Annotated in this window: 184 protein-coding genes, 1 tRNA gene and 1 riboswitch (1 of these 186 cut by a window edge); of the genes, 86 read left to right on the top strand and 99 right to left on the bottom strand. The window is 40.9% G+C overall.

Annotation, left to right across the window (positions count from 1 at the left end; all coding sequences use genetic code 11):
• Nucleotides 1–110, bottom strand: the 5' portion of a protein-coding gene (locus JWQ34_RS01920) for an SPFH domain-containing protein (protein ID WP_299353112.1). It extends 835 nt beyond the left edge of the window; 110 of the gene's 945 nt are visible here — the first part of the coding sequence; it begins with the start codon at nt 108–110; its stop codon lies beyond the left edge, outside the window.
• Nucleotides 111–191: 81 nt separating this feature from the next.
• On the opposite strand from JWQ34_RS01920, the gene JWQ34_RS01915 reads away from it, so the two are divergent.
• Together JWQ34_RS01915 and JWQ34_RS01910 are read left to right on the top strand one after the other, a co-directional pair.
• Nucleotides 192–377 (top strand): hypothetical protein, encoded by a 186-nt coding sequence (locus tag JWQ34_RS01915; RefSeq protein WP_299353109.1) that lies wholly within the window; start codon nt 192–194, stop codon nt 375–377.
• A gap of 195 nt (nt 378–572) precedes the next feature.
• Nucleotides 573–767, top strand: coding sequence for a hypothetical protein (locus JWQ34_RS01910; protein WP_299353106.1), 195 nt, complete (start codon nt 573–575; stop codon nt 765–767).
• A 144-nt stretch (nt 768–911) separates the two neighbouring features.
• Here JWQ34_RS01910 and JWQ34_RS01905 read toward each other — a convergent pair whose 3' ends face one another.
• Nucleotides 912–1,493, bottom strand: a complete 582-nt coding sequence (locus tag JWQ34_RS01905; RefSeq protein WP_299353103.1) for an NlpC/P60 family protein — start codon at nt 1,491–1,493, stop codon at nt 912–914.
• A gap of 379 nt (nt 1,494–1,872) precedes the next feature.
• On the opposite strand from JWQ34_RS01905, the gene pdhA reads away from it, so the two are divergent.
• Nucleotides 1,873–2,868, top strand: coding sequence for a pyruvate dehydrogenase (acetyl-transferring) E1 component subunit alpha (pdhA, locus tag JWQ34_RS01900; RefSeq protein WP_299353100.1), 996 nt, complete (start codon nt 1,873–1,875; stop codon nt 2,866–2,868).
• A 48-nt stretch (nt 2,869–2,916) separates the two neighbouring features.
• Entirely contained in the window at nt 2,917–4,584 is a 1,668-nt protein-coding gene (locus JWQ34_RS01895; protein ID WP_299353097.1) for a pyruvate dehydrogenase complex dihydrolipoamide acetyltransferase, read from the top strand.
• Nucleotides 4,585–4,664: 80 nt separating this feature from the next.
• Here the strand turns inward: JWQ34_RS01895 and JWQ34_RS01890 are convergent, their stop codons facing one another.
• Both JWQ34_RS01890 and JWQ34_RS01885 read right to left on the bottom strand, forming a co-directional pair.
• Nucleotides 4,665–4,952 (bottom strand): type II toxin-antitoxin system RelE/ParE family toxin, encoded by a 288-nt coding sequence (locus JWQ34_RS01890; protein ID WP_299353094.1) that lies wholly within the window; start codon nt 4,950–4,952, stop codon nt 4,665–4,667.
• On the bottom strand, nt 4,937–5,167 hold the full coding sequence (locus JWQ34_RS01885) for a hypothetical protein (protein ID WP_299353091.1): 231 nt from the start codon (nt 5,165–5,167) through the stop codon (nt 4,937–4,939). Before JWQ34_RS01885 ends, JWQ34_RS01890 begins: the two co-directional genes overlap by 16 nt.
• A gap of 109 nt (nt 5,168–5,276) precedes the next feature.
• Between JWQ34_RS01885 and hflX the strand changes: the two genes are divergently transcribed.
• Nucleotides 5,277–6,461, top strand: a complete 1,185-nt coding sequence (gene hflX, locus JWQ34_RS01880; RefSeq protein WP_299353088.1) for a GTPase HflX — start codon at nt 5,277–5,279, stop codon at nt 6,459–6,461.
• Nucleotides 6,462–6,480: 19 nt separating this feature from the next.
• Entirely contained in the window at nt 6,481–7,854 is a 1,374-nt protein-coding gene (locus JWQ34_RS01875; RefSeq protein ID WP_299353086.1) for a hypothetical protein, read from the top strand.
• 63 nt (nt 7,855–7,917) lie between these two features.
• Here the strand turns inward: JWQ34_RS01875 and JWQ34_RS01870 are convergent, their stop codons facing one another.
• Together JWQ34_RS01870 and mqnB are read right to left on the bottom strand one after the other, a co-directional pair.
• Nucleotides 7,918–8,766 carry a 1,4-dihydroxy-6-naphthoate synthase gene (locus JWQ34_RS01870; RefSeq protein ID WP_299353083.1) on the bottom strand — a complete coding sequence of 283 codons (849 nt, stop codon included), beginning with the start codon at nt 8,764–8,766 and terminating at the stop codon, nt 7,918–7,920.
• 84 nt (nt 8,767–8,850) lie between these two features.
• Entirely contained in the window at nt 8,851–9,516 is a 666-nt protein-coding gene (gene mqnB / locus JWQ34_RS01865; protein ID WP_299353080.1) for a futalosine hydrolase, read from the bottom strand.
• Between the two features lie 177 nt (nt 9,517–9,693).
• Between mqnB and JWQ34_RS01860 the strand changes: the two genes are divergently transcribed.
• The 8 genes from JWQ34_RS01860 (at nt 9,694) to JWQ34_RS01825 (ending at nt 21,472) form a co-directional block, all read left to right on the top strand.
• Nucleotides 9,694–10,110, top strand: coding sequence for a 6-carboxytetrahydropterin synthase (locus tag JWQ34_RS01860; protein WP_299353268.1), 417 nt, complete (start codon nt 9,694–9,696; stop codon nt 10,108–10,110).
• Nucleotides 10,111–10,119: 9 nt separating this feature from the next.
• A complete protein-coding gene (gene folE / locus JWQ34_RS01855) occupies nt 10,120–10,758 on the top strand; it encodes a GTP cyclohydrolase I FolE (RefSeq protein WP_299353077.1) in 639 nt (212 codons plus the stop codon).
• 137 nt (nt 10,759–10,895) lie between these two features.
• Nucleotides 10,896–11,777: an ACP S-malonyltransferase gene (gene fabD / locus JWQ34_RS01850; protein ID WP_299353074.1), complete on the top strand. Its 882-nt coding sequence runs from the start codon at nt 10,896–10,898 to the stop codon at nt 11,775–11,777.
• A 72-nt stretch (nt 11,778–11,849) separates the two neighbouring features.
• Complete coding sequence (locus tag JWQ34_RS01845; RefSeq protein WP_299353071.1) at nt 11,850–15,590, top strand: ATP-binding protein; 3,741 nt, start codon at nt 11,850–11,852, stop codon at nt 15,588–15,590.
• Nucleotides 15,591–15,689: 99 nt separating this feature from the next.
• A complete protein-coding gene (locus tag JWQ34_RS01840) occupies nt 15,690–16,319 on the top strand; it encodes a hypothetical protein (RefSeq protein ID WP_299353068.1) in 630 nt (209 codons plus the stop codon).
• Between the two features lie 199 nt (nt 16,320–16,518).
• Nucleotides 16,519–18,663 carry a carboxy terminal-processing peptidase gene (locus tag JWQ34_RS01835; protein WP_299353065.1) on the top strand — a complete coding sequence of 715 codons (2,145 nt, stop codon included), beginning with the start codon at nt 16,519–16,521 and terminating at the stop codon, nt 18,661–18,663.
• Between the two features lie 89 nt (nt 18,664–18,752).
• Entirely contained in the window at nt 18,753–19,856 is a 1,104-nt protein-coding gene (locus tag JWQ34_RS01830; RefSeq protein ID WP_299353062.1) for a ligase-associated DNA damage response exonuclease, read from the top strand.
• Nucleotides 19,853–21,472 (top strand): ATP-dependent DNA ligase, encoded by a 1,620-nt coding sequence (locus tag JWQ34_RS01825; RefSeq protein WP_299353059.1) that lies wholly within the window; start codon nt 19,853–19,855, stop codon nt 21,470–21,472. Before JWQ34_RS01830 ends, JWQ34_RS01825 begins: the two co-directional genes overlap by 4 nt.
• Before the next feature lie 160 nt (nt 21,473–21,632).
• Here JWQ34_RS01825 and JWQ34_RS01820 read toward each other — a convergent pair whose 3' ends face one another.
• The 6 genes from JWQ34_RS01820 to JWQ34_RS01795 form a co-directional block, all read right to left on the bottom strand.
• Nucleotides 21,633–22,622, bottom strand: coding sequence for a kelch repeat-containing protein (locus tag JWQ34_RS01820; protein ID WP_299353057.1), 990 nt, complete (start codon nt 22,620–22,622; stop codon nt 21,633–21,635).
• 145 nt (nt 22,623–22,767) lie between these two features.
• Entirely contained in the window at nt 22,768–24,057 is a 1,290-nt protein-coding gene (locus JWQ34_RS01815; RefSeq protein WP_299353054.1) for an SGNH/GDSL hydrolase family protein, read from the bottom strand.
• Nucleotides 24,058–24,074: 17 nt separating this feature from the next.
• Complete coding sequence (locus JWQ34_RS01810) at nt 24,075–25,298, bottom strand: OmpP1/FadL family transporter (protein WP_299353051.1); 1,224 nt, start codon at nt 25,296–25,298, stop codon at nt 24,075–24,077.
• 260 nt (nt 25,299–25,558) lie between these two features.
• Nucleotides 25,559–26,470, bottom strand: coding sequence for a hypothetical protein (locus tag JWQ34_RS01805; protein WP_299353048.1), 912 nt, complete (start codon nt 26,468–26,470; stop codon nt 25,559–25,561).
• Between the two features lie 31 nt (nt 26,471–26,501).
• Entirely contained in the window at nt 26,502–27,422 is a 921-nt protein-coding gene (gene rsgA, locus JWQ34_RS01800) for a ribosome small subunit-dependent GTPase A (protein ID WP_299353045.1), read from the bottom strand.
• A gap of 27 nt (nt 27,423–27,449) precedes the next feature.
• On the bottom strand, nt 27,450–27,623 hold the full coding sequence (locus JWQ34_RS01795; RefSeq protein ID WP_299353042.1) for a hypothetical protein: 174 nt from the start codon (nt 27,621–27,623) through the stop codon (nt 27,450–27,452).
• Between the two features lie 259 nt (nt 27,624–27,882).
• Between JWQ34_RS01795 and thrA the strand changes: the two genes are divergently transcribed.
• The 4 genes from thrA to JWQ34_RS01775 all read left to right on the top strand — a co-directional run bounded on the left by thrA (nt 27,883) and on the right by JWQ34_RS01775 (nt 33,009).
• A complete protein-coding gene (thrA, locus tag JWQ34_RS01790; protein ID WP_299353266.1) occupies nt 27,883–30,339 on the top strand; it encodes a bifunctional aspartate kinase/homoserine dehydrogenase I in 2,457 nt (818 codons plus the stop codon).
• 7 nt (nt 30,340–30,346) lie between these two features.
• The gene (locus JWQ34_RS01785) at nt 30,347–31,327 is read left to right on the top strand and encodes a homoserine kinase (RefSeq protein WP_299353039.1); all 981 of its coding nucleotides are present in this window, start codon (nt 30,347–30,349) and stop codon (nt 31,325–31,327) included.
• Between the two features lie 99 nt (nt 31,328–31,426).
• Nucleotides 31,427–32,737 (top strand): threonine synthase, encoded by a 1,311-nt coding sequence (gene thrC, locus JWQ34_RS01780; protein ID WP_299353036.1) that lies wholly within the window; start codon nt 31,427–31,429, stop codon nt 32,735–32,737.
• 38 nt (nt 32,738–32,775) lie between these two features.
• A complete protein-coding gene (locus JWQ34_RS01775; protein WP_299353033.1) occupies nt 32,776–33,009 on the top strand; it encodes a DUF6364 family protein in 234 nt (77 codons plus the stop codon).
• Between the two features lie 7 nt (nt 33,010–33,016).
• Here JWQ34_RS01775 and JWQ34_RS01770 read toward each other — a convergent pair whose 3' ends face one another.
• On the bottom strand, nt 33,017–34,660 hold the full coding sequence (locus tag JWQ34_RS01770) for a M28 family metallopeptidase (RefSeq protein WP_299353030.1): 1,644 nt from the start codon (nt 34,658–34,660) through the stop codon (nt 33,017–33,019).
• Nucleotides 34,661–34,731: 71 nt separating this feature from the next.
• Here JWQ34_RS01770 and JWQ34_RS01765 point away from each other — a divergent pair, with 71 nt between their 5' ends.
• The 5 genes from JWQ34_RS01765 to JWQ34_RS01745 all read left to right on the top strand — a co-directional run bounded on the left by JWQ34_RS01765 (nt 34,732) and on the right by JWQ34_RS01745 (nt 38,803).
• A complete protein-coding gene (locus tag JWQ34_RS01765) occupies nt 34,732–35,115 on the top strand; it encodes a hypothetical protein (RefSeq protein WP_299353027.1) in 384 nt (127 codons plus the stop codon).
• A gap of 861 nt (nt 35,116–35,976) precedes the next feature.
• Nucleotides 35,977–36,597: a hypothetical protein gene (locus JWQ34_RS01760; RefSeq protein ID WP_299353024.1), complete on the top strand. Its 621-nt coding sequence runs from the start codon at nt 35,977–35,979 to the stop codon at nt 36,595–36,597.
• On the top strand, nt 36,590–37,180 hold the full coding sequence (locus tag JWQ34_RS01755) for a Panacea domain-containing protein (protein ID WP_299353021.1): 591 nt from the start codon (nt 36,590–36,592) through the stop codon (nt 37,178–37,180). The genes JWQ34_RS01760 and JWQ34_RS01755 overlap by 8 nt, the downstream gene beginning before the upstream one ends.
• Entirely contained in the window at nt 37,177–37,818 is a 642-nt protein-coding gene (locus JWQ34_RS01750; protein ID WP_299353018.1) for a hypothetical protein, read from the top strand. The genes JWQ34_RS01755 and JWQ34_RS01750 overlap by 4 nt, the downstream gene beginning before the upstream one ends.
• A gap of 199 nt (nt 37,819–38,017) precedes the next feature.
• Nucleotides 38,018–38,803, top strand: coding sequence for a Fic family protein (locus JWQ34_RS01745; RefSeq protein WP_299353016.1), 786 nt, complete (start codon nt 38,018–38,020; stop codon nt 38,801–38,803).
• A 657-nt stretch (nt 38,804–39,460) separates the two neighbouring features.
• Here the strand turns inward: JWQ34_RS01745 and metF are convergent.
• Nucleotides 39,461–40,414: a methylenetetrahydrofolate reductase [NAD(P)H] gene (metF, locus tag JWQ34_RS01740; RefSeq protein WP_299353013.1), complete on the bottom strand. Its 954-nt coding sequence runs from the start codon at nt 40,412–40,414 to the stop codon at nt 39,461–39,463.
• Between the two features lie 257 nt (nt 40,415–40,671).
• Nucleotides 40,672–44,358, bottom strand: a complete 3,687-nt coding sequence (gene metH, locus JWQ34_RS01735; protein ID WP_299353010.1) for a methionine synthase — start codon at nt 44,356–44,358, stop codon at nt 40,672–40,674.
• A gap of 148 nt (nt 44,359–44,506) precedes the next feature.
• A riboswitch (SAM riboswitch) is annotated at nt 44,507–44,618 on the bottom strand.
• Nucleotides 44,619–44,740: 122 nt separating this feature from the next.
• Between metH and JWQ34_RS01730 the strand changes: the two genes are divergently transcribed.
• Complete coding sequence (locus tag JWQ34_RS01730) at nt 44,741–46,165, top strand: amidohydrolase family protein (protein WP_299353007.1); 1,425 nt, start codon at nt 44,741–44,743, stop codon at nt 46,163–46,165.
• A gap of 78 nt (nt 46,166–46,243) precedes the next feature.
• Here the strand turns inward: JWQ34_RS01730 and JWQ34_RS01725 are convergent, their stop codons facing one another.
• From JWQ34_RS01725 to murQ, 3 genes are all read right to left on the bottom strand, one after another.
• Nucleotides 46,244–46,975 carry a Bax inhibitor-1/YccA family protein gene (locus JWQ34_RS01725; protein WP_299353005.1) on the bottom strand — a complete coding sequence of 244 codons (732 nt, stop codon included), beginning with the start codon at nt 46,973–46,975 and terminating at the stop codon, nt 46,244–46,246.
• A 115-nt stretch (nt 46,976–47,090) separates the two neighbouring features.
• Nucleotides 47,091–47,657 carry a hypothetical protein gene (locus tag JWQ34_RS01720; RefSeq protein WP_299353002.1) on the bottom strand — a complete coding sequence of 189 codons (567 nt, stop codon included), beginning with the start codon at nt 47,655–47,657 and terminating at the stop codon, nt 47,091–47,093.
• Between the two features lie 89 nt (nt 47,658–47,746).
• Nucleotides 47,747–48,580, bottom strand: coding sequence for an N-acetylmuramic acid 6-phosphate etherase (gene murQ / locus JWQ34_RS01715; RefSeq protein WP_299352999.1), 834 nt, complete (start codon nt 48,578–48,580; stop codon nt 47,747–47,749).
• Nucleotides 48,581–48,692: 112 nt separating this feature from the next.
• On the opposite strand from murQ, the gene JWQ34_RS01710 reads away from it, so the two are divergent.
• Complete coding sequence (locus JWQ34_RS01710) at nt 48,693–50,273, top strand: S41 family peptidase (protein WP_299352996.1); 1,581 nt, start codon at nt 48,693–48,695, stop codon at nt 50,271–50,273.
• A gap of 63 nt (nt 50,274–50,336) precedes the next feature.
• On the opposite strand, the gene der is transcribed toward JWQ34_RS01710, so the two are convergent.
• Nucleotides 50,337–51,638, bottom strand: a complete 1,302-nt coding sequence (gene der / locus JWQ34_RS01705) for a ribosome biogenesis GTPase Der (protein WP_299352993.1) — start codon at nt 51,636–51,638, stop codon at nt 50,337–50,339.
• 120 nt (nt 51,639–51,758) lie between these two features.
• Nucleotides 51,759–52,634, bottom strand: a complete 876-nt coding sequence (era, locus tag JWQ34_RS01700) for a GTPase Era (RefSeq protein ID WP_299352991.1) — start codon at nt 52,632–52,634, stop codon at nt 51,759–51,761.
• Between the two features lie 145 nt (nt 52,635–52,779).
• On the opposite strand from era, the gene JWQ34_RS01695 reads away from it, so the two are divergent.
• From JWQ34_RS01695 to JWQ34_RS01685, 3 genes are all read left to right on the top strand, one after another.
• A tRNA-Met gene (locus JWQ34_RS01695) sits at nt 52,780–52,852 on the top strand.
• A gap of 181 nt (nt 52,853–53,033) precedes the next feature.
• The gene (locus JWQ34_RS01690) at nt 53,034–53,915 is read left to right on the top strand and encodes an alpha/beta hydrolase (RefSeq protein WP_299352988.1); all 882 of its coding nucleotides are present in this window, start codon (nt 53,034–53,036) and stop codon (nt 53,913–53,915) included.
• A 251-nt stretch (nt 53,916–54,166) separates the two neighbouring features.
• Nucleotides 54,167–56,173: a PAS domain-containing protein gene (locus JWQ34_RS01685; RefSeq protein ID WP_299352986.1), complete on the top strand. Its 2,007-nt coding sequence runs from the start codon at nt 54,167–54,169 to the stop codon at nt 56,171–56,173.
• A 572-nt stretch (nt 56,174–56,745) separates the two neighbouring features.
• Here the strand turns inward: JWQ34_RS01685 and JWQ34_RS01680 are convergent.
• From JWQ34_RS01680 to JWQ34_RS01665, 4 genes are all read right to left on the bottom strand, one after another.
• Nucleotides 56,746–57,951, bottom strand: coding sequence for a recombinase family protein (locus JWQ34_RS01680; protein ID WP_299352983.1), 1,206 nt, complete (start codon nt 57,949–57,951; stop codon nt 56,746–56,748).
• A 542-nt stretch (nt 57,952–58,493) separates the two neighbouring features.
• Entirely contained in the window at nt 58,494–59,153 is a 660-nt protein-coding gene (locus tag JWQ34_RS01675; protein WP_299352981.1) for a hypothetical protein, read from the bottom strand.
• Between the two features lie 26 nt (nt 59,154–59,179).
• Entirely contained in the window at nt 59,180–59,590 is a 411-nt protein-coding gene (locus tag JWQ34_RS01670) for a hypothetical protein (RefSeq protein ID WP_299352978.1), read from the bottom strand.
• A 283-nt stretch (nt 59,591–59,873) separates the two neighbouring features.
• The gene (locus tag JWQ34_RS01665) at nt 59,874–60,500 is read right to left on the bottom strand and encodes a recombinase family protein (RefSeq protein WP_299352975.1); all 627 of its coding nucleotides are present in this window, start codon (nt 60,498–60,500) and stop codon (nt 59,874–59,876) included.
• 302 nt (nt 60,501–60,802) lie between these two features.
• Here JWQ34_RS01665 and JWQ34_RS01660 point away from each other — a divergent pair, with 302 nt between their 5' ends.
• The gene (locus tag JWQ34_RS01660; protein ID WP_299352972.1) at nt 60,803–62,506 is read left to right on the top strand and encodes a hypothetical protein; all 1,704 of its coding nucleotides are present in this window, start codon (nt 60,803–60,805) and stop codon (nt 62,504–62,506) included.
• Nucleotides 62,507–62,608: 102 nt separating this feature from the next.
• Here the strand turns inward: JWQ34_RS01660 and JWQ34_RS01655 are convergent, their stop codons facing one another.
• From JWQ34_RS01655 to JWQ34_RS01625, 7 genes are all read right to left on the bottom strand, one after another.
• On the bottom strand, nt 62,609–63,031 hold the full coding sequence (locus tag JWQ34_RS01655; protein ID WP_299352969.1) for a hypothetical protein: 423 nt from the start codon (nt 63,029–63,031) through the stop codon (nt 62,609–62,611).
• On the bottom strand, nt 63,028–66,267 hold the full coding sequence (locus JWQ34_RS01650; protein WP_299352966.1) for a hypothetical protein: 3,240 nt from the start codon (nt 66,265–66,267) through the stop codon (nt 63,028–63,030). Before JWQ34_RS01650 ends, JWQ34_RS01655 begins: the two co-directional genes overlap by 4 nt.
• Entirely contained in the window at nt 66,257–66,712 is a 456-nt protein-coding gene (locus JWQ34_RS01645) for a hypothetical protein (protein ID WP_299352963.1), read from the bottom strand. Before JWQ34_RS01645 ends, JWQ34_RS01650 begins: the two co-directional genes overlap by 11 nt.
• Nucleotide 66,713: 1 nt before the next feature.
• Complete coding sequence (locus JWQ34_RS01640) at nt 66,714–67,712, bottom strand: hypothetical protein (protein WP_299352961.1); 999 nt, start codon at nt 67,710–67,712, stop codon at nt 66,714–66,716.
• A 211-nt stretch (nt 67,713–67,923) separates the two neighbouring features.
• On the bottom strand, nt 67,924–68,169 hold the full coding sequence (locus JWQ34_RS01635; RefSeq protein ID WP_299352959.1) for a hypothetical protein: 246 nt from the start codon (nt 68,167–68,169) through the stop codon (nt 67,924–67,926).
• A 107-nt stretch (nt 68,170–68,276) separates the two neighbouring features.
• On the bottom strand, nt 68,277–68,654 hold the full coding sequence (locus JWQ34_RS01630) for a hypothetical protein (RefSeq protein ID WP_299352956.1): 378 nt from the start codon (nt 68,652–68,654) through the stop codon (nt 68,277–68,279).
• Nucleotides 68,655–69,040: 386 nt separating this feature from the next.
• Nucleotides 69,041–69,616, bottom strand: a complete 576-nt coding sequence (locus JWQ34_RS01625) for a GNAT family N-acetyltransferase (RefSeq protein ID WP_299352953.1) — start codon at nt 69,614–69,616, stop codon at nt 69,041–69,043.
• A 525-nt stretch (nt 69,617–70,141) separates the two neighbouring features.
• On the opposite strand from JWQ34_RS01625, the gene JWQ34_RS01620 reads away from it, so the two are divergent.
• The 15 genes from JWQ34_RS01620 to JWQ34_RS01550 all read left to right on the top strand — a co-directional run bounded on the left by JWQ34_RS01620 (nt 70,142) and on the right by JWQ34_RS01550 (nt 86,915).
• The gene (locus tag JWQ34_RS01620) at nt 70,142–71,047 is read left to right on the top strand and encodes a hypothetical protein (protein ID WP_299352950.1); all 906 of its coding nucleotides are present in this window, start codon (nt 70,142–70,144) and stop codon (nt 71,045–71,047) included.
• Between the two features lie 7 nt (nt 71,048–71,054).
• Nucleotides 71,055–71,372, top strand: a complete 318-nt coding sequence (locus tag JWQ34_RS01615) for a hypothetical protein (RefSeq protein ID WP_299352947.1) — start codon at nt 71,055–71,057, stop codon at nt 71,370–71,372.
• 89 nt (nt 71,373–71,461) lie between these two features.
• On the top strand, nt 71,462–71,986 hold the full coding sequence (locus JWQ34_RS01610; RefSeq protein WP_299352944.1) for a hypothetical protein: 525 nt from the start codon (nt 71,462–71,464) through the stop codon (nt 71,984–71,986).
• Between the two features lie 168 nt (nt 71,987–72,154).
• Nucleotides 72,155–72,535 (top strand): hypothetical protein, encoded by a 381-nt coding sequence (locus JWQ34_RS01605; RefSeq protein WP_299352941.1) that lies wholly within the window; start codon nt 72,155–72,157, stop codon nt 72,533–72,535.
• Between the two features lie 254 nt (nt 72,536–72,789).
• Nucleotides 72,790–73,140 carry a hypothetical protein gene (locus tag JWQ34_RS01600; protein ID WP_299352938.1) on the top strand — a complete coding sequence of 117 codons (351 nt, stop codon included), beginning with the start codon at nt 72,790–72,792 and terminating at the stop codon, nt 73,138–73,140.
• 110 nt (nt 73,141–73,250) lie between these two features.
• Nucleotides 73,251–74,261, top strand: coding sequence for a hypothetical protein (locus JWQ34_RS01595; RefSeq protein WP_299352935.1), 1,011 nt, complete (start codon nt 73,251–73,253; stop codon nt 74,259–74,261).
• Between the two features lie 4 nt (nt 74,262–74,265).
• Nucleotides 74,266–74,403: a hypothetical protein gene (locus JWQ34_RS01590; RefSeq protein WP_299352932.1), complete on the top strand. Its 138-nt coding sequence runs from the start codon at nt 74,266–74,268 to the stop codon at nt 74,401–74,403.
• Nucleotides 74,404–74,559: 156 nt separating this feature from the next.
• Nucleotides 74,560–75,285: a tail fiber protein gene (locus tag JWQ34_RS01585; protein WP_299352929.1), complete on the top strand. Its 726-nt coding sequence runs from the start codon at nt 74,560–74,562 to the stop codon at nt 75,283–75,285.
• Between the two features lie 100 nt (nt 75,286–75,385).
• Nucleotides 75,386–76,321, top strand: a complete 936-nt coding sequence (locus JWQ34_RS01580; protein ID WP_299352926.1) for a hypothetical protein — start codon at nt 75,386–75,388, stop codon at nt 76,319–76,321.
• Nucleotides 76,308–76,454, top strand: a complete 147-nt coding sequence (locus JWQ34_RS01575; RefSeq protein ID WP_299352923.1) for a hypothetical protein — start codon at nt 76,308–76,310, stop codon at nt 76,452–76,454. Before JWQ34_RS01580 ends, JWQ34_RS01575 begins: the two co-directional genes overlap by 14 nt.
• Before the next feature lie 5 nt (nt 76,455–76,459).
• Nucleotides 76,460–80,236 (top strand): hypothetical protein, encoded by a 3,777-nt coding sequence (locus JWQ34_RS01570; protein ID WP_299352920.1) that lies wholly within the window; start codon nt 76,460–76,462, stop codon nt 80,234–80,236.
• A gap of 5 nt (nt 80,237–80,241) precedes the next feature.
• Entirely contained in the window at nt 80,242–83,694 is a 3,453-nt protein-coding gene (locus JWQ34_RS01565; RefSeq protein WP_299352917.1) for an RHS repeat-associated core domain-containing protein, read from the top strand.
• A 5-nt stretch (nt 83,695–83,699) separates the two neighbouring features.
• Nucleotides 83,700–84,128 carry a DUF4265 domain-containing protein gene (locus JWQ34_RS01560; RefSeq protein ID WP_299352914.1) on the top strand — a complete coding sequence of 143 codons (429 nt, stop codon included), beginning with the start codon at nt 83,700–83,702 and terminating at the stop codon, nt 84,126–84,128.
• Nucleotides 84,129–84,412: 284 nt separating this feature from the next.
• The gene (locus tag JWQ34_RS01555; protein WP_299352912.1) at nt 84,413–86,014 is read left to right on the top strand and encodes a hypothetical protein; all 1,602 of its coding nucleotides are present in this window, start codon (nt 84,413–84,415) and stop codon (nt 86,012–86,014) included.
• A gap of 136 nt (nt 86,015–86,150) precedes the next feature.
• The gene (locus JWQ34_RS01550; RefSeq protein WP_299352909.1) at nt 86,151–86,915 is read left to right on the top strand and encodes an IS1 family transposase; all 765 of its coding nucleotides are present in this window, start codon (nt 86,151–86,153) and stop codon (nt 86,913–86,915) included.
• 78 nt (nt 86,916–86,993) lie between these two features.
• Here JWQ34_RS01550 and JWQ34_RS01545 read toward each other — a convergent pair whose 3' ends face one another.
• The 13 genes from JWQ34_RS01545 to JWQ34_RS01485 all read right to left on the bottom strand — a co-directional run bounded on the left by JWQ34_RS01545 (nt 86,994) and on the right by JWQ34_RS01485 (nt 98,536).
• The gene (locus JWQ34_RS01545; protein ID WP_299352906.1) at nt 86,994–87,515 is read right to left on the bottom strand and encodes a hypothetical protein; all 522 of its coding nucleotides are present in this window, start codon (nt 87,513–87,515) and stop codon (nt 86,994–86,996) included.
• A gap of 2 nt (nt 87,516–87,517) precedes the next feature.
• Nucleotides 87,518–88,729 (bottom strand): hypothetical protein, encoded by a 1,212-nt coding sequence (locus tag JWQ34_RS01540; RefSeq protein ID WP_299352903.1) that lies wholly within the window; start codon nt 88,727–88,729, stop codon nt 87,518–87,520.
• Between the two features lie 11 nt (nt 88,730–88,740).
• Nucleotides 88,741–90,696, bottom strand: coding sequence for a general secretion pathway protein GspD (locus JWQ34_RS01535; RefSeq protein ID WP_299352900.1), 1,956 nt, complete (start codon nt 90,694–90,696; stop codon nt 88,741–88,743).
• A 4-nt stretch (nt 90,697–90,700) separates the two neighbouring features.
• Nucleotides 90,701–92,131, bottom strand: a complete 1,431-nt coding sequence (locus tag JWQ34_RS01530; protein WP_299352897.1) for a GspE/PulE family protein — start codon at nt 92,129–92,131, stop codon at nt 90,701–90,703.
• Complete coding sequence (locus JWQ34_RS01525; protein ID WP_299352894.1) at nt 92,128–92,622, bottom strand: hypothetical protein; 495 nt, start codon at nt 92,620–92,622, stop codon at nt 92,128–92,130. Before JWQ34_RS01525 ends, JWQ34_RS01530 begins: the two co-directional genes overlap by 4 nt.
• 31 nt (nt 92,623–92,653) lie before the next feature.
• Nucleotides 92,654–93,079 (bottom strand): type II secretion system protein, encoded by a 426-nt coding sequence (locus tag JWQ34_RS01520; protein WP_299352891.1) that lies wholly within the window; start codon nt 93,077–93,079, stop codon nt 92,654–92,656.
• A gap of 76 nt (nt 93,080–93,155) precedes the next feature.
• The gene (locus tag JWQ34_RS01515; RefSeq protein ID WP_299352889.1) at nt 93,156–94,304 is read right to left on the bottom strand and encodes a type II secretion system F family protein; all 1,149 of its coding nucleotides are present in this window, start codon (nt 94,302–94,304) and stop codon (nt 93,156–93,158) included.
• Nucleotides 94,291–94,797, bottom strand: coding sequence for a hypothetical protein (locus JWQ34_RS01510; RefSeq protein WP_299352886.1), 507 nt, complete (start codon nt 94,795–94,797; stop codon nt 94,291–94,293). The genes JWQ34_RS01515 and JWQ34_RS01510 overlap by 14 nt, the downstream gene beginning before the upstream one ends.
• Nucleotides 94,790–95,158: a hypothetical protein gene (locus JWQ34_RS01505; protein WP_299352883.1), complete on the bottom strand. Its 369-nt coding sequence runs from the start codon at nt 95,156–95,158 to the stop codon at nt 94,790–94,792. The genes JWQ34_RS01510 and JWQ34_RS01505 overlap by 8 nt, the downstream gene beginning before the upstream one ends.
• Entirely contained in the window at nt 95,140–96,408 is a 1,269-nt protein-coding gene (locus JWQ34_RS01500) for a hypothetical protein (protein WP_299352881.1), read from the bottom strand. The genes JWQ34_RS01505 and JWQ34_RS01500 overlap by 19 nt, the downstream gene beginning before the upstream one ends.
• Before the next feature lie 26 nt (nt 96,409–96,434).
• Nucleotides 96,435–97,064 carry a hypothetical protein gene (locus JWQ34_RS01495; RefSeq protein ID WP_299352878.1) on the bottom strand — a complete coding sequence of 210 codons (630 nt, stop codon included), beginning with the start codon at nt 97,062–97,064 and terminating at the stop codon, nt 96,435–96,437.
• Nucleotides 97,065–97,076: 12 nt separating this feature from the next.
• The gene (locus JWQ34_RS01490; RefSeq protein WP_299352876.1) at nt 97,077–97,565 is read right to left on the bottom strand and encodes a hypothetical protein; all 489 of its coding nucleotides are present in this window, start codon (nt 97,563–97,565) and stop codon (nt 97,077–97,079) included.
• A gap of 11 nt (nt 97,566–97,576) precedes the next feature.
• Nucleotides 97,577–98,536: a hypothetical protein gene (locus JWQ34_RS01485; protein ID WP_299352873.1), complete on the bottom strand. Its 960-nt coding sequence runs from the start codon at nt 98,534–98,536 to the stop codon at nt 97,577–97,579.
• Between the two features lie 789 nt (nt 98,537–99,325).
• On the opposite strand from JWQ34_RS01485, the gene JWQ34_RS01480 reads away from it, so the two are divergent.
• The 3 genes from JWQ34_RS01480 (at nt 99,326) to JWQ34_RS01470 (ending at nt 106,797) form a co-directional block, all read left to right on the top strand.
• The gene (locus JWQ34_RS01480) at nt 99,326–99,835 is read left to right on the top strand and encodes a helix-turn-helix domain-containing protein (protein WP_299352870.1); all 510 of its coding nucleotides are present in this window, start codon (nt 99,326–99,328) and stop codon (nt 99,833–99,835) included.
• A 1,079-nt stretch (nt 99,836–100,914) separates the two neighbouring features.
• Nucleotides 100,915–103,926, top strand: coding sequence for a glycosyl hydrolase (locus JWQ34_RS01475; protein WP_299352867.1), 3,012 nt, complete (start codon nt 100,915–100,917; stop codon nt 103,924–103,926).
• Between the two features lie 15 nt (nt 103,927–103,941).
• Nucleotides 103,942–106,797, top strand: coding sequence for a glycosyl hydrolase (locus JWQ34_RS01470; RefSeq protein WP_299352864.1), 2,856 nt, complete (start codon nt 103,942–103,944; stop codon nt 106,795–106,797).
• Between the two features lie 46 nt (nt 106,798–106,843).
• Here the strand turns inward: JWQ34_RS01470 and JWQ34_RS01465 are convergent, their stop codons facing one another.
• Nucleotides 106,844–107,608 (bottom strand): DeoR/GlpR family DNA-binding transcription regulator, encoded by a 765-nt coding sequence (locus JWQ34_RS01465; RefSeq protein ID WP_299352861.1) that lies wholly within the window; start codon nt 107,606–107,608, stop codon nt 106,844–106,846.
• Between the two features lie 242 nt (nt 107,609–107,850).
• Between JWQ34_RS01465 and JWQ34_RS01460 the strand changes: the two genes are divergently transcribed.
• The 6 genes from JWQ34_RS01460 (at nt 107,851) to JWQ34_RS01435 (ending at nt 114,852) form a co-directional block, all read left to right on the top strand.
• The gene (locus JWQ34_RS01460; protein WP_299352859.1) at nt 107,851–109,119 is read left to right on the top strand and encodes an MFS transporter; all 1,269 of its coding nucleotides are present in this window, start codon (nt 107,851–107,853) and stop codon (nt 109,117–109,119) included.
• A gap of 75 nt (nt 109,120–109,194) precedes the next feature.
• Nucleotides 109,195–110,166 carry a 2-hydroxyacid dehydrogenase gene (locus tag JWQ34_RS01455; RefSeq protein WP_299352857.1) on the top strand — a complete coding sequence of 324 codons (972 nt, stop codon included), beginning with the start codon at nt 109,195–109,197 and terminating at the stop codon, nt 110,164–110,166.
• Between the two features lie 4 nt (nt 110,167–110,170).
• Nucleotides 110,171–111,616 (top strand): FGGY family carbohydrate kinase, encoded by a 1,446-nt coding sequence (locus tag JWQ34_RS01450; protein WP_299352854.1) that lies wholly within the window; start codon nt 110,171–110,173, stop codon nt 111,614–111,616.
• The gene (locus tag JWQ34_RS01445; protein ID WP_299352852.1) at nt 111,616–113,067 is read left to right on the top strand and encodes an FGGY-family carbohydrate kinase; all 1,452 of its coding nucleotides are present in this window, start codon (nt 111,616–111,618) and stop codon (nt 113,065–113,067) included. The genes JWQ34_RS01450 and JWQ34_RS01445 overlap by 1 nt, the downstream gene beginning before the upstream one ends.
• Nucleotides 113,060–113,650, top strand: coding sequence for a histidine phosphatase family protein (locus tag JWQ34_RS01440; RefSeq protein ID WP_299352849.1), 591 nt, complete (start codon nt 113,060–113,062; stop codon nt 113,648–113,650). Before JWQ34_RS01445 ends, JWQ34_RS01440 begins: the two co-directional genes overlap by 8 nt.
• Nucleotides 113,651–114,567: 917 nt before the next feature.
• A complete protein-coding gene (locus JWQ34_RS01435) occupies nt 114,568–114,852 on the top strand; it encodes a hypothetical protein (RefSeq protein ID WP_299352847.1) in 285 nt (94 codons plus the stop codon).
• Between the two features lie 440 nt (nt 114,853–115,292).
• Here the strand turns inward: JWQ34_RS01435 and JWQ34_RS01430 are convergent, their stop codons facing one another.
• The 6 genes from JWQ34_RS01430 to JWQ34_RS01405 form a co-directional block, all read right to left on the bottom strand.
• Nucleotides 115,293–116,432, bottom strand: a complete 1,140-nt coding sequence (locus tag JWQ34_RS01430) for an endo-1,4-beta-xylanase (RefSeq protein ID WP_299352845.1) — start codon at nt 116,430–116,432, stop codon at nt 115,293–115,295.
• Between the two features lie 10 nt (nt 116,433–116,442).
• Nucleotides 116,443–117,522: an alginate lyase family protein gene (locus tag JWQ34_RS01425; protein ID WP_299352842.1), complete on the bottom strand. Its 1,080-nt coding sequence runs from the start codon at nt 117,520–117,522 to the stop codon at nt 116,443–116,445.
• Between the two features lie 144 nt (nt 117,523–117,666).
• Nucleotides 117,667–118,782 (bottom strand): Gfo/Idh/MocA family oxidoreductase, encoded by a 1,116-nt coding sequence (locus JWQ34_RS01420; RefSeq protein WP_299352839.1) that lies wholly within the window; start codon nt 118,780–118,782, stop codon nt 117,667–117,669.
• Between the two features lie 32 nt (nt 118,783–118,814).
• The gene (locus tag JWQ34_RS01415) at nt 118,815–119,675 is read right to left on the bottom strand and encodes a sugar phosphate isomerase/epimerase (protein ID WP_299352836.1); all 861 of its coding nucleotides are present in this window, start codon (nt 119,673–119,675) and stop codon (nt 118,815–118,817) included.
• 9 nt (nt 119,676–119,684) lie between these two features.
• A complete protein-coding gene (locus JWQ34_RS01410; protein ID WP_299352834.1) occupies nt 119,685–121,241 on the bottom strand; it encodes a sugar MFS transporter in 1,557 nt (518 codons plus the stop codon).
• Nucleotides 121,242–121,264: 23 nt separating this feature from the next.
• Nucleotides 121,265–124,204: a PVC-type heme-binding CxxCH protein gene (locus JWQ34_RS01405; protein WP_299352832.1), complete on the bottom strand. Its 2,940-nt coding sequence runs from the start codon at nt 124,202–124,204 to the stop codon at nt 121,265–121,267.
• A 145-nt stretch (nt 124,205–124,349) separates the two neighbouring features.
• Here JWQ34_RS01405 and JWQ34_RS01400 point away from each other — a divergent pair, with 145 nt between their 5' ends.
• Nucleotides 124,350–125,219, top strand: a complete 870-nt coding sequence (locus JWQ34_RS01400) for an AraC family transcriptional regulator (RefSeq protein WP_299352829.1) — start codon at nt 124,350–124,352, stop codon at nt 125,217–125,219.
• Between the two features lie 261 nt (nt 125,220–125,480).
• Here the strand turns inward: JWQ34_RS01400 and JWQ34_RS01395 are convergent, their stop codons facing one another.
• Complete coding sequence (locus tag JWQ34_RS01395) at nt 125,481–127,529, bottom strand: hypothetical protein (protein ID WP_299352826.1); 2,049 nt, start codon at nt 127,527–127,529, stop codon at nt 125,481–125,483.
• Between the two features lie 205 nt (nt 127,530–127,734).
• Between JWQ34_RS01395 and JWQ34_RS01390 the strand changes: the two genes are divergently transcribed.
• A complete protein-coding gene (locus JWQ34_RS01390) occupies nt 127,735–128,463 on the top strand; it encodes a GntR family transcriptional regulator (RefSeq protein WP_299352824.1) in 729 nt (242 codons plus the stop codon).
• A gap of 15 nt (nt 128,464–128,478) precedes the next feature.
• Entirely contained in the window at nt 128,479–128,658 is a 180-nt protein-coding gene (locus JWQ34_RS01385) for a hypothetical protein (RefSeq protein WP_299352821.1), read from the top strand.
• 342 nt (nt 128,659–129,000) lie between these two features.
• Here JWQ34_RS01385 and JWQ34_RS01380 read toward each other — a convergent pair whose 3' ends face one another.
• The 14 genes from JWQ34_RS01380 to JWQ34_RS01315 all read right to left on the bottom strand — a co-directional run bounded on the left by JWQ34_RS01380 (nt 129,001) and on the right by JWQ34_RS01315 (nt 149,685).
• On the bottom strand, nt 129,001–130,740 hold the full coding sequence (locus tag JWQ34_RS01380) for an arylsulfatase (RefSeq protein WP_299352818.1): 1,740 nt from the start codon (nt 130,738–130,740) through the stop codon (nt 129,001–129,003).
• 44 nt (nt 130,741–130,784) lie between these two features.
• Nucleotides 130,785–132,398, bottom strand: a complete 1,614-nt coding sequence (locus tag JWQ34_RS01375; RefSeq protein WP_299352815.1) for a DUF4980 domain-containing protein — start codon at nt 132,396–132,398, stop codon at nt 130,785–130,787.
• Between the two features lie 217 nt (nt 132,399–132,615).
• The gene (locus JWQ34_RS01370) at nt 132,616–135,753 is read right to left on the bottom strand and encodes a CusA/CzcA family heavy metal efflux RND transporter (protein WP_299352813.1); all 3,138 of its coding nucleotides are present in this window, start codon (nt 135,751–135,753) and stop codon (nt 132,616–132,618) included.
• An 85-nt stretch (nt 135,754–135,838) separates the two neighbouring features.
• Complete coding sequence (locus tag JWQ34_RS01365; protein WP_299352810.1) at nt 135,839–136,951, bottom strand: efflux RND transporter periplasmic adaptor subunit; 1,113 nt, start codon at nt 136,949–136,951, stop codon at nt 135,839–135,841.
• Between the two features lie 12 nt (nt 136,952–136,963).
• Nucleotides 136,964–138,241 (bottom strand): TolC family protein, encoded by a 1,278-nt coding sequence (locus JWQ34_RS01360; RefSeq protein WP_299352807.1) that lies wholly within the window; start codon nt 138,239–138,241, stop codon nt 136,964–136,966.
• 65 nt (nt 138,242–138,306) lie between these two features.
• Complete coding sequence (locus JWQ34_RS01355; protein WP_299352804.1) at nt 138,307–139,671, bottom strand: HAMP domain-containing sensor histidine kinase; 1,365 nt, start codon at nt 139,669–139,671, stop codon at nt 138,307–138,309.
• Nucleotides 139,672–140,352, bottom strand: coding sequence for a response regulator transcription factor (locus tag JWQ34_RS01350; RefSeq protein ID WP_299352801.1), 681 nt, complete (start codon nt 140,350–140,352; stop codon nt 139,672–139,674).
• 41 nt (nt 140,353–140,393) lie between these two features.
• Nucleotides 140,394–140,840, bottom strand: coding sequence for a DUF1569 domain-containing protein (locus tag JWQ34_RS01345; RefSeq protein ID WP_299352798.1), 447 nt, complete (start codon nt 140,838–140,840; stop codon nt 140,394–140,396).
• 80 nt (nt 140,841–140,920) lie between these two features.
• On the bottom strand, nt 140,921–143,767 hold the full coding sequence (locus tag JWQ34_RS01340) for an FAD-binding and (Fe-S)-binding domain-containing protein (protein ID WP_299352795.1): 2,847 nt from the start codon (nt 143,765–143,767) through the stop codon (nt 140,921–140,923).
• A gap of 15 nt (nt 143,768–143,782) precedes the next feature.
• The gene (locus JWQ34_RS01335) at nt 143,783–144,802 is read right to left on the bottom strand and encodes a carbohydrate kinase family protein (protein ID WP_299352792.1); all 1,020 of its coding nucleotides are present in this window, start codon (nt 144,800–144,802) and stop codon (nt 143,783–143,785) included.
• Nucleotides 144,803–144,805: 3 nt separating this feature from the next.
• Nucleotides 144,806–145,378 (bottom strand): D-lyxose/D-mannose family sugar isomerase, encoded by a 573-nt coding sequence (locus JWQ34_RS01330; RefSeq protein ID WP_299352789.1) that lies wholly within the window; start codon nt 145,376–145,378, stop codon nt 144,806–144,808.
• Entirely contained in the window at nt 145,375–146,523 is a 1,149-nt protein-coding gene (locus JWQ34_RS01325) for a Gfo/Idh/MocA family oxidoreductase (RefSeq protein ID WP_299352787.1), read from the bottom strand. The genes JWQ34_RS01330 and JWQ34_RS01325 overlap by 4 nt, the downstream gene beginning before the upstream one ends.
• Nucleotides 146,524–146,541: 18 nt before the next feature.
• Nucleotides 146,542–147,375, bottom strand: a complete 834-nt coding sequence (locus JWQ34_RS01320; protein ID WP_299352784.1) for a hypothetical protein — start codon at nt 147,373–147,375, stop codon at nt 146,542–146,544.
• Between the two features lie 54 nt (nt 147,376–147,429).
• A complete protein-coding gene (locus JWQ34_RS01315; RefSeq protein WP_299352781.1) occupies nt 147,430–149,685 on the bottom strand; it encodes a GH92 family glycosyl hydrolase in 2,256 nt (751 codons plus the stop codon).
• A gap of 171 nt (nt 149,686–149,856) precedes the next feature.
• Between JWQ34_RS01315 and JWQ34_RS01310 the strand changes: the two genes are divergently transcribed.
• Complete coding sequence (locus JWQ34_RS01310; protein ID WP_299352778.1) at nt 149,857–150,573, top strand: GntR family transcriptional regulator; 717 nt, start codon at nt 149,857–149,859, stop codon at nt 150,571–150,573.
• Here the strand turns inward: JWQ34_RS01310 and JWQ34_RS01305 are convergent.
• The 5 genes from JWQ34_RS01305 to JWQ34_RS01285 all read right to left on the bottom strand — a co-directional run bounded on the left by JWQ34_RS01305 (nt 150,570) and on the right by JWQ34_RS01285 (nt 159,063).
• A complete protein-coding gene (locus JWQ34_RS01305) occupies nt 150,570–151,187 on the bottom strand; it encodes an HAD-IA family hydrolase (protein ID WP_299352775.1) in 618 nt (205 codons plus the stop codon). The two genes, JWQ34_RS01310 and JWQ34_RS01305, sit on opposite strands and share 4 nt — an antisense overlap.
• A 191-nt stretch (nt 151,188–151,378) precedes the next feature.
• Nucleotides 151,379–154,708, bottom strand: coding sequence for a DUF5107 domain-containing protein (locus JWQ34_RS01300; RefSeq protein ID WP_299352773.1), 3,330 nt, complete (start codon nt 154,706–154,708; stop codon nt 151,379–151,381).
• A gap of 18 nt (nt 154,709–154,726) precedes the next feature.
• Nucleotides 154,727–156,073 carry a sugar porter family MFS transporter gene (locus JWQ34_RS01295; RefSeq protein ID WP_299352770.1) on the bottom strand — a complete coding sequence of 449 codons (1,347 nt, stop codon included), beginning with the start codon at nt 156,071–156,073 and terminating at the stop codon, nt 154,727–154,729.
• A 15-nt stretch (nt 156,074–156,088) separates the two neighbouring features.
• A complete protein-coding gene (locus JWQ34_RS01290) occupies nt 156,089–158,047 on the bottom strand; it encodes a glycoside hydrolase family 97 protein (protein ID WP_299352767.1) in 1,959 nt (652 codons plus the stop codon).
• Nucleotides 158,044–159,063 carry an aldose epimerase family protein gene (locus JWQ34_RS01285; protein ID WP_299352764.1) on the bottom strand — a complete coding sequence of 340 codons (1,020 nt, stop codon included), beginning with the start codon at nt 159,061–159,063 and terminating at the stop codon, nt 158,044–158,046. The genes JWQ34_RS01290 and JWQ34_RS01285 overlap by 4 nt, the downstream gene beginning before the upstream one ends.
• A gap of 195 nt (nt 159,064–159,258) precedes the next feature.
• On the opposite strand from JWQ34_RS01285, the gene JWQ34_RS01280 reads away from it, so the two are divergent.
• The 7 genes from JWQ34_RS01280 (at nt 159,259) to JWQ34_RS01250 (ending at nt 172,369) form a co-directional block, all read left to right on the top strand.
• The gene (locus JWQ34_RS01280; protein ID WP_299352762.1) at nt 159,259–160,155 is read left to right on the top strand and encodes an AraC family transcriptional regulator; all 897 of its coding nucleotides are present in this window, start codon (nt 159,259–159,261) and stop codon (nt 160,153–160,155) included.
• A gap of 113 nt (nt 160,156–160,268) precedes the next feature.
• Nucleotides 160,269–162,614, top strand: a complete 2,346-nt coding sequence (locus JWQ34_RS01275) for a glycoside hydrolase family 95 protein (RefSeq protein ID WP_299352759.1) — start codon at nt 160,269–160,271, stop codon at nt 162,612–162,614.
• A gap of 62 nt (nt 162,615–162,676) precedes the next feature.
• Nucleotides 162,677–164,863, top strand: a complete 2,187-nt coding sequence (locus JWQ34_RS01270; protein WP_299352756.1) for an alpha-galactosidase — start codon at nt 162,677–162,679, stop codon at nt 164,861–164,863.
• Between the two features lie 184 nt (nt 164,864–165,047).
• Nucleotides 165,048–166,856: a class I mannose-6-phosphate isomerase gene (locus JWQ34_RS01265; RefSeq protein ID WP_299352754.1), complete on the top strand. Its 1,809-nt coding sequence runs from the start codon at nt 165,048–165,050 to the stop codon at nt 166,854–166,856.
• A 4-nt stretch (nt 166,857–166,860) separates the two neighbouring features.
• Nucleotides 166,861–168,270 carry a sugar porter family MFS transporter gene (locus JWQ34_RS01260; RefSeq protein ID WP_299352751.1) on the top strand — a complete coding sequence of 470 codons (1,410 nt, stop codon included), beginning with the start codon at nt 166,861–166,863 and terminating at the stop codon, nt 168,268–168,270.
• Nucleotides 168,271–168,272: 2 nt separating this feature from the next.
• On the top strand, nt 168,273–170,627 hold the full coding sequence (locus JWQ34_RS01255; RefSeq protein WP_299352748.1) for a GH92 family glycosyl hydrolase: 2,355 nt from the start codon (nt 168,273–168,275) through the stop codon (nt 170,625–170,627).
• 233 nt (nt 170,628–170,860) lie between these two features.
• The gene (locus tag JWQ34_RS01250; protein ID WP_299352746.1) at nt 170,861–172,369 is read left to right on the top strand and encodes a glycoside hydrolase family 76 protein; all 1,509 of its coding nucleotides are present in this window, start codon (nt 170,861–170,863) and stop codon (nt 172,367–172,369) included.
• A 221-nt stretch (nt 172,370–172,590) separates the two neighbouring features.
• Here JWQ34_RS01250 and JWQ34_RS01245 read toward each other — a convergent pair whose 3' ends face one another.
• Both JWQ34_RS01245 and JWQ34_RS01240 read right to left on the bottom strand, forming a co-directional pair.
• Nucleotides 172,591–173,676: an alkaline phosphatase family protein gene (locus JWQ34_RS01245; protein WP_299352744.1), complete on the bottom strand. Its 1,086-nt coding sequence runs from the start codon at nt 173,674–173,676 to the stop codon at nt 172,591–172,593.
• A gap of 2 nt (nt 173,677–173,678) precedes the next feature.
• Nucleotides 173,679–174,743 (bottom strand): aminoglycoside phosphotransferase family protein, encoded by a 1,065-nt coding sequence (locus tag JWQ34_RS01240; protein WP_299352741.1) that lies wholly within the window; start codon nt 174,741–174,743, stop codon nt 173,679–173,681.
• A gap of 171 nt (nt 174,744–174,914) precedes the next feature.
• On the opposite strand from JWQ34_RS01240, the gene JWQ34_RS01235 reads away from it, so the two are divergent.
• The 3 genes from JWQ34_RS01235 to JWQ34_RS01225 all read left to right on the top strand — a co-directional run bounded on the left by JWQ34_RS01235 (nt 174,915) and on the right by JWQ34_RS01225 (nt 177,048).
• The gene (locus JWQ34_RS01235; protein WP_299352738.1) at nt 174,915–176,003 is read left to right on the top strand and encodes an Mrp/NBP35 family ATP-binding protein; all 1,089 of its coding nucleotides are present in this window, start codon (nt 174,915–174,917) and stop codon (nt 176,001–176,003) included.
• A gap of 25 nt (nt 176,004–176,028) precedes the next feature.
• On the top strand, nt 176,029–176,307 hold the full coding sequence (locus tag JWQ34_RS01230; RefSeq protein ID WP_299352736.1) for a NifU family protein: 279 nt from the start codon (nt 176,029–176,031) through the stop codon (nt 176,305–176,307).
• A gap of 111 nt (nt 176,308–176,418) precedes the next feature.
• The gene (locus JWQ34_RS01225) at nt 176,419–177,048 is read left to right on the top strand and encodes a hypothetical protein (protein WP_299352733.1); all 630 of its coding nucleotides are present in this window, start codon (nt 176,419–176,421) and stop codon (nt 177,046–177,048) included.
• Nucleotides 177,049–177,051: 3 nt separating this feature from the next.
• Here the strand turns inward: JWQ34_RS01225 and def are convergent, their stop codons facing one another.
• Both def and JWQ34_RS01215 read right to left on the bottom strand, forming a co-directional pair.
• Nucleotides 177,052–177,624 (bottom strand): peptide deformylase, encoded by a 573-nt coding sequence (gene def / locus JWQ34_RS01220; RefSeq protein WP_299352730.1) that lies wholly within the window; start codon nt 177,622–177,624, stop codon nt 177,052–177,054.
• A gap of 17 nt (nt 177,625–177,641) precedes the next feature.
• The gene (locus JWQ34_RS01215) at nt 177,642–178,871 is read right to left on the bottom strand and encodes a pitrilysin family protein (RefSeq protein WP_299352728.1); all 1,230 of its coding nucleotides are present in this window, start codon (nt 178,869–178,871) and stop codon (nt 177,642–177,644) included.
• A 154-nt stretch (nt 178,872–179,025) separates the two neighbouring features.
• Here JWQ34_RS01215 and hpt point away from each other — a divergent pair, with 154 nt between their 5' ends.
• Nucleotides 179,026–179,565: a hypoxanthine phosphoribosyltransferase gene (hpt, locus tag JWQ34_RS01210; protein ID WP_299352725.1), complete on the top strand. Its 540-nt coding sequence runs from the start codon at nt 179,026–179,028 to the stop codon at nt 179,563–179,565.
• A gap of 281 nt (nt 179,566–179,846) precedes the next feature.
• Here the strand turns inward: hpt and JWQ34_RS01205 are convergent, their stop codons facing one another.
• A complete protein-coding gene (locus JWQ34_RS01205; RefSeq protein ID WP_299352722.1) occupies nt 179,847–180,224 on the bottom strand; it encodes a VOC family protein in 378 nt (125 codons plus the stop codon).
• 105 nt (nt 180,225–180,329) lie between these two features.
• Between JWQ34_RS01205 and JWQ34_RS01200 the strand changes: the two genes are divergently transcribed.
• From JWQ34_RS01200 to JWQ34_RS01180, 5 genes are all read left to right on the top strand, one after another.
• Nucleotides 180,330–180,674: a carboxymuconolactone decarboxylase family protein gene (locus JWQ34_RS01200; protein WP_299352719.1), complete on the top strand. Its 345-nt coding sequence runs from the start codon at nt 180,330–180,332 to the stop codon at nt 180,672–180,674.
• An 85-nt stretch (nt 180,675–180,759) separates the two neighbouring features.
• The gene (locus tag JWQ34_RS01195) at nt 180,760–181,314 is read left to right on the top strand and encodes a DNA-3-methyladenine glycosylase I (protein WP_299352716.1); all 555 of its coding nucleotides are present in this window, start codon (nt 180,760–180,762) and stop codon (nt 181,312–181,314) included.
• Nucleotides 181,315–181,421: 107 nt separating this feature from the next.
• Complete coding sequence (polA, locus tag JWQ34_RS01190) at nt 181,422–184,238, top strand: DNA polymerase I (RefSeq protein WP_299352713.1); 2,817 nt, start codon at nt 181,422–181,424, stop codon at nt 184,236–184,238.
• Nucleotides 184,239–184,461: 223 nt separating this feature from the next.
• Nucleotides 184,462–185,889, top strand: a complete 1,428-nt coding sequence (locus JWQ34_RS01185) for a glycogen synthase (RefSeq protein WP_299352710.1) — start codon at nt 184,462–184,464, stop codon at nt 185,887–185,889.
• Nucleotides 185,886–187,148: a glucose-1-phosphate adenylyltransferase gene (locus JWQ34_RS01180; RefSeq protein ID WP_299352707.1), complete on the top strand. Its 1,263-nt coding sequence runs from the start codon at nt 185,886–185,888 to the stop codon at nt 187,146–187,148. Before JWQ34_RS01185 ends, JWQ34_RS01180 begins: the two co-directional genes overlap by 4 nt.
• Before the next feature lie 80 nt (nt 187,149–187,228).
• Here JWQ34_RS01180 and JWQ34_RS01175 read toward each other — a convergent pair whose 3' ends face one another.
• The 9 genes from JWQ34_RS01175 to JWQ34_RS01135 form a co-directional block, all read right to left on the bottom strand.
• Nucleotides 187,229–187,729: a DUF6265 family protein gene (locus JWQ34_RS01175; protein WP_299352704.1), complete on the bottom strand. Its 501-nt coding sequence runs from the start codon at nt 187,727–187,729 to the stop codon at nt 187,229–187,231.
• A gap of 132 nt (nt 187,730–187,861) precedes the next feature.
• Entirely contained in the window at nt 187,862–188,593 is a 732-nt protein-coding gene (pgl, locus tag JWQ34_RS01170) for a 6-phosphogluconolactonase (protein WP_299352701.1), read from the bottom strand.
• 113 nt (nt 188,594–188,706) lie between these two features.
• A complete protein-coding gene (zwf, locus tag JWQ34_RS01165; protein WP_299352698.1) occupies nt 188,707–190,221 on the bottom strand; it encodes a glucose-6-phosphate dehydrogenase in 1,515 nt (504 codons plus the stop codon).
• Between the two features lie 124 nt (nt 190,222–190,345).
• Complete coding sequence (gndA, locus tag JWQ34_RS01160; protein WP_299352695.1) at nt 190,346–191,764, bottom strand: NADP-dependent phosphogluconate dehydrogenase; 1,419 nt, start codon at nt 191,762–191,764, stop codon at nt 190,346–190,348.
• A gap of 1 nt (nt 191,765) precedes the next feature.
• Nucleotides 191,766–192,389: an HAD-IA family hydrolase gene (locus tag JWQ34_RS01155; protein WP_299352692.1), complete on the bottom strand. Its 624-nt coding sequence runs from the start codon at nt 192,387–192,389 to the stop codon at nt 191,766–191,768.
• 7 nt (nt 192,390–192,396) lie between these two features.
• Entirely contained in the window at nt 192,397–193,494 is a 1,098-nt protein-coding gene (gene tal, locus JWQ34_RS01150) for a transaldolase (protein ID WP_299352689.1), read from the bottom strand.
• 104 nt (nt 193,495–193,598) lie between these two features.
• Nucleotides 193,599–194,306 carry a ribose 5-phosphate isomerase A gene (rpiA, locus tag JWQ34_RS01145; protein WP_299352686.1) on the bottom strand — a complete coding sequence of 236 codons (708 nt, stop codon included), beginning with the start codon at nt 194,304–194,306 and terminating at the stop codon, nt 193,599–193,601.
• Between the two features lie 69 nt (nt 194,307–194,375).
• On the bottom strand, nt 194,376–196,385 hold the full coding sequence (gene tkt, locus JWQ34_RS01140; RefSeq protein WP_299352683.1) for a transketolase: 2,010 nt from the start codon (nt 196,383–196,385) through the stop codon (nt 194,376–194,378).
• 29 nt (nt 196,386–196,414) lie between these two features.
• The gene (locus tag JWQ34_RS01135) at nt 196,415–197,167 is read right to left on the bottom strand and encodes an ROK family protein (protein WP_299352681.1); all 753 of its coding nucleotides are present in this window, start codon (nt 197,165–197,167) and stop codon (nt 196,415–196,417) included.
• Between the two features lie 611 nt (nt 197,168–197,778).
• Between JWQ34_RS01135 and JWQ34_RS01130 the strand changes: the two genes are divergently transcribed.
• The 3 genes from JWQ34_RS01130 (at nt 197,779) to JWQ34_RS01120 (ending at nt 202,507) form a co-directional block, all read left to right on the top strand.
• The gene (locus JWQ34_RS01130) at nt 197,779–199,296 is read left to right on the top strand and encodes a Gfo/Idh/MocA family oxidoreductase (protein ID WP_299352679.1); all 1,518 of its coding nucleotides are present in this window, start codon (nt 197,779–197,781) and stop codon (nt 199,294–199,296) included.
• Between the two features lie 82 nt (nt 199,297–199,378).
• The gene (locus JWQ34_RS01125) at nt 199,379–202,018 is read left to right on the top strand and encodes a beta-galactosidase (protein WP_299352677.1); all 2,640 of its coding nucleotides are present in this window, start codon (nt 199,379–199,381) and stop codon (nt 202,016–202,018) included.
• A gap of 81 nt (nt 202,019–202,099) precedes the next feature.
• Nucleotides 202,100–202,507 carry a hypothetical protein gene (locus JWQ34_RS01120; protein WP_299352674.1) on the top strand — a complete coding sequence of 136 codons (408 nt, stop codon included), beginning with the start codon at nt 202,100–202,102 and terminating at the stop codon, nt 202,505–202,507.
• Between the two features lie 70 nt (nt 202,508–202,577).
• On the opposite strand, the gene JWQ34_RS01115 is transcribed toward JWQ34_RS01120, so the two are convergent.
• Entirely contained in the window at nt 202,578–203,477 is a 900-nt protein-coding gene (locus tag JWQ34_RS01115; RefSeq protein ID WP_299352671.1) for a TIM barrel protein, read from the bottom strand.
• A 98-nt stretch (nt 203,478–203,575) separates the two neighbouring features.
• On the opposite strand from JWQ34_RS01115, the gene JWQ34_RS01110 reads away from it, so the two are divergent.
• Nucleotides 203,576–203,923: a hypothetical protein gene (locus tag JWQ34_RS01110; RefSeq protein ID WP_299352668.1), complete on the top strand. Its 348-nt coding sequence runs from the start codon at nt 203,576–203,578 to the stop codon at nt 203,921–203,923.
• 111 nt (nt 203,924–204,034) lie between these two features.
• On the opposite strand, the gene JWQ34_RS01105 is transcribed toward JWQ34_RS01110, so the two are convergent.
• Nucleotides 204,035–206,770 (bottom strand): PQQ-dependent sugar dehydrogenase, encoded by a 2,736-nt coding sequence (locus JWQ34_RS01105; RefSeq protein WP_299352665.1) that lies wholly within the window; start codon nt 206,768–206,770, stop codon nt 204,035–204,037.
• Between the two features lie 162 nt (nt 206,771–206,932).
• Between JWQ34_RS01105 and JWQ34_RS01100 the strand changes: the two genes are divergently transcribed.
• Nucleotides 206,933–209,512: a glycoside hydrolase family 38 C-terminal domain-containing protein gene (locus JWQ34_RS01100; RefSeq protein ID WP_299352662.1), complete on the top strand. Its 2,580-nt coding sequence runs from the start codon at nt 206,933–206,935 to the stop codon at nt 209,510–209,512.
• Nucleotides 209,513–209,663: 151 nt separating this feature from the next.
• Nucleotides 209,664–210,092, top strand: coding sequence for an HYR domain-containing protein (locus JWQ34_RS01095; RefSeq protein ID WP_299352659.1), 429 nt, complete (start codon nt 209,664–209,666; stop codon nt 210,090–210,092).
• 467 nt (nt 210,093–210,559) lie between these two features.
• On the opposite strand, the gene JWQ34_RS01090 is transcribed toward JWQ34_RS01095, so the two are convergent.
• Entirely contained in the window at nt 210,560–210,949 is a 390-nt protein-coding gene (locus JWQ34_RS01090; protein ID WP_299352656.1) for a helix-turn-helix domain-containing protein, read from the bottom strand.
• 86 nt (nt 210,950–211,035) lie between these two features.
• Between JWQ34_RS01090 and JWQ34_RS01085 the strand changes: the two genes are divergently transcribed.
• Entirely contained in the window at nt 211,036–211,911 is an 876-nt protein-coding gene (locus JWQ34_RS01085; RefSeq protein WP_299352652.1) for an NAD(P)H-binding protein, read from the top strand.
• A 143-nt stretch (nt 211,912–212,054) separates the two neighbouring features.
• Nucleotides 212,055–213,713: a glutamine--tRNA ligase/YqeY domain fusion protein gene (locus tag JWQ34_RS01080; protein ID WP_299352649.1), complete on the top strand. Its 1,659-nt coding sequence runs from the start codon at nt 212,055–212,057 to the stop codon at nt 213,711–213,713.
• 58 nt (nt 213,714–213,771) lie between these two features.
• Here JWQ34_RS01080 and JWQ34_RS01075 read toward each other — a convergent pair whose 3' ends face one another.
• The 3 genes from JWQ34_RS01075 to JWQ34_RS01065 all read right to left on the bottom strand — a co-directional run bounded on the left by JWQ34_RS01075 (nt 213,772) and on the right by JWQ34_RS01065 (nt 216,177).
• Nucleotides 213,772–214,677: an N-acetylmuramoyl-L-alanine amidase gene (locus tag JWQ34_RS01075; protein WP_367278576.1), complete on the bottom strand. Its 906-nt coding sequence runs from the start codon at nt 214,675–214,677 to the stop codon at nt 213,772–213,774.
• Between the two features lie 74 nt (nt 214,678–214,751).
• Nucleotides 214,752–215,177, bottom strand: coding sequence for a DUF4476 domain-containing protein (locus tag JWQ34_RS01070; RefSeq protein ID WP_299352646.1), 426 nt, complete (start codon nt 215,175–215,177; stop codon nt 214,752–214,754).
• 121 nt (nt 215,178–215,298) lie between these two features.
• The gene (locus JWQ34_RS01065) at nt 215,299–216,177 is read right to left on the bottom strand and encodes a neutral zinc metallopeptidase (protein ID WP_299352644.1); all 879 of its coding nucleotides are present in this window, start codon (nt 216,175–216,177) and stop codon (nt 215,299–215,301) included.
• Between the two features lie 157 nt (nt 216,178–216,334).
• Between JWQ34_RS01065 and JWQ34_RS01060 the strand changes: the two genes are divergently transcribed.
• On the top strand, nt 216,335–218,554 hold the full coding sequence (locus JWQ34_RS01060; protein WP_299352641.1) for a transferrin receptor-like dimerization domain-containing protein: 2,220 nt from the start codon (nt 216,335–216,337) through the stop codon (nt 218,552–218,554).
• Between the two features lie 56 nt (nt 218,555–218,610).
• On the opposite strand, the gene JWQ34_RS01055 is transcribed toward JWQ34_RS01060, so the two are convergent.
• From JWQ34_RS01055 to fumC, 4 genes are all read right to left on the bottom strand, one after another.
• Nucleotides 218,611–219,057: a low molecular weight protein-tyrosine-phosphatase gene (locus JWQ34_RS01055; RefSeq protein ID WP_299352638.1), complete on the bottom strand. Its 447-nt coding sequence runs from the start codon at nt 219,055–219,057 to the stop codon at nt 218,611–218,613.
• 40 nt (nt 219,058–219,097) lie between these two features.
• Nucleotides 219,098–219,892 (bottom strand): S1/P1 nuclease, encoded by a 795-nt coding sequence (locus tag JWQ34_RS01050; protein WP_299352635.1) that lies wholly within the window; start codon nt 219,890–219,892, stop codon nt 219,098–219,100.
• 1 nt (nt 219,893) lies between these two features.
• A complete protein-coding gene (locus JWQ34_RS01045; protein ID WP_299352633.1) occupies nt 219,894–220,394 on the bottom strand; it encodes a fumarate hydratase in 501 nt (166 codons plus the stop codon).
• 117 nt (nt 220,395–220,511) lie between these two features.
• Nucleotides 220,512–221,909: a class II fumarate hydratase gene (gene fumC, locus JWQ34_RS01040; protein ID WP_299352630.1), complete on the bottom strand. Its 1,398-nt coding sequence runs from the start codon at nt 221,907–221,909 to the stop codon at nt 220,512–220,514.
• Between the two features lie 45 nt (nt 221,910–221,954).
• On the opposite strand from fumC, the gene JWQ34_RS01035 reads away from it, so the two are divergent.
• The gene (locus JWQ34_RS01035) at nt 221,955–222,167 is read left to right on the top strand and encodes a hypothetical protein (RefSeq protein ID WP_299352627.1); all 213 of its coding nucleotides are present in this window, start codon (nt 221,955–221,957) and stop codon (nt 222,165–222,167) included.
• A 320-nt stretch (nt 222,168–222,487) separates the two neighbouring features.
• On the opposite strand, the gene JWQ34_RS01030 is transcribed toward JWQ34_RS01035, so the two are convergent.
• The gene (locus JWQ34_RS01030; RefSeq protein WP_299352624.1) at nt 222,488–222,733 is read right to left on the bottom strand and encodes an SMI1/KNR4 family protein; all 246 of its coding nucleotides are present in this window, start codon (nt 222,731–222,733) and stop codon (nt 222,488–222,490) included.
• A gap of 9 nt (nt 222,734–222,742) precedes the next feature.
• On the bottom strand, nt 222,743–223,624 hold the full coding sequence (locus JWQ34_RS01025) for a tetratricopeptide repeat protein (protein WP_299352622.1): 882 nt from the start codon (nt 223,622–223,624) through the stop codon (nt 222,743–222,745).
• A 115-nt stretch (nt 223,625–223,739) separates the two neighbouring features.
• Between JWQ34_RS01025 and JWQ34_RS01020 the strand changes: the two genes are divergently transcribed.
• From JWQ34_RS01020 to JWQ34_RS01010, 3 genes are all read left to right on the top strand, one after another.
• A complete protein-coding gene (locus JWQ34_RS01020) occupies nt 223,740–225,068 on the top strand; it encodes a serine hydrolase domain-containing protein (protein WP_299352619.1) in 1,329 nt (442 codons plus the stop codon).
• Between the two features lie 39 nt (nt 225,069–225,107).
• Nucleotides 225,108–225,413, top strand: coding sequence for a YbaB/EbfC family nucleoid-associated protein (locus tag JWQ34_RS01015; RefSeq protein WP_299352616.1), 306 nt, complete (start codon nt 225,108–225,110; stop codon nt 225,411–225,413).
• Between the two features lie 144 nt (nt 225,414–225,557).
• Nucleotides 225,558–226,232, top strand: a complete 675-nt coding sequence (locus JWQ34_RS01010; RefSeq protein WP_299352612.1) for a metal-dependent hydrolase — start codon at nt 225,558–225,560, stop codon at nt 226,230–226,232.
• Nucleotides 226,233–226,363: 131 nt separating this feature from the next.
• On the opposite strand, the gene infB is transcribed toward JWQ34_RS01010, so the two are convergent.
• The gene (infB, locus tag JWQ34_RS01005) at nt 226,364–229,339 is read right to left on the bottom strand and encodes a translation initiation factor IF-2 (protein ID WP_299352609.1); all 2,976 of its coding nucleotides are present in this window, start codon (nt 229,337–229,339) and stop codon (nt 226,364–226,366) included.
• A gap of 62 nt (nt 229,340–229,401) precedes the next feature.
• Nucleotides 229,402–230,637, bottom strand: coding sequence for a transcription termination factor NusA (nusA, locus tag JWQ34_RS01000; protein ID WP_299352606.1), 1,236 nt, complete (start codon nt 230,635–230,637; stop codon nt 229,402–229,404).
• Between the last annotated feature and the right edge of the window lie 49 nt (nt 230,638–230,686).

The following is a 230,686-nucleotide window of genomic DNA, read 5'->3' as shown; positions in this document are numbered from 1 at the left end:
CCAAACACAGTAATTACAGCTATTGTGCCTTGTTTAACGGTTACAAATGATGAAAATACTATTATCAGCAAAATAAATATTACTAATAATGAAACTATTTGGCTTGTCATGGTTTATAAGTTAATTGAAATAAATATAGTGTTATTTATTAAAGTGTATTATTTGTTTTTCATATAAAAATCAGCAACAAAATGAATGTAAAAAGAACCTTCGGCACCATACTAACCATATTGGGAATTATTGGATTAATATACACAGGGATTGGCATAATACAACACGATGCCAATTTTACCACATTAACAGTTGTGGGCATTATTGCAATAATTTTCTTTTTGACGGGCATAAGTCTTGTTCGTACTACAAAGGATGAAGCCTGATTATTTATGGTTAGACATTATTGCAACCCGCGTGTTACAATAAATCCATAAAATGTGGGGAAGTGTGGATATAAATCCTATCCCAATTCCCCACTAAAATCAAATCCACAAAGGCTTTGAACCTGGTTAGGCGCCCTAATTTCATTGGTGCGTTATTTGTTTATTTATTGTATACCCCAATTAAATAAACAGATTATGGAAACAAAATCACCTTTAGGCACCGTATTAACTTTATTAGGAATTACCGGGCTAACCTTTGCTATAATAGGCGTATTAACCAGCTACATTACCCGGAGCTTGTTTGCGGGCCTAACTTTATTAGGTTGCATACTGTTTTTTGCAGGTGTGACCTTACTGTGCGATCAACTAAATCGTAAAATAAACAACTAAAAAGTTTCGCTAAAAGTTTCCAGGGCTCATCTATCTAAGGTAGATGAGCTTTTTGTGATATAATACTTCGTTATAAAAATTAAAAATCAGTCAAAAAAAAATCCCTCAATTTCTGAAAGGATTTTCAACAGCTAAATATCTTGATTAATTATTGTCTTTACTATCATCAGGCAATGAGCCTAATTCATTTTTAAACGCTGCCAGTACACGGCCACCTTTGTAAAAATAACGGCTGTAATAAGCATCGTCAAGGCTGCTTATGGCAACACCTTTTAATGAGGCATGCGCAAAACGGCTATTACCTAAATAAATGCCAATGTGTGATATGCTACGGCTATGTATTTTAAAGAAAACCAGATCGCCTTCTTTCAAGTCGTCCTTACTAACCGGGCTAACCATGCTGAAGATATCGCGCGAATTACGTTTAATATCTAAATTAAATACCTGATCGTATAACTGTTTGGTAAATGCCGAGCAATCAACACCTTTTTTTGTATTACCGCCAAAACGGTAAGGTGTGCCTATCCAATCATAAACAAAATTAAAAAGTTTCAAGTTTGATGTTGCAGAAACTGCGACATGCATAATTTGCGACAAATAATCCTTTGCTAAGCTTTCTTGTTCATCAGCAGGTTTATCAGCCGGCTGATTTGGAACAGTTTTTGTTTGGGCCTGAACGGCTAAAACGCTGAAAAATAAGGCAATTGCCAGTATCGTTTTCTTCATTATTCCTTGTTTCGTTCTTGTTAAACGGACAAAGTGTCCATTTTGTTGCACATATTCGATAAGGCTGAATACAAAACTATCCAATTATTTGTAAAACACAAGCAAAAAGCTGTTTTTATTAACATTTTTTATTTTTCCACCTTTCTTAATAACCTTCGGTTCAGGGGGCAGGGATGGGTGATTAGTAATTAGCTTTTGAATGTCATAATTTTTCAATCTTTTCATGCTTGCAATTGTATAAATCTAACTCTACCTCCTCCCGATAGCTATTGGGGCTCTAATCACCAAAATAAAACTTCATAACAAATCTGTTCAGGTTTCGATAATTTGCAAGATATAATTAGATTTGCGCATTATACGTAAACTGGTTGTTTGACAAATGAGTTCAATCGAAATAAATAAAGACACTTATTTAAAGTGGTACGAGTCCATGCTCCTGATGCGCAAGTTTGAGGAGAAGGCAGGACAATTATATGGTCAGCAAAAAATAAGGGGCTTTTGTCACTTGTATATTGGCCAGGAGGCGGTACTAGCCGGCGCCATGTCTGTATTAAAAAAGGGAGATAGCATGATCACTGCTTATCGCGATCACGCACATGCTATTGCTCAAGGTGTAACCTCAAATTCTATCATGGCAGAGCTTTATGGCAAAGCAACCGGATGCTCAAAAGGCAAAGGTGGCTCCATGCACATGTTTAGTAAAGAGCACCACTTTTATGGTGGCCATGGTATAGTAGGCGGCCAGATCCCTTTGGGTGCAGGTATTGCTTTTGCCGAGAAATTTAAAGGAACCGAGTTTGTAAACGTAGCCTATATGGGCGATGGTGCGGTGCGCCAGGGTGCATTAAACGAAACATTTAACATGGCCGCGCTTTGGAAACTGCCGGTAATATTTATTTGCGAGAACAACGGCTACGCCATGGGTACATCTGTTGAGCGTACTACTATACAAACCGATATTTATAAATTAGGCTTGCCTTACGGCATCCCTTCATCGCCTGTTGATGGCATGGACCCGGTTGCGGTACATAACGCTATGGACGAAGCGGTACAACGTGCCCGTAACGGCGAAGGACCAACCTTCCTGGAAATGCGCACTTATCGTTATAAGGGCCACTCAATGTCTGATCCGCAGAAATATCGCACCAAAGAAGAGTTGGAAAGCTATAAAGCAAAGGACCCGATTGAAGCCATAAGACTCGCTATTGAAAAAAATGGCTATGCTGATGAGAAATGGTTTGAAGAGATCGATGCTAAAATAAAAGCCGAGGTTGATGAAGCGGTACAGTTTGCAGAGGAATCGCCATATCCGGAAGCGTCAGAATTATATACTGATGTTTATGTGCAAAAAGATTACCCATATATAATGGACTAATCTTTATAATATTACTAAATTTAAAAATATCCTATTCATCCTATAAATATGGCCGAAGTAGTTAAAATGCCAAAAATGAGCGATACCATGACTGATGGTGTAGTAGCTAAATGGCATAAAAAAGTTGGGGATAAAGTAAAATCCGGCGATGTACTGGCCGAGATAGAAACCGATAAAGCCACCATGGATTTTGAATCGTACCAGGATGGTGTATTATTATTCATTGGTGTGGAAGAAGGAAAATCTGTCCCGGTTGACGAAGTGATTGCCGTTTTAGGTAAAGAGGGCGAAGATTATAAGTCAGCGCTTGAAAATGGCGGTAGCAGTAGCACTGAAGCTGCCAAAACTGAAAAAGCTCCTGCTCCTACTGAAGATAAAGCTCCTGCAACTGCTACTGCAGCTGCACCTGAAAAACCAGCTGCGCCAAAGGTTGATCTTTCAAGTATCTCGGCAACGGTTATCCGTATGCCTGCCTTGAGCGATACCATGACCGAAGGCATTATTAATAAATGGAACTTTAAAGTTGGCGATAAAGTAAAATCAGACGACTCACTTGCTGATGTTGAAACTGATAAAGCTACTATGGAAGTAGTAGGTTACGAAGCCGGCACACTGTTATACATTGGCCCTAAAGAAGGTGAAGCGGCGCCGGTAAATGGCATTATTGCCATTGTTGGTAAAGAAGGAACTGATATTACTGCGTTATTACAGGATGCTCCTGCAGAAGCGGCCCCAACTGCCCAGAATACACCAGCACCTGCCGCAGAAAGCGCCCCTGCTGCTGAGACTGAAACCGAAACTTCACATAGCGACAGCCGCATAAAAGCGTCGCCGCTGGCACGCAAAATTGCTAAAGACAAAGGCATCGACATCAATGCTGTTAAAGGCACTGCCGAAGGTGGCCGTATTGTTAAAAAGGATATTGAAGACTTTAAACCGGGTGCTACACCTGCAAGTACTGCCGCTGCACCTGCGACTGCTGCTAGTACCGCTCCGGCAAAAGCACCGGTAACCATCCCAACCTTTACCGGCGAAGAGAAATTTACCGAGAAACCTGTTAGCCAAATGCGTAAGGTTATTGCCAAACGCTTGTCTGAAAGTTTATTTACCGCGCCGCATTTCTACGTTACCATGTCAATAGACATGGACCAGGCAATTGCTGCACGTAATAAAATAAATGAGGTTGCGCCGGTTAAAATATCATTTAATGATTTTGTGTTGAAAGCTTGCGCTATCGCGTTAAAACAACACCCAACCATTAATTCATCATGGTTAGGCGATAAGATCCGCACTAACGAGCATATCCACAATGGTGTTGCCGTTGCGGGTGACGAAGGTTTGTTAGTACATGTTATCCGTTTTGCTGATGGTAAATCATTAAGCCATATATCTGTCGAGGTTAAAGACTTCGCGCAACGTGCAAAAGCTAAAAAACTACAACCTGCAGATTGGGAAGGCTCAACCTTCACCATATCAAACTTAGGTATGTTTGGTGTTGATGAGTTTACCGCTATTATTAACTCGCCTGATGCCTGTATCCTTGCAGTTAGCGGCATACAAGCAATACCTGTAGTTAAAAATGGTGCGGTTGTACCGGGCAACGTTATGAAGGTAACCCTAAGTTGCGATCACCGTGTGGTTGATGGCGCTAGTGGCGCTGCTTTTTTGCAAACCCTTAAATCATTATTAGAAGAGCCGGTAAGGCTATTGATATAATTTCGGATATCGGATTTTAGATTTCGGATTTAAAAGAGCGATGAGTTTAGACTTGTCGCTCTTTTTGTTGGCTTATGAATTTAACGAGTGACTACGTTTTCTTTTTGGTGATAGATAGATTTAATTTCAATGCTATTATCATCCTCACCATAAAATATGTAGAACTGATCCCAAATTAGTAATCGAGTATTGTCTCTTTGAGTTGCAATACCGCTCTCCGGTTGTAATGGTAACAACAATAATCTTTTATTAAGCCCCGTCAAGAATTTTCTTGAATAGGTGTCTGATTGATTTCTATTGTTATTAAAATCTGTAATTCGTTCTATATCAATAAAAGCTCTTTTAGAAAAGGCTATTTTTTTAGCCATTTCTCATACTTTTTCTCAAAATCTTCTATTGTATAAACGTCGCCGTTTTTAATATCCTGCTCGCCTTGCCTAATTCCTTCAAGCATATGTTCAGGAATAATAAATAATAAATCCTCCCTTTTGTCGATTATTGATCCTAATCTCTCTAAATACTTTGGATCATCTAAACTATCGACCTTCTCATGAATTGATTTTTTGAGCTCTAATAATGTCATATTATAAAGTTAAATATTTTTTACCTGATATTCTGTCATAAAAAACTTAGTTAATCAACACTTATACCAGTTTTCGTAACTTGGCACTTTGATTGTTAAATCATTATTAATGAAACAAAAATTTTATGATACTGCTGTGAAGCAGGAACGAGCTGTATTGGTTGGCGTTATTACCGCCAACGAAACGGATGAGCGAGCGAAAGAATATTTAGAAGAACTACAATTTTTGGTGGATACTGCCGGAGCCGAAACCGTTAAGATATTTACCCAAAAACTACAGAAACCGGACAGGGCAACCTTTGTTGGCTCGGGCCGGTTAGAGGATATTAAAGCATTTGTAAAAGAAGAAGAAATAGATATTGTTGTTTTTGATGATGAGCTTACGCCATCGCAACTGCGTAATATTGAGAATGAGTTGCAGGTTAAAATATTAGATCGCAACAACCTGATATTGGATATTTTTGCTAATCGTGCGCAAACCGCGCAGGCTAAAGCCCAGGTGGAACTGGCACAGTTACAATATCTACTTCCACGTCTTACCCGTTTATGGACCCACTTAGAGCGCCAAAAAGGTGGTATCGGTATGCGTGGACCAGGTGAAAGCCAAATTGAGACTGACCGTAGGTTGATCCTGAATAAAATTGACCTGCTTAAAGACAAGCTAAAACTAATAGATAAGCAAAACGCGACACAACGTAAAAACCGTACGGCAATGGTTAGGGTCGCGTTAGTAGGTTATACCAACGTTGGCAAATCAACCATCATGAATATGATATCCAAATCGGATGTGTTTGCAGAGAATAAATTATTTGCTACCCTGGATACTACAGTTAGAAAAGTGGTGATTGAGAATGTGCCGTTCCTGTTATCGGACACTGTTGGTTTTATCCGCAAGTTACCTCACCATTTGGTAGAGTGTTTTAAATCTACGTTAGACGAAGTGCGCGAAGCGGATATATTGATACACGTTGTTGACGTATCGCACCCCAGCTTTGAGGACCAGATACGTGCTGTAAATGAAACGTTAAAAGACTTGGGTGCAAGCGATAAACAAACCATCACTGTATTTAATAAGATAGACGCTTACCAACCCATCCAAATGAATCCGGATGAGGAAGTGGAGCCGTTAACGCTGGATGATTTTAAACATAGCTGGATGGCCAAAAACAACAGCCCGGCCATATTTATATCAGCCACAAAAAAAGAAAATATTGATGAGTTTAGGAGCTTATTATATGATTATGTAAAGCAGATTCATGTAGATAGATATCCGTATGATCATTTGTTGTATTAAAAAATAAATAGCAAACGTAATGCTGAGAATTTATTTAGATACTAATCTGCTAACTAAGATTGATAAATTCCCTCAGTTAAAAGAAAAACTATCAGAACATTCTGACTATTTAAACCTTGTCTATTCCTCAGCTCATATAGATGACCTAAGTAGAAGTTCTAATGATGAATTGATAAAACAGGATTTAAAACAAATCAAAGACTATACTGAAGATCAGTGTTTAGCAAAGTATTGGGGCGAGGAAAAATTAAGGTATGATATTAGAGATCCTTTCGAATTTTTTGACACCTGTAAAGAAACAGCCGTAGAGATTAGTAATCCTTTCGATATGTTCGCTCAAGAGTGCGAAAAACTAGGGATTGAAAACCCTTTGGATAGGCTAAATAATTTAAATCACTTACTAGACGTTGATACAAGTTTACCTGAATTAGATAATTTTCCTTTTGAAGCATTTAAACGTGAAAAAAACTTTAAATCCTTATTAGAAGACATTACAGGGTTCGTTAAAGAATCATTAATTTCTAACACTCCTTTAAAAACGACAAGGAAAAATATTGATGGTCAATTATCAAGAAAGGCCATAGCAAATGTCAAGGGTAATATTATTGACTATTTAAATAGGGAACTGCCAAAAACAGCTTACAATAAAACTTTTGATGAATTAGTGATTGATTCCCTCAAAATTCGCTTTAATGACAAACCGTATTCACACTTCGACTGGTTCATAACAGCATATAATACTTTAGATCTTTTTGGATATAAAGCCGATAACAATAGCAGCACGTCTAATATAGTTACCGATGCATTTCATGCGTATTATGCAGCACATTGTGATATCTTTTTAACTGAAGATAAAAGACTTAGAGATAAGGCAAGGGTCTTATATGAGGATGGTAGATTTGATACGTTAATTTTATCAGAGAATGAATTTTGCGACCAAGTTGATAGCTTAATATCCAAAATTAAAGACTCCAAATCTCTTTCTAACTTAATAAATTACATTAATACGCTAGAGTTTGAATACTACTATAGTGATGTAGCTAGTAAAGCTACAATAGCAGAATATTATATAAACACTTTTTTTGCAGGCTATTTTAACTACGCAATTTGGCTATCATCCATGGATGGGATTAATTTTATCAGTTTTATTAAACAAAATAATACACTCTCAAACTGGTATTACTTTAAAGAATTGAAATCATTATTAAAAAATTTTGTAGAATGGCTAGGCCCTGATTTAAATAACAATGCGGGGTTTATTAATCATACAGTTGAATTTCCAGAGAACGATATTTGGATTGGAAGGAAATGGTTTATAGGTGAATTAGCACTCTCCTTATCCCAAGAAAAAGAATTTGGATTTATGTTTAGAGTGCAGACTACAAAAGAGTAACATTTATTGAACGAATTGGCTACATCTTTCGCGATTGCCGCGCTACGCAGCAATGCCAAAAAATCAGGTTAAAAAAATGTCGTTTTTTATAGAAGGTATTATCCCCTTTTCCAGCGCCGTATCAAACAATAATTTAATAGCTTTCCTACCCTCCTCACCCAAATCAACCGAGTATTTATTTACATAAAGCTCAATATGCTTATACATTACCTCCTCGCTCATTTCCTGCGCGTGCTGGCGGATAAAATCTAATCCGGATTTTGGGTTAGCAAAAGCAAACTCAACCGATTTACGCAACACCCTATTGATTTTATGCTGAACGTCTAAAGGCAAATTTCGGTTAGCTACAATGCCGCCAAGCGGTATAGCACATCCTGTTTTCTTTTCCCAGTAATCACCCAGGTCGATGATCTTTTTTAAACCTTTATCCTGGTAAGTAAAACGGTTTTCGTGGATGATTAAGCCCACATCTACCCTACCTTCTAAAACCGCGTTCTCAATATCAGAGAATACCAGCTCTACTTTATTAGTAGCGTTAGGGAAAGCCAGTCCCAACAAAAAATTAGCGGTGGTGTATTTGCCGGGGATACCAATTTTGAGTGGTGAGTTGTGAGTGGTGAGTTGTGAGTGAAGCTTTTCGGGATTACCTTTACAGATCAGCATCGGCCCGACACCGTAGCCCAGAGCGCTGCCGGCATCCAGCAAAACATATTGACTAGCAACGTAAGCGAAAGCATGGTAGCTTAGTTTGGTAATATCCAGTTCGCCGCGAAAGGCTTTTTGATTAAGCGTTTCCACATCATCATAAAACACCTCGAACTCCAACCCCTCCATATCAATTTTATGGTGGATAAGCGCATCGAAAATAAAAGTATCATTAGGGCAAGGCGAAAAGCCGAGGGTTAGTTTCATGTTGTACGTTTTACATTGGACGTTGTACGTGAAGGGTAATTAAAAAACGTATAACTTATAACGTCAAACGTATAACCTCACCACCTACAAAGCCTTAATCAAGTCTAGCGCAAAGGTATTCAGATTTTTAACAGCAAGCCCTATCTGCCAGTTGTCGCGGTTACGTTTTTCTACATAATTTGACACTGCCCTGATCTGTACGCAAGGCACCTTTAATTCGCGGCACGCGTAAAAAAAAGCAGCGCCTTCCATGCTTTCCAATTGTGGGTTAAGTCGGGCGGTAACTGCTGTTATAGTAGTTTCATTGCCATGTACGGTATTTACCGTTATTGCAGTAGCTTTTTGGGGATTGATGGTTTTAGTAAAATGACTTAGGCTGCTGGTAGGGTTAAAAATACCTGCGCCCAGTCCCAATTGTTCAATGCTTATAAATCGGGTATCGTCTTCTGCGCCTAGCTCTGCTTGGGTATCCTGGGTTATTTCCAACACATCGCCCAATTTAATATTACGATCAAAGCTGCCCGCTATACCCAGGTTTATTATCAGGTTATATACGTTATGCGGCAAATGCCTGCCTAAAGCAAAAGCGGTTGGCACCATGCCAGCGCCGGTTATTAGTACCGAGCAATTGGCTACCGAAGTATGGCGGGTAACAAACAAATTTTCTTCTTCGTCTGACTTTTGCATGCCTAGCGATTGCATTAAAGGGTCAACCTCTGGCTGGGTTGCAGCAACAATTAATATCCGCATGTTATCTTTTTATGCTAATATAATTAAATTTAGTTGGCAGTTGTTAGTTGGCGGTTTGCAGTTAATGGTTTGTAGAAGCTTATTACGAAATATATTAAACCAACCGCCAACTAACAACTGTAAACTAACAACTGTCAACTTAAAAGTTTTGTATATTTGCACCCATTAAATATTATGATGATACATATTACGCGTAAGGAACATTTTAATGCAGCCCATAAAATGTACCGTGATGAATGGAGCGCAGAAAAAAACGCTGAAGTATTTGGCAAATGCGCTAATCCAAATTGGCATGGTCATAACTATAATTTATTTGTAACTGTTAAGGGTGACGTTACACATGCAACAGGTTACTTAATAGACCTGAAAGAGCTAAAAATAATTATAAACGACTACGTAATTGAGAAACTTGACCACAAAAACATTAACCTTGATGTTGATTTTATGAAAGGCAAAATGGCATCGACCGAATTGCTTTGTATTGAGATATTTAACCAGCTTAAAGCACCGATTGAAGCTTACGATGGCGTGTTTTTACACTCGGTAAGATTACATGAAACCGAAAACAACTCGGCAGAGTATTTTGGTGATTAAACCTGCACAATGATTGACGACCACGATATCCCCGATAGGGATGATGACATTAACGGTTACGAAAAAGTTGACCGCTATAACCCCGAGCTTATTGAAAGCCTATCGGGCCATTATAAACAAGTACTAAAGCAATTGGGCGAGAATCCTGAACGCGAAGGTTTATTAAAAACCCCTGAGCGTATTGCCAAAGCCATGCTCTATTTAACACATGGTTATGACTTGAATCCAAAAGAAATACTAAACTCGGCTTTATTTAAAGAGGAGTATAGCCAAATGGTTGTAGTTAAGGACATAGAAGTTTATTCTATGTGCGAGCACCACATGCTGCCGTTTTTTGGCAAGGCACATATCGCTTATATCCCTAACGGATACGTAGTAGGATTAAGTAAAATACCACGTGTGGTTGATGCCTATGCACGCCGGTTACAAGTACAGGAACGTTTAACTAACGAAATACGTGATTGTATACAAGAGGCCCTACAGCCCGTTGGCGTAGGCGTGGTTATTGAGTGCCGCCACTTGTGTATGTGTATGCGCGGCGTACAAAAACAAAACTCGGTTACAACAACATCAGCCTTTTCGGGCGGGTTTTATCACGAAAAAACAAGGGCAGAGTTTTTACATTTGATATCGTCGAAATTAAGTTAGGGTGGAAAGATTGGTGATTGAAGATTAAAGATTGGTTGAATAGCAAACGGAATCCTTGATCTTTAATTATTAATTAATACCAACTAAAATTTAACCAACATAAACTAATCTTTAATCTTCAATCACCAATCTTTCTTATGAAAGCATACATTTTTCCAGGACAAGGTGCACAGTTTGTAGGTATGGGCAAAGACCTGTATGAACAATCTGACAAAGCGCGCGAACTATTTGAGCACGCTAATGATATATTAGGTTTCCGCATTACGGATATTATGTTTAACGGAACGGATGAGGGCCTTAAACAAACCAACGTTACGCAACCGGCTATATTTTTGCACTCGGTTATATTGGCTAAAGTATTGCCTGATTTTGCACCGGATATGGCGGCAGGTCATTCATTAGGCGAGTTTTCTGCTTTAACTGCCGCAGGCGCTTTATCGTTCGAAGATGGCTTACGTTTAGTTGCGGCACGCGCCAACGCTATGCAAAAGGCCTGCGAGATACAGCCATCAACAATGGCCGCTATTTTAGGATTGGATGATTTTACTGTTGAAGATATTTGCCACCGCATTAGCGATGTGGTTGTACCGGCTAATTATAATTGCCCGGGCCAGCTGGTAATATCGGGTACCATATCGGGCATTGACAAAGCTTGCGAGTTAATGACCGCGGCCGGTGCAAAAAGAGCGTTGAAATTAAATGTGGGTGGCGCGTTCCATTCGCCTTTAATGGAGGCTGCAAGGGTTGAGCTGGAGCATGCTATTGTAAATACCGTTATCAATGAACCTATTTGCCGCATTTATCAAAATATTGATGCTAAGCCCTACATTGATCCGGCACTGATAAAACATAATTTAATAGCACAGCTTACCGGCCCGGTTAGATGGACACAAACCGTATTACATATGATGGAAGATGGCGCAACGTCATTCACCGAAGTTGGTCCGGGCAATGTTTTACAAGGTCTTGTTAAAAAAGCAGACCGGGCAATGCCTACATCGAGTGCCTCATTACAATAATAATTTTTATAAGCCGCAAACTAAAGCGGCTTTTTTTTATTTGTAAGTTTACATAAGTCTAGTTACAAGCATTTGAGTTACGCGGGAAAAATACGTTTAATGCTGGCCCTGTTAGGTGCCAGTTTGTTGTTAACGGCAATTATTGTCCGCGTAACTTACACTCCTGCCATCAATTTAATACAAACAGCCCGGATGCTGGAAGATAATCTTCATAAAAAGGAAGATTACATTTACAAAGCCATTCAAACTCCCGAAAACTTTAATCGCTTTAAAACCCTAAATAACAATAGCGGCGATGAAGCATTACAATGCATACAGCAATTTACCACTCAACGTGATATTTATGTACTAACATTCAATAATAATAACCTTGAATTTTGGAGCGGCATTAAATTTATACCGCAAAATGCGGCCAGTATAAGAGACAGCATCTCGTTTTTGCACGTAGTAAATGGCTATTATGAGGCAATCAAAAAAACAGAAGGCAATTTTTCGGTGATATTTTTGATCCCGGTAAAAGTAAATTACGCTGTACAGAACCAATATCTGCAAAACTCATTTGCAAAGGACCTGCTTAAAGATAACAACATTGACATAGCAGATTTTACCGATAAGAACACCTATGCGATACATAGCACCAGCAACACATACCTGTTCTCTGTTAAAGTAAAATACAACGAAATAAATTATCGCTTTTTTTACTTCGAACTGGTTATTTGGTTGTTAGCTTTTATTGTAGTTTGCACACTTGTACAAAATATATGCACCTACCTGGCAAATAAGGGGTATTGGTTCTTATCATTTTTCATACTCGTATTTTTTATAATAGCTCTTAGGTTTATTAACCTGTATTATAACTGGCCCAACTTTACTTATAAGCTTGATCTTTTTAACCCTGATTTTTATTCGGGTGGTAAACTATACCCTACCCTGGGCGATCTGTGCATAAATATTTTAATGATAAGCTGGTTCAGTGCCTTTTTACATAGGCAACGCTTTAAATTTTTAAAATATAGGCCGGGGAATTTTACCAGCCACCTGATACTTATTGGTTGTATAATCGTCCTTATCGTAACATCAACTGCATTATTAAATATATTTCATGACCTGGTTATAAACTCAAAAATAAGTTTTGATGTAAATAATGTTCTTAACCTTTCTGTATATAGCCTATGTGGTTTGTTAATGTTATGCTTTAGTTTTTTTATATTTTACCTGTTAGGCGAGGTTTTTTTAACTGTTTGCAGCAAGCTTACTATACCGGTAAAAAACCAGCTAATTATATTTTGCCTCGGTATAATATTAACTACAATAGGGCTCTTTTTTCATTATAAAGAATTTACATCGTTTTACATCCTTTGGGCATTAATAGTACTTATACGGGCGCGTGCCTACTATTATGGCAATGGAAGGATCACTTCGCTTGCTTTTGCAGGGGTGGTATTTATATGCTCAATTATATCATCATTAAGCCTTAATCACTTCGAATCAATCAAAGAAAAAGAAATACGCAAAGGTTTAGTACGAAAATTGGAAAACCCCAATGATGTAACTGCTGAGTATCTTTTTAAAAAGATAGAAAAACACATCATTATAGACCCTTTCATTGTTAAATATTTTAATGATACTGTACACAATAGCGATTACCTGAAAAATCGTTTTCAGAAACTTTACTTTGATGGCTACCTATCAAAATACGAGTTTAAGATCCATGAGTTTAGTGAGGCGGGGCAATCACTGTCTGCCGATAAAAATTATTCGATAGATGATTTTAAAGATATGGTGCTGTACAGCTCATTTAAAGTATCAAATTATTTTTATCGCCAAAATTTGTCATTTGGATATCAAAATTACTTTGCCATACTTCCGGTTGTACAGAATGAGAAAACGCTGGGATCTATTGTTGTCGAGCTAAAATCTAAAGCGCTGCAAACATCAAACTATTTCCCCGAGTTGCTGATAGACCGACAAATAGAAAACAATGACGATTTTAAAGATTACTCATACGCGTTTTATTCAGATCGTAAGTTATTATCGCAAAGCGGAAGCTTTGTTTATAACCTGCTGGCAAAACCTACTAAACATCCTGTAAAAACTTTTATTTTTAAAGATACCAGCAATGTTAAACAACCCTGGTATGATCCATTTACTACCTATAGCCACTTAATATATAAACCTAACGAACGCAACCTTATAGTTGTAAGTAAAGAAAAGAACAAAGTGTTTTTTATTATCACCTCGGTTACTTTCTTTTTTGTAATACTACTAATGTTTAGCCTCATAGTTATTGTAATGAGCTGGGCCTGGCTGAGGATTAAAATATTAACTATTACCAATAACAAAATTAAGTGGGGCTTTAAAGTAACGTTTGATAAGATACTTTATAAAACCCGTATACAATTTTCAATGGTGTTTACGGTAGTAATAACTTTAATACTGGTAGGTATAATTACCTACATGTCTATAAGTACTCAGTATCAAACGCAGCAGGACAACATGATACGCGATAAAATTGCCAGGATAACCGCTGCTTTTGAGAATGGGTTCTTTGATAAGTACATGACCAAAATAAACGAGGAAAGCCAAATAGCGTTCGATGCTTTAGCCAGCTCCTACTCGTCAGACCTGGTTTTGTTTGACAGCCTCGGCGTGCTTCGTATTACTACGCAACCCCGGATATACGAGTACGGGCTAATTGCAAATCATATGAATGCCAAGGCTTTTATTAATTTACATAAACAGTTTAAGTCTGAGTATATTGATGACGAGGTAATAGGCGGATTAAGCTATAAAACAGTATACGCCCCCTTAAGAAATGTTAAAGGCGAAACCGTAGCATTTTTACAATTGCCTTATTTCTCAAACGAGGCTGATTACAAAGAACGTATTGGCTCATTACTTAATATAATGATCAATATTTACGCTCTGATATTTATAGCCATTGGTTTATTTGCCGTAATTATTGCCCGCCAAATTACCAATCCCTTGAGTTTTATACAGCAAAGCTTAAGCAAGACCATTTACGGTAAAAAGAATGAACCAATACAATGGGACAGGGATGATGAGATTGGTGCGCTGGTAAAAGAGTACAATACCATGATAGCTGCACTGGAAGTCAGCGCGGCCAGGCTTGCTCAATCAGAAAGAGAGAGTGCCTGGCGTGAAATGGCAAAACAAGTTGCCCATGAAATTAAGAACCCGTTAACACCGCTAAAATTAGGTTTACAGTTATTGGAAAAATCATGGCGCGAAAAAGACCCTAAGTTTGACCAAAAGTTTGAGCGTTTCAGCAAATCATTTGTTGAGCAAATTGAGAGCCTATCGCAAATAGCATCAGAGTTTTCGGCTTTTGCCAAAATGCCGGATACCCGCATGGAACGATTTAATGTATTTGATGTGATAAGCCAGGCGGTTACCATTTTTAAACAAATGGACAATTTTAAATTCATATACAGAGCCCCCGAAACACCATTTTTTGTTAATGCGGATAGAGACCAGTTATTGCGCTGTTTTAATAACCTGTTTAAAAATGCTATTGAAGCTACCCCGCCAGAAAGGTTTGGACTATTAGAGATCAACCATGAAATAACTGACAGAAACATACTGCTTACCGTTAAAGACAATGGCAACGGCATCCCTCAAAACATGAGCGAAAAAATATTTGAGCCTAATTTTACCACAAAAAGCTCGGGCACAGGGCTTGGACTGGCCTTTGTAAAAAACTCTATCGAAAATGCCGGCGGAAAAGTTTGGTTTGAAACCGAACAGGGAAAAGGCACAACATTCTTCCTGAGCCTGCCTGCTGCTATTTAAATTATTATTGTTAACTTACAGACAATTACGTAAATTGCCTATATAATATTCGGCAAAAAATATCGTTATATTTGACTTAATTAATTAAAACAGCAAATCTTGAGGAAATACATATTACTCCTTTTATTTTGTGCATCAGGTTTAACAGCATCCGCCCAATTTTGGCGTAAAAAACCAAAACCGGTAGCTCCAGTAGTATTAACCGCCGTACAAACACAACTGGTAATAATATTTAACACTACTATTAATACATCGGCCCAAAATATACATGGAGTAGATTTGCCGCGCACTGTATACAACCTTGAGCTTGCCGAAGAGGTGGTTTTAAAAGAAGCGAAACACAATATGCGTTTCAGGCAATACAATTTAGCCAGCTATAATTTTAGTGATCTGGCTGCCTTGTATTTGCAGCAAAACCGTTTCTCTGAAGCTAAATGGTATTTATTACAAAGTAACGCCATTGCCCGCCAGGCCGAAAACATCAGGCATTTACTGGATAACCTATTAGTTTTAGCTGATATAAAAACCACTATCGGCGAAGTACCATTGGCAATGGTTGATTTGCAGGAAGCACATGATATAGCTGTGGCAAAAGGCATGCAAACTGATCTTACCGCAATAAATAAAAAAATAAAGTATTTACAAACCAACAAAATAGCGGCTGTAAAAGCAGAGTTACGCTATGCCGAAGCTGTAGAAATTGCTAACAGCAAAACCCCAATAAACTAAACTCCGTTTATAACAATTAAGTAAAATACTTAGGGGAATAGCAAAACAGTAAAACATTATTGTAATATTGTTACTTGTTATTAGTCTTATAGTAAGGGATGAGGTTTTATCATCTCTTTTTTTACATTTAGCAATTAAATAATAGGCACAAGTATTGATGTACCAAATAATAATACCGAAATTAACGTTAGTAAAAGATATGTTCAAGAGATTTTATTTTGTGCTGGCCATTGGCGCCGCACTAGCTTGCAAGGCAGCTCCTGTCAGACCGGTTGACGTACCCGGATCAAACAATTTACAACCAACCGAGCAGCAAAGCATGGTTTGTAAAACTGTAGCTAAATTTATATCACAATACAACTATAAAAAGGTTGAGTTAAATGATTCTTTATCGGCAGTGATCTATACCCGCTATATTAAAAGTTTAGACGAGGGCCACAATTATTTACTGGGTACGGATATTAAGGACTTTGATAAATACAAAAATTCGTTGAGCGATGATATCAAAAATGGCAATCTAAATGATATATATTATATGTTCAATGTGTTTCAAAAAAGATACGAAGAGCGTATAAAATATTCGATAGCGCAATTAGATAAGAACTTTGATTTCACTCAAAATGAATCATTTACTTATGATCGTGCAGACCTGCCATGGGTTGCTTCTGAAAGCGCGATGAATGTTGAGTGGACCAAACGCGTAAAGTACGATCTGCTTAACCTGTCTATAGCCAGTACTGACATGGCTAAAAATAAAGAGAAGCTAAAAAAACGTTATGAAGATTTGTTGCTGCAAAACGGCAAGTTAAATACAAATGATGTTTTCCAGATATTTATGGATGATTTTACCGAATCGATCGATCCGCATACCAACTATTTCGATCCATTCCATGCAGCGCAGTTTAACATGGAGATGTCAAGATCATTACAAGGTATTGGCGCAACGTTACAAAGTAAAAACGAATATGTAACCATAGAATCAATTGTTGCCGGCGGCCCTGCCGATAAAAGCCATCAAATAAATACAGGTGATAGAATATTAGCTGTCGCACAAGGTAAAGACGGCGAGTTCCAGGACATTATTGGCTGGCGATTAGATAATGCCATTAAACTAATTCGCGGCACAAAAGGCACTGTAGTTAGGCTTAAAATATTACCTCAAGGCAAAACAATATCAGATCAGCCAAAAATTTTAGAGTTGGTTCGTGAGAAAATTGTTTTAAAGGATGCATTGGTTAAGCAGGAAATAAAAACCTACAACAGTAATGGTAAAACCTATAAAATCGGTATAATTAACGTCCCTGCTTTTTATGCTGATTTTGCAGCTTATCGTGCAGGCGACCCTAACTACCAAAGTACCACCCGCGATATGAAGCTGATATTGGATACCCTAAAGCGTGCAAATGTGGATGGAATTGTTGTAGACTTACGTGAAAATGGTGGCGGTTCATTAAACGAAGCCATATCATTAACCGGCCTATTTATAAAAACCGGTCCGGTAGTACAAGTTAGAGATAGCCAGGAACAAATAGATGTTAACAAAGACGAAGACCCATCAATAGCATACGCTGGCCCAATGGCTGTATTGGTTGATCGTTTTAGCGCGTCAGCATCCGAAATTTTTGCAGGCGCGATACAAGATTACGGTCGTGGTTTAATCATCGGCACCCAAACTTATGGTAAAGGTACTGTACAAAATGAGATAGACCTGGATAAAGTAATTACGCCATCTATTGCCGAGAAACTAGGCTTAACTGCAAGCAGCGGTAAAAAACCGGTATCAACAGGCAGCGAAAACAACTTCGGCCAGTTAAACCTGACTATAGCTAAGTTCTATCGCATTAGTGGCAACTCAACCCAACATAAAGGCGTTATACCTGATATCCAGTTCCCGTCATTAATTCCGATGGATAAATATGGCGAAGATACTGATCCATCAGCTTTACCTTTCGATGTTATCCCTAAGAGCGATTATGTTAAAGCAGGTGATTTATCTGCTGCTATCCCGCAATTAAACAAAATGCATGAGCAACGTGTAAGCACCAGCGCAAGCTACAAAGCGTTTACACAAACAATTGCTGATTACAGAAAAAGCGAAAAAGAAAAATCTGTATCGCTTAACGAAGAGCAGCTTAAAAAACAACGCAGTGATGATGAGCAAAGAACATTGAACCGTGACAATGACCTGCGCGTAGCATTAGGATTTAAACCTTTAAAGAAAGGCGAAGCAAAACCTAAAAAAGAGGATCTTGATCCTTTAAAAATTGAAGCAGGCCAGATATTAATAGATTATATTAACCTGGATGGTAAAGTTACCCGGGTTGGTGCGGTTATTAAAAAGTAAATTATAGTATTGATATATTAAAAGATCCCGGCCATAAACCGGGATTTTTTTGGTTTAAAACCAATTAGGCTTGTAATGGTTTATTTTACATGGCTAAAAAACCGCTGCTTGAGTTTACCGACAAAGGAATATATTGCGCCAAAGGCAAATTCTACATTGACCCTTGGGAACCAGTTAACGATGCGGTAATTACCCATGCCCATGCCGACCATGCTTACGTGGGGCATAAGCATTACCTGGCCCATTATCTATCTAAAGAAGTACTGCTTTATCGCTTGGGCGATATACAACTGCAAACTGTTAAATATGGCGAAACGGTTATAAAGAACGGTGTAGCTATTTCACTTTATCCCGCAGGGCATGTGATAGGCTCGGCTCAAATAAGAGTTGAGTACCAGGGCGAGGTTTGGGTAGTATCAGGCGATTATAAAACGGAAGATGATGGCATATCAACAGCTTTCGAGCCGGTTAAGTGTCATCACTTTATATCCGAGTGTACATTCGGTATGCCCGTTTACCAATGGAAACCACAGGTACAGATATTTGACGAAGTAAATAACTGGTGGCGCAATAACGCCAGAAATGGCGTATCTACTGTAATTGTGGGCTACTCATTAGGTAAGGCCCAACGCATTCTGCAAAACCTTGACCTATCCATTGGCAAAGTATATACGCACGGGGTTATTGAAAATACTAACGAGGCTTTGCGACGCAATGGTGTTATCCTTAATCCAACCGAAAGAATAACGCCGGATACCCCTAAAGAAGAAATACGTAAAGGGATCATCCTGGCCCCGCCATCATCCGTAGGCACGCCGTGGATGCGCAAGTTTCAGCCTTATAGCTTCGGGTATTGTTCGGGTTGGATGGCTATCCGCGGAGCGAAAAGGCGCCGTGCTGCAGACCGTGGTTTTATCCTGTCTGACCATGCTGATTGGGACGGTTTAATAAGCGCTATTGACGCCACCGGCTGCGAAAAGGTATATCTAACCCACGGCTATACCGCCAGTTTTACCCGTTACTTAAACGAGATAGGTTTTGACGCGCATGAGGTGCATACTTTATATGGCGATGATGAAGGAGCCCCCACCCAGCCTCCTCCCGAAGGGGAAGAGTTTGAAGAGTATGGTTCTGATACTAATCAAAAAGCCTCCCCTTCCGGGGAAGATTTAGAGAGGGTTGGTGTAACATGAAAGCCTTTGCCCAACTCTTCCTTTCCTTAGACGAAACCAATAAAACCAACGAAAAGGTAAAGGTTGTAAAAGACTATTTTAATTGCGTACCCGATACCGATAAAATGCATATGCTGGCCCTGTTTACCGGCCGCAAACCTAAACGGGTTATTAATGCTACACAAATACGTACCTGGGCTACCGAGATAACCAACATACCTATATGGCTATTTGAAGAAAGCTATCAGGTAGTAGGCGATCTTGCCGAAACCATGGCCCTGTTAATGCCGCAAAACACTACCGTCACCAGTAGCAAAACCTTAACCGACTGGATCGGCGAACTAAATGAGCTTGGCACAAAAACCGAAGTAGAACGCAAGTTATGGCTCATAGACTCATGGGCAATGCTGGACACGCAGGAACGGTTTGTATTTAATAAATTATTAACGGGTAGTTTTCGTGTAGGGGTATCTCAAAGCCTGGTCATTAAGGCTCTGGCGGATATCACTAAACTAGATGCACCTACTCTAACTCACCGGATAATGGGTAACTGGATGCCCGAAACTTATACATACGAGCGGCTAATACAAGAGCAAGGTGCTGCCGATGATATATCCCGACCCTATCCGTTCTTTTTGGCTTATCCCATACAAGAGACCTCGGAAAAACAAAAATCAGCAGATGACTTAAAAACAGCATTGGGCGATGCTAATGAATGGCAGGCCGAATGGAAATGGGACGGCATACGCGCGCAATTAATAAAGCGCGATGGCAAAATATTTATCTGGAGCCGTGGCGAAGATTTGGCTACGGAAAAATTTCCGGAATTGCATCCGTTCTTAAATGCCTTGCCTGATGGCACCGTGTTAGATGGCGAAATACTAAGTTTTAAAAACGGTTTGCCCATGTCTTTTAATGTGTTGCAAACCCGCATAGGCCGTAAAAATCTCAGCAAAAAAATATTGGAAGAAAGCCCCATTGCCTTGATCGCTTATGATTGCCTGGAATATGCCGGCGAGGATATCCGTACTAAAACACAAAGCGAAAGACGGGAAATACTGGAGAACTTACAAGTGGCAACTGCGTTCCCTGAAATATTCCGCATATCGGCATTAATAAAATTTACTAGCTGGGATGAACTGGGGACATTCCGCGAACAATCAAGAGCCATGATAGCCGAAGGCATAATGCTGAAACGTAAAAGCGCCACTTACCAGGTTGGCCGCAAACGTGGCGACTGGTGGAAATGGAAGATAGACCCGTTATCGGTAGATGCGGTAATGATCTACGCCCAAAAGGGACATGGCCGCCGCGCCGATCTGTATACCGATTATACCTTCGCCGTTTGGGATGGCGATAAGCTTGTACCATTTGCCAAAGCCTACTCCGGCCTTACTGATGCCGAAATAAACAAAGTTGATTATTTTGTAAAACGTAACACTCTCGAAAAATTTGGCCCGGTACGCACCGTAAAACCAGAATTAGTTTTTGAGATAGGTTTTGAAGGGATAAACAGATCTACCCGGCATAAATCGGGCATTGCGCTGCGTTTCCCCCGTATCCTGCGCTGGCGGCATGATAAGCCTAAAGAGGAAGCAGATACGTTGGATAATTTGAGGGCTTTGTTAGGAGATTAATCCCGTAGAGACGCAATATTTTGCGTTTCCTACACAATTTTTTACTCGTAGAAGTGGTGATTCACTCGGCTCTGTCAATATTCTCATTTACAATAACTTGCAAGCAAAAAGTGATTCAAGTGATTCACTTTTTTGTGAATCACCTATCAAATATTAATTATCATTTCCATCCAAAAACCTCTAACCCAATATCATCGCCCGCCCCGCCGGCAATATATATTTTATCATCAAGTACCGCGCCGCCAACACCATTACGGGCTTTGTTTAAACTTGGGGCAACCTGCCATTCTTTACCAGTTTCAGGATCTAAATAATAGACATCCTTTTGAGGGCCATTGGGTTTGGTAGCAGTTGCACGCTCACCGCCTATGTAAAATATTTTATTATCAAGGTTTACGCAGGTTGCACCGCCGGTGCCCATAGGTAGTTTTGCGGCGAGGGTATTCCACTTACCTGTTTTAAAATCATAGCAATCCACATCCAATACCACCTTATCAAAAAACGACATAAAATTATTGGCATCATGTAAACTGGTATTTCGTCCACCAACGGCATACAGTTTATCCTTAACCACCACAGCCATACTATGGTCGCGTATATGGGGGGCATCAGGCAAACTTGCCCAGGTGTTTGTTGCAGGGTCATAAACATCAAACAGGCCGCTGGTGCCGGTATTGTGGCCGTGCAATATGCCGCATACCAGGTAAAGTTTGCCCTTATAAACGGCGGCACCTGCGCCACCTCGTCTGCGGTTTTCGGGTAATGCGGCTAATTGCTGCCAGGTATCAGCTTTGGTATCATAGCTGTAGGTATTAGCTAACGGAATTTGATTTGGATAATTCCTATCCGAAAAAGCATCCAGCACATAAACCTTATCGCCCAAACCTACCGCCTGGAAATGGTGCATAATGGACAGAGCCATCGCACCCTTCGTCCAGCTTGAAGTTGCAGGGTCATAGATCTGAACAGCCATTGCCGGGGCATCGCCACCCACCAAGTACAACTTACCGTTAACCGCGGCAAACCCACATTCGTTACGCGAGCCGGGTGCATTGGTTGAATTCATCAGTGTCCATTCGCCTTCTTTTACGCTATAAAACCCTACGCATATTAAAAGCAATACAGGTAATACTATGATCCACTTTTTCATGATAATTTGGTTTAATTATGTATATAGAACCCGTTAGGGTATAAGCGGTTTTATAAAATTAATTATTAATCAGCATATATCGCCCACAAAAAAGCCGCGTCAAAAAAACTGACGCGGCTCTATCTATAGCTTTATTGAATCGACATTATGGTAACAATACCCCATTGTATGCAGAAACATTTGCCAATGGAATGTTAGAACCATACTGGCTATTAATAGCTATAATAAACTGGTTAGCCACAATAGCATAACCGCGCGGCGTTAAATGCACCCCATCTAATGAGAATATGCCACCGCTTATATAATTTGAGTTAAGGCCTATTCCATTTATTAGCAAGCCGTTATTTTTTAAATTGGTTAAGAAATTAAACGAATCAAACACCGCCAAACCTTTTGCAGCCGCTGTCGCTTTTATAGTAGTGTTATAAGCGCTTACATAATCTTTTACCAAAGCAACCTCGTTAGCGTCTAATACATACTGGGTTTCAATAGGATTGCGTGGATCTAAGCCATACCCTGTTGTCGCACTTATTTTACTTGTGGGGAAAGTTAGTACTATCAAATCGGCGGTCGTAGCAGCACGTGTGCTGTAGGTACCATCTGTATTACGTGCACTAATATATAATGCAGTAATTGTAGGAGCAACTTTTTGTACACCCGCTAAAATAGCACCTATAGTAACCGTATTAAAATAAGGTATGGTAGTAACATCAGGGATGGTTGCGCATGCGCCTTTTGCGCCGGTAGCCGTTAAGCGTGTTATTAGTGTATTGTAGGTGGTGGCGAAAGCAGCCTTGTCAGTCAAGTCATTACTAGCCCCGCCGCTTGTTGCATAGCTAAGTGCATCGTTATTACCCAACCAATTGGTAAAAAAGGTAAATGATTTAGCGGTAACAAAGTCCAGATATGGTGTGGTATTGGTCGGGCTGGCCCCAGGCAATAAACGCTCATAATAGGGGTTGCCATTACCATAAGCAGGGTTTAATATATCATTCAATTTTATACCCGGTACGCCATAATTCTCTAACGCGCCACTGTATTTTGTAAACAATGGGATTGTACCTAAACCCGGTAAGGGAATACTGCCCCGCACCGCAGTAGCCACAACAGGGGTAAGTACAGGCGACCCGGTGCTGCTAAAGCCGGTTAAGGTTTGATAGCCTGTACCGCTTGCCTGGTCGGTAGTAAATAACGGTTGGGCAAAACTGCCGCCGCCAACAGTTGCCATTTGTTTGGCAATAATGCTGGGGTACGAGTTTAACTGGCCGGTTAGGTATAAACCACCATCAGCATAGCCCGCGGTTAAAGAGTTACCAACGGCGATGTATCTTGTAAAATCTACCGAACCTGTCGCTGTCGGCGCAGTAATGGTGGGTTTGCAGGCTCCTAAAAAGCCAAATACACCCAGTATAAATATGTATTTAAAATTCTTCATCTTCATTGTTAATTAAATTACCAGTGATAAACAAGGGCTACGCCCGGTATGGTTACATCTGTTTTAAATGTGCCTGCCAGGTTGGTTTCTATATTGGTTTGGGTACGGCTCATTAAGTGCTCAAACTCCAGTGAAACATCAAGATCAAGCTTTTTGGCCAGTTTGTAGCCAAACCCTAACGTACCATATATCCGATTAGCATCAGGCGCCTCTGGCGTTACATAACCATCCTGAACCGGGGTTGTGGCATAACCACCGCCAAAACGCAAAGCAACATTAGTGCAGGCTTTATATTCGGCACCACCCCTAAAATCGTAAGCGTTTTTATAGTTACGTGGCGAATGTGTGTTTTGCAGCGTAGCAGTAGTTTGTCCGTAATTAAAATCTAACGATTTATAAACATCCCAGTTTACATATTCCAGATCCAAAGCCACCGTCCATTTATTAGTTGGATAATAACCTATACCTAACGATGTAGTAGATGGTAAGGGAATTGATGACGAAAATGTATTAGGCGACGGAAAATTAGCTGCCAAAGCATTTGGAACGGCAAAAGTAGCCGTACCACCATCAATAGTAGTATTAACTTTAGAACGATAAGTTAAACCTAAGCTAACTTTTTGGCTGGGCTTAACAAATATGCCCGCGTTAAAACCGTAACCTTTACCGTTGCCTTTTAACTCGGCTTGGCCACTTGACGCCGTGCTGCTTGATACCGGGATGCCACGGGTAAGATCAACACTGGCATGGTTATAAACAAAACCTGCGCCAATGCTTACTATATTGCTTAATTTATAGCTTATAGTAGGCTGAAAATAAATAGCTTTCAAATTCAGACTCTCTAAAGAGTATTTGCCTGTCCATGAAGTACCCCAATCAGTTAAACCACCAAATGGTGTATATACGCCTAAGCCCACTTTCCATGGTGCATTTTTAGGGCCCCATACCGCATACACGTTAAATGGTGTAGCAACCTGGTTCTTATTATTTTCTTGTTGATTTGCACCTGCAGCTAAAAAAGCCGAATTAAAAAATAAGGGGCTTATGCCGCCTTGCACATAATTTTCGGGCAGCATGGCAACCGCACCGGGGTTAAATAGTACCGAAGCTCCGTCCTGCAATAATCCTGTGCCAGTATGGCCCATGCCAATTTGCTTTTGTCCGTGCAAATTAACCTGGAAACCTTGCGCCATAGCCAAAAAAGGGAACAGCATCATTCCGATAAATAGTATTCTTCTCATAAAGTTTGGGGATTAGGTCCCTATTGGTTATATACAAACATAAATAAATTTATGCGTGAGCAACTATTTTGCTACAGTAAAGTATTGCACATCTTTTTAATATAAAATTTTCGGAGAAAGTTATTCGGAAGTAGATATGGTATTGTAATACTACCTTGTTAGAGTTATCTACGCTCTGGTATCATTCCCATTATAAATGCTTAGATAGCTTTCATAGCGGGATACTTTGATCTTTAGTAAATGGCATAATTCTCTTATTATCAATCTGGATTTATAATATCTCCGCTGTTATTGTACGCTCTAATATGTCCATGTTCTTCCACAAAAACTAATTCATCAGAGTCGTCATAAACAGTCCATTTATCAGTAGGATTATTCCAAATAATACTCTCATCGATAATAGTGCCTGCTACATTTATTATTCTGTATTTATATCTGTTTTCACATTTATCAAGCACTTCAATGAATTCCGCTCGATCAAAATCTAATAGTCCTTTGTCAATAGTATCTTTGATGATAGCAAAGTTTTCTTCGTCGCCGTTGAATCTAACAGTAGGATAAAACAATCCAGAAAATTTATTACCAGTTATGTCTTTTAAATGAACTTTAGCAATTGCTATCGTCAATTTATATAAATAATCATTTATTTCTGAAATAGGTTGGCAGAAAGTTTTCGCCAAGAAATCTGCTACAATGTAATTGACTTCTCCAAATCGGACATCATCGTTTAATGGCAATCTAGAAGATGATAATCTCTCAAAATTTGATCTTGTGTAACCAACATTATTAAATAGTAAACTATTATTAGTAATCCAACTTGAAAGAACCAGTTTATCACCCGGCTTAATATTTAATTCATAAAAAACTGCTTTCCTAGAACTTGCAGCATAAAACATTTGTTCCCCCTCTGCACTAGCTCGATTACGTTTAGCTTTGTCCTCTGGTGGATATATAATATCTTTATATAATTTAGGCTGTTCGGAATAAAAGACCCCTCGATATAACAAAAGACCAGGATTAAAGTCACACGCCTCTACTCCGTAGCCAATTGCCATCTTATCGATGCAAACTGCCAAATCTTCTACGGTTGCATTTTTCATCTCAACAACATTTAGTTGTTCAACTAATAAATTGAACTTATCAATATCTAAAATTGGTTTCAATTTATTCATCTAGTATTAATTCAGCTTAAATCCAAATAACTTACGCCCTGGTATCATTCCCATTATAAATGCTTAGATAGCTTTCATAGCGGGATACTTCGATCTCGCCGTTTTCTAAAGCAGCAAGCACTGCGCAACCAGGCTCATTTATATGGCGGCAATTATTAAAGCGACAATTATGCATGCGCGATCGCATTTCGGGGAAGTAGCGGCCCAGTTCATGTTTTTCGATATCTATTACGCCCAGCTCGCGTATACCGGGGGTGTCAATAATAAAGCCGCCTTGTGGCAGTTCAAACATTTCGGCGAAGGTGGTGGTGTGGGTGCCTTTGTCGCTCCATTCGGACACCTCGCTGGTGCGTAGTTCCAGATCAGGTAATAAGGCGTTGATCAGGCTGGATTTGCCAACACCCGAGTGGCCGGAAAACAAGGTTACTTTATCTTTCAGCAAATCTTGCACCTGGCTGATATTAGTACCCTCTAACGCGGATACTTCAAAGCAGGGATAGCCAATGTTTTCATAAACAGCTTTATAATCTGCCAGTATGTCTAAGCCTTCATCGCTAAACAGGTCAAGCTTATTATAGATCAATCTTGCAGGGATATCATAAGCCTCGGCAGTAACTAAAAAACGATCAATAAAACCTAACGAAGTACGTGGCGAAGCCAATGTTACCACCAATAAAGCCTGGTCTAAATTAGCGGCAATTATCTGCCCCTGCTTGGACAGATTAATGGATTTGCGAATGATATAATTTTTACGCTGATGTAAATTGGTTATGACGCCGGTTTGCTGCTCGGGCTCCAAATCAAAATCAACCACATCACCCACGGCTAATGGATTGGTAGTGGTAATACCCTTTATGCGGAACTTGCCTTTTATACGGCAATCGTATCTTTCCCCATCAGGCGTTTGCACCTGGTACCAGCTTCCGGTTGATTTTGTTATTAGCCCCTGCATTAAAGTGTTAGAATATCATCTTTTAGATTAGTCATCCAAATGTTTTTGCAGATCAACTAGTGAAGCATATTCAAAATCAGCATTCAATTCTTTATCCGGATTAAACTTCTTTAATAGTTTTACCTCTTTTATTAATTGCTTTTCTAATGCTTTCTTTTTTTCAAGCAAGGCATTATCTGACTTTAAAAGCTTATCCTTCATTATCCTACAAAAATAGAGCAAATACGTATCGTTTTATCCCAAATCATACTTTTTTTATTTTATCCTTGCTTATTTAAAAAATATCTACTTACTTTACAGACATTATATGAAACTGATAAACACAACACCAACAACGACTACAACCACCGGCAAAAGCCCAGGAGGAAGATAATCGTATGGTATAAAACATAAAAATAAAAACCACATGAACGCCTTCCTCCACACAGAGGAAGGCGTTTTTATTTTAAATAACCCTGTAATGAAGATCTTAAAATTTGGCGGAACATCCGTAGGTTCGGCTCAAAGCATTCAAACCCTGCTAAACATTCTTAAAAAAGAGGGTGAAGTTAAAGCCGGTGCAGACCAGCCGGTAGTTGTATTATCGGCCATGAGCGGCGTAACCAACCTGCTTATAGCTATGGCAGAAGATGCCGCCAAAGGCAATGACTTTACCCCGCAACTAGCCGATCTGGAAAAACGCCATTTTGAGATTGTAAAAGCTTTACTCGAAATACGCGACCAAAACCCGGCGCTAACCCGCTTAAAGATCAACTTTAACCATTTAGAAGAATTACTACAAGGCATATTAACCCTGCGCGAGCTTACTCCAAAAACCCGCGACCTGGTTTTAAGTTATGGCGAACGTTGCTCAGCCCTAATGATCAGCAAAATTGCGGCGCAGTACATGCCGGCTGTTTTTGTGGATGCATCAGAAGTTATAAAAACTGATAGCTCATTCGGGCAGGCTAAAGTAAATACCGAATTAACCGAACAATTAATTCGCGGACTGTACCAGGAAAATAAAGGCAAAGTATTGTTTGTTACCGGCTTTATAGCCAGTAATGACGAAGGGCAGATAACTACCCTTGGCCGTGGCGGCAGTGATTATACAGCAGCAATATTTGGCGCGGCACTTAACGCAAGCGAGATACAGATATGGACAGACGTTAACGGCATGATGACCGCCGACCCGCGTATGGTTAAAAAAGCATTCTCATTAACCGAGCTTACTTATACCGAAGCGATGGAATTATCCTACTTCGGTGCCAAGGTTATTTACCCGCCAACCATGATACCAGCCTTTTTAAAAAAGATCCCTATCGTGATAAAAAATACTTTCGAGCCGGGTTTTGAGGGGACTATCATTCAGCATGTTTGCAAGCCATCAAACCTGGCTATAAAAGGGATATCATCTATCAATAACATCAGCATATTAAATGTTGAGGGTAGCGGGATGGTTGGTAAATCGGGCTTTAGTGGCCGATTGTTTTCTTTGCTGGCGCGAGAGCAGATCAACGTGATATTAATCACCCAATCATCATCAGAACATAGCATAACCTTCGCCGTATCGCCGGGCGATACCGAGCGTGCCCGCCGGGTAATTGAACAGGAATTTGAATTAGAGCTACTCGCCAAAAAACTGGAGCATGTAGATATAGAAAAGGATCTGGCCATACTAGCCGTAGTTGGCGAGAATATGAAGGAAACTCCGGGTGTATCGGGCAAACTATTTCATTCGCTGGGCCGTAACGGTGTTAATGTTAGGGCAATCGCGCAGGGATCGTCAGAATATAATATATCCGTTATCGTTTCATCGCATGATCTGGCTAAAGCGTTAAATGCGGTGCATGACGCATTCTTTGTGCAGTTAACTAAGACACTTTATGCCTTTTGTTTGGGTACCGGCAACATCGGCAAAACATTATTTAAACAATTAAACGGCCACACCCAGTTTTTGCATGATAACAACGGCATACAGGTTAAAATAGCCGGCATAAGCAATACCCGCAAAATGGTTTTTAATGAAGATGGCATATCGTTAGATAATTGGGAGGAAACACTTAATCAATCAAACGAGCAAGCCGATCTTTCGACCTTCATTGCCAAAATGAAAGACCTGAATTTGCCTAACTGCGTTTTTATTGATAACACTGCCAGCCCTAAACCCATTACTTTTTATGAGGAGATTTTAAAGTCGACCATATCTATAGTTACCTGTAATAAGATCGGCAACTCGGGGTCGTACCAACAGTATAAAACTTTCAGGGACAGCGCACGCCAGCATGGGGTTGATTTCTTTTACGAGACCAACGTAGGTGCAGGCCTGCCTATTATCCGCACATTAAAAGATTTGATGAATAGCGGCGACAGGGTACAAAAGATAGAAGCTATATTATCGGGTACTATTTCTTTCCTTTTCAACAATTTTAAGGGCGATGCCAATTTCCATGACACCGTAAAACTGGCACAGGAAAAAGGCTATACAGAACCCGACCCTCGCGATGACCTGCGCGGTACCGACTTTATGCGCAAGATGTTAATCCTGGCCCGGGATGCAGGGTATGCATTAGAAGCATCAGATGTATCTATACAAAGCATGTTGCCACAAGCCAGTTTAGATGCGACCAGTGTTGATGATTTTTACCAAACTTTAATAGCCGAAGATGCCTACTTTGCCGATATTAAAAATCGCGCGGAAGCTGATGGAAAAGTGTTAAGATATATAGGCAAACTAGAAGATGGCAAAGCATCCATCACCTTAGAAATGGTGGATGAGAACCACCCTTTCTATATGCTATCGGGCAGTGATAATATTATATCGTTCACTACCGATAGATACAAAGAGCGCCCGTTGGTTGTTAAAGGCCCCGGCGCAGGTGCCGAAGTTACCGCTGCTGGCGTATTTGCTGATTTGATTAATGTGGGCGCAAATTAAGATTTCTATGAACGAGAATATACAAGAATTAAAACCGATGGTTGAAGATATAAAAGTTGGTACCAGCATACAGGTTTTTGCCCCGGCAACTGTTGCCAACGTGGTATGCGGATTTGATGTACTTGGTTTTGCGGTTAATGCGCCGGGCGATGAAGTGATCATGCGTGTCACCAATAAACCGGGTATCACCATAAGTAAAATTACCGGCGATGACGGTCGCCTGCCAATGGATCCGGCTAAAAATACGGTAAGCGTAAGCGTTAAACATTATTTAGAAAGTATTGGCCGTACCGATTTAGGTTTGGATATTGAGCTGCATAAAAAAATGCCAATAGGTAGTGGACTTGGCTCAAGCTCGGCAAGTACCGTTGCGGGGTTGTTTGCCGCCAAAACTCTATTAGGCGATACCAGCGACCCGATACACCAACTACCCTTCGCCATGAAGGGCGAGGAAATGGCTTGTGGACATGGGCACGCCGATAACGTTGCGCCTGCTTTATTTGGTGGCTTTGTATTGATACGTAGTTATGCGCCACTTGATGTGGTGCGCTTACCACATCCAAAGGGTTTGTATTGCGCCATTGTGTTCCCTGATGTTGATGTACCAACCCGCGAAGCCAGGCAGATCATCCGCCAAAAAATAAACATGAAAGACGCGGTTACCCAATGGGGTAATATAGCCGGTTTGGTAAGCGGTCTGTTTATGGGCGATCTGGACCTGATAGGCCGCAGTATGCAGGATGTATTGGTTGAACCGGTGCGTTCCATGCTGATACCAGATTTTTACAAGATGCGCGAAATGGCGATGGAACTGGGTGCCATAAGCTTTGGCATATCAGGCTCTGGGCCCTCTGTTTTTGCGTTTACAAAAGATGAAGCAACGGCACATGCCATCACCCAAAAATTACAGAACCATTTAACAGCAATTAAAATAGGATCTAACGGGTATGTATCGCCAATTAATGATGTGGGACCAAAGGTGATATAAGCCCCACCCAAACCCTCCCCGGTAGGGAGGGCTTAACTAAATATTAATTATAAATAATAATAAAGTCTCCCCTACCGGGGGAGATTTAGAGGGGGCCAAATGAAATTCTACAGTACCAATAATACATCAAGCCGCGTAAGTTTTAAAGACGCGGTATTTAACAGTATGCCGCAGGATAAAGGGCTTTATATGCCGGTAACTATCCCGCGGTTAGATGATAAATTCATTAATAACCTGGATAGCTATACGCTGCCCGAGATTGCTTTTCATGTAGCGCAAAATTTATTAGGTGATGACATCCCGGCTGAGGATCTGAAAGCAATAATTGATGATGCAATCAATTTCTACGCGCCAATAGTTAAACTGGAGGAAGATGTTTATGTGCTGGAGCTTTTCCACGGACCATCACTAGCATTTAAAGATTTTGGCGCCAGGTTTATGAGCCGCATAATGAGCTATTTTTTAGAAGAGGGCGAAAAGCAATTAGACGTATTGGTAGCAACATCAGGCGATACCGGTGGCGCAGTAGCTTTAGGCTTTTTAGGCGTACCTAACACCCGTGTTACTATATTATACCCAAAGGGCAAGGTAAGCGATATACAAGAGTTACAATTAACCACCAACGGGCAAAACATCCGCGCGTTAGAGATCAACGGCACATTTGATGATTGCCAGGCATTAGTTAAACAAGCGTTTACCGATGCGGAATTAAATGAGACATATCGTTTAACATCAGCCAACTCTATTAATATCGCAAGGCTAATTCCACAAACTTTTTATTATTTCAATGCCTATGCGCAGGCATTAAAACAAGGTAAAACCAAAATAATATTCTCGGTACCCAGCGGCAACTTTGGCAATATAGGCGCAGGCTTATTGGCATGGAAAATGGGTTTACCGGTTGAGCAATTTATTGCAGCCACTAACGCTAATGATACTGTTCCGCAGTTTTTAAAGAGTGGCGTTTATCAGCCTAAACCATCTGTAGCCACATTATCAAATGCTATGGATGTGGGCAACCCAAGCAACTGGGTACGCATTGCTGATCTATTTAAAGAAGACATGAGTCAACTTAATAAGTTGATCACAGGCTACAGCTTTGATGATGAAGAAACTACTAAAGCCATTAACGCGGTTTATGATCATTATAAATATGTGGTTTGCCCGCATACCGCCATTGCCTGGCAGGCTTTAAAAGATTATCAGCAAGATGTACCTACCAATGAAGTCGCAGGGATATTTTTATCAACTGCCCATCCATGCAAATTCCCTGATGTATTTTCGGATGAAATTGCCAGTCACATTGATACTCCGGCACAGGTAAAAAAGCTGCAGTCGAAAGATAAAAAATCAGTGCCCTTGGGTAAAGACTTTGAAGGGTTTAAGGATTATTTGTTGAAGAATGCGTAAATTATCCCCTACTTACAAAAACGAACAATAATATAGAAATGAAGGCTCGCATAAGTTTATCTATAGATTCAGACTTAGTTAAACAAACAAAAAGTTATGCAAAAAAAAACCAAACCAGTGTCTCTGGTTTGGTTGAAGAGTATTTCAATAAAGTTGTTAATTCTTCTAAAAAATCAAATATTATTTCTCTGATCGAAGGTTTAGAAAAACCAATAATTGAAGGAAATGCTGATCTAAAGAAAATCTTTCACGAGCAGATATTATCCAAATAATATTTTCCTATTTCCTCAACTTCTTAAATTCCGAGTCAGCGTTCCATTGTGGGAAAGTGGTTTCAAAAGCAAGGCGTTTGCCTATTTTAAATATCAGCTCAATATCTTCTAAACCGCCATCAAGATTCCATGTAGCATTGTATTGGTCGGCTGGTTGGTGGTATCGATTGGCGGTATAGTCGTCATCCATTTTCTTACCATATTCTTTGCCTTTACCAATTACATCATTACCCCCACCAATAGTTATAGACGGTACACCAACTTTTGCAAAGCTAAAGTGATCTGATCTAAAATAATGACCTGCTTCCGGATGAGCCTCTGGTGTCAAGGTCCGGCCATCCTTTGCTAACTGGGCTTTTAAATAATCCTCCAATTCAGATTGGCCGCTGCCTGATATGGTAACATCTTTAGTTTTACCTATAGCGTTAATGCCGTCAATATTGATATTGGCAACCGTTTTATCCAATGGGTAAATAGGGTTCTCACCATAATATTCTGACCCTAACAAACCCTGCTCTTCTGCAGTTACCGATAGGAATATAATTGTTCTTTCGGGTGGGGTTTTCATGCTTTTAAATGCACGGGCAATCTCCAATATGGCGGCAGTACCGCTGGCATTATCCAACGCGCCGTTATATATGGTATCACCTTTTGCGTCTGGTTTGCCCACGCCTAAATGATCCCAATGTGCGCTGAAAACAATATATTCATCAGGGCGCTTGGTACCTGTAATTTTTGCAATAACATTATGCGATTTATTAAAAACCACCTTAGCTTTAAGCGTTGCTGATAGCTTAATGCCCATATCAAAACCTTTAAAACCACGGTTGTTTGCCGTATGCAGCACACTGGTATCTTTACCACCTGCGTGCAATATTTTAACCGCGCTTTCGTGCGTTACCCAACCTTGTAGCGCTAACTGGTAAGCATGGCTTGCCCTTTTATCTAAGTGCAGCTTAACGCCTCCATTAGAGTTTTGTACAACATGGAACGGATAAGATGCCGCAGCCGTGTTATGCACTATGATACAACCTTTAGCACCCTGGCGGGCAGCTTCTTCAAACTTATAGGTCCAGCGGCCATAATAGGTCATGGCTTTGCCTTTAAACATGGTGGTATCGCCGGTTTCAAAGCCGGGATCGTTTACCATTACCATTACTACTTTGCCTTTTACATTAAGGCCTGCGTAATCATCCCATTTATACTCGGGTGCTACTACGCCGAAACCTGCAAATACAATATCATCATTGTTTAGGGTTTGTACTGTATCTGTTCTTTCAGTCCATAATACAAAGTCGTCCATGTTTTTTAAGTCGAAACTTCCTTTTGCTGCTTGTACTTTAAGCGGCGAAACAGATTTCGGGCTGATCTCAACCATGGGCACATCCTGTAAGTAACTGCTGCCATTGCCCGGCTCCAAACCCATCCCTTTGTAGGTATTTTGCAAAAAGGCGATAGATTTCTCCTCGCCTACGGTAAATGGCCTGCGGCCCTTAAACTCGTCCGAAGAAAGCGTTACGATATGTTTAATAAGACTGTCTTTGCTAAATGCTGACAGTCCATCCTGCTCATCAACGGGTTTATTTTGATTACAGGAAAAAGCCAGTATAGCGGTACCGGCTAATAGCAAGCGTGGAATAATTTTGACCATGTTAATTTTGATTTTAACGAATATATGAATTTACCTAATGGCTTTATTAGTTTTGCTTGTAAATTAGCGCGATGATAAAAAGATCCTTTCTTCAAATCCCCATCTGTTTATTGGCATTTATGGCTATTACCGGTTGCAGTAATGCAAGCAAGTTTGACCGTAAAAAATGGATTTATGGCGATGGGCTTGAATATCCGCTTCGCGATGAAATAGTTAACGATCTGGTAAAGAATCACCAGTTAAAGGGGTTAACGTTTAGGCAGATACTTGATTCGTTGGGGCGCCCGCAACATTGGGATACGCTGCAACTATCCTACCAGATTTTAGATAATAGCTTTGAGTTTGCCCGAAAGAAGCCTATTCACAAAAAGAACCTGGTGATATCTTTCAGCAAAGATTCGGTTGCTGTAAAAGCCGAGATCTACGAGCATACCGATAAAGAGAAGAAGAAATAGCTGTTTACGTTGTACGTTTGACGTTGGCTATTATTGCTGTACCGCATTGAATGTCTCCCGGTGATACACTTTGGCACACCTGTTTTCGCATCTAATTGATAATCAAAAAATTAATTTTATAAATCCGGTTTCATTATACAGTTTGGCACACTTTTACTGACTTTTAAGTAAGTTTTGACGCACCTGTTTAGTGACGAAATATTGTCACCAAAGTTATCAGATTTAGTTGTATATACCCTCCAAAGGAGTTTTACGGACCGGGTACCGGATGGTTTTGTACGCTTGACATTGCCACCGTTTATACACCTGTAACCACCATTTGCGCAAGTTTTGTGTGCGTATAACTGCTAAAACCCGCCAATTTTTACCACCTTTTATGCATACTCATTGATGCTATAACGGCAACCACCCCACCGGTTAAAAAACTTAACTTAAAATGTAGTGACAAAGTAGCGCCACCATTTTATTGGGTTAGATTGCGGTACTTTGTAATGGCAGGCGAAGTGGTAGAATGATTAGGGCGTTGCCTTTTATGACAGTACCTCGCGCCAGAGGATGATTTATTACATGCTGAAAAAGATTAACTTCAACAAACCTATTGCTAACTAAACTTTTTATACTATTTTAGTGTCTATAAAGCATGAAAGAAAACAAAGGGCTACAGATAGGCAACTTGTAGAAAAGTACAATGCAGGGGCTGTAAACCTGCCTAAAGTGCTTGAAAAACCTTTAGATAATTACCCCTCAATAAAACGGATCGTTTCTGATAGGCTAAGAAAAAACTGATATATAGTTTCAACCTTTAACTATATATTTGCAAAAACCTATTTTTATCACAACAAAGGTCTTTTCTATAAAACCATGAAATATAAAGAAGAATATTTTGCATTAGTAATCGTTGGCAATTGGAACTTGGCAATTTTTACTAATGAATGGGTATCCAAATATTTATTTGATGGTGAAACTGTTACTGTTGAATATCCTACAAATTCTTCCGGAGCTTCTCCAAGATTCTCATATAAAAACATTCGTGTTTCTGTATTTGGAAACAGACTTCAATTTTCAGTTTTAGATTCTACGGATAGTTCTTTTAATCTTATAGAAGATTTGGCTTTAAAAATTTCACAATACTTAGAACATACACCGGTAAGCGATCTTGGAATAAACTTTGTTTTCGAATCTAAAACATGTGATGAACTTTCAAACTTATTTCCGCTTAAAGATATTGAAGCATATAATGAATTAAATTTTGAAGAAGCGCAATGTAGCTTAATCAGAAAATTTAAAAAAGATGATTACGAACTGAATATTCAAATTATAAAAAACACAAATTCTTACACTTTGGATATAAATAATACCTATAAGATTGTGTCACTATTGCAGTTTAAAGAAATTTTTACTTCTGGAATAATTGTAAAATTTAAAAACGACAGTTTAGAGCTATTGAATAAACTATATAATATCGAATTAGAAAATGAATAATAATACTGAAAACAAAATTGAACAAGATGTTTCGTATTCGAAGAATATTAGTGTTTACTACGATGTTGAGAAAACAAATACTTTAAATTTTGATGTTGATAGTTTTGCCCCAAAAGTCCTTTGGAAAGAAGAAGTACCTTTTACACCTAATTTAAAGGTTTCAGTTTTTGACGTAGCAGCTTTAATTATTAAAATGAAAGGGGCGATGACCACCATGAAGCTGCATAAACTATTATATTACTGTCAAGCTTGGTCATTGGTTTGGGATGAACGTCCTTTGTTTACGGAGAAAATAGAGGCTTGGGCTAATGGCCCAGTCGTAAAAGATTTATTTTCTTATCATAGAGGATTATATACTATTAGTAATATATCCATTGGAAATCCTGACTTATTAGATGAAAATCAAAAAGAAACAATTAATTCTGTATTAAACTATTATGGAGATAAGCCTTCACAGTGGTTGATTGAGTTAACTCATTTAGAAACCCCTTGGAGAAATGCAAGAAACGGATTGTCATTAACGGAGCGTGGTAGTAATGCTATTTCACATGAATCCATGGCAGAATATTATAGCTCTCTATGAACAAAATTCCAAAATCATCTATAATACCTTCTAAACAAAAATCACCAAATAAAGAATATTCACCAAGTTTGGTAAAAGACCATTATGCTTCATGGCAATTTAATAAAATTGATATGAATGGAAAATGGGGTTTGGAAAAAATTATAAATGAGATAGAATTTGATTTTAATGATGATCTCTTAAAAGAATTACCCCATAATCTAGATAATGATGTTTATAAAGCCATAGATAAGCTTTCAGGAAGAAGATTCAAATCTTTGAATGACCTTCTAAACATCTTGATTGAAGAATCTAATAATAAAATATCTGCTACCGAACAAAAAATTGTCATAAATTCAATAGGCGAGAGTATTTTTTGGTCTGAAGTTATTCCTAAATTAAAATCACTAGAAGGGTTTAATTGGCATGAATTGGAAAGACAACAATTTGGTAAACAAAATAAAACAAAACATCATAATGTGTCTGTTTCGAAAATATGCAAAGATGCTCAAAAAAGATTAGAAGAATTAAAGCTGGACGATTGCGATGAATTATTTTCACTTAGATTAAGTGGAACCTTTAGAATTTGGGGTATTCGCCAATTCGGTTTTTTGCAATTGCTTTGGATAGACCCCGATCATGAAGTATATCCTGTATAAATCCATTTTGGTACACTAAACTATATATAAAAATTACTATTTAATTCCCCTGCTGTTCGAAGTCTCCCGACTTCGAACGATTATGCCTGTAGTTTATAACTACAGGGCCGGGATGTTTACCAGGTACAGCCGCTTTATACCCTTTAGCCTATCCACCTTAATACTTCCAAACTTTAGTTAGCTTTAACATATCCTGTATATGGCAGCACAACTAAATATAATACCCGTTACCCTGTTTGCCCAATACCTGCAACAGGCCCGTAGCAATTTAGAGGCAGCTTTTAATAATTTGAAAGATGCCGAAATATCAACGGCGACATTTAGTTATTATATAGCGGTATCGGCCATAACCTCGTCACGGATTGAGGGCGAGCGAATGGAGGTAGATAGCTACCTGAAACATAAAATGCTTAACCTGGAGTATCAGCCCGACCTGGTACAAAAGCCTGACGACCTGTACCAGGCCTACCTGTTTGCACAGCAAAACCAATTTACAGCCGCTAATTTTTTAGCCGCACACAAACTAATTTCCGCACACCTGTTACCTGCAAATAAGCAGGGCGCTTTGCGTACGGGCAATATGGTGGTTATGGAACATAATACCGGCCGGATCCAATTTGAGGCTGCAATGCCCGGGGAGGTAGCAACACAGCTCGACTTGCTTTGGGCCGATATAGAAACACTAAAAACGCTGCAACTTACCCACGCCGAGGTTTTTTATTTCGCAGCATTTATTCACTTGTTGTTTGTGTGCATCCACCCTTTTGAAGACGGTAACGGACGCGCCGCGCGCTTGTTAGAGAAATGGTTCATAGCCCAAAAACTTGGCCCCAAAGCCTGGTACCTGCAAACCGAACTCAATTATTATACCAACGTTAACCACTATTATAAAAACTTGAACAGACTGGGGATATTTTACAACGAGTTAAATTATAACCAAGCCATTCCTTTTTTATTAATGCTGCCTAACGCTTTTACTGTTTAAGTGCAAAGCTGGCGCAAGGTCAATGTCATTAAGTTAAGAATGACCATTGGTACAGACCTTAACGAAGTTGCGTACCTATGGCACGCCTAAAATATTTTATAATGTCTTGCTACCGAGCTTTAGCACCTAACGGCGCTATCCCGCAAAATATTATCGCTTAACTTTATGACATTGAGCGCAGGCCTAAGCGTGGCGTACTCGTGACGCATTTTTGCACATTTGATTAGCTTATGTAGAGATTGCTTTCCCGAAAAATCGGGACAGGCTGTTCCTCGCGATGACGGGTAGGGAAAGGTGCTGGTGCCGTCCAACTCCGTCAGACGGACAGCTTCGGGTGAGATCAGGTAAAACAAGTTGGGCCGTGCGGGGGCAAGGGCATAGCGTCTTTTTGCCCGGGCAATGGCCAAGAGCGATATGGAGCAAAATTATGCAGCCCGTGGTTTTAACTGATCTGCCGGGCAAAGGCCAAGAGCGCAAAGAAGCATTCCGTCTGACTTGATCTTTGGTTACTTTCCATCTAAGGGAAAGTAACTAGGCCTTAGCGGCCATGAGCGTCACCAAGCGAAAGGTGCGATGCTTATTTGAACGCGTGCGATTGCCACACTCATTCCTCGTTCGAAATGACGTGGTGGTATGGAATGACAAATTATATTGTTTCTAAAATATCGCTTCCGCTATGCGCTTTGTAGGGCCGGGATTTCCCATGGTATAAAAATGCAGTACCGGCGCGCCAACTTTTATCAACTCCTTACATTGGTTAATCATAAACTCGATACCCACCTCTTTTACTTCGGCTTCTGATTTGCAGGCGTGCACCGCGTCACTCAGGTCTTCGGGTATATCAATATGAAAGATCTTTGGCAGATTGATGAGTTGTTTTGACGAAGTGATGGGTTTCAATCCCGGAATAATAGGCACATTAATACCATTATCGCGGCAGCTTTTTACAAACTCGATATACTTGCTGTTATCATAAAACATTTGGGTTACTATAAAAGTAGCGCCATTGTCTATTTTTTGCTTTAGATATTTAAAATCGGTTTTAAGGTTTGGCGCCTCAAAGTGCTTTTCGGGATATCCGGCTACGCCGATACAAAAGTCGGATTTTACCGCTTCATGATCTTCGTGCAGATACTTGCCTTTGTTCATGTTAGTAACCTGCTCTAACAAATCGGTAGCAAAATTATGGCCGCCTGGGGTTGGTATAAATGATGACTCTGTTTTACGAGCATCACCACGCAAAACCAGTACATTCTCTATGCCTAAAAATTGCAGATCAATCAGCGCGTATTCGGTCTCTTCCTTGGTAAATCCACCGCAAATTAAATGCGGAACAGCATCAACCTTATACTTGTTCATGATAGCCGCGCATACCGCCACTGTACCGGGGCGCTTACGGTAGCTTATTTTCTCTAACAAACCATTGGCATGCTCTTTATAAACATGATCCTCGCGCGATGAGGTAACGTCAATAAACGGCGGTTTAAATTCCATTAAAGGATCAATAGCATTGTAAATGCCTTGTATACTTTGGCCCTTTATTGGCGGTAATAATTCAAAAGAGAAAAGCGTTTTGCCTTTAGCGTTCTCTATATGTTGCGTAATCTTCATGTTGTGACAAGTATACTATTTTCTATTCTTTTTTTACCGCCGTCATTGCGAGGAACGAAGCAATCTCTGCAATAGACAATCAATAAGACAAATTTCATTTATTGCGTAATGCTACAAACTTCCTGCACATTGATTAGCAAGTGTAGAAATTGCTTCGTTCCTCGCAATGACGCTTTATTATTAGACTTACGAAGTTTTAAAAACTTCGTAAGTCTTCTTTATTTTTCTTTTGTCCTCCCCCTTTAGAGGGTCGGGGGCTAATAATTAAGATTCGGCCCCAACCAACGTTCTACAGTTTCTACAGACATATTTTTTCTAACCGCATAATCCTCTATCTGATCTTTACTGATCTTATTCAAACCAAAATATCTCGACTGCGGATGCGCGAAATAAAACCCGCTTACAGATGCCGCCGGTGTCATGGCTAAGCTTTCTGTTAAGTGCATGTGTGCGTTATCCTCGGCTTTTAGCAGATCAAACAGTGTTCTCTTCTCGGTATGCTCGGGGCAAGCGGGATATCCCGGTGCCGGACGGATACCCTGGTATTCTTCTTTAACCAGTTCTTCAACTGTCAGCTCTTCGCTGGCAGAATAACCCCAGTATTCTTTACGTACCAGCTCATGCATTTTTTCGGCAAAGGCTTCGGCTAATCTATCAGCAAGGGCCTTGGCCATAATGCTGTTATAATCGTCATAATCCTTCTCGAATTTGGCAACCAATTCATCGCAACCAATCCCGGTTGTAACCGCGAAGCCGCCAAAATAATCGGCCACACCGCTTTCTTTTGGTGCTACAAAGTCAGACAGCGCATAGTAAGGCTCGCCTTTTACTTTTTCTGATTGCTGGCGAAGGGTATGAATTCTCGATAATTGCTGTGTACGGCTTTCGTCAGTAAACAACTCAATATCATCACCAACCGCGTTAGCCGGCCAAAAACCGATAACACCATTTGCTTGTAGCAAGTTATTGTCTACTATTTCTTTTAACAACACCTGCGCATCGTCATACAGCTTCTTAGCTTCAACACCTACAAACTTATCATCAAATATCTTTGGATAGCTGCCACGCAATTCCCAAGTATGGAAAAACGGCGTCCAGTCGATATAAGGTACCAGATCAGCCAACGGATAAGCTTCGAAAACCTTGGTGCCGGTAAAGGCGGGTTTTGGGGCAACCTTGTCCAGGTCTATCTGGAACTTGTCTGCACGCGCTTGCTCCAACGTTACAAAACGTTTGTCAGATTTTTTATTGGCGTGCGCTTCGCGGGCTTTTTCGTACTCGTCTTTTATGCCTTGTATATAACCATCGCGGGTATCGCGGTTCATCAGGCTGCTGCAAACCGTCACACTCCTTGAAGCATCCAACACATGGATAGCAGCACCCGAATAATTTGGCGCCACTTTAACTGCCGCATGTATACGCGATGTTGTAGCCCCGCCGATTATTAACGGAATGGTAAAGTTTTGGCGCTCCATCTCTTTGGCGAAATGCACCATTTCATCCAGCGATGGTGTAATTAATCCGCTTAGACCTATTATATCAACCTCTTGTTTTATGGCCTCTTCAATTATCCGCTGCGCGGGAACCATTACCCCAAGGTCAATCACCTCGAAGTTATTACAGGCCAACACTACGCCTACAATATTTTTGCCAATATCATGTACATCGCCTTTTACGGTAGCCATTAAAACCTTACCGGCGTTAGCACGGCTTTGGCTTGAATCTTCGCCGGCGTCAATAACCCGTTGTTTTTCCAGCTCGATAAATGGCAATAAATAAGCCACGGCCTTTTTCATTACCCGGGCCGATTTTACAACCTGCGGTAAAAACATTTTACCCGCGCCAAACAGATCGCCTACAATATTCATCCCATCCATTAACGGGCCCTCTATCACTTCAAGGGGTTTGGCGTAGGCCTGCCTGGCTTCCTCTACGTCATCATCTAAATATTCAATGATACCTTTTACCAACGCATGCGATAAACGCTCGGCAACAGTGCCTTTGCGCCATTCTTCATCACGTACTATCTCTTTGCCTTTGCTTTTTACGGTATCGGCATATTCAACCAGTCGCTCGGTAGCATCGTCACGGCGGTTAAGCAACACATCTTCAACCAGCACTAATAATTCTTTATCAATTTCCTGGTAAACTTCCAGCATACCGGCATTAACAATCCCCATATCCATACCAGCCTGTATAGCATGATATAAAAATGCCGAGTGCATAGCCTCACGTACTACGTTATTTCCTCTAAAAGAGAACGAAATATTACTTACCCCACCACTCACTTTAGCGTAAGGCAGATTTTGTTTTATCCAACGGGTTGCTTCAATAAAATCAACCGCGTAGTTGTTATGTTCTTCTAATCCCGTGGCTACGGTTAAAATATTGGGGTCGAATATAATATCCTGCGGCGGGAAGCCCACTTCATTAATCAGGATATTATATGATCGCTGGCAAATTTCTTTACGGCGTTCTAATGAATCGGCCTGGCCGGTTTCATCAAATGCCATAACTACCGCGGCAGCGCCGTAGCTTAATATTTTACGGGCGTATGCTTTAAAGTTTTCCTCGCCTTCTTTCAGAGAGATAGAGTTTACAATACCCTTGCCCTGTATACATTTTAAACCAGCCTCAATAACCGTCCATTTAGATGAATCGATCATGATGGGCAGTTTGGATATATCGGGCTCGGACGCTACCAGGTTCAAAAACTTAACCATCACCGCTTCCGAGTCGATCATGCCCTCGTCCATGTTGATATCGATAACCTGCGCACCGCCTTCTACTTGCTGACGGGCAACGGTTAGGGCTTCCTCATAATTCTCGGCTAATATCAGTTTAGAGAATTTTGGCGAACCTGTAATATTGGTACGTTCACCCACGTTAACAAAAATACTTTCGGGGGTAATGGTAACGGCTTCTAGTCCGCTTAAACGCATAAAAGGTTCAATTTCGGGTATAGGACGGGGTGGGTATTTAGCGGCCCTATCAGCAATACATTTAATATGATCGGGCGTTGTACCGCAGCAGCCACCAACAATGTTTACCAGCCCGGCTTTCATAAAATCATCAACCTGGTGCGCGGTTTCGTGCGCGGTTTCATCATATTGGCCAAACTCGTTTGGTAAGCCCGCATTAGGGTAGGCTGAAATAAAAACATCCGCTTTTTCTGACAGCTCTTGTATATGTGGCCTCATCTCTTTAGCACCCAACGCGCAATTTAATCCAACGGATAATAAATTAGCATGGCTTACAGAGTTCCAGAAAGCTTCGACTGTTTGCCCGGAAAGGGTACGGCCCGAAGCATCAGTAATAGTGCCTGATATCATTACCGGCAAATGTTTACCGCTTTCGTTAGCATAACGATCTATCGCGAATAATGCAGCTTTGGCGTTTAAAGTATCAAATATGGTTTCAACCAAAAGAACATCAGATCCGCCGTCAACCAAACCACGTACCTGGTCGTAATAAGCATTTGCCAAATCATCAAACGTAACGGCACGATAACCGGGGTCGTTTACATCAGGCGATAATGACGCAGTACGATTGGTTGGCCCAACAGCACCTGCCACAAAGCGTGGTTTGTTGGGTGTTTTTAAAGTATATGCATCGGCAGCTTCGCGGGCTATACGTGCACCTTCATAGCTCAGCTCATAAGCCAACTCTTCCAGGTGATAATCCGCAAGCGAAATTACTTGTGTACTAAATGTATTTGTTTCGATGATATCCGCGCCGGCATCCATGTATTCAGTATGGATAGCTTTAATTATATCCGGGCGCGTAATATTCAGCAGGTCATTATTCCCCTGCAAGTCTGACGGATGATCTTTAAATCTTTCTCCACGAAAATCCTTTTCCGTCAATTGGTACCGTTGTATCATGGTACCCATTGCGCCGTCAATGATGAGGATGCGTTTTTTTAGTTCTTCTTTTATATTCATGTGTTGGTATCAAGTAATTAGTATCAAGTAGCAAGTATTTCCTTGTTATTAGTTATCCCTTCGCAATAAAAAACATCTTGCTACTTGATACTAATTACTTGATACTAAAAAGTGCTTATATCGAAAAGTCGGGTAGTAAATTGACTTTCGCTTATCTGTCCTATCTGCCTTTTGGCTTGATAAGTAGAATGTAGCACCTTGTGAAGCACAGGTTGCTAAGACATCGCAGGGTCTAATCCCTCCGTCTTTCTCTATAAGCAACGCAAAGATGCGTAATTATTTGGTAAAGTGCAAGCCCACTTCTGTTGTGATTAGTCATCATTTAATAAATTGACATTTAAGTTATTATCAAATATTATTTATAAATAACTAAATTGTAACCATGAAAAAATCCTGCATACTTACTGTTATATTTTTATGCTTGTGGTTCAAATGTTTCCCGCAACAGTTTGCATCTGATGTGGCGGCATATATCAAAATCAACACGCCCACTTTTGCAATTACCCATGTTAAAATTGTAGATGGAACAGGAAACCCGGCCATGCCCGATCAAACAGTTATTGTAACTAATGGCAAAATTGAGCGTGTAGGTATTTATAATAAGGTTAAATTAACTGCCGGGATACAGGTTATTGATGGTACAGGTAAAACCCTTATCCCAGGACTAGTAATGCTGCATGAACATCTATTTTATACAGTAATGGCCGGCAGCCATTTTAATATTGCAGAAATGCCATGGTCTTTTCCACGCCTGTATTTTGCTGGTGGGGCAACTACCATCAGAACCGGTGGTAGTATTGAACCGCAAACAGATCTTAATTTAAAAAGAATGATAAATGAAGGGAAAATGATAGGCCCTAATATGGATGTTACTGCTCCGTATTTTGAAGAGGCTTCTAACTATGACATTCCTTCGTTAAATATCATAAATGGACCTAAGGATGCCGCAACAACCGCCAACTTTTGGGCTGATCGTGGCTGTACCTCTTTTAAAGTATATGTACATGCCACACGTGCCGATATGGCGGCTGTAATAGCCGAAGCTCATAAACGAAATTTAAAAGTAACGGGGCATATTGGTGCGGTTACCTATCGTGAGGCGGCCGCTATGGGCATTGATAACCTGGAGCATGGTTTTGAACCCAGTTCAGACTTTGATAGTTTGAAGGTGCCCGATAAAATAAACGACTACAATCAAAAATTATCTTTATTGAAACTGTCGATAAAAAGCGCAAAAATGAAGGATTTAATGCAATATCTTATCAGTAAACACGTAGCCCTTACTTCAACCCTACCTGTATTTGAGCCGTTTACCGGTCGCGAGGCTTTTCCGGGTGATGCAGGAAGTGCGTTGATAACAGAAATAAGAGAACCGCTTGAAAAGCTTTGCCAGGCGCAACAAGGCAAGGATGGCAATGCGGTAGCCTTATTTAAAAAAGAGCTGGTATGGGAAAAACAGTTTTATGATATGGGCGGCTTACTTCTGGCCGGTAGTGATCCTACCGGATACGGCCGTGTTATAGCGGGCTATTCCAATCACCGCGAAATTGAATTGCTTGCCGAGGCTGGTTTTACGCCTGAGCAGGCTATAAAAATATGCACGCTTAATGGCGCTATTTACCTTAACCGGCAAAATGAAATAGGCACCCTAGCCACAGGCAAAAATGCCGATATGGTTTTAATTGGCGGTGACATTACCAGCAACATAAAAAATATCCGCAAAACCGAATTGGTGTTTAAAAACGGAGTAGGTTTTGATTCGCAGCAAATATTTGATTCGGTTAAAGGGCATGTGGGGATGAATTAGGCTCGATAAATACCTTCAAAAGAAAAGCCGCCTCAAGTACTTGAGGCGGCTTTTCTTTTGATCAACTTTTTTAGCTGATTATCTTCTTCTGCCGAAAACGCGCAATAGCATCAGGAAAAGATTGATAAAATCAAGATACAGGGTTAAGCCGCCCATTAAAGCATATTTCTTTGCAGACGCATCGCCATATTCTAAACCGGCACCAATACGTTTTAGCTTTTGTACATCATAAGCAGTTAAGCCAACAAACACGGCTACACCTACGTAAGAAATAATTAAATCTAGACCAGTGCTATGTAAAAAGAAGTTTACCAAACTGGCTATGATGATGCCAAATAGCAGCATGATCATGATCGAACCAAATTTAGTTAGATCCTGGTTCGTGGTATAACCTGCAACAGCCATTACACCGAACAATAGTGATGCAGTTAAAAATACACTGATAACAGAGCTTGCTGTATAAACCAGCAATATAAAGCTTAAACTAATACCAGTTAAAGCCGCATAAGCAATAAATAGCAATCCTAAAATTGGATAAGATATACTGTTTAAACCAAAACGAATTAAAAGCACAAACGCTAACGGCGAAAACATAGCTATATAAGCAAATATGGTTAATTGATGTGTTGATTCATCAACCAATAGTTGCAACAATGAAGGGGTGTTTGCAAAAGAATAGGCGGCAAATGTTGATACGCCTAAAGCTACAAACATCCATAAAAAAACATTTGCTAAAAACTTACGCGATGCGTCAGTATCGTTTATTTGGGTTACGTTTTCGTAAACGTAGTTTGGATTATTACTTTCCATTTTTAAATTATTGTTTTTAATTGATATACAAATTTACTTAAATAGAATCAAGAATTAATAATCAGGAAACAAGATTTTACTTTGTCTTGATTCTTGGCTCTTATTTCTTGATTCTCTAATTCAGTCTTTTAGTAAGCTGTTCTTCCACTTTCTTAAACAGTTGTAATGGCTTTAATGCGCGCCAGTTCAGATCATCCAACTCACCGCCAAAGTTAATATAGTAGTCGATATTATTACGTTTAAATTCCTGTATTACATGATCTCTGAAGTTGATACCGGCTATCCAGCCATCCTCTACATCCTGGAACCATTCTTCGTAATAACAATCGTCAGACGAATGAAAATTCAGTACATTCTCGCCTATCAATATAAATTGATTGATGCCATTATCAATCATCAACTCAATGATCTCGCGTTTAAGCATCATAATGTCATTGTTAATGGCATCATTCCACTCGCCTATAAACTCTATTATGGCATAAGAACGGTCATAATCGGCATACAGTACTTTCATATACAAAGTATTTGACCCAAACGAATCCCATTGCGGATGCAGCAAGTAATTGTAGATCTGCTTATCAAATTCAAACTCATTATACTGCGTAGCATAAAAAGGCGAATACTCGTCTTCTGATGCTATGTAGTCATCCCTCCATTTATAATATGGTTCTATTTCGTGCATTTAGCCCTCAGCCCCTCTAAATCTCCCCCGGTAGGGGAGACTTTTGTTTTATTCTATGTTTTATTTAAAAGCCTCATTTAAAGCCCTCCCTACCGGGGAGGGTTTGGGTGGGGCTTATTATTTCTATAAAAATCTACCGCTTTACGTACGCTTCCGTTTTTCTTTAGCAGGTCCGCGGCAGTGGTTTCGTCTACCCCTGTTTCGGCCATTACCATTTTAGCGGCACGGTCTACCAGTTTATGGTTTGATAGTTGCATGTCCACCATTTTATTACCCCTTACCCTGCCCAATTGTATCATAACCGTAGTGGTTAGCATATTCAAAACCAACTTTTGGGCGGTGCCTGCTTTCATGCGGGTACTGCCTGTTAAAAACTCGGGGCCGGTAACAACTTCTACTGGGTAATTGGCTATGGCAGCCACCGGGCTGCCACTGTTACAAACAACGCAACCGGTAGCAATTTTATTTTGATTAGCAGTTTTTAATCCGCCTATAACATAGGGCGTAGTGCCCGATGCGGCTATGCCTACCACAACATCTTTATCTGTAATATTAAAAGCCGACAGGTCTTTCCAGGCTTGCTCTGCATCATCTTCGGCAAACTCAACGGCTTTGCGTATAGCGCCATCGCCACCGGCAATAATACCTACCACCATATCAAACGGAACACCGAACGTTGGCGGACATTCCGAAGCGTCAACCACACCTAACCGCCCGCTGGTACCTGCGCCTATGTAAAATAACCGGCCGCCGGCTTTCATACGTTCGGTTACAACCGTAGCTAGTTTTTCAATTTGCGGTATGGCTTTGCTTACTGATAGGGCAACAGTCTGGTCCTCCTTATTTATATTTTGAAGGATCTCGGCTACGGTCATCTGTTCAAGGTTGTTGTAGTGCGAGTCTCTTTCGGTTGTAGTTTGCATTTTTTGATGTTTATTTGCCAAAATTCGGTAAAATTACTGATATGGTTTAATTATTGATTTACTAAATACACAGGCTATCAACACAAATCAGTAGTTTTGTATCAGTATAATTATGAAAAAAGCAGCGGGTATTATTTTCAGATCGGTTATCCTGCTTTTGCTGGGTGCTATTATTGGCATATTAATGACCAATCGCGACCTTAATACCGGCATTTCGTTCGATAGTAAAGACAAGGTATCCAAAGTTTTGGAGCTGGTTAGGCATAATTATGTCGACTCTGTAAATGTGGATAGCATTGAGGGATCGACCGTAAATAACTTACTGCAAAACCTTGATCCTCATTCGCTTTATCTACCCCCGCAACAAGCTACATCCATTAACGAACGATTGGAGGGCGGTTTTACAGGCATCGGTGTCGAATATCTTTTGCTGCGCGACACCCTGGTTATAACCCAGGTTAGCGTTAATGGCCCCGCGGCTAAAGCGGGCGTTAGGCCCGGCGACAGGGTTATTGAAGTAGATCATCAAAATTTTTCGGGCACGCTGTTAACGGTGCCTAAAGTTTCAAAAGCTTTCAGAGGTGTTAAAGATTCGCAATTACTGATGGCAATAATCCCGGCCGGTAGCAAAACTATTAAGTTTTGCAATATAAAACGCGCTCATGTTAACCTAAGCAGCATGGATGCCGCCTATATGCTTAATGCAACAACCGGCTATATCAAAATAAGCAAATTTGCCTCAACTACCGATGCTGATTTCCGCAAGGCGCTGATCAAATTAAAAATTGACGGCATGCAAAAACTAGTACTGGATATACGCGGTAATGGCGGCGGCTACCTCAATACCGCAACTGCATTGGCTGATGAATTTTTAACCAAAAAACAACTCATAGTTTTTACCAAAGGCGTGCATGACCCGCGTACCGATTATTTCGCTACAGACTCGGGCAATTTCCAGCACGGAAAACTAGCGGTATTGATAGATGAATATTCGGCATCAGCCAGTGAGATATTGGCAGGGGCCTTACAAGATTTGGACCGTGCCGTAATTATAGGCCGCCGCTCGTTTGGCAAAGGCTTAGTGCAGGAGCAATTTCCGTTTGGCGATGGCTCGGCAGTTAATTTAACTATCGCAAGGTATTACACGCCATCAGGGCGTTCTATCCAAAAATCGTATAGCAACGGGGTTGAGAGCTATCGCAACGAACTGGCGCAGCGGATGCGCAAAGGCGAGTTATTTTCGGAAGAAAGTAATTTAAAGGATAGCGCTTTTATTAAGCCTACTAATTACCATACATCCACAGGCCGAAAGGTATTTAGCGGCGGTGGTATTATGCCGGATATTTTTGTACCTGCCGATACCACACAAAATACTTACCTGATACGTGTGCTAAGCAACAAGCAGCTTTTCTCGGCTTATGTGATTGACCATATGCAACCAGTGTTAAACAAGTACACTGCCGATGATTTTTTCAAGCAATACACTGTTACGGATGCCGACCTGGGTAATTTTATATTGTATGCTTCACAAACAGTAAAGAACATAGACCCGCGAGAGGTGGTTACCTCCAAACAAAATATAAAAGTCCTGCTTAAAGCTTTCGCGGCCCGCTTTAAATGGGGCGATGAAGCCTATTTTAAGACTATCAATGCGGATGATCCCGCGGTGCAAAAAGCCGTGGAAATTTTGTAATGTGGGGATATGCAGATGTGCAGATATTTGATGAGCACATTCGTCATTTACCTATCTACACATCTACTTCTGTCTAAACCACACCTGTATAGGCGCGCCGCTAAACTCAAAGTTTTCTCTTATCTTATTTTCGATGAAACGGTAATACGGTTCCTTAACATATTGCGGCAGGTTGCAAAAGAATGCAAACATGGGCGATGTACCGGCTATCTGGGTGATATATTTAATTTTAACGTATTTGCCTTTTAATGATGGCGGCGGATAGTGTTCAATTATCGGCAGCATTACTTCGTTAAGTTTTGAGGTTGATATTTTGCGGGCGCGATTTTCGTAAACCTGGTTAGCTACGTCAATCACCTTTAAAACACGTTGTTTTTCGGTAACTGATGTAAATACAATAGGCACATCGGTAAACGGCTGCAGTTTTTCTTTGATCATGTCCTCAAAAACCTTTGTGGTTTTATTGTTCTTTTCAATCAAATCCCACTTGTTTACCACAATCATTATGCCTTTCTTATTCTTCTCGGCCAGGTGGAAGATGTTGACATCCTGCGACTCGATACCTTCAACAGCATCTATCATCAGTATCACTACATCCGCTTCTTCTAAAGCCTTAATGGTACGCATAACCGAGTAAAATTCGATATTCTCTTTTACCTTGGTTTTTTTACGCATACCGGCAGTATCTATCAGCATAAAATCATGACCGTATTGGTTATAATGTATGTGGATAGAATCGCGCGTGGTGCCGGCAATCGGGGTAACTATGTTACGGTCCTTACCGATCAATGAATTGATGATAGATGATTTACCCACGTTAGGACGGCCAACAATAGCATATTTAGGGCGGGTGTTTTCTTCTAATTTTTCTTCATCAAAATGCTTAACCACTTCGTCAAGCAATTCGCCGGTGCCCGAGCCGGTCATGGAGGAGATATTGTAGATCTCGCCTAAACCTAGGCTGTAAAATACTGTAGCGTCTGATTGCTGGTTATTGTTATCAACCTTGTTAACTACCACAAATGTTGGCTTATTGCCTTTACGCAATATGGTTGCTATCTCATCATCCAGATCGGTAATACCGGTGGTAACGTCCACCAAAAACAAAATAACCGATGCTTCTTCGATAGCTATAACTACCTGCTCGCGGATAGCGGCCTCAAACACATCGTTCGAGTTGGCTACGTAGCCGCCGGTATCAATAACGGTAAACTCGTGGTGTGTCCACTCGGATGTACCGTAATGCCTGTCGCGGGTTACGCCGCTAAAGTCATCCACAATAGCTTTGCGGGTTTCGGTTAAACGGTTATATAAGGTTGACTTGCCTACATTGGGGCGGCCAACTATGGCTACTATGTTACTCATTTTTAAGTTGTAAGTTTTGAGTAGTGAGTTATGAGTATCTACTCAAAAACTTTACCACTCAGTAATATCAGTTGCAAAATTACGAATACTCAAAACTCATAACCCACAACTCATAACTATTTATTCGTACCCAAATTTTTTCAGGTAGTTTTTTTTGCTGCGCCAATCGGGTATTACTTTAACAAACATCTCCAGGAAAACTTTCTTTTGGAAAAAATCTTCCATATCGCGGCGGGCATAGGTACCTACTATCTTCAGCATTTTACCACCCTCCCCAATAATAATGTTCTTTTGGCTGTCGCGCTCCACAATTATCTCGGCGCTAATGCGGTGCAGCTTTTCGCCCTCAACAAACGCGGTCACAATAACCTCGGCACTGTAAGGGATTTCTTTTTTGTATTGTTTTAATATCTGTGCACGGATCATTTCTGACGCGAAGAACCTGTCGTTACGGTCTGTTAACTGATCCTTTTCGTAATAAGGCGGATGCTCGGGCAAATGCTCTATAACAAAGTTCATTACCGAGATAACGTTATGATCATGCAGGGCCGAAATAGCGAAAACCGCTTTAGGATTCAGCTTTTCCTGCCAGTACTCTATCTTTTTCTTAACTGCCTCCTCATCGCTTTGGTCTATCTTGTTAACTAATACCAATAGCGGTGCCTGCGATCCGGCCAGTTTTTTAATTACATCCTCTTCATCGTACTCCTCGTATATATCAGTTACCAACAATATCAGGTCGGCATCAACAATAGAACCTTCTACCTGGTGCATCATGCGCTCATGCAGCTCATAATGTGGCTTAATAATACCGGGGGTATCAGAGAATACAATTTGATACTCGTCTGTATTAACAATACCCAAAATACGGTGACGGGTAGTTTGTGCCTTAGGGGTGATGATAGACATTTTTTCGCCAACAAGCGCGTTCATCAGGGTTGACTTACCCGCGTTTGGCTTACCAATTATGCTTACAAAACCTGCTTTATGACCCATTGAAAAATAATTAAAATAATATTTGGACTGCAAAGAAACGAATTATATCTTTGCAGTCCAATTAAAAGGAGGCATAAAACGCTTTTTTACTAATTGGAACAAACATTTCGGGATTATGTCCGTTATGTAATACCAACAAAAACAGTGCGGGATGGAGCAGTTGGTAGCTCGTCGGGCTCATAACCCGAAGGTCGTAGGTTCGAGTCCTGCTCCCGCTACCTCAGACGATTAAGAAGCCCTTAGAGATGATCTAAGGGCTTTTTTCGTTGGTGAAGGCTTGAGCAAAAAGATAAGGTTCGCGTTCTAAGATATTACACTATAGGTTGGAATCTGAAAGTCTTTTTTGTATGTTAGCGACACGGTGACAGCACCGGCTACCGACCTATCTAATTGAATCTTATGAAAAGACTATTTTTTTTAATGCTTGGCTTGGTAATTACCCAGTCGATAGTAGCCCAGGGCAAATACTTTGATTCGAACGGTGTTAACATTCATTATATTGATCAAGGTGCCGGTGTCCCGATAGTTTTGGTACATGGTCGTGGGGGTTCTCTTCAAGGTTGGATAGCCAATGGCGTACTCCCAAACCTTACTAAAGACTACAGGGTGGTAGCCTTTGATCTGCGAGGCCACGGCTTGAGTGCCAAACCTCATACCCAACAGCAGTACGGAAAAGAAATGGCATTGGACATAGTACGTCTGATGGATCATCTCGGTATTGAAAAAGCGCATATTATTGGCTATTCGCTCGGTGCAAATATTGTCGCGCAATTACTTATTTTGCACCCAGAGCGATTTATTACGGCTACACTGGGAGGTAGTGCAGGACGGTTCAGATGGACGACCAATGACGATGAAATAGTTGAACGTGAAGCCTCTGAAACCGAGCGATTGGGCTTTAGTCCTTCCTTTGACACAAGGATTGCTCCACCCAATACTGCGAAAGCTACTGACGAAGAAATTAAAAAGCGGTCTGCAGTCGCTCTTGTTAATCCGGCCGAGGATCGTTTTGCTATGGCAGCTATTATACGCTCTTCCCGCGATCAACTCATTTCTGCGGAAGAAGTCGCCGCTGTTAAAGTACCAACACTTGGAATTGTAGGCAGTAAAGATAGCTTCATATTAAGTCTTCAGGACTTAAAACAGCAGAGACCTGGCCTACAACTTGTTATAGTAGAAAATGGCACCCATAGCGGCGAAGAAGACACACGAAAGCGACCAGAATTCATTGCAGCCATTCGGCAATTTATAGCATCAAACAGCAAGGCCCCTTTAAAGTAACAACAGATCAGATACGTATCTTGCTGCCTAAATTATCTTACTTCGCACTTATTTGTTTGTAATCTCGATTACGGATACATGGCAAGGAACTACGGCATAAACACACTACCTAACCCTCCCATGTCCATTTATTCCGTTCCTCCTTGCATTTAAATAGCCATCACGATTTTTCCTTCTTTATAAGCCCCTCCTTTTTATTAGTTTTGAAATATAACAACCTACAAGAAAATGGACCTGTTTAAAACACTTGTATGAATAACTTTTTTTCCACACCAGACAAAGAAAGACAGTATCAGAGCTACATGGTGTTTATGCTCACCATTATTTGGTCGGTAGTAACCGGGGTAATTGTTTCTGTCGGTTTTTATTTCTTTCCGGAAATTTGGCTAAGGTGGCTTACATTTTTGGGCGTTTCACTATTTATCGCTGCAATAAATCTTTCACTAAACTATTTTGGCTATACCCGTGTGGCAAGTCTGACACTTACAATTATGCTGTGGTTATACATAACCATACCTTGTTATTCTGCAGGTGGTATGATGGCTCCCGGAATTATATCGCAAATGAGTGTAATTCTAACAGCCGGGTTTTTGCTTGGCTGGAGAGGAGGGATGGTATTTGGTTTATTATCAGTAACGACCGACTTTGGGTTTGCTTACCTGGAAATGACTGGCCATTTACCCCAACCGTCCGTAATTCACAATCCAATAACCCGATGGATCGGCGCAATTATTCCTTTTGGAACCATTCTCTCCTTACAATATTACGCAACCAATCACTTGCGCGCTGGACTGATTGCACTTCAAAAAGAAATAGGTAAGCGTGAAGAAGCGGAGAACGCAAAAGATGAAATCCTTCATAGCCTCGAAGAGCGGGTAAAGGAGCTGAAAACACTTTATGAAGTAAGCCGCATTTTACAGGACGAAAGCGCTCTACGGGGCAATTTGTTTCAAGAAATAGTTAATGTTCTTCCATCCGGCTGGCAATATCCCGGCATTACAGCTGCCCGTATATGCGTTGACGGAATAGAATACGCTACGAAGAATTATAAACCTTCTGGATACCGCATTCAGGGCGAAACAAAGACTACTAAGGATACGCTGATAACTATTGAAGTAATGTATTTACAATCCACGCCGCAAATGGATGAAGGGCCGTTTCTCAAAGAGGAACGGAGCCTGATCAACATGCTGCTGGAAATGCTCAAAATTGATCTAGAGCGCAAGGAGCGCACCACCGAACTCCGTGATTACAAATTCGCTTTAGATATAGCTTCTATTGTAGCTATATCGGGGACAGATGGTTGTTTTACTTTCGTCAACGACAATTTTGCCAAAGCAAGCAAGTATAACGCTGCTGAACTGCTGAATAAACCCCATAGTATCATTTGGTCGGATTATCATTCTCCGGGATATTTCGATGAATTGGCAGTAGCTATGCAAAATGGCAAGCCCTTCAGGGGAGAATTTTGCAACAGGGCAAAAGATGGCAATTTGTATTGGGTAGACACGGCCATCGTTCCGTTTTTAGATGAGCATGGACAAGTTTATCAATACCTTTCGATTAACCAGGATATTACCGAACGTAAAGAAGCAGAGGAAAAAATCAGAGAAAGTGAGCAAATATTAAGAAGAATCACCAGCCACATCCCCTGCAATTCCTACATGTTTGAAATAGAGGAAAACGGGCGATCTAATATGATCTTTATGAACCGGGGAACTGAAGGATTTAACCATAATTATATCATTCAGGATCTTTCTGATGATCCTCAAAAAATAAGGGAAATTTTGCATGAAGATGATAAAATGAAGTTTAACCTGGCAATGAAAGAAGCTTTTAGAACACAGTCGATGCTCAGCCTGCAATATAGGGTGGTAATAAATGGATACACCAGATGGCGGTGGTTTCAAGCGGTTCCCGAAAGTAACAAGGATGGAAAAATTGTGTGGTATGGCGCAACTAGCGACATTACTCCGCTTGTTGATTACATTGCCTCAATTGAACAGATCATTTTTGATATCAGCCATGTAATTCGCAGGCCTATTTCGACCATGCTTGGCTTAACCAAAATTATTACTGATAGTGATCTTACAGAAAACGAGATTAAAGATTATTCCCAAAAACTGTATCTTATTTGTAAAGAAATGGACGATTTCATTTATGAGTTGGATCGTTCGTATAATGAAAAAAAAGACAACAATAAGATTGACATTGATTTTTCTTCCTCGATTGATAAACGAAATTCTTTATTCAGCTGACACTTTTCCGAACGTTTTCTGTAGTGGTACTATTGCCTGAATACTAAAACTACGTTATAGCTATTTCCTATATCTCTTAACAGAATCTAATAGTTTATGCCCGTCAATATTAATAAAAACCCTTAGTCTGTAATATGCTTTGTATATCCTCCAAAAAGTTCGAGATTTGTCCCGTTCCGTCCACCAAACGAGACAAATCAGTAGTTTCACTGAGTTGTCTCGTTTTTTCATTTTTATAAATTGCTGATAATGAGCTAATTGAGCTAAAAAAGCTATTGATTTTCAAGGTTCGATAAGTGTCTGTTTTCTTATTATAAGTTATCCCATCTGGAAAGACAAGTTTTTGAAGGTTTTGACGTTTTCTTAAGTCCCCTAACTCCCATATCCTCTGCATATTAGAGCTTATTTCTATTGAGAAGTCAATATATCTATCGAGGTTCGATAACTGTCTATTTACCTTATGGTGTTCGACTTTTAACGCAGCAATTTCCTTTAGAATTTCATCCGAAACAGAATCATAGATACTTTTATCTATATCCCCAATTGCAAATCTTCTTTTTATAACACGATGTTCATTTTCTTTGCCTTCTAAGGTTTTTTGCTATTTGGTGTTCAATTTCCTTTTGAGACTTATTTAAATACATAAATGTTAGTCTCAGCTGTTTCTTTAATGGCTCAATCAATTCGGCTTTGATCTGATACTCATGTAATAAATTCAAAAACTTAGAATGCAGGTGATTCACATTCACATTTACATTACAATCATGTGTGTTACATTTCATGTATTTGCATTTCTTGTGATTTACATGATAAGATGTTAATGGCTTATTACATATATCACAAAGCAACGTCGACTTTAACGGGAAGCTTTCGTCATTTTTTTTATTTGTAGAATTCAGATACTCTTTGGAAACTCCTCTTAGAATCAAGTACTCTTCCAATGTTATCATAGGTTCCTGTACTCCCTTTACAGGTTCATTGTCCAACATCTTATCCACAACCATTCCACAATAAAAAGGATTTGTGAATATTACCGTCAACCTCTTACGATCTATGTTTAGACCCATTGAAGCTAACCATTGTTGAATTTCTGTATTAGTTTTGCCTTTATAGATTTTCATCATAAAAGCTTGCTTTATTAGTTTACCTTGTTCATTTATTACAGATTTTTTAACGCCAGTAATTAAATCTCTTCCAATTTTTGTATACCCAATAGGTGGGCTTTTTGGCCAACCGCCTTTACGCAACAGGTTTTTTGTACCGTCTACCGATTTTTCTTTCCTGGCTTCGTTATCAAGGCGGCTAAAGATCATCTTAATTGACCTCATAGCACTTCCTGTAGGAGTGGAGACGTCCATGTCCTCTTTAGTGGCTATTACTGCAACGCCAGCCTCTGCAAGTTCTTCAGCAATTACAATGGCATTTGCGCCAGTACGAGAGAACCTGTCATAAGTTGTTACAAGCACGCACTCAACATCAGAATTGGCTTTAATAAATTGAAGCATACTTTGAAACTCTTTCCTCTTATAATCATCTTTTGCGCTTTCATAAGTCCCACCAAATTCTTTTATAATGGTAAGGCCTTTTTGTTCAGCATATTCTCTGCATGATATAGTTTGAGTTTCTAAGCTAAAATTAGTTTCCGCTTGTTCTTTAGTGGATACTCTTGTATAAATTACAGCTAACCTGTTTTCTAAGGCACTTTTTATATTTGATTTTGGATGTAGCTGTTTAAAAAGGTGTAGGTTATCCATCACTATATTTATTGAATATATCATAAGTTAATACACCCCATAAGTGCATACTGTAAACAATTTCTTTAAACTCATCATTGGACAAGTGCTGGAATTGTTCAATTTTTTTAATGTCCTCTATTTTGATTAAGGGTATTTCTTCATTAAAGTCATTATCAGTTGACATGCCGACTATACTGCATCAACTAAAGCTGCAACGTTGACTGGTTTTCAATAAACCAATGTTATTAATCGGATAATTAATAACGTGCAAGTAACATGTTCATTTATTGTCTGTACTTAATATAGCTAATAATGAGCATGTTACGAATAAAAGTTGCCCAAAAAGATAGATTGCAGCTTTAACTTAATCTATTGTTTTTACAACACCTAATAGTTTTTTGTGGTTGCTCGAAGGCCTGATTGCGTGGTTTGCCGAAGCCTGATTTTTACTTAGTGCCCGAAAGCGTGGTTTGTCCTAAGACTTGATTTACGTGGTGCCCGAAAGCATGTATAAGACAAATTTTGAAACAAAACGATTAAAGTTACTTTAACTAAAAACGTATTAAAGTAACTTTAATATTTCTTTAATGCTCAAACAATACACAATCGCTTAATATTACCACAACAGACATTTTACCAGCGCATTTCCCAATAACAGTCACATAATCTCCTTTTGATAATGTCTTCAAATGCTTTGTATCTTCAAATCTGCATTGGATCTCGCCAAATTCGCTTACGTCTAAAGTAATGTATGGCGTATCAGTAATGTCCTTAGCTATCTTAGTTATCTTTCCGCTAACTGCAATAGTTTTACCCTTATATATCTCATCTGCCGATACCTCGTTTGCATCATAATCTGTATATAGTTTTTCGGCTGTTGTCCTAAGTGTATAATTAAAAAAGTATTTGCTATCAGGGTAATTGATTTTCAGGTAGTCATTGAATGCAAATTTGTTTCTTAGGTAATTGTATTTGTAATCGGGGCCACTATCACTACTCCAGTTAATTAATTGATTTTGAATTGCCTCGTAATAATTGTTTAAGTAAACTTTATTACCAGGTTGAAAAATCACCAATGCGGGCGTCAAAGTGTAGTTGGAAATGATAGATTCTCTAGCGTTTGGGGCATATAGGGTCATACCTTCGTCACCCGAAACGGGATACTTTGATAGGTATCGGGAATATATCTCTAAAATATCTTTTGTTACGCCTCCCAAAGCCTCTAAGCTTAATACGCGAACCACAAATTGTAAAGCTCCCGGAATATTTTTCAGTTCATCTTCTGTTGATACCGGGATACTAAACGTGTCATCTTTTTTAGACTAATCATGCACTCACCTATTGCTTGCAAAGCTTTTAAGTACCGCTGATCTACAGATTGGTTATTGACCAACTCAATATACGTGCTGTTAGATTTTAATTCATTTAAAGCAGTTTGTCGAGCGGCCTTTTTCTTGTCGTCGAGCTGATTAATTAGCCGTTCTGAATATTTTAGATAACTATTGCCATCTGTGGACCTAATTGCCTGATCTGATTTATTTAAAAGACTGTCCTGTGTTTTGTCCTTTTTCTGCTGTCCGCAAGATGTTGCAAAAAACAGAAATATGACAACGGCTGAAGAGATAAGTGGAGATGATGTAGTGCAGCTTAATTTGTGAGTTGTTTTGGTTTGGAATTTCATAAGTAGGGCTTGGAATTTTATCTAACACCCCCAACTCAGGTAACTGGTATCACCCATCAGGAAAATGAAAGTAAAACCCAAGCCCATGACGGCTCCGGCTTTACAATCATTTTTCCTGATATTAAAAATTACCAGTTTTTGAGTTGGGAAATTGATTGTAAACGAAAAATCGTTTCTATATAAAAAATATTGTTGTCTCTCTTTTATTTCATTCGCTATTGTTTTATGACAAATATAAATAATGTGGTGATATATGACCTAAATACATGAAAGCTGCAATGGTCTACTGCAATCCGGTGATTACTTGCAGCACACCAAGTCTTTTAATCTTGGTTAATGTATTGGCATGTATGCCGACTATTTTTGAAATCTCATTTAGAGGATAACCTTTTTTAATATAATCAAGCGCTTGCTTATTTTTCGTCTTATTCAAAAAAGACAATGTATCCTCATTTGAGCCAGGTTTACGCCCCATGAACACATTGCCTTTTGCTTTAGCTATTTTGATGCCTTCTAATTGCCGCTCTTTAATCTGGGCTCTTTCCATTTGTGCAACGGAAGCTAAAATTCCAATCATTAAAGTGCAAATGTGATTTTCTTTACCTTCTCCATCAATCGTGGTTAAGCCTTGTGACAAAAAATGAATAGGTATTAGTTTCTTATTGAAGAACTCAATGGTATTTAATATATCTTTTAAATTCCGGCCTAATCGATCAATGGAAATTACTGAAAGGCTGGTTATTGCTTTTTTACTTATGAGCTTAAGTATTTCTTTGCCGCCTTGTCTATCAAAGAAAGAAATAGCCCCAGAGCATTTATCTTCTATGAGATAATTATATTCTTTTTCATTCACACGTTGGCGGTCGGTGTTCTGATCAATAGCGGATACTCTAACGTATAGGATTTTCATATTTTCACAATTTTAGCCTAATGGCTGCTTTACCTTAAATATATGAAAAATAGTGAAATAAATCAAATTTAATCGGCTAATTATCAGCGATTTGCACTCACAAAAAAAAGCATACTCTAAACTTATGAGAATTGGTCCATTTGAGTTAATAATAAATTGCGCTTGAAAATTATCATATTATTTAATGCGAAGCTCTTTACTGTATGGCAAGTAGTTTTTTATATATTTATAATTACCGATTTCCTGTCGAAGTCTAAGGGCTATACTATTAAAAACCTTAAATTATCACATTCTAAATTATTATGGATACGACTAATTCTGCCACTCTTTCTCTTTTAATTGAGAGTGAATTTAATATTAAGGGAAAAATTATTAAAGATTTTGGCAAATGGAAAGGTAAGCCTATTTCACACACAATTATATTCGAAGATTGTGTATTTGAAAGTGACTATTCTTTTATTGATACTGTTGCCCAAAACGACATTTTTTTCAATAACTGCACCTTTAAAAATTTATCGTTTCTAAATTGTTCATTTGAACAATTTATAGCGTTCAATAATTGCACATTACAGGGTGAGCTTTTCTTTTCTGATTGCAAATTTTCATTTATAAGTTTTAGCGGGGGAACTTATTCAAAAATGGAATTTGCTGGATTTATAAACGCATATTCAAATAGAGACAGTTATATAAATTTTGAAAATGGCAATTTCACTTCCTTAAAGTTATCGTGTAAGGAAATCAATTGTCCAATTACTATAACAGGTGGCACATATGATACGATTCATGTTGAAAAAACAAAGATGAATCAACGTTTCCTGTTTAGTGAAGGAGATATAAAAATTAATGAATTGTATTTGATTTCCAGTGAATTCAATGATAGGGTTGATTTATTAAAAGGGGAGGTTACAGGCACAACGTATATACATAAAGTTAGCTTCAATGAACAAGTGGTCATTGGTAGAGATTTTCTTTCAAGGTCACTTACAATAGCACATGTATATGCAAAACAAAATTTCAGCATATCCTTTGACGGTAACATCACTCATTTGTATCTATCAGATAATGATTTTCAAGGCACATTCAATTGCCATAGTTTAAGTACGGAACCAAGAACACGTGCTGGAGAGCTTAGTTGCGATATTAGCGGTTTAAATAAAGGAAACATATTATTTGAATCTATACCAGCAAGTATAAATGTAGGCGGAGTAAATTTGGGTAATATTATTTTTAAGAATATTGAGACTAATTTCATTATAATCCAAGATTTTTATAACCAAAATAAGTTAACATTTGCAGACTTAAAGCTTATTCATAACCAACATTTCTTTATAATTTTTGATTCAAATATTAATAATACAGAGTTCGTTAACGTTGATTTTAGAAAATTCGATGAGCTGGTAATTGCCAAAAGCGAAGTAAGCAATATTGTGCTTTCAAATTCTGTTTTACCGCCGAGAATACAGATTGGTACTAAAAATCCAATATTTGGTTACGTAATTAAACCTGATGAAAAAATCAATGATAATACCTACTATCGAGAAACGTATAGGCAACTAAAACTTGCAATGGAAAAACAAGGTAATAAAGCGTCATCCCTTATTTTCAAAGCAAAAGAAATGCATTATTTACGGAAAGAGCTTCCTATTGGGTGGGATAAGTTTTTGCTTTATCTAAATTACATTTCAAATAATCATGGACTAAGTTGGTCAAGAGGTATATGTTTTACTTTAGTAATATCTTGGTTAATGTTCATTTTTTTTCAAGAAACATTGGTACATCCAAATTATGTTTGGGGATTAAGCTGGTCATTGAGCGACACATACAAATCCTTTAAATCTGGTCTCAATGGCTATAGTGAATTTATTACATCTTTCCCGGGATTTAAAGTATCGGAACACAGTTCTTATAAATGGGAAACCAATTTAATACTATTATTAAGCAGAATCTTAATTGGATACGGAATATATCAAACAATAACTGCTTTTAGAAAATTTGCGAACAAATAGATATTGAAATTTGGGACAAAAATCATTTAATTTCTGGTGTCAATAAAAATATATGCCACTATTGCGTAAATAAGCGGTTTCCATAATTTGGGCGTTTGGTTTTTAACAATCATTTGATAAATGATAACTTTTAACTTGAAATGGTTGAAAATCGCTTTGCAGAGGCTCGGGATTAATGATATAAAATTGGCAGTTGTGAAATGCACCCAAAACTAAAAAGCCTGAGCTTCCCGGTGGGCATTTTTGTTTGTAGTAAATTAATTCAGTTTCATCATAGTTTAAGACGGCTCTAAAAACTTCTTTTTTGCTATTTATTTCCTCTACTATGATCTTAATAATAAAGGGAGATGCAATCAAATTTATCGAAAGTTTGTCCGGGAAATTAGCCTTTATAAGCTGATAAGCCTCTTTGGGATATTCGCTGTTAGCAAATGAAATGCCTATGCCAGATGCTTCGCTGCTATTGCGAGCTGCATTAAAAAATAATTTTGTCGCATGCTCGAAAATTTGATTTAATTCAGTCATTCCACAGGGTTTTTAATCAGTTCGTCAAGTAATTTTAAATCAACTGAGTAGTTTAGTTTTTGGGCTTTGAGTTCCTCAATATGAGTATAGCCGAAAAAGAAGGCTAATTTGCGTGTAATAGGTTTTGTGTATTTAGCATTCGAAATTTTAAAGTGGTGCAAATGTTCTATCATTCCTTTTATTGTACTGCTTAAGAAATACATATTACATTTATTGTTGGGGTCGATAACCAGGTCTGCAAAATGTTCGTAATCGTCACCAACAAAAATAAAATCAGAAACAGTATAATCTCGTTTCTCCATGTGCAGCGTCTGCACGTTCTTATTAAATACTTTGCCTGATTTTAATTGCGGTATATTTTTTTCAGCCTCCGATTTTAGCCAAATACTTACTTTACATAGATTCTCTTTTACTGAACGATTAATTTCAATCATTTCAGGCGCAGCCAATAAAAACAACGCCAAGTTTAGCGCAAGTTTATTACAGATAATATCTTCTTTGAAAGAATGAATTTCAATATTAATACCCGGTTTAAGTCTCGCAAGTATTATTGTTTCATCATTTGTCTGTCGGGAAAAAAAAACACTATAATTGGTATTAATTTTAATCATCACCTGCATTAAGGCCTTTTGTGAAATCAAATCTTTTGATTGTTCTATCAATATTGCTAAAATCGTCTTTGCAAATCGATTGATGTTTAATTGTTCAGAAAACCTTAATAACAATTTCAAAAAATGATCGGCGTTTTTTTCAGGATACTTTAAACAATACTCTAAATAGGTAAGATATTCCTGAATCATATTATTAGTCGAATCTTTCTGTAAGTAGTCACCGGTTAATTCATAGTAATACAAATGAATGTTTAATGTAGTGCTACTCGAGCTAACCAATTTGTGCAATTCTACAAGGCTGTAAAATTCTGGGTCATTGACAGTCGTAAGCAAAAGTTCATTTGCTTTGGCATCATTTTCAACCTCAAGATAAAGCATAATTGCCTTAGACAGTGTCTTGCTTCTTTCTCTCTTAAAATTTTCAAGTTGACTAAAGTATTTGGTACTCTCCTCATAAGCTATAGCAGCGTTTGGTTTATCACCTGATGCTTCCAAAATTCCTCCTTTTTCTTCAAGGCTATGTGCAATGCCATACAAATAGTTGATCTCTTTAGAAGTAGTAATTGACGCATCAATGTTTGTTATACTTTCAGACAATTTGCCTTGTTCGGAGTAAATGCCGGAAAGTATCCAGTAAATTCTCGACTGGTCTTTTTTTCCTCCTAAATGTACTGTTGAAGATAATGCCTCATGGTAAACCTTTATGGCACCTTCTAAATCTCCCTCATCTCTCAATATGTTACCAAAGTTCACCAGATTGAGAATCGCCTTGCTTTCAAGTTTATAATGTTGACAGAGGCGAACAGCCTTTTCTCCATATAATTTAGCTTCCGTAAAGTTGTTTTTCTGTCTGTTTAAACTGGTGAGGATATTCAACGCAATAAGTTGAATATGAAAAGAAATACCGGACTCGCTATATTCTAATAGTTTAATCGCATACTTTTCCGAAAGGCTGGAAAAATCATTCAATTTACCCAATGACGACGCTAAATTTGCAAGACTTGAAATCATTCCATATTTATTGCGGCTTTTTTCAAAAGTGTCATAAGCTAATTTTGCAGATTTCGCCGCCTTGTCATATTCATGAAGGTCTACATAAATCTTTGAAAAATTTACCAACAATTGCCCTTCAAATTCAGTCTCAAATTTTCTAACTTTAGCTAATACCTCGTCAGCTATCTGCAAACCAGCGATGTGATCGTCATCTTCAACCAGGTTCATCGCCTTGGCCATTAATGCTGCATAATACCAACGTTTACTTCGAACCTTTGAAAATAGTTCTAATGATATTTCCTGATGTTCTGTTGCGAGTTTGTTATCATTCAACATTTTATAAGTGAGCGATAAATGATAATGTAAATAGCCTTTCTCTACTGTCGATCTTTTCAAGGTTAACAGTTTTGCCATAAAACGGCAAGCAAATTGCAGTTCACCTGTCTCCAATAAATAATGTACAATATCAAACCCGGTTTTGTCTAACACTTTAATATTTGTGTCAATTAGCAGATAAGCAGCTTGAACAAATGCCTCTTTTTTAAGATAATAATTACCTAATTTATTTTGATACGTTGCTTTAGCTCCTATTCGCTCAACTTGTTCTAAAATAAATTCCTTAAATGCGGGGTGAAAAATATCAAATCTTCCCTCTTTGCTTAAAGTTAATGGCGCAAGACGAGACAGAAATTTTTGTGCTTCAGTCAGATACTCAATATCAAATAATTCTTTTATTGTTGTTATAGATAAAGGATTGCTTGCTAAAGCAATATATATTAAAAGTTCTTGCTCCTTTGCAATTAGGCCACCCCAGATAGCTTGATGATATTGGCTGATACTTTCAGGTAGGGGGGTGATTTGATATTGACTATAATAAAAGAGATAAAGCGAATTACCCATCGATGCCTCATACAGCCTATTAAATACTAATAAGCTCAAATCTATCTTATAATTTGATAAAAATGCTCGAACTTCTGGGACTGAAAAGGTCTCCAAGGGAATTGTTAGCAAGCTTGTAATTAAGAAATCTAATTTGTTTCGTGAGGCATAAACAAAGCGATTTTTTATCTTTTTTAATGCCGACAAGCGTAAGACTGCTTCGGAATTGGCTTCACAATCATCCAACATGAAAATCATTTCCGAGGAAGCCAGTAAGTTTTGCAAAATTTCTAAGCCAGCATCGACATCATGAACATTCAATAATGGTAAACCATTCTTTATATTTATTTTATTGGCAAGGTGGGAAATGATCGTCAATAATGATCTGTTTCTTAAAGAAATATAAATTACATTTTCAAACTTGATCGATAATTGATAGAGAACACAAGTTTTTCCCAAACCCGGAATACCATATAATGCAAGCTGATCCATGGATTTTAACCTTTCAACTATATCCGCAACAACAGCTCGCTCCACCAAAGATTTATCTTGAAATTCAGTGATTACAAAATCAAGATATGAAATGGCGTTTTGAGCTTTTAAACTTTGTTGATTTACATCGGATAAAAATTGAGCATCCTCTATACCTGTTTTGACATATAAAGAATCAACATTTAACGTGCCACCATTAACTTGTAGGTTTCCTAATACATTAATAATATCCCCGCTGGCTTCTTGCTTTTCAATCTTCATCCTTGTTATGGTTAATATTGTAGTCTCCCTGAACGTTTACAATATTGCCTTGTGCGCTTTGTACCCCGATATTGAATCCTGTCGAGTTAGATATAGTGATATTGTTTAAATTTTGAATTTCTCCATGATGTTGACTCATCCACTCCTTTATCAGATTGATAATTTCCGGTTGAAATGTATCACCAGTAATTTTTTCATACGTTGATTTAACAGATTGTTCGGTGTTAGTTTCATTATCAATCTTCACATCGCATAATTGCTTTATAAATTCGTCTTGGTCTTCTTTCTTTTTGAAGAACCCGCCGATTTTGTCCTTTAAGGATTTAAAATCAAGCGACTTTTTTAAAATATCGTACCCTGCACTTGCGATCATTTTACTCGCAATATCGCCCTCATGCGTCTGAAAAAAGGTGTATATACCTGCTAATAAACTTATTGTTGTCATATTATATATTAATTCTTTCTTTTAAAAATTTAGCATCCAATCTTATTTGGTTTTCTATTTTTTGCTTCGTAAAAAAATTATCTTCTGGAAAATAAGAATCGAATGACTCAAAATTAGCTATTAAATATTCAAGGATAGATAAATCATAACCGGGCGATTTTAAATCTATTACCATTGGTTTTTGCCGTTGTAGTCTTTCAAATAAAACAAGATTGCAAATAGCTTGAATTATTTGATCGCTTGTGTAATTTTTATTTATGGTAGTGATAATATTCTCTAACCATTTCTCATTTACAATTTTGTCGTGTGTAATTGGAAAAAAATACTTCAATTCTGAATGTCGTCTTGTTAAGAGGTTTTCATTGTTAATCTCAATTTTGGGTGGCTTAGGTAGTTTAAACCCAGGTTTATTACCAATTGCTAAGACTGCATTTGAGTCATTCGGCACGTTATCTTCTGTATAAAACTGAAACTCCGTCTTTACGAAGTATTTTGAACTTTGCTTGATATACTGGCCATCTTTAAATAGTGTATACCTAACAACTATTCGACGATCTTTTATATACTTATCACGAAACGTAAGATAATTTTTACCGATTCGCATTCCACCTTTACCCTGCGACATTGTGATTAATCTTGGATTGATTCTATCATCTAAATGTTCGGGTACTAAACGTTTCATCAATAGGTGATTATCTGGACTTATTACTAAAGTATAATCCCCATTTTTCAATTCAACAAATTCCAATTCTACTGCATTACTATCGCCACCAGAACTATCCTTCCATTGAATGAGGACATCTAAAAACTGTTCTGCATAGTTCTCATTTTCCATCATAAAAGATAACTCATGTGGTATTTCTTCGCCACTTGTATTTGGACAAAACCCATAAATGAGCCCAGTGCAATTTGCTTTCTTAAATAAATCAGGAAATTCAATATTTGAAATAAGTGCCATAATAGGCTTTAAGCCATAGTCGAGGCCTACGTTTTTTGTCATAATTGGTTTGGGCGCAGAATTAAATATCTAAGTTAAACAATTAGGAAATAATAATAGACAGTAATAAAACCATATTATGAAACCAATTAAGTTTATATAGTCAAGCCGCCTAAATTATAATTACAGCCTAAATTTCTAAGGATTATTAATTTGAGACTGCTTTCTATACTAAACAAAAAGTATCGCATACCGGTATCGTTCGGGTAGTTTTCTATTGAAAAAGTCCCGAATACATTATTCCCTCAATAAGTTCTTTGGGCATCAACTTCTGAACGGCAACGGGTGTTGCATCTTGTGACCAGAGTGCTTTATAAGCTTTTTCTTTACTCACCAATAAGTCTAAGCTTTTAATATAGCGTTTGGTTTCCTTTCCATTATATAATTTAGTAGGTCTTAACTTTTGAAGCTTTTTATATTTAGCCTTAACATTAAAATATCTTTCGGTATACTTTTGCAAATGCGAACAAGTTTGATTTTGATAGTACAACTGACCCTGAAAAGCGTGCCGTGAGGCCCATTTGTCTGAAAAAGGCAACTTATATAACTTCCGGCATGTGCGGCCCGTCACGGGGCAGATAAGTACAGCAAACACCCTTTTCCTAAGTTGCTGCTTACTTCTAATAATCCTACAGTTAATTGATAGCTTCTCTCATAGCTTACACTATAATTGATTTCCAAACTATAGTGTTCTTCGTTGCCATAATTTGATTCGTATGATATTCGCGTTCCGGTGTCGGTAATAAGTACTCCATGTGTTGCATATGGCTTTTTCTTAATTGGTGCATGCTTTTGTATGTAACTAAGATCAAGGCTTAGCGTGGCGTTTATGATCTGCCTTGCGCTATTATGGTCCTTATATACCTTTACTTTATCCATTCCCCCCCCTTCTTTCTTGCCGCCTATAACTTGTCCTGTTAGCTTTTGCGTGCTTACTTCTGTCATCCGTTATTAAAGTAACTTTAAGGTTTATGATTGGTTAGATTCTTATTATGTATATACACTATAGTTTGTAATACTTTAGATGCTAACTAAGCGTAACGACATCCTTGATAGAAGGACTCGAATTGATAAAGTCAACTATCTTCAAAAAATCCTCTATAAAAAGGTTCGATAATGGGGGCGTTGAGACCACTCCTAACGCTCTTTTCATACAGGAAAAGGGCGTTTTTTGCGTCAAGGGGGATAGAATAGGGGATATAGTTTTGACGTGATTTGGAGCGATTTGGAAGGAATTGGTTATTTAAAATTTGACCCAATTTCTTACAGCTTTAAGCCCCTTTGATACACATCAATAAGGAGGGGATAAAATAGGGGATATAGTTTTGACTTCACCTAATTGAAACAACGTTAATTGATGGCATATCTTCGATAATAAGGAATCCAGTAAAATCTCTATTCCCTTTTGCAAAGTATTTAATTTCACTGCTTTTTATTACTTCATCATGAACGATCCAGTTTATGTCCCATTTGTGATTAACAGGGGCAATAATTGGTTTAAGCAATTTGCGGGTATTTTGTTGAAATACTAGTGGCCATATCCATTTTGGAGAAAGGCGATCTGCCTGATAGCGTTCAACGCACCAAATGCTAATTTTCTCCTTGGCCTTACTTGATTTTAATGGGTTAGCAAATGGCACTAAAACTCTGTAAAGCTGACGGCCTTTTTCACTATCATTAAAATTATCAAAATAAGGCATATTTGGATACCTACTAAAGCCAATCTTTTTCCATACTTTCTCCGAAGTTGTAGGTCGACATTGGAGATAGACCACCATGGCGCCAAGCGCTTTTAATTTAACAAGGACTGCTTCTATCAATTTTCGACCAAAGCCTAGTCTTCTATAGTCAGGTCTAATTTCCGCTAATTGAATTTTAACCACCTTTGAAGCACCTAACCACGTCAAAAAACCAATGGGATTTCTGATAATAATATTATTGCAATTTCATTTCGACCAAATGAATCCTCCACATTATCCCAATTACTGTAAAGCCCGGCGTGCCTTTTTTCTTTGGCTCCGATTAAAAGCCATTCCTTAATTTGATTAAGTTGATCAATCTTCGGTTCAAATGATATTGTAACTGAGCCACCCATATTGGATTGGAAATATATAACGTAAAGGACCAATACTAACGTTATTATTAATAAACTCAAAATCTACTTACTATAAATAGCTTTAAGGACTTTTGCTCATTGTTTTGAAGAAATATATCCCCTATTTCATCCCCCGTTTACCTAATCAGGTGACAAATCCTTGTCTCTAATTAAATCGAATGCGTTTTTAATTAGTCCTCACCGGAATAGAACCTTATAACACTTAAAAGGGTATAGCTAAATCAAAAGCTTTTTCGAGATTTGATATAAAGTAATAAGAAATATTTATTTTAGTACAAGTTTATCAGGCAGGCTGATAAATACATACCACCTTATCATGAAAAAAATCTATATAATTCTCGTTGCAGTTATTGCAATAACACAAATCGCTCATGCTCAATGGACTAATGTAAGTGGAACGGGCAATTACTATCTTAATTCAGGTAATGTGGGGATTGGAACGCCCAGTACTACCAGCCCCACCTCGCCGCTTGAAATACAACAACCCATTTCTACAGGACAAACAGTTTCAATGCAGCAATGGGAATGGGCTGGAACTCCCGGTACCTGGAATTTAAGACTTGACATGTATCATACGGGCTCGGCTATTGAATACCGTTTTGTTCAGAAGGTAGGATATACCGATAACAATGTTCTTGCATTTAGTAATGGCTATGTTGGTATTGGTACCACAAGCCCAGGAGCTAAACTGGATGTTGCAGGAAGTATATTTGCAGCCAATCAGATTGGGGGTGCAGGAGGAATATACATAGGTCAGGCAGATTATCAGGCAAGCCTATTATATGACAATGCTACTGGAAACTTGGATATTACGCCACGAAGTGGATATAATACGGTATTTACTGCGGGCAACGTTGGAATTGGTACGATAACGCCTGATGCTAAACTTGCAGTAAATGGCACCATCCACACCAAAGAAGTAAAAGTAGATTTAATTGGTTGGCCAGACTACGTATTTAAACCAAAGTATAAGCTTCTTTCCATTTTAGAAGTTAAGGTGTACATAGACAGGAACCAGCATCTACCTGAAATGCCATCAGAACAAGAAGTAAAACAGAATGGCATCAACTTAGGAGAGATGAATATATTGCTTACCAAGAAAGTAGAGGAGTTGACATTGTATCTTATAGAGAAAGATGCTCAATTACAATCCCAACAAAAGCAGATCGATCAACTCAAAGAGCAACTAGCCATCATCACTAAAGCATTAACCAAAAATTAACCTTACAATGAAAAAGACACTCTTATCATTAGCAATAGCTTTGTCAAGCTATTGTTCTTATGCACAAACATTTAACCCAACCTATTCTATTAGCAGCTCCGGTACCGCTAATAGTTTGATAGGAGGATATACATTCGCTTATGCAACATCTGGTAGCCCCTGGAGTGGAGCCTTTATGAGTTTTGGTGGTTTTGGAAATAATTATGACTGTCAGATAAGTACAGATTATGACCTCATGGCGGAAATCATTTATCATTTAGAACGCGAAATGGAGATGCTGGGACATGGAATTCGTGGTACGAGATATGGAATAGCAGTAATTTAAATAATAGTACTACGAATTTTAGTGCCCAAAACATTTATGCTAGTGGCAATGTGGGTATTGGTACAACAAATCCAGTAGTTAAATTAGATGTGAATGGTAGCATTAATATACCCAGTAACGATAATCTTACATGGGGAGGCACCTACGGAGCTGGCACTCCAACTATTTCGGCAAATAATAGTGTAGGACTTTATTTTTATCCTGGAGGTGGTACATCCGGCGTGGGCATGGCTATTAACCCAAGTGGTAATGTCTTAATTGGCAAAACATCGCAAGCAAATACCAACTACAAATTAGACGTTAACGGCAGCGCTCGAGCCAACGAGATAGTGGTCAATACAACAGGGGCTGACTTTGTGTTTGAAAAGAACTATAAGTTACCTAAACTGGAAGAGGTAGAAGCTTACATTAACAAAAACCATCACTTAATAGACATACCTACAGCGGATGTAATGAAGCAGTATGGAGTGGCAGTTGGTGAACTTAATACCAAATTATTGCAGAAAGTAGAGGAGCTTACTTTATATCTGATTGATAAAGACAATCAGGATAAAGAAAAGGATGCGAAGCTTCAATCTCAACAGAAACAATTAGCCGAACAAAACAAAAGTTGACAAATCAAAGCAGTCAGTTAACTGAGCAACAAAAGATAAATCAATCCTTACAACAACAAATTAACCAGTTAGCTAAAAAGATCAACAATTAATATTGGCCTATTAATTAATAAGAAATATATAATTTGCTTCATAATTTATTAGTCAATCTAATAACCTTTCCTTATCATGAAAAAACTCTACACAACTCTCGTTGCAATATTTGCAGTAACTCAGTTTTCATATGGACAAAACACATCTTGGTCTACCAGTGGTAGTATAGGAATCGGAACCACAAATCCCGGAGCCAAGTTACATTTAGTTGAAGATGCATCAACAACTGGTGCTACGGCATTAAAATTAACCAATAGAAATAGTAACCAGACTTGGGGCCTGGCGGTTGACGTTGACGCTGTAGATGATAAGAAGTTTATGATTTATGATGTAACAGGTTCTAAACCTTGGTTTACAATCAACACTTCGGGTAATGTTGGAATTGGCACAACAAGTCCTATCTCAGGGCTTGATGTTACTAATGTGCTTTTCATATTTCTGGGGGCTATGCAGTAAATTATACTGGCGGACAAGGATTATATATGGGATGGAATCAATCTGGCGGCGGTGCCGAAGCCAACTTTATCAATAGTTATGGGGGGGCGGCGGGACAAAAGGATTTAGCTTTAATGATACATACGACGGTCTTTCATTTCCCAATCTTATGACTATGTTAGGAAACGGTAATGTCGATATTGGTACAACAACGCCAGACGCAAAACTCGCAGTAAAAGATACCATCCATACTCAGGAGGTTAAAGTAGATCTAAATGTCCCTGGTCCTGATTATTTTCAATGGCGACTATAAGCTACCAACCTTGGTAGCGGTCAAAGATTATGTAACTAAGAATCATCATCTACCCGAAATACCATCCGCCGCACAAATGGCTAAAGATGGGATCAACTTAGGTGATATGAATACTAAATTGCTTAAGAAAGTTGAGGAGCTGACTTTATATCTTATAGAGAAAGACAACAAGGATAAGGAGAAGGACGTTCGGTTGCAATTCCAACAAGAACAAATTGAATTTCTAAAGCAACAACAAGAAAAGGGTAAGCAACAAGAGGCACGTATAGCCGCTTTAGAGAAGGCCCTGTCAAAGTTAACGGATAATAAGTAATCATCCTATTAGATTTAATACGTTTAATGATTCGAAGTAATATTTATTTGGCTTTTTGATTATTGTTAACTATCTTTAAGCCAGTACCCCAATCGTTTAAAAACCTTATCATGAAAAAACTCTACACAACGCTCGTTGCAGTATTTACAATAACACAGTTTTCATATGCGCAAAATAACAGCAATCCCTGGCCTATAAGCGGAAATGTTGGTATTGGAACAATTAGTCCGGGATATAATCTACATATAAATAGATCAAATGCATCATTAGCCATCGATGGTATTAGCGGCGGACTTGGCAATTCCGGAGCAGTGCTAAACTTATTTGGCTGGGCTGCATCATTTAAAAACTGGCAAATTGGAGTGGCAAATATTGGCCCAAGCGGTCTTAATTTTACGCCGTCAACTACGATAGGTGGTTCATCATTTTCAAGTCCTGTTATGACTATTCTTGACAATGGTAATGTAGGTATTGGAACAACTATTCCCAACGGAAAGCTTGATGTAAATGGAGCAATATTACTTCCTGGATCTAATGTAAACACAATGTCTAGACCTGTTGTTGGATCGACACGAATTGTAGGTGAAATCGCCGGTTATAGTGGGGCAGGTTTAGCTTATGATGATGGTTTATTAAGACTTTCGGCAGGTGGTGGAACTAATTCATTTGTCAAATCATTTATTGATTTATCGGGTTATTCTACTATACCTGATATGGACAGAAACATAACGCTTGGGACTGGTGGTGTGGAACGCGTGCGTATAACCAATACCGGTGCAATAGCTATAGGTACAACCGACCCACGAGGCTACAAACTGGCAGTTGCAGGAAGTGCCATAGCCGAATCGGTTACGGTCATGTTACATGGTAGCTGGCCTGACTTCGTATTTAAACCAAAGTATAAGTTAACTCCGCTTAACGAAGTCAAAACTTATATTGATCAAAACCAGCACCTGCCCGATATGCCATCAGAAGCTGAGGTTATTAAGAATGGTGTTAACCTTGGCGAGATGGTAAAGCTGCAGACTAAGAAGATTGAGGAGTTGACTCTTTACTTAATAGAGCAAAACAAGCGTTTAGAAAAACTGGAGGCACAATTAAAAGAAAAAAATAAACATTAAACATATGAAAAAACAAATCCTGCTTTTATTCCTGCTTTTAATTGCATTTACAAACAAAACTTTTGCGCAATATTCAGGAAGTTTTATTGTACATGGCGATTTAGGAAAATATTACCCGGTTCTTTTTAATGACGTTTCCTGACCAGGTAACAAGGCCACAGAATTTGAAATTGGGCGATCTAGTGTACACACAGATGCATCATGGCGCGGTTCATTAATTGCCAAATTTAGAGTACATACTACCAATTATGGGCATGGCTCAAGATTTATTGATGCCAATATCCATCAATCTGACCCGATGTACGGCAAATATTTTATTGCAGGCTGGGCAGATGCTACCGGTGCAAACGGTACCGCGATCGTGATTGTTTGGCTGCAAGGTGGAGATAATACATATTACATAAATAGTGCGATTAACCCAACTCCAGTAGTTTATGATGGTGTACAACAAGCATTGCCTTATCAAGAACCGAATGGCCCTGACCGAACGTATAAAACCAGTATTGATAACTACGTAAACTCGAATGGTGATAATATAGAAGGGTCCGCTTTTTATACCGGAGGATCTGATAATTATTTTGCAGGATATGTTGGCATCGGTACAAAAGATCCCGATGAACTATTAACTGTAAATGGTAAAATACATAGTAAAGAAGTGAAAGTAGATTTAAACGTACCCGGCCCTGATTATGTATTTGAACCGGATTACAAACTATCTAATTTAACCGAGTTAAAAGCCTATATAGATAAAAACCACCACCTGCCAGAGATACCATCAGCCAAACAAATGGAAAAAGAAGGCCTTAACTTAGGAGAAATGAATGTGAAGCTGTTGAAAAAGGTGGAAGAGTTGACTTTGTATCTTATAGAGAAAGACAACAAGGATAAAGAGAAAGACGCTCGGTTGCAATCCCAACAAGAACAAATTGAATTTCTAAAGCAAGAACAAGAAAAGAGTAAGCAACAAGACGAACGCATAGCTGTTTTAGAAAAAGCGTTGGCAAAGCTAACGGATAATAAGTAATCATCATCTTAGATTTAATACGTTTAAGTAATATTATTTGGCTTTTTGATTATTGCTAACTATCTTTAACCCAGTACCCCAATCGTCTAAAAACCTTATCATGAAAAAACTCTACACAACGCTCGTTGTAGTATTTGCAATAGTTCATTTTTCTTATGGGCAATGGACCAATATAAGCGGTACAGGCCATTACTATCTTAATTCAGGCTATGTGGGGATAGGTACCACTACCATTCCTGCTTGCCCCTTAGATGTTGCCACACTGCTTAATTATGGAGATCTTGGAACAGTATTAGGCAGACTACCTGAAGGAACAGGTACAGGTAGTGGCACATTTCTCGGTATCCGGGGTTATGCCACCCAGCTTGGTCATGGTATGACTGACTGGCGGAATATAAAAAGTTTTGCCATAGAGCACAGTTTTTATGGTGATGTTAACAGTTCCATAAATTTCTACAGAGGATTAGGGACTACTGGTGGAAGCATGTCTTTCAACACGGACAATAATATAGAACGGGTAAGAATTACTGCAGAAGGCAATGTTGGTATTGGTACTACAAGCCTTCCTAGTGGTGGTAAATTACAGGTGAATGGCCCAATTGATAACATTGCTGTTAATGGTAACGGAGCGTTCAGAGTATATGACGGCAGTAATTTCGCTGGGGGAGTAGGTACCGATGCCTGGGCGAGTTCTGGCAGTAATACTGACTTTACAGTTTATACCCCGAACAATTTACACTTATACACTGGTGGCCAAAAGAGAATTACAGTAATCAATTCTGGCTTCGTCGGCATTGGCACAACATCACCAGATCAGAAACTTACGGTAAACGGCACCATCCATTCAAAAGAAGTAAAAGTAGATACTAGCATCCCAGTTCCTGATTATGTATTTGAGCCAGCTTACCAACTCCCTCAATTAAGTGCACTTAAAACTTATTTGGATGCAAACCATCACTTACCTGAAATACCATCAGCCGCTGAAATACAAAAAGAATGGCTTGAATCTCGGCGAGATGAATATGAAGTTGCTTAAAAAGGTAGAAGAGTTGACTTTATATCTCATTGAAAAAGATAAAGAAATAAAAGATTTAAAGAACTCTCAGCAAGCGCAAATTAACGCGCTTAAAACAGAAATGAAATTATTAAAACAAAATCCTAACCATTAATCATTATGAAAGTAAAATTTTACTTTTTTTCCATTATCCTGCTATGTGGGATAGGTTTCCAAACATGGGCGCAAGTATCCTACAACAAACGTACTATGGGAAATATTGGCAATGCTCCAAAAGCCGGGGATCTATTAAACGGGGCTACGTTGGATGATGTAGACAAGTCTACCGGGACACTTAAAATTAATATACCGCTTTATGAAATTAAAGTGAACGATATATCGGTTCCGATAAGTTTAAACTATTCGGCTTTAGGAATAAAAGTAGGGCAGGAGGCCGGTGTAGCCGGTATGGGATGGGAGTTAAATGCCGGCGGGAAAATCATTACCAACATTCAGGGTAAACCAGATTATTCATCAACACTTAACAATGGTATATCCTCTAATAATATTCCGGATCAGTTCTCTCTTAGTGATCCTTATCATTTAGCGCTATTAAAAGATATTATAGACGGAAAAAAAGACAACGCCTGGGATAATTATACGTATATATTGCCAAATGGCGGCGGTACTTATATGGCTAACGGGCTTACCTTCCCTTATGACCCCTTAATTAAGATAGACCATGCTAATAGTACAATCAGCACTACAGACGGATTAGTCTATAATTTCACTACAGGCGATGCAAAAAAGACAACTAAAATAATTAATTACTCAACCCTGCCGTCTAATGTACCTGCTTATGACTATCTTTTAATAGATCATGATCCGGCACAATGGTTTGATTATGACTTGAAAAGCATAACCTCCAGAAGATTTAAGGATGTCGTTAATTTTAAATATAAGCATATAGATGGTCCTTATTATATTGATAGGCTTACTGCTAAAAGACGTACAAATGTTAGTGAAACTTTGCCTTTATATAGAGATGTGAAGCCGCGCAGCGATATTTATGGCGGGGGTGTGGATGCTGCTGACGCAAATAGTCACTATTATACCATGTCTGAACCGATAGTATCAAAAAGCGTTACCGAATACATTGCTCATACGGTATTGGATACCATTGATTTTTCGACAGGTATGGTAGTATTTGATTATTTGCCGACTGATATACTTGGGCGGGATGTCCTGCAGTATATCAGCATTTTTAAAAAAGAAAGCAACAATACACTTTCATTGCTTAAAAAATATCGATTTGAGTATTGGGCAAATCACGCATATGGGCACTATTTATACAAAATAGATATATATGATAGTAAAGGTAGTTATCAAAACTGTTGGAATTTTGGCTACAATGATTTTTTGCCGGTGGTGCCTGATTCAAATTCTAAAGCACAGGATAGATGGGGATTCTATAACGGTGCAACTACAAACAAAACATTATTGGAAGGCCCTACAACAAGTATGGCATTAAATCAATTGAGGCATTATCCTATAAACGGTAGTTATATTCAATATACACGTCAAGAAAATAGAGAGTATTATGGAACGGATACGTTTAATGGCGCATTTAATAATGCGCCCCTTTCTTTCAGGATAAATTTTGCCAACAGAGAACCAGCTTTTGGCTCTGCTATTATGGGCACCCTGGCAAATATAGCCACGCCATTGGGTGCAATTTATGAATATAACTTCGAATCTCATTACTACCAGTATGTAAAATATGTAGGTACACCGGGAGTTTTAAATACTTACGGCACCCAAAATTTAAATGGATACGGTGGAGGTATAAGAATACAATCTATAACTAAAAGAACCCTGCATTCGGGAAATTATTATGGATTGTCTAACACTGAATCCAGTATTAAAAAAGTATATCAATACGGCACCGCCGTGCCCGATGATAACCCTAGTAGCAGTACCACAAGTACTAATTTTAACAATAACATCGGTCAGGTAACCATACCTTATACCATTGTCGGTAATGTTTCAACCTATTTTCACAACAATCACTATTTAAATGATCCTAATCCCGATAATTATGACTTTATTAAAAATTTAATGATGCTTTCGCATCCTATTAATAACCTGATGCAGTATAATGGTAGTTATGTTATGTATAAATCTGTAACCGAAAGCCCGCTTAAAAGCGAAGATGGTACCGACAATCACGGCCAGACTACCTACTATAGCAATTTACCTATGTATGATCCTTTTACAATGGGTGTATATAATGGACTAGTGTTCCCGAACAGTGGAATTTATAATCCATATACTGAGGCTGGTGATGCGACCTATGACATTCTGGGTTATGCCCCTTATTTTTCTAATAATGCAGGTATTACAACAGAAAGCGGTGCCGGCGTTTTTGCAGTAAATAAATTTGCTTATAACAGCAATGACGGTAAATATTATATAGCCGAAAGAACCAAATACGATTTTCAATTTTTTCCGGCACCACAAAACAGCACATATCATTTAATGAGTATGTATGCCGCGCAAACCGGTAGTTTATCAGGCGCTTATCCAACGAATGTAGGAATGCCAATTTTAAATAACCCCCCCGTCCCAACACAATCCTATCAGGCGGGTGCTGTCGAATTGACATTCGAGAATCCCTCGTCGGCTGGTGTCGGAACAATGGATTACACAACAAAGGTCTTTATGATGGAACAAAGTGGTACAGAAGACTATCCCAATAAATATATCTATCGGACTCTTGACCTTAATAAAATGTCCTATTGTATCAGAAAAATAAAAGAAAATACTACCACGTTTGGCATTGCCTTTACACCTATCAATGATACCTACACTAGATATTGGTACGAAAATCCCAATCATATGCTGCCTACAAAAATAGCTAAATCACCAAGGGCCGATATAGGGACTAATGTACCACCTACAGATACTTTATTTACCCGAATAAATTATCCAAACGATTATACAGCAAGATTTTATCATCCGGCTACGGCAATACTGAATTTTATGGACGATACCAAAATGGGTTTATCAGAGCACATATCAGAAATCACATTCTTAAAAACGGGTAACCCGGCAGTCGAAAAAATAATTGGCGGTACTGTTAATACTTTTATGTTACAAGATGGTAATGCAGTGGTGCCCGAAAAAGTTTATAAAATAACCCCGCCAGATAACGCGTTAACACTCCCGCCAATAGACGTCTGGCATTATACGGGTATCCCTATTGATAATAATGTTTACCGGCAGCAGATGAGCTATGATTTATATGCAAAAGGCCATGTGCATCAATATACAGAGCTTACAGGCAAATCAAATGTTATTTTATGGGGCTATAAAAATCAGCTACCTATAGCTAAAGTAAACAATGCCGGTAATGTTGATTACAATTACTATACCAGCGCGGACGTAGCCTATACCAGCTTTGAAGCGCGGGATACCTGTAATTGGCTATATGGCGGTACAATTTTGGCAGATAGTACTACCATATCTAGTAAAAAGGTGTATGATTTAAGTACCGGCCCAATAACCAAAGTTAACACTACGGCAAGCGGTACATATATTGTTTCTTATTGGTATAAATCCGGCGCGTTGGTAACCATAACAGGTGGTACGGTTGGCGCGGCTGTAATAAAAACTACGCACGGTCCTTGGGTATTAGCCGAACAGGAAATCAGCGCGGTAACCGGCGTGGTAACCGTATCGGGTACGGGATATATAGATGAGCTTCGGTTTCATCCTAAAGACGCGCAAATGACCACTTATTTATATGATCCTTTAATTGGATTAACCTGTACCATAGATGCCAACGGACGGGCGCAATATTATGAATATGATGATGCTCAACGCTTAAAGCAAATACGTGATCATAAAGGCAACCTGGTAAAAGCATATAAATACATTTTAGGCACTGATAATTAAGAACTATGAAAAACCTAACCCATATTAAGGCTACTATACTCATATTATTGCTTACGGTAAGTTTTGGTGCTATGGCGCAACAAGATCTGGTGGTATCAAAATATGATAACCAGCGCGAGCTAACCGCTAATCATAGCATAACGTATAAGCCGGGATTTGTTGTGCCGGCAGGATCAACCTTTCATTCATACATCACTCCAACGCCAGATCCTGCTATAAAAACAAAGCTTAAAACACAGATGAATGCCATAATAACTTATAATGGCCGTGTTCAGGGCCTTGTTGATCTGCGCGATACCAATAACAGCGTGAGCCAGGTAAACGTTGAAGTGCAGACCCTTGACAATTATGGCCGGATAAAAGAGGTACAGCAAGTAAAAGTAACACCCGGTTTTAATGATATTGTGCAGTTAAAGGAGTATGACGCGCTTGGAAATGAAGTACGTAAATTACTGCCATTTGTACGCATAGGTGGCTACCCTAATTTTAACGGAGGCGGTTATACCGCCGAGGTAACAGGTTTTTACAACAACTTAGACAATACCTATGCGATACCTGCCACCGGCAACCCCTATAGTGAGGTAAAGTATGATAACAGCCCTCTGGAAATTGTAAAGGAAACCAGCGCGCCTGGCTATGATTTTAGTATGGGACAGGGCCATACTATACGTACTACCTTATTGAATAACGAGAGTGATATAATAAATTACAAAGTAATTGGAGGTGTTTTAACCCGCGATGCGCATTCCAGAGAGACAACTTGCGTACGCACCGAGGATGAAAATGTACCGCAGCATGATGAAACCACCAACTATGGCTATACGGCTGTGGTGTATGCCCGCGGCGCGATGTATGAGTATAAAGACTTTATGGGGCAGGTAATATTAAAGCGCCATATACGGGCAATAGGGCAAGATAGCGGTGGGCATGATATTTATGAAACGGCATCTACCTACTATGTTTATGATGACCGGGGTAACCTTAAATTTGTGCTGCCGCCAAACACTAACCCCGATGCCGGCGTTGTACCCGGCCAGCCCGTGCTGGACAACCTTTGCTACCAGTATAAGTATGACGACCAACAGCACCTTATAGCCAAAAAGCTGCCGAGCAAAGGCTGGGAGTACTTGGTTTATAATAAACAGGATAAAGTAGTAATGAGCCAGGATGCCGTGCAGCGCGGTAAAACACCGCAAGAATGGAATATTATAAAATATGACGCGCAGGGCAGGGCTGTAATTACCGGTATTTATGCTGATGCGGGCAGCACCGCCGGCACCGATAACAGTGCAGCCATGCAAGCTAGCGTAAACCTGCAGGGTGTTGACTGGGAAACCCGTACCAACACCGGTAACGGCTATACCAACGTAACCTACCCAACCACCTGGGCCACTACGCTAAGCGTAAACTATTATGACGATTATAACCTGCCCGGCGGTAACCCGTACCCTTACAGTGGTACAGAAGTAAGTAACCAAACCCGTGGTATGGCCACCGCCAGCCTTACCAATGTACTGGGCACTACAAATATGCTTTGGAGCGTAAGCTATTATGATGAAGATGGCCGTAACATAAAAACCTTTAAGCAGCACTATAAAGGCGGCATATATAATACCAATAATTACGACGAGCTAACCACTACCTATAATTTTACCGGCGCGGTATTAACCAGTACCCGCAGCCATAAGGTAAATAACATAGAGCAGGTAAAAACCCTGAACGAATATACCTATGACCACGTGGGCCGTAAGCTGGACAGTTGGGAAACCATAAACACCGGTACCCGTACGCTGCTGGCCCGTAACCAGTATGACGAGTTGGGCAACCTGTTTAAAAAGAAGCTGCACAGCACCGATGGGGGCACTACATTTTTACAAACCATAACCTATAGTTATAATGAGCGGGGCTGGCTTACCCGCGCGCAGGCCGATAAGCTGGATATAAACCTGCGGTACAACCAACCCACCAGGGGCGCAGCGGCGCAATACAACGGTAATATAGCCGAACTGGAATACACGGGCAATAACAGCGGCAACCGCTGGTTTAAGTATAGCTATGATGGGTATAACCGTTTAACCAAGGCTGATTATAACTACAATAACCAGCTGGGCGAAAAAATAGCCTACGACCTGAACGGCAATATAACGGCGTTAATACGCGGCGACTCGACAAGCACCGCCACTACCTACACTTATGCCAACAGCGGTAACAGTAACCAACTGGATCATACCACCGGCCCTATAGCGGGCAGCTATCAATATGATGCCAACGGTAATGCGTTAACTGATACCCGCAGAGGTGCGACCCTTACCTATAACCAGTTAAACCTTCCCGAGACGGTAAGTGGTACTAATACAGCCAGCTACCAATATGATGCAACTGGTACCAAGATCAAATCTGTACAAGGCAGCACGACAAGAGAATATATCAGCGGTATACAATACACCAATGGCGCAATAGACTTCTTACAAACGGAAGAAGGTGTTGCCGTACGCAATACGGGCGATGGCAGTTATAAGTACCAATATAATTTGAAAGACAATTTAGGCAATACGCGGGTAACCATTGACAATAACGGCGGTATTGCAGAGGTTGTACAAGAAGACGAGTATTATGCTTTTGGCCTGGATTTACCTAAATTCCGTTTAACTACAGAAAATAAGTACCTTTATAATGGCAAGGAGAAACAGGAAGCGCTGGCCGATGAGTTTGATTACGGCGCCAGGTTCTACGATCCTGTAATTGGCAGGTGGACGAGTGTTGATCCAAGTGCTGAGAATGATGCTAGTCTGTCCCCTTATATTTATGGATTTGATAATTCGGTAAGGTTTACAGACCCTGATGGTAGGTGGCCGGATTGGGACGACATAGGAGGGGTAGGAATGTTTGTGGGCGGGCTCGCTCAGAACCTTCAAGAAGGTTGGAATAGCCTTAGAGCTTTTATGAAGCAAGATCCTGCTGAAACAATAAGGTCGGTTGATAAAGGATTGAGTAACGGGAGCATTCCAAGACATATCGCCCAGAGTGTTGTTAAAAACGGCGTAAAGTATGCAAATGCAGATAACAATACCAGACGGGCAATGGAGGGGATGTTTGTTGGTGAAGCATTCCAATTATTTGGTGGCGAGGCATTTGAAGCAGGTAAGGTAGCACGGATAGCTAAAGCAGAAGAGAGGGTAGCTGCGCTTAGCCAAGTTAGTAGAGAGGGCCAAAACTTTACTAAAGCAGGTAAAGCAGCTATCCATGACTTAAATGCGGCCAAGAACGACGGTAAAATTATATGCGAGTCTTGTGGTGTTGAAACAGTTCCTGCTACAAAATCTACAAAAGGAGTAAAACCATCGAGCAAAGAAAGACAGGCTGACCACATTAAGCCAAAGTCTAAAGGAGGAAGTGGAACTCCTGATAATGGACAATCATTATGTAGAGATTGTAATATTAAGAAGAATGATAATTAATCAATATGAGAAGAAAAGTAGTTTTGGTTTACAGAGATATCTCAGGCGAGATAGCGGAAGAAACGGTTTGGACTGAACCGATTGGTAATGGGCAATATCAAGTTGACAATATTCCTTTCTTTGCCCCCAACCTGGCGTATAAGGACATAATAAGTATTGAAGAGGATGAGAATGAACTTTATTTCAAGAGCCTCATTGAGGTCAGTGGGCATTCTACTGTACAAATTATTTTCTTTAAACATGATAAAAATAAAGAGCACAAGATATTACAGGAGCTAGAAAGAATTGGTTGCCATTGGGAAGGAATGAAAGGAGGCCGCTATTACGCTATCGACGTGCCGCCTGAAGTGGACTATAGCAACGTGCGGAGTATACTTAAACGGGAAGAGCAAAGGTCTATTTTAGACTTCAGAGAAGCTTGCTTAGCTCAATGATGGTTTTTGAATATATCAAAATAGTTGTTACCAAGCCCAGCCATTAGGTTGGGCTTTGCTATTTCTTAGGCTTTGCTTCTAATGTATTACAAAGCATTATGATTACTATAACAAGCCTGGCCTGGTGTCAGGCTTTGTTGTTTCTATACCCACCGGTACAATCTTACTACGTGGCCACCTCATAGCTAATCTAGCTAAACTAATCATACAGTCCCTTACCGTTCATCCAAATTACCAGGTGTTAGCACATCCTGTGTCTCTATCTTTTCACTAAACCCCCAGTTATGAAACCAAATAAACTCATTACAGATAATCCTGAACTATTAAATTATATAACTGATACCCTACATATTACAGTCTTAGGTGGGATTAAGTTTACCGGATTAGATAGACTTAAAGTTACCTTAAAGTTGGTGGCTAAGAGTAATACTCAAAATGTCTTTAGACACAACGTTGACTTGTATAATACTATACAGACAGGTCAGCTGATAGAAAGAGCATCAGCGTTCTTGGATATAGCTACAGATAAAGTTAACCAGGTCATCACGGAATTGACTACAGCTTTGGAAACGTATAGAGCAGAACATCTGGAAAGCCTAAAACCTAAAGTGCAAGAAAAAGTACAGCTAACAGAGGCCCAGCGCAAAGCAGCTATCAGTTTTTTGAAGTCATCTGACTTACTAAAACATACAAAACAATCTATTGCTCAAAGTGGGATTATTGGTGAAGAAACCAATGCGCTGATAGCTTACCTGATCTATACCTCAAGGAAAAGGGTTATGCCATTACATCTGATGTGCCTGGGAGCATCAGGTACTGGTAAGACCTGGCTACAAGAAAAGGTTGGAGAACTCATACCGGAAGAGGACAAACTGGAAATTACTACGCTTACAACCAATGCCTTTTACTACTTCGGCAAGGACGAGTTGAAGCATAAGCTATTACTTATAGAAGATTTAGACGGAGCAGAAAATGTACTTTATCCACTAAGAGAGTTGCAGAGTAAACGTAAAATCAGTAAGACAGTAACGCTTAAAGACAGCAAGGGAAACCTTAAAACTGTAACTATAAATGTAGAGGGTCCCGTTTGTGTAAGTGGTTGTACTACAAGGGAAGAGCTATACGAGGACAATGCTAATAGATGCATGCTGCTTTATATGGATAATAGTAAAGAGCAAGATGCCCGTATTATGGAATACCAAAGGCAGTTGAGCGCTGGACATATTGACCAGTTAGAACAGAATAAGGTAAAAGAACAGCTCAAAAATGTACAAAGGGTATTACAAAATATAACAGTTAGAAACCCCTACGCTACTTATTTGAAGCTACCCGATGAAGTCTTTAAGCCAAGAAGAACCATGCTGTTGCTGTTACTCTTTATAGAAACTGTTACTTACTACCATCAATATCAAAGGGAATTAAAAACTGATGTAAGTACCGGCGAGAAGTATATTGAATCCACTATAGCTGATATAGAAGGAGCCCTTACTTTACTGGAACTCACACTACTTAAAAAGAGCGATGAGTTAAATGATGCTTGCCGTAATTTCTTTGAAAGACTAAAGACCTGGTTGAAGCTACAAGGTACTGAAAATTTCTACAGCAAAGACATCAGGTCAGCCTTACGTCTAAGTCATAGTAGTATGCAACGTTACCTGACTGAACTGGAAAGGTTGAACTATGTCAAGATAATTAAGGGTAACAGATACAAGGGGTTTGAGTATAAAGTAAGTAACTGGAACGACCTGGAGCAGTTACAAAACAAGTCAAAGGAAATGATAAAAGGTGTATTAGACCATATTCAATCGATAACAAGTAGTCCACCAGTAGCCCATACTGGTAATGAGTTACTTAACTCACAGAAAAAGAGGAAGAACCGCCAGTAACCCACCAATCAATTACAACGGGGGCATACACTTTAATACTAATAATTTATGATAAATCCCCTTTATATCCGGTTACAACACCGGGTTCAGTGAATGGTTGCGCATACTCAACTTTGAACCAACAAGCCAAAGAGATATGCCCAAGATGTTAGCAGAGTTCCTTGAATATCTGGAAACTAAAGAGTGTAACCATCCACATGATGTACACCTGCCGTGTATCAAAATAGTTGTTGTTATAAATTGCCCGTATTGCCAGGGTATGCCTATCAAATTTGGTAAGACCGGCACTAGGCAACGCTACCGTTGTATAGCCTGCAAGAGAGTTTTTATGAACACTTATATTAATAAGGCTTGCTGCGCATCCATTAACAATCACATAGTTAATTTTTTGAAAGAGGGTTGCGGCATAAGAAGCATAGCAAGGTTGTTGAGCATTTCAATCAATACCGTAATCAGCCGAATTAAAAGTATTGCTAATAGTGTTATAAGGCCAATAATAGCGAACGGAAGGATATATGAAATGGACGAATTACGAACGTATATTAAAAATAAAGATAATGACTGCTGGGTGATTTATGCGCTGGATAAACAGACGGGGCAGGTAGTTGACATGAAAGTCGGCAAACGCAACAAAATGAATCTAAAAAGAATAACCGATACACTATTACTCGCAAAATGCAACCAGGTATATACAGATGGATTAACTATTTACAAACATCTATTACCATATGCAATACATAAAGTAAGGCGCTACGGAACAAACCGAATTGAACGAAAAAATCTTAGCTTACGTACCCATCTAAAACGGTTAAACCGTAAAACTATTTGTTATTCAAAAAGCGCAACTATGCTGGAGGCCTGTCTTAAAATTTACTTTTGGCTTCCTGGCCAGCCTATGTAAGCAGCGCAAACGGAAGTGTAGGTTATATGCGGCTATATTTCGATGCTAGACACCTTTGAAAATAGCAGACAAATAGAACTATTTTGCAATTTCAAGATAAACATCAGCAATCAGCTTTTTATCATCGGAATTTCCTTTAGCGCGGGTAAGCTTATAGGATATGGATCTAATAATACCAATGCCTGCTGTCGATCGCAGTATATTCACTGTTTTGGTTAATGCAAAATAATCGCCTTCTAGATTAAGCTTTTGTATAATTAGTTTATCGGTATGAAAGAAAGGGTCCTGTAAGGGCACTTCGCTCAGCTTTACATTTTCCTTTTCGGCAATGATGGATATTTTACTGATACTGTTATTTCTAAAAGCAATGGTATCAGCTTTATACAGGTTTATAACTTTGTTTAGATTGATATTTTTTCTTTGCAGGTAATCAGGCTGTATACTTATATCGGTTGCCTGGGCAAGTTGATTATTTAATTGTGCATGCGTTTGCCAGGCTTCTATGGTGTTTTTAAAAGCAAGCTTATAGCATAACAGTAATAATAGTACTGCTCCGGCAACTAATAAATGGTCCTTCTTTATAGGTAATTTATCAAGCATAATTAATAATCTATTATTACCATAAACTGGCCTGTATTTAACTCGGTATTATAGGTATAACTATCCAGCTGAATGTTTTTTACCCATTTCAGGGTTTTTGCACGTGCTATCCACTCATTAACCGGGATTATTCTTTCAGATGTTCCAATCACTTTTATTTTACCATCCATAAATTGCAATATTTTTTGGATGCGGCTGGTTGATTGGTCCAGTGGATTGATAGTTATCTCACTCCATGATACTTCCGGAGGTAAGAGTGACGCAAGCTGGTCAATTAATACACTTTTATTTATTCCGCCGTCCCAGCCTAAGTTTTTTAATAAGCTTTCTTTATTTTTTACCTGATCGCTAATTCCTTGGATGTCATTAGTACTTTGCGCGGATAGGCTTACTTTACCCGCCAGCTTAGTGTTTGATATGTTTAGCCATGAAAACACAAAGAAGTTGACCAAAAGCAACACAAAAAATGTTATTAATATAATAAAACTTTTAACGCGTAATTTTTTGGCTGATATGGTGTTTTGAAAAGCGGTTTCTAGCGAGTTAACATTAGCCTTTATTACATTGATTTTAGCAGCAAGCACCAGCTGGAAAGCAATTGCATAGGCGATGATCAGCTTTTCATTAATTGCCTCTGATTCGATTTTTAATGGAAAAGGAGCCGAAACAGATTCTTTATAATTATAACCTATCCATTCTGATTGTTCATTACGCTGAATAACATGGCCATCAAATACCACTTCGCCATTATAAATATTTAATTGCGGCAGAATATTTTTAGCCGGGAATGGCCCCAAGCTTAATATAAGCGGTATAAAGCCCTGGTGTTTTATCAGGCCGATCCATTTATCAGCCTCTGTTTTGCGAATTATTGATACGAATGATTTATTACCTGATATGAAATTCTGGATATAAAAATCATCAAAATTTGCATTGGGTAATATTTGTGCGAAGTTATTCTGATCGATCTCTTCAATCTTTTCTACCTGTTTTTGCAACACTCCTTTGCCGAAAAGATTTAACGCTATAGATGATTTAGCCGGGAAATGTTTGCTTAATTCGTCAACGGTTTCAGACTCAATAACCTTTTTTTCAATATTAAGCTGGTTATCCTTAACAACAACCCCACAAGCATTAATAAGACTATTGCCGTTTTGCAGCATCGTTATGCTAATGCCTAACGCCTGATTGATCCTGTAATATGGTTCCAGCATGCTTTTAAGTATTAGCGCATTATGGTTGGTTTAATAAATACCAGGGTCACAATCTTTCCGTTGGTTTTTTTCTTACTGCTGAATATCCATTTTAAAACCGGTATGCGCGACAGTAAAGGTATGCCGGATGCGCTATCACTTCGCTCGGTTCTTTCAATACCGCCTAATACGATCATATCTTCGTTATTTACACGGATACTACTTTGAAACTTACTTGTAGCAGTAGGTGGGGGCGAGCCATCCGTTGGTATAGATGTGAAATCAGAAATGTCAATATTAATTCCTAAAGTAACCTGGTCATCGCCCGAAACCTGGGGCTTGATAACAATTTTAAGATTTGCCTCGCTCTCTGAATAGGAGTTTGACAGGGTAGTTATCGTGGTTGCAGATGAGGGGATAACGTTTTGAGTGGTGTTTTTATAATACACTTTATTACCAATACTTAAAGTTGCTGAGTGCCCGTTTAAAGCAGTTAACTTTGGTACTGATCTTACATCAACATTACTATTGCTTTCCAATGCTTTAAGATTAACATAAAAATTGGGAACAACATGACCCAGGTTTACAGATGTTAAACTGCCAACTTTATCTAAAAGGCCGTTTATGGATCTTGCGCTGAACGTAAAATCCATACCGGGCAATAGGGTGCCGCCAGTTTTTATGCTATCTGACACGCCGGCTGATATGCCCGTAGCCACAGTCCTGCTTTTATGCACATCTATTAAAGTAACTTCTATCAACACCACCGGAACTAAAACATCTAGCTGTTTCACCAACGATTCAATCTCGGCAATGCGCGAACTTGCACCCGAAAACAATAACGTATTTTGCTCTCTAAATTCTTTTATTTCAATCCCCTTTTTCCATTCGGTAGGGATCATCGTTACTATGGTATCAATAGACCTATGTTGTAATTGAACAGCTTTTGAAACACGTAAACCCTCTAGTTTGCTATCACCAATCATGTAAATACCATTCTCTGTATGGAAAGTATAATCGGTTCCTTTAAATAAAATGTTCAGGAAACTATCATAACTAATATCATTGATATGAAGGGTTATATTGCCTTTTATATCGGAATAAGTTACGGTAGCTTTACTTAAAGCTTGCGATGCCTGTTTAACCAGGTCGGCTATAGGTATATTTGTCGCATCAATGGTTATTAGCTTTTGCCCACCTATTGTTTTTACAAACAATCCAATTGCACCGTTACTTGCATTACCTCCTGGTCCACCTAGTGTATTGCCAACTGGTTTGTAAATTCTTTTTGAGGAGGTGTTTTTATCTCCGTTTATATACAACTGTTCATCTGGATCAAGCGGCTGGAACAGGTAAAAATTATCGCTCGTTTTCACCATTTTTATTTCGTTTACAAACGCCAGCTTTTCTAATGTCGCGTCAAAAGAGGCGCTCGCAAAGAAGCCGGTTACTTTTTTACCCTGCATAGTAACGGGTACCTGTACATTTTTGCCGGAAACAATAGAGATTTTTTTAGCTACAGATTCAAGGCTATCATTACTCAGATCAAGTGATAACGTGTTTTCTAGTTGGCTATACTTGACTTTTATGTCCTTAAATATAGCTGGAATAATTTGAACAGGCGATATATAAGGCGTTATATAAATAATTGATCCCACCGTATTTATATCCAGGTTATACTTTTTAGCCAGGAATGCCAAAACGTTGGACGCAGGTACATTATTTACTGTTTCAGAAACTATAAAAGTTAATTGCGGATCAATACTTATACTTAATTTATTAGCCTTGTTTAAAGCATTTAAATAATCACGGATAGGTATACCTGTTAACTGTAGATTTACATTTTGATTTATTCCGGGTACAGAAACAGCAATATCCTCCAGGCGTTGCTGTATAATTTGTATTCTGTCTTGCTTTTGAGCCAGAGTTATAAGTGGGCACAAAAGAAACGAAACGACAAATAAGCTACAGGTAATTTTTTTATACATAGGTTTAGTAGTTAAACAGAAGCGGATAAATCTCCTCTATTGAGGTTAAGCCTTCATTGAATAAATTGAAAGCATTCTCTGTCAGTGTCTGAATTCCTCTTTCCTTTAAAAGGTCCTGAATATACATGTTTCCATTCTTTATTTCAAAAGCTAATTCCTGATCGATCGGAATAACTTCATAAACAGCCCTACGGCCCTTATAGCCAGTATAATAACATTGCTCGCAACCCTGTGCTGTATAGTGGGTAGTTATCTTGGCATACGGCTTAAATTGTTTAGGGTATAAGCTCTCATTAAACTCTTTCTCTTTTTTGCAATGTGCGCATAATAACCTAACTAAGCGTTGTGCCGCAGTGGTATTTAAGGTATTGGCAACCAAAAAAGGAGGGATGCCCATGTCAATTAAACGTGAAACGGTTCCCCATGCAGAGTTAGTGTGAATGGTAGAGAGCACCAGGTGCCCCGTTAGTGCCGCCCTGATGGCCATATTAGCTGTTTCTGTATCTCTGATCTCACCAACCATAATTACATCCGGATCCTGTCTTAAAAACGTTCTTAGGGCCGCTGCAAAGGTTAAGCCAATTGATTCTTTTAATTGAACTTGGTTAATGCCTTCCAGCGTATATTCTACCGGATCTTCAATGGTTAGTATATTCCTTGTTTCTTTATTTAAAAGTTTAAGGGTTGCGTAAAGCGTAGTAGTTTTACCTGAGCCTGTCGGGCCGCTAATTAATAAGATGCCATTTGGTTTTTTCGCACCTTGCAGGTAATTATCCAAATCGAAAAAAGAAAAGCCCAGGCGGTTCAGGTCAATATCGGTAGCATCATTATTTAAAAGGCGCAATACTACTTTTTCACCATGTAATGTAGGTAAGATAGAGGCTCTTATATCAAACTGCTGATCATTATGTTTAAAATTAATGCGCCCGTCCTGTGGTAAGCGTTTTTCAGCAATATCAAGATTGGCTATTATTTTCACTTTGTTTATTAATGCCGGATATTCATCTCGTTTTAATAAATATCGTTCCACCATCATCCCATCAATACGGATGCGAACCCGGCATTTATTTTCATAGCTTTCGATGTGGATATCGCTGCTTTTTAAATTTTTGGCTTCCTGTATTAAATTCAATAAAAAATCATCCGCGTTATTCCCCTGTAATTGGGTCGAACCTTGTATAGCGTTATCTTTGATATAATATTTAGAAAGCAGCCTTGCTATAACTTCATCAGCTATTGGCTCAAGTTTGATATCTGCACCCAATAATATTTCCAGTTCAGCTGATAGATCGTACATATCTGCTGAAGTTTCACAATAAAGACTAAATTGATTATTTAGTTTACCTTTTGGCAGAACCCTGTAATGCCAGGCCTGGTCTTTTGTGAGCAGATGGATATTATCCGTTAATAAAACAATCTCTTCGGTTAAACTCATTTTATTATAAAGTGAAGCAGCCAATCATCATTCATTAAATCAATGGGCATTAACCACCAACTATTTATAAGGAATACAGCAAATAGTATTGCCTGAAAGCCGGCTAATGGTATATGCCGGTTTTTTTTGCTGATCAGCATTTGACCTACAAGCCATAATGCTAATACGCCCATTAAACTGACTATATAGAAAACTAAAAAATTAAGAACGGATAGATAGAACGTGATACAAAGTAAAAATAAAACATCGCCCCAGCCTAATAGCTGGGACATGATATTTACCCATTTACCCTGTTTAACTGAAAACCATGCAGAAACCAATAACAACTGTGCCGCTAAAAAACCGCAATTAATTAATACAGATTGTCCTATTTCTGATAGCGACTGGTGCAATACTACTCGGGCGACTATAAACAAAATAGTTAATACCGGAAATACGATCCAATAAACCGATCTGCTTAATAGGTCCTGCACAAAAACCAGTAGCAACACTACCAATATTAAAATTCTAACTAGCAACACATTAATCAGGAGTTACTTCTTTTAAAGTTTTATCCTGGTCAATTTCCCAAACATTAAAAGTGCCGTTACCATTAAAATCTACTACTGCAGTTGCACGGGCGGTAAATGTGGTAGTAGTAACATTTGAAATAGTAATTTGATAATTAGCCCTTCCATCTTTATTGGTGGTGCTTAATGGTTCTTGTATAAAACCTATTTCTGTAAGATCTTTTGAATATTTAGAATGCTCATAAAAATAGTTTTTTTCCAAGGTTTGAACATGCTCCAATTGCACTTTTGCCTCTGTACTTTTAGCTTTGGTAATTAAAGGCAATAGATTTGGCAAAGCCAATAATACTAAAATGCCAATTATAACAAGTACAACAAGTATTTCTGTAAGTGTATAAGCTTTAAGGCGTTTGGCAAGTAAGGTCTTATAGGTTTTCATGTAAAAAATATGAGCACTAATCTAGCAGTTATTTGCATGATAACAAATGCAATTTATAAAATTATTTGAGTAATAGTTATTGAAAACTATTACTCATCTGGAACAATGGTAAATACATAGATATTAAAATAACGCCAACTATCAGGCCCAGGAATATAATGATCAAAGGCTCCATCATACTGCTGATGGTTGATGTTTTAAACTCCACTTCTTCAATATACTGTTCGGATATTTTCCCGAAAAAATAATCAAGCTGATTGGTCTCTTCGCCTACTTTAACTAACTGTATCATCTTAGATGGATAAATGCTAAACTGCTGCATGCTTTGATGTAGTGATTTTCCATTCATAATATCGTCTTCCACCTTTTGCAATGATGATTCGATAGGATAGTATTCTATCATTTGTTTAATAAGCGCTATTGCGCGTAGTAATGGCAGCCGTGCATTTATTAACAAACGCATAGAATTGCAAAAACGGGCCAGGTATATTTTTTGCACCAGGTTACCAACTAGTGGGATGCGTAATAATAATTTAGAAGATACTTTTCTAAACTGCTCTGTTTTTCGTACGCTTAAAATAAACGCGGTGATTAGTGCCAGTAAAATTATAAATCGTAAAAAATTATTTTCTAACGCCTGCGAAACACCGATTATCTTTTCAGTTATCCAGGGTAGTTTGCCGCCAAAACGTTTAAATACATCACCAAACATGGGTACCACAAATTTTAACATAAAAAATACGGCACCTAACGAAGTTGTCATTACCACACACGGGTAAGTTAATGCCGAAACTATTTTACGGCGCTGCTTGATCTTGTTCTGATAAAATTTGGCCAGATCTTGCAGTACTTCTATCAGTTTGCCCGTTTCTTCGCCAATTTGTAAACTATAAACTTCATATAAAGAAAATTGGCCGGTTTGCTGCAAAGCCTGCGAAAATGTAGTGCCATTTAATACAGCTCGTTGTATGGCGGTATAAAGTTCTTTATCCTTCTTTTTTTGCTGATCGGCGATAATTAATTCAAAACTGCTCTTTAAGTTAATACCGGCTTGTAATAAAGAGCCCAGTTCTAAATATAAGTATTCTTTCTTTTTATCATTCAGTTCTTTATTGCCAAAGCTGATGTCGCGGTTTAGTAATGCCGTTAAGCCAATACTTTCTGTTTTCTTAACAGGGGTAACCGTTTTTTTTGTTTCGTACCTGTTTAGATCAATTGACGGCATTTGTATTTCTTTGAATAAGGTTTACAGAACTGTATAGCTTATAGTAATGATACGGAATTTTTTTGGTATCAAATAGTATTATCAGTTGTAATTCGTCTATTCGATTTTGTTCTTCTTCGGCATTAATTTCTGTTATTGGAGTATTTTCAAATGCGGTATTAATTTCCGGGGCCTTTACCTTAAACGTATCTGTTATACCACTTGTTCTTATAATAAAATCCGGTTCAATCTCATAGATCACCAACTTGTCCGGGCTTTTAAAGACCAAACCATTTTGAGTTTTTGAAATTATAGCGGCGTGCTCAAAATCATTTTTTAATAATTCATCCAGACGTATTAAAACTGCCATATTGTTATTTTTAACCTTATAAATAGCGTATGATCTTGAAACTATTGTGTAAACAGTATAAGTAATGCCTATGGCTATCGAAGCTATTAGCATAGCAACGGTAACTTCCATAATTGTAAAAGCGCTTATGCGGTGCTTACTCATTTTTATTAGCTATAATTTTTTGCAATTCGGCAACTTTTTCCTGATTAGTGTCATAGGCTGTTAAATGTATATTCAGCAAATTCTGAAAGTTCTCATCTGGTTTGACTTCCTGTACAACGCTAAAGTCATCAGTTGTAAAGGATTGTGAATGGACTTCTTTATTTTGTTCGGCTTTAATTAATAATTCATGTAATACAGCTTGCGCATTTATTTTTTTTACTGATAAGGATGACCGCATTATATTGGCCGATATCATCATCGCTATAGTAAATACCAATAGTATAATTATCATTGATATAATTACTTCTAATATGGTGGAAGCCTTAACCCGGCTGTTGTATTTTAATTCGCCTCCAGCCATTGTAATACTTTTTTCTTTTTAGCAGATACAGGCATAAGTTCGCTATTTAAGTAATAAGGTGATAACGCCGTTGAATTTATGGTTGTGTTTATAATATAGTTTTCATACCTAGTAAATGTGCTCTGGTAAAGAAACCGGCTTGTAAAAACACTGCCATTTACTACAATACCATCTTTAAGGCCCAATATGCCTTGCGAATATATCTGGCCGGTTAGGTTTGCATTTTTACCGATATCCATAAATGGTTGTTTATTACCATCGTAATTTTTATCATAAGTAAATATTACGCCGCCTATTTTTGTGTTTTCGCCAATATGTAATAAAACGGGTAGACTGATTTTTGATGGTTGAAAGCGCATAACGCCCAAACCGGACGGATAATTAAAAATGCAATCGCACTCTACACCAATAGAGTCTGTTGCAAAAAGCTGGCAAGTGCCCTCAAATCCACTTTTTACAACTATTGATCGTGCAAAAACCATAACATTATTTAATTGTGCTGTTTTTTCGATAATGACCGTAGTATCTGAAAATAAAATGATGTTACCGGTAAGTTTAATATTTTCAAGGGTTTCTACTTTCTTACCAAAATGCGCTAAACGTGTTTCGGATAGAAATGAGTTATGCAAGGTGTCATATTTTAATATCGTATTATCAATATTACTTGTTTCGCTAAAGTATTTTTCAAGCCGGTTTAAACGATCTGTATTTAACAGGGGTAGCTTTTTGTCACTATTGTATATTTTACCTATTACCAATCGCTTATCACCCTGGTATGATTTATTATCAACATAAGCTTCTTTAATGCCTGCTTTTGCAATGTATGCATTCCCTTTTATCATTGTTTTGCCGCTCACAGAAAGAGGTCTGTCTTCATCAATAAGGTATAAAGCCGCCCATTTGGTTGAATCAATAGAATTAGCAATTAAAAAAGTTTTATATAATGTATCTTTTTGAATAAAAGCTTTTGAAAGGCCCACATCATATAGCCCCCACATTGTTTTTTTAAGCGATATAGAATCAGCATCGCTACCAAATAAACTTAATACCTTTTCGTTAGTAAAACTATTGCCCTGGTCTGCAATTAATATGTTTACACCCGAACTTACATTGTTTTGCAGTCTGTCACGTCTAAACGTACGTTGATATTGCAATCTGTAAAAATAAGCAACAACTATAAGTGACGAACAAAGCAGGCCAATTACTAAAGCAATAACTATTACAATATATAACGCAGAAGCTTTAAGCATTCCTTTAGGGTTATCAGATTAAGGGGCTATTTATTGGTATTGGCCTTTATTTTAGTATCCTGTTTGGGCGATTTGTTTTTCTTTTTAAAGATATTTAGTTTTTGCTTTATTTTTTGCCAAAATTTAGAAGGCTCGTTTTTAACCTCAACTCCGTCATTATATACAACTACAATTGATGGCCCGGTTTCACTATATGTTTTTATCTTACCGTCTAATAAGTTATTATTATAGTTACCTGTTTGTTTTAAGTTTCCGTGCTCATTATAAAGACTAAACGCACCGTCTTTAATTCCCTTTTTCCAGGTATAAAGCTGGGTGATCGATCCGTTTTCGTCCCAAGTTGTCCAAATACCATCTTTAAGTCCTTTAACAAAAGCGCCCTGCTCTTTTAAATTTTTATTAAGATAATATTCCGTGTATTTGCCATTCAGTAACTTGCCGCTAAAACCGCCTTGTGTCGAATGTATAATATTACTGCTGTACCAATAATATAGGCGATCAGTTTCAATATTCGGATTTGATTTAACAGGTTTTAACTCTGCCTGTACGGTTTTATCCTCTCCCGATATCCTTACTTTATTAAATCCGTAATCCGGAATTTTCTGAGCAATAACTGAAGGTGAGATAAATAAGAATAGTATTAATATTTTTTTCATAAAGTATTAAGATCACATTTTTATAAAAGCAGTTTTATCATTAAATGTAATTTTTATAGAATCCTGTAAATTTTTAACCAATTTAACTTGTTCGGCAGTTTCGCCTTCTGACATCATTATCGTCTTGCCATTTATAGTGACAAATGCAACCAGTTTTTTAGATCCAGGGTTACGAATGTATCCCGAATATTTAATAAAGCCCCAGTTAAAAACAGGTTTAAAAGCCGGTTGAACAATTTTAGCTACAGCAGGCTTTTTATTTATACCTTGTATAATGTCTTTTTGCTTTTTTAATTCAAACGGGTCTTTATAATTTAATAGAAGACGTGTTGTATCCTTTGGAATGGTATAATCATTATAAGATTCTTTGTTTCTTTTCTTTTCAGCAATTGGTAAGTCATTTTCAGACCCGCCTGCCGAATCAAATATCCGGTATATAATTATCCCCCACATTACTAAAGCCAAGAAACCTAAAAAGTAGGTAACCTTTTTATTTTTCATAATTATAAAAGCTATTTTAAAACAAAGCTTTTTAAAATACTGGCCCTGCCTTCGTTTCCTGCTGCATCTACAGCTGTAATTTTCCAATATATTCTTTCCCCTATTGTACCTAAACTAAAGCTATAGCTATTTGTATTTACAAAAACCGGAAAACTTGAATTATAAATAGTTGTAGAGTCCCCCTTAAAGGCATATAACTTATACCTGGAAGCAGATGGTGCCGCATTCCACTGCATAGCCGCCGGCGAACTGATTTGCTGGTTATTTAATGGAGAGGTAGAAACAACCTGGGCAGGAGGAGTATGATCATAAGTAACTGCGTTAATTGATGACCATTGGCTCTTTGCAGTGTCGTTTTCGGCACGTATTCGCCATTGGTAAATTTGGTCTTTAGGGAAAGTGAAGTTTATTTGCTGCCCGGGAATAGATTGATCATATACCAAAGTATTTTCGTTTACAAAGCTGTTGGTATCAATTTCTAAATGATATTTAGTGGCACCATATAAATTTCCCCATTGGAGAATAATTGCGCTTTGGTTAGTAAGGAAATTGTTTGCCGGCGATGTTAACTGAACAGATTGGCCGCTAATTGATGTAGTTAATATTGTAAAGTTCCTAGGAAAACTATATGACGTTTGTGAACTGCCGTTTTGGGCCAATAGATGCCATTCATAATTACCCGGTTTAAGATTAAAGGTGAATTTGTTGCTCTTAACCATAGTGTCAAGTACGAGGCTGCCAATATTTGTAAAATTTGGGGTTACCACCTGTAAGCGATAAGTTAAAGCATCTTCCACCTCATCCCACCAAAAATTTACGGTGTAGCTGGAACTTTGAAACTGGTTTCTGGGAGCTTCTAAAGTTACCGTTCTTTTATTCAGTGATGGCTCCATAATATCCTTGCAGGAAGACATTAGGGTAATTACTGCAAATAAGATCAGCAGGAAATAATGTACAGGTTTAGTTTTCATTCTCAGATTTGAAGTTAAATCTAAGAACTTTTATTTTCTAATTAATAGATACTGAAATAAATTTTGCGCTTAATATGATTATTTATTTTCGAAGGCCGTTAATTTAATCAGGCAACAAGCTTAATACAGTAGCGTATCAGAGTATCGCTACTCCCCTCTCTCCCGTTGTCGATCTAGACAATAGAAATCACCTAAGTCAAACAATATGAGGATAGGCCAAGTAAGTGCCAGTTAATTTATATTAAGCACTCTAAAGCATTAAAAAGTGGCTTAAAATAAACTATGAAATAATTGCACTACAATACGAACAACCGAACAATTAAAAAGATGCTTTACTGTTCCCGTCATTTTTGATTTGAGTTGCTAAATAGCATACTCCACAATTGCTTCTTTGGTTACATACTGAAGCGTGGCCTATATTAAACATTCCAGAATGCATAAAGCCTTTGCATATCCCCATCGCCGGAGAATATTCTCTCTTTTAAATTACTCGTGAAATGGTATTGTGGTTGATGCTATTTTCTTGATCTTGGTTCTCCTTTATATATTTCTGAAGTAGTGTACTATGCACGATTCCTTAATTTGATGCTTGCTTTTTGCTTTGATTTAAAGTTTATTCATAAAATTGCTTGTATTATATTATTCTTTGCTTCTTTCTTTTAACTAAAGAAAGAAGGGCTATTACCTAATAGAATATTACCTATAAGACGAAGTAGAGACCTGTACCTAAGCCTTAATTAAGAAAGAATTAAATTAATAAAGATTATTAAAGTAAAAAACTTAATAATCATGAAACCATTAAATAAGCAAAGACAACAAGTATCAATCGTGCATCTGCAAAGAGATGAATTTATATCAAACTATGAATCATTCAGGGACAAGTACCGTACAATGATGGCATCAGTTGATGTGATGTATGATGACAGACTATCAATACAAGCAAGGTTGCTCTTTCTTATTATTAGCGGCTTGTCATTTAAAATAGGTTATTGTTTTGCGACAAATGAAGGACTTGCAGAACGATTGGGATTAGGCACAACCAGCACAAAAAAATATTTGAAGGAGCTAGAAGAGGAAAAGATGATTGAAAATGAAAGGTTTACTGTTGGTAATAGGTTCCGCAGAAAAATATTTATCAATTTTGATGAAATGAGAAATAGATATGTTTTAAAAGTAAAATCAGAAAACCCTGATTTATTAGGCTTGATGGTCAATACGAAGGAAGCAACCGCAAAGCCTTTGGTTATTTCAAATATCAAAATCAAGTTTGGAAGGTTGATGCAGATACTTGGATCGTGAAACTTGATATTGCTTTTGAGCGAAGCAAGGCAATAAAGCAGCTTCCTTGGTTACCGCAACCCGTGACGGCAAAAGCAAATGCCTGGTAATAATTGATGAACCACTAAACCCAAAAAGGCTTTATGTTTATCAAAGTAATATTAAATAGTTTTTGAATTACGAAAGACCTACATTGTAATGTAGATTATTTATTGGTAAAAATAGGGGGAAATAATAGGGGATATGAATTTGAATTAAAACAGACGGATTTGATCGTTTTTGAATTAAATTGGTGTGATAATTACAGTTCGATAGCCAATTCATGAATAGAATCTATATTCTCGTCGGGACCACTAAAAACGCCTTTTTCATGCACGAAAAAGGCGTTTTTTGCTTCATGGGGGATGAAATAGGGGATATATTTTTGGTGTGATTTGGCGGGATTTGACGCTAGTTATAAATTTGATCTAAGCATCAGTTGTAACTACTGGTTCAATTAACAGATAATCATTTATAAATTGTTAGGCACACTCTAACTCAGGATCGTTAAAAGTGACCAGCGTATTCCGGATCAAACTGACTATCCTTTTTTGTAGCGATGCTTTAGATACTACGGGGTGCTTTTAGAAGCCTAATAGTGGCATTAAATATGTTTTATGTTAAAAAACGGCGCTATGAAGAACAAAATTAAATTAAATACCTTTATTCTAAATTATAAATAGCTTTCGGGGCATTAGATGTACCCTTTAACTACCTTGGTAATCAATCAGTATACAACGAAAACTGTATTTGCTCTTTTAGAAAAAAGCGTTTTGGCGGGGCGTTTGGTTAGACAATGAAGCTAATGACAAATGTCTTGATGCTTCCATGGGTTATATTGAAAGTATTTAAAACGCCGGCAATTATCTGACCTGCTCGGCCGTAAAGTATATTGTTTTCCTTTGGTCGCCAACAGGTAAAATGTCTTATTTTATAATAGGAAAAATAAGCATAGGCGGCTGCTATAACCGGCTGCTGTATCTTATACCGGCGGCTGAGTTAGTTTAAATAAACAATTAACACAAAACTCTGGGGATTAATATTTAGGTTTTAAAATTATAATGCAGATAAATCGCAGGAAATTTTTAGGGATAGGTGCTATAGCCGCTACAAGCGTAGCTTTATTAAATTCAAATGCAGTAGCCGCCATAGTAAATGGTGTAGAAGTAATAGGCCTTCAGCAACTACGTAAAAATTTCCTGCACCCACCAGATGAAGTAAAATCATCCTGTTACTGGTGGTGGTTTAATGGCCTAGTTGATAAAGAAGGCATCACCCGCGACCTGGAAGAATATCGGGATAAAGGTATGGGTCAGGTTTTGTTGGTAAATTCGGCAGGCGGGTTAGGGGGTGTTCCTTATCCGCAGGGGGCAAAACTATTTTCCGAAGAATGGAAAGAGCTTTACCGCCATGCCATGAAAGAGGCCAAGCGGCTTAAAATTGGTGTGGGAATAAATCTTTGCTCGGGCTGGGCTATGGGCGGCCCCTGGATAACCCCCGAACTTTCCGGGCGCTGGTACCTGCAATCTGAATTGGAAGTAAACGGGCCGCAAAATTTCTCGGGTAAGTTGCCTTTACCGGGCAATAGGGTGGGTTATGATAATGTATTCAATCCCCCGGGGGTTAAGGAATATATTGACTTACCTTTAGATAAACTGGATTACCGCGATACATCAATTGTTGCTATCCCGGCCGATTGCGGTAAAATAAAAGGGGACAGAGCTAAAGTGTTAGCAGCTAAAACCAACCATAAAGATGCCAGTAATTTTATATTGGCAGTTGACGTGATGAAACCGGTGATGCAACCCTGGGGCAATGAAGGGACAGACCAGGCAGCGCCGGTTAACATGATAATTGACCTTACCGGAAAGATGGATAAGGATGGCCGGCTGGATTGGGAGGTGCCTGTTGGCAATTGGAAAATAATCCGTACCGGGCACCGGATGACGGGCTCGCGCCTAATGATTGCCCAGCCGGAAGCCGATGGCCTTTCAGTGGATTGGTTTGATCATAAAGGAGTTGATCTGCAATTTGAAAAATGGGGGCGAATGTTGATTACCGAAGCGGCAAAGGTGGGTAATAAACCGCTATATTTTTGTGATGATAGCTTTGAGGATGGTTTTCCCAATTGGACTGCAAATATCCTGACACATTTTAAAAAGTACCGCGGTTATGATGCCGCGCCATATTTGCCCATATTGTCGGGCTATCTTATAGGCAGCGCCGAAATATCCGACCGTTTCCTTAACGATTACCGGAAAACGCTTGGCGATTTGATGGCCGACGAGCATTACAAACACTTTGCTGACTTGTGCCACACCGAAGGCTTGAAGGTGCAAAACGAAGCCGCAGGACCAAGCCGCTCTGGCACCATGTGTATGGACGGGCTAAAAAATTTAGGGCGAAGTGATTTCCCAATGGGCGAGTTTTGGCTTGGACCAAACCATGAGGATGAAAGTACGCTAACAGAAGACAAAGCTTATGGTGTATCGCGACTGGATAAGGGGCAAAATAAGGTTACAAAAATGGCGGCATCGGCTGCGCATATTTATGGGAAGGCTACGGTATCTGCCGAGTCGTTTACTACAATGCGACACTGGCTGGACTATCCCGGATCGCTAAAACAGGCGTTAGACCGAGCTTACTGCGAAGGTGTTAACCGTATTGCTATCCACACCTCAACCGCCAGCCGGCCAAAAGATGGCAAACCAGGTTACGAGTATGGTGCCGGAACGCATTTTAATCCTAATGTTACCTGGTGGGAAAAATCGAGCGCTTTTTTTACCTACGTAGCACGTTGTCAGTACCTGCTGCGCGCCGGCATATTTGTGGCCGATGTTTTGTTTTACAATGGTGACATCACGCCCAATTTGGTAGCCCAAAAGCATATCGATCCATCATTAGGCAGGGGTTATGATTATGATGTTTGTAATGAAGAAGTTTTACTTACCCGCGTAGCTACTACAAATGGGCGCATTATATTGCCCGACGGGATGAATTACGCGGTGCTGGTTTTGCCTGATACCCGCCTAATGCCTTTACCGGTTTTGCAAAGGATCAGCGAGTTGGTTAAGGCTGGCGCAACGGTTATTGGGCCCAAACCGATCCAGGATTCAGGATTGAAAAACTATCCGCAATGCGATGCTGAACTAAACGCGTTGGCAGCGATGGTTTGGGGTAAAATAGACGGCAAAGCGATCACACAAAACCATTATGGCAGCGGACAAATGATTTTTGGCGAAACTATACGGCAAGTATTATTAAACAAAAACATCCAGCCTGATTTTGAGTATGCGGCAGCAGAAGGGGGCTGGCTTGATTACATACATCGCAACTCACCGGAAGCAGAAATTTATTTTGTAACTAACCGTCATGGCAAGCCATTAAGGGCTGACTGTACTTTCCGTATTAGTAAACACGCGCCGCAGATATGGGACGCGGTAACTGGCAAAATTAAAGATAAGGTAAACTACAAAGTAGTAAGCGGCCGAATAATGATAGATTTAGCGTTTGAGTCTTTCCAATCCTGGTTTATTGTTTTCCCCCAAGCCAATGGGTTAACCACGCCATTAATTGCTCCTAACTTTCCTGAGTTAAAGACGATAAAGGAACTCACCGGAGCCTGGAATGTAGCCTTTGATGTTAAATGGGGCGGTCCAACGTCAGTGGTTTTTGAGACACTACAGGATTGGAGTCAAAGCAGCGATGAAAAGATCCGGCATTTCTCTGGCAATGCGGTCTACACAAAATTTTTTAATCTAGATGTAGGCTTAAAAACCCCCGTTTACCTTGATCTAGGCTTGGTGAAAAACATTGCTGATGTTACCTTAAATGGTAAACATCTGGGCATTGTATGGACCTCACCCTGGCGGATAGATATCTCGGCTGCCCTAAGAACCGGCGAAAATCAATTGAAAATAGAAATAGTAAACCTGTGGCTTAACCGGCTTATTGGTGATGCGGCATTACCGGCACAGAAGCGGTTAACCAATACCAATATCCCCGTCAAGGCCGATACGCCACTGCTACCATCAGGCTTGCTGGGGCCAATAACAATATTAGCCGAAAGCTAACAACCAATTTAAATTATGAGTTTGAACAGAAGAAAATTTATTAAATTAAGTTCGGCAACCGTGGCCGGATTGCCATTGGCACGCATCACCAAAAATGCGAATTGGTATGGTTTTACCGGTGAGGGTTTAGCGCCGGAAGGTGATCTGTATTCAGCTTTTAAAAATCCGGTTAATACGTCAAAACCGTTTGTTCGCTGGTGGTGGAACGGTAACCGGGTAGTAAAGAAAGAAATATCGAGAGAACTGGATATGCTTAACGCATTAGGTGTAGGTGGGGTTGAGATAAACTCCATTCGTTTTCCAGATACGTCCGACCCATTGAATTATAACGAGTGTAACTGGCTTAGTGATGAATGGCTTGACTTGATAGAATATGCCCTGGCCGAAGCTAAAAAGCGCGGCATGATATGCGATATCATCATGGGATCTGGATGGCCCTTTGGCGGCGAATTTTTAAGTAAAGAAGAGCAAACTCAAATAATGGCGCTGGGTACCAAAGATGTAACAGGCCCGCAAACAATAACTGTTACCAACGCCGAATTGGTAAAGATTGTTGACCCTGCATTTTCAACTAAAAACCCAAAGTGTTTTAAGGAGCTGGCTTATGTGCGCCTGGCACCGGCCAAGCTTGATAAGTTGGAGAGCGTAATTGATTTGGATGCGCAGATAACAAAAGATACGCTTATTGTTAATGTGCCCGAAGGCAACCATGTGCTTTATTTCCTGGTGAAAATAACCGGGTATATGAATGTTATTCTGGGGGCTCCCGGCGCATCAGGGCCGGTACTTAACCACTACAATAAAGAAGCGGTACAAAAGTATCTTGATAAAATGTCGGATGCCTTAACCCCTAAAATAGGACTGTTGGGCAACAAGTTCCGTTCGGTTTTTACAGACAGCATGGAGTTGCAGGGCACCAACTGGTGCAGTGATATGCGCGAGCAGTTTAAGCAACGCCGCAAATACGATTTAATGCCCTATTTTCCGTTCATTCTGTTTAAAATTGGCTCACAAGGTAGGCCTATAAAAGGGAAATATGGGTCGACTGTGGGCGATGAATTGAACGCTGTTTTAGAACGTGTGCGCTATGACTTTGAAATAACCAAGCACGAATTGTTTCAGGAACGTTTTATGGAAACTTTTGTCGTGTGGTGTAAAACACATGGTGTTAAATCGCGAATGCAAGCTTACGGCAGGGAGTTTCATCCCTCCGATTCAAGTATGCAACTGGATATTCCTGAAGGCGAAACCTGGCTGCGAAACTATGTAGGACAGAATTTAAAGGATTTCAATTACGTACAGGGCCGGGCTTATTCATCTGTCAACAAATTCGTTTCGTCGGCCGTACGGCTTACCGGTAAAAAGGTAATGAGCGCCGAGGAGATCACCAACACCGAGGTGGTTTTTAATGATACGCTTGAACGCATTAAACAAACCAGCGATCAAAGCAATCTCTCCGGGGTTAGCCACTCTATATTGCACGGTTTTAATTACAGTCCTCAAGAGGCGCCTTTCCCGGGCTGGGTGCGCTACGGTACGTTTTTTAATGAACGGAATCCCTGGTGGCCTTATTTAAAAGAGTTTGTAAGTTATAAAGGCCGATTATCAGGTTTGTTTCAAAACGCGGAAATGCAGTCAGACATCGCAGTAATGCACCCGTTGCCTGATTTGTGGAGCAAATTTAGCGCCCCATGGGACCCGTTTCCGGAAAAATCTTATCCAGAATACATGCACAATATTTGGGAAGCCATCCACCAAAATGGTAGCGGTTGCGATTACATAAGCGAAAGCATTATGCAAAAGGCGACGTTCCCTAACGGTAAGCTAACTTATGGACCAAGGCAGTATAAAACACTGATAGTTGTAGAAGCAGATACGCTACATTTAGATACCGTAAAAGCGTTTAAACGCTATGCGGATGCAGGCGGCCAGATCATCTTTATAGCGCGTAGGCCATCAAAGGCGCCGGGATTTTATAATTATGCCGACCTTGATAGGCAGATAGCCGCTGTAATGAATAGTATCAACAGCAAAAATGTATCTGTTTACCCGGCACCAACGCCTGATATCAAGATTGTTGATTGGTACCAGGGCTTGCAAAAACATTATATTCTGAAACCTTTTGTAACGCTTGATCAGCCACAAATAACGGTAGCGCAGGTACATTACAAAACCACAGATAGCGATGCCTATTTTTTCAGTAATTATAGCAATACCGACCGGTTTGAACTCAATGCTGAGTTTGATTTGGCGCCTAATAAAACAGCTTGGCTATGGAACCCTGAAACAGGCGAAAGGTATATTTACCCGACTGAGGGTAAAAAGAATAAATTAAAAATCAAGCTGGGCCCGGCCGATACGCAACTTATAGTATTTGATAATAATACCCAAGGCGAAAAATTTGTACAGCTTAGCCCGGGTACAAAGGTATTACAAACTATTGACAGCCCTTGGAATGTTGTATTGAATCATTATGACGGCACCCGCAAAACCCGAAAATTAGAAAGGTTAGTTGATTTCAAAGATGACAGCAAGTTGGTAGGTTTTGCCGGGAACGCGGTCTACGAAAATACTTTTACAATAAATAACCCCACCGAAGCACAAACTCTTAATTTGGGGAAGGTGGCCGGCGTAAGTGAGGTTACAGTGAATGGAAAAAACCTGGGTAACCGCTGGTATGGCGATCATATTTATCCTGTAAAAGGTGTGCTCAAGCAAGGCAATAACGTATTAAGTATAAAGTTAACCACTACTTTAGGAAACTGGATGGAAACCTCTTTGAAAGATAATAAAGATACGGTAAAGTGGCTTACCAATAAAAAACAGCCGTTGTACCCGCAGGGAGTAATGGGGCCGGTGGAACTGGGTTAATTGCGCTAAATAATAAGCAAAGGCATAGTTCTTTGATATCTTTTTATCAGGCTATTATTACTTTAATGCCCTTTTCTTCAATAGCTCTTATAGTGCTTTTAGACACCTTACTATCAGTAATAATATATTGCACCTGTTCAAAACCGCAAATACGGCCCAAGCCACGGCGGCCAAACTTCGTGCTATCTGCAAGTATGACAACAGTTTGTGCTGTATCTATCATTTTCTGATTCAACGATGCTTCAGAAAGGTTAGAAATGGAGATACCAAAATCAACATCAATGCCATCAACCCCAATAAAAAGGATGCTGCACGATATTTCGCTCAATACCCTAATTGCGTGCCCTCCAGCAACGGATGATGAGTTTGACCTTATTAATCCGCCTAATTGCAATACTTCAACATTCGGTCGGTTGCTTAACTCAAGCCCAACTTTGAGGGCGGGGGTAATTACTGTTAAATGGGTATTGGGATGCAGTGTTCGAGCCATTTCAAAAACCGTCGTTCCGGACCCTATCATTATAGAATCGGTTTGGCCTATCAGTTCAATAGCGGCGCGTGCTATCTTCTTTTTTTCGTCCGAATTGATAAATTCTTTTTCATAGATAGGCCTGTCTATAGCATAAGGATTATTGATAGATCCGCCGCCTCGTGTGCGGAACAAGAGATTCTTATCCTCCAGGAGCTTCAAGTCTTTCCGGATGGTAACGCCAGAAACAGCCATTTCCTCTACAAGCTCAATGATATTAACCTTGCCTTCCTTCTTTAATTTTTCAAGAATGAATTGGTGCCTGTCTGTGATGTTTTTCATTTAGCTGCTAAATATACTGCTAAAATAAAAAATTATTGTTTACCAAGCTTTAAGTTAATAAGGGCAATTAATTTCAAAAGATTTATTTTAATTAAATTTTGTTTTATTTTGTTTTAAATCATTTATTTGTTTACGTTTATTTAATTAAATGAAACAATTTGTAATTAATTAAACGGTGGTTAACAACGCCTGTTGCCAACTGCCAAGTATTAAACCAATTATAAAATTTAAAGCGTAAAAGGATGGTGCAAAAAGAAAATTCCTTATTTGATAAAATAGGTATGCCAAAAAACCTAGCCTGGGGCTACTTGGGTATACTGATATTTATGATGGGTGATGGGTTGGAGGGCGGTTGGTTAAGTCCCTATGTAATTAGCCGGGGTTTAAATATCCAGGAGTCTGCCTTATTGTTTACGGTTTACGGCATCACGATAGCTATTTCTTCCTGGTTTTCAGGCGTGCTAACTGAAAGTTACGGGCCACGTAAAACAATGCTGGCTGGCATCTTAATCTATATTATAGGTACGGCAGGTTTTGTTGGATTGGGCTTACCCGATATGCATTACTCTATAATGCTCGTTACATATGCGCTGCGTGGCTTTGGTTATCCTTTATTTGCTTATTCGTTTTTGGTATGGATAAGTTATCGCAGTCCGCAAAATAAATTAGGCACTGCGGCAGGTTGGTTTTGGTTTGTATTTACTGGCGGGCTGAATGTGTTCGGTGCATACTACTCAAGTTGGGCAATTGTCCATTTTGGTTACCTTACTACATTGTGGAGTTCTATCTTCTGGGTGTCGTTAGGTGCTTTTTTTGCCCTGGCGGTTAATCGCGACAGGTTTGAAACCAATACTGTTATTAATAAGACCAGCAAGTTTGACGAATTGATAAAAGGCTTTACCATCATGCGTGAAGAGCCAAAAGTTTTACTTTGTGGCCTTATTCGCATTATAAATACCACCTCGCAATTCGCCTTCTTGGTATTTATGCCTTCTTATATGGAACAACATGGTTTTTCTACCATACAATGGCTGCAAATGTGGGCCACCATTTTTATGTCCAACATTTTATTTAACCTGATATTTGGTTTTATAGGCGATTCCTTTGGCTGGAAAAACACAGTGTTTTGGTTTGGCTGCATAGGCTGCGCATTAAGCACACTATTGTTTTATTATTCGCCGGTGATATTTGGCAATAACTTTTGGATAGTGCTACTGTGCGGTTGCGTTTGGGGTTGTTTGCTGGCGGGTTTTGTGCCGCTAACTGCGTTAACCCCATCGCTGGTGAAAAAAGATAAAGGAGCAGCCATGGCGGTGCTTAACCTGGGTGCCGGCTTGGCCGTTTTTGTAGGCCCGGCTATTGTAGGCTTGTTTATTGGCAGTACAGGTAGCGTGGGCGTTATCTGGATACTGGCCGGCCTTTATGTTCTGGCTGCAATACTTACCTTGTTTGTTTCATTGCCTGGTAATGCTAAAACCGCGCATTTGGTAAACGAACTGGCGTTAAGCTAACGCCAGTTCGTTTACCAAAACATATTCAATTTTCCATAACTCCCGTTACAGGGATTTTATTGATCATACATATCTATGAAAATATTAATAACGGCACCATACAATATGCAGGGGCAAAATCAACTTTCCGACAAATTCGGGGAAGTAATTTACCGGGAATGGAAACAGCATGGCCGTGCCTACAATGAAGCAGAACTGAATCAATTGTTGGATGAAACCCAGGCCGATGCCTTGATAACCGAGCATGACCACGTGACTTCCGAAGTGATAAATGCACATCCCCACCTGCGGTTTATTGGTGTTTGCCGGGGCACACCGTCAAATGTTGATCTGGAAGCCGCTAAAGTACTGGGGATACCGGTCTTTCATACTCCGGCCCGAAACGCGCAGGCTGTGGCAGAAATGTTTGTGGCCAATGTGATCAATCTGATGCGAAACACTATTGCCAGCTGGCAATGGCTTACCGGTAAAAACTGGGGGGAGGGCACGCACACTTCGTACCTGCAATTTAAGGGCAATGAACTGGCCGGTAAAACTATTGGTATGGTAGGTTTTGGTGCTGTGGGACAGCGTATAGCCAAAATAGTTACATGTTTCCCTTGTCACATACAGTTTTACGATCCATACATAGAAAAAGGCTGGGACGATTACCAAAAAATCTCGTTAGCAGGTATTTTTGAAAGCAGCGATATAGTATCCATTCACCTGCCAGTGAACGAGCAGACCATAGGGATGATTGATAAAAGTTTAATCAGTAAGATGAAACCGAGTGCCATTTTTGTAAATACTGCCCGCGCCAGTGTTGTTAAAAGGGATGATTTGCTTTACGCGATAGAAAACAACAAAATACGTGGCGCTGTGCTTGATGTATTTGATTTTGAACCACCAGACGATAAAGATTATCGCTTCATTAACCATCCGAATGTTTTAGCTACTCCGCATACTGCGGGGGCGACGCACGAGGTGGAAGATCACCACGTGGACATTTTAAACAGCCGGATTTTTAAGTGGGCAGCCGAACTTGAAGCGCAAAAAAACATAGCTTAAACCAATGGCAAAAAAAGCATACATAATTATTGATATAGGTACCGGAAATGTACGCGTAGCGGTAGCGACTACCAATGGCGACATTTTAGGCATTGATCGGTGCGATATCATTTATCATAAGGATACTAATTACCCTGAAGCACTTTTTTTTGACCCTGCGCAGTTGTGGATTCAGGTAAGCGAGCTAACAAAAAGTGCTCTGACACAAGCCGGTGAGCTGGAAATTTTAGGCTTAACCTCAACCAGCCAGCGTGAAGGAATTGTGCTGTTGGATGAGCAAGGCAAATCACTTATCGGTTTGCCGAATATTGATCATCGCGGACGCGAATGGGAAGATATCATAGCCAGTAAAAGCTACGTATACAATTTAACGGGCCGTTACCCCACCTCTTTATTCTCTGCTATGAAATTGGTAGGTATCCGCGAAAAGCGTAAGGATATTTGGGACGAATTACACACTTTTTTAAGCATCAGCGATTGGGTAGAATACATGCTAAGCGGCGTGGCACATTACGAACATTCTCAGGCATCTGAAACCCTGATGTATGACGTGTCAGGAAAAACCTGGTCAGCTGATTTGTGCACGGTGTTTGATCTAAATCCCGAACTGTTACCAAAGCTAACAGACTCGGGCTCTGTACTTGGCAATATCAAACCGGAGGTTGCCGCAAGCTGGAATATTTCTGCTGATGCAAAAATTATTGTTGGCGGCGGCGACACGCAACTAGCGATTTTAAGCACACGACCGGAGATTGACGATGTGGTTATTGTATCGGGGACCACGACACCGATAATTAAACTTACAGGAAGTTATGTGACCGACGCATTGGAGCGCACCTGGACCGGCCGGCATGTAGACCAAAACAGTTTTATGTTTGAAGCTAATGCGGGTGTTACCGGGTTAAACTATCAGAGATTGAAAGAAGTGTTTTATCCGAATGAAGGATACGACGTGATTGAGAAGGAACTAGCCGAACTAACGCATTACAAATGTGTCGCTTCCTTAGGATCTATGCTAGCTGAAGAAAAATCGGCATTGACGGTGGGTGGCTTTATTTTTGAGGCGCCTGTATCACATCAGCTTTGCAGAGCTAGTTTTATATGGGCCACACTTTGGGATATGGCCTGCAGTATTGTAGAAAATTACCAAACACTCAACTCAGTTAGTCCGCATCATAAAAACTACGTTTGGGTTTGCGGCGGTGGTGTGCAAAGCCACACCCTGCGGCGCCTTATAGCAGCACTACTCAATAAAAAAGTAATGATGCGGGATAGCTACCGGCAGTCATCAGTGATGGGTGGCGTGTTGATATGTAACCAATCACTTGGTATCGTACAGCCATCTGCCGTAACACAGGAGATAGTTGAACCGGTGGCAAATGCAGCATACCACGCTATGTACACCGATTGGAAAAACACCCGTTCGCACTTCAAAAAAATACTGAACTAATGGCCTGTTTTATTGGAATTGATATAGGGACACAAGGCGCCCGCGTTGTACTTGTTAATAAACAAGGCACCATACTTGGCCAGGAAGAGCAGATTTTTCCGTTGAGCGACGAATCACGCGAGGAGCAATCGCCGGCTGAATGGTGGGAGGCATGTTATAACTCCCTGCTACGCTTGGTTAGTAGCGACGGAGCCAAGCAGGTGTTAAATGACATTGTAGCTTTATCGGTTACCTCTACTTCGGGTACGGTAATCCCGCTGGACGCTGATCACAAACCCCTTCATAACGCAATCATGTACAGTGATAAGCGTTCGGTTACCCAAGCTAAGCTATGTACCAATACCGCGCTAAAATATCATAACCAGGGTTACACGGCATTCAACATATCCAGCGGGTTAGCCAAAATGGTGTGGTTTGGCGATACTTACCCTGATAAAGCCAAAAACATAGCCAAATGGGTACATGCTGCTGATTATATTACGGGGCTATTGAGTGATGTTTGGGGCGTAACAGATTATACCAACGCTTTTAAATCTGGCTATGATGTAAGCGAATATTATTGGCCGGAATACCTATATACCAAACTTCCACTAAAAAAAGAATGGTTGCCTGAGGTTGTATCATCAGGCACAGTGATAGGAACTGTTTCAAAAAAAACAGCTCGCGCACTTGGCCTGCCATTAACTGTAAAAGTAACTGTCGGTCTTACCGATGGCTGCGCGTCGCAAATAGCATCAGGTGCCATTAGTCCCGGGCAATGGAATACTACCATTGGCACTACTATGGTTATTAAAGGAGTCACCAGAAAAGAGGTCGCAGACCCATTGGGCAGATTGTATAGTCATCGTCATCCGGCAGGTTATTGGATGCCCGGCGGCGCGAGCAATACCGGAGCTGACTGGGTAAGTAACAATTTTGCAGCTAAACTTACACAGCTTAATCAGGAAGCAAAAGATCTTATCCCAACCGGTTATATATCCTATCCGTTAAGACAAGAAGGCGAGCGTTTTCCGTTTATAGCAGCGAAGGCACGCGGTTTTGAACCAGAGGGATTAACCGAAGCGGAACGCTATACTGCCAATATGGAAGGCGTGGCATACTTAGAACGTTATGCATATGAGTTGATAGAACAATTATCAGGCGAGCAGGTAACCGCGGTGTATACCGCTGGCGGGGCAAGTAATAGTGATGTTTGGCTTATTATACGCAGCAATGTACTTAATAAACCCATCTATAAAATGAAAGATGTATCCGGAGCTGTAGGGGCGGCGATATTGGCGTCCTCAAAAACCTTTTTTAGCGATATTGTTCAGGCTGTAAAGCAAATGGTTTTGGTTGAGAAAGAAGTACACCCAACCGATAGTTTGACCAAGAATTACGAAAATAATTACCAGCGATTTTTAGAGATGATGCGTATTAAAGGATTCATAAAGGAAGAGGCCGATGCTTAACATTTATTTATTACGCCACGGTGAAACGCCATACAATGCTGAGGGTAACCGTTATTGCGGGCGCACTGATATAGGGCTTACAGACATAGGTGTAGCACAAGCTAAAGCGGTAAATCAGCGTTTAGCCGGTTTACATATTGATGCTGTTTACTCATCGCCATTGCAACGCGCACGCGTAACTGCCGAACTGGCAACTGATCGCGAGGTAGAGACAGACCAACGCATTATTGAAATAGATTTTGGTGAATGGGAAGGTAAAACACAATTAGAGTTTGCGGCCGATGACCCATTAAGTTGGGAAGCCTGGGCAAATGATCCGGGCGAGAACCGCGCGGGTCGTACAGGCGAAACCGGCAATCAGATTGTGAAACGTGTAGATGCCTTTTACCAGGATATGCTGCGAAAGCACGCTGATCAAGCAATTGTGGTAGTTGGCCATAACGGCATTAATCGGTTGTACATGGCTTACAAATTAGGAATGCATTTAAAAAACTACCGTCGTATCTTTCAGGAAAACTCAGCCATCACACTTATTCAATTGGACGGTAATGGTGAACTGACATTGAAAAAACTTAACGCATAAATCATTATAGAATTAAGGAATACTCTCAACGCTCTTTTCTTACAGGAAAGGGCGTTTTTGTGCGATGGGGGTGAAATAGGGGTATTTATTTGAGTTACATTGACTGAAATCGACCGCTTCAATTTACTATACTCTCATCTTGAAGTTGATATTAATTAATATCATGCTTCTGAAAGTTATATCCCCTATTTAATCCCCCGTTAACCTAATCAGGTGACAAATCCTTGTCTCTTTTCAAATAGAAATGTGTTTTTAATTAGTCCGCACCGGAATAGAACTCATTCTTTTTTTGATTTTACATAGTATTGATAATATTTCTAAAAGAAAAAACGGTTAAATCAGTATTTGATAAAGCACATATATGTAACAGTTCAGCGCGAGTACTAAGATTGAGGATATAAGTAATTAGTATATTACCCGAGGATATAGACAGGCATTCTTATTTTGTCGATTAGACAATTTAAATTGCCTAGGGTGAGCATTCATGTCGTAAGCCAATATAAGGGTCAGTTAGTTTTAAAACTTCACCGTAGGCATTAAAAATTGTTAAAAAACAATTCATCGTAGGTGCTGAACTGCAATTACAATAGTTTTGTAAAAAGGACTATATAGATGATGCTATCTCCTCATCAGTATCAATGCCATATCGCATAAATCCCTTGCATACCCACATCGCCTGAGATAATTCTCTATTTTAAATTACTTCTGAAATGACCTTAATTATTTGATGCTTGCCTCTTTTTTGATTTGATCCAATTTTTTCTCTTTTATTAAGAGGTTGCTTCTTTAAAGAAGTATATATTCTTAATTAATTTTTAACTAGTATATAATTAAGGTTTAATAAGAGCCTGGGGCTGGGAGTATTAATAGACCTGGGTTTAATTGAATCAACGTTATTAAGAGGAAATCGAGATAACATGAATATAAAAAACCAACAAGCGATTAACCAGGTACAAAGAAAACAACGCGCTTCAGATCAAATAGAAAAACAAGACCTTCAGCTGAAGGAACTTGTAAAAGAAAAGGTAATAGAGCGCCAAGGTATGGAGTACCTAGATGCAGAAACATTCAGAAAAACCCATGAAATTTCTATGAAACGAATCAGGTCTTTTCTTTGCTCACTTGATGTTTTAGAGGATGTTAATCTATCATCGAACGCTAAAAGTTTTGTTTCAGATCATCAGCTCACTTTCATTCAATGAAGGCTATTGCTATGCCTCAAATAATTGCTTAGGAAAAAAGATGGGAGTAATGGAAGGGTCTATAAAAAGATATTTGGATGAGTTGGATACATACGGCCTAATCAAGCGTGATACCTACAATACCCAGCAAGGGTGGCGCAGAAATATTCATATCCAGTTTCATTTTTTTAAAGAGAGGCTTACAGGATTTTTTTATTATGCTTCGGACAAATATCGGACAGTAATTTGCATTGGTGTATTGATTAATGTGAATCAAACTATCTATAAGATTGATCAGCCTTAGTCAAAGCTTCCCGGTCTTTTATTCGAGAGTATAAATTATCAACTGGTAAATTCTTGTTTAAAAATGAAAAACCCTCTTAATTATAGTTTTAAGTGGTTTTACTGGTAATAAATTTTGACGTTGCGGAGAGGGAGGGGTTTGATCTCTTTTTAATTAATCAAAATCTCACTACATTCCAATAGGCGTCTTTTGGCTTTAAGTCGCGATCAAATAGTAGTGGATAATTTTTTCTCCCACGCACAGGAAAATTATCAAGCCATGAATAGCGGTCAGATACATTCCAAAAGGTAACTCCTGTCAGGTATTGTTTATAGTCGCGGAATATTTTAAAAACTTTAGCGTACTGCTCCATTTGTTTTTGTTTGCGCTCAGGCGTGAAATCGGCGTCATTAAGATTCTTGTCCTTGTTACTGTAAACAGATATATCTAATTCTGTAATTTGAACTTTCAGGCCCAATGAGCTAAATTTCTTGATGCTGGTTATTAATGCTTCTTCCGACGGATCGTTTATTGACCAGTGTGCTTGTAAGCCAACCGCCTGAACCGGCACACCTGCATCCAGCATTTTTTTTAAAAGTTCATATATACGTTCACGTTTGCCGGAGCTTTCGGTTCCGTAATCATTGTAAAATAATAAAGCATTAGGGTCGGCTTCGTGCGCGAACTGAAATGCTTTAAAGATATAGTCTTCACCGCATATCTGGTACCATAGTGAATTGCGCAGCAATTGATCGTTGTTATCCGAAACCGCTTCATTTACCACGTCCCAGGCATAAATTTTTCCTTTATATCTTCCAACTACCGAATAGATATGATCTTTTAGCCGAGTTAATAAAACTTCCTTGTTAACTAAATTACCCCCCTTGTCATGAAAAATCCAGTCTGGAGCTTGAGTATGCCAACATAGATTATGTCCGCGTACACGCATATTATGCGCCTGGGCAAAGTTAACAATGTCATCGGCAGCCTTCCAATTGTAAATATTTTCCTGGGGATGAATAGGGCCCATCTTCATCGCGTTTTCAGGAGTGAGACTGTTGAACTGATTAATGATCAATTGACGTTCTGCCGAATCGCTCAAGCTTCTCGGCGAAACAGCTACGCCAATGGGGAAGTAGTCCCGGTAATAGTCTTTAAGCCCCCTTGATGCACCGGTTTGTTGTGCAGTTGCTTTTAAGATAAAAATGAGCATCATTGTGCCCGTTAATATCATCTTAATACTGGTGTAACTTTGCATCACGTTTATCAATTCTTCTTTCCATAATGCTAATCGGCTAAAGTAAAATGCTTTTCTCATTTATTAGCCTCTACCTCCCGGCAAATAAAAACGTCCCGAAGGCGGGTTGGTCCCGGTCAAAACCTTCCGGTCCCACCTTGTCAATTATTTGCTTGGTATATGGCATCCGTAGGCCTTTTCGTTGTACGTAATGATGGTAAACCATCACGTATATCGGGATAAATTTGCCACGACCCTGAGTAGATATCACCCCCCATTCGTTATACTTTCCGGTAATGTCTTTCCATGTTGCGAATGGCACATGATCGTCGCCCAGATTATATCGGGCAACGTATTCGACACCTTTCATCAGCCGGTTATCCAAAGCGCTATACAAATCGTCTCCTTGTTTCCAGGCTTCCTCACAGATAGTGGCTAATGCGCCAATTCCCAATTGACTGTGTCCCTGATCGCGTCCGCTTTCTTGAATTTGTCCTGTTTCTCCACTGATATAATTTTTAATATTACCATTGTCGTGAGCGTTATAATAAAAGTCGATAGCCTTTTTATACATCCCCCTGTTGTCCAAATAGATTGCAGCGGCCATATAGGTTTTAGTAACAATCCCGCCCCAGTTACCGTTGGTGTAGGGCTTAGCTGCATAGAAAGTTTCCATCACCGGCAGAAACACTCCGGTGATCATTTTTGTAATTTTTGCCACTTGTTGTGCAGTAATTCCGGTGTAGGTGTATTTCAGCACCTCGGCACCATAAACTATTTTTAAACCCTCCAAACCAGCAAGCAATGGAGCATCATTAGTTGCGGGGATTGTGGTTAAAGTATCGGCATAAGCCAGCAGTATCTCAGCCGACCGCCTTGCATGGGCCGGTTCTTTGGTCACCATCCACATAATGGCATTGAGATAAGCGGCGCTAAAATCGGTTTCCATTTTAGTTTTGGTCCATCGAAATTCGCCATCGCGAGAAATGGTTTTGTAAGGGCCATTCATTTTATAATCCGCAGATGCACAGGGGTTATCTTTTAATAACAAGTAACTGCTGTATGCCGGTTCTATTTTCTTTTGGACAACTTTGTACAGAAAATCAAAGTCCTTTTCTGTGTGTAAAACACCTGGATGTACAAATCTTTGTGCCTGTACTCCTGTTGCCATAATTACAGGTAACAAAAAATAAAGGAGCAGATTATAATTAGTTTTCTCATACAACAGTAGACTGACAAATAACTTTTTCTTTTGATTTCGCATTTACCTTTCAGGTCGAAAAATTATAGCTTAGCCGGTTTGTTTTTCCAAGTGCTAATCAACCAGAGTAAAATCAGGGAGGTTTATTTTTTTACCCCCATCCATTGCCGACTCATGCGCCAAAATACCCACGCAGGTAATATTGGCCGATTGCCTTGCATTAGGGAAAGGCTGACGGTTATTGACCAATGCTGATACAAATTCGTTAACCAAATGCGGGTGCGAACCACCGTGGCCCGAACCTTGTATAAAGGAAAGATGCTGGTTACTGTTGGCGTCATAAACGCCGCCTGTGGTAAAGGCTTGTATTTCTTTAGGTAATAGATGCGCGTAATCTGGTATCGTAACTTTCTCCGGGGTTTCGCCGGTGTGGATAACTGATTGTTCATGTTCTACTAAGGTCCATTCAAATGTTTTTTTGGATCCATAAACATCAAAGCTTTCGCGATATTGGCGCGCGGTGTTGAATAGTGATCGGGTAACTTCAGCAGCTAAATCAGAATCTTTAAATTTAATATGACAACTTTCAATAGCGAATGGCGAACCATATTTGCTGATCAGATCTTCATCAATACGACCCGAACCAAAGCATGATACATATTCGGCATCCGCTTTAGCTAAAGCCAAAACCGGGCCTACGCAATGGGTGGCATAATGCATCGGCGGCAACCCTTCCCAATAGCCCGGCCAGCCAGCCATTTCCTGTTGGTGCGATGCACGTAAAAATTGCAGTTTGCCCAATTCTCCATTTTCATATAGCTCTTTCACAAACAAAAACTCGCGGCTATAGATCACGGTTTCCATCATCATATAAGTTAGGCCGGTTTCTTTGACGGCTTCTACAATCAGTCGGCACTCTTCAACAGTTGTTGCCATGGGCACGGTACAAGCTACATGTTTGCCGGCGCGTAATGCTTTTATAGATTGCTCGGCATGACTTTGTATGGGTGTGTTGATATGCACAGCGTCAACTTCCGGGTCAAGTAATAGCTCATCATAATCGGTATAGCGTTTTTCTATCCCGAAGGCATCGCCTACCTGGTGTAGCTTGGTATGATCTCGCTGGCAAATAGCATACATATTTGCATTTGGATGATGCTGATAAATAGGGATAAACTCTGCCCCGAAACCTAAGCCAACTATAGCTACGTTAATTTTTTTATTTTCCATATTATTTAAACTTCTGTTCAATTTTTGAGGGGCTACTTTGCCCATTGTTTTAAAAATGCTAATCCTTCTGATGCAAATTTATCCTGGCTTTGGGCCAGCGGATGCCAGATGCAAACTGCTTGCGCCAACTCCTTGTTATCGGGCGTAAAGCTTTCTATTGATACTGTACCCTTATAGTTGATGGCCTCCAATCCGCGGCGATAAGCGGCCCAATTGGTTTGGCCCGTGCCCGGTGTTCCTCTATAATTTTCAGCCACTTGTACGTGGATCAGTTTATCACCAACCAATTTTATGGCTTCTTCAATATTGGGTTCTTCAATGTTCATGTGGAAGCCATCCAGTATCACTTTTGCTGCCGGATGATCAATTTCATCCACCAATCGCACCACATCCCGGGCTGTATTTACCAGGTCTGATTCAAAGCGGTTTAACGGTTCCAATGCTATTTCCAAACCCAGCTCTGCTGCCATATCGCACACCTTGCGCAGGTTTTTAACGGCAAGCTGCCATTCGGCTTTGCGTTGCTCTGGTGGTACCATACGCGCCTTACCCACTGCCGAATACATTGGGCCGGCAAAGAATTTGGTATCCCATAACGCGCACAGATCAAGACAATCGGCTATGTATTTAAAGCAGATTTCGTGTATGGCGGGGTCTTCATTTGTCAGATCGCGGGTAGGGCCAAACGCGCCGCAGACAATGGCCTTTAAGTTGTATTTTTCTAATGCTTTTTTTACCATGTTACCATCTATCAATCCCGGATCTTCTATGGCAATTTCAACCGCGTCAAAACCCATGGCCGCGATTTTTGGGAATAACTCATCTATTGACGATGTTTGAAATGGCGAGGTAAACAACCAGGTACTAACGCCGAATTTTATTTGTAATGACATGTTTTCTGCTTAGTAGGGTGTGGATTCCGGCTCTTCGGCTTTACTTAATAAAACAGCTTTGTACCCTCCCTTTGATCTGAAATAGAGGATGAGCAGAATAAAGCTCGCCAACATTATTAGCGGGAAGACAACGATGTACCGCAATGCTTCTTTTTTTGCCGCATCGCGGATGGTGGTAACGGTTAGTTGCTCGTTAGCATTTGCCGTAGCCAGTTTGGTTTGATCGAGCGCTTTATAGTCACCAAAAAGACTGGTTTTCTGTTCGGTAACATAGGTACTATGGATAGCGGTATTGTTTTTACTATCATAACCAGTAATTTTTTGGTCTACAGACTTATCCTGGATAAAGCCCAATATACCCGCGCCTATAACACCGGCAGCTATCATTCCTAAACCGCCGGTAATGTTTAAAGTTAATGCCCCGCCTTTTGGAAAGCGCTCTGATACCATACCCAACATAGCCGGCCAAAAGAAAGATTTGCCTAATCCGTAAATAGTAGCTGCCAGCAAGATCATCGATCCGGCAGAAAAAGACATCATGTACAAACCAATAGCCGCAATGCCCGAGCAGATAGCGAGCAAACCCGGCGATGAAAATTTATGCGAAATGGGGCCGGCAAAAAAGCGCAGCACAAACATGATGGCCGATGTATAAACCAATACCCACCCGGCCTGGAAACCTATCTTGTTCATTTCGGGTGTCATTAGGTCGGTTATCCAACTGTCGGTGCCTAATTCGGTAGTCGCCAGCGGGATCATGATCAACAATAAAACAATAAACAAAGGCTGCCCGAAACTGCGGGTATAATATCCAAACCCTGCGGTTATTAATAAGGTGATGATTACATTGGTAGTGGTTGTCCAGCCAAAAACTGCACCTAATTGAAATATAATTAATGCAACAATAATTAATGCCCCGCCAGCGCCAACTTCCTGCAACATTTCTTTGTACGACACACCGGCCTGCACACGTTCATTTAACGGGAACTTCCGCGAGATCATCATGAATGCGTAAGCCAAGGTCGGAATCAGTATTAACGCAATCTTATATTCCCAGCGGGTAGTAACGCCCAACAACAACGCCATAACACCACCCAATACTAAACCGCCTGCCCAGCCTGCATGCAGCATGCTTAACCATTTTATTTTTTGTTTAGGGAACATGGTGGCAACAACCGGGTTTGCAACAGCCTCAACTGTCCCGTTGCCAATTGCGCAGATAAAAGAACCTATGTACAGCATCCAATAACCACCGGCAAAGATGGTGAGTATAGCTGATGCTATATGGCAGATCACCGCGAAGATCATGGCAGTTTTATAGCCTATTTTATCAATCACCAAACTAAAAAGCACAATGCTTATGGCAAAGGGCCATAAGCCTACCCCTGCAATTTCGCCCAGTTGAGTTTGAGTAAGGTTAAAGTCGTGGCCCCATTGCGGCAATATTAATGCGCGCAAAATAAACCCGAACGCGGTGGTAACTAATGCTATAAAACAAGCATAAAATAACTTCATGTCGGGTACCGATGTCGTACCAGCAGAGATGTTTTTTGGTTGTGCGGCCATAGCTTTGGTCTTTGGTTTAAGGCTTATTTAACAACTTTCATAATGCCATTCATGATACGCCAATGGCCGGGGAATGAACAGATAAACGGATAATCGCCGGCATCAGCAGGTACTCTGAATTTTAACTTAAATGTTTCCTGCGGATTGATGAGTTTGGTAGAGAATAATACCTCGGGTATTTTGGGAACATAGTTTTGTTCTATACCTTTTGGATCTTGTGCCAGTTTATCAGCCGCCGCGCCTACTTTTTCTAAACTGCCTTTTTGTAGTATAAGGAAGTTATGCTGCATAAAATCAGGGTTGTAAAAATCAACCTCGACCATGCTGCCCGCTTTTACGGTAAAGGTTTTTGTATCATACTTCATGGCATTTTGTACTACAGCTATTTTAACTGTTTGGTCAACCCTTGCTCTTGATGTATTGGCCTTTTCAATAGCGGCCAAATTTGCGGCTTTAGTTTCTTCGCCAAAGCCTTTTACATGTGTAGCCATGGCAATTGGTATGGCCTGGCTTATCCAGTAATCATTAGCATTTTGCGGGACTTTTTGGGCGGCTAATAAAACGTTACCCATATCGTCAGATGCTGGCATATCAGCAATTTTTAAAAATGCAGCCAGGCGGATATTTAAATTGATATCATTCAGCAACCCCGCTTTTTGAATTGCCGCCATTGATCTAGCTGTTAACGGTAAAACCTGTAATGCTGCTTTACGCACCCCGGCTGATGGGTGAGTTAGTGCATCTTCGGCAACGGTTAATGCTTCTGCGTTTGATCCGTTTAATAAGCCTAAGCCATTTAAAGTCCATAAAGCGTGTATAGCCGGCGCGTTAACACCAATGGCATCAATAGACTTGTTACGGATCAGATCAAATAGCTGCGGTGCAAGTTGTTTATAATCACCGTCTACTATCAGGCGTTGCGCGGTTATGCGCCAAAACATATTGTCGCTTTGTAAACCGGCTAATAGTTGTTCAGGATTGTTTTTATCTAATTTTTTTATGGGCGATGGCTTGGCACCATCCCAAACTATACGATAGATACGGCCATGCGTACGATCACGCAGTGGGTTGATATAGGCATTGCCCTTGCCGTTTTGAAAACCTTTTGGTGTAGGGTTGTGCTGAATAATGAAGTTATACCAATCGCTTACCCAAAGCGCGCCATCCGGCCCAACTTCTGATTGTACCGGTGCTAGCCATTCATCGGCGCTGGCTAAAAAATTCCAACCATCTTTTTCTTTAAATCCGGAGCCATCGGGCTCTAAAACAGCGCGATGGATAACCCGGCCTGTAGGCTCGTTTACAAAACCAATTTTATTCCAATACTCTTCTGGGAAATTTCTGGCCGTATATAAATTATGTCCCGCGGCAGCGGTAAAACCATTAAACACATCAACCTGGCGCAGGTTTTTGGTTACCACATGCATGCCGTAATGGCCCTCAATTTTTTTGACAGAGACCATGCCCGGCATGGCCAGTCGTTGCAGGTAGGGTAGCGGTATGCCCAAATAGTCGCTGTGCGAGTTGTTAGCGGTAGATATAAAAACATCAAAATTCTCAGAGAAACCCAATCCCCAGGTGTTGTTGCTGGTTGAGCCTAAATGTTCCAGGTTTTTACCATCACTGGTAAAGCGGTAAACCGCCTGGTTAAAATTGAATTTCTGCCCGCCTACGGTGCCGGTAAAGCCCGAATAACCTACGGTTCCCCAAATCTTATTGTCCAGTCCGTATTTCAGGTTCGATGGCCCTGCATGGGTATCGAAGGTGCCCCAGCCGGTAATCAGTTTTTCTATTATGTCGGCCTTATCGTCCCCGTTAGTATCTTTCAGAAATAAAAAATCGGGCGCTTGCGAAATTATCACACCGCCACGTGCAAAAACTATGCTGGTAGGGATGTTTAAGTGATCAGCAAAAATGGTGAACTTATCTGCCTTGCCATCTCCATTCGTATCTTCGCAGATCTTGATGCGGTCAAGCCCTTCGCCTTTATTATCTCTTACCGTATTGGGGTAATCAATCGTTTCCAGCACCCAAAGCCTGCCGCGTTCGTCCCACGCCATTGCAATAGGTTTTTCGATGTCTGGCTCGGCAGCGAACAATTCCATTTTGAAACCAACGGGTATCTGCGTCAATAACTGTGACTCGGCAGGGGATAGCGGTTCCTGTAGCTTTGGTGCCGGATTGCGGTTTTCATAATTTGGGATTTCCGCAACGCTATAGGCCGGGTTTGGCTTGGGTAGTTTAGCCAGGTCTTTTTCCGCCTTTTTGCCAACGGCCCATATTACGCCGTTCTCTAACAGCTTTAAAAAATCCGGCTGCTTCCAGGTACGCTCATCGTGGCCGTAAGCGGTATAAAAAACGCGACCCTTGCCGTAACTATTTGTCCAGGTATAAGGTTCGTGGTGATCGCCTTCTACACGTTCAGTTATCACATGTATATTTTTATTAATCTTTGTATGCACGTAGGTTTCATCCCAGGTAGTAAATGCGTTTACATCCTTCATAACGGGATGCTTTTTGTCGACGATAACCATTTTAAAGGTGTCGGTTTTATGGGTGCTAAACTGGCCGCCAATCATTTTAACAACCTCGTCCGAATTGCGGAAACAGAATGACGCGCAATGTACCGGGATAAACCCTTTGCCGCTATTTACGTATTGTAGTAAAGCTTTAGCCTGGGGTTGTGAAATAGTATCATAATTGGCATACAACATCAACCCATCATATTTTGACAAGGTGATTTCGTTCAGATCGTCTGGGTTTGTGGTGTAGGTAATGTTGATACCATCCTTAAAAAAAGACTGCTGCACAATCTCGGCCAGCTTGTCCGACTGGTGGTGGGTGGCGGTATGGCCCAGGAACAATATCTCCAACCTGCGCGGCGGATCGTTTTTAATAAATGTGCCTTTAATACTTACAATAGCCACCAGACATAGAGTCGCCAGCGTTATATATTTTTTCATGAAAACAATTTAAATAGGTTTATACGTAACCGTAGATTAGGTATAAACAAATATGGCGATCAAATCCTTTTCTTTTTTGTCCAATTCCGACTGTATTTTATCATTAATTATTTAGTTTTGTATTTTTTGATGCAAATAATCAATTATGAAACCAGCCATACACAAATCGGCAATACCCGCATCGCAGATCTTTATGATCAAGTACCTGGAGGATCAGTACTTTGATCCGGTATGGCACTCGCACTCAGAATATCAGTTATTTGTTCCGTTAGAGGGTACTGGAACCCGTTTTATTGGCGACAGTATAAAATCTTTTCGGACAAACGAACTGGTATTAACCGGTTCAAACCTGCCGCATTTATGGCGTAGTGACGAGGCTTATTTTGAAAAGAACAGTTTGTTAAAGATTCGGGGCATTGTGATTTATCTACAGGAGAGTTTGCTTGGCGAGCACTTGATGGGAAAGGAGGAGATGGTGCAGTTAAAGAAGCTTTTTAAAAGGTCATCGCGGGGGTTGGAGTTTTATGGCGATGTAAAGCAAAAAGTTATTACACTTATGAAGGAGCTGGTGGAGCTATCGGGGTTGGATGCATTTATTCACCTGCTTAGAATTTTAAACCTGTTGTCGTCTACAAAAGAGTATCATTATATATCCCATAATGAATATTATGATCCGGTTAAGGAGAATGAAACCGACAGGATGAGCAGTGTTTATGAATATATCTTAAAGAACTATCGAAAAAAGATACATCTTAACGAATTAGCAGATATGCTATATATGACACCGTCCTCGTTTAGTCGTTATTTTACTACTGCCAACAACAAGGGTTTCGCTAAGTTTATAAGCGAACTTAGGGTTAAGCACGCCTGTAAGTTACTTACGGAGACCGACTTAACTATCTCAGCAATTTCAGAACGATCAGGATTTAAAACACTGTCAAACTTCAACAAGCAGTTTAAGGACGAGATGAAGAAGAAGCCTTCGGATTATAAGAAGGAGTTTTTGAACATATGACGTTTAAAGATAAACCTTGGATAAAGTAACGCAGTTTAGTGTAAAGTTCGTCCTATGTATCTTTTAACATCTATTCGGTGCCTAACGGAGATATCATATATACCTTCGCTCTGGCAATTTTGCCCATTCCAACGTGTTCAATCAATTTAAGTGCCGTAAGTTTGTAAACAACGCGCCTAATGGTTTGCAATTGCGCTTGCTTATAAAAAGGCTGTGCAAATCAGCCATAAAAGAGTTCGAGTTTTGTTTTTCAGGCGCCGTTTAGTGTGATAAATGACTATACGCTTCCTGCAAGTTATTTTTTAGTAATTGGTTATTGGGGGTGAGTGCTAATCCCTGTTTAGCGGCAATAATAGCCTTATTCCATTGTTGCATTTTATTATAGGCGGCGCAAATATTATTATAAGCCTCGGGGAAGTTGGATTTTAACTTAATGGCCTCATTACAAGCGTCAATACATTGCTCAAACCTGCCCGCGTTATAATAGCGTAAACTTAGCGCCAAATATTTATCAGCTGTTGGCGAGCGCTTTATCTTTTCTGCTTCTGTATCAATTTTACCTTTTTTTGTGTCGGCAGCGATCAAGTAGCTTTTTGCGTCTGCATTGTCTGGCGCCAATTGCAGCGTGGTTAACGCCAGTTGTTTTAGGGCTGCCCAATTTTCGGTGTTTTCATAAGCGTTCATCAGCAATGTGCGTGTATATATGTTTGCCGATGACAGGCGCATGGCTTGTTGCAGGTTTGTTATCGCTTCGGGGTTGCGGCCGTGGGCACTTAAAAACCGCGCATAATAAATATAAGCATCGGGGTAATTGCCGCCATACCATTGGGCCCTTTTAAAATACATTTCGGCAGTATCGTCATACCCGGTAGCGGCTTTTAAAATAGCGAGATTAACATACAAGCTAAAGTAATTAGGTAGTATTTTTAATGCTCTGTTAAAATAAATATCCGCGGTAACATAGTCGCCGACATCCATTTTGCTGAGGCCGTAATTCATTAAGCCACGGCCATTGTTAGGGCTTTTTATGGTAACATCATGCCATAAGGTTTCTTCAGTATGCCAAACCCGGTTGCGTTGCCAGGTTGCGTAGGCATAGGTTGAAAGGATAAGACACAGTATAAACGAAAACACAATTTTATAAGCCGGTATATATTTTGAAATTAGCGGCGCGAGTTTTTTTGCCAGCAAAGCAACTGTCCAACTAACACTGATGAGCAGCCCAACAAACGGGAAGAACATACGGTGATCATTCAAAACTTCGGCCAGGGGGATAATGCTTGATGTTGGCAGCAGCGCCAAAAAGAACCAAATTAAGCCAAAACTTATGGGGCGTAGTTGTTTTTTTACTGAGGTTATAAACGCTATAACTATCATCGCCAAAATAAAAAGCGAACCGGCGGTAAAACGCCAGTCGGACATGTTGGGTAATAACTGCCAGTCAGAATCGGCACTTAAAGCGTTCGGCACAAAAAACATTTGGAAGTAATGCGCGATAACATAAGGCTGGGTAATTAAATATTGCAATGGCGCGGTACCGCCGGGTTCCCAGGTTTTGGGTGTCATTTTACCCAGGAACCAATACATAAAGGCACAACAAATAAAAGCGGGAGCCGATTTTTTAACTACGGCGAATACTTGTTTAAATCGGCTTGGTTTAAATAGATCTGCAAGGCTTAATTGCTCCTCGAAAAACAGTAGGTAGATAAAAAATATCGGCGCAAACATTATAGTTGGCGGCTTGGCCAGCGAGCCAATAACTATTGGCACTAAATATAAATAGAACGTGCGGCACCGTGCTGAATACTGATACAGCACAAAAGCCAATATTACTCCCAAGGTTGATTGCAGATCGGCACGGGCTATAACGTAGTTGACGGTTTCGGCTATGGCCGGATGTAAAAGATATAAGGTTGTGGCAATAAGCGCTACGCTGGTATTCCGCTTATCATTAGGCAAAGAAATATTAAACAGTCTGGTAAAAAAATAGACCATCAACAGCCCTTGTAATAAAAACAGGATAAAAGTAGACAAGTGGAAGAAAAACAAATAGTATCCGCCACCCAACCAATAATCAAACGCCAAAGAGGTGGTTACTATTGGGCGATAGGATTGGTTTTGCGGTAATGTACTGCTGGTGCTGCCATCCGTAAAAAACAAGGGCAGGTTTTTAATGTCGCGGATGTATGCATTGTTTTGGATAGTGTGCGAATCGTCAAAATGAAATTCGTTGTTAAAATGGTTGGCGTAGGTGATAGCGCATAATACCATCATCAACAATATACCAAACCAAAACGACCTTTTTTCCACGTAGATATCAATAAATATTACAAACGGTTAAGTTATTAAACATTTGCCGATTTGTGAACGCCCAATTTTTATTGGGCGTTATCAGAAAAGTGTATTCATGTGTTCCTGGTACAGTATAGCTGATAATAATTATAGAACCAGGCACTTCTTTTTTATGTACATACATATAGGTTAAAACCCTTATAATTGTAAATTATTAAATAACATGAGGTATTCCATCGATCATAAAAGCCCCGTCCCCCTGCATGCTCAGGCCGAAATGCTTTTGCGCAAAATGATAGCTGAAGAAGAATATCAAAACGGCAAGGTCTTCCCTAACGAGGTTGATCTGGCTAAGATCCTGGCCATATCGCGCTCCACCTTGCGCCAGGCTATAAACAAGCTGGTTTTTGAGGGGTTACTGGTACGTAAAAAACGCACCGGGACCAAAGTTGCCAAAACCATTGTAAGCTCCAAATCAAACAACTGGCTAAGCTTTTCGCAGGAAATGAAGCTGCGGGGCATTACCGTTAAAAACTTCGAACTCAATATTTCATGGGTATTGCCCGATGAAGCGCTGGTTGATTTCTTCGAGATAAAACCCGACCGTAAAGTGTTAAAGATGGAAAAGGTTAGGGGTAATACCGATGAGCCTTTTGTATACTTTGTATCTTACTTCCACCCACGCGTTGGCCTAACCGGCGAAGAAGATTTTAAGATGCCCCTTTACGAAATGCTGGAAACCCAGCACTCGGTTTTTGCCACGCTATCCAAAGAAGAAATAAGCGCCACCGCCGCCGATGAGTTTATTGCCGGCAAACTAAAGATCCCGGTTGGCAGCCCTGTACTTTACCGCAAACGTTTTGTTTTTGACCACGGCGAACGCCCCATTGAATATAACCTGGGCTATTACAAAGCCAACAGCTTTGTGTATACGGTAGAGAGTTCGAGGTAGGCTGTTCACACCAGTGTGCCCACTTTAGCCGGTAGTAAAAATTACCATTTTTCGGGTATGATATGTTTTGCCGGTAGTAATTTGGGGTGTTTTTCGGGCATTGGCGGTAATGCCGGTAGTAAAAATTACTGTTTTTCGGGTATCAGGGGTTATGCCGGTAGTGTTTTTTTAACTAATATACTGAATTACAGCTGATTAATACTTACATCTGTTTAAAAAGCATATAAATCGTTATTTACAATTTGGTTCTTTTTGCCTTTTTAAAGATGCCTTACTATCTCCATAAAGATACGAAAAATTGGCCGTATTTTTGTCTAATAAGGCACAAGTAGCTTTTATCCTCTAGCCCGGCCCGACATACTTGCGCCAGCTTGGGAAGGGTTGTAAAAAAAGAACTGTCATTTCGAGCGAGCCTGATTGGGCAATGCGCGAAAGGAGCGACGAGAAATCTTATATACCCTGTATATTTCACCGGTATAATGTATAAGATTTCTCACTCGTTCCTCGTTTCGAAATGACAATGCGTTTAAAAAGGTACTACTCCACCTTCTTCCACGGCGATGGTAATACATTGCAACGCTTGGCATAGGCTTCCCACATATCATTCATTTTTTTAACCAGGTCGGGGTGTTTGGCGGCTACGTTGTTTAGCTCACTGCGGTCGGTGCTAATGTCGTATAGTTCCCACGGTGCCGATGTATAGGTCATGCCTTTCAGGTCTGCCTCGCTTACCAGTTTCCAGTTACCCATGCGGATCGCTTTGTTCATTTCATGGTCCCAGTATATGGCCTCGCGGGTTAATGGTTTGTTTTCAAAGCTGGGTGCCAGGCTTATGCCCTCAACCGGGGTAATGGTATGTCCGTTATAGGTTTTAGGGTATGGGGTTTTAGTAATATCAAGTATGGTTGGCATAATATCCATTTCGTGCCCGGCTTGCCCGCGCAGCTCACCTTTGGCTTTTAAACCATCCGGCCAGTGTACAATCAGCGGAGTAGAGATACCGCCCTCATGCACATAATGTTTAAACTTACGCAATGGCGTGGTTGATACATTTGCCCACTCCTGCATATAAGATACATAAGTATCCGCGGGGCCGGCCATTACTTTTTTACCCTCCATTACCAGTTTGCCCTCGCGGGTGGTTACGGGTTTGATAGAATAGATCAGCGAATCCGGCCCCAATTTACGCACCCGGTTAGGGTTTGGCGCTACCGGCCTTACTTCGCCATTGCCTACTATCTCGGCACAGGCACCGTTATCCTGTAAAAAGAAGATCAGCGTATTATCATACATGCCATCGGCTTTCAATTGTTTAATAATGCGACCGATACCCTGATCCATAACATCTATCATGGCGGCGTAAGTTTCCATCCGGCGCAACATAGCTGGTTTATCAGGCTCCGTGGCCCATGGCTTGCCATCAAATGGCGATAGTTCTTCGTCCTGCTTTATTACCCCCAGCTTTTTCATGCGTTCTAAACGCTCATGGCGCAACTCTTCCCAACCTTTGTCAAAACGTCCCTTGTATTTGGCAATGGCTGCTTCCGGGGCTTGCATTGGCCAGTGCGCGGCGGTGTAGGCCACGTACATAAACAGCGGTTTGCTTTTATCACGCTCCTTGATAAATTTAACCGAGTTGTCTGATATCGCATCGGTAAAATAATAATGTTCGGGGTGATATTCGGGGTCGTTAGTGGTATTTACCAAAGTATTGCCACGGGTTAAATATCCCGGATCAAAATAATTGGCAGCACCCAAGATGATACCGTAATAATGGTCGAACCCGCGTTGCAGCGGCCAGTTCTGTTTATTAGTGTTGGGATTGGGGTCAAAGTTTAAATGCCACTTGCCGGTCATCGCGGTTTCATAACCTGCCGACTTTAAAACTTCGGCAATAGTAACGGCATTATGGCTCAAATCGCCGCGGTAGCCGGGTAATTTAAAATCATTGGAGGTCATCCAGCCCATACCGGCCTGGTGCGGGTCCAACCCGGTCAGTAATGACGCGCGCGATGGGCAGCAGCGGGCGGTATTATAAAATTGGGTATAGCGCAGTCCTTCTTTAGCCAGCATATTTAAGTTGGGCGTTTCGGCTTCGCCGCCATAGCAGCCAAGGTCTGAGAAACCCATATCGTCTGACAAGATCACAATGATATTAGGGCGCTTCTTGTCCTGTTGTTTATGAACCGGCTTAGGCGCACTGCCCCGCCAGGAAACAATAACAATAGAACCGGCAACGGCCAAAACGGCCACTAAACCAAATTTTAATTTTCTCATAGCGGTATTATATGCTTAAAGGTACAATTTTTGTTAATTCATACCTACCAAACCGACTGCATTTGGTAGGCGCTTAATGTCTTTATAAACGGTCCTGTTTTATCCTGCTGAAAAGATAGCCCCTGGTTATTTAACGGGGTGTCTATTTTTTTAATAATATATTGTTCGCCGTTGTTTATAAATATTTCAACAACGGTTTTGTCTAATAATATTTCAAGCTTATTAATTTCTTTGGGGAAGTCCTGCGCCGAGAAATTAGCCAGCTCATTGCCCTGGTAAAATAATTGAAGGTTTTCGCCGCTTTTTACCGCTAACGACATTTTTATATGCAAGGGCCCTGGCTTTACGTTTTTCAATATAACATTAGCCTCGTTAAATGCTATGTTTTCCCAGTTATGGATCAATGTATGCAGGGTCTCTATCTCCTTTATCGGGCTGGCATAAAGCCTTAATCCATCTTTTGTGGTATTTAAAGTAAACTCTGTCGGGAACAGCATCATCTGGTTGAAGGGCATACCCGGATGCTCAATACGTCCCCAGGCCATTTGTACATGCCTGTCGCCCGGCATATTGGTAAATGATTCGGCGGCATATAAGTCGCCTTTCGCATAACTTAACCGCGGGCTTTCGGCATGAAATTCTTTACCGTCAAACGTCCCTATATAATAATCTGAACTACCCCCATGCAGCACCCATTTTTTGTTAGCGGCGTTTCCATCAATAGCCATTTCAAAAAAATCAGGGCATTCATGCAGGCCCTTAAAATGGCTTTGTTTGCTCCATGTCTTCATATCCTTCGAATTGTAGAAGGATAATCCATCGCGCTCAAAAAGAACCATTATCCAGGTTTTTGTTGGCTCGTAGTAAAACACCTTGGGGTCGCGGGTATCGTTGCTGTGCATTTCGTCATTGCTGTCAATAACCGGGTTGCCCTTGTAGCGTTTAAAGGTTTTACCGCCATCGGTACTGTAGGCAATACATTGCACCTGTTTACCGCCCGATACAACATCAAATGCCGTATAATATAAAACCATTGCATCTTTACCCCAGCCACCGTCATTGTTCTTATCAATTACCGCGGTGCCCGACCATGGCGAGCCCAAACTATCCAGCATTAAAGCCGGAGACGTTTCTGTCCAATGCAACATATCCTTGCTGGTGGCATGGCCCCAATACATGTATGCGGTATACCACGAGTTGCCAAATGGAAATGCCTGCCAAAATAAGTGGTAGGTGCCCTTATAATAAATAGGGCCATTAATATCATTACTCCAACCCCGCTTTACTGTAAAATGGAATTGCGGACGATTACTTTCTTTATACAAGCTATCTGCCCCGGCAATTTTATCGGCCTGGTAAATTCTTTTCAAAGCTACGGTACTGGCATAGCTGGTGAGGGTTATGGTTTTGCCTTTAAACTCGCTAACATCAATAAATATCCAGTAATCAACCTTTTGCTCTGCCAGTTGAACAGGAAATTCGCGCAACTCTTTATTGCCCGAATATATTTTTATCAACTTCATCCGGGCCTGTTTCCCTACCGGGATATTTAAATAGGCTTTGGTGATCTTAATTTTTATATCAGACGCGTTGGCGACAAAGGCCGAAAAAACGAAGGCGATTAATAAAAGGCTATAGTTGATCTTTCTGCTTCTCATTTTACTTGATATTTTTAAAATGCTGCTAAACTGCATACTAATTTTTTTATGATGGGTTGTGTTAATGATTGGCTTGATACAATGATAAATAAATGCCGATACAAAAACGGTATAATATTTATATCAAAGCAGTTACAAATCAGGGATGCCTATAAGCCAGAAAGGCCCCAGATCTTTCGATCTGAAGCCTTCTGTACAAAACAAACCTAAAAAGTAGTTAACCCTTTACAGCGCCTATTTTTTTCAACAGTTTCCTGTTTTCGCGCTTATGTATTAATTTATGTACCAATGCGTAAATAACCGGCAATATTAATAGTGTAAGTATAGTTGATGTTATTAATCCGCCAATTACTACTACCGCCAGGGGTTTTTGTGTTTCGCTGCCTATACCGGTTGATATAGCCGCCGGCATTAAACCAATGGCCGCCATTAATGCTGTCATCACTACCGGGCGTACGCGGGATATTACACCCTCCAGTATCGCGGTATCCAAAGGCATGTGCTCGTCCAGGTTCTTGCGGAATACCGATATCAGGATCACCCCATTCTGGATACAAACCCCAAACAATGCAATAAAACCTATACCAGCTGATATACTAAAATTAATACCCGTAATCTGCAACGCCAGTATACCGCCAATTAACGCGAACGGTACATTCATAATAACTAATGATGCATCCTTAACGTTACCGAAGGTGATAAACAGGATCAAAAAGATAACCAGCAAACATATAGGCACCACATGCGCTAATGTTTTTGATGCACGGGTTTGGTTCTCAAACTCGCCCACCCATTGTGCCGAATATCCCTGGTCAAGCTTTACCAGGCGATTTACTTTTTGCTGTGCTTCGGCAATAGTACTACCCAAATCGCGGCCACGGTTGGAGAATTTTACCGCAATGTGCCGCATGTTATTGTCCCGATAGATAAATGCAGGGCCGGTTAATATTTTAATAGTAGCAATTTCTTTTATAGCGATCTTGGAGCCGTTAAGGGTTGGTACCATCAGGTTTTCGATCTTATCCTGCGTATCTCTAAACTGTTTCTGGTAACGCACGCGGATATCAAACCGGCGCTCGCCTTCGTAAAGTTCGGTAGCGGCTTTACCGCCAATTGCCATTTCAATTACCGAGTTAGCATCGGCAGTAGCAACGCCATAAAGCGCCATTTTTCGCTGATCCAGTTCTATCCTAAACTCAGGTTGGCCCAGGTTGCGCAGTACACCCAGATCGTCTATACCTTTTACGGTTTTTAAAACTTTTAGTACCTCGTTAGCCTTTCCATCCAACACCTTAAAATCTGGTCCAAATATATTTACCGCAAGCGCGGCGTTAACACCGGCTACAGCTTCTTCCACATTGTCACGTATCGGCTGCGAATAGTTAAATACGGTACCCGGTATTTTGGTAAGCTGCGCATTCATCTGGTCTATCAGGTCATCAGACGATACGCCTTTGGGCCATTCTTTTTTATTTTTTAAGTCGACCTGGATCTGTACATCAAAAAAGCCTTTCGGGTCGGTACCGTCGTTGGTACGGCCAACCTGTGCCAAGGTTTGCTTAACCTCGGGGAACTTAGCTAGTATCTGCATCATTTTTTGGTTAATGCTCTCGGCTTCGGGTAATGATACACTCATCGGCAGCTCGGCTTCCACCCATAGCGCACCCTCGTTTAGGTCGGGTAAAAACTCTGTCCCTAAAAACCTGGCCGAAAAGAAGGTTATCGCCATAAAAGCAACCGCGACAAAAATGCTTTTCCTGGGATGTTTATACGTATAACCAAACAGGCGGCGTATGCCGTTCTCAAAAAACAATACTACTACATTATGTTTCTCGCGTACATTTTTATTGAGCAGGATGCTTGATAAAGCAGGCACCAATGTCAGCGTAAATATTAACGCGCCTAATAAAGCAAAGCCCAATGTATACGCCAATGGCGAAAACATTTTACCCTCTACCTTCTGGAATGCGAAGATGGGGATCAAACAAGTGATGATGATCAGCTTGGAGAAGAAGATAGCTTTACCCATCTCTGCACCTACATTTTTAAACAACCCCAGTTTAGCCAGTTTGTTAAATTTCTCCATCCCCACTTCTTTCGCTCTATGGTCAAGCGCCACAAAAATGCCCTCTACCATCACCACGGCCCCATCTATGATGATACCAAAGTCAACCGCCCCCATCGATAGTAAATTGGCGCTCATGCCCTTAATTCGCATACATATAAAGGCAAATAATAAGGATAATGGTATAATGATAGCTACGATCAATGTTGTGCGCCAATCAGCCATGAACAAGAATACAATTACCGTTACCAGCACTATACCTTCCAATAGATTATGTATTACCGTTTCGGTACAAAAATCCATCAGGTTGGTACGGTCATAAAAGGTATCGATCTTTACATCCTTTGGTAAAATATTTTCGTTCAAATCCTTCACTTTGGCGCGTACACGGTCCAATACCTCAGCCGGGTTTTCGCCTTTGCGCATTACAATAATGCCTTCAATAACATCTTTTTGTTTATCGCGGCTAACCTGGCCCAACCGCGGCAGGCCAGCTTCTCTTATTTCGGCAACATCTTTGGTAAGTATGGGTACGTTATTTACGTTTTTTATGATGATACTTTTCATATCATCAATGTTGTTGATCAAACCAATACCACGCACTACATAAGCCTGGTCGTTTTTCTCAATTACATCGCCGCCTACGTTAATGTTACTGCGATTAATAGCGGTAAAAACATCTAACGATGTCAACCCATATTTTTGCAGCAGCGCCGGGTTAACACTTACCTCATAAGCCTTCTCCTCGCCGCCAAAACTGTTAACATCGGCTACGCCGGGTACAGATTTAAACTGGCGATCCAACACCCAATCCTGTATAGCGGTAAGCTCATGCAGGGATTTGGTTTTGCTTTTCAGCGTATAACGATAGATCTCTCCGGTTGGGCCGTAAGGCGGTTCAATTTCGGGCTTTACGCCATCGGGCAGATCGGCATTAGCCAAACGGCTCAATACCTGTTGGCGCGCAAACGCATCGTCCACATCATCATCAAAAATAATACGGGTGTATGATAAACCAAAAGCTGACGTGGTACGCAGGTTTGATTTTTTCTGTACCGAGTTTAATACCGTTTCTATCGGTATGGTTATCAGTTTTTCTACTTCCTCGGCACTACGGCCCGGCCATTGCGCAATAATAATGATCTGTGTATTAGTTACATCTGGGAAAGTTTCAATAGGGGTATTGCTATAACTCCACACACCTATGCCAGCCAATATGGCCGTCATAAAAAACACAAAATAGCGGTGTTTTAGTGAGAAGTATATTATATTTTTAATGAATTTATTCATTTTAGTTTTGAGTAATGAGTTATAGGTTTTGAGTTTTTTATTTGTGATAAGCAATGAAGTTTAACTCATCACTCAAAACTCACAACTATTCGCTGGTTAGTGAATCATATAACAGCAACTGGTTTTTTGATACAACCCTGTCGCCGGGATTTAAGCCCGATGATATGTAGGAGATATCATCAACCGTTTTAATCACACTAACTTCGCGCACTTTTAAGTTGCATTTGCTATTGTAAACCACTACATAATTTTTACTGCTATCAAAAATAACAGCCTTGGCCGGTACCGAAACCGCCTGCCTGTTTTCGTTATTGGTGATAACTACGTTGGTAAACATTTCGGGTTTTAACAACATATCCGGATTAGGCAGGGCTATCTTTATTTTCATCACCTTATTGTCAGGGTCCAATACCGAGCTTATCTCGTTAACCTTACCTGTAAATACTTTACCGGGGTAAGCAAGGGTTGTTACTTTAGCGGTATAACCTGTTTTAACCTTACTGATATCCGACTCGAAAACGTTGGCCCAGATCCAAACATCTTTCATGTTTGATATGGTGAACATGCTGCCGCTATTATCCTGGCGGATAAAACTGCCTGATGTGATGTTCTTCTCAACTACATATCCGCTTTGCGGCGCTTTAATAACAAGGGTGCCGTTCTCGCTGGTATTACCGCCACCGTTTATGCTTAGCTGTTGTTTTACTTTACGATTGGCTGCAACTGCCTTATTGTAATTTTCTTTAGCCTCGGTATAATCGCGTTCGCTCGATATGCCGTTCTTGTATAATGATTCGGCCTGATCTAGTTGGCGTTTAGCTACTGCTACATCTGATTGTGTCGATGATAAGTCGGTATAATTACCGGCTACATCAGCACTGCGCATTACGGCCAGCGTTTGACCCTTGGTTACTTTATCGCCCAGGGACACTTTAACCTCTATAACCTGCCCGCTCGAAAAAGGGAACACTTTAACTACGTTATTGTCATCGCTTGATACCACGCCGGATAGGGTTAGCTCGTCCTTCATGGTGCTGGTTTTGGCGGTATCAATAGTGACCATTTTTTGTAATGAATCACTTATACATACCTGCTTACTCTCAGGCGCATCAGGCTTTTTTGGGGTGCATGAAGCTAAAAGCACCACGCCGAAGAGACCAATTAAAAACGTTTCTCTTTTCATTATTATATCTATCATCAATAGTTAGTGTTAAGGCTTTATTATGGTTGTCCCGGTAGCGAAATTTAAATCGGCAATTGCCTTTTGCAGGTTGTATCCCTGCTGTAATATTTTAAGCTTGGTATCTTTATAGGTATCAAAAAAGTCAACAAACTCTATTAAGCCTATCTGCCTTTCTTTAAAGCTTTTTAGCATATTGCCAAACAGTTTATCATACTGCTCATTAAAGGTGGTTTGCTGAGTCGAAAACAATTCCTGCGTTAACTGATATTGCCTAACGGCCGATACGACCTCGTTTTTAAGGCGTAGCTCATTTTCTTTTACGGTGTTTTCCTGGCTCTTTAAAGTAAATTCGGCCGATTTGATATTACCCTGATTACGGTTAAAAAACGGCAATGGTAAACCTATTTGCAGGCCGTAATAATTAGGCGCGTAAGTACTGTTTTTATCATAGGCTACACCAACGGTAATGTCAGGTGTGGCCAGTGCTTTTTGATAGGCCAGATCATGTGTGGCCGAGTTAAGCTGGTATTTATTACCCAAATAATCAGCCCGATTAACTTTAGCCTGCTCGATCAGGGCCGGAATATCCAGCCCGATCGATTGGCGTTGTTGCTGATCAGATATAATAGGGTTAACATAAGTTGTTTCTTTGGCGCCCAGCAGCGTTTTTAGCTCGATTTGCAGATCGTTTATCTGCTTGCTGTTTTCTATCCTGTCATTTTGAAGACCGAATAATAAAGCTTTTAGCCTTATCAAATCCTTCATAGAAGTATTACCGGCATCGTACGATTTTTGAATACCACTAACCAGGTTGGTTGCCGAGTTAATCTCCATATCATACACCTTGCCCTGGTTTATAAGGTTTGCTAACTGGCCAAAATCTAACTGCAGGTTATAACGCAGGTTACGCATTAGATCATTAAAAGCGGCTTCCTGCACCTGGGCATTGTCTTTAGCGACCTGTACTTGCTTGCCGCGTTTACCGGCGGTAGTAAATACCTGGCTAAGCTGTATAAATACCTGCCCTAAGGCCATATTCTGATTATGGTAAAAAAACTTTTTGCTGGTACCATCATAAATATTCTGGTCGGTGCTTAAAGTGGGGTTGTCCCACAATTTTGCCTGAGATATTAAGGCTTTTGACGCTTCTATATTATATTTCTGGGCAAGCAGCTCCAGGTTGTTAGCCAAAAATTGTTTTTCGGCATCCTGGAAGTTTAATGAAAGCGTATCAGTCTGCGCTTGTGCTTTAGTAGACGCAATAAAAATTAACAGGGGTATTAAAAAAACGAACCTAGAACACATAGTTTATATTAAAGGGCCAAAATTAAACTATGCCTGAGCGGCTAAAATTAGAATGGTATTAGAATTTACTTTTTTTGTGTAAATTTTACAGTAATACTTGTGCCCTTGCCCTCGGCAGATTCGGCGTGGAGTGTGCCGTTAAATAGTTGAATAATTTTTTGAGTAACGTATAAGCCGATGCCACTACCGGCAAAATTATGCGAGTTGTTACCGCGGTAAAATGATTTGAAAATCATCTCCAGGTCCCCGGCGGGTATGCCAATACCGGAGTCTACAATTTGTATCCATATCAGCGATTCATCCGCGTAAAAATTACACGTAACCGGCTGCTGATTGGAAAATTTAAAGGCATTGCCAATTAAATTATTTAAAGCGATATAAAGTAACTGGTAATTGGCTCGGATTGTTAGCATAGACTCATCTTGGGGCATGTGTTCAATATTAATTTTTAACACGCCTGCGCCGGGTTTATGTACCCAGTAATCCTTCACGGCCCATAGCAACTCATCCATCCTTACCTGGCTCTGTTCAGCAATGGTATAGTCCATATCCACCTGGGCCAATTCCATTAAGCCCGATATGGTATCGCGCAGCCTTACAGACTCTTCCAGTACCAGTTGCAGGGTTTTTTTAGTTTCCTGGGGGTCTTGCTCTTTATTAAGTGCCAATTCTACTTCGCCAATAATACTGGTTACGGGTGTACGTAACTCATGCGAAGCATTGGCAACGTAGGTTCTTTGCAGTTCGAAAGCGTTTTCCAGATGTTCCAACAAGCGGTTAAAGTTATTGGCCAGCTCGCTTATCTCGTCCTTACCCTTACCCTCATTTACACGCAAATGCAGATTGGTTGATTTAATGAGCTGCATTTGCTTTACCACATTTTTTATAGGCGAAAGTGTATTCTGCGCCAGCCATCGGCTCACTAAAAACAAAGTTGCAGTTACTATTAAAAACACAATAATCATGGCTTCGCGTATCGAGTCGAGCTGCCGCTTACCCGTCTGGTCTATCGCCGAAACCAGGATAACAAAATTACCCTGGTTGTCTTTATAATAAATACCTACTACCTGGTTGTCTTTGTTGCTATAGGCTAAATAGTTGCGTTTTCTAACCGCTTCAATGGTTTTACTATCCCAATATTGCTCATTGTCCTTTATAAACGCGGCACTGTTACGGTCATCATATATCCGGGTTACTTCGCTATGCAGGCTTTTAAAAAAGCGGTTTCGGACCTTGTTTAGTGAGTCGGGAGAGATCTCATCAGCTTTCAGATAAAGCTGGGCCACAATATTTGCTCTATCGTTTAAATGCGTGTAAAAGTCGTTATGTACAATGGTATACACAGAAATGTAAAGCGATACCATAACCACCAGCAATATGCCCGAGCCTATTAAAGTAAAGTAAAGCGAAAGCCTGTCCTTTATTTTCACCTAGTTCTGTTCTGTTTTAAAAATATAGCCCTTGCCTATTACGGTATGGATATATTTATCGGTAAAGCCTTTTTCTATTTTATTACGCAGGTAATTAACATATACATCAACCACGTTGGTGCCGGTGTCAAAATCAATTCCCCATACTTTTTCTGCAATGGTTTGGCGCGATAGCATTTTGTCGTTATTACGCATAAGCAGTTCCAGCAAGGCACACTCTTTTGTGGTAAGGGATATTTTACGGCCCTCGCGCTCCACCATGTTGTTAGCGGTATTAAGGGTAATACTACCTAAGGTAATTATAGGTATCACATCTGACGCGTTACGCCTTAACAAGGCCTCCACCCTGGCTTGCAGCTCTTTTAAATGGAACGGTTTTACCAGGTAATCATCGGCACCCATGTTTAGCCCTTTTACTTTATCATCCACACTATCCAAAGCGGTAAGCATTAGTATGGGGATGTTTTTATTTTTTTGACGGATGTGACGGCAAACTTCTATACCCGATAAATAAGGCAACATTATATCCAGTATAGCCAGGTCATAAGGGATGCCGGCGAATTTTTTTACGGCACTTGCCCCATCGGTAATTATATCTACCGTGTGATTGTTTTCTTCGAGCGCCTTTTTTACAAAAGAAGCTACCCGTTCTTCATCTTCAACTAAAAAGATCTGTGCCATATACTGTTAGCAAATATAACAGTTATGGCATTAACAACCGGCTAACTATTAAATTGTCTTAAATGATGATCGGCATGTTTATAGGCAAGCTGCCCAACTTGTTCCTTAGTCATTTTGCCGAAGAACCAATGCGTAAATTGGGGCTTATCATAGTTGGCATATCGCTCAAGCACATTTATCCATTTTTTCTTTTCAGCCTCAACATCGCCGCCCGTTTCGGTAACGATAAAATCGGGGCTTGTCCGAGCGTTTCGTCTCATTGGCTCTTCATCCTTTAGTATCGCTTTTAATATAGGTTGACCTAACAAGTAGCCTAAAAACCGGCGTTTGTATACCTTCTCGCCCAAATACATTTCATCAGCCAGGATGGCGTGTTTAAGCATTTGGTCTATGCTCATTTTACCCCATTGGGCTGTGCTGTTTTTTGTAAGTGTTGTCGCACGGGTTATTAGCTCATCGCGGGTGGCCTTGTCAAGAATAGTTTTCATGTTTGTTGATCGTTAGCAAACAAACCTACAATATCCCGCAGAATAAACAGGACACGAGTCGGGACAATTTAAAGGGGCATTTACGACAAATTGATTATGCCCGTACACTCATCAACTAACATTAATATAGAATGATAGTTCTTGCCAACTGCTTCTGATAAGGCTATCTCGCAGGTTTTTGATGACGAATAATAGCCATCGTAAGTATTGGCTTTTACTTCATTTGCTTCGGGCAAGGTCGCCGAGTGGGTTAGTTCGGGATGAAGAAAGCCTCTGTCGCCGGCCATACCGCAGCATCCGGCAAAAACAGGCTGGTTAATGTTAGTGGCAAAAGTGGCGGCGATTTTGGAGAACTTGCTTTCCAGTCCCGGCATTTTTTGCAGCGAGCATACCGGGTGCAGGGTAATGCGGGTTTTCTTTTGAGTTACCGATATATTAGGCATTACATAATCATGGATATAGGTAATGCTGTCGATGATCTGTAATTGATCAAACTTGATTTTATTTTCTTCAGATAAAGCAGGGCGGCAATGGGTTAAGGTTTGTGTGCATGAGCTGATATCCAACACTACCGGGAACTTGCCGTTACTGGTATCAAACCATAGTTTATCTACCGTTGCGTTAACAGTATAGGTATAAGCATCCTTAAATCCTTTGGATGAATAGATCTGTCCGCAACAGTTTTTTTCGATATTGGTTGGGATAATTACATTGATGCCGGCTTTGGCAGATACATCCATAAACGTTTGCATTACGCCTTTTTGCCCCGATTCGCACTCGCCCATTGCGCGTGATATACAGGCGGGGAAATATACTACCGATTGCGTATTATTCTCGTTAACAGCACTCCGCGGTACCGCTTTTGCCAACGCCAACTGGTTTGACCATAGCGGAAACGATGGCATAACTTTGCGCAAAGTTTTAGTCAGCTTGAACATAGCCTTCGGACCAAACACCTTGTTTATTAAAATACCCGATGCCAGCGCGAACCTTACTGTTTTGTAAACGCTTTTAAAATTCTTAGCCGTAAACAGCGCCAATTTATTTTCCGTTGATGAATGGTTTTCCCGCCGCAACCGTTTTACCAGGTCGCCGGTATTAATGTCAACCGGGCAGGCGGTAGCGCATAGGCCATCAACCGCGCAGGTATCCAAGCCTTGGTATTGATATTGATGCAGCAATTCATCGTGCTGTGCCTTGTTACCTTTGTTTTTCAAGTTAAGCAACTCGCGGCGCACAACAATGCGTTTGCGTGGAGTAAGCGTAATATCGCGGCTAGGGCATTTATGTTCGCAAAAACCACATTCAATACAACGGTCAACTTCCTCTTCAACCTGCGGCAGTTCTTTCAGGTTTTTTATGTGGGCGTTTTTATCGGCATTTATGATTACCCCGGGGTTAAGCAGGTTTTCAGGGTCGATAATTTCCTTTACGGTTTTCATCACCCGGTAGATTTCGCCGCCCCATTCTGTTTCAACAAAGGGCGCCATATTGCGGCCCGTACCGTGTTCGGCTTTTAAAGCGCCGTTATATTTTTTGACCACCAAGTCAACAACATCTTGCAGGAAAACGCGATAACGTTCCACTTCGGCAGATGTATCAAATGCCTGGGTTACTACAAAGTGGATATTGCCATCTTTAGCATGGCCAAAAATAATGGCGCGTGTATAGCCGTGTTTTTTAAACAGTAGTTGCAGATCAGATATAGCATCGCCCAGGCTATCAACAGGGAAAGCTATATCTTCCAAAATCACCGATGTGCCGCTGGCCCTAACCGCGCCAACCGCCGGGAACATGCCTTTACGTACTTTCCAAAACAAGGCTTGTTCATAAGGCCCCGCTGTAAATTCGGCTTTTTGCAATAGAGAAAGATCGTCAGCTATAGTGAGGAAATCTGCCATTTGCTCTTTCAATTCGTCCTGCGTATTGCCTTGGTATTCTACCAATAACGCGGCAGCATTTTCAGGCAGGGTTTTTATAATGGCAGGCATGCCCTCTATATTTTCGATGGACTGCAATGATGCCCTATCCATCAACTCGACCGCTGCCGCGCCTGATGTGGTTAGCGGCGTAATGGCTTTACAAGCCGAATAGATATCCGTGAAATACAGCATCGCTGTTAATTTCTCGGGATAGTCGTTTACCGTTTCTAATACCGCCTCTGCTATAAAACCTAATGTACCCTCGGCACCAATTAGCAAGTGGGCCAGGATATCCATTGGCTCCTCGTAATCAATAAAAGCGTTTACTGAGTAGCCGACCGTGTTTTTAGTTTGATATTTCTTTCGGATCTTATCGTAAACTTCGGGGTTGTTTAATATTTGCAGGCGAAGGAGTTTAAGATGATCGTACAGATCCGCGCATTCTGTTTGAAACCGTTCGTAATCTATGGGCGACTCGGTACTAAACGTTTTGCCGTTAGGCAATATAAAGCGCAGGTATTTGGTAGTATGGTATGAGTTTTTACTAACCCCGCAGCACATGCCGCTGGCATTGTTTGAGATAATACCACCCATCATAGCGGCATTAATGCTTGCCGGGTCAGGGCCTATTTTACGCTGATATTTTTTAAGATAAGTATTTACATTGGCCCCAATAGCGCCCGGCCTTACCCTTACGGACTGGCCATCGTTTTCGATAGTAATCTTATTCCAATGCTGGCTCAGATCAACCAATATACCATCCGTAATTGATTGCCCGGATAGACTAGTACCGGCGGTACGGAAAACCAACGGAATTTTATGTTGTTTAGAAAACGCGAATAATTTAATAACCTCATCCTCTGATACAGGAAGCACCACGGCCTGCGGGCGCAAATAATAAAATCCGGCATCAGAGGCAGACGCAACCAGATCAATAAGATTTGTCTTTATCCTATCAGCGGGTAATATCGCTTCCAGTAATTTGCCAATGTTTGAATGCGCCACTTTTAAAGATGGATTTTAGTTAGCTTTTTCTTTATAACCAAAAGCGTCTGCTAATTTAAGGCATTCGTTTAATGGAAGTATGCCGTCAGACGAAGTTGATTCAAATAAACTGGATGCTGCCGAGCAAACGCCCAGTTCCAGGCATTTTTCCATGTCCCAGTTATTATGCACGCCAATTAATACGCCTGCCGCAAACGCATCACCGGCACCTGATGCACCTTTGATCTGATCTGCCGGAATCTGCAGACTTGGCTGGTAATGCGACTCGCCATCGCTGCCAATAGCGATAACTCCCTGTGGGAAATGCAGGATCACCCATTTGTTTACGCCCATGTCTATAATTTTTAAAGCGGCATCATAACAGCTTTTTAAAATTATTCCGCCATCGGCGGATATGGTTTTTATCCCGGTTATCATTCCGGCCTCATACTCGTTAACAAACAAATAATCGATATAAGGCAATGATGATGGGATAATAGCTTTAAAACGGTCAGAGCGTTCGCTTACAATATCTACCGAAGTGATCAAGCCTTGCTGCTTAGCGTTTTTTAACACTTTTGATGCGCGGGTAGTGCCATCTGCCTCTATAATATCCAGTTGGTCAAGCAACAGCAAATACCCCAAATGAAATATTTTATCCTGCGAAGCAGTAAAATCAAAATCAGCAATATCCAGTAAAGCGTTTGCTCCACGCTGATGAAAGAAAGTGCGTTTACCGGTACCTTTAACGCTCATTACATCGGTGTATGATGTATAGGCTTTATTGGTTTTACGCAACTGCATAGTGTTTATACCTATGCTTTGGCAATGGCGTATAATGTGATTACCCCTATCATCTTCGCCAACCAAGCCTACCCCGCTTAACGGGAAACCGGCTTGAAGTTTTGAGAGCCCCATAATTACATTATAAGCCGAGCCGCCGTTACAGCTACTCTCTGATAAAATGTTTACCAGTTTCTCTTCTTCCGGGAAAACGTCTATCACTTTTACCTGGTCAACTATCCAGTTGCCGCCAACTAAAATGCCGTTCCTCATCGCCTATTTATCGCTTAGTAACTTTACTATGGGTGCTTCATCCTCCTCAATTTCGGCGTAGCGGCCAATATCGGGGTTCGAGAAAAAATTGTCATTCAGGTCATCATTAGCGGTTGATACCTCGCCGATTATACATTCGTCTGTAGCCGGGTAAAATTCATGCCAGATACCGGGTTCGATGGTTATCCGTTCGCCGGCTTGAAGGTGAAGTACAGCGCCCGATTTTATGGTTTGATATTCGCCATTAACTTTCATTTCGAAAGTTCCGTTTGATTCTATATCAGCAGGATTTTGTTTCCATAAATGAATAACCAGCTCGCCGGTACGGCAAATAATATCTTCTTTCTTTTTTTTATGCGTGTGCGCTGGGGTAGTTTGCCCTTTTGCCGCATACATTAGCTTTTCGCAATACTCGGCTTCTTCGGCCAGGTTGATTAGTATCAGTCCGTATTTTTTAAAATTGCCCAGGCCAAAATCGGTCACATCCCATTTTGGTTGTGGAGGCAGCGCCCATTTATTTTGTCTAAAAAAGACTCCTGAGGCAACTATTGCATGGTTTATTTCTGATCTTTTCATACCGGTTCTTCCTGGTGATAATTCACTTTTTCTACCGAACTATTAGCAAATGATTTTAGCGCCGCCTCGAATACATAATGGCTGTTAACGGCCTCATCAGGCGTTACGCAACCAAAGCGATCATTTAAAAACCCTTCGCGCTCGGCTACATAACCGGCCAGCATCTGCATAAAGCAATCTGCAAAGCCCGGCTCAAAAATGCCGCCCGTAATAGTCGGGAACGGCACGCCTTTAAAACCAAGGTCCGTACGCTGCCAATATTGCTCTTCGCCAATGGCAAATGTCCAAAGAGCTTTGGTATCCTTGGTGCTATATTTTACGCCACCTTTGGTACCGAAGATCTCTATATACCAGGTATTGGTTTCGCCCGGTGCAATGCGTTTCATTTCTAAAAGCATCGGCACCAGGTTACCATCTATAGTAACCTGTGTATTTAACGTTGCATTATTCCAGGTATCGCAAACGGCCATGCCGCCTTTACCATCTGGGCGTTGGGTAACTATTTTCTGCAGGTTTGCATAAACGGTTTCGGGTTTCCAGCCTAAACGTAAAGGAACGTGTAATACGTGCATACCCAGATCGCCCATTACGCCTATCTCACCGCAAAATTTAACTTGTCTTTTCCAATTGATAGGTTTGTTAAAATCCAAATCGCTCGAGTGTAAAAAGCCTGCTTTGATATCTATGATCTCTCCTATCCTGCCAGACTTCACCTCCTGTATCACACGTTGTGGACCAGGCAAAAAAGGCATTTCAGAGCTGCACCTTACAAAGCGGCCCAACTGTTCTGCTTTATCTCTAATAGCCAATGCAGCTTCCAGATCTATGCCGAAAGGTTTCTCGGCAAGCAGATCTTTACCTGCTTCTAACACTTCGATATAAAAATCTTTATGCAAATTATGTGGCAATGCTACGTATACAATGTCAATATCCGCGCGCTCCAGCAGTTCTTTATAATTGGTGGTCAGCAGATCAACAGTAGGGATATTTTTGTACCAGGCTAATACTTGCTCATTCAAATCGCAAACCGCTTTCAACTCAACCTTCGCCGGGAAATCATTCAACGCGAACCAGCGGCCAAAAGCGCTTGCCGCTTCTTTGCCCATCAGGCCACCGCCGATAATTCCTATGTTAATTGTCTTCATTTGTTATTTATAATTGCCTTAACTATTCAATAAATGCATTACATCGGCAGGGCGTGCGCCTTCGTGTACCAATGCCATAAGCGCCTTAGTCATACCGGCCGGGTTAGCGTGCTGTATAACGTTGCGGCCGTACACAATGCCTTTAACGCCTTGCTGCATCAGGCCATAGGTGCGTTCCATAATTTCTTGGTCGCTGGCTTTACCGCCCCCACGCACCAATACAGGGATATTTCCGGCTATCTCCACAATGCGGTGATATTGGGTAACATCATCAGTCGGGTCGGCCTTTATAATGTCTGCACCTAACTCAACGCCTTGTCTTACCAACGGGATTATCTTTTCAGGATCGCCATTTACCATATAGCCCCCCGCTTCTGTATTTGGGCGAAACACCAATGGCTCTATCATTAACGGCATAGCATATCGCTCGCACACCGGTTTTATTTTAAGGATATTTTGGATGCATTGATCGGCAACCTCAGGCTCGCCGGGGATGCTGAATAAGTTTACCACTACACAGGTGGCATCTAAGCGCAAGGCTTGCTCTACCGGGTTCTCTATCATCCGGCTAAACAAAGCGCGGGGCAGGTCTTTACCGTAAACGTTGGCAACATCGGTACGCAAAACCAATGATGGTTTATGGCGGCCCGGGATAGACTGTAAATATTGCGCCTGGCCGATAGTTAACTGTATAGCATCGGGCGCGGCATTTACCAATACGTCAACCGCTTTCTGGATATTTTCTATTCCGTTTAGAAACGGGTATTCATTAAAGAATCCGTGGTCAATGGCTACATCAAAGCAATTGCCTGATTTGCCATTAAATAATCTATTTAATCTATATGACTTCATTTTTATAAAAAGTGTATTTGTAACGTTATGTACTAATTGAATGTTGTTTTTAGGTTATTTAGCGTGTTTGTCTGATAAAAAAATATCCATACGGCCACCGCTTGCAATAGCCCTGTAAGATATAGTGTTTAACTTATACTTTACACCATTTAATGCAATGGATTTGATATATAAAGCTGATGATGTGCTTTTTGTTGTGTTGATAACAAATTTTTTACCATTCTCCATATTGATTACCGCCTGTTTAAAAAGCGGTGTACCCAGCTGGTAATTATCAGACACCGGATCGACCGGGTAAAAGCCCAATGCTGCAAATACGTACCAGGCGCTCATCTGCCCCGAATCATCATTGCCACTTAAACCACCGGGACCGTCTGTATATTCCTCGCTACGCACTTTGGCCACTATCTGCTGGGTTTTCCATGGCGCATTGGTGAAATTGTACATGTACGGGGTTTGGTGCCCAGGCTCGTTACCGTGCCAGTATTCGTCTTTTATAAAGATGCTATCCAGGGCGCTTTCCAGTTTATCTTTTCCGCCTAGTATTTGGGTAAGCCCTGCAACATCCTGCGGGACGTAGAAAGTATATTGCCGTGGGGTTCCTTCAGTTATGTAGGGAACTTTTTTGTCCGGATAGAACGGGGTGATCCAACTGCCATCAGCATGTTTGGCACGAGCCAGACCGGTAACGGGATCTATCACGTTTTTATAGTTTTTAGATCTTGCAAGCAGTTGTTTATAATCTGCGGTATGGCCTAATGATTTAGCCAGCATAGCCAGCGCGTAATCGTCATAAGCATACTCCAATGTACGTGATACCTGCTCTTTACTATGCGGCGCATTATTTACCGGATCTTCTAACGGGATGTAACCGTATTTTAGATATGAATCAAGCGCGCGCCTGCCTTTTCCTTCCTCATAATCTGCTTTGGGCGGCGTTTCAAAAGCATTTTGGCGTAGTAAGCAATAAGCTTCCTTCACATCATAATTGGCAATGCCTTTTAAATAAGCCGATGATATAAACGGACCTGTATGATCGCCGATCATGGCGCTGGTGTAGCTGTTCCAAATTGGGAATATAGGGATCCACCCACCTTGCTGCCCTTTTAATATTAACGAATGAACAATATTACTTACCAGTTTCGGCTGGATGATCTCCAACAAAGGCAGCTCTGCACGGTATATATCCCACATGGACATATCATCATAATAATTTTTTCCGGGGGATAATTTGGCGGTTTTATACTGGTGAGCAAACTGGGGATAGGTACCGTCAACATCATTATATAACCGTGGCATCAACTGGCTATGGTACAGGGCCGTATAAAAAATATGTTTGCTTATCTCGCTGGTATCTGTAACCTGGATCTTGTTTAACGCTTTCTCCCAAGCGGCAGTTGCTTTAGTTCTTACACCGTTAAAATCCCAATTGGGTATTTCGGCTTCCAGGTTTTTGCGCGCTTCGGCAATGCTGGTAAATGATGTGCCTATTTTTACACGTAAAACCTCGCCTTGGGCAACTTTAAACCCTAAGTAAGCGCCTATATCTTTTTTATCGGCAATGCTATCTAAAGCAAACAGATTAGCGCCGCTATAAACGCCGCCGGTATTCGATTTTCTTTCAACTTTTATTACAAAATACCCGCTAAAGCCGGCAGGCTTGCCCGAGCCCACGTAAATACGATAGGAAGGGTTATAACCCGAAATTTCATTAGCAGCCTTATTAACAAAAACATGCGCTTTAGCCTTATCGCTATTGGGCGTAACCAATAAGTAAAGGCTATCAGCAGCGGCGGCTGTAAATTGCATAATGGAACACCGTGAAGTTGCCGCGATCTCTGTAACCAGTTGATTGTTTGAAAATTCTACTTTATAATAATCGGGCCGGCTTATTTCATCAGCATGCTCAAAGTGAGCTACGACTTCTGTATTGGCTGTTTTTAGTTTGCCTATAAGCGGCATAATGGTAAAGCTGCCATAATCGGGCACGCAAGAACCACTTAACCAATGGGTGCCTCTAAATCCGCTGATGGTTTTATCTTGGTAAATGTATGGCGGCACACATTTTGTTTCTAAACGCTGGGTTTGCGCTACCCATTGGGTCATACCAAACGGCACACCTACCGCAGGTATGGTATTGGCACGTTGCTCCGTACCGGCGCCATGTTTTCCCGCAGATATAGTGGTACTTGGTGCAGTGCCGACATAAGGATCAACGTATTTTAGCAAGCTTTTCTCCTGGGCAAACAGGTTGCTAACAACCAAACAAAATATGATGGTAATAATTTTTTTTTGCTTGTTGATCGGCATCAGATTATATTTTAATTTGGTTAAGCGTTAAGATCGCCTAGGGGTTTATAAAAATCAAACATAAAAAAGTTATCTTGTATATACAAGTAATGTTTAAAGTTTTAAAACTTTGCCTTAGTGTGTTTTAAATGAACATTTATTACATTTGTTAACAGCCTATCAAAAAAATTAATGAGCAAGAAAGAAATAATCCATTTATATAAAAAAGTAATCGAAGATCTTAAGTTTTCGATTGAAAAAGGTGATTATAAAAAAGGCGACCTGCTCCCCTCAGAAAACGATCTTTGTAAATCATACGATACCACCCGCGTAACTATACGGCAAGCGCTTTCGTCATTGGCCAATATGGGCTATATTACCCGCAGGCATGGCAAAGGCAGCATAGTTTCTGAACCTAAAACAGGTTTAGGAATATTATCTGTAAGTGGTGTAACGGCCGGAATTGGTGGTCAAAAATTAATTACTACTATATTAGATAAGCCTATTAAAAAAGACTGGCCTTCAAACTTTTTTTATCATTTGGATGAAAATGCAATTAAAGCCGGCTGTATCTTCTTTTCGCGTTTAAGATATATTAATAACATTCCGGTTTTATATGAGGAAACTCACATAACTAATATTGATCTGCCCCGTTTTTCGTCACGGAGTTTAGAGAATCGATCGTTGTTTAAAGTATTAAAAGAGCATTATAACATCGAAGTAAAAGAGGGCGAGCAAAAAATATGGGCCATACTTGCTGATAAAACCATTAGCAGCCTTCTTAATATAAAAACAACGCACCCGGTAGTACACATGAAACGCTGCTTGCAAACCAACGTTAAGGGCCTTAATATTTACTCGTCTTTATATTGCAATACCGAGGACCATTTTTTACAGGATAGTTTTTAATCCAGCATATCTATACGTACCCAATCCATACCAGCCGCAATAGCCGATTGTACGCCCGGGTTACCATCTTCAAATACCAGGCAGTCTTTAGGCTCAACACCCAATTTTTCGGCGGCGGCTAAAAACGGATCGGGGTATGGTTTACCATGAGGTGTTTCGCCCGCGCAAACCAGCGTTTCAACCAGGTGAGCAATGCCCAATACATTCAACGTTTTTTCTATCGCCTCGCGCGATCCGCCCGAAACAACAGCGATGCGTACTTTACCCGCGTGAGCTTTTAAATGTTCAACCACATGCTCAACCGGTAATATCCGGCTGATGTACTCATCATGGTATAATTTGTTTTTTAACGCGTTAAACTCGTCAGGATCAAAATTGGTGTTGTATCGCTTATTGATCTCTAATACCACGGCAGTTATTGGCAATCCGGCAAACTCATCAATGATCTCGCCCGTAATGGTTACACCTTTATCTGCCGCTACCTGTACATAAGTGTCGGCATGCGCCTGCATATTATCGGCCAACGTCCCATCGCAATCGTAAAGAAATGCTTTATAGTGACCCGTGCTTCGTTTTAATAGTTTCCTGTATTTAGATAGGGTAGCTGCTTCCATAGGCCGCTAAAATATAAAAATTGGAGCAGGGTTTTGTAAGCAGGCTGTAAGGAAACAGCGCAATTGCATTAAAAATATAAAACCCTTCTCCGCCCTCTTTATGCGCAGCAAAGAGAGGGTAAAAACCGTCAAAGTATTTTAATGTGTCTGCCCTGTGTAAGGAAACAGCATACTTACAGGTTTAGCATAAATCATACAGATCTTAGTGCAACCATCTTTAAATGCAGGCCGGCCCCAAAATGTTCGGCATCCAGTTTTAATACTTCTGTAAATGCATTGCTTGCTTCATCAAATTGCTCAAGCCCTAAAAACCCTAAACCTTGTATGTACAGGCAATGTGCTTTGTTGCGGATATCCAAATCATCATCAAAAATCAGCAGGTTGGGTAATGACACAGCGAAGTAATCAATTTTAACTTTGTCATTTAAGTGCTTTATACCAAACGCAACCAGCTTGTTAAATATTTGCTTTGCTTTATCGGCATTGCCCAGTTTTTTCCAGGCTAATCCCTGGTAAAATATTTTGTCGGGCTGCTGGTCGTTATAAAAGATAGCTGCCGATGGCTCATCTAAACCTTCAATAGCCTTTGTGAAATATCTTTTTGCTTGTTCCGGCTGGTTTAAGCCTTCATAAGCACATCCTATCCAATAAAATATATCATTTTCGGCCGCGCCAAAAAGTTTGCCTTCGCCTAAGTTATGTGGGTAGACTTGCGCTTTTTGTAGTAGCGTTATCGCGGCTTCAAATTCTTTGTTGTTACGTTTTTCCCGAGCGATCTCAACCAAGCTGTAAACATATTGGCCGGATGCTTTTCCTTCACCGCCTTCCCAGGGGTGAAACTGCCTGTCGCTGATTAGCTTTAATGCTTTTTCATGATCGCCTAAAAAATTATAGATAGCCGCGCGTTCTAAATAAATATCATCACGTTCGATTGTTGTGGTTATATTATCTTCTAATAATTTAAGGCGATCTGCCGGGGTTCTATTTAAACGTTTATATAGTTGATCCAGCTCCATTAAAATACGGGCATCGGTTTTATCCAGTGCAAACGCTTTCTCGAAGTAAACCACCGCTTTATCCTGCTCATTGCGTTTATTAAAATAAGCAATCGCCAGGTTTCTTAATACTGTAGGGAAAGTATCATCCAGGTTTGCCGATGTTTCCCACGCGGCAATTGCATCATCATACTGCCTTTTATCATACCATAAATTACCTAAGTAATAAGGCGCTTTAGCATCGGCAATATTTAATTGCGATGCCAATTTAAGTACCGCAATATCTTCCAATCTATCCGGGAAACAAAGATATGGATCGGCCTCAGCCACTTTTTTTAGCAAGTCAATTGCTAACGCTTTATTACCTAACTGATATTGAAAATAACCCAGGTAATAATAAACCATAGGGTTGGTTTCATCGCCTGTTATAGCATGTTGCAATAACTCATAAGCCTCGGGATATAACCCTGTGTTGGCATAATCTAAAGCATATTCAATAAAGTTTTGATACCAGCCCCTTGATAATTTAAGCAGCTCGTCCAAATGAATTTTGGCTTGTTGGCTTTCGTCGGATTGTTGGTTTGCAAGGCTTAATTCAAACAAAGCGCCCAGGTTAAACTGATCTCGTTTTAAGGCTTCTTTAGCTGTCGCGATAGCATCGGCAAGATTATTTACTTTGCGATAAGCCGCTGATTTTAAAACATAAGCCTTGCTGTTATTGGCATTACGATCAATAGCTGATTGGATATGATCTAGTGCCAACTCATAATCCTGGTTAATAATATCCAACTGCGCTACCATAAAGTAGCCGCTATCTTTCCACGCATTGCTCCACGTGGCTTTGTAAAATGCATCGTACGCCCCGGTATGGTTACCCTGGTACTTCAATGCCAGCCCTAAATTATAATAGCACTCGCTATCGTAGGGGTTAGGGTTTCTTTGAATACTTGTCTCTATCGCTTTGCGGAAATAAGGTTCGCTTTTAGCAAATTGCCCGCGCCGCAGATACCAGGTACCCAAGGCGTTGTTGTTACGAATATCTTTGGCATCCCTGCGTAACGCTTCCTCATAATACGGTACCGGGCTATAGGTCGCATGGCGGTATTGCTCCAGGTGCTGCCCGGTTAAAAACAATTGTTCGGTGTTTTCAACTTCGTGCGGAAGGAGTGCCGGCTTTGCCGCCTCGGGCGTATTGTTTAGTTGAGTACTTGCCGGGTCGTATTTGATCAGTTGTTTCCCTTGCGGGGATGTTATAGTAAGCAGCAAACGGTTTTCATGGATATTTGCGGCCTTGATATTTTTAGTATAAACCTGTTCGGGAACTATATCGGTCACTTCTTCAAGCAAAGTTTTACCCTCATAGCTCAGTTTAATTTTCAGGCTTTTTTGCTCGCCAGTAACGTAAATCTTTAGGTTGATAATACCATCCTCATAATCAAGCGCCAGTAAAATATCCTTGCTGGCATTTTTTACAACACCCAATTCACGATAGGGTAAAAAGTATTGGGTAAAGTGTTTTTCTTCGTTAGGCATCAACCAGCTAAAATCGGGCTGATTATCCGTAAACATCCCGGTCATTAACTCAATATATGGGCCGTCCTCATCGGTTAAGTTTCTATCCCAGGCTTGTCCAAAATCGCTATGGCCCCAGGTCCATTGTTTTTTGCCGGGCGATACATGATGATTAGCCACATGCAGTAACCCGGCCTGGGTATCGTGCTCATATCCGCCTACAAAATCGTATGCAGAGTTAATAGCCATGTATGATGTTGGTACCGGGATATTCTTATACCGCGAAATATCTGTACCGGGCGAGTAATCCACTTTATAATAAGTACCTGTAGCTATAGGAAACGTAGATACATCGCGCTTACCATGATCGAAAACTGCGTTAACATCCGGCGGGAAAACAGATTGGTAATCGTCATTAACTTTAACCGCCGGGTTTGCCCACCATAAAAAAGTTTGCGGCAAGGTTGATCGGTTATACAGTTTAGCCTTAATTTCTATATAAGCCTTATCAGGATATAAAGTAAAACCTGCCATGCCTTTGGTGTGGAACATGCGTTCAACCTCATTTATCCAAATGGTTTTACTGCCGTTGCTGTTCTCTTCGATCTTATAATCTACCGGCTCAAATGTGCTTGGCCTATGATGCTGCGGCCAGTTAAACTCGATACCGCCCGAGATCCACGGACCAGTTAAACCAACCAATGCCGGTTTAATAACCTGGTTATAGTAAATAAAATGCCTTTCCCTTATTTTATCATAAGCCATTTGGATGCGGCCACCCAACTCGGGCAGGATCATTATTTTGATGTACTTATTCTCTAAAAACAAGCCTATATATTCTTTGTCTTCTTTCTCATCGTATATCTTTTCAACAATGGGGTTTGGGTATACCTTACCGCTGCTGCCCTGGTATATCCGCTTCTCGAAAAACATAGGGTTTTTATCCGGCTTGCCAATGCCGTAGGTAGGGATGGTTACTTTTTCTTCCCAGATATTTACATATAGATCGTTCATGGTAAATGCGTATTCGTATTAATGTCTTACTAAATTGTCTTCCAGCTCTTCTAAAGTCTGGCCCTTGGTTTCTTTAACTTTTGTTTTTATGAATAAAAATCCGCAAAAACAAATAACAGCGTACAGGTAAAACGGTCCGTAAGTGCCCAACACTTTAGCCAGTATAGGGAAGGTGAACACCAAAATAAAATATGCGCCCCACAATGATACTACCGCCACGGTTGATGCTTCGCTGCGTATTTTGTTGGGGAATATCTCTGAGATCAACACCCAGGTAATTGGGGCGATAGAGGTGGCGTACACGCTAATGGCCAGCAACACCAATATGGATATTATGCCTGCCGCTACATGACTCTGTAATGAAAATGCTAGCGCGATATAAAGCACAGATAAGCCTAACGAACCTATCAGCATTAATGGCCTGCGCCCCAGTTTATCAACCTGCCACATAGCTAATAACGTAAATATCAGGTTTACAATACCGATGGAAACAGTTTCAAAAAGTTGCTGGTTCAAGCTTGACCCTACCGAGGCAAATATGGTTGAGGTATAATTAAACACCACATTAATACCACAAAATTGTTGAAATACCGCCAATGTTATGCCAACCAAGACAGCCGGGCGCACGGCCTTTGCAAACACCGCTTTGTAGCTTTGCTTAGTGGCCCCGGTTAATGATTTTTCTATAGCCTTTAGCGTAGTATCAACAAACGCGGCGGCCCCTATTCGGCTTAATACCTGTTTTGCCTTTTCGGGCTTACCGGCTTTCATTAACCAACGCGGGCTTTCGGGCAACCATATCACACCTATTAAAAATATAGCAGACGGTATCACCCCCAAACCAAACATCCATCGCCAGGCATCTACTCCGGTATCGGCCAAAAAGTAATTGCAAAGGTTGGTTATCAATATACCCAATACAACAGTAAGCTGATTAATAGCTACGTTTCTGCCCCTTACTGCCGCAGGCGAGATCTCGGCAATGTACATTGGGCAAAGCATGGAAGCCATACCCACGCCAATACCCGCGGCAAACCTCATCACAACAAAAAATACCAATCCTTTAGATAAAGCTATACCTAATGATGAGATCGCGAAAATAAAAGCGGCCACCATTAGGCCTGGTCTGCGGCCATATTTTTCGGCGATGTTCCCTGCTATCAGACAGCCGGCAATACAGCCCAACGCCAGTGATCCGGTTAAAAAGCCTTCCCATAAAGGATCAAGCGCAAACTCTTTGCGCAGAAATGGCAACGCGCCCGATATCACCGCGAAATCAAACCCGAACAGATAACCGCCCAGTGCTGATATGAAAGAAATACCGATGATGTAAACATTATTAAACGGTTTTGATTGGTTCATCATTTTATAAAGTTTGGTTTATAAATGTATATAAATAGCTGCACCGCCACCTTTGGCTAAGTTTAGGTCCATTTTTGTTTTATTGGTTACGGTAATAGTTTTGCAGGTATAACTCGTGGCTGTTTTGTTAGCATCTGCGTCATCGGCGTAAACATCTGCCTGGAAAGTTTTACCGGGAGTTAAAAAAGAAAGATCAATGTTAACCTTCCGTTCATCCCAATTGGTCATGGCGCCAACAAACCAGTTTTTGTCTTTCTTTTTGGCGATTACTGCATATTGTCCAACCTTACCGTCCAGCACTTTGGTTTCATCAAAAACAGTTGGTACTGCCGATAGGTATTTCATAATATCCGGGTACTTTTCGTACTCGGTAGGCGAATCGGACAGCATGGCGAAGGGCTGGTCGAAAACCACATACATAGCCAGTTCATGGCAGCGGGTGCCCAATGATGAAGGCAAGCCGGGATCGACAGGCTTAAAGGTTTCCATAGTGGCATTGCGCATAGAGCCGGGCGTATAATCAAGCGGGCCGCCCAACATCCTTATAAACGAAAAAGTTAAATGATGCTGCGGATTAGCGGTATAATCCCATTTAGAACATTCTTCGCCGCGCACGGCTTCATAGTTAACTATATTGGGATAGGTTCTTTGCATCCCGGTAGGTTTTCCGCAACCGTGAAAATCGATCATTAACTCCCGCTTGGTGGCGGCTTTGGCAATTTTCTCCATCCAACCGGCAACCTGCTGGTCATCGCGATCAAAAAAATCAACTTTGATACCTGCTGCGCCTAAAGATTTGATGAAGTCGAGATTCTTATCCAGATCATTTAACAATGGCACCGCAACGGCCCATAAAAACACTCCCACGTTTTTACTTTTAGCGTAGCTGATAACCTCTTTAATATCAACCCTGGGCAGTACTTTCTTTACATCGTAATTGTTTGACCAGCCCGCGTCAACCATTAAATATTCCAGCTTGTTTTTAGCGGCAAAGTCTACATAATATTTATACAACACAGTATTACGATTAGGCATACCCGATGGAATATCCGCGCCGGGCAACATGGCATCATGCCACCATTCCCAGGTTGCTTTTCCGGGCTTTATCCATGCTGTGTTTTTTAATACCGATGGCGTGGCCAATTTGTATATCAGTTGATTATTTAGCAATGTCTTATCATCATCGGTTACCATAACTACCCGCCATGGATAAGAACGGGTACCTTTAGTATTGGCAATATAATCCTCGCGCTGCTTCACCACCGACACAAAATTACCCCAGCTGCCCATCACTGTTTTTGCAGGATACTGCGCCCAGTTGCCTTTAAAACCTGCGCCTTGCTTTTGGATATACATACCGGGATAATCAAACAAGTCGGCCTCGGCAACAACAACTTTTATGTTTGATGGCTGATAGGCAAATAATGCCGGAGTTAAAGCCCGTGTGTTATTCTTTATACTTTCAATGGTGGAATGTTCTATATAAGGCAGTTCCCAGGCGGTGTAGTTGGTAGTCTCCGCCCAGGTGGCAGACGGTGTGCCTGGCAAGTTAAAACTGGCTTGTTCGCTTAATACTTTAACAGAATCTTTAATACCAGTTATAAACCTATAGGCCATGCCTTCGTTATACGCCCTGAATATTACTGAAAAATTATTATTGAAGTTAATGACTATCTGATTGTAATTATCCTGCAAAGTAGCAGCTTTACCATATAGTGGATGCAAAGTGTTATTTACCGTGTTTTTTGCAACGTTATTTACTTTTGCCAATTTACCCAAAATGCCTTTATCCAAATTAAGCGATATGGCAGATGGCAGCATTACCACCGTGTTTTTATAGGTAACGCTATAGGTTATACTATCCGTAGTACTAATATCAACCTTAGTATTTTTATCGGGCGAGGTTAAATGGTAAGACTGCGCGAACAATTCACCGCAAGTAATCATCATCAATAATAAAACACTTAATTTCTTCATATCAGTCCGAATTTAAAATTGATATACTCATCATAAACCTGATGCTTTGGCAACATTGCCGATGGAAACTCAGGTCTATTCATGCTATCCGGATAATGCTGACATTCCAGGCACAAACCCTCAAAAGGCTGGCAAGTGCGGTTGTTATCATTTGGGTATTTGCTAGCCAGGTAATCGCCCGTATAGAAAAACATACCGGGGTAAGAGGTATTAACGGTTAACGTTCTGCCCGATGATTCATCGGTTAGTTTAGCGGCAAATTGTCTGTCGTTATTTAAAATATAGTAGGAGTTAATGCCCTTGATCTCTCCGCTCTCAGTCGTCAATTTTTCTCCGATTGATTCACCCTGAAAGGCTATATCAGCAGCCGGTACAATTTCACCTGTTGGGATATAATTTTCGCCTGTAGCCACAATTTGTTTGGCACTGATATTAAGTTGATGATCGAGCATAGTCAGATCGCCATTTGATAAATTAAAATAAGCGTGATTGGTAAAATTGGCAAAAGTGTTTTTATCGCTTACTGCTTTGTAGTGAATATTAAGCACATTATCATCACCCCATTGATAAGTAACCCGCAAATTTAAATTGCCTGGGAAACCGCCATCGCCGTCATTACTGTGCAGCACCATTACCAACTCATCGCCGTTAATTTCAAAACCAAACACCTTACTATTAAAACCGCCGGCACCGCTATGATTTGAATTTATGCCGTCATTTGCATCTAATTGGTAAGTAGCGCCATCTAATTTTAACCGGGCATTACTGATGCGATTGGCATAACGGCCAATAGTTGAACCTATATAACAGGTATCATTTAAATACCCTTCAAGTGTTGGGAAACCTATGATGACATTGCCCAATTTTGAGCTCTTATCCGGCACATTAATACTCACCAGCGTGGCGCCGTAATTGGTTATCTCTACAAAAGCACCGGCGCTGTTTTGCAGCCTGAACAGGTAAATATCTTCGCCATGTGCTGTTCCCCATGCTTTGCGGGTAATTGTGGTACTCATAGTTTTTATTCGGACGGTAGTTTTAATTGGTGCAATAAAAGTAGGCGCGGTGCGGCATTTCAAAAATGGACAAACTTTATTATTAAATGGACAATATTACCATCGCTTTAAAAAAGTATTTGTTGCTATTTTTTAACTTAATGATTGAAAATGTACATTTGACAAAGCATTCGCTCCATAATAGACCCACTGATAATGAACAATATTACTGAAATCAAAAAGAAAATAAAAGAAGGGTTTGTTGGACAGCGAATGATTGTTTTGCCACCAAATATTAAAAAATCTATAATTAACAACCCGCTGATAAAAAACCTTTACTTAACCGCTATTGGTTATTATCCCAAAGCAATTTATCATGACCGCGAACGCAAAACCGGCAGCAACCAATATATATTATTATACTGTGTAGATGGCGAAGGCTATATCTATATCAACGACCAGGTTTATCCGCTTAAACCCAATACTTATATTATTATCCCTAAAAATGTAGGGCACCGGTATAAAAGCTCGAACACTAATCCCTGGAGTATTTATTGGGTCCATTTTAGTGGTTTAACCGCCGATGCGCTTTACCAACGATCATTAGTACAGGGCATGCTGCATGTACACGCTATACCTTATGATACAAGCCGGATAAAGCTATTTGAGCAGGTATATGCTATTTTAGAGCATAGCTTTCATGAAAAAGAAATGGAGTTAACCAACCTGTACCTGCAACATTTTATAACCTCGCTTATATATTATAAAGAGCTAAACCCCGTAACATATGATACCGATTCGGTTAGCCTATCCATAGCTTACATGAAAAATAATATTCAGCAAAAATTATTGATAGAGGATCTGGCGGGCCGGCAAGGTATATCGGTATCGCATTACTCGCGTTTGTTTCATCAAAAAACCGGCTCATCGCCCATTAATTATTTTAACCTGCTTAAAATCCATGCATCATGCCAGCATTTGTATTTTACAGATCGCAGTATTAAAGAAATAGCCGCCGCGCTGGGTTTTGACGATCAATATTATTTTTCGCGCTTATTTAGCAAACTAATAGGTATATCGCCGTTAAAGTATCGTAAAACACATAAAAAATAACAAAACGACAAAAAGTATAATTGTCCATCTTTAAAACCTTTTTGTCTATTTTTAGAAACTATATTTAACAATACAATTGTAGCCGTTATATAACCATCTTTAGCTCTCGCTTAATGAAGTTTAAATTTTTAGTATCTGTCGCAATTCTGTTGTGTTCATCCGTTGTCGCCATCGGGCAAAAACAGCCGTTAAGGTTGCATTATGATAAACCCGCCGCCAATTGGGAACAAACCCTGCCTTTGGGCAATGGCCGCCTGGGCATGATGCCTAATAGTGGCATTGTCAGTGAAAAAATCGTATTGAATGATATCACTCTTTGGTCGGGCTCACCGCAGGATGCTAATAATTACGATGCTTACAAAAAACTCCCCGAGATACGCGAACTACTATTAGCGGGTAAAAACGTAGAAGCACAAAATTTAATTGATAAAGACTTTGTTTGCAAAGGCCCCGGCTCGGGCGGTAAGCAATGGGGCTGTTTCCAAACCCTGGGCGACCTTAACCTGCAGTTTGACTATGGTAATGCTGATGCCCAAAAATTCACTAACTACCAAAGAGAGCTATCGTTAGATAACGCGGTAGCTAAAAGCAGCTTTCAATTAGATGGCGTTACTTACAAACGCGAATATTTTACCAGTTTTAGTGATGATGTGGATGTGATTAAGCTAACATCTGATAAACCCGGCAAATTAAATTTCAGCATTAATTTAACCCGGAAGGAAAGATCAATCACAACGGTTAAAGGTAATATTTTGCAAATGGAAGGCCGGTTAGATAACGGTACCGATGGCAACGGCATGCAGTACATAGCCAATGTTAAAACCAAACTAACCGGTGGTACTTTAACAACTGCTGATAATACATTGGTTATAAAAAATGCTACCGAGGTTATCATTTACCTATCGGCAACTACCGATTTTAAAGGTGTTGGTTTCAAAGTCAAAATGGAGCAAAACTTAGCTACCGCGATGAAAAAGCCATATGCGTTGCTAAAGCAAGAGCATACCACCAAATTTAAAAAGCTATTTGATCGCGTTAGCATCAACTTAGGCAAAAGCAATGATAATGAAACGACGGATCAGCGCCTCATCAGCTTTCATAATAACCCCGATAAGGACAAGCTGCTGCCGGTATTATTTTATCAATATGGCCGGTATTTAAATATATGCAGTACCCGCGTAGGTTTATTACCACCAAACCTGCAAGGGCTTTGGGCCAACCAAATACATACGCCATGGAACGGCGATTATCACCTGGACGTTAACGTACAGATGAACCATTTCCCGGTGGAGGTTTCAAATCTATCCGAGTTAAACCTGCCCTTAGTTGAGCTGGTACGCGGTATGGTTAAAAATGGCGAGCGCACCGCTAAAGCCTATTATAATGCTGATGGCTGGGTCGCGCACGTAATAACCAATGTTTGGGGGTGGACAGAGCCGGGCGAAAGTGCCTCATGGGGAGTAACCAAAGCCGGCTCGGGTTGGTTATGCAGTAATTTATGGGACCATTACGCTTTTACCAATGACAGAGTTTATTTGAAAAATATCTATCCTATACTTAAAGGATCGGCGCAGTTTTATAATAGTATCCTTACCAAAGACCCTAAAAGCGGTTACATGGTTACGGTGCCGTCATCATCGCCCGAGAATAGTTTTGTGATGCCCGATGGCAGTGGCCGCCATGCCAGTATTTGCATAGGAGCTACTATTGATAACCAAATAATGCGCGAACTATTTGCCAACGTAATTACCGCGTCAGAAACATTGGGGTTAGATGCTGATTTTCGCAATCAATTAAAGAAAAGATTAAACGAGATCCCGCCCGCAGGGATTATCAGTAAAGATGGCCGTATACAAGAGTGGCTGGAAGATTATAAAGAAACCGAGCCAACGCACCGGCATGTTTCACACTTGTATGGCATTTACCCTGCATCAGAAATTACTGCCGATGGCACACCCGAACTGGCCGAAGCAGCAAAGAAAACGCTTAATGTTAGGGGCGATGATGGGCCAAGTTGGTCTATAGCCTACAAGTTATTGTTTTGGGCGAGATTGCATGACGGCAACCGGGCTTTTAAGTTATTTCATGAGTTGATGAAACCCGTTACAGGTACAGGTATAAACTACACTGCAGGCGGTGGTATTTATCCAAACTTATTATCTGCCGGGCCGCCGTTCCAGATAGATGGCAACTTTGGTGCAGAAGCCGGCATTGCCGAAATGCTGATACAAAGCCACGAGGGTTATATTAATTTATTGCCTGCCATACCTGATAGCTGGAAAGCCCAGGGTAGTGTTAATGGGCTAAAGGCGCGTGGTAATTTTACGGTTGATATGCAATGGAAAGATGGTAAAGTAACCGCGTACAAAATAACATCGCCGCAAGCCCAAAAAGTAAAAGTGAAAATAAACGGCAAAATTAAATTAATCAATAGCGGTAAAAGTTTAATTTTAATTTAAACCAATTGTTTAATTATGCAGGCTGAAACCTGGCACCAATCAATTTTATAAATTTTAAATCAATGAAAATAAAAGCATCCTATTTTATTCTTCCGTTAGCGTTAGGCGCTTTAAGTAAAAATATCGCGCTTGCCCAAACTATTTCTATAGAAACCAATAAAAATGCGTTGGTTTTGCTGGCTGATAAAAAGCATGATCTAAACACTGTATACTTTGGCCCTAAACTGGCTGATAGTAAAGAGTATGCTAATATTGATGCTGTATATGGCAAAGACAAGGACTATAGCGGCCAAATGGCATCGGCATATACTCCTGCAGGTTCACGTAATTTATTGGAACCGGCCATACAGGTTATTCATGCTGATGGCAATTACTCGCTTGATCTGCAATATGTAAGTAATAAGGTGGAGCATATAAGTGATGACATAACTTTAACCAGCATTTTACTAAAAGACCCGGCATATAATTTTGAGGTTACTTTATTTTATAAAGCATACTTTAAAGACGATGTGATTGAACAATGGAGCAACATCCGCCATAGCGAAAAAGGGAATGTAACGTTACAAAAATTCGCATCGGCTAATTTATACCTGAAAGCCCCTTCTTTTTGGTTAACCCAATATCACGGCGACTGGGCCAAAGAAATGCGTCCCGAAGAAACGCAGATTACACACGGCATTAAAACATTAGATACCAAGTTAGGTACACGTGCCAACCTGTTCCAGCCATCTGTTTTTATGGTATCGTTAGATAAACCTGCGACCGAAGATGACGGTACTGTAATGTATGGCGGCCTGGAGTGGAGCGGTAATTTCCGTACGGATCTGGAGCTTGACCCCGAGAATAATTTACGTATCATATCGGGGATTAATAATTATGCATCGCCATACCAGTTAAAACCTAACGAGGATTTCGTTACCCCGGCTTTTTGGTACACCCTATCAAGAAACGGCAAAGGCGAAGCCAGCCGCAATGTGCAACACTGGGCACGTAATTATAAATTACTGGATGGCAAAGGCAGTCGCCTAACATTGCTGAACAACTGGGAAAGCACCTATTTTGATTTTGATGAAACCAAATTGGCTGCTTTGTTAAAAGACACTAAAAAACTGGGTGTTGACTTGTTTTTATTAGATGATGGTTGGTTTGGCAACAAATATCCCCGCAACGGCGACCATACCGCACTTGGCGACTGGGAGGAAACTAAAACCAAACTACCAAATGGCATTGCATCGTTAGTTAAAGGTGCGCAGGATAATGGCGTTAAATTTGGTATCTGGATTGAACCTGAAATGGTAAGCCCAAAAAGCGAGCTTTACGAGAAACACCCGGATTGGGTTATTAAACAACCTAAACGCGATGAGTATTACTATCGCAATCAATTGGTGCTTGATCTAAGCAACCCGGCAGTACAGGATTTTGTTTATGGTATAGTTGATAATCTATTTACCAAAAACCCTGCATTGGCTTATATTAAATGGGATTGCAATGCTGTTATTTACAATGCGTATTCGGCACATCTAAAAAACCAATCGCAGTTTTATGTTGATTATGTAAGGGGATTATATAAAGTATTAGAGCGTATTCGCACCAAATATCCTAAAGTGCCAATGATGCTCTGCTCGGGTGGCGGTGGCCGGGTTGATTACGCGGCACTACAATATTTTACAGAGTTTTGGCCGAGTGATAATACCGATCCATTAGAGCGCATATTTATACAGTGGGAATACTCTTATTTCTATCCTGCATTAAGCAGCTCGAACCACGTTACCGACTGGAGTAAACTACCTATAAAATTCCGCACAGACGTAGCCATGATGGGTAAACTGGGCTTTGATATCGTAATAAGCAAACTAGGCGAAAGCGATATGCAGTTTGTACAAGGCGCAGTTAAAACCTTTAACGATATTAAAGCTGTTGTTTGGCAAGGCGATCAATACCGTTTGTTAAATCCCCGCGAAAACAGCGTAGCATCAATAGCCTATGTTAATGAGGCAAAAACAACCGGGATAATGTTTAACTACCTGGTTAATTATCGTTATGGCGAGGGCAGTTCCATGCAAATTAAATTAAAAGGCCTGGATGCCGGCAAGCAATATAAGGTTAAAGAGATCAACTTGTATCCCGGCACAAAATCGGGCATTAATGAAAGTAAAAGCTATACCGGCGATTTCCTGATGAAAGTGGGTATCAATCCCAAAGTATCCTCCGGACGAACCAGTGTTATTTTGCAGATAGACGCGCAATAGTAAAAGCCTCATTCAATAGCCCCCTCTCCTTACAGAGAGGGGGCTATTTGATATCCTAAATTTATTTATATGTTTGTATATCTTAATATATAAACCAACAAACTATTAAATTTCCAATATAATAAACAGCCTGATTGCTATTATATTTCCCATTTAATATGTACATACATTACAACATTTAAAAATGAGTTTTTCTTCTACCGCAGACCAGTATAATGCTACCCTTATAAATACCGAACTGCGTAAAACCACGCAATACCTAATGCCCGTTAAATTTAATGATGTTACCGATGGCGAAGTTTATAATATATACCCTGCTACCAAACTAGCCGGCGGTAAAATATTTAATGGTTACGCGTCATTAGCCCAATGGATAATCGATCAAAAAACAGTAGCTATTGATGGTTTCGGCGGTGTTTTATGGGCTATTACTAAGAATGCATTGCAGACAGAGATTGAAAACGCAGGATTAAAAGTAAACTTTGTAGAAACGGCTAGCTATTTAAAACCTACTGATGAAATTGAAAAATTGGTGCAACCATTTTTAGGCACGTCAACATCTGTTTGGGGTACTAAATGTACGCTGGAGCTGAAGGATCTGTTTGAATTGGATAAAGCTCCATCGCCCGATAAAAACTTTGATATAAATATTTTAATAGGCACCGGCGGCGCTTTGGCTAACTGGGATGCGCCGATAGTTTATATCGATGTCCCCAAAAACGAGATCCAATTCAGGATGCGGGCCGGTGTTGTTTCCAATTTGGGAACTGACAAACATATTGAGCCCGCCCAAATGTATAAGCGGTTTTATTTTGTGGATTGGGTTTTATGCAATGCACATAAAAAAGCCATCCTACATAAAATTGAAGTAATAGCCGATGGCCAATGGGCGACTGATATTAACTGGATGTTGGGTAAAGATCTAATTGCCGGGCTAAACCAGGTCAGCGAGTCGGTTATCCGTGTACGCCCATGGTTTGAGCCGGGTGCCTGGGGCGGGCAATGGATAAAAGAGCGCATCCCCGGCCTGAATAAAGACGCAGTGAATTATGCATGGTCGTTTGAGTTGATCGTGCCCGAAAACGGGTTGGTTTTTAAAAGCGATGATAATCTGTTGGAGGTGTCTTTCGACTTTTTAATGTTCAATAATAGCCAACAGGTTTTGGGTAAACACGCTTCTGTTTTTGGCGATGAGTTCCCTATCCGGTTTGACTTTTTGGACACTTTTGATGGTGGCAATTTATCCATACAATGCCATCCGCATTTAAAATATATACAAGATAATTTTGGCGAAACCATAACCCAGGACGAAACCTATTACATACTGGATTGCAAACCCGATGCACAGGTGTATTTGGGTTTCCAGGAGAGTATCAACCCTGATGAATTTAAGACCGCGTTAGTAAGCAGTCAGCAGGAAAACAAGGCACTGAATATTACAGATTATGTACAATCGCATACCGCTAAAAAACATGATCTGTTTTTAATCCCTAACGGGACTATCCATAGCGCCGGGGCTGATAATTTGGTATTGGAGATAAGCGCGACACCCTATATCTTCACCTTTAAAATGTACGATTGGTTACGGCTTGACCTTGATGGCAAACCACGCCCTATCAACATAGATCACGCCTTTAAGAATTTGGTGTTTGATCGTAAAGGCGAAAAAGTGCAGAACGAATTAATATCAAAACCAAAGGTTATTGACCAAGGCAACGACTGGAAACTAATACACCTACCAACCCATGCCGAACATTTTTACGATGTACACCGAATAGACTTCGAGGGCAAAGTAGCCATAGATACCAACGACAACTGCCACGTTATGATGCTGGTAGAGGGCGAGTCTGTTTTATTAGAAACCGCCAACGGCACCAGCCAGATATTTGCCTATGCAGAAACATTTGTAGTGCCGGCAGCGGCGAGATCATATACACTATCCAACCTGGGCCAAAGCACAGCAAGGGTTATTAAAGCATTTTTAAAAAGTTAAATAAATGACAACAAAAAACACAACAAAACAAAGCGGCACTTACCTGTACCTGGTATGCCTGGTTGCCGCCCTGGGCGGGTTTTTATTTGGGTTTGACACCGCCGTAATATCCGGCACGGTAGGCCTGGTAAAGCACGACTTTAACCTGGATGTATCACTCGAAGGCTGGTTTGTTAGCTGCGCGTTGCTCGGCTGTATCATCGGCGTAAGTATATCGGGCAAGCTAAGCGATAAGTATGGACGTAAGATCATTTTGATCTTGTCGGCAGTATTGTTTTTGGCATCGGCAACGGGTTGTATGGTGTCATCATCATTTAGCCAGTTAATAGCGTTCCGTTTAATTGGTGGGTTGGGTATAGGCGTGGCGTCCATGGTATCGCCGCTGTATATTTCAGAGTTTTCGCCGTCACGCTATCGTGGTATGATGGTATCATTATATCAACTAGCGTTAACCATCGGTATCGTTATCTCCTATTTCTCTAACGCTTATTTAGCCAACCATACCGGCGATACGTTTAGCAGTGATACGATGCATAAAATATTTTCGACCGAGGTATGGCGGGCCATGCTAGGCTTGGGTACTATCCCCGCGGGTATATTTTTGCTGTCGTTGTTTTTCGTACCCGAGTCTCCACGCTGGTTATTGTTAAAAGGACAGGAAGCAAAAGCAAAAGAGATCTTAATAAAGATTGACGGTGTAGATGCCGCCAATAAAGAAATAGCCGCTTTTAAATCGACTAGCGATAATGATAGCGATGGTAACTTGAAAGAGTTGTTTAAACCGGTTTATCGCAAGGCTTTATGGATAGGTTTGTTACTGCCTTTCCTATCGCAGGTTTGCGGCATAAACGCGGTTATTTATTATGGCCCAAGAATATTAGAGCAAGCTGGTTTTACACTAAATAACGCGTTAGGCGGACAAGTTACCATCGGTTTAGTAAACGTGGTATTTACATTTGTAGCCATTTTTACGGTTGATAAATGGGGACGCAGGCCGTTGCTGTTTGTGGGTATCGGCGGTGCTGTTATCGCCTTGCTAACCATCGGTTTGTTGTTTGCTTTAGGCATTACTTCAGGCCCGTGGATCTTGATATTTATCTTATTGTTCATTGCTTGTTTCGCGTTCTCATTCGGACCGGTTTGTTGGGTGGTTATCGGCGAGATCTTCCCCAATGCCATACGCGGTAAAGCAATGGCCTTAGCCACCTTATCATTATGGGTAGCTAACTTTTTGGTGGGACAATTAACTCCGCTAATGCTGGAGCGTTTGGGTTCATCGGTAACGTTTTGGCTGTTCGCAATTTGCTGCTCGCCGGCCTTATGGCTAACCTGGAAGCTGATCCCCGAAACAAAAGGCAGATCATTAGAAAATATTGATACGTATTGGAAAGAAAATTATAAAGGCGCTAATTAATTATGAAAACAATTATCAGATCAGGTTTTGCTATCGCGATGTTTTTATTGTCAGCAGGCAATGCAATGGCGCAGGACTTACTCAAATATGTAGACCCAAACATTGGCACGGCACATAGCCGCTGGTTTTTTTATACCCCTGCGGCAGTACCTTATGGCATGGCTAAACTGGCACCATCAACCAATGGGCACTACGGCAACCCCAGTGGTTGGGAAGCGGTAGGCTATGATACCCGCCATAACTCGATAGAAGGTTTTGTGCATTTTCACGAATGGCAGGTGGGAGGCGTTAGCGTTATGCCTGCAACTGGTCCGCTAAAAACTAACCCGGGCGAATTGGAAAAACCGGGCAGTGGCTACCGCTCGCACTTCGATAGGAAAAATCAAATTGCCCAACCGGGTTATTATAAAGTTTTGCTGGATGATTACAATATAACCGCCGAATTGACCGCTACCAAACACGTGGGGTTTCATCGGTATACTTTTCCCAAAAATAATCAGTCGCGCATAATATTTGATGTCGGCAATACGCAGGGCGAAAGCGGCATGGTTAGGGATGCCGGTGTTAAGATGACCGATGCTACCCACTTTGAGGGTTACGTAGTTACTTATCCAAAATATGTAAAAAAGTATGATGCCGATGGGCAGGTGTTAATGTATTTCTATGGAGAGGTAAACAAGAGACCCTTAACCGTAGGCTCATTTAATACCGAAGGAACAAAAGCTGATTCTAAAGAAGCTAAAGGCAAAGGAGCAGGCCTTAACCTGGAATATAAGACCGAAATTAACGAGCAAATAGAATTAAAAGTAGGGTTATCCTACACCTCTATCGCCAATGCTAAACTAAACCTTACTGCCGAAGCTACCGGCTTAACTTTTGAAAAAGCCAAACAACAGGCGCAAGCCACCTGGCGCGCCGAGTTGGGTAAAATTGTAGTACAAAGCACCGATCACGACAGTAAAGTAAAATTCTATACCGGACTGTTCCATGGTTTATTGGGCAGGGGTATAGCTAATGATGTTAATGGGTCGTTCCCGAAACATGATGGCACTATTGGCCGTTTACCAAAAGATAAGCAAGGCAAATTCAGCTATAACTTTTATAATACCGATGCTATTTGGGGTGCTTACTGGAACCTTACACAGCTATGGGCGCTATCATACCCAAGCCATTATAATGATTACGTGCATACCGAATTAGAAATTTACAAAGAGCGTGGCTGGTTTGGCGATGGTATTGTGAACAGCAACTTTGTATCAGGGGTGGGTACTAACATGGTAGGGCTGGCTATTGCCGGGGCTTACCAGGCAGGCATCCGCGATTATGATACCCAGTTAGCCTACAAAGCTATCCGCGCTAATGAATTGGACGGAAAGGACCGCAAGGTTGGCTCGGGTAAAATGGATGTTGACGCATTTGTTAAATATGGTTATTCACCATTTTTAGATGCGGATAAGACAGATTCTACCGGGTCCCGTTTCTCGGCATCGCATACGTTGGAGTATAGCTTTAGTGCCTTCGCCGCAGCCCAAATGGCAAAAAGCACGGGTAAAATGGGCGACTATAAACTGCTGATAAAAAACTCGAACGGCTGGAAATATTTATATGATAAGGACCTAAAACTTATACGCCCTAAATATGCCGATGGTAAATTTATAGACAAGTTTGACCCGAACGAGCCGTGGCGCGGTTTCCAGGAAGGCAACGCCATACAGTACACTTACTTTGTGCCCGAAAACCCAAAGGGCTTAGTTAACGCGATGGGTAAAGACGAGTTTAATACTCGGCTTAATGACATTTTTGAGGCTTCAGAAAAAGATGGCTTTAGCGGAGGTAAAACCATTAACGCGTTTGCCGGTATTAAGTCGCTTTATAATCATGGCAACCAGCCATGCCTGCATGAGAGCTGGCTGTTTAACTTCTCGGGCAAGCCCTGGCTAACCCAGAAATGGACACGCGCTATCTGCGATGAATTTTACGGAGTTGAACCTATCCATGGGTATGGCTATGGACAGGATGAGGATCAGGGCCAACTGGGCTCATGGTATGTAATGAGCTCATTAGGCATATTTGATGTAAAAGGCTTTACAGACCTACGGCCTATTGTTGAACTAAGCAGCCCGGTATTCAGTAAATCGACCATTATGTTAGGTAACAAAAAGCAACTAATTATCGAGGCTAAAAATAACTCGAAAACAAACGTATATATCCAGTCGGCAACGTTTAATGGCAAGCCGTTAAATAACTGCTGGCTATATCGCGATGAGTTAATGAAGGGCGGGCAGTTGATATTAACCATGGGCAGTAAACCAAATGAGGCATGGGGTACAAAAACGCCGCCGCCGTCAATACAGTAATCAATTTTAAAACAATCACCCCTAATAAATGCGAAACCGCTTTACGAAAGTAAGGCGGCTTTTTTGTGTCAGCAGGTTTGTCAATTTTTTAAAAGTTGACAAACCTAATCGCTGTTTTTAGATAAGGGCCGATATTTTTATGCCAACGTTTACTATGTAACATATTCACAACATTAGCCCGTAAATTGAATTTTATATTCACTATTGCATCGTAAACAAACATTATCCCCAAAATGAAATCACTTTACTTACGTGCCGCTTTGGCACTTGCTTTCCTTGTAAATACAGGTGTAAGCTTTGCCCAAACCGGTGGCATAATATCAGGAGCGATCTACTCGCTTAAATCAAAATCTAACGGTAAATTATTGGATGTAAGTAATGCATCGGTAGATAACGGCGCGATGGTTGATAGCTGGACCGACACCAAATCAGACGCTGAAAGATGGGTGGTTAACCACTTGGGCAAAGGTGTTTATACCTTAACCAATGTGGGAAGCGGCAAGCTATTACACGCAAGTGCTACACCTGCCGATTCGGTAAAAATAGACCAAACAGACATGAGTGGCGATGATACTAAATGGGTGATCAAAAAAGGCGGCAGCGGCTCATATTATTTGCAATCGGCAGTTGATCCTAAATTTTCGCTTAATTTAAATGCTGCCGGCACTGCCGATGGCACCAAAGTTAATTTAGCCAAAACGGCTGCTACCAATATGCAGAAATGGGTGTTTCAAAAAGAAGCTGCGCAAGAGGTTGCGCCAACCATCGCGACAGCAAAAAAAGCATTGGAAGACTGGTACAATGGATTTAAAATAGAAGACCATAAGGGTTTTTGGGACCAGGCCGAAATGATGGAGACCGTTTTGGATGCCTACGAAGTTACTCAGGATCCTATATATAAAACCAGATTTGCAGCATTGTACACCAACTTTATAATCAATCATAAAGAGGATTGGATGTATAATAAGTTTAACGATGATATTACATGGGCGGTATTGTTTTGTGTGCGCGGTTACCTGCTTACCGGTAACAAAACTTATTTGGATAAGGCCAAAGATCAGTACGACAAAATGTATAAACGCGCCTTTACCAATAGCTATGGCGGCGGTTTAATTTGGAAAGAAACCAACTCGTCAAAAAATGCCTGTATTGAAGGCCCTGCCGCGGTAGCGGCTTGTTACCTGGCCCAGGCAACCGGCGACAATACTTATTATGATAAAGCTATCGCGTTATACAGCTGGTCTAAAATATACTTGTTTAACCCGGCTACCGGTAAAATAAAGGATAACGTGGACCTGAATAAAAGAACCGGTATGCTAAGAACCAGCAATGTTAGTTTCACTTATAACCAGGGTACTTTTTTGGGCGCGGCAACTATGCTTTACAAGTACACTAAGGAAGCCACTTATCTAGCCGAAGCGGAAAAGCTGGCGCAATTTACCCGCGACACCATTTATAGAGGCAGGGTAATGAACAACGAAGACAGCGGTGGCGACCTGCCGGGCTTTAAAGGGATTTTTGCTCGTTACGCCCGCAAATACACCGTAGAAACCGGTAAAACAGACCTGGTTGACTGGCTGAATTTAAATGCGAAGGTTGCCTATAATAACCGTAACTCTTATGGTATTATTCAAACCAAATGGGGAACACGCACGGTTGAGGCTCAACCGGTATTAAAAAAGGGTTTTGGGCCATCAACGGCGGTGTCTTTATTAATAAATACATACCCATTAAAAAAATAAAAAACACTTTATGAGTAGCAAAGCCTCTCTGATCATTTGGAGAGGCTTTGTTAATAGGATGTAAATCAAATAGCGACATTTTGATTTGCAACCTTGCGAACAACTATTTTTGGTGCTATCTTAGTCTGTCACAATTAATTAAGCTATGGTGGTTAAGTTATGTATGATATTATTGTATCACCAATAACCAGCCCTTTCCAAACATGTGTTCAGGAGTTGTTTTATTTAAGATCTAATTTATCGGCAACCGGGTGCGTGGCTATAAATTTTGTGCCTAGTAATGAAGCTATGGTTTGCGCTATCTGCTGCTGGTAGTTTTGCATAGGCGCGGTAACTTCGCCTTTGGCGGCAATGCCCGGCCCCATTACGGCAACCCACATTTCGCTGGCTCCTTTAACTTTCGCGCCGTGGGTGGTCCATTCATCGCCTAAACCACGGCCATGATCTGTTGTGATAACCAAGGCGGTTTGGTCCTTAGAATTAGGGTCTGATTGTATGTAGCTCCATAAATCGCTTAACCATTTATCAACCTGATGGGCGGCGTTTAGGTATGAATAGTATTTGCCGGCATGCGCCCATTCGTCTGTTTCGCCATAGCCGATGAACATAACGCGGGGCTTATGCTCTTTCAGATATTCCATCGCTTCGTAGTGGGTAAATACATCCAGACATTCATCATCATTAAACGGGCGGTAGCTGTTAGCCAGCATGGTATTCAGCAAGTTTTCTTTTGCGGTTGGATGCGCGCCGCCCGTGTTTTTAAAAGCCGCCACTACCGGGAATCCTGCCCGCTCTTTATTAAATATCCTGTCGAAAGCATCCCACGAAGCATAGGCCGCTACTTTACCTTTAAAAGCAGGTTGCTTATTTAGGTATTCCAACACGGTAACATTGGGGTTGGCTTTATAATCGTTAGAGTTTACAGCGATATCCGGATAGCCGGTTAATATCTCATTATAGCCGGGATATGAGAACCAGTAGGGGTTAGCCGTATTCATTAAATTACCGGTGTTGCGGTTGCCGTAAATCTGCCCCTTTTTAGCGATGGTGCCCCATATAAAAGGCAATACCTTAGCGCGGCTTATCTTGCTGTCGCTATCCCAATATTTTTTAAGTATAACTGCCGAATCGCCCTGGCTAAACTTTTTGCTGGTGGCCAATTGCCTGTCGGCACCATTAAAAAACTCCTGCCATCTAAAACCATCGGTAACAACAACAATTACATTTTTTATGCGCTGCTGCGCGTTGCAAATGGTACTTGCGCCAACAAACACGGCAAGCAGCAAAGTTTTTAATTTATGAGCCATGATTAATTAATAAACTGTATTTGGTTATTAAGCAATTGTTCAAATTTAGCTTTTGCAGCGGTGTATTTGTTGAGCAATGTTAACTGATTTTGCGCCCTCAATAAATTATGCCCGGCGTATTTAATATGATAATAAATATCGCCATTTAAATGATCTGTTAAAAAGCGCATGGCCTGCATATAAATCATAAACTTACCGGCATAAAAGAACAAAGCTTTTTCGGCAACGGCTAACACCTCGCCCATTTCTTCCATATAACCTTTGTATATAGCGGCGAAATGGTCTTCGCGTACATGGATCTTAAACAGGTCCTGCTCTTCTTCATTAGCCGGAGATAAGTAGGTACGCATCATATCGCCGACATCACTAATATAATAACCAGGCATTACGGTATCAAGGTCTATCACACATAAACCTTTATCATCATCATTAAATAGTACATTGTTTATTTTAGTATCGTGGTGGATAACCCTTAAAGGTATCTCGTGATTATTAACCAACTGCCGGTAGGTATTGGCTATTTCGACATGTCCTTCTATCGCCTTAATTTCTATCGCTGCTTTATTTAGCCTTTCCGTATCCGCGGTTTTTAGTGCCGATTTAAACTGATCTACCCGTAAATTAAGATTATGAAAATCGGGCAATGTGTACTTTAATTGGCCGGCATCAAAATCATTTAATAGGCGAGAAAATTTACCAAACTGCTTTGCCGCCTCATATGCTTCGGCACTTTGCATTACTACGTCAACCGTATGTGAGTTTTTAATAAAAGGTAGCAGTCGATAATTATCGTCACCATCAACCACTAAATATTGATGATCTGATGCAGGTAAGGGTGCCGGGAAAAGATAACCGGGAGCGGTTTTATGCAGATAGTTTTGCAGCAGGACTAAATTATCGGCGATATCGTGCGGCGATTTAAATATGTTGGCATTGATGCGTTGCAGAATATAAGCATTATCTCCCGCCAAAACCTTCCACGTATTATTGATCAACCCCGAGCCAAATGGCTCAATAACCGTATTGTCTGCATTTAAACCAAAGGCGTTAAGGATATTTGTAAGCATACGCTGTAATAAACCCAAACGTAATCATTTAGCTTTACAAGGGCTTGCCAAAACACTAATTTTTATAAAAACAAAAGCTAGGGTTTTAAACGGATGTATATACCAAACCCACCAAAAAGTCATTAGCATGACACTACTTCGGGCTGTTTTAGTAATTTTGTATTAATTACCATGATAGCTACAAAAGAACAAGTACTGCAAGCCCTAAGCAACGTTGAGGAGCCCGATCTGAAAAAAGATCTGGTTACCCTAAACATGATACAGGATATTGAGATAGACGGTAATCGCCTTAGCTTCTCAGTTATCCTAACGACGCCCGCCTGCCCACTAAAAGCACTTATTGAAAATGCCTGCCGCAATGCTATAGGCCACTTCATCAGCAAGGAGTTGGAGGTTACGGTTAACATGACATCGCGCGTTACTACGCAGAAAAATACCGGTGTACCGGGGGTTAAAAATATCATCGCGGTAGCATCGGGCAAGGGCGGGGTTGGTAAATCAACCGTTGCGGTAAACCTGGCGCTGGGCCTGGCCAAAAGCGGTGCTAAGGTAGGTTTGATTGATGCTGATATTTATGGACCAAGCATCCCGATCATGTTCGGCCTTGAAGGCGCACGCCCCAAAGCCAGCCAGGTTGATGGAAAAACGCGCATTGAGCCCATTGAAAAATATGGCATCAAGCTGTTGTCTATAGGGTTCTTTACAGACCCAAATCAGCCCGTGCCATGGCGGGGGCCAATGGTATCAACCGCCGTTAAACAACTTTTCAATGATGCCGATTGGGGCGAGCTGGACTACCTGGTAGTAGACCTGCCACCCGGTACAGGCGATATACATATTACCATTACGCAAACCTTCCCGGTTACCGGGGCAGTTATTGTTACTACGCCGCAGGCCGTTGCGCTGGCTGATGCAAAAAAGGGTATTGGTATGTTTTTAATGGAATCGATAAATGTACCGCTATTGGGTATAGTAGAGAACATGGCCTACTTTACCCCTGCCGAACTGCCGGATAATAAATATTACATCTTCGGCCAAGGTGGTGGCAAGAAACTGGCCGAACAGTTGGAGGTTCCGTTTTTAGGCGAGATACCGCTGATAAAAGGCATAAGCGATAGCGGCGATGCCGGCAAACCTATAGTGTTAAGCGAAGAGCATCCGGTGATGGTTAACGCCTTTACCGAGATGGCAAACCGCGTGGCACAGCAGATCTCTATTAACAATGCGCAAGTATTATCAAGAAATATTATAAATAATTAATAACTTTACTTATAAATTAGTAAAAATGAGTTTATTAGAAAGGGTGGAAGCGGCGTTGGATTCGATAAGGCCGTATCTGGAAACAGATGGCGGCAATGTATCGGTAGAAGAGATAACGCCCGAAGGTGTGGTTAGGTTGCGGTTACTGGGATCATGCGGGTCATGCCCCATGAGCATCATGACGCTTAAAGCGGGTATTGAAGGTGCCATACAAAAAGCCGTACCCGAAATTACAGGTGTTGAAGCCATTAACCTAACAGATATTGACGACCCGGATGCCGTATTGCCCGAAAATTTGCGGTAAATGTTAAGTATTGTTAAATTGCTTCCTGCTTTATAGCCATACTATATAGTTTGCAAACTAAAAACTATTTTTACCCGTTGATGTACTAATTAAAGACGGCTCAATAGCATAATGAAATACCTTTTTGGCATATTGTTTTTATTCTTCACTATAACCGCGTTTGCACAAAACAGCGAGCGCCCATTGGTGCAGTTTAGCGGGGTTACCCATACTGCCGATAGTATGCACGCTATTGTACCTTACGTAAACATTACCAACGTTACTACACATAAACAGGTTTATATTGCCAATTACGAGGGCTATTTCTCGTTTGTGGCGCATGAACTGGATACATTGCGTTTTAGCAGCGTGGGCTACAGTCCGGTTATTGTTGTTATTCCCGCAAAAGTTGTTCACCAAAGCTTGATAATGAATGTATCATTAAAGCCACAGATTTTTAATTTACCGGCCGTAAGGGTATTCCCATGGGCTACTACGGACGAGTTCAGGAAGGATTTTTTATCGTTGAAAATTGCTGATGACGATTTGGAGATTGCGCGAAAAAACTTAACGCCTGCATCTATCCGTGCTTTGGAAGCCTCTTTGCCACGCAGTGGATATGAGAGCTTTAACCCAATGGAAATGCACAATAACATTGTAAACTCACATTCTATAACCAACCCATTGCTTAACCCGTTTGCCTGGGGTAGCTTGATTAAGGATATAGCTGCCGGCGATAAATCGTCAGCATCATCGCGCTAAAAACTAGCGGCCTTTTTTAACAGAAGGGAACTTCATTTTATATTCAACATCCACTATTCCTTTAGAAATATCGGTTAACCGTTTTTCTAACAGTCTACGACGTAGCGGACTCAGTTTATCGGTAAATAGTTTACCTTCAATATGATCATATTCGTGTTGGATAACGCGTGCAGCCATGCCCGAGAAGGTTTCTTCATGGTGTTTCCAGTTCTCATCATAGTATGATAATTTAACTGTCGATTTGCGGGTAACGTCTTCCCTGATATCAGGGATGCTCAAACAACCTTCGTTAAACGACCATTCTGTACCACTTTCTTCCAGAATACAAGCGTTAATGAATGCTTTTTTGAAATTCTTTAGCTCGGGTTCCTCGTCATCAAAAACAGAGGCATCAACCACAAACAAGCGCATAGATAAACCCACCTGCGGAGCGGCCAAACCAACGCCACGGGCGGCATACATGGTCTCGAACAGATCATCAACCAATTGTTTTATATGCGGATATTCGGCCGGCTCAATTGAAGTTGCTTTTCTTCGCAAAATCGGGTCGCCATATGCTATAATAGGAAATTTCATGGTGCAAAATTACGGCTTTAATCTTTAGGCTCAAATAGCAGGGTAATCATTTTACTTTCGTCAAATATTTCATTGCTTATCTCCAATAGCTGCTCGGCAGTAACCGCATTAATTTTTTCGAATAGCTGCGGTAGCGTATCCACATAATTAAAGTCGATCAGGCTTTTAGCCATAGATATAATCAGGCTCATGCGATTCTCTTCGGCCAATGCTATTTGCCCTATAAACTTTTGTTTGTTTTGATGTAATTGTAAGGTGCTTAGCTTTTGTTCGCGCAGTTTTTTCAGCTCTTTGTGGACAAGGCGCGCGGCTTTGTCCGTCTTTTCGGTATCGGTACCAAAGTAAATGGAGAATATGCCCGTATCGGTTAACGCGGTATAGTTTGATTCGATGGTGTAGGCTATGCCATGTTTCTCGCGGATCTCTAAGTTTAAGCGGTTACTCATCCCCATTCCACCCAGCAGATTATTTAATAACAATAGGCCTGTTTTATTGTGGTGCGATGACGAGTAGGCCTGGTTACCTATAACACAATGCGTTTGCGAGATTGGCTTATGGATAATATGCTTCCCACCGATGTTAGCGAGGGGTGTTACCCTACTCTTTTTACTATAATTTGGTTCGATAGGGCCAAAATATTTATCGCCCAGCTTGCTTACCTTTTTTAAATCATAATCGCCTATAACCGCGAAGATGATCTCGTTAGTATTATAATTAGCAGCCATAAACTGCTTCATGTCATCGCGGTTTAGGCGGCCAACTGTTTCTGTAGTACCCAGGATGTTTTTTCCTATCGGATGATCTTGAAAAAGCAGTTCTTCGTAATCATCCTGGATGGCTTCTTCGGGCTGATCGAGATAAGATGCTATTTCATCCTGGATAACCCCGCGCTCTTTCTCCACCTCATCCTCCGGGAACGTTGAGTGAAATAAAATATCCTCAAAAAGATCAATAGCACGCTCTAAATACGGGTTTAAAAACGAAGCGTGGATGCAGGTATATTCTTTGGTGGTATAAGCGTTAAGGTCGGCACCTACCAGTTCCAAGCGGTTAAGTATCTGATTGGTACTGCGGCGGTCGGTTTCTTTAAACAACAGGTGCTCAATAAAGTGGGCCAGCCCTTCCTGGTTGGGCTGCTCATCGCGCGAGCCGGCGTTAACCAGCAGGCAGCAATGCGTAACCGCTGTAGGCGAGTGTTTGTACATTACCCGTATGCCGTTGGATAAGGTGTAGAGCTGGTATTCCATCATTGAGGGGTAAATATATGGATTTATGTAGAGACTAGTTCTATTCGTCCGACCGTCCAAAGCTGTCCGGCTCCATATGCGACGGACACAAGATCGTTTAATAATTTATCGACATAAAATAACGGGTTAATACAAATCGCATTATATTCGTTCCATGAATATTAAAATTGCCGACCTCGAATTCGAACCACTGATATCCGCAGAAGCCATACTTGCCCGTACCAAAGAAATTGCCGCAATACTAAATAAAGATTATGCCGATAAGGCACCCATATTTGTAGGCGTACTTAACGGCTGTTTTATGTTTATGGCCGATCTGTTAAGACAGATTAACGTTCCCTGCGAGGTGGCATTTACCAAACTATCATCTTATCATGGCGGAATCACCAGCACACGCCGCATAAGAGACGATTTTGACCTGATGGTTGATATTACCAACCGCCATATAGTACTGGTAGAAGATATTGTTGATACCGGTAATACGCTCGACTATTTAATCGCCAAGTTGAGCCATCGTAAACCGGCATCTATAACCGTTTGCGCCCTGCTGCTAAAACCCGATGCTATTGAATACCCGGTTGAAGAATTAAAGCACGTAGCCTTTAATATCCCTAATGAATTTGTGGTAGGCTATGGTTTGGATTATATGGAACTGGGGAGGAATTTGGATGGGATTTATAAGAGGATAGTGTAGACCTCATCCAATCCCGTAGGGATTAAAGCTCGGTAGAAAAACAAAACGAAAAATTCCATTCGTGCCGTTAGGTACGATACTTAGCGGCACCTACGGCATGCAAATACAAGGCAATTGTATATCGCCGATAATAAACCAATAGCCCGGTGTAATAAAAATATGATCGGGGGCGGAGTGGGTTCAAGTCCGAATACATCCGCATAAAATTTGCGTGCTGCTTCCAGGTCCTCGGGGGCTACGCAGATATTAATATGGTCTGTTCGTTTAACGTTAATCATGGTTTATTCGTGTTCGGCAAAGGTTAATACGTAGTCGTTATTGTCTTTAATAGAAAATTCGGTAGCGCCGTAAAAGGTAGTTTCCAATCCTTTTAAAACAGGTACTTTATCTTTTATCTGCTCAAAAAAGCCGCGAATATCTTTTAGGTTGATATATAAAATAAGCGATCCACCATCTTTACGCGATATCTCGGGCAGTTCATCCGCCAGGCTTTCATAAGTTTGAAACATCATGGTAACGCTGCCATTCACCATCATCGCCCAAACCAGGTCATCGCCTTCTTCGGGCACCGACATAGTGATTTTAAAACCAAGTAATTGATAAAAAGCGATAGTTGCTTTCATGTCATTAGTAAAAATATTGGGCGATAAAGTTTCCATTTTTGTGTGGGTTTGTTGCGTATAAATGACGTGATAAAGATAACGGATTTCATAACTTTATCAATTCAAAAAAAAGCACTCAATCACTCATTCAATAATTAAAATATGGGTAAATTAATAGAAGATTTTGAAAGCTATCGCACCAAAATGAACGATAGAATCATGGAATCGGCCAATACCAATATTAAACGTTTTTTTGCTTTAGATACCACCACTTATGCCGATGGCGCGCTGGATGTAAAAACCAAAGAAATGCTGGGCCTGGTAGCATCAATGGTTTTGCGTTGCGATGATTGCATAAAGTATCACCTGGGCAAATGCCACGAGGCCGGTGTAAAACACGATGAAATGAACGAGGTATTTATGATCGCTAATTTGGTGGGCGGGTCTATTGTTATCCCGCATTATAGACGAGCTGTTGAATACTGGGACGAATTAAACGGAGCCTAATAGAACCGTAGAGACGCAATGCATTGCATCTCTACTTTGCGTCTACGATATAAAAGTTTAATTTGCATCTACAAAACATCCTAATATGACTCAAGAACTAAATCGTTGCGCCTGGTGTGGTACAGACCTGCTATACATGGAATACCATGATAAAGAATGGGGCAAAACCACCCACGATGATAAAATACTATTTGAGTTTTTAATACTCGAGGCTGCGCAAGCCGGACTAAGTTGGATTACTATTTTGCGCAGACGTGAGGGTTATCGCAAAGCATTTGCCAATTTTGATGTACATAAAGTTGCCGCTTTTAATAATGAAGATGTGGAACGGTTAATGCAGGACGCAGGTATCATCCGCAACCGGTTAAAAATATTGGCTGCTATTAAATGTGCAAAGCTATTTTTAGAAGTTCAAGAAGAATTTGGCTCGTTTGATAAATATCTGTACCGTTTTATGCCCGATGGTAAGCCTACAAATAATACCACAGGCAGTACGCCGGTTACTACCGAAATATCCGATGCTATAAGCAAGGACATGAAAAAACGAGGCTTTACTTTTTTTGGCAGCGTTATTTGCTATGCCTTTATGCAGGCTACAGGCATGGTTAATGACCATATTCCGGGGTGTTCATTTAAGTAATTTCACAGATTTATTTTTTTGATTTCATAGATTTTATTAATCAGTGAACATAAATTGTATTTTTGAGAAATCGGTGTAATCAAAACCCATCGGTGCAATCATAATCAATGAAGAAGTTATTCCTTTTAGATGGTATGGCCCTGATATACCGGGCGCATTTTGCTTTAAGTAAAACCCCGCGGTTCACGTCAAGCGGATTTAATACATCGGCAGTAATGGGTTTTACCAATACTTTGCTTGATGTATTAAAAAAGGAAAAGCCAACCCATATGGCTGTAGTTTTTGATACCGAAGCACCTACTGAACGCCATACAGATTTTGCTGCTTACAAAGCACACCGCGAAACAATGCCCGAGGATCTGTCGGCCGCGCTGCCATATATTTTTAAGCTGATATTGGGTTTTAATATCCCGGTCATCACGTCTGACGGTTATGAGGCTGATGATATCATAGGTACCCTCGCCAAAAAAGCCGAACAGAAAGGTTACAAGGTTTATTGCATGACACCCGATAAGGATTTCGCGCAATTGGTGTCGGATAACATATTCATTTACAAGCCTGCCCGCATGGGTAATGAGATGGAGATACTGGGTGTGCCCGAAGTATTAGCCAAATGGGAAATTGAACGCCCCGAGCAAGTAATTGATATTTTAGGTTTATGGGGCGATGCGGTAGATGGTATTCCGGGGATACCAGGCGTTGGAGAAAAAACAGCCAAACTATTAATAAAACAATACGGATCGGTAGAAGAAATAATAAACCATAGTCACGAGCTGAAAGGCAAGCTAAAAGAGAATATCGAGGCTTTTGCCGAGCAGGGCCTGATGTCGAAAAAGCTGGCTACCATTAATCTTAATTCGCCGGTTGAACTGGATGAGGCCGGGCTGGAAATGTGTGAGCCGAGTAAAGAACTTTTAGAACCATTGTTTGCCGAATTAGAATTTAGGACCCTGGGTCGCCGTGTTTTTGGTGACGATTTTAGCATTACCGAAATAAAAGCTACATCGGCGGGTACGCAGATAGATATGTTTGGCGCGCCGGTTGCCGAAGGCCGGACAACCATGACTGTTGATATCCAGGACATTAAAGAGCCTGAATTTGCAGCCGCCGCAAAGAATATAAACAACGTTCCGCATCAATATTTCCTGGCGGATACAAAAGGAAAACGCGCCGAACTTATCGCCATACTTAAACAACAAAAAAGCTTTTGCTTTGATACTGAAACTACCGGCACCGATGCCAATAATTGTGAATTGGTGGGCTTATCATTTGCTATAAAAGCTACGGAAGCCTGGTATGTGCCGGTTCCGGTTGATCAAAAAGAAGTGCAGGCTATTGTGGATGAATTTAAGGACGTGATGGAAGACCCTGCCATTGGTAAGATAGGGCAAAATATTAAGTTCGATATCCTGATGCTGAAATGGTATGGTGTGCAAATATGCGGCGATCTGTTTGACACCATGATGGCGCATTATATCATTGACCCGGACACTCGCCACGGTATGGATGTGCTGAGCGAAAACTACCTGGGCTATAAACCTGTTTCGATAACGGAGCTGATAGGCCCCAAAGGAAAGAATCAGGGCAGCATGCGCGATGTGGAGATAGAAAAGATAAAGGAATATGCCGCCGAGGATGCCGACATTACCCTGCAATTAAAAGAAATTTTTGAACCTAAAATAAAAGCAGTAGGTGCAGATGACCTGCTGCATAAAATTGAGAACCCATTAATATATGTACTGGCTGATATTGAGCACGAAGGTGTAAAAATTGACCATGACACCCTGCGTGAATTTTCTAAAGATCTGGAAACCGACATTGCCGTATTAGAGAAAACGGTTTACGAAAAAGCGGGCGTACGTTTCAATATTGCATCGCCAAAACAATTGGGCGAAGTGTTGTTTGAGAAACTGATGTTGGATCCTAAAGCTAAAAAAACCAAAACCGGCCAATATCAAACCGGCGAAGATGTGTTGTTGGGACTTGCTAACAAAAGCGATATCGTTCGTGATATTTTAGATTATCGCCAACTGCAAAAACTTAAATCAACTTATGTTGATGCCTTGCCGCAAATGGTTAACGCCAAAACCGGGCGTGTGCACACAAGTTATAACCAGGCGGTAGCAGCAACCGGGCGACTAAGCTCGACCAACCCTAACCTGCAAAATATTCCTATCCGTACAGAGCGGGGGCGGGAAGTGCGTAAAGCCTTTATTCCGCGTGATAGCGGGCATAGCATTGTGTCTGCGGATTACTCGCAAATAGAACTGCGTATTATTGCCGAAATAAGCAAGGATGCCAACATGATGGATGCCTTTGTTAAAGGCATTGATATCCACACCGCAACAGCCGCCAACGTTTACGGCATAGCTGTCGGGGATGTGGACAGCACCCAGCGCCGTAATGCCAAGGCGGTAAACTTTGGTATTATTTACGGACAGTCGGCATTTGGTTTATCGCAGAACTTGGGTATCCCGCGTAAAGAAGCTGCCGAGATCATTGAGAACTATTTTGCGCAATTTCCCGGTATTAAACAATACATGAGCGATACCATGAACTTTGCCCGCGAGAATGGTTATGTAACTACACTGATGGGCCGCAGGCGTTATCTGCGCGACATTAACTCGGCCAACCAAACCGTACGCGGCTTTGCAGAGCGAAATGCCATCAACGCGCCCATACAAGGTTCGGCGGCTGATATGATCAAGATAGCTATGATCAATATTCACCGCGAACTAAAAGAACAAAAACTGGATACCCGTATGACCATGCAGGTACATGATGAGTTGGTGTTTGATGTACCGAATCACGAAATAGAAATTGTGAAACCCATCATTATGCATAACATGAAAACAGCCATAAAAACTACAGTGCCTATAATTGTTGAGATAGGTACAGGTTTGAATTGGTTGGAAGCGCATTAATAATCTAACAGTACTTTCCCCCCGCTGTCTGTGTCCTCACAGGCAGCTTACATAAATTGCAATTATCTTAATTTTAAATACTTTAAAAACCACAATAATATCAAAATTGCAATTAAAGCTGTGTTTAGGTTAAATATTTACACCTTTAAAAACACATTTTTCCAATTATGTGTTTGTTTATTTGCGGGAATGTTTAGTACCTTAATCGCTGTATATAAACCTGATGAGAATTTTTCACCTAAGTGCCGAATGTTACCCGGTTGCAAAAGTTGGCGGCCTTGCAGATGTTGTTGGCGCGCTGCCTAAATATCAAACACTGGCGGGCCACAAGGCTGCCGTGGTAATGCCTTTTTATGATCGGAAATTTACCCGCGAAAACGAGTTTGATACTGTTTTCCAGGGAGCTACGCTGTTAGGTATTCGCAGGTTGTATTTTGAGATATTAAAGGAAAAAACCGATAAACTAGGTTTTGAACTTTACCTGGTAAAAATCCCCGGACTGATAGATCGCGAAAACATATACAGCTACCCGGACGAAACTGAGCAGTTCATCGCTTTCCAGATAGCTTTTTTAGATTGGATAAGCTATTCGCAACAATCGCCAGATATTATTCATTGCCATGACCATCACTCGGGCTTGGTGCCGTTTTTATTGCAATACTCTAAGTTATATACCCGGTTGGCTAAAACGCCAACTGTATTCACCATTCATAACGGCCAATATCACGGAGCTTTTGGGTGGGATAAATTATCATACCTGCCAGAGATCGACCTGACCAAAACCGGCTTGCTGGATTGGAGTGGCGGCATAAACCCGCTGGCATCGGCAGTGCGGTGTGCCTCAAAATTTACTACAGTATCGCCGAGTTATTTAGACGAGTTGGTGATTAATTCAAACGGGTTGGAGTTTTTATTCTTTTTAGAACGGGCCAAAGGTGTGGGCATCATTAACGGTATTGATACTGAGGTATGGAACCCGGCTACCGACCCAATGATCGTAGAGAAATTTGCCGCGGCAAAAGTCGCCGCAGGCAAACAAAAAAATAAGGAGGCGCTTTGTACGCGTTTTAACCTTGACCCAACAAAACCGCTAATATCATTTATTGGTCGTTTGGTGGGCGAGAAAGGAGCCGACCTATTAGCCGGAGCTATTGAAACCAGCCTGGAAGAATTTGCCGGAAAAGTAAACTTTTTAATATTGGGCGCGGGCGAGACTAAAACAGAAATGGACCTGCAGGAGCTGAAAGAAAAATTCCCGGCTGATTGTAATGTTTACATCGGCTATAACGAAGAACTGGCGCACCTTGTTTATGCCGGGTCAGACTTTTTGCTGATGCCTAGCCGGGTTGAACCTTGCGGATTAAATCAGTTATACTCGTTACGTTACGGCACCATGCCAATGGTGCGTAGCACCGGCGGATTAAAAGATACCGTTATTGATTTTGGCGATAAAGGTGGCTATGGCATACGCTATAACAACACCAGTGTTAAAGATATTTGCTATGCCGTAAGCCGCGCGGTGGTAGTGTATAACGATGCTAAAAAACTACAAACATTACGCAAGCGGATGATGGCACTTGATTTTTCATGGGACGTATCGGCTAAACAATATATGGAACTATACCAAAGCTTAAACACCACAACAATATGACATCAAAAGTAATTTGCATTGTACTTGGCGGTGGCCAGGGCAGCCGTTTGTATCCCCTTACTGCAACACGCTCTAAACCGGCGGTGCCAATAGCGGGTAAGTATCGTTTGGTTGATATTCCCATCTCCAATTGTTTACACTCAGGTGTTGAGCGTATTTACGTGTTAACGCAGTTTAATTCGGCATCGTTAAACAAACACATTAAAAACACGTACCACTTTAGCACTTTTAGCGAAGCCTTTGTTGATATTTTGGCTGCCGAGCAAACCCCTAGCAGCGGGGCATGGTTCCAGGGCACGGCAGATGCGGTACGCCAAAGCTTGCATCACCTGGCGGTACATGAGTTTGATTATGTATTGATCCTATCGGGCGACCAATTGTATCAGATGGATTTTGCGGATATGATCGATCAGCACATTAATGCAAAGGCTGATATATCTATTGCCACCATACCTGTACACGTTAATGATGTACCGGGTTTTGGCATATTACAAACAGATGAACATAACACCGTTACCGCTTTTGTAGAAAAACCGAAAACAGATTTCGACAAGCTTGTCTCAGATGTAAGCCCCGAAATGGAAGCCCAGGGACGGATCTACCTGGCATCAATGGGTATTTATATATTTAATCGCAAACTGTTATTTGATTTGCTGCAGGGTAATGAACATACCGATTTTGGTAAAGAAATAATCCCGCAATCTATCGATAAACATAAAGTATTAAGCTACCAGTATGAAGGTTACTGGACCGATATTGGTACCATACCATCTTTCTTTGATGCTAACTTAGGTTTGACTGATGATATTCCTCAGTTTAATCTTTTTGATAAGAATTACATTTTTACGCGTGCGCGGATGTTGCCGCCGTCAAAAATATCGGGTACGCACATGGATAAAACCATAGTTGCCGATGGTTGTATTGTTAATGCCAGCCATGTAATACGATCTGTAGTAGGCATACGTACCCGTATAGGCTTTGATACCACTATCGAGAACTGTTACATAATGGGTAGCGATAATTACCAAACATTAGAGCAAATTGAAGAGTGCCAGCAAAACAATCAGCCTATTATGGGTATTGGCGACAGGTGTCAGATAAAAAATGCTATTATAGATAAAAACACCCATATAGGTAATGATGTGTCCATAAACTGCGGTGACCCGCTGCCTAATGGCGACTATCCAACGCATACCGTACAGGATGGTATTGTTGTAGTTAAAAAGCGTGCGGTTATACCAAACGGTACGATTATTTAAATTCAGTTAAAAATTAAAATAGATTAACGATAAAAGCCCCGAACGTTCGGGGCTTTTATCGTTAAATAAATCTAATCTAACTATTTTACTTTATCAAATATAAACAGGTCCTTAAAAATCCATTTGCCATTTTCCTGATTGCCACGGGCTATTGCAAACTGACTGGAAGAACGTTTTTCATAAAGAATACGCAGATCACCGCCTGTGCTTTGGAATATCGCGCGGTTTTTGTTTGCCTCTACAAATAGGTAACGGTTGGGATTATCCTTCTCCTCCTGCCCTAACAAGCCAGGTTTAAAATGCTTTACCAATGATACCAATCCCTGTTCCGATTGTTCATAAGCTAATATCTCGTACAGATCGGCCTTATCGCCGTTCATCATCCGCATAAAGCCCAATATATTGTCGCCGGCAGGAGCCAGCCAAACAGCCTCTATCGCGCGACCTTCGGCTGTGGTTGCTTTCCAGTGTCCCTCAATAAAACTGATATCAGCAAATGAACCGCCTTTAGTCGTCTGAGCAATACCGGCCAGTGGTAACAAGCTGGTAAAAACCAGGAAAATAACGTAAATGTATTTCATGACTTTGGAATAATTTAGGATCTTAAAGATATGTATTCCTGATAATTAGTCCAATTTAATTTTGATGCTCTACCCTTAAAAAACGCAGGGCCTCCGTTGGGAGACCCTGCAGATACAGTTTGTATGTTATCTCTAATACTCTTCTTCCAGATCAGCGGCAGCGGCCTCATCCATGAACCAGTGCACTTCGCCGGTTATTGAATCAATTAACTGCGCAGGATAATTCTCTATGTCTTCATCATCTTCAAAAACGTGATGTACGGCTTCTGCTTTGCTTTCGCCATAAACAAGAAAGGCAATATTTTTAGCCTCATTGATCAGCGGCGCGTTAAGTGTGATACGGTACACTTGTTTACTCTCCAGGAACAACGATTTTACAGACGGGGTTACATCATGCAGTACCGGTGTATGTGGGAACAGGGAGGCCGTATGCGCGTCATCGCCTAAACCCAGTAATACCAGGTCAAAGCTCATTTCGTCCTCGTCAAAAAACTCGGCAATTGCTTCGGCGTATTTTTGCGCAGCCTCATTTGGAGTAAGCGTAGTATCAACCGCGAAAATGTTGGCTCTATCAATATATAAAGGCTCAAACAAAGCTTTCTTAGCCATCAGGTAGTTGCTTTCCGGGTCGGTTTGCGGTACGTTGCGTTCATCGCCAAAAAAGAAATAAACCTTGGCCCATTCTATACTATCAGCATAAGTGGTTGATGCCAATAACTCATATAATTTTTTTGGTGAACTACCGCCTGATAACGCTACCGAAAATTTGCTTCTTGCAGCAATGCTTTCATTAGCGGTTTTTACAAAGTATTGTGCAAGAGCATCAACTACTTCATCGGGGGTGTTGAATATGTTTACTGTCATGTTTAACATTTAAAAAAGGGTGTCATGCTGAGGCTCTCGAAGCATGCGGGTGGGCCTTTACGCTCACCCTTCGAGTACCTCAGGGTGACACCCCTGTTGTTATTTATTTGTTTTTATTTCTTCGTATTCTTCAACGGTAATGAGAACCAGTTAAAGCCATCGCGGGCAATTAATGCCTCGGCGCTTTCAGGGCCCCATGAATCTGCTGAATAATTAGGGAAGTTTAAGCTCTTTTTGTTAGTCCAGGTGCTTAGTACCGGCATAATTAGGTCCCAAGCGGCCTCTATCTGGTCGCCACGCATAAACAAGGTTTGATCGCCCAGCATGGTATCCAATAATAAAGTTTCGTAAGCCTCTGGTGCCTGGTTGGTATAAGTACCTTTATAATCAAACACCATATCAACGGTATTTAATATCATGTCCAGTCCCGGGCGTTTGGCCTGTACCTGTAAACGGATGCTCATCTCGGGCTGTATGCTAATGATCAGCCTGTTTTGTTGCCAGCTTTCGGCAGCTTCCGTAGGAAATATTTTATGTGGTACGTCTTTAAACTGTATAGAAATTACTGATGATGATTGGTGCAGCCTTTTACCTGTACGAACGTAAAATGGCACGCCTTGCCAGCGCCAGTTATCCACAAAAAATTTAAGCGCGGCAAAAGTTTCGGTGTTAGAGTTAGGGTCAACCTTGGGTTCGTCGCGATAGCCGGGTACTTCCTTACCTTCCATCCAGCCTTTGGCATATTGGCCCCTTACAGCCGACATACGTACGTCCTCTGGCGAGAAACGGCGCATGGCATGTAATACATCAACTTTGCGGTTGCGTATCTCATCGGCGTTAAAATTAACCGGGGTTTCCATAGCCACTAAACATAGTAATTGCAATAAGTGATTTTGGATCATATCACGCATGGCCCCCGATCCGTCATAATAATCACCACGGTCTTCAACACCCAATTGCTCGGTTACTGATATTTGTACGTGTTCAATATAATTACGGTTCCAGATAGGCTCTAGTATAGAGTTGGCAAAACGGAAAGCCATAATGTTTTGTACGGTTTCCTTACCTAAATAATGATCTATATGATAGATTTGTTTCTCATCGAAAAGACCGGCCAATAATTTATTCAATTCTTTTGCCGATTCCAGGTCATGACCAAATGGTTTCTCAATTACAATACGTGTTTTCTCTACATCGGTAGTCAGTTTAGCTTTAGCTAAATTTGAGGTAATGATAGGGAAGAACGTAGGCGATACCGCTAAATAATAAATAACATTCGCGCGGGTTTTCCACTCGGCGTTATGCGCGTCAATACGTTTGCCAAACTCTTTATAAGTTTCGGCGTCTTTTGCGTCTGATACCTGGTAGTAAACGTTCTGAATAAATTCATCCCACTTTGCTTTAACGGCTTTGCCGCTGCGCGAGAAATTATTAATATCCTCCAGCAAGTTTGTTCTAAACTGCTCATCGGTTAATTTGGTACGGCCCGTACCGATGATAGAAAATTGCTTTGGCAACCATCCGTCAAGGAATAAGTTATATAACGCGGGTGCAAGTTTACGCGCGTTCAAGTCGCCTGTACCACCGAAAATGATAAATACGGTTGGCTCTGATTTTATTATTGACATAATCTATTTATATGTACTTCTGTTTATTTAATATTTAGCCCTTAGCCCCCTCTAAATCTCCCCCGGTAGGGGAGACTTTTAAAAGCTTTTTAAGCCCTCCCTACTGAGGAGGGTTTGGGTGGGCTTATTTTGCTACCCATTGGGTATGGAACGTTCCTTCTTTACCTATCAACTCATAGGTATGCGCCCCAAAATAATCGCGTTGTGCTTGTATCAGGTTTGATGGCATACGGCCGCTGCGGAAAGCATCAAAATAACTTAAAGATTCCGCGTAGCATGGTGCTGCGATACCTGCTGCAGTAACAGCCGATACTACGGTGCGTGCACCGCCAACAGCGCCTTTAACTTCATTAGCCACGCCATTGTCTAATAATAGGTGCTCCAAATTAGGATCGGCCTGGAACGCATTGTAAATATCATTCAGGAATATTGAACGGATAATACAGCCGCCCCTCCATATTTTAGCAATCTCCGCAAGTTTCAGATCGTATTTAAATTCGACCGATGCTCTTGACAACATGTGGATACCTTGCGAATAGGTAATGATCATGTTGAAATAAAAAGCTTCCTCTAATGATTTGATGAATGCATCGGTATCAACATTTAATTTACCTTCGACACCTCCATATATACCTTCAGCTTTAACACGCATGGCTTTATATTTTGATAAGTCGCGCATTGAAACTGACGTATCAATGGTAGGGATAGGTGCTTGCAGATCCATAGCTACCTGTGATGTCCATTTACCGGTACCTTTTGCACGGGCTTCGTCTTTAATATCATCTAACAATAAATGATCGGTACCCGGTGCTTTGTATCGAAAAATATCACGGGTAACTTCCATCAAAAATGATTTTAAACGACCATCGTTCCACTCGGTAAATATTTTACCTATGGCCGCGTTATCAAGGCCTAAACCTTTTTTCAATATCTCGTAGGTCTCCGCCAATAATTGCATCACACCATACTCAATACCGTTATGCACCATCTTAACAAAGTGACCCGATGCACCAGGACCTATATAGGTAACGCATGGCGCGCCATCAACCTTAGCTGCTATCGACTCCAGAATAGGCTTCATTACATTGTAAGCATCTTTATCGCCACCCGGCATCATGCTTGGGCCCTTACGTGCGCCTTCCTCGCCGCCTGATACACCCATGCCGAAAAAGTGGATGCCTTTACCTTCTAAATACTCAACCCTGCGGTTGGTATCAGCAAAGTAGGAGTTGCCACCGTCAATGATCAGGTCGCCTTTATCAATTAGCGGTAATAGCTCTTCAATAACATCATCAACAATTTTACCGGCAGGCACCAACATCATAATAGCTTTAGGGCTGTTTAAACTAGCTACAAATTCTTTAACATCGCTAAAGCCTTTAAGGTTGCCGTGTTTACTTTCCTGCTCTAATAACGCGCCTTTGGTAGCGTCTTTATCAAAACCGGCACCTTTTACGCCATGGTCGCCCATGTTTAGTAATAAGTTACGACCCATAGTACCCAGGCCGATCATGCCGAAATCATATTTATTTGGTGTGCTCATATTATTTGTTGTGATTTTCCTCTTTTAATTGTTGTAATATTTTTTTGGTCGATTCCAGATCGGTATGCAGGAAAGACCTGATGCCCAATTTTTGCGCCGCGTTAACAAACATTATGCGATCGTCAAAATAAACACATTGGTTTGGCGCCACCTGAGCAATGCCCATTGCAAGCTTCCATATGTTTGGATCGGGCTTGCGCAGCTTAACCTCGCACGATGATACGAAGGCATCGAAAAAATCATGTAGCTTAAACTTTTTAACCCGGTAATCATTCAATTCCTTACCCTCGTTATTAATGGAAATGATGCGGAAACCACAATCTTTTTTCCATTCTTTTAACCATTTAAGCGTGGGCAACTCAACCGATTGCTGGTAAATAAACTCCTTAAAATCCTCTCTTGCAAATTCGCGCGGATGGTTAAATATTACCGTATCCAGGTATTCATCTAAGGTTACGCTTCCAATTTCATATACATTAAAAATGAAAGTATGCAGGGCATTAACCTCGGCATAATCCAACCCAAATTGCTCTGATGCCAGCTTACGCGATTCGTGCCCCCAACCATTGGTTAGTATTACCCCGCCAATATCGAAGAAAAGTATTTTAAGGTCGTTAGTTTCCATTCCGGAATTATTTCGCCTTGTTTTTGTGATCTTCGATTGATTGCAATAGTTTTTCGAACGGTGCATTAAATTTCTCAACGCCTTCGTCTTCTAACTGTTGCGTTAACGCGTCGATATCAATACCGGCAGCTTTAACTTTATCTAAAATTTCAGTCGCTTTATCTAAGCCTTGCTCTAAAGTGTTAGCAGCAACACCATGATCGCGGAAAGCTACGATAGTTTCCAACGGAACGGTATCAACTGTATCTGCGCCTATTAAGGCCTCAACATACTTGGTATCTTTAAATGCAGGGTTTTTGCTGCTGGTACTTGCCCAAAGTAAACGTTGTGGTTTAGCGCCTTTGGCAGCTAGTTTCTCCCAACGCGGGCCGCTGAATATTCTTTTATAAATTTCGTACGCTTTTTTGGCAGATGCAATGGCAACTTCGCCTTTGTATTCGCCTAGGCCTTTTTCGTCTAATATTGGGTCGATTAATACATCAATCCGGCTTAAAAAGAAACTGGCGACTGATGATATATGAGCAATTTCATGACCTGCTGCCAAATGATCTTCTAAACCTGCAATGTAAGCCAGTGCAACTTGCTCATAACGTGGCAAGCCAAATAACAAAGTGACATTAATGTTAATGCCTTGCGCAATAGATTTACGGATAGCATCTAAACCAGGTTGTGTACCCGGGATTTTTATCATTACGTTTTCGCGGCCAACTTGTTTCCAAAGTAATTTTGCCTGCTCAAAAGTTTCGTTACCTTTTAAAGCTAAAAACGGAGATACCTCTAAGCTTACATAGCCATCGCCTTTAGCACTTTCTGTATAAAGACCTTTAAACAAGTCGCAGGCATTCTGGATGTCTTTTATGGCCAAACCAAAGAAGATCTCCTCGGTAGTGTTTTTACCGTCTGATAAAGCGGCAATATCAGCATCATACATATCGCTGCTGCTAATAGCTTTCTCGAAAATTGCAGGGTTAGAAGTTACACCTCTAATTCCGTCATCATCTATCAGGGCCTTTAACTTACCGTTACCGATGAAAGCACGGTCTATAAAATCAAGCCAGATGCTTTGGCCAAAGCTGTGTATTTGTTTTACTTTATTGGTTTCCATTATATTATATTTAAATATCTGTTTCTATGTTGTTATAATTATTCCTTTTTTGCGTCAACAAGCGTACCACCTATAGGGCTTATTGTCATGCAATATTACTATTACTAGCTGTTTGATGCTACTAAAACTTCTATATTATAATTTATAAATAAGCCGCTTTCTATTACACCCGTTATGGCTTTTATTTTAAGCTCCAGTTCATTGTAGATATTATCAAAATGAACATCAAGCAATAAGTTGCCATTTTCGGTGATAACCGGCCCGTCTTTACCACCGGCTAATCTAAGCACAATGCTATTTGCACCTACTGCTTTTAGCCCTTCCTCCACATGCAATAATGCCGATGGAAAAACCTCCACCGGTACCGGGAATTTTGTTCCCAGTTTATCAACCAGCTTGGTATCATCAACAATGATATAATTTAAAGGGCTGCTGCTAATTAGTAGTTTCTCTTTAAATAATGCCCCACCACGACCCTTTATCAGGTTATGTGCAGGGTCAACCTCGTCTGCACCATCAAAGCACCAATCGGGCTTATGCTCATACAAACTAGTAAGAGGTATGCCCAGCTTACTGCAAGCCGTTGAAATTTCGATAGAGGTTGGTATAGCCAAAATATTAAGCTTCTCGGCTTTAATCTTCTCTGCTATGGCAAATAAGGTAAGGTAAACAGTACTGCCCGATCCGATCCCAATTACATCCCCATCCTTTATTTTACTAACGATTTGATCGGCCACCTTTTGCTTGCCTGCTCTATTATTTATAGTGCCTGCCCAGCTAAGGTTTTTGATGATATCGCTATTCCAATTCATAGTTGTGAGTTTTGAGTGATGAGTAGTGACTTTAGAGTTTTTCACTCATCACTCACTACTCAAAACTTACTACTTCAATAAAGCTTTTGCTTTTGCTACTACATTATCAACCGTAAAGCCAAAGAATTTATATAGATCTTCTGCCGGGGCCGATTCGCCAAAGGTTGTCATACATAAAGTATCACCTTCGTCTGTAACATATTTATGCCAACCTAGTGGCGAAGCCATTTCGACAGCTAAACGTTTCTTAATTGCTTTAGGGAATACCTTCTCTTTATAAGCCGCGTCTTGTTTTTCAAACAGCTCCCATGATGGCATACTTACCACGCGTGCAGCAATACCTTGTTCTTTCAGTTTGGCTTGCGCGTCCATGATCAAAGCAACTTCAGATCCTGTCGCCATTAAAATAACGTCAGGTGTTCCTTCAGCGTCAGACAGGATATAAGCACCTTGCTCTAACTGGCTTGCTTTACCGTATTTATCCTGGTCAAGGATAGGTAATCCCTGGCGGGTAAATACCAATACAGTCGGGCCGCCTTTTTTCTCGATAGCAACACGCCATGCATGCGCGGTTTCGTTAGCATCAGCCGGGCGAATAACCGTAATGTTTGGTATAGACCGTAATGATATCAATTGCTCAACTGGCTGGTGGGTTGTGCCATCCTCGCCTAAGCCAATACTATCATGCGTATAAACAAATATCGGGCTTATCTTCATAATGGCCGCTAAACGGATAGGCGGGCGCATATATTCTGAGAACATCAGAAAGGTTGCACCAAAAGGTTTAATACCTTTGGTTAAAGACATGCCATTTAATGCCGAACCCATTGCATGCTCGCGGATACCGAAGTGGAAGTTACGTCCGTTACGGTTCTCTGATGTAAATGAGTCAGATTCTTTTAAATTAGTTTCTGTTGATGGAGATAGATCCGCAGCGCCGCCAATTAAATTAGGAAAACTGCCTGCAATAGCATTTAATACTTTGCCTGATGCCTGGCGGGTTGCCATTTTAGGGTCAGAGCCTTTAAATACCGGGATTTTATCTAACCAGCCTTTTGGCAATTCGTCTTTAGCGGCAGCTTCGTATTCGGCAGCCAGATCAGGGAATTTAGTTTTATAGTCGGCAAATAGATCGTTCCATTTTTTCTCGTAGCCGATACCTCTTGAACCAACTTCTTTATAATATTCTTCAACCTCTTTTGGTACGTAAAATGATTTATCCTCGTCAAAGCCAAAAAACTTTTTAACCAATTTAATCTCATCAGCACCAAGCGGCGATCCGTGTGAACCCGCGGTGCCTGATTTATTAGGGCTGCCGTAAGCAATTAATGAACGTACGCGTATTAATGATGGTTTTTGAGTTTCGGCTTTTGCATTGCGCAACGCTAATGATAAAGCGTGTGTATCGTTAGCATCATCAACAGATTGTACATGCCAGCCGTATGCACGGAAACGAGCGTCTACATCCTCATTAAAGGTAATGTCTGTGCTGCCTTCTATAGATATTTTGTTATCATCATATACATATATAAGGTTACCCAATTCAAGGTGGCCCGCTAATGAAGCTGCTTCTGATGTTACACCTTCCATCATATCACCATCACTGCAAATAGCATAAATGTGATAATCAAACAGGTTAAAACCAGGCTTGTTGTAACGGCCTGCCAAATGTTTTTGCGCGATAGCGAAACCTACACCGTTGGCGAAACCCTGACCCAACGGACCGGTAGTAACGTCAATGCCGGGACACAAACCATACTCGGGGTGACCTGCAGTTTTGCTGTGTAATTGGCGGAAGTTTTTAAGATCATCTAAAGAAAGATCATAACCTAATAAGTGCAAAAAGCTGTATTGCAAAATACATGCGTGGCCGGCAGACAAAATAAACCTGTCGCGGTTTGCCCAATCAGGGTTTTTAGGATTAAAGTTGATAAATTCCTTCCAAAGTACATGCCCTACCGGCGCAAGCGCCATCGCAGTACCCGGGTGGCCCGAGTTTGCTTTTTGTACAGCATCAGCCGACAAAATTCTTACCGTATCAATTCCTAGTTCCTCGATGTTTTTGCTTTTTGAATCCATTTCTTTTTTTATAAATAGTATTAGATGATTTACTTAATTGTTGATGATGGTACCACAGAGGCAGGCGTTTCATCGGTTGTCCATAGCCGGGCCCCGCCTTTTATACCATCCTGGTTAGTTACTAATTTTACGTTTTTGTCTAGTTTAAAAGTGAGCTCGCGCGCGTTGCCGCCGCCTACATATAAATAGTCGTAATTGAATAGTGTTTTTAAAATATTCAAAACTTTTTCCATTCTGATATTCCACTTCTTTTTGCCTTCCGTTTCAAAAGCTTTGTCGCCTATATAATTATCATAGCTATTATGCCTGGTGATCGGGCTTTGGCCAATTTCCAGATGTGGCAATAATTTGCCATCTAATAAAACGGCAGTTCCAAAGCCTGTACCTAAGGTAAGCACCAGTTCCAGCCCCTTTCCGCTTACTACACCAAGCCCTTGCATATCAGCATCATTTACCACACGCGCGGGATGGCCTAATACCTCTTCCAGTTTTTCACCCAGATTAAAATTTTCCCAGGCGGCATTATCTAAATTAGGCGCGGTTTTAACAATGCTATCGCGCACGTAACCAGGAAAGCCTACCGATATTTTATTATAATCACTAAACTGCTTAGCTAGTTTTTTTATAGTCTTAACCACGTTTTCGGGGTTAGCAGGTTGCGGGGTCTCCACTTTGCTATAATCCGTTAATAGCGCACCGTCTTTATCTAAAACTGTAGCCTTAATGTGCGATCCGCCTATATCAATAGAAAGAACTTTAAGTTGTGGAGTTGTATTGCTCATGACTGTTATGGACGGCAAAAGTAATATGTATTTTGTAATATATAGTAATATATAACAATCTTTTGCTCAATATATAAGGTATTTTAACATAAAATCGACAGAAATAGTAGACTTAACGGGCTTTCAAAGCCCAAAAACATCGTTTTGTAAATATATTTTGATGTAAATGAGTCAAAAAAATTACAAACCATTAACTAATAGGGTCAAAACCAATAAAAAATTTGGTAATACACTAAGAGGTTGCCTAAACTGCATTCAGGTGTACCAGGTGTGTTCAGTGTACCTGGTACAGTAGTACACTTTGTAATTTAATGCCGTCATGGCTGTATTATAAATGGGTCGGTTGCAGTGATCCTGCCAAAAAAACACGCATGTATATACGTGTTGTAATTGTATATTAAAAATGTTACGTTTTATTAGCGCATTTTTTTCAGTTATTCGTATTTAATTTTATAATTTCAACCCTTGGCTTATCGTTATTAATAAGGATAAGCAGAAGAACCAATAAAATCATTAACAAACCAGTCTGAGTTAATAAATTGTGAATGGTTTTTTGCCGCGAATTTTAAACATTTATATAAAACAACAAACCAACTATTAAAACTAATAACATGAAAAAAAATGAAGAAAAGGCAAGCGCCCCTTCACGTAGAGATTTTGTGAAAACGAGTGCCCTTGCAGCTGCGGGCTTTACCATAGTGCCACGTTTTGTGCTAGGTAAAGGCTATAGGGCGCCAAGCGATACCTTATACTATGCCAGTATAGGTTTGGGAGGTAAGGGTCAAAGCGATAATGCTGCATTTGTGGCAAGCGGTAAAGCTAAACCTGCATTTTTATGTGATGTTGACCAGGACTATGCTGCAAAAATGTTTGATAGATATCCTGATGCAAAGAAATATGTAGATTGGAGAGAGATGTTTGACAAAGAGCATAAAAACTTTGACGCTGTGCATTGCGCTACACCAGATCATACCCACGCGGTAGTTGCTACAGCTGCAATGTCATTAAAAAAACACGTTTATGTACAAAAACCAATGGCGCATGACGTGTACGAAGCACGCATGATGGCTAACATGGGTCATAAATATAAAGTACAAACCCAAATGGGTAACCAGGGTTCATCATCAGATGGTGTACGCCAAATGATGGAGTGGTATGACGCAGGTTTAATTGGTGATGTAACCGAAGTTTATTGCTGGACTAACCGCCCTGTATGGCCGCAAGGATCATACGGTGCAAACACACCAAACGGTTTAAAATGGCCTAAAGAAACAACAACCCCGCCAAGCACCTTAAATTGGGACTTATGGCAAGGTACCGCTAAAGAAAGACCGTTCCCTATTGGTACAGACCAACCAGGTGGTGTTAAAGTATTGCCATTTAACTGGAGAGGCTGGTGGGATTACGGAACCGGCGTATTAGGTGATATGGGCGCGCATATTTTGCACGGACCAATGAAAGTGTTAGGCCTTAAGTATGTATCGAAAGTACAAACAAGCGTTGGCGGCGGCGGTTCAATTGAAACCGGCCCTGCATCAAGCTATACCACAATGACTTTCCCTAAAACTGATAAAACAAGCGGACCGGTTAAAGTACATTGGATGGATGGTGGTATTATACCTCCACGCCCTGAAGAATTAGATCCTTCTGAGCATTGGGGTGAAGGTGATGGCGGTATGCTATTTATTGGTACCAAAGGTAAAATGACGGCCGGTTGCTATGCAGCCCGTGCGCGCCTTCTTCCTGTTTCAAAAATGGATGATTTAAACGTAGCTCAAAAATTTGCCCGTGTTAAAAACAGCACAGAAGGCCACTATGCTCAATGGGTTGAAGCATGCTTAGCTGGTTATGGCAACATGCAAACCAGCTCGCCGTTTGAAGAAGCTGCTTTGTTAACAGAAGCAATGTTAATGTGCAATTTGGCTATCAGAGGTGTAAATGTTCCTAAATTGGCAGATGTAGGTGCAGTACCTGTTGAAGGCAGACGCCGTGGTGGTGGTAATCAATACCCTGCAAGATATATTGATTTGATCTATGATGCTGCTAACTTAAAAGTTACCAATGTTGATGAGGTTAATCAATTTGTTAAACGCGATTACAGAGCTCCATTTAAGCTTAGCGGAATTTAATTAACCGCAACCACATATACAAAAGGAGACACCTGTTATGGGTTGTCTCCTTTTTTTGTTTGGGGATGTTTAATTTAGCAGCATGATTAAAATAGAAAAAAGGAGCGGGCGCAAAGGCTCGTCCGCATGCTTTCGAAGTCGCAATATGGCACCCAAGGCTTTTCTTATCGTATGTTTTTTTCTGTTGATCGCTGTAGAATATACATCAGCACAATCCACCGTTCCATCGCGTAATGATCATATTTTTCCATCAGCCTCAAATGCTAAGCCTTATATTGATTACGATGCCCGTGGATTTTTAATTAATGGTAAACGTGCTTTCATTACCTCGGCAGATATGGATTATGCCCGTGTGCCCCGCGCGTTATGGCATGACCGTTTATTGCGTTTAAAACGAGCCGGTTTTAACGCCATAGAAATGTACACTTTCTGGAATTTTCACGAACCACACGAAGGTAAATTTAATTTTACCGGCGACCATGACCTAGATGCATACCTTAAAATGATAAAAAGTATGGGCATGTATGCTATTGTGCGTGTCGGCCCTTACTATTGCGGCGAATGGAGTATGGGCGGATACCCCATCTGGTTAAAGTTTAAACCGGGTTTGCGTGTGCGAGAGGATAACCCGCAGTTTTTATCAGCGGTTGATCGTTTTTTTAATAAGTTGATGCCCATTGTATCGCAAAACCAAATAAACCATGGCGGCGCGGTTATTATGGTACAATTAGAGAATGAGCACCGGGCGGCGTGGGGAACAGTTACACCAAACAATTATTTTAAGCACTTAATAGATAAAACGGTTTCGTTAGGGTTACAGGTACCTTACTTTTTTAGCGGATTACACTCGGGCAATGACCCTGCCGGAGATTTAAGTAATCTTGACGATCCAGCAAGACCCAACCCGTGGTTCTCTGCCGAATATTGGGGCGTATGGTTCTTAAACTATGGTCCGCAGGATCTGGACTCTACGTTATACGATAGACGCAGCTGGAAAATAATTGCTCATGGCGGTAATGGTTATAATGTATATATGGCCCACGGCGGTAGCAATTTCGATTATAATAATGATAAAGAAAACGCTGCGTCGTATGATTATGGCGCCGCTGTTGGGCAGGCTGGTGATTTGCGACCTATATATTACGCGTTTAAACGCGCCAATTGGTTTGCCAAAAGTTTCCAGGATATTTTAGCTAATAGTACAAATACTAAGAATAACTTGCCAACGGTAACCAACACAATGGTGAAAGTTACCGCGCGTAAAAGCCCGGCAGGTACTATTTCGTTTTTAGATAACCAGGATACGGTTGGTGTAAAGTTTAACTTACAACCTCCGGCAAACCTTGGCATTATAGGATCCACCGAAATTAAACTGGCCGCCGGCGAGATCATGCCCGTGGTACAGAATTACCAACTTACGCCAACGGTAAAGCTTTTATGGGCCGCTGTACGTATTTACGGTATTATCTCGCAAGGCAAAACAACAACAATAGTGCTAAGCGGCCGGGTGGGGGCATCGGCCAGGTTAGACTTTTATACATCAGGCAGCGGTAAGGTTATTGCACGGCAGGGGAACTTTAAAGTGCCCCCCGGACCGGGTTTATTGCAATTTAGCGCAGCCGTATCTGCTGACGCACCCGCCGAGTATTATTTTACTGCGGAGAATAAGCGAGTAAGGATAATTGTTGTTAACGATCAATTGGCATCACATACCTGGTTTGCCGAAGTTAACGGACAAACGCATGTTATAGTTGGCCCCGCTTATGCTGGCGATCTGATCAGCAAAAACAATAAATTAACTTTAATTACCGAGCAGCCGTGGTTAAATAAAACCAACTCGCCAACATGGATATTTAAACCTGGAGGTACGGTTATCAAGCTAAACCCAAAACCACAACCAGTTAAACACCAAACTAAACTGAAATTAGGTGCATGGCAAGTTAAAGAAGCAGCAGCGCCTGCATCGGTAAACTATGATGATAAAACCTGGATGCAAAGTAAAGATCCCTTACAAATGGGGGCCGATGGCGATATTACCGCTTATGCATGGTATCGAACTCAGATAAAAGTTGCGGAGACAGGGGCCTATATCCTGACCCTTAAACATGCGCCTGATAATGGGGCCTTGTTTATAGACGGCAAACGTGTTGATACAGCAACAATATTTCAAAACGCAATTCACCTTGATCTGAAAGCTGGCGTTAGCCATACCATCGCCGTATTTACATCGCATATTGGGCGTAATAAACTGATATTTAAAGTAGGCAACATAGATACCATTGATGTTAAAGGGATTTCAGGGTCGGTAACGCTGCAAAAAGCAGACAGTACAGGGCCGGTAATTTCTATTACCGATTGGAAGATGCACGGCGGGATAAACGATCCGCACCCACAAAGCGGATGGAAACACTTACCCGCTAAATTGCCTAAACTCCCGCATTTATATCGTACTACGTTAAACCTTTCGGCCGGGAAACAATCTTATGCTATATGGCGCGTTAATACTACTAGCTTGAGTTATGGCTCGGTATGGGTTAACGGGCATAATTTGGGCAGGTATCCAGAAAAAATAAAAATTAACGGAATGTACATACCCGAATGCTGGCTTAAACCAGGGAGCAACACCATCGTTATTTATGAAGAAAACGGGGTGCCACCTAACAAGGTTTCGATAGAAGCCGAAGTGGCCGCCAGCAGGGATACACAAACGTTGCAGTTTTAAAACGAAACTGTTACACTAAGTTTCCCAATATTTTATAATTTTGTAATCGATTAAAACAGAAAATAAAAAACAATTTAAAAAATGAAAAAGATATTATTATCAGCCGTTTTAGTATTAATGGTAGCTACAGTATGTTTAGCAGCTAGTGTTGACGGCGTATGGAAGGGCCTTGTTGAGGGACAGTATAATTTAACAGTTACTTTAAAAGCTGACGGTGCTAAATTAACCGGCGTTTTTGCTTTAGTTGATAATAACCCAAAATCAGAAAATCCTGATGAAGCAGGTTACACTCCGTTTGTGGCTGCACAAATGGGTAAAAACACCATTACTGATGGTAAAATTGATGGAGATAACATTACATTCACCACTACCTTTAATGGCAAACCTATAGTTTACAAAGGCACCATTGCCGATGGTAAACTAGTATTAACTACTACATTTGGCACAACACCCGTTAAGTTAACACTTAGACAGCCTGCCACTAAATAATATACGCTTAACCGCACAAAAAAAGCCGCTTTAATTAAAGCGGCTTTTTTTGTGGATTGGTGTCTTCTAGCTAAACATCGCAAATAGTCATTGATGCTTTTAGCGATGCAATCTGTGCATCCTGGTCCTTTACTATTGGCAGGTACTCCTGCGCGACGTAACCGGTAAAGCCGGTATCTTTTATTGCCTTGATAATGGCAGGGTAAAATAACTCCTGCGTATCGTTAGGCTCATGCCTGCCCGGTACACCGGCAACATGGTAATGTGCCAGATATTGGTGATTAGCTTTGATAGTAGCAATTACATCGCCCTCATCAATTTGCATGTGGTAAATATCATATAACAGTTTAAAGTTTTCGGACCCTAATTTTTTGCATAGTTCTACGCCCCATGGGGTACGGTCGCATTGATAATCATGATGGTTTACCTTGCTGTTTAATAGTTCCATGCAAAGTACCACGCCATGTTTTTCGGCAAGGGGCAATATCTTTTTAAGTCCGGTAACACAATTATCAAGTCCGGTAACATCATCTTTGCCTTCGCGGTTACCGCTAAAGCATATCAGGTTTTTGTATCCGGCGGCGGCTACTTTAGGTATCAGATCGCTATAGCTGGCTACTAAGGTGTCGTGTTTTTTCAGATCGTTCCAACCGTAGGTAATAGCAACGCCAGGGCCATTGCACATTGATGAAAATAAATCATGCTTTTTTGCGATCGGCCATTCTTCGGGGCCTATCAGGTCTATAGCTTTCATGCCCATATCTTTAGCTGCGCCGCATAGTGTATCCAGATCTATATTGCCAAAGCACCACCGACAAACCGAATGGTTAATATTGCCTTTTAATACATAAGGTGCTGTTGTTTTTACTGCCGGCGATGTAAAAGCCGACAAAGTACCTGCGGCAGCTACTGCCCCGGTTCCTGCTAAAATATTCTTAATAGCCATTCGGCGGTTTTGTGATGATCCCATACGTTAAAATTACACTTTTTTGATTTACGTTGTATAAAAATTTCAATACATTAAACTTCAATGTTTTAAATTTGTCTAATATTGAAAAAAGTGGAAAAATGAAGAAGTGGGTCTTTTTATCGGCGTTAGTAGTTTTAGTTGCTACCGCGATATGTTATGCCGAAGGTGCGAATGGAAAATGGTCGGGTACGATAGCGTTGCTATATGATGTTACCTTAAATATGAAGGAAGACAAAGGCGTAGTAAACGGCACTGTAACTACCGAGATTGGCGATATCCCCCTAAAAAATGGCGTTATTACCGGCAACGATATTTTGTTTAAACCATTCACTTATAACGGCTTCGCCGTATCTGCCGTAAAAGGTAAGATAGATGGCGATAAAATGAATGTTACGGTAGTTTTTCAAGGCATGAATTTTACCGGGGTTTTAAAGAGGGTTAAATAACAGTTTGCAGTTTTTAGTTTGCAGTTCACTAATATATAAATTAACAAAGAGGTCTCACCATTCGGTAAGACCTTTTTGCTTTAGGCTGCTGACTGAAAACTGCCAGCTGAATTACTCCTCAAACTTAATTGAGTTAAATATCACCAACGGATCAATTGCTTTGGCTTTATCATTTTTAAACACAAAGTACACATCATGCATACCCGCGGTTTCTTTAATAGTTGTTTTTACCCAGTTTTGCGTTTTAGGTTTTACAGCAGTTTGCTCAAACTCTGCCTGACCCAATAGGGTACCCGTTGGTGAATCTAAATGCACTTCGATAGTGCCACCGGGGTTGTTTTCTAACGCGGTTGCATAAGCTGATAGTTCCAGTTGTTTAATGCCGGTAAGATCAAGCTTTTTATAGGCTACATAGCCATTTTGACGACCGATAACATTAGTTGATCCATCAAGGTTATTAACTTTAATAAACGCGTTTTTAATAACCGTAGCGTTGGATGCCAATACCTGCGGATTGTGCAGGAATATGGTTGATACCGAAGTTTGTTTAGGGATAGCTTTATTACCCCTATCGGTATAAGCCGCACGAATGATGTAGGTACCGTTACCATTATCATCGGCAGCAACTTTAGGTGTAAATGTGCCTTTTACCGGCATGGTATTAATGTTATTATTGGTTACGTTAATAATGTAATTAACAATGGTACGCGCATCATTTAAAGTAATACCAGGGTGAGCAGGCATTGCAATTGGCCTGTTCCAATGGCCACTGCCGCCGCCACGGATAACATGTGCTAAACGCTCGATCTCTACATCATTACCTTTATATTTATTAGAGATATCGGTAAAGCTTGGCGCTACGTTTACGGCGTTAACACTATGGCAGTTCTTACAATCGGTATTGCTCATTAATGCATGGGCCACTGCAAACTGGGTTGACGCATCAACACTGCTTTGCTCTTGTGCTATCTGTACGTAATCAAATCCTTCAGATGCATAATTAATACTCATAGATACCTGCGCGGCGGGAATAGTACCTGCTGCCAAACTACCGTCTTCTTTGTCAGTAACACTTACCGAGTAGTTAACAGGTTTGCCATTAAAATAGAACGAGCTATTACCTGAAAGATCAACCTTAACTTCAGGTGCTTCATTGCCTGCAATGATCTTTACAGATTTGCTGTTTTTAGCGCCTTTAGCATCTGTTACAGTTAACGTAGCCATGTAAACACCTGCTTTAGTTAAGGTAATTGCAGGGTTACCGGTAGGATATATTTTAGGTTGCGCGCCAGCTGATGTCACTTTCCAGCTATATGTTATCGCGTCACCGTCAGCATCATAGGTTCCGGCAGATGATAAAGTGATCTTTAACGGCACGGTACCACCTTGTTTATTGGTAGTTGCCATAATCGTAGGCTTGCGGTTGCCCGCATTATACTCAATACGTACCAATTTAGCATTATCGCTTTTGCCAAACCATACGCTGCCATATTCTAATACATATAAATCGCCATCCGGGCCAAATTTCAGATCGATCGGCTCGATAGGGTGGTAGCTTGGCATAAATTGCTCCATATCTTTATAATCGCCATTAGCTTTCATGCCGATAGCCATTATCCAGCCACGAGCAAGGTCTGTTGCCAGCCATTTGCCTTCGTAATAAGCAGGCCATGGGCGTTTTGCCAGCGGGCGATCAGAGCGGTGATAAATTGGTCCACCTACCGAACTACGACTACCGGTACCCACCAACGGGAACTCGGCCGAAGGGCCGTAAGGATAGTAGATAAATGCGGGCTGTAGCGGAGGTAATTCTTTTAAACCCGTATTGTTAACTGATGTATTGGTAGGTTTAAGCGGATCTTTTTTAGCGCTCGACTCGCCATCAACATAATTAAACGGCGGTACCGGCACGTTAGGGCCAATAAAATAAGGCCAGCCAAAAAATCCGGCTTTGCGGGCCTGGTTTAACTCGTCATATCCTTTGGGGCTTACTTCGGTGTCTTCGGTCGCATCCGGGCCAATATCGCCCCAATATAACCAGCCTGTTTTGCTGTCTATTGATGGGCGCCACGGGTTACGGTGACCCATGGTATAAATTTCGGGCTTGGTTTTAGGTGTTCCTTTCGGGAACAGGTTGCCTGCCGGTATAGTATAGGTTCCGTTTGCTTCCGGATGGATACGTAATATTTTACCAATATAACTATTGGTATTGGCGGTACCACGCTGGTCGTCGCGGCTTTCTTTGCCCGGTGTTTCGTCTGTTGATGGAGATATTAATGACGCGGTATTATTACCTACAGTTAGGTATAGGTCATGTTTAGCATCCCAGGTCATACCACCACCGGTGTGGCAGCATACTTCGCGTTGGGTAGCAAACTCTAACATTACTTTTTCTGATCCCGCAACCAGCGCGTCATTCTCAAACTTCCAGCGGGTTAGCATCCATTTTTTCTCGGTGATGGGAGCGTAAAATGTATATATAAAATGGGTTTTGTTAAAATCGGGGTCGACAGTTAAGCCCATCAAGCCTTCTTCGGCTTCGGTAACTTTACCTGTAGCGCTGGTGTATTTGGTATTAACCGGCAGAGTAGCTACTACTTTGGTCATTTTAGTAACAGGGTCAAACAATTTGATAGCGCCTTTACGCTCACTTATCAATACACGGCCATCGCTTAAAACTTCAAAAGTGTTTGGCTCGTCCAAATCGCCGGGACGGGTAAGCGCTACTGCGGTAAAACGACTCTCGTCAGGCTTTTTGGGTTCATCGCCAATAAAAGCGAAAGAAAACGCTGCGATCAGGAGCAATACTACAGCAGATATTTTAAAAATGTTTTTGTTGCTAAACATATAGTTACTGGTTTATACGGGCGGTAAAGATAATAAATGCGGTGTAACAGTTCAACGCTTATTTAATACAGTTATGCGTAAAATAGCTTTTGTAAGCAAAATGTTATGATGAGTAAGTGATTTCTTATTATAACTTTAGACAGCCAATTAAAAGGCCTTATAATGAAATTATCAGCAATGCCTAAATTATATACCGTTATATGCTTCATGCTGTTGTTCGCAACCCGTTCATCCGCGCAGCAAACCGCTTATTTTATTGATGGTTATCATGGCGGCTTTTGGGGGCATTATCCGGTTAACTATACCAGTTTTATAGTAGAGCAGTTAAAGGCTCGTCCTAACTGGAAAATAAACCTGGAGATAGAGCCCGAAACCTGGGCTATGGCCAAAGCAAAGGACGAACAAGGTTACAAAGATCTGCAAGCGCTGTTTGCCGATCAGTCGATAGCTACCAGGCGCATTGAATACGTTAGTCCGGCTTACGGGCAAAGCTATATGTACAATATAAGCGGCGAGAGTATTATAAGGCAATTTGCATATGGCATGGAAACCATTAGGAAGCATTTCCCTACGGCGGTGTTTACTACCTACTCATCAGAAGAACCTTGTTTTACCAGTGCGCTGCCGCAGATCCTGAAGTCGTTTGGCTATAAATATGCGTCGCTTAAAAATCCTAATACTTTGTGGGGTGGTTACACCCGTGCGTTTGGCGGCGAGCTGGTAAATTGGGTTGGCCCGGATGGTACAAAGTTAATAACAGTTCCGCGCTACGGTATGGAAGACCTAAAACCCGGCTCAACCTGGGAAACCATCGGTAACAGCAACAGCAAAGCTTTTATTACGGCAGCATTTAAGGCAGGAATACAGCATCCCGTTGGATTTGTATTGCAGGATGCGGGTTGGAAAGGAGGACCTTACGTAGGTGACGGAACACGTGGCTATCAACCTACTGAATATAAAACCTGGACAGATTATGTAGACAACTACTCCATTAAAAAACCAACACAGGACTGGAGATTCTCGCAGGAAGATGTGCTTACAAGTTTAGTGTGGGGTTCGCAGATATTACAACGAATAGCACAACAGGTGCGCGTATCAGAAAATAAACTGATTAGTGCCGAAAAACTGGCGGCGATGGCATCGGTTTATAAACAATCGCCGTGGCCTAAAGCGGCGCTCGACCAGGGCTGGACAAGGTTGCTGCTGTCGCAACATCATGATTGCTGGATAGTGCCTTACAATATGGGGCAGGGTAATACCTGGGCAGATAAAGTAGTTAGTTGGACGGGTATCGCCAATAAAAATACAGATAGCGTGGTGACAGCTTCAACTGCGGCTATTAATGGTGATAATACAGATGGCTTAGCACCAAAATACGTCCGAGTATTTAACACGCTGGGAGTGGAACGAAATGAACTGGTAAGCGTAGATGTGCCGGAAGATTGGCGTAGAAACACAGTTGTGTTGGATAAAAATGGCAAAGAATTACTAAGCCAGGTAAATGGTATTCATTTAATGTTTAAGGCCCGGGTACCGTCACTTGGATACACAACTTATCGCCTGCAAAAAAAGGAACCTGCGGCCAAAATAGGCGCTAAAGCCACCACACAAAGTGATGGTAAAATTAAAGTAGAAACCGATCTTTATACCGCTATTATCGACCCGGCCAGGGGCGGTACTATTGCAAGCCTGATGGCTAAAAAATTAAATAACAAAGAGTTTGTCGATCAAGCCAATCCAAGGAAATTTAACGAGGTGCGCGGCGATTTTTTTAAAGATGGCGGCTTTAAATCGAGCGCCGATCAACCTGCAGGGGTTACTGTAATTGACAATGACGGCTTACTGATAACCTTACAGGTAAAGGGAATGATAGCCAATAATCCCTTTACACAATTGATCACTTTTACCCAGGGACAGCGGCGTATTGATGTGCAATTAAAAATAGACTGGCAGAGTAGTCCGGGGATCGGCAATCCGTACGGGCAAACCGGCAAATATGACGCAACATCACTACAAAAAGCTTTTTATGATGACCGGGATAAACTGCTGGCATTGTTCCCTCTAAACCTTAAAAATCAAAAAGTTTACAAAAACGCTCCGTTTGATGTTACCGAAAGCAAACTGGACAACACCTTTTTTACCCGTTGGGATAGCATTAAAAACAACGTTGTTTTAAACTGGGTTGATGTTACCGATGCCAACAATACTTATGGTATGGCCGTGTTGACCGACCATACTACCAATTATGCGCATGGCAAGGATTTTCCGTTAGGGTTAGATATAGCCTACTCGGGCGTTGGGCTTTGGGGGCGTAACTACATGCTAAAATATCCTACCGAAATGAATTACGCATTAATACCTCACGCCGGCAAATGGGATAAAGCGGGTATCTGGACAGAAAGCGACAGGTTTAATGAACCCATGGTTGCCACGGTGGTGGATGCCAAGACTACGTCATCGCGCTCTTTGATAAGCGTTGCCGGTACGGGTTTGGAAGTATCATCAGTTACAATGGTAGGTACTGACCTGTTAGTGCGCCTGTTTAATGCTGAGGGCGATGCTCAGCCTAAAATAATATCACTTGATGCTGTTGCAGATAAAGCCGAAATTGTTTCATTAAATGGCGATGTAGTACAAGCATTAGCAATGAACAAAGGCGCTACAGCACTTACCAATGTAAGTGTAGCTATGCCACGGTTTGGGATTAGGACAATTAGGTTTAGTAATGTAAGAAACAAATAATACGGACTATCTGATTATTGGGATGCTCAATAGTTTAATCAGGATCCTAAAAGTATCTGAGTGGTAATTGATGTAATGTTAGATAAAAATATAGTACTTTGTATTGCATGGTATTATATATGTTATTATCTTTATAAAAAAAACAAGCATCATGAAATCAACTTTTATTAAAATCACAATTGTATTGCTGCTGGCGGCATGCACTCATTTAAGCTATGGCCAATGCGATAAAACCGTAACGTTAAAATCATCGAAAACCAATCACCTTGACGAAAAGGGCAATATTGAAAGCTCAAAAGAAGAGAAAGCCACTATTACAATTTCAAAAACACAGGTAACCATTGTTCCCGGGGAGGAGGATCATACAATTTCAGGGGCTATCACCTCAAAAACCTGCGAATGGCCAACGGCCTTTAAAGACGGTAAAACAGTAGTGAAAGCTAAATTAGAAGACGATAGCGGAAACACACAACATTGTACCATAACTATCACAGGTGTTGCAGGAAAGATCACGCTTGTTTTTGAAACAGAAGAAAATCCCGGGAAAAAGATAATGGTAGTGGCGGATACATTTGAATAATAGTTACTATTAAAAATAAAAGCTCCGGAAGTTGTTTCTGGAGCTTTTTGCTTTTTATATTGTTTTCTCGCCGTTGTTGGTAACACCACAACGGCGAAGGAGAATTGCGTTAGCCCGAATTTATAATCCCGGACCATCATCGAACTATTGGGATGATCAATAGTTTAAATTAATTAGGATCCTAGAAGTATCTGATTAAAACAATAAATGCAGGGTGCAAATGGTGGACATTTTGATTTGAAAGCAACATATGATTTGCCAAGAACCATCGGCTCGCCCCATATTGTATTCTAGGTTTTAATCCGTTGGACAAATAGACACCCCAATAACGAGTGCCGTAGGTACGGCGCATATTTATATGGGTCGAACCGATGGTTCTTTTAATATTTATTATCTCAATTCAACCGGCTGAAACCCGTTGCTAATATATTGGCCAAGGCTACGCCTTTTTGTCTGATATATTTGGCTTACATAACCTCATCAACTTCCGCAAACTTCTCCGCCAATATTTTACTATCCTTTTTTGCCCACTCGACCATTGCCGTCATAACAGGTGTTAAATCCTCACCCGATGGGCTTAGTGTATAAGTAACAAACGGCGGCACAACAGGCTCGGCCTTGCGGATGATGAGGTTATCGGCCTCCAGTTGCTTTAAATGTTGTATCAGCATTTTTTCGGTAACGGCAGGGATGGCGCGCTTTAGTTCGCTATAGCGTTTTGCCCCGTTTATGAGTTGGTACATGATGATGGGTTTCCAGTGACCACCTATACGGTTCATTACATAAGTTACCGGGCAATGCATTTCGGCAATGCTCTTGTTCATGTTTTGGGTCGAGCTTTCTTTTATCGCTGTCATAGTTTATACATACTTTGGGGTAAGTACTTGTAAAAAAGTAAGTACAAATATACATTTGTCCCATCAAAAAAAAAACATAAAATATTATGAAAATCACAATCACCGGGTCATTAGGTAATATCAGCAAACCACTGACCGAAATTTTAGTAAAAGCAGGCCACGATGTAATTGTTATCAGCAGCAGTGCAGACCGTGCAGATGAAATTAAAGCATTAGGAGCCACCCCGGCAATTGGCCAGGTGACTGATGTTGATTTTTTAACCGAAGCCTTTAAAGGTGCCGATGCTGTTTATTTAATGGTGCCGCCTAACTTTGGCGCTACGCACTGGAAAGACTATATAGCAGATATTGGCGATAATTATGCAAAAGCTATTACCGCTAATGGTATAACCAAAGTGGTACATCTAAGCAGCATTGGCGCACACCTGGCAGATGGCACCGGCCCTATAACAGGCATCCACAGGGTAGAAAACATTTTAAATGCTTTAGAAGGCGTTGCAGTAAAACACCTGCGCGCGGCTTTCTTCTACATTAACTTTTATAGCAATGTTGATATGATAAAACATGGCGGCATTATCGGTAGTAATTTTGGTGCAGATACCCCGATGGTGCTTGTTCACCCTGCGGATATTGCTGTCGTTGCAGCCGAAGAATTGCAAGGATCGTTCACCGGTAAAAGCGTACGTTACGTAGCCGGCGATGAGCGTAAGGCCGCCGAAGTAGCGAAGGTATTAGGTACTGCTATTGGTAAACCGGAGTTGCCATGGATAGAATTTACCGATGCCGATAACATAGCCGGAGCAATAGGCGCGGGATTATCTGAAGAGGTCGCAACCAATTATACCGAAATGGGCGCAGCCGCTCGCACCGGCATACTTTGGGAAGACTATTTGAAACATAAACCCGTATTGAGCAAAATAAAGCTGGAAGATTTCGCGGTGGAATTTGCCAGGGCGTTTTAACCTTCTTGTCCTTTCGAACGATAGTGAGAAATCTATACACGCGGAAATAGCGAATGTATAGATTTCCCCTTTTAGTCGAAATGACATTTACCTATAACCCCTGCTTTATCCTTTCGCTTAAAAATCATACTTTTGCCCTTACCATGAGCGAAGAGAGATCATTGAATTTTATTGAAGAAATAGTTGAAGAAGATATAGCTGCTGGCAAGCACGGTGGCCGGGTGTTAACCCGTTTCCCGCCGGAGCCTAATGGTTATTTGCATATTGGGCATGCTAAATCCATTTGTTTAAATTTTGGATTGGCAAAAAAATACAATGGCAAAACCAACCTGCGTTTTGATGATACCAACCCTACCAAAGAAGAAACCGAATATGTTGATAGCATAAAAGAAGATGTAAAATGGCTGGGCTTTGATTGGGCCGAAGAGCTTTACGCGTCTGATTATTTTGGTAAGCTATATGATTTTGCAGTAACCTTGATTAAAAAAGGCCTGGCTTATGTTGACGACAGCACAGCCGAAGAAATTGCGTTCCAAAAAGGCACCCCAACCGGGTCGGGTACGCCAAATGAATATCGCAGCCGCAGCGTAGAAGAAAACCTGCAGCTATTTGCAGCTATGAAAGCCGGTAAATACCAGGATGGTGATAAAGTACTACGTGCAAAGATCGACCTGGAATCGCCAAATATGTTGTTGCGCGACCCGTTGATGTACCGTATTAAACATGCACATCATCACCGTACCGGCGATACCTGGTGCATTTACCCGATGTATGATTTTGCGCATGGCCAATCAGATGCTATTGAGGAGGTCACACATTCTATCTGTACGTTAGAGTTTGTATCGCACAGGCCTTTGTATGATCTGTTTATTGAGCAGTTGAATATATTCCCGTCTAAACAATATGAGTTTGCCCGTTTAAACATGACATACACGGTGATGAGTAAACGCAAGCTGATGCAATTAGTAAACGAGAAGCATGTGGAGGGTTGGGATGATCCGCGTATGTCAACCATTAGCGGTTTACGCCGCCGTGGTTATACTGCTGCTTCTATCCGCGAGTTTTGCGAGCGTATAGGTGTTGCCAAACGCGAGAACATGATTGATTTTAGCCTGCTGGAATTCTGTATCCGCGAGGATCTGAACAAAACGGCATGGCGCCGTATGGCAGTGCTTGATCCTATAAAAATGATCATCACCAATTATCCCGAAGGGAAAACCGAAACCCTGCATGGCGAAAACAACCCCGAAATTGAAGGTGGCGATGGTGGCAGGGATATTCCATTCAGCAATGAGTTGTGGATAGAGCGTGAGGATTTTATGGAAGAGCCACCTAAAAAGTTTTTCCGTTTAGGTGTTGGGCTGATGGCGCGTTTAAAGAACGCCTACATTGTAAAATGTGAGGACTTTAAAAAGGATGCCGCCGGCAATGTAACCGAAATATACTGTACTTATATCCCCGAATCAAAATCGGGCCATGATACCAGCGGGATTAACGTTAAGGGCACTATCCATTGGGTAAGTGTACCACATGCTAAAACTGCCGAGGTGCGTTTATATGATCGCTTGTTCCAGGTGGAAGACCCATCCAACGAAGACGGCGATTTTAAAGATTATTTAAATCCACATAGTTTACAAATATTACCAACCGCCTATATAGAGGCCGACCTTGCTAACGCTGAAGCAGGAAAAGGCTACCAGTTTATCCGCAAAGGATATTTTACACTGGATAAACATTCAACTACAGATAAGCTGGTGTTTAACCGGACGGTGACCTTGAAGGACGGGTGGGCTAAGAAGTAGTTGGCAGTAAAAAGCGGCCTGCTAACTTTGTTTGATTTTGACAACTGCAAACCGCCAACTAGTATTTCTGGTACAAATTATACAACACATTTAAATCCAACTGGCTTAGTTGTGCCGTGCTGTCGTCCTGCACAAAATGGCGTTTAAAGGCTATTATGGCCGCGTTTAAATCGGCGGTATCGTATCCTATAAGTCGCAAGGCCGTTTTATAATCAAAGTTTGCGGGTGCTATTTCTAAGGCATCATCGCTCCAATAGCCAAAACCATTTGCCGCTAATATTTTCCATGGGAACAATGGCCCGGGGTCTGGCTTGCGTTTGGGTGCAAAATCCTGGTGGCCAATAAAGTTTGCAGTTGGTATGTTGTAAGCTTTTTTTAGTTGTGCTAATAAAAGTAATAGGCTCTTTATTTGAGCATCATTAAATGGTTCGCTCCCGTTGTTGTCAATTTCTATTCCAAGCGATATACTGTTCATATCGGTAACGCTGCCCCATTTACCCACGCCTGCATGGTTCGAGCGGAAGTAATCGTTCACCATGTGATATACCTTACCGTCTTTGCCTATCACATAATGCGCGCTTACCTCGGTGCTTTTTATGGTGAAGGTGCGGATAGTTTGTTGAATAGAATCTTGCGCGGTGAAATGTATAATCACATAATTAGCCTTGCGAATACCAAAATTAACCGAGCCAACCCATTCGGATGGTGCGGCTATCAGCCCGGTGCTATCCATCAGTACGGCAGGTTGTTGCTGCTTTACAATACCCAATAATGAATCTGTTTTGGTAGTATAAATGCTATCTGTAGTAAAATGCGGCCCTCTAACTATAGCGGGAGAGGTAGTTTTATCAGGATTTAACGTTGAGTTAGTTTTAACAGCAACCTTTGGCGAACAGGATGCCATTAAAGCAGTAACGGCAAATAATAATAAACAAAAGTGCTGATATTTCCTGTTGATAACCATGTAGCTAAATTAAATTATTAAGCCATAGTTTAACTAAAGAAAATACATATTGTTTACAAGCAATAACAAAATAGCTATTTTCGGTTCTTGTCGTAAAAATCTTCCAGCTTATATTTATACCCTTCGGTGCCAAAAAGATCCATGATCTTTAAAAATGCCTTGTAGTCAACCGTGTACGGAAAAGCATATTCTGCGCATGCAATTTTTGAATCGTCTGTTAAAAATTGGTTTAAAAGCTTTATCAACTGGTCTATCTTAATGCCTTTGTCTTTTACACCTTCTTTTAAAGCCGTTACCTTTTCTTCGTCATTGCGTTTTTGGCGCATATTATTTAAAATATCCGTTACTTGCCCGTCGGTCATAGCATCTTTTGGGTGAACTATTTTTTTGCGGACAGTATCTGTTGTAGTGGCCGATATGGTACTGGTCGCGGCGGCAGATTTTTTATGGATAACAACAATACTAATAAGCACTAGTAGTAGGGGGAGTATCTTTTTCATGATAATAATCAGGGTATTTCAATATCCTTAAAAATAAGGATATCGCCGCATTAAACGCTATAAGCTGCTTTATAAAGCGCAATAATCATTAAAAATATACCATTAATTAAAAAGGGTGAAATTATTGGTTAAATCTGTCGTCTAGTTCGCCGGTTGTAAAGGTATTGCCCTGGTTAATGTCGCCGGTATCATAACCTTTTTTAAACCAATACATGCGTTGCGCGCTGGTGCCGTGGGTAAAACTATCCGGCGAAACCCGGCCCTGGTATTTTTGTTGCAGGCGGTCATCGCCTATCTGGTGCGCGGCGGTTAGTGCCGAGTCTATATCTGCCCGCTCAATTACAATGTTGTTATGATGATTCAATGCTTCGTAATGTGCCCACACCCCGGCGTAAAAATCGGCTTGCAGTTCTAATTTAACAGATAGCTTATTATATGCAGATTCGCTTAAATTCTGTCGGGCTTCATCCATTCTGGCAGATACACCCAAAAGGTTTTGAATATGATGACCAACCTCGTGTGCTATCACGTATGCCCAGGCCGATTCGCCGGGCGCGCTGAATTTGTTTTGCAGTTCATCAAAAAAAGAAAGGTCAAGATATACCCGCTGGTCTGCAGGGCAATAAAACGGACCGGTTGCAGATGTAGTATAACCGCAGCCTTTAGCATCTACCGCGTCAGTGTATAAATGCAATATGGGGTGCGTATAGGTGCGGCCCATGGTATGGAACAGGCTGTCCCAAACTATGGTTGTTCCCTCAAAAATTACACGGGCAAACTGTTTGTCGCGGCTTTCTTGCCCGCCACCGGGTACGGTATTTATCTGCTGCGAATTATTGCCGCTTGAATTAAACAGTTGACTTGGATTTATCCCAGTAAACAAATAAATGGCTGCGCCAATAAGCCCCAGTATTCCCCCGCCAAAAAACAAACCGCGACCACCGCCGCTGCTGCTTCCTTCTTCAACATCATTACTCTCATTACCGCCAAACCATTGCATAATTTATTGTTTAATGTAGTTGTTTTAACAGGGTGTTGTTTTTATTGTTTGGCACAAAAATAGGTTTTGGTTAACTATGTGTAAGTGGTAGCCGGGTATTGTTTGTCTTTTCGCTATAATTTGCTTAATTTAATTGCAATATAAAAATCCCGTATACATGAAGAGATCTTTAGCCTTATTTGCCATAACACTTATAGCAACCTATGCGCAGGCGCAGCAAAAAACATTAATGGGTTTTACCCCTACTTCATCAGCCAAACAATTGCAAACCGAGCAGCTGTTTGATAAATCTATCAGCCCTGTACGTATTGGCGAAACTTTGAAAGATCTCTCTGCCTATCCGCACCATTTAGGGTCGCCGGGGGGTAAAGTAGTTGCCGAAAAAATATTGGCCAAGTTTAAAAGCTATGGTTTCGATGCGCATTTACAACCTTATAAGGTATTGTTCCCGACACCTAAAACACGTGTGCTTGAACTGACCGGGCCAACAAAGTATACGGCTATATTAAAAGAAAATGTATTGGCCCAGGACCCAACATCTGGCCAGGCCGGACAATTGCCAACTTATAACGCCTGGAGTGCCGATGGCGATGTTACCGGCCAACTGATATTTGTAAACTATGGCCTGCCCGATGATTATGAAACATTAGCCGCTATGGGCATTGATGTAAAGGGCAAAATAGTAATTGCTAAATACGGCAGATCATGGCGCGGCATTAAACCTAAGGTGGCTTATGAGCATGGCGCTATTGGCTGTATAATTTATTCGGATCCTAAAGATGATGGTTATTATGCGGGCGATGTATATCCAAAAGGAGCCTTTAAAAACGAAAGCGGTGTACAGCGTGGCTCTGTTATGGATATGATGATCTATCCCGGCGACCCGTTAACACCCGGCGTTGGCGCTACAGAAAATGCTAAACGTTTGGATAGAAAAGACGCGGCAACTATATTAAAAATACCGGTATTGCCCATTAGCTACCAGGATGCAAAACCATTATTGGCTGCTTTAGAAGGCCCCGTTGCACCTGCCGACTGGCGCGGCGCTTTGCCTTTTACTTACCATGTTGGCCCCGGTGCTGCAACTGTACATTTAAAGCTGGAGTTTAATTGGAATATGGTTACCGCTTATGATGTCATCGGGACGATAAAAGGCGCTACCTACCCCGATGAGTGGGTATTGCGTGGTAACCACCACGATGGCTGGGTTAATGGTGCCGATGATCCGTTGAGCGGGCAATCTGCTCTGCTGGATGAGGCTAAGGCTTTGGGCGATCTGCTTAAAACCGGCTGGAAACCAAAACGGACCATAGTTTATTGCGCCTGGGACGGCGAAGAGCCGGGCCTTATAGGTTCTACGGAATTTGTGGAGGATCATGATAAAGAACTACAGCAAAAGGCAGTGGTTTATATTAATTCGGATGATATTTCGCGTGGTTTTTACCATGCAGGCGGATCGCACGCATTAGAAAATTTTATGGGCGAGGTATCAGAAAGTGTTATCGACCCGGAAACAAACGTAACGGCAAAAGAGCGTAAAAAGGCTTATGAGATTGTTAATGCCGCGACACCAAAAGCTAAAAAAGAGATCATGGACCGCAAAACCGACCCGATTGAGGCCCTGGGATCAGGCTCTGATTTTTCATCGTTTTTGCAGCACTTAGGTATACCTACTTTAGATATAGGGTATGGCGGTGAAGGCCCCGGCGGCGAATATCATTCGATATACGATTCGTTTGCAGATTATGAAAGATTTAAAGACCCCGGCTTTGTTTATGGCGCTCTGTTAGCCAAAACCGTAGGGCACGCCGTAATGCGCCTGGCTGATGCTGATCTGCTTCCGTTTGATTTTAGAAACTTATCGACTACGATAAGTGGTTATAGTAAAGAAGTAATAGAGCTGGCCAACAATATGCGCGAGGCTACCGCTATGCAAAATCAACTGGTGCAAAGTAATGCTTATAATTTAGCTGCCGACCCAACCAAGCATCTAACTCCTCCCCAAGCTAAAGGGGAAGTTCCGGCTATTGATTTTTCGGCATTAACAACATCGTTGGCTGCTTTAAAAACGAGTGCCGATAAGCTGGCCGTTGCCATGAATACCACATCGGCAGCAAACATAGATCATAAAGCATTAAATGAAACTATATATAAGGCCGAACAACAATTACTTTCGCCGGCGGGTTTGCCGCGGCGCTCCTGGTATAAGCATAGTATTTATGCTCCGGGTTTTTATACGGGTTATGGTGTGAAAACCCTGCCGGGAATACGTGAAGCTATTGAACAACGCAACTGGCCCGAGGTTCAACAGCAAATAGCGGCGGTATCAGCCAGTATTAACGCGTTGGCTGCATATTTGGATAGGGCAGCAATGTAAACTAAGATTAGTAGGATTTAAGGATTGCCGGGATTGATCATGGTGATCCTTAAATCCTATAAATCATGGTTCAGAAATCTTTTTATAAACGCCCTGCACCCATCCTCGATCATCTTAAAAACCGGCTCAAACTGGTTGTCGTCATGATACGGGTCGGGGACTATCTGGTCAACCAATAATAATGATACTTTCTTACGATCATCCGCATTGCGGGCCATTGCCAGTATATTGCTCAGGTTGTTTTTATCCATCACCAGGATCTGGTCGAACGTATCAAAATCACTTTTTCTGAATAACCTGCAAACTTGCTGACTGATATCAATGCCATGTTCGCGCGCGGTACGCACCGAGCGCTGATCAGGCCCATTGCCGATATGCCAATCTCCCGTACCTGCCGAGTCGATTTGCCAGTTTAATCCTTCTTTATCAGCCAGGTGTTGCATAATCCCCTCCGCCAACGGAGAACGGCAAATATTGCCCAGGCAAACCATTAGTATTTTCATGTTGTAAGCTTAAAGCAAAAAGACCAAAGCTTTTTGCTTATTATCCGAATATCTGATTCAACAATCCCGCTAACCTAATGCCGCCTTTAAGCAGTTGTTGGTTAAGGATATCCAGGTGAGTAAAGTTGTATTTGTAGTTAAGCGTATCGCCCGGTTTAATTTCACTGTAAAATTGCTCGGCAAGGGTGCTTGACTCAAATATCCATTTACTTAGCGGAGCAGCCTGCCAATCTTTAATTTGTATTGTTGTTGGATGGTCTATTGCAGCAGCGTATTCGGTGTAGCTTAACTCCTGGAAATTGATCAACTCGGAATCCCATATGGAGTGCAGATTGGTAGGTTTATTGAACCAGTTTACTTTAAAATCATTACCGCCTTTATCGCTTGCATGGGCGGTATGCATAGGTTGGTGTATATCCTCTGTAATGTGGATCAGCATACGCAGGTATAGCAATTTATTTTCTTTTGATGTGGCCGGTTTTTTCAACTCATCAATCAGAAACTTTAATTTGGTGTAAGCATTAACACTGTTGTCATGCTCCAAAAATTCTGTCATTTCGGGTTGGCTCATCGGCCTTTCAAAATCAACAAAATGCCAGTTGTATAAATAGCTGTAGGCAGGGTCTGATTTTATAAAATCGGCCCAGTTACTGGCCATAGCTATCGACTCATGGCCCAAAATAGCTTTTATAGCCATGCGCGCTTTTAGGGTTAAATGGTCCTCGGCTATCTGGCCGCTGATGCGATGTCCGTTGGTGCCCCATGCCATAGTTTGTATGGGTGCGTATATTATTGCTATCGCGATAGCTAATTTCTTTAGAGGATTCGATTTCATATTATAATGGTTTTGGATTACAGCTTGTCTTTTTAATTAAATGTAAGTTAACAGGTATAACGTTTGATGTGCTTAAAAATTGAACCAGCGAACCGGCTTTTTTGCTCACCTTAAAAAACTCCTCGTACGGACCGTAGCGGAAACAACCAGCCTGCTTTTTCAGTGTATAATCCGCATTGCAAAAATTGCCTTTTATATGTAGGGTATCATGGCTCTGATGATAGGTGCCGCGGATATATTCTGTCCAGTGCCCCGCGTTCATACAGCTATCCATCCCCGAGTTTACTTTACTAACAGAACTTTGCTCAATAAACACCGAGTCGCAGCTAAATTTAAACTTAAACAACGAGTAACTCAATAATTGTTTTTGCATGGGTATGCTGTCCTGCTTCCACTCGCCCTGCAGGTAATCCTCGCCTTTGCCTTGCAGACTGGGGTTGAGGGTGCAGGACGCCAGCAGGAGGCAAAAGGCTGAAAGGTAAAAGGCAAAAGGTTTTTGCATGTTTATTTATAAAACACGTCATTGCGAGGAACGAAGCAATCTCTGCACTTGCTAATCAATGTGCATATTGACTTTCCGCCGTAGAGATTGCTTCGTTCCTCGCAATGACGCTTTAATTTATTTTAGTGAACCAATCATATCCTCAGGCCTAACCCATGCATCAAACTGCTCGTTGGTTAAGTAACCTAAACCTATGGCAGCTTCGCGTAATGACGAGCCTTCTTTCAATGCTGTTTTAGCGATTTTAGCGGCAGCTTCATAACCGATATGTGGGTTTAACGCGGTAACCAGCATTAATGAATTTTCAAGATGCTTTTTAATACCGGCATAATTAGGCTCAATACCTTTGGCACAATGATCATTGAAGGATACGCAAGCATCCCCAATTAAACGTGCTGATTGCAGGAAATTAGCCGCCATTACCGGTTTAAATACGTTCAGCTCGTAATGGCCGTTTGAACCACCGATGGATATGGTAACATCATTACCCATTACCTGCGCGGCAACCATAGTAACTGCCTCGTTTTGGGTTGGGTTAACTTTGCCCGGCATGATTGATGATCCCGGCTCATTATCCGGGATATGGATCTCGCCGATGCCTGAGCGCGGGCCCGAAGCCAGCATGCGGATGTCGTTAGCAATCTTCATTAAAGAAACAGCGATCTGTTTTAATGCGCCATGTGTTTCAACAATAGCATCGTGGGCGGCTAATGCCTCAAATTTATTTTCGGCAGTGATAAAAGGCAGTCCGGTAAATTTGGCAATGTATTCTGCAACCTTAACATCATAACCTTTTGGGGTGTTGATACCGGTACCAACAGCGGTACCACCCAATGCCAATTCTGACAGGTGGTCAAGCGTATTGCGCAACGCTTTTAGCCCGTGGTTTAGTTGCGACACATAGCCCGAAAATTCCTGTCCCAAAGTAAGCGGTGTAGCATCCATCAAATGTGTACGGCCAATTTTTACTACCGATTTAAAAGCTTCCACTTTCGCTTGCAATGTATCGCGTAATTTTTCGATACCCGGTATGGTTACATCCATCACCATTTTATAGGCGGCAATATGCATAGCGGTAGGGTAAGTATCGTTTGATGATTGCGATTTATTGACATCATCATTAGGGTGGATAAAGGTTTTACCCTCGCCAAGTTTATTGCCGGCCAGCACGTGCGCACGGTTAGCAATAACTTCGTTAACGTTCATGTTTGATTGCGTACCAGAGCCGGTTTGCCATATCACCAACGGAAACTCGCCAGTTAAATCACCTGCTAAGATCTCATCGCAAACGGCGGCTATCTGGTCGCGTTTGTCGGCTGGTAAAACAGCCAGGTCGGTATTGGTAAAGGCGGCAGCTTTCTTCAAATAAGCAAAAGCGGCAATGATCTCCTTCGGCATGGAAGCCTCGGGGCCAATTTTAAAGTTATTGCGCGATCTTTCTGTTTGCGCACCCCAGTATTTGTCGGCAGGCACCTGTACCTCGCCCATGGTATCATGTTCGGTTCTGAAACTCATTATAATGCAGTATAATTTTCAGCTGCAAAGGTAGCGGTAAAACAGGTGGGATGTAAAATAATATTCAAAAAGTTACGGGACAGTTTTACGGGTGTTAATGCTTATGCCGGTAGTAAAAATGACCATTTTTCGGGCGTTGAACGTTTTGCTGGTAGTAATTTTACCCATTTATCGGGTATCAGGCGTTTTGCCGGTAGTAATATTTGCCATTTATCGGGTATAAGGGATAATACCGACAGTAGGTTTTTATCGCAATAAGCTAATAATCAATCTATTAAATAAAAAATCAAAGAACTTGTGTTGATTTTGGCGTAAAAACAGATTTAGATAATTTAATTGTTTTTGAAGCTTTAACAACATTCAGGATAGTTACAATATACAAAAAAATTAGAGGTTAAATGGTGGCGGTGATTTTGGGGAACGCGGCCACCGGGGTGATGTAAATTAATATTAAAAAGTTACGGAGATACTGGCTACTTATGCAGTTTTAACCCTCCGCGAGCAGAAAGAGGGTTGGCTAAAACATTGTTACTTTTCTGTCCCATCGTAATTGTAATCGTCAAGTGTCCAGTCTATCATCACCTCTTTAACCCAATCAATAAAGCTAAACTTTCGTCAATTCCATAAACTTCAGTGCCGTTTAAAGAAAAGCCATTGTGCTTTTTAAGTAGGTATTTAAAATCAAATGGAAGTATAAAGTCAATTTGAGATTCGAAAACTTCTAATCGATTGTCTGATATTGGGCGACCCAAATATACCAAGTCCTCAGAAAACTTATTGAACTCAGCTACTACTAACTCACATCTATTTATTATTTCAGTCATTGCCTGTCCTTAAAACCCCCGCTCCGTCCCCTTAACCCACTCGCTCAACCCAGCGTCTTCTGCCTTACTATTGATCGCCTTTACAAACGCCGGTACATTACCACTTTGCACCAGTTTATAAAAGTAATCGGCATAAAATTTATCAAAAAAGGTTTTGTCCGCTTTTTTGGCAGATGCCTGCCCAGCCTGGGTAAATATGGTTTTTAGCTGAAATTCTAATAGTGCGGTGCCGGTTAGTTTTTTGGCTTGCCCGGCGGCAATGGTTGATGATATAATGGCGTTTAGCGCAGCGGTTTCTTTGGCATCGGCAGGTGGGGTTTTAACCGGACTGTCATCTTTTAATACGCCCCCTTTTAGTATGCTTTGCATATTGGTGGTGGCTTCATCAGCACGCGGGTTATTGGGCTCGAGCAATAAAAAGCTGCAAAAGGCCAGTAAGGCGTTCATCCGCTTGTTTTGGTGAAAAGTTACCAAGCCGTATAACCGCTGACTGTTGGCATGTTTAGGGTCCAATTTTATGGCTTCAACAGCGGCCAGTTCGGCATCGGCATATTGTTTGGCACGGAAATCGGCTATGCCTAAATTAAAATACAAGCTTTGGTCTTGCGGATAAGCTTTTAATCCTTCTTTATAAACTGCTATGGCTTTTTCGGGCTGTAGGGCCTTATCATATATCCCTCCCAACAAACTATAAGCCGCGTTTGTATAATTTGATTGCGTCTTAATTACTTTCTCCAGGTAGGGTATGCCCTCGGTGCCTTTGTTGGCGTTTACTAATTCAAGTGCAGTTTTGTAATTGGTGGCCGGGTCATCGGTGGCGTCCTGTCCGGACACAATAATTGGGCTCGCTAAAAACAAAAAGGCCGTTAATATTCTTAGTAGAGTTTGCATCTTTTAAATTTAGTAAGGTTATTAACTAAAACAATAAAATGTTTAAAACTTTAGTTTCAACGCGAGTTATATTTTCCAATTTTCGCAATTCGTTTATCTTGATCGTATATTCCCTATGAAATTATTGAAACAAGGCCTCCTAACTTTTACTGTCGCCCTGCTTGTATTAACCTCATGCTCGTCAAAACCTGGCGAAAACAAGGGCTCTTCTGCTGCATCCCCCGAAAAAAGTAAACCGTTAGATACCAAAGCTTTGTTAGCTTATAATCCTAGAAACGCCGATAAACAGATAGATGCTTTTATGCAGCACCTGCACACGGCAGCCGGGTTTAACGGTAACATACTGGTGGCAAAAAAAGGAAAGATAGTTTACCAAAATGCTTTCGGCTGGGCTAACTACCCGCACCAGGACAGCCTGACGCTCAACTCTCAGTTTGAACTGGCGTCCATTAGCAAAACTATGACATCGACCGCCATTCTGCAGTTAATGGAGCGGGGCAAGCTGCGTCTTGAAGACTCCGTGCAGCAGTTTTTCCCCAATTTCCCATATCATGGCGTAACTATCCGCATGCTGCTTACGCACCGCTCGGGCCTGCCCAACTATGTATATGCTATCGATGATGTTTTCCGCAAAGAACACCGCGATCAGAAAAAAGGGGTTACCAACCAGCAAATGATGGACTTACTGGCCCAGTACAAACCTGCACGTTATAACCTGCCCGACAAAGGTTATCATTACAACAACTCCAACTTTATGGTGCTGGGCTCTATTGTAGAGAAGGCTGCACATATGCCGTACGCCGATTATATGATGCGGAACGTTTTTCTGCCGGCCGGCATGAAGCATACCAATGTATACTCCAAGGCCACTTACGATAAAATACCCACCAAGGTATTGGGGCACGATCGTAACAGCTGGCGGTACTCGGTAGCGCAAAACTACCTGGACGGGCCCGTTGGCGATAAAGGTATTTATAGTACCGTGGGCGATCTTTTCCTATTCGATCGTGCGCTGCGTGCCGGAAAGCTCATTAAACAGGCCACGCAGGATTCGGCTTATACCAACCGTGTTCCGTTAAAGAACGGTCATTTCGGGTATGGTTATGGCTGGCATTTGTTCGAGGCGCCTAACGAGAAAGTGGTTTACCACACCGGCTGGTGGCATGGCTATCGCCATAACTTTTTGCGCGATATGAAGGAAGATGTAGTAATTATATTGCTGGATAACATGACGAACGGTAGCCTGCTGCACCTTGATGATCTGTTTAAAATGACCGGCATGCCCGTAGTACGTGCAAGAGCTTACGGCCGCGGCGGCGAGGAAGAGGATGAACAGGCACGGGCCCCTACTTTAGAAAAGAAAAAGCAGCCCGTTAAAAAACAGAAGAAAGAACCCGTAGCCAAACACAGCACCGTTAAAAAACACAAAGCGCATAAACACTAAGCTGTAAATACTGTTCTGTAAAAAGATAAAGGAGTTAACATGTTTGATAAATTATTTGAAGTACAACAAAAAGCCGGCGAGGTTAAGAAACGCTTAGATGCCATAACCGTAACGGGTACTGCCGAGGGTGGTAAGATCAGCGTTACGGCTACGGGCAATAAAATTATCCAGTCGGTAAACATTGATGCCGATTTTTTTAAGGAAGCCGATAAAGAGGAAATTGAAGAGTTAATGGTGATTGCCATAAACAAAGCAATGGAGCAGGCCGACAACGTTAGCCAAAGCGAAATGGCCGCCGTGACAAAAGATATGTTTGGCGGGATTGGTGGGATGTTTAAACAATAAGCCCCCTCTAAATCTCCCCCGGTAGGGGAGACTTAAAAAAAGTAATATCGAACACTCAATATCGAATTTTGAATGATGAAGGTTTGATTTTTCATACTTCGATATTGGGTGTTCAAAATTCATTATTCAATATTATATAAAGCCATGAAAACTACTTACTACGGACAATCAACCATCATGATCGAAACCGAAGGCAAGAAGCTTTTGTTTGATCCTTTTATAACGCCAAATCCGGCGGCAAGCCATATCGATATCTATGCGCTGAAGCCTGATTATATCCTGGTGTCGCATGGGCACGGTGACCATGTAGCTGATTTGATAGCTATACAAAAAAGCAGCGGTGCCAAAGTGATCTGCATTGCCGAAATAGCCGGTTGGTTAGGCAAGCAAGGTATTGAGGCACACGGTATGAACATAGGCGGCGGCTTTAATTTTGATTTTGGCCGGGTAAAAATGGTTAACGCCGTACACTCAAGCACCATGCCTGATGGCGCGGCCGGAGGCAATCCTGCCGGTTTTGTGCTTTATTCTGAAAGTAAAAAGGTCTATTATGCCGGGGATACCGCACTTACCTATGATATGAAACTGTTGGAAGATGAAAACCTGAACTGGGCCTTTTTACCCATAGGAGATAATTATACCATGGGTGTTGATGACGCTATAAAAGTTGCTGGGTTTATCAACTGCAAAAACATTATTGGTATGCATTATGATACCTTCCCAGAAATAGTTATTGACAAGGAAGAAGCGGTAGAAAAGTTTATTAAAGCCGGGATAAATATTAAGTTGCCTGCTATTGGAGAAGAGATAGTATTGTAGCGGATAACAATACATTAACACCCCTTGTCATTTCGAAACGAGGTACGAGTGAGAAATGACAAGCTAATTATTAATAAACAAAAAAGGCTCATCGATTACCGATGAGCCTTTTTAATATAATAAACTTGCTATTACAGCTTGCGTTTAACTTCTACATTCTCGTAAGCTTCAACAATGTCGCCTACTTCAATGTTGTTAAAGTTTTGGATGTTCAGACCGCACTCGTAGTTGGCTGAAACTTCTTTAACATCGTCTTTGAAACGTTTTAATGAAGCTAGTTCGCCGGTATAGATAACCACACCTTCACGCACTATACGGATCTTACTGTTACGGGTAATTTTACCATCTAACACCATACAACCTGCAATGGTACCAACCTTGCTGATCTTGAAGGTTTCGCGTATCTCTACGTTAGCAACAATCTTCTCTTCGAATGTCGGTGCCAACATACCTTCCATCGCCGCTTTGATCTCGTTGATCGCATCGTAGATGATAGAGTACAACCTGATATCAATTTGCTCAGCTTCGGCCAGTTTACGGGCACCACCTGATGGGCGTACCTGGAAACCAATGATGATCGCGTCAGACGCAGATGCTAACAATACGTCAGATTCTGATATTTGTCCAACCGCTTTTGATATTACGTTAACCTGTATCTGCTCGGTAGATAGTTTCAATAACGAATCGGATAACGCTTCGATTGAACCATCCACGTCACCTTTAACAATAATATTCAACTCCTTAAAGTTACCAACTGCCAAACGGCGGCCAATTTCATCAAGTGTGATATGTTTCTGTGTACGTAAACCTTGCTCGCGTTGTAATTGTAAGCGTTTGTTGGCAATTTCACGTGCTTCAACCTCGGTCTCTAACACGTTAAATTTATCACCGGCAGTAGGTGCGCCCTGCATACCCAATACCTGTACAGGTGTTGATGGTCCTGCAGATTCAACCCTTTGGCCACGCTCGTTAGTTAACGCTTTAACACGTCCGCTGTAACAACCGGCTAATATCGGGTCGCCCACTTTTAACATACCGGCTTGTACCAATATGGTGGTAACAATACCACGGCCTTTATCTAAAGCAGCCTCAATAACAGTACCTACGGCACGTTTATTAGGGTTAGCTTTCAGCTCTAACAACTCAGCTTCCAACAATACTTTCTCCAAAAGCAACTCAATGTTTAAGCCTGTTTTTGCTGATATTTCTTGTGTTTGATATTTACCACCCCACTCTTCAACTAAAATATTCATGGCTGATAGCTGCTCACGTACCTTATCGGCGTTAGCACCCGGGCGGTCAATTTTATTGAAAGCGAAGATAATTGGTGCACCTGCAGCCTGCGCGTGGTTTATGGCCTCGCGGGTTTGCGGCATCACGCTATCATCAGCGGCAATAACTATAATTACAAGATCAGTTACCTGTGCACCCCTTGCACGCATAGCGGTAAACGCCTCGTGACCCGGTGTATCCAGGAATGTTATTTTTCCTTTATTATCAGGCAATGTTACTTCGTAGGCACCAATGTGCTGGGTTATACCACCCGCTTCACCACCTATTACGTTGGTTTTGCGGATAAAGTCCAACAACGATGTTTTACCATGATCTACGTGGCCCATTATGGTTACAATTGGCGCACGTGGTATCAGGTCTTCCGGAGCATCCGGCTGATCCAATATAAACTCTTCGTCCTGCGGTTTTACAAACTCAACCTGGTAGCCAAACTCATCCGCAACAATGCTTAGCGTTTCGGCATCCAAACGTTGGTTAATAGATACGAACATACCCAGGCTCATACAAGTCGAGATGATCTGCGTAACAGATACATCCATCATTATAGCTAACTCATTAGCTGTAACAAACTCTGTAACCTTTAATACTTTTGATTGCGCGTCCTGCTCTAATGCCAGTTCATCGGCATTGGCTGCTACGTCATCACGTTTTTGACGACGGAATTTAGCACGCTGAGCAAACTTACCAGACTTACCTGCACCGCTTAAACGGGCAAGTGTAGCTTTAATCTGGTCTTGTATATCTTTTTCTGACGGCTCTTCTTTAGGGCCGCTACTTGCCGGAGCATTACGGTTAAAGTTATTATTAGGGCGATTGCCTTGATAGCCGCCGCCTGTATTATTCGGCCTGTTTCTAAAATCAGGACGGTTAGCATTATTAGTACTATTGGTATTATTACCACCACCTTGCGGAGCGTTGCCGCCACCGGCCGGGTTAGTACCTTGCTGCGGATTTTGGCTGTTATTATTATTACCACCACCCTGGCCTGGTCCTTGGTTATCTTTACGTTTACGCTTGCGTTTATGATCAGCGTTGGTGTTTGATGATGACGCTACCGGGTTACGTTTTGGTACAACCGGTAAAGTTATCTTACCAACGATATTTGGCCCGCTTAAACGCTCTGCTTTGGCCCTTATTACATCAGGGTCGCCACCTTCTTCGTTTGGCTCCGGTGCAGGTTTTACAACAACTGGTGCTGCCGGTTTTACCGGTGCTGCTTTTGGTGCTTCGGGTACAACTTCTTTTTTTACTTCAACAACCGGCGGCTCTGGCGCTTTTACTTCGGCAACAGGTTCCGGCGCTTTAACTTCAGCAACCGGTTCTGGTTTCGGAGTTTCCTCTTTAACCTTTTCGGCTGGCTTAGCATTTAAATTGTTAAGGTCGATCTTACCTACAATTTTTACACCAGGACGTGAGTCGGCAATAACTTCCTCTGCCTTTACAGGCTCAGGTGTTGGCTCCGGCTTTGGTTTTTCAACCGGGGCTGGCGGCGCGGCAAAGTTACCGGCGTTCTTTATCAGGATCTCTTCGTTTTCGAAATCTCTCGAACGGCGGGTCTCAACCGGCTTATCAGGCGTAACGCCGGGCTCGTCTTTACGTATCTTACCGATACTGATCTGCTTGGCTTCTTCCTTAATACTTTTGTCAACAGCAAATTCCTTTAACAAGGTATTGTACATGTCGTTATCCAGCTTTGCCATAGGTTGTTTTTCAACCTTATAACCTTTGGTAGCCAAAAAATCAACAATGGTACCCATACCAATGTTAAGCTCTTTTACTGCTTTTATTAATTTTATCGATTTGTCTTCTGACATTTATTAATTCTTTCTCTGCTTATTTTATGCAAAAATACGATTTTAATTTTGCTTAATTCCTTTTATTCAAATTCTGCCTGCAATATTGATAGTACTTCTTTTACTGTTTCTTCTTCTAAATCTGTACGTTTTACCAGTTCTCCTACTGTTAATGCCAAAACTGATTTTGCCGTATCTAAACCAATACGTTTAAATTCGTCCAATATCCAGCTTTCAATTTCGTCAGAAAATTCTTCAATATCCACATCCTCATCATGCTCATCAGCCTCGCGGTAAACATCTATTTCATAACCGGTTAACTTGCCGGCTAATTTAATATTATGACCGCCACGGCCTATCGCTAATGATACCTGATCCGGCTTTAAATATACTGCCGCTGTTTTTTTCTCGTCATCTAATTTAATAGAGGTGATCTTAGCAGGCGATAAAGCGCGTTGTATATATAACTGAATATTGTTGGTATAATTTATAACATCAATATTTTCATTTTTTAACTCGCGTACGATACCATGGATCCGTGAACCTTTCATACCCACACAAGCACCAACCGGATCGATACGATCATCGTACGATTCAACAGCTACCTTAGCTCTTTCGCCCGGCTCGCGTACGATTTTCTTGATAGTGATTAAGCCATCAAAAATTTCAGGAACTTCCAGTTCAAACAAACGCTGTAAAAACTCGGGGGCTGTACGTGATATAATGATCTTAGGGTTGCTGTTAAGCATATCTACTTTGTAAACAATAGCTTTAACGCTATCGCCTTTTTTAAAGTAGTCGGCAGGTATTTGCTCTGTTTTAGGTAATAAAAGCTCGTTGCCTTCATCATCTAATACCAAAGTTTCTTTTTTCCAAACCTGGTAAACCTCGCCGGTTACTATCTCACCAACACGATCTTTATATTTTTTAAATATCTCGTCTTTTTCTAATTCTAATATTTTAGATACCAGGGTTTGACGCGCAGCTAATATTGCACGGCGGCCAAAGCTCTCTAAAGTTATCAGCTCCACATAATCATCACCTACCTCTAAATCAGGATCCAATGTTTTTGCTTCTTTTAGCTCAATTTCCAGGTCGTCATCCTCACTAAAACCATCTTCCATAACCACACGTGTGCGCCAAATTTCTAAGTCACCATTGTCAGTGTTTACAATTACGTCGCAATTTTCGTCAGATCCGTATTTTTTACGGATCATGCTCCTGAAAACGTCTTCCAGCACGCTCATCATCGTTGGACGATCGATGTTTTTAAAATCTTTGAATTCCTGGAAAGAATCAATTAAATTAATATTGCTCATTTTCTTACTTAAATGATATTAAAACTTTTGTTTCTGTTATTTGATCAAT

Source organism: Mucilaginibacter sp. (assembly GCF_028288185.1).
Lineage (GTDB): Bacteria > Bacteroidota > Bacteroidia > Sphingobacteriales > Sphingobacteriaceae > Mucilaginibacter.
This window is presented reverse-complemented; position numbering and strand designations above follow the sequence as displayed.

Bases quoted from the DNA above. Each gene is read 5' to 3' on its own strand.
- JWQ34_RS01915 (WP_299353109.1), top strand. From the start codon at position 192: ATGAATGTAAAAAGAACCTTCGGCACCATACTAACCATATTGGGAATT.
- JWQ34_RS01910 (WP_299353106.1), top strand. From the start codon at position 573: ATGGAAACAAAATCACCTTTAGGCACCGTATTAACTTTATTAGGAATT.
- JWQ34_RS01905 (WP_299353103.1), bottom strand. From the start codon at position 1,493: ATGAAGAAAACGATACTGGCAATTGCCTTATTTTTCAGCGTTTTAGCC.
- pdhA (WP_299353100.1), top strand. From the start codon at position 1,873: ATGAGTTCAATCGAAATAAATAAAGACACTTATTTAAAGTGGTACGAG.
- JWQ34_RS01895 (WP_299353097.1), top strand. From the start codon at position 2,917: ATGGCCGAAGTAGTTAAAATGCCAAAAATGAGCGATACCATGACTGAT.
- JWQ34_RS01890 (WP_299353094.1), bottom strand. From the start codon at position 4,952: ATGGCTAAAAAAATAGCCTTTTCTAAAAGAGCTTTTATTGATATAGAA.
- JWQ34_RS01885 (WP_299353091.1), bottom strand. From the start codon at position 5,167: ATGACATTATTAGAGCTCAAAAAATCAATTCATGAGAAGGTCGATAGT.
- hflX (WP_299353088.1), top strand. From the start codon at position 5,277: ATGAAACAAAAATTTTATGATACTGCTGTGAAGCAGGAACGAGCTGTA.
- JWQ34_RS01875 (WP_299353086.1), top strand. From the start codon at position 6,481: ATGCTGAGAATTTATTTAGATACTAATCTGCTAACTAAGATTGATAAA.
- JWQ34_RS01870 (WP_299353083.1), bottom strand. From the start codon at position 8,766: ATGAAACTAACCCTCGGCTTTTCGCCTTGCCCTAATGATACTTTTATT.
- mqnB (WP_299353080.1), bottom strand. From the start codon at position 9,516: ATGCGGATATTAATTGTTGCTGCAACCCAGCCAGAGGTTGACCCTTTA.
- JWQ34_RS01860 (WP_299353268.1), top strand. From the start codon at position 9,694: ATGATACATATTACGCGTAAGGAACATTTTAATGCAGCCCATAAAATG.
- folE (WP_299353077.1), top strand. From the start codon at position 10,120: ATGATTGACGACCACGATATCCCCGATAGGGATGATGACATTAACGGT.
- fabD (WP_299353074.1), top strand. From the start codon at position 10,896: ATGAAAGCATACATTTTTCCAGGACAAGGTGCACAGTTTGTAGGTATG.
- JWQ34_RS01835 (WP_299353065.1), top strand. From the start codon at position 16,519: ATGTTCAAGAGATTTTATTTTGTGCTGGCCATTGGCGCCGCACTAGCT.
- JWQ34_RS01830 (WP_299353062.1), top strand. From the start codon at position 18,753: ATGGCTAAAAAACCGCTGCTTGAGTTTACCGACAAAGGAATATATTGC.
- JWQ34_RS01825 (WP_299353059.1), top strand. From the start codon at position 19,853: ATGAAAGCCTTTGCCCAACTCTTCCTTTCCTTAGACGAAACCAATAAA.
- JWQ34_RS01820 (WP_299353057.1), bottom strand. From the start codon at position 22,622: ATGAAAAAGTGGATCATAGTATTACCTGTATTGCTTTTAATATGCGTA.
- JWQ34_RS01815 (WP_299353054.1), bottom strand. From the start codon at position 24,057: ATGAAGAATTTTAAATACATATTTATACTGGGTGTATTTGGCTTTTTA.
- JWQ34_RS01810 (WP_299353051.1), bottom strand. From the start codon at position 25,298: ATGAGAAGAATACTATTTATCGGAATGATGCTGTTCCCTTTTTTGGCT.
- JWQ34_RS01805 (WP_299353048.1), bottom strand. From the start codon at position 26,470: ATGAATAAATTGAAACCAATTTTAGATATTGATAAGTTCAATTTATTA.
- rsgA (WP_299353045.1), bottom strand. From the start codon at position 27,422: ATGCAGGGGCTAATAACAAAATCAACCGGAAGCTGGTACCAGGTGCAA.
- JWQ34_RS01795 (WP_299353042.1), bottom strand. From the start codon at position 27,623: ATGAAGGATAAGCTTTTAAAGTCAGATAATGCCTTGCTTGAAAAAAAG.
- thrA (WP_299353266.1), top strand. From the start codon at position 27,883: ATGAAGATCTTAAAATTTGGCGGAACATCCGTAGGTTCGGCTCAAAGC.
- JWQ34_RS01785 (WP_299353039.1), top strand. From the start codon at position 30,347: ATGAACGAGAATATACAAGAATTAAAACCGATGGTTGAAGATATAAAA.
- thrC (WP_299353036.1), top strand. From the start codon at position 31,427: ATGAAATTCTACAGTACCAATAATACATCAAGCCGCGTAAGTTTTAAA.
- JWQ34_RS01775 (WP_299353033.1), top strand. From the start codon at position 32,776: ATGAAGGCTCGCATAAGTTTATCTATAGATTCAGACTTAGTTAAACAA.
- JWQ34_RS01770 (WP_299353030.1), bottom strand. From the start codon at position 34,660: ATGGTCAAAATTATTCCACGCTTGCTATTAGCCGGTACCGCTATACTG.
- JWQ34_RS01765 (WP_299353027.1), top strand. From the start codon at position 34,732: ATGATAAAAAGATCCTTTCTTCAAATCCCCATCTGTTTATTGGCATTT.
- JWQ34_RS01760 (WP_299353024.1), top strand. From the start codon at position 35,977: ATGAAATATAAAGAAGAATATTTTGCATTAGTAATCGTTGGCAATTGG.
- JWQ34_RS01755 (WP_299353021.1), top strand. From the start codon at position 36,590: ATGAATAATAATACTGAAAACAAAATTGAACAAGATGTTTCGTATTCG.
- JWQ34_RS01750 (WP_299353018.1), top strand. From the start codon at position 37,177: ATGAACAAAATTCCAAAATCATCTATAATACCTTCTAAACAAAAATCA.
- JWQ34_RS01745 (WP_299353016.1), top strand. From the start codon at position 38,018: ATGGCAGCACAACTAAATATAATACCCGTTACCCTGTTTGCCCAATAC.
- metF (WP_299353013.1), bottom strand. From the start codon at position 40,414: ATGAAGATTACGCAACATATAGAGAACGCTAAAGGCAAAACGCTTTTC.
- metH (WP_299353010.1), bottom strand. From the start codon at position 44,358: ATGAATATAAAAGAAGAACTAAAAAAACGCATCCTCATCATTGACGGC.
- JWQ34_RS01730 (WP_299353007.1), top strand. From the start codon at position 44,741: ATGAAAAAATCCTGCATACTTACTGTTATATTTTTATGCTTGTGGTTC.
- JWQ34_RS01725 (WP_299353005.1), bottom strand. From the start codon at position 46,975: ATGGAAAGTAATAATCCAAACTACGTTTACGAAAACGTAACCCAAATA.
- JWQ34_RS01720 (WP_299353002.1), bottom strand. From the start codon at position 47,657: ATGCACGAAATAGAACCATATTATAAATGGAGGGATGACTACATAGCA.
- murQ (WP_299352999.1), bottom strand. From the start codon at position 48,580: ATGCAAACTACAACCGAAAGAGACTCGCACTACAACAACCTTGAACAG.
- JWQ34_RS01710 (WP_299352996.1), top strand. From the start codon at position 48,693: ATGAAAAAAGCAGCGGGTATTATTTTCAGATCGGTTATCCTGCTTTTG.
- der (WP_299352993.1), bottom strand. From the start codon at position 51,638: ATGAGTAACATAGTAGCCATAGTTGGCCGCCCCAATGTAGGCAAGTCA.
- era (WP_299352991.1), bottom strand. From the start codon at position 52,634: ATGGGTCATAAAGCAGGTTTTGTAAGCATAATTGGTAAGCCAAACGCG.
- JWQ34_RS01690 (WP_299352988.1), top strand. From the start codon at position 53,034: ATGAAAAGACTATTTTTTTTAATGCTTGGCTTGGTAATTACCCAGTCG.
- JWQ34_RS01685 (WP_299352986.1), top strand. From the start codon at position 54,167: ATGAATAACTTTTTTTCCACACCAGACAAAGAAAGACAGTATCAGAGC.
- JWQ34_RS01680 (WP_299352983.1), bottom strand. From the start codon at position 57,951: ATGATATATTCAATAAATATAGTGATGGATAACCTACACCTTTTTAAA.
- JWQ34_RS01670 (WP_299352978.1), bottom strand. From the start codon at position 59,590: ATGAAATTCCAAACCAAAACAACTCACAAATTAAGCTGCACTACATCA.
- JWQ34_RS01665 (WP_299352975.1), bottom strand. From the start codon at position 60,500: ATGAAAATCCTATACGTTAGAGTATCCGCTATTGATCAGAACACCGAC.
- JWQ34_RS01660 (WP_299352972.1), top strand. From the start codon at position 60,803: ATGGATACGACTAATTCTGCCACTCTTTCTCTTTTAATTGAGAGTGAA.
- JWQ34_RS01655 (WP_299352969.1), bottom strand. From the start codon at position 63,031: ATGACTGAATTAAATCAAATTTTCGAGCATGCGACAAAATTATTTTTT.
- JWQ34_RS01650 (WP_299352966.1), bottom strand. From the start codon at position 66,267: ATGAAGATTGAAAAGCAAGAAGCCAGCGGGGATATTATTAATGTATTA.
- JWQ34_RS01645 (WP_299352963.1), bottom strand. From the start codon at position 66,712: ATGACAACAATAAGTTTATTAGCAGGTATATACACCTTTTTTCAGACG.
- JWQ34_RS01640 (WP_299352961.1), bottom strand. From the start codon at position 67,712: ATGACAAAAAACGTAGGCCTCGACTATGGCTTAAAGCCTATTATGGCA.
- JWQ34_RS01630 (WP_299352956.1), bottom strand. From the start codon at position 68,654: ATGACAGAAGTAAGCACGCAAAAGCTAACAGGACAAGTTATAGGCGGC.
- JWQ34_RS01620 (WP_299352950.1), top strand. From the start codon at position 70,142: ATGAAAAAAATCTATATAATTCTCGTTGCAGTTATTGCAATAACACAA.
- JWQ34_RS01615 (WP_299352947.1), top strand. From the start codon at position 71,055: ATGAAAAAGACACTCTTATCATTAGCAATAGCTTTGTCAAGCTATTGT.
- JWQ34_RS01605 (WP_299352941.1), top strand. From the start codon at position 72,155: ATGAAAAAACTCTACACAACTCTCGTTGCAATATTTGCAGTAACTCAG.
- JWQ34_RS01600 (WP_299352938.1), top strand. From the start codon at position 72,790: ATGTCCCTGGTCCTGATTATTTTCAATGGCGACTATAAGCTACCAACC.
- JWQ34_RS01595 (WP_299352935.1), top strand. From the start codon at position 73,251: ATGAAAAAACTCTACACAACGCTCGTTGCAGTATTTACAATAACACAG.
- JWQ34_RS01590 (WP_299352932.1), top strand. From the start codon at position 74,266: ATGAAAAAACAAATCCTGCTTTTATTCCTGCTTTTAATTGCATTTACA.
- JWQ34_RS01585 (WP_299352929.1), top strand. From the start codon at position 74,560: ATGTACGGCAAATATTTTATTGCAGGCTGGGCAGATGCTACCGGTGCA.
- JWQ34_RS01580 (WP_299352926.1), top strand. From the start codon at position 75,386: ATGAAAAAACTCTACACAACGCTCGTTGTAGTATTTGCAATAGTTCAT.
- JWQ34_RS01575 (WP_299352923.1), top strand. From the start codon at position 76,308: ATGAAGTTGCTTAAAAAGGTAGAAGAGTTGACTTTATATCTCATTGAA.
- JWQ34_RS01570 (WP_299352920.1), top strand. From the start codon at position 76,460: ATGAAAGTAAAATTTTACTTTTTTTCCATTATCCTGCTATGTGGGATA.
- JWQ34_RS01565 (WP_299352917.1), top strand. From the start codon at position 80,242: ATGAAAAACCTAACCCATATTAAGGCTACTATACTCATATTATTGCTT.
- JWQ34_RS01560 (WP_299352914.1), top strand. From the start codon at position 83,700: ATGAGAAGAAAAGTAGTTTTGGTTTACAGAGATATCTCAGGCGAGATA.
- JWQ34_RS01555 (WP_299352912.1), top strand. From the start codon at position 84,413: ATGAAACCAAATAAACTCATTACAGATAATCCTGAACTATTAAATTAT.
- JWQ34_RS01550 (WP_299352909.1), top strand. From the start codon at position 86,151: ATGCCCAAGATGTTAGCAGAGTTCCTTGAATATCTGGAAACTAAAGAG.
- JWQ34_RS01545 (WP_299352906.1), bottom strand. From the start codon at position 87,515: ATGCTTGATAAATTACCTATAAAGAAGGACCATTTATTAGTTGCCGGA.
- JWQ34_RS01540 (WP_299352903.1), bottom strand. From the start codon at position 88,729: ATGCTGGAACCATATTACAGGATCAATCAGGCGTTAGGCATTAGCATA.
- JWQ34_RS01535 (WP_299352900.1), bottom strand. From the start codon at position 90,696: ATGTATAAAAAAATTACCTGTAGCTTATTTGTCGTTTCGTTTCTTTTG.
- JWQ34_RS01530 (WP_299352897.1), bottom strand. From the start codon at position 92,131: ATGAGTTTAACCGAAGAGATTGTTTTATTAACGGATAATATCCATCTG.
- JWQ34_RS01520 (WP_299352891.1), bottom strand. From the start codon at position 93,079: ATGAAAACCTATAAGACCTTACTTGCCAAACGCCTTAAAGCTTATACA.
- JWQ34_RS01515 (WP_299352889.1), bottom strand. From the start codon at position 94,304: ATGCCGTCAATTGATCTAAACAGGTACGAAACAAAAAAAACGGTTACC.
- JWQ34_RS01510 (WP_299352886.1), bottom strand. From the start codon at position 94,797: ATGAGTAAGCACCGCATAAGCGCTTTTACAATTATGGAAGTTACCGTT.
- JWQ34_RS01505 (WP_299352883.1), bottom strand. From the start codon at position 95,158: ATGGCTGGAGGCGAATTAAAATACAACAGCCGGGTTAAGGCTTCCACC.
- JWQ34_RS01500 (WP_299352881.1), bottom strand. From the start codon at position 96,408: ATGCTTAAAGCTTCTGCGTTATATATTGTAATAGTTATTGCTTTAGTA.
- JWQ34_RS01495 (WP_299352878.1), bottom strand. From the start codon at position 97,064: ATGAAAAAAATATTAATACTATTCTTATTTATCTCACCTTCAGTTATT.
- JWQ34_RS01490 (WP_299352876.1), bottom strand. From the start codon at position 97,565: ATGAAAAATAAAAAGGTTACCTACTTTTTAGGTTTCTTGGCTTTAGTA.
- JWQ34_RS01485 (WP_299352873.1), bottom strand. From the start codon at position 98,536: ATGAAAACTAAACCTGTACATTATTTCCTGCTGATCTTATTTGCAGTA.
- JWQ34_RS01480 (WP_299352870.1), top strand. From the start codon at position 99,326: ATGAAACCATTAAATAAGCAAAGACAACAAGTATCAATCGTGCATCTG.
- JWQ34_RS01475 (WP_299352867.1), top strand. From the start codon at position 100,915: ATGCAGATAAATCGCAGGAAATTTTTAGGGATAGGTGCTATAGCCGCT.
- JWQ34_RS01470 (WP_299352864.1), top strand. From the start codon at position 103,942: ATGAGTTTGAACAGAAGAAAATTTATTAAATTAAGTTCGGCAACCGTG.
- JWQ34_RS01465 (WP_299352861.1), bottom strand. From the start codon at position 107,608: ATGAAAAACATCACAGACAGGCACCAATTCATTCTTGAAAAATTAAAG.
- JWQ34_RS01460 (WP_299352859.1), top strand. From the start codon at position 107,851: ATGGTGCAAAAAGAAAATTCCTTATTTGATAAAATAGGTATGCCAAAA.
- JWQ34_RS01455 (WP_299352857.1), top strand. From the start codon at position 109,195: ATGAAAATATTAATAACGGCACCATACAATATGCAGGGGCAAAATCAA.
- JWQ34_RS01450 (WP_299352854.1), top strand. From the start codon at position 110,171: ATGGCAAAAAAAGCATACATAATTATTGATATAGGTACCGGAAATGTA.
- JWQ34_RS01445 (WP_299352852.1), top strand. From the start codon at position 111,616: ATGGCCTGTTTTATTGGAATTGATATAGGGACACAAGGCGCCCGCGTT.
- JWQ34_RS01440 (WP_299352849.1), top strand. From the start codon at position 113,060: ATGCTTAACATTTATTTATTACGCCACGGTGAAACGCCATACAATGCT.
- JWQ34_RS01435 (WP_299352847.1), top strand. From the start codon at position 114,568: ATGAATATAAAAAACCAACAAGCGATTAACCAGGTACAAAGAAAACAA.
- JWQ34_RS01430 (WP_299352845.1), bottom strand. From the start codon at position 116,432: ATGAGAAAAGCATTTTACTTTAGCCGATTAGCATTATGGAAAGAAGAA.
- JWQ34_RS01425 (WP_299352842.1), bottom strand. From the start codon at position 117,522: ATGGCAACAGGAGTACAGGCACAAAGATTTGTACATCCAGGTGTTTTA.
- JWQ34_RS01420 (WP_299352839.1), bottom strand. From the start codon at position 118,782: ATGGAAAATAAAAAAATTAACGTAGCTATAGTTGGCTTAGGTTTCGGG.
- JWQ34_RS01415 (WP_299352836.1), bottom strand. From the start codon at position 119,675: ATGTCATTACAAATAAAATTCGGCGTTAGTACCTGGTTGTTTACCTCG.
- JWQ34_RS01410 (WP_299352834.1), bottom strand. From the start codon at position 121,241: ATGGCCGCACAACCAAAAAACATCTCTGCTGGTACGACATCGGTACCC.
- JWQ34_RS01405 (WP_299352832.1), bottom strand. From the start codon at position 124,204: ATGAAAAAATATATAACGCTGGCGACTCTATGTCTGGTGGCTATTGTA.
- JWQ34_RS01400 (WP_299352829.1), top strand. From the start codon at position 124,350: ATGAAACCAGCCATACACAAATCGGCAATACCCGCATCGCAGATCTTT.
- JWQ34_RS01390 (WP_299352824.1), top strand. From the start codon at position 127,735: ATGAGGTATTCCATCGATCATAAAAGCCCCGTCCCCCTGCATGCTCAG.
- JWQ34_RS01380 (WP_299352818.1), bottom strand. From the start codon at position 130,740: ATGAGAAAATTAAAATTTGGTTTAGTGGCCGTTTTGGCCGTTGCCGGT.
- JWQ34_RS01375 (WP_299352815.1), bottom strand. From the start codon at position 132,398: ATGAGAAGCAGAAAGATCAACTATAGCCTTTTATTAATCGCCTTCGTT.
- JWQ34_RS01370 (WP_299352813.1), bottom strand. From the start codon at position 135,753: ATGAATAAATTCATTAAAAATATAATATACTTCTCACTAAAACACCGC.
- JWQ34_RS01365 (WP_299352810.1), bottom strand. From the start codon at position 136,951: ATGATAGATATAATAATGAAAAGAGAAACGTTTTTAATTGGTCTCTTC.
- JWQ34_RS01360 (WP_299352807.1), bottom strand. From the start codon at position 138,241: ATGTGTTCTAGGTTCGTTTTTTTAATACCCCTGTTAATTTTTATTGCG.
- JWQ34_RS01350 (WP_299352801.1), bottom strand. From the start codon at position 140,352: ATGGCACAGATCTTTTTAGTTGAAGATGAAGAACGGGTAGCTTCTTTT.
- JWQ34_RS01345 (WP_299352798.1), bottom strand. From the start codon at position 140,840: ATGAAAACTATTCTTGACAAGGCCACCCGCGATGAGCTAATAACCCGT.
- JWQ34_RS01335 (WP_299352792.1), bottom strand. From the start codon at position 144,802: ATGAGGAACGGCATTTTAGTTGGCGGCAACTGGATAGTTGACCAGGTA.
- JWQ34_RS01330 (WP_299352789.1), bottom strand. From the start codon at position 145,378: ATGAAAAGATCAGAAATAAACCATGCAATAGTTGCCTCAGGAGTCTTT.
- JWQ34_RS01325 (WP_299352787.1), bottom strand. From the start codon at position 146,523: ATGAAGACAATTAACATAGGAATTATCGGCGGTGGCCTGATGGGCAAA.
- JWQ34_RS01320 (WP_299352784.1), bottom strand. From the start codon at position 147,375: ATGAAGTCATATAGATTAAATAGATTATTTAATGGCAAATCAGGCAAT.
- JWQ34_RS01315 (WP_299352781.1), bottom strand. From the start codon at position 149,685: ATGCCGATCAACAAGCAAAAAAAAATTATTACCATCATATTTTGTTTG.
- JWQ34_RS01310 (WP_299352778.1), top strand. From the start codon at position 149,857: ATGAGCAAGAAAGAAATAATCCATTTATATAAAAAAGTAATCGAAGAT.
- JWQ34_RS01305 (WP_299352775.1), bottom strand. From the start codon at position 151,187: ATGGAAGCAGCTACCCTATCTAAATACAGGAAACTATTAAAACGAAGC.
- JWQ34_RS01300 (WP_299352773.1), bottom strand. From the start codon at position 154,708: ATGAACGATCTATATGTAAATATCTGGGAAGAAAAAGTAACCATCCCT.
- JWQ34_RS01295 (WP_299352770.1), bottom strand. From the start codon at position 156,073: ATGATGAACCAATCAAAACCGTTTAATAATGTTTACATCATCGGTATT.
- JWQ34_RS01290 (WP_299352767.1), bottom strand. From the start codon at position 158,047: ATGAAGAAATTAAGTGTTTTATTATTGATGATGATTACTTGCGGTGAA.
- JWQ34_RS01285 (WP_299352764.1), bottom strand. From the start codon at position 159,063: ATGAGTACCACAATTACCCGCAAAGCATGGGGAACAGCACATGGCGAA.
- JWQ34_RS01280 (WP_299352762.1), top strand. From the start codon at position 159,259: ATGAACAATATTACTGAAATCAAAAAGAAAATAAAAGAAGGGTTTGTT.
- JWQ34_RS01275 (WP_299352759.1), top strand. From the start codon at position 160,269: ATGAAGTTTAAATTTTTAGTATCTGTCGCAATTCTGTTGTGTTCATCC.
- JWQ34_RS01270 (WP_299352756.1), top strand. From the start codon at position 162,677: ATGAAAATAAAAGCATCCTATTTTATTCTTCCGTTAGCGTTAGGCGCT.
- JWQ34_RS01265 (WP_299352754.1), top strand. From the start codon at position 165,048: ATGAGTTTTTCTTCTACCGCAGACCAGTATAATGCTACCCTTATAAAT.
- JWQ34_RS01260 (WP_299352751.1), top strand. From the start codon at position 166,861: ATGACAACAAAAAACACAACAAAACAAAGCGGCACTTACCTGTACCTG.
- JWQ34_RS01255 (WP_299352748.1), top strand. From the start codon at position 168,273: ATGAAAACAATTATCAGATCAGGTTTTGCTATCGCGATGTTTTTATTG.
- JWQ34_RS01250 (WP_299352746.1), top strand. From the start codon at position 170,861: ATGAAATCACTTTACTTACGTGCCGCTTTGGCACTTGCTTTCCTTGTA.
- JWQ34_RS01245 (WP_299352744.1), bottom strand. From the start codon at position 173,676: ATGGCTCATAAATTAAAAACTTTGCTGCTTGCCGTGTTTGTTGGCGCA.
- JWQ34_RS01240 (WP_299352741.1), bottom strand. From the start codon at position 174,743: ATGCTTACAAATATCCTTAACGCCTTTGGTTTAAATGCAGACAATACG.
- JWQ34_RS01235 (WP_299352738.1), top strand. From the start codon at position 174,915: ATGATAGCTACAAAAGAACAAGTACTGCAAGCCCTAAGCAACGTTGAG.
- JWQ34_RS01230 (WP_299352736.1), top strand. From the start codon at position 176,029: ATGAGTTTATTAGAAAGGGTGGAAGCGGCGTTGGATTCGATAAGGCCG.
- JWQ34_RS01225 (WP_299352733.1), top strand. From the start codon at position 176,419: ATGAAATACCTTTTTGGCATATTGTTTTTATTCTTCACTATAACCGCG.
- def (WP_299352730.1), bottom strand. From the start codon at position 177,624: ATGAAATTTCCTATTATAGCATATGGCGACCCGATTTTGCGAAGAAAA.
- JWQ34_RS01215 (WP_299352728.1), bottom strand. From the start codon at position 178,871: ATGGAATACCAGCTCTACACCTTATCCAACGGCATACGGGTAATGTAC.
- hpt (WP_299352725.1), top strand. From the start codon at position 179,026: ATGAATATTAAAATTGCCGACCTCGAATTCGAACCACTGATATCCGCA.
- JWQ34_RS01205 (WP_299352722.1), bottom strand. From the start codon at position 180,224: ATGGAAACTTTATCGCCCAATATTTTTACTAATGACATGAAAGCAACT.
- JWQ34_RS01200 (WP_299352719.1), top strand. From the start codon at position 180,330: ATGGGTAAATTAATAGAAGATTTTGAAAGCTATCGCACCAAAATGAAC.
- JWQ34_RS01195 (WP_299352716.1), top strand. From the start codon at position 180,760: ATGACTCAAGAACTAAATCGTTGCGCCTGGTGTGGTACAGACCTGCTA.
- polA (WP_299352713.1), top strand. From the start codon at position 181,422: ATGAAGAAGTTATTCCTTTTAGATGGTATGGCCCTGATATACCGGGCG.
- JWQ34_RS01185 (WP_299352710.1), top strand. From the start codon at position 184,462: ATGAGAATTTTTCACCTAAGTGCCGAATGTTACCCGGTTGCAAAAGTT.
- JWQ34_RS01180 (WP_299352707.1), top strand. From the start codon at position 185,886: ATGACATCAAAAGTAATTTGCATTGTACTTGGCGGTGGCCAGGGCAGC.
- JWQ34_RS01175 (WP_299352704.1), bottom strand. From the start codon at position 187,729: ATGAAATACATTTACGTTATTTTCCTGGTTTTTACCAGCTTGTTACCA.
- pgl (WP_299352701.1), bottom strand. From the start codon at position 188,593: ATGACAGTAAACATATTCAACACCCCCGATGAAGTAGTTGATGCTCTT.
- zwf (WP_299352698.1), bottom strand. From the start codon at position 190,221: ATGTCAATAATAAAATCAGAGCCAACCGTATTTATCATTTTCGGTGGT.
- gndA (WP_299352695.1), bottom strand. From the start codon at position 191,764: ATGAGCACACCAAATAAATATGATTTCGGCATGATCGGCCTGGGTACT.
- JWQ34_RS01155 (WP_299352692.1), bottom strand. From the start codon at position 192,389: ATGGAAACTAACGACCTTAAAATACTTTTCTTCGATATTGGCGGGGTA.
- tal (WP_299352689.1), bottom strand. From the start codon at position 193,494: ATGGAAACCAATAAAGTAAAACAAATACACAGCTTTGGCCAAAGCATC.
- rpiA (WP_299352686.1), bottom strand. From the start codon at position 194,306: ATGAATTGGAATAGCGATATCATCAAAAACCTTAGCTGGGCAGGCACT.
- tkt (WP_299352683.1), bottom strand. From the start codon at position 196,385: ATGGATTCAAAAAGCAAAAACATCGAGGAACTAGGAATTGATACGGTA.
- JWQ34_RS01135 (WP_299352681.1), bottom strand. From the start codon at position 197,167: ATGAGCAATACAACTCCACAACTTAAAGTTCTTTCTATTGATATAGGC.
- JWQ34_RS01130 (WP_299352679.1), top strand. From the start codon at position 197,779: ATGAAAAAAAATGAAGAAAAGGCAAGCGCCCCTTCACGTAGAGATTTT.
- JWQ34_RS01125 (WP_299352677.1), top strand. From the start codon at position 199,379: ATGATTAAAATAGAAAAAAGGAGCGGGCGCAAAGGCTCGTCCGCATGC.
- JWQ34_RS01120 (WP_299352674.1), top strand. From the start codon at position 202,100: ATGAAAAAGATATTATTATCAGCCGTTTTAGTATTAATGGTAGCTACA.
- JWQ34_RS01115 (WP_299352671.1), bottom strand. From the start codon at position 203,477: ATGGGATCATCACAAAACCGCCGAATGGCTATTAAGAATATTTTAGCA.
- JWQ34_RS01110 (WP_299352668.1), top strand. From the start codon at position 203,576: ATGAAGAAGTGGGTCTTTTTATCGGCGTTAGTAGTTTTAGTTGCTACC.
- JWQ34_RS01105 (WP_299352665.1), bottom strand. From the start codon at position 206,770: ATGTTTAGCAACAAAAACATTTTTAAAATATCTGCTGTAGTATTGCTC.
- JWQ34_RS01100 (WP_299352662.1), top strand. From the start codon at position 206,933: ATGAAATTATCAGCAATGCCTAAATTATATACCGTTATATGCTTCATG.
- JWQ34_RS01095 (WP_299352659.1), top strand. From the start codon at position 209,664: ATGAAATCAACTTTTATTAAAATCACAATTGTATTGCTGCTGGCGGCA.
- JWQ34_RS01090 (WP_299352656.1), bottom strand. From the start codon at position 210,949: ATGACAGCGATAAAAGAAAGCTCGACCCAAAACATGAACAAGAGCATT.
- JWQ34_RS01085 (WP_299352652.1), top strand. From the start codon at position 211,036: ATGAAAATCACAATCACCGGGTCATTAGGTAATATCAGCAAACCACTG.
- JWQ34_RS01080 (WP_299352649.1), top strand. From the start codon at position 212,055: ATGAGCGAAGAGAGATCATTGAATTTTATTGAAGAAATAGTTGAAGAA.
- JWQ34_RS01075 (WP_367278576.1), bottom strand. From the start codon at position 214,677: ATGGTTATCAACAGGAAATATCAGCACTTTTGTTTATTATTATTTGCC.
- JWQ34_RS01070 (WP_299352646.1), bottom strand. From the start codon at position 215,177: ATGAAAAAGATACTCCCCCTACTACTAGTGCTTATTAGTATTGTTGTT.
- JWQ34_RS01065 (WP_299352644.1), bottom strand. From the start codon at position 216,177: ATGCAATGGTTTGGCGGTAATGAGAGTAATGATGTTGAAGAAGGAAGC.
- JWQ34_RS01060 (WP_299352641.1), top strand. From the start codon at position 216,335: ATGAAGAGATCTTTAGCCTTATTTGCCATAACACTTATAGCAACCTAT.
- JWQ34_RS01055 (WP_299352638.1), bottom strand. From the start codon at position 219,057: ATGAAAATACTAATGGTTTGCCTGGGCAATATTTGCCGTTCTCCGTTG.
- JWQ34_RS01050 (WP_299352635.1), bottom strand. From the start codon at position 219,892: ATGAAATCGAATCCTCTAAAGAAATTAGCTATCGCGATAGCAATAATA.
- JWQ34_RS01045 (WP_299352633.1), bottom strand. From the start codon at position 220,394: ATGCAAAAACCTTTTGCCTTTTACCTTTCAGCCTTTTGCCTCCTGCTG.
- fumC (WP_299352630.1), bottom strand. From the start codon at position 221,909: ATGAGTTTCAGAACCGAACATGATACCATGGGCGAGGTACAGGTGCCT.
- JWQ34_RS01030 (WP_299352624.1), bottom strand. From the start codon at position 222,733: ATGACTGAAATAATAAATAGATGTGAGTTAGTAGTAGCTGAGTTCAAT.
- JWQ34_RS01025 (WP_299352622.1), bottom strand. From the start codon at position 223,624: ATGCAAACTCTACTAAGAATATTAACGGCCTTTTTGTTTTTAGCGAGC.
- JWQ34_RS01020 (WP_299352619.1), top strand. From the start codon at position 223,740: ATGAAATTATTGAAACAAGGCCTCCTAACTTTTACTGTCGCCCTGCTT.
- JWQ34_RS01015 (WP_299352616.1), top strand. From the start codon at position 225,108: ATGTTTGATAAATTATTTGAAGTACAACAAAAAGCCGGCGAGGTTAAG.
- JWQ34_RS01010 (WP_299352612.1), top strand. From the start codon at position 225,558: ATGAAAACTACTTACTACGGACAATCAACCATCATGATCGAAACCGAA.
- infB (WP_299352609.1), bottom strand. From the start codon at position 229,339: ATGTCAGAAGACAAATCGATAAAATTAATAAAAGCAGTAAAAGAGCTT.
- nusA (WP_299352606.1), bottom strand. From the start codon at position 230,637: ATGAGCAATATTAATTTAATTGATTCTTTCCAGGAATTCAAAGATTTT.